Origin of the sequence: Pseudomonas sp. OVF7, from assembly GCF_030644265.1 — a bacterium.
Classification (GTDB): Bacteria; Pseudomonadota; Gammaproteobacteria; order Pseudomonadales; family Pseudomonadaceae; genus Aquipseudomonas; species Aquipseudomonas gorinensis.
The window spans coordinates 5,153,575-5,384,260 of sequence record NZ_CP128996.1 but is presented as its reverse complement, the minus strand read 5'-3'; the positions used below and the strand labels follow the sequence as shown (position 1 = coordinate 5,384,260).

The 230,686-nt window shown below is 61.9% G+C and carries 197 protein-coding genes, 4 tRNA genes and 2 pseudogenes (2 of these 203 running past the window's edge); 107 read left to right on the top strand and 96 right to left on the bottom strand.

From position 1 onward, the window contains the following. Window positions 1-618, bottom strand: the 5' portion of a protein-coding gene (locus tag QU606_RS24260; RefSeq protein ID WP_024076450.1) for a response regulator. Its footprint begins 66 nt before the window's first position; only the first 618 of its 684 coding nucleotides appear in the window; its start codon is at window positions 616-618; the stop codon falls past the left edge of the window. Window positions 619-621: 3 nt separating this feature from the next. After that, window positions 622-2,007, bottom strand: coding sequence for a sensor histidine kinase efflux regulator BaeS (gene baeS, locus QU606_RS24255; protein WP_069076683.1), 1,386 nt, complete (start codon window positions 2,005-2,007; stop codon window positions 622-624). Window positions 2,008-2,150: 143 nt separating this feature from the next. Here baeS and QU606_RS24250 point away from each other — a divergent pair, with 143 nt between their 5' ends. The 4 genes from QU606_RS24250 to QU606_RS24235 all read left to right on the top strand — a co-directional run bounded on the left by QU606_RS24250 (window position 2,151) and on the right by QU606_RS24235 (window position 8,665). Continuing rightward, entirely contained in the window at window positions 2,151-3,335 is a 1,185-nt protein-coding gene (locus tag QU606_RS24250) for an efflux RND transporter periplasmic adaptor subunit (RefSeq protein WP_304997612.1), read from the top strand. 2 nt (window positions 3,336-3,337) lie between these two features. Continuing rightward, a complete protein-coding gene (locus tag QU606_RS24245; protein ID WP_024076447.1) occupies window positions 3,338-6,472 on the top strand; it encodes an efflux RND transporter permease subunit in 3,135 nt (1,044 codons plus the stop codon). Continuing rightward, complete coding sequence (locus QU606_RS24240; protein ID WP_024076446.1) at window positions 6,469-7,863, top strand: efflux transporter outer membrane subunit; 1,395 nt, start codon at window positions 6,469-6,471, stop codon at window positions 7,861-7,863. Before QU606_RS24245 ends, QU606_RS24240 begins: the two co-directional genes overlap by 4 nt. Before the next feature lie 100 nt (window positions 7,864-7,963). Further along, entirely contained in the window at window positions 7,964-8,665 is a 702-nt protein-coding gene (locus QU606_RS24235; protein ID WP_304997611.1) for a VacJ family lipoprotein, read from the top strand. Window positions 8,666-8,751: 86 nt separating this feature from the next. Here the strand turns inward: QU606_RS24235 and QU606_RS24230 are convergent, their stop codons facing one another. From QU606_RS24230 to QU606_RS24155, 16 genes are all read right to left on the bottom strand, one after another. Continuing rightward, on the bottom strand, window positions 8,752-9,750 hold the full coding sequence (locus QU606_RS24230; protein WP_024076444.1) for a helix-turn-helix domain-containing protein: 999 nt from the start codon (window positions 9,748-9,750) through the stop codon (window positions 8,752-8,754). Between the two features lie 71 nt (window positions 9,751-9,821). Next, on the bottom strand, window positions 9,822-11,300 hold the full coding sequence (locus QU606_RS24225) for an aldehyde dehydrogenase family protein (RefSeq protein ID WP_150055389.1): 1,479 nt from the start codon (window positions 11,298-11,300) through the stop codon (window positions 9,822-9,824). Between the two features lie 72 nt (window positions 11,301-11,372). Beyond that, entirely contained in the window at window positions 11,373-12,221 is an 849-nt protein-coding gene (locus tag QU606_RS24220) for a VOC family protein (protein ID WP_304997610.1), read from the bottom strand. 22 nt (window positions 12,222-12,243) lie between these two features. After that, complete coding sequence (locus tag QU606_RS24215) at window positions 12,244-13,890, bottom strand: bifunctional 3-(3-hydroxy-phenyl)propionate/3-hydroxycinnamic acid hydroxylase (protein WP_150055387.1); 1,647 nt, start codon at window positions 13,888-13,890, stop codon at window positions 12,244-12,246. Window positions 13,891-13,911: 21 nt separating this feature from the next. After that, window positions 13,912-14,733 carry an IclR family transcriptional regulator gene (locus QU606_RS24210; protein ID WP_102624002.1) on the bottom strand — a complete coding sequence of 274 codons (822 nt, stop codon included), beginning with the start codon at window positions 14,731-14,733 and terminating at the stop codon, window positions 13,912-13,914. Window positions 14,734-14,736: 3 nt separating this feature from the next. Then, window positions 14,737-15,588: a fumarylacetoacetate hydrolase family protein gene (locus QU606_RS24205; protein ID WP_304997609.1), complete on the bottom strand. Its 852-nt coding sequence runs from the start codon at window positions 15,586-15,588 to the stop codon at window positions 14,737-14,739. A 229-nt stretch (window positions 15,589-15,817) separates the two neighbouring features. After that, entirely contained in the window at window positions 15,818-17,263 is a 1,446-nt protein-coding gene (locus QU606_RS24200; protein ID WP_304997608.1) for a carotenoid oxygenase family protein, read from the bottom strand. A 35-nt stretch (window positions 17,264-17,298) separates the two neighbouring features. Beyond that, window positions 17,299-18,480 (bottom strand): MFS transporter, encoded by a 1,182-nt coding sequence (locus tag QU606_RS24195; protein ID WP_193689576.1) that lies wholly within the window; start codon window positions 18,478-18,480, stop codon window positions 17,299-17,301. 15 nt (window positions 18,481-18,495) lie between these two features. Further along, a complete protein-coding gene (locus tag QU606_RS24190) occupies window positions 18,496-19,488 on the bottom strand; it encodes a transporter (protein ID WP_041160977.1) in 993 nt (330 codons plus the stop codon). A gap of 177 nt (window positions 19,489-19,665) precedes the next feature. Then, complete coding sequence (locus tag QU606_RS24185) at window positions 19,666-21,222, bottom strand: methyl-accepting chemotaxis protein (RefSeq protein WP_102624003.1); 1,557 nt, start codon at window positions 21,220-21,222, stop codon at window positions 19,666-19,668. 343 nt (window positions 21,223-21,565) lie between these two features. Next, window positions 21,566-21,799, bottom strand: coding sequence for a hypothetical protein (locus QU606_RS24180; protein ID WP_024076434.1), 234 nt, complete (start codon window positions 21,797-21,799; stop codon window positions 21,566-21,568). Window positions 21,800-22,080: 281 nt separating this feature from the next. Continuing rightward, window positions 22,081-22,500: a DUF6691 family protein gene (locus tag QU606_RS24175; protein WP_304997607.1), complete on the bottom strand. Its 420-nt coding sequence runs from the start codon at window positions 22,498-22,500 to the stop codon at window positions 22,081-22,083. A gap of 2 nt (window positions 22,501-22,502) precedes the next feature. Beyond that, entirely contained in the window at window positions 22,503-22,937 is a 435-nt protein-coding gene (locus QU606_RS24170; protein WP_024076432.1) for a YeeE/YedE family protein, read from the bottom strand. Window positions 22,938-23,007: 70 nt separating this feature from the next. Then, window positions 23,008-23,814: a sulfite exporter TauE/SafE family protein gene (locus QU606_RS24165; RefSeq protein ID WP_150296281.1), complete on the bottom strand. Its 807-nt coding sequence runs from the start codon at window positions 23,812-23,814 to the stop codon at window positions 23,008-23,010. Between the two features lie 28 nt (window positions 23,815-23,842). Continuing rightward, on the bottom strand, window positions 23,843-25,513 hold the full coding sequence (locus QU606_RS24160; protein WP_193689575.1) for a bifunctional protein tyrosine phosphatase family protein/NAD(P)/FAD-dependent oxidoreductase: 1,671 nt from the start codon (window positions 25,511-25,513) through the stop codon (window positions 23,843-23,845). A 52-nt stretch (window positions 25,514-25,565) separates the two neighbouring features. Next, complete coding sequence (locus QU606_RS24155; RefSeq protein ID WP_102624006.1) at window positions 25,566-26,444, bottom strand: MBL fold metallo-hydrolase; 879 nt, start codon at window positions 26,442-26,444, stop codon at window positions 25,566-25,568. A gap of 243 nt (window positions 26,445-26,687) precedes the next feature. Here QU606_RS24155 and QU606_RS24150 point away from each other — a divergent pair, with 243 nt between their 5' ends. The 6 genes from QU606_RS24150 to QU606_RS24125 all read left to right on the top strand — a co-directional run bounded on the left by QU606_RS24150 (window position 26,688) and on the right by QU606_RS24125 (window position 31,475). Continuing rightward, entirely contained in the window at window positions 26,688-28,013 is a 1,326-nt protein-coding gene (locus tag QU606_RS24150) for a sigma-54-dependent Fis family transcriptional regulator (RefSeq protein ID WP_150296282.1), read from the top strand. A gap of 159 nt (window positions 28,014-28,172) precedes the next feature. Further along, on the top strand, window positions 28,173-28,349 hold the full coding sequence (cydP, locus tag QU606_RS24145; protein ID WP_024076427.1) for a cytochrome oxidase putative small subunit CydP: 177 nt from the start codon (window positions 28,173-28,175) through the stop codon (window positions 28,347-28,349). Next, on the top strand, window positions 28,346-29,917 hold the full coding sequence (locus QU606_RS24140) for a cytochrome ubiquinol oxidase subunit I (protein ID WP_069076695.1): 1,572 nt from the start codon (window positions 28,346-28,348) through the stop codon (window positions 29,915-29,917). The genes cydP and QU606_RS24140 overlap by 4 nt, the downstream gene beginning before the upstream one ends. Beyond that, window positions 29,910-31,046: a cytochrome d ubiquinol oxidase subunit II gene (gene cydB / locus QU606_RS24135; RefSeq protein ID WP_304997606.1), complete on the top strand. Its 1,137-nt coding sequence runs from the start codon at window positions 29,910-29,912 to the stop codon at window positions 31,044-31,046. Before QU606_RS24140 ends, cydB begins: the two co-directional genes overlap by 8 nt. A 22-nt stretch (window positions 31,047-31,068) precedes the next feature. Continuing rightward, entirely contained in the window at window positions 31,069-31,191 is a 123-nt protein-coding gene (gene cydX / locus QU606_RS24130; RefSeq protein ID WP_024076424.1) for a cytochrome bd-I oxidase subunit CydX, read from the top strand. Beyond that, window positions 31,188-31,475, top strand: a complete 288-nt coding sequence (locus QU606_RS24125) for a cyd operon YbgE family protein (RefSeq protein ID WP_024076423.1) — start codon at window positions 31,188-31,190, stop codon at window positions 31,473-31,475. The genes cydX and QU606_RS24125 overlap by 4 nt, the downstream gene beginning before the upstream one ends. 93 nt (window positions 31,476-31,568) lie before the next feature. On the opposite strand, the gene bamA is transcribed toward QU606_RS24125, so the two are convergent. Further along, window positions 31,569-33,935 carry an outer membrane protein assembly factor BamA gene (bamA, locus tag QU606_RS24120; RefSeq protein ID WP_193689573.1) on the bottom strand — a complete coding sequence of 789 codons (2,367 nt, stop codon included), beginning with the start codon at window positions 33,933-33,935 and terminating at the stop codon, window positions 31,569-31,571. Window positions 33,936-34,123: 188 nt separating this feature from the next. On the opposite strand from bamA, the gene QU606_RS24115 reads away from it, so the two are divergent. From QU606_RS24115 to QU606_RS24100, 4 genes are all read left to right on the top strand, one after another. Continuing rightward, window positions 34,124-34,807, top strand: coding sequence for a response regulator transcription factor (locus QU606_RS24115; protein WP_150056207.1), 684 nt, complete (start codon window positions 34,124-34,126; stop codon window positions 34,805-34,807). Further along, entirely contained in the window at window positions 34,804-36,087 is a 1,284-nt protein-coding gene (locus QU606_RS24110; RefSeq protein WP_069076699.1) for an ATP-binding protein, read from the top strand. The genes QU606_RS24115 and QU606_RS24110 overlap by 4 nt, the downstream gene beginning before the upstream one ends. A 57-nt stretch (window positions 36,088-36,144) precedes the next feature. Beyond that, window positions 36,145-36,597, top strand: a complete 453-nt coding sequence (locus QU606_RS24105) for a hypothetical protein (RefSeq protein WP_069076700.1) — start codon at window positions 36,145-36,147, stop codon at window positions 36,595-36,597. A 128-nt stretch (window positions 36,598-36,725) separates the two neighbouring features. Next, on the top strand, window positions 36,726-39,131 hold the full coding sequence (locus QU606_RS24100) for a TonB-dependent receptor (RefSeq protein WP_304997605.1): 2,406 nt from the start codon (window positions 36,726-36,728) through the stop codon (window positions 39,129-39,131). A 52-nt stretch (window positions 39,132-39,183) separates the two neighbouring features. Here QU606_RS24100 and QU606_RS24095 read toward each other — a convergent pair whose 3' ends face one another. Genes QU606_RS24095 through QU606_RS24085 form a run of 3 tightly spaced genes read right to left on the bottom strand, consistent with a single transcriptional unit; the run spans window position 39,184 to window position 43,758 of the window. Next, entirely contained in the window at window positions 39,184-40,116 is a 933-nt protein-coding gene (locus QU606_RS24095; protein ID WP_304997604.1) for a sulfonate ABC transporter substrate-binding protein, read from the bottom strand. Continuing rightward, window positions 40,113-41,444, bottom strand: a complete 1,332-nt coding sequence (locus tag QU606_RS24090) for an LLM class flavin-dependent oxidoreductase (RefSeq protein WP_193689571.1) — start codon at window positions 41,442-41,444, stop codon at window positions 40,113-40,115. Before QU606_RS24090 ends, QU606_RS24095 begins: the two co-directional genes overlap by 4 nt. A gap of 1 nt (window position 41,445) precedes the next feature. Further along, window positions 41,446-43,758, bottom strand: coding sequence for a TonB-dependent receptor (locus tag QU606_RS24085; protein ID WP_370531080.1), 2,313 nt, complete (start codon window positions 43,756-43,758; stop codon window positions 41,446-41,448). A gap of 79 nt (window positions 43,759-43,837) precedes the next feature. Between QU606_RS24085 and QU606_RS24080 the strand changes: the two genes are divergently transcribed. Next, complete coding sequence (locus tag QU606_RS24080) at window positions 43,838-44,878, top strand: LacI family DNA-binding transcriptional regulator (RefSeq protein ID WP_304997603.1); 1,041 nt, start codon at window positions 43,838-43,840, stop codon at window positions 44,876-44,878. A gap of 62 nt (window positions 44,879-44,940) precedes the next feature. Further along, window positions 44,941-45,555, top strand: a complete 615-nt coding sequence (locus QU606_RS24075) for a TetR/AcrR family transcriptional regulator (protein WP_024076417.1) — start codon at window positions 44,941-44,943, stop codon at window positions 45,553-45,555. Between the two features lie 496 nt (window positions 45,556-46,051). Here the strand turns inward: QU606_RS24075 and QU606_RS24070 are convergent, their stop codons facing one another. Next, a complete protein-coding gene (locus tag QU606_RS24070; protein WP_304997602.1) occupies window positions 46,052-48,802 on the bottom strand; it encodes a glycoside hydrolase family 3 protein in 2,751 nt (916 codons plus the stop codon). A 507-nt stretch (window positions 48,803-49,309) separates the two neighbouring features. Here QU606_RS24070 and QU606_RS24065 point away from each other — a divergent pair. The 20 genes and pseudogenes from QU606_RS24065 to QU606_RS23970 all read left to right on the top strand — a co-directional run. Next, a complete protein-coding gene (locus tag QU606_RS24065) occupies window positions 49,310-49,534 on the top strand; it encodes a hypothetical protein (protein WP_041160973.1) in 225 nt (74 codons plus the stop codon). Between the two features lie 156 nt (window positions 49,535-49,690). After that, window positions 49,691-51,421: a type II secretion system ATPase GspE gene (gspE, locus tag QU606_RS24060; protein WP_024076414.1), complete on the top strand. Its 1,731-nt coding sequence runs from the start codon at window positions 49,691-49,693 to the stop codon at window positions 51,419-51,421. Further along, window positions 51,418-52,620: a type II secretion system inner membrane protein GspF gene (gspF, locus tag QU606_RS24055; RefSeq protein WP_069076599.1), complete on the top strand. Its 1,203-nt coding sequence runs from the start codon at window positions 51,418-51,420 to the stop codon at window positions 52,618-52,620. Before gspE ends, gspF begins: the two co-directional genes overlap by 4 nt. Before the next feature lie 20 nt (window positions 52,621-52,640). Further along, on the top strand, window positions 52,641-53,066 hold the full coding sequence (gspG, locus tag QU606_RS24050) for a type II secretion system major pseudopilin GspG (RefSeq protein ID WP_069076600.1): 426 nt from the start codon (window positions 52,641-52,643) through the stop codon (window positions 53,064-53,066). Window positions 53,067-53,075: 9 nt separating this feature from the next. Continuing rightward, window positions 53,076-53,507 (top strand): type II secretion system protein, encoded by a 432-nt coding sequence (locus QU606_RS24045; protein WP_069076601.1) that lies wholly within the window; start codon window positions 53,076-53,078, stop codon window positions 53,505-53,507. Then, complete coding sequence (locus QU606_RS24040; protein ID WP_069076602.1) at window positions 53,504-53,872, top strand: type II secretion system protein; 369 nt, start codon at window positions 53,504-53,506, stop codon at window positions 53,870-53,872. Before QU606_RS24045 ends, QU606_RS24040 begins: the two co-directional genes overlap by 4 nt. After that, on the top strand, window positions 53,869-54,498 hold the full coding sequence (locus QU606_RS24035; RefSeq protein WP_069076603.1) for a prepilin-type N-terminal cleavage/methylation domain-containing protein: 630 nt from the start codon (window positions 53,869-53,871) through the stop codon (window positions 54,496-54,498). The genes QU606_RS24040 and QU606_RS24035 overlap by 4 nt, the downstream gene beginning before the upstream one ends. After that, the gene (locus QU606_RS24030; RefSeq protein WP_024076408.1) at window positions 54,495-55,220 is read left to right on the top strand and encodes a hypothetical protein; all 726 of its coding nucleotides are present in this window, start codon (window positions 54,495-54,497) and stop codon (window positions 55,218-55,220) included. The genes QU606_RS24035 and QU606_RS24030 overlap by 4 nt, the downstream gene beginning before the upstream one ends. Further along, a complete protein-coding gene (locus tag QU606_RS24025; protein ID WP_102625080.1) occupies window positions 55,217-56,260 on the top strand; it encodes a PilN domain-containing protein in 1,044 nt (347 codons plus the stop codon). Before QU606_RS24030 ends, QU606_RS24025 begins: the two co-directional genes overlap by 4 nt. Continuing rightward, window positions 56,235-56,846 (top strand): type II secretion system protein GspM, encoded by a 612-nt coding sequence (gene gspM / locus QU606_RS24020; protein WP_024076406.1) that lies wholly within the window; start codon window positions 56,235-56,237, stop codon window positions 56,844-56,846. Before QU606_RS24025 ends, gspM begins: the two co-directional genes overlap by 26 nt. After that, entirely contained in the window at window positions 56,843-57,367 is a 525-nt protein-coding gene (locus QU606_RS24015; RefSeq protein ID WP_024076405.1) for a general secretion pathway protein GspN, read from the top strand. The genes gspM and QU606_RS24015 overlap by 4 nt, the downstream gene beginning before the upstream one ends. Next, entirely contained in the window at window positions 57,364-59,586 is a 2,223-nt protein-coding gene (gene gspD / locus QU606_RS24010) for a type II secretion system secretin GspD (protein ID WP_150296294.1), read from the top strand. The genes QU606_RS24015 and gspD overlap by 4 nt, the downstream gene beginning before the upstream one ends. Before the next feature lie 590 nt (window positions 59,587-60,176). Next, window positions 60,177-62,570, top strand: a complete 2,394-nt coding sequence (locus QU606_RS24005) for a TonB-dependent siderophore receptor (protein WP_304997601.1) — start codon at window positions 60,177-60,179, stop codon at window positions 62,568-62,570. Between the two features lie 16 nt (window positions 62,571-62,586). Beyond that, window positions 62,587-63,552, top strand: coding sequence for an amino acid ABC transporter permease (locus tag QU606_RS24000; RefSeq protein ID WP_304997600.1), 966 nt, complete (start codon window positions 62,587-62,589; stop codon window positions 63,550-63,552). After that, a complete protein-coding gene (locus QU606_RS23995; RefSeq protein ID WP_024076401.1) occupies window positions 63,545-64,318 on the top strand; it encodes an amino acid ABC transporter ATP-binding protein in 774 nt (257 codons plus the stop codon). The genes QU606_RS24000 and QU606_RS23995 overlap by 8 nt, the downstream gene beginning before the upstream one ends. 18 nt (window positions 64,319-64,336) lie before the next feature. Beyond that, window positions 64,337-65,260, top strand: a complete 924-nt coding sequence (locus QU606_RS23990; protein WP_024076400.1) for an ABC transporter substrate-binding protein — start codon at window positions 64,337-64,339, stop codon at window positions 65,258-65,260. A gap of 12 nt (window positions 65,261-65,272) precedes the next feature. Then, entirely contained in the window at window positions 65,273-66,856 is a 1,584-nt protein-coding gene (locus QU606_RS23985; RefSeq protein ID WP_277379452.1) for an FAD-dependent oxidoreductase, read from the top strand. Window positions 66,857-66,867: 11 nt separating this feature from the next. Continuing rightward, window positions 66,868-67,302: a RidA family protein gene (locus tag QU606_RS23980; RefSeq protein WP_193689560.1), complete on the top strand. Its 435-nt coding sequence runs from the start codon at window positions 66,868-66,870 to the stop codon at window positions 67,300-67,302. A 90-nt stretch (window positions 67,303-67,392) separates the two neighbouring features. Then, window positions 67,393-68,718, top strand: coding sequence for an LLM class flavin-dependent oxidoreductase (locus QU606_RS23975; protein WP_024076397.1), 1,326 nt, complete (start codon window positions 67,393-67,395; stop codon window positions 68,716-68,718). A 175-nt stretch (window positions 68,719-68,893) separates the two neighbouring features. Then, a pseudogene (locus QU606_RS23970) lies at window positions 68,894-69,295 on the top strand (Hcp family type VI secretion system effector); the annotation flags it as partial. 195 nt (window positions 69,296-69,490) lie between these two features. Here the strand turns inward: QU606_RS23970 and QU606_RS23965 are convergent. Beyond that, complete coding sequence (locus tag QU606_RS23965) at window positions 69,491-70,696, bottom strand: DUF1835 domain-containing protein (protein ID WP_168232088.1); 1,206 nt, start codon at window positions 70,694-70,696, stop codon at window positions 69,491-69,493. Between the two features lie 255 nt (window positions 70,697-70,951). On the opposite strand from QU606_RS23965, the gene QU606_RS23960 reads away from it, so the two are divergent. The 6 genes from QU606_RS23960 to QU606_RS23935 all read left to right on the top strand — a co-directional run bounded on the left by QU606_RS23960 (window position 70,952) and on the right by QU606_RS23935 (window position 76,048). Then, window positions 70,952-71,629 (top strand): ATP-binding cassette domain-containing protein, encoded by a 678-nt coding sequence (locus tag QU606_RS23960; protein ID WP_304997598.1) that lies wholly within the window; start codon window positions 70,952-70,954, stop codon window positions 71,627-71,629. Further along, a complete protein-coding gene (fetB, locus tag QU606_RS23955; RefSeq protein WP_304997597.1) occupies window positions 71,626-72,417 on the top strand; it encodes an iron export ABC transporter permease subunit FetB in 792 nt (263 codons plus the stop codon). The genes QU606_RS23960 and fetB overlap by 4 nt, the downstream gene beginning before the upstream one ends. A 165-nt stretch (window positions 72,418-72,582) precedes the next feature. Continuing rightward, window positions 72,583-73,215, top strand: a complete 633-nt coding sequence (locus QU606_RS23950) for a glutathione S-transferase family protein (protein ID WP_024076392.1) — start codon at window positions 72,583-72,585, stop codon at window positions 73,213-73,215. 18 nt (window positions 73,216-73,233) lie between these two features. After that, window positions 73,234-74,151: a LysR family transcriptional regulator gene (locus tag QU606_RS23945; protein WP_304997596.1), complete on the top strand. Its 918-nt coding sequence runs from the start codon at window positions 73,234-73,236 to the stop codon at window positions 74,149-74,151. Continuing rightward, window positions 74,151-75,035: a LysR family transcriptional regulator gene (locus tag QU606_RS23940; RefSeq protein WP_168232090.1), complete on the top strand. Its 885-nt coding sequence runs from the start codon at window positions 74,151-74,153 to the stop codon at window positions 75,033-75,035. The genes QU606_RS23945 and QU606_RS23940 overlap by 1 nt, the downstream gene beginning before the upstream one ends. Before the next feature lie 80 nt (window positions 75,036-75,115). Next, window positions 75,116-76,048 (top strand): pyridoxamine 5'-phosphate oxidase family protein, encoded by a 933-nt coding sequence (locus QU606_RS23935; protein WP_102625505.1) that lies wholly within the window; start codon window positions 75,116-75,118, stop codon window positions 76,046-76,048. 96 nt (window positions 76,049-76,144) lie between these two features. Here QU606_RS23935 and QU606_RS23930 read toward each other — a convergent pair whose 3' ends face one another. Beyond that, a complete protein-coding gene (locus QU606_RS23930) occupies window positions 76,145-76,921 on the bottom strand; it encodes a helix-turn-helix transcriptional regulator (RefSeq protein WP_024076388.1) in 777 nt (258 codons plus the stop codon). 597 nt (window positions 76,922-77,518) lie between these two features. Between QU606_RS23930 and QU606_RS23925 the strand changes: the two genes are divergently transcribed. From QU606_RS23925 to QU606_RS23910, 4 genes are all read left to right on the top strand, one after another. Beyond that, window positions 77,519-80,068, top strand: a complete 2,550-nt coding sequence (locus QU606_RS23925) for a putative mucin/carbohydrate-binding domain-containing protein (protein ID WP_304997595.1) — start codon at window positions 77,519-77,521, stop codon at window positions 80,066-80,068. Between the two features lie 433 nt (window positions 80,069-80,501). After that, on the top strand, window positions 80,502-80,795 hold the full coding sequence (locus QU606_RS23920; protein ID WP_277379455.1) for a hypothetical protein: 294 nt from the start codon (window positions 80,502-80,504) through the stop codon (window positions 80,793-80,795). After that, window positions 80,773-81,516 carry a hypothetical protein gene (locus QU606_RS23915; RefSeq protein ID WP_024076385.1) on the top strand — a complete coding sequence of 248 codons (744 nt, stop codon included), beginning with the start codon at window positions 80,773-80,775 and terminating at the stop codon, window positions 81,514-81,516. Before QU606_RS23920 ends, QU606_RS23915 begins: the two co-directional genes overlap by 23 nt. After that, window positions 81,516-82,229 carry an AAA family ATPase gene (locus tag QU606_RS23910; RefSeq protein WP_277379456.1) on the top strand — a complete coding sequence of 238 codons (714 nt, stop codon included), beginning with the start codon at window positions 81,516-81,518 and terminating at the stop codon, window positions 82,227-82,229. The genes QU606_RS23915 and QU606_RS23910 overlap by 1 nt, the downstream gene beginning before the upstream one ends. Before the next feature lie 23 nt (window positions 82,230-82,252). On the opposite strand, the gene QU606_RS23905 is transcribed toward QU606_RS23910, so the two are convergent. From QU606_RS23905 to QU606_RS23895, 3 genes are all read right to left on the bottom strand, one after another. After that, a complete protein-coding gene (locus tag QU606_RS23905) occupies window positions 82,253-83,770 on the bottom strand; it encodes a glycosyltransferase family 39 protein (RefSeq protein ID WP_277379457.1) in 1,518 nt (505 codons plus the stop codon). Between the two features lie 9 nt (window positions 83,771-83,779). Then, window positions 83,780-85,435, bottom strand: a complete 1,656-nt coding sequence (arnT, locus tag QU606_RS23900; protein ID WP_069076620.1) for a lipid IV(A) 4-amino-4-deoxy-L-arabinosyltransferase — start codon at window positions 85,433-85,435, stop codon at window positions 83,780-83,782. Between the two features lie 188 nt (window positions 85,436-85,623). After that, a complete protein-coding gene (locus QU606_RS23895; protein WP_024076381.1) occupies window positions 85,624-86,307 on the bottom strand; it encodes a histidine phosphatase family protein in 684 nt (227 codons plus the stop codon). A gap of 278 nt (window positions 86,308-86,585) precedes the next feature. Here QU606_RS23895 and QU606_RS23890 point away from each other — a divergent pair, with 278 nt between their 5' ends. The 7 genes and pseudogenes from QU606_RS23890 (at window position 86,586) to QU606_RS23860 (ending at window position 93,361) form a co-directional block, all read left to right on the top strand. Next, window positions 86,586-87,254: an ABC transporter ATP-binding protein gene (locus QU606_RS23890; protein ID WP_168232092.1), complete on the top strand. Its 669-nt coding sequence runs from the start codon at window positions 86,586-86,588 to the stop codon at window positions 87,252-87,254. Then, the gene (locus QU606_RS23885) at window positions 87,254-89,716 is read left to right on the top strand and encodes an ABC transporter permease (RefSeq protein WP_304997594.1); all 2,463 of its coding nucleotides are present in this window, start codon (window positions 87,254-87,256) and stop codon (window positions 89,714-89,716) included. The genes QU606_RS23890 and QU606_RS23885 overlap by 1 nt, the downstream gene beginning before the upstream one ends. Window positions 89,717-89,792: 76 nt before the next feature. Continuing rightward, window positions 89,793-90,884, top strand: coding sequence for a lipocalin-like domain-containing protein (locus QU606_RS23880; protein ID WP_304997593.1), 1,092 nt, complete (start codon window positions 89,793-89,795; stop codon window positions 90,882-90,884). A 137-nt stretch (window positions 90,885-91,021) separates the two neighbouring features. Next, window positions 91,022-91,159: a hypothetical protein gene (locus QU606_RS23875; RefSeq protein WP_190362405.1), complete on the top strand. Its 138-nt coding sequence runs from the start codon at window positions 91,022-91,024 to the stop codon at window positions 91,157-91,159. A 2-nt stretch (window positions 91,160-91,161) separates the two neighbouring features. Next, complete coding sequence (locus QU606_RS23870; protein ID WP_024076376.1) at window positions 91,162-91,536, top strand: hypothetical protein; 375 nt, start codon at window positions 91,162-91,164, stop codon at window positions 91,534-91,536. Next, window positions 91,521-91,661: pseudogene (locus tag QU606_RS23865) on the top strand (iron ABC transporter permease); the annotation flags it as partial. The gene QU606_RS23870 and the pseudogene QU606_RS23865, both read left to right, overlap by 16 nt. Window positions 91,662-91,849: 188 nt before the next feature. Then, window positions 91,850-93,361: a hypothetical protein gene (locus QU606_RS23860; protein ID WP_304997592.1), complete on the top strand. Its 1,512-nt coding sequence runs from the start codon at window positions 91,850-91,852 to the stop codon at window positions 93,359-93,361. Window positions 93,362-93,421: 60 nt separating this feature from the next. Here QU606_RS23860 and QU606_RS23855 read toward each other — a convergent pair whose 3' ends face one another. Beyond that, on the bottom strand, window positions 93,422-94,519 hold the full coding sequence (locus QU606_RS23855; protein ID WP_304997591.1) for an SMP-30/gluconolactonase/LRE family protein: 1,098 nt from the start codon (window positions 94,517-94,519) through the stop codon (window positions 93,422-93,424). Beyond that, window positions 94,516-95,193 (bottom strand): sterol desaturase family protein, encoded by a 678-nt coding sequence (locus QU606_RS23850; protein WP_024076373.1) that lies wholly within the window; start codon window positions 95,191-95,193, stop codon window positions 94,516-94,518. Before QU606_RS23850 ends, QU606_RS23855 begins: the two co-directional genes overlap by 4 nt. Window positions 95,194-95,409: 216 nt before the next feature. On the opposite strand from QU606_RS23850, the gene QU606_RS23845 reads away from it, so the two are divergent. The 6 genes from QU606_RS23845 (at window position 95,410) to QU606_RS23820 (ending at window position 102,736) form a co-directional block, all read left to right on the top strand. After that, entirely contained in the window at window positions 95,410-96,333 is a 924-nt protein-coding gene (locus QU606_RS23845) for a substrate-binding domain-containing protein (RefSeq protein ID WP_024076372.1), read from the top strand. A 64-nt stretch (window positions 96,334-96,397) separates the two neighbouring features. Continuing rightward, the gene (locus QU606_RS23840; RefSeq protein WP_024076371.1) at window positions 96,398-97,906 is read left to right on the top strand and encodes a sugar ABC transporter ATP-binding protein; all 1,509 of its coding nucleotides are present in this window, start codon (window positions 96,398-96,400) and stop codon (window positions 97,904-97,906) included. After that, window positions 97,872-98,864, top strand: a complete 993-nt coding sequence (locus tag QU606_RS23835) for an ABC transporter permease (protein ID WP_024076370.1) — start codon at window positions 97,872-97,874, stop codon at window positions 98,862-98,864. Before QU606_RS23840 ends, QU606_RS23835 begins: the two co-directional genes overlap by 35 nt. 27 nt (window positions 98,865-98,891) lie before the next feature. Further along, window positions 98,892-99,971, top strand: a complete 1,080-nt coding sequence (locus QU606_RS23830) for an alcohol dehydrogenase catalytic domain-containing protein (RefSeq protein ID WP_024076369.1) — start codon at window positions 98,892-98,894, stop codon at window positions 99,969-99,971. Between the two features lies 1 nt (window position 99,972). Continuing rightward, entirely contained in the window at window positions 99,973-101,505 is a 1,533-nt protein-coding gene (locus QU606_RS23825; RefSeq protein WP_168232096.1) for an FGGY-family carbohydrate kinase, read from the top strand. 505 nt (window positions 101,506-102,010) lie between these two features. Next, window positions 102,011-102,736, top strand: coding sequence for an SDR family oxidoreductase (locus tag QU606_RS23820; RefSeq protein WP_304997590.1), 726 nt, complete (start codon window positions 102,011-102,013; stop codon window positions 102,734-102,736). Here the strand turns inward: QU606_RS23820 and QU606_RS23815 are convergent. From QU606_RS23815 to QU606_RS23750, 14 genes are all read right to left on the bottom strand, one after another. Further along, window positions 102,733-103,737 carry a LacI family DNA-binding transcriptional regulator gene (locus QU606_RS23815; RefSeq protein ID WP_024076366.1) on the bottom strand — a complete coding sequence of 335 codons (1,005 nt, stop codon included), beginning with the start codon at window positions 103,735-103,737 and terminating at the stop codon, window positions 102,733-102,735. The genes QU606_RS23820 and QU606_RS23815 overlap by 4 nt on opposite strands. A gap of 58 nt (window positions 103,738-103,795) precedes the next feature. Next, the gene (locus tag QU606_RS23810) at window positions 103,796-104,659 is read right to left on the bottom strand and encodes a LysR family transcriptional regulator (RefSeq protein WP_024076365.1); all 864 of its coding nucleotides are present in this window, start codon (window positions 104,657-104,659) and stop codon (window positions 103,796-103,798) included. A gap of 148 nt (window positions 104,660-104,807) precedes the next feature. Further along, a complete protein-coding gene (locus QU606_RS23805) occupies window positions 104,808-106,214 on the bottom strand; it encodes an amidase (RefSeq protein WP_304997589.1) in 1,407 nt (468 codons plus the stop codon). Next, window positions 106,211-107,479, bottom strand: coding sequence for a Zn-dependent hydrolase (locus tag QU606_RS23800; protein WP_024076363.1), 1,269 nt, complete (start codon window positions 107,477-107,479; stop codon window positions 106,211-106,213). The genes QU606_RS23805 and QU606_RS23800 overlap by 4 nt, the downstream gene beginning before the upstream one ends. A gap of 13 nt (window positions 107,480-107,492) precedes the next feature. Continuing rightward, the gene (locus tag QU606_RS23795; RefSeq protein ID WP_024076362.1) at window positions 107,493-108,188 is read right to left on the bottom strand and encodes an ABC transporter ATP-binding protein; all 696 of its coding nucleotides are present in this window, start codon (window positions 108,186-108,188) and stop codon (window positions 107,493-107,495) included. Then, the gene (locus QU606_RS23790; RefSeq protein ID WP_024076361.1) at window positions 108,188-108,937 is read right to left on the bottom strand and encodes an ABC transporter ATP-binding protein; all 750 of its coding nucleotides are present in this window, start codon (window positions 108,935-108,937) and stop codon (window positions 108,188-108,190) included. The genes QU606_RS23795 and QU606_RS23790 overlap by 1 nt, the downstream gene beginning before the upstream one ends. Next, window positions 108,934-109,944: a branched-chain amino acid ABC transporter permease gene (locus QU606_RS23785; protein ID WP_024076360.1), complete on the bottom strand. Its 1,011-nt coding sequence runs from the start codon at window positions 109,942-109,944 to the stop codon at window positions 108,934-108,936. Before QU606_RS23785 ends, QU606_RS23790 begins: the two co-directional genes overlap by 4 nt. Before the next feature lies 1 nt (window position 109,945). Next, complete coding sequence (locus QU606_RS23780) at window positions 109,946-110,806, bottom strand: branched-chain amino acid ABC transporter permease (RefSeq protein ID WP_024076359.1); 861 nt, start codon at window positions 110,804-110,806, stop codon at window positions 109,946-109,948. A 68-nt stretch (window positions 110,807-110,874) separates the two neighbouring features. Further along, window positions 110,875-112,077, bottom strand: coding sequence for an ABC transporter substrate-binding protein (locus QU606_RS23775; protein ID WP_304997588.1), 1,203 nt, complete (start codon window positions 112,075-112,077; stop codon window positions 110,875-110,877). Window positions 112,078-112,210: 133 nt separating this feature from the next. After that, window positions 112,211-112,978: a FadR/GntR family transcriptional regulator gene (locus QU606_RS23770; RefSeq protein ID WP_150296323.1), complete on the bottom strand. Its 768-nt coding sequence runs from the start codon at window positions 112,976-112,978 to the stop codon at window positions 112,211-112,213. Window positions 112,979-113,093: 115 nt separating this feature from the next. Continuing rightward, a complete protein-coding gene (locus QU606_RS23765; RefSeq protein WP_304997587.1) occupies window positions 113,094-114,713 on the bottom strand; it encodes an alpha/beta fold hydrolase in 1,620 nt (539 codons plus the stop codon). A 101-nt stretch (window positions 114,714-114,814) separates the two neighbouring features. Beyond that, complete coding sequence (locus QU606_RS23760; protein ID WP_024076355.1) at window positions 114,815-116,230, bottom strand: efflux transporter outer membrane subunit; 1,416 nt, start codon at window positions 116,228-116,230, stop codon at window positions 114,815-114,817. Then, window positions 116,223-118,196, bottom strand: coding sequence for a MacB family efflux pump subunit (locus QU606_RS23755; protein ID WP_304997586.1), 1,974 nt, complete (start codon window positions 118,194-118,196; stop codon window positions 116,223-116,225). Before QU606_RS23755 ends, QU606_RS23760 begins: the two co-directional genes overlap by 8 nt. A 1-nt stretch (window position 118,197) precedes the next feature. Then, a complete protein-coding gene (locus QU606_RS23750; RefSeq protein ID WP_024076353.1) occupies window positions 118,198-119,367 on the bottom strand; it encodes an efflux RND transporter periplasmic adaptor subunit in 1,170 nt (389 codons plus the stop codon). Window positions 119,368-119,712: 345 nt separating this feature from the next. Here QU606_RS23750 and QU606_RS23745 point away from each other — a divergent pair, with 345 nt between their 5' ends. From QU606_RS23745 to QU606_RS23730, 4 genes are all read left to right on the top strand, one after another. Continuing rightward, entirely contained in the window at window positions 119,713-120,195 is a 483-nt protein-coding gene (locus QU606_RS23745; RefSeq protein ID WP_024076351.1) for a sigma-70 family RNA polymerase sigma factor, read from the top strand. A 119-nt stretch (window positions 120,196-120,314) separates the two neighbouring features. After that, window positions 120,315-121,652: a lysine N(6)-hydroxylase/L-ornithine N(5)-oxygenase family protein gene (locus tag QU606_RS23740; RefSeq protein WP_069076592.1), complete on the top strand. Its 1,338-nt coding sequence runs from the start codon at window positions 120,315-120,317 to the stop codon at window positions 121,650-121,652. Between the two features lie 169 nt (window positions 121,653-121,821). Beyond that, the gene (locus QU606_RS23735) at window positions 121,822-123,042 is read left to right on the top strand and encodes a putative DNA modification/repair radical SAM protein (protein ID WP_024076349.1); all 1,221 of its coding nucleotides are present in this window, start codon (window positions 121,822-121,824) and stop codon (window positions 123,040-123,042) included. Beyond that, entirely contained in the window at window positions 123,039-123,872 is an 834-nt protein-coding gene (locus QU606_RS23730) for a TIGR03915 family putative DNA repair protein (protein ID WP_304997585.1), read from the top strand. The genes QU606_RS23735 and QU606_RS23730 overlap by 4 nt, the downstream gene beginning before the upstream one ends. A 137-nt stretch (window positions 123,873-124,009) precedes the next feature. Here QU606_RS23730 and QU606_RS23725 read toward each other — a convergent pair whose 3' ends face one another. The 7 genes from QU606_RS23725 to ctlX all read right to left on the bottom strand — a co-directional run bounded on the left by QU606_RS23725 (window position 124,010) and on the right by ctlX (window position 130,091). Beyond that, window positions 124,010-124,507, bottom strand: a complete 498-nt coding sequence (locus tag QU606_RS23725; RefSeq protein WP_150296326.1) for an Lrp/AsnC family transcriptional regulator — start codon at window positions 124,505-124,507, stop codon at window positions 124,010-124,012. Between the two features lie 5 nt (window positions 124,508-124,512). Next, the gene (locus QU606_RS23720) at window positions 124,513-125,343 is read right to left on the bottom strand and encodes an ABC transporter ATP-binding protein (protein WP_024076346.1); all 831 of its coding nucleotides are present in this window, start codon (window positions 125,341-125,343) and stop codon (window positions 124,513-124,515) included. A gap of 3 nt (window positions 125,344-125,346) precedes the next feature. Continuing rightward, window positions 125,347-126,060 carry an ABC transporter permease gene (locus QU606_RS23715; RefSeq protein WP_024076345.1) on the bottom strand — a complete coding sequence of 238 codons (714 nt, stop codon included), beginning with the start codon at window positions 126,058-126,060 and terminating at the stop codon, window positions 125,347-125,349. Beyond that, on the bottom strand, window positions 126,057-126,758 hold the full coding sequence (locus tag QU606_RS23710; protein ID WP_024076344.1) for an ABC transporter permease: 702 nt from the start codon (window positions 126,756-126,758) through the stop codon (window positions 126,057-126,059). Before QU606_RS23710 ends, QU606_RS23715 begins: the two co-directional genes overlap by 4 nt. 150 nt (window positions 126,759-126,908) lie before the next feature. Continuing rightward, window positions 126,909-127,688, bottom strand: coding sequence for an ABC transporter substrate-binding protein (locus QU606_RS23705; RefSeq protein ID WP_024076343.1), 780 nt, complete (start codon window positions 127,686-127,688; stop codon window positions 126,909-126,911). A 418-nt stretch (window positions 127,689-128,106) separates the two neighbouring features. Next, on the bottom strand, window positions 128,107-129,153 hold the full coding sequence (locus QU606_RS23700) for an ornithine cyclodeaminase (protein ID WP_069076569.1): 1,047 nt from the start codon (window positions 129,151-129,153) through the stop codon (window positions 128,107-128,109). A gap of 11 nt (window positions 129,154-129,164) precedes the next feature. Next, window positions 129,165-130,091 (bottom strand): citrulline utilization hydrolase CtlX, encoded by a 927-nt coding sequence (ctlX, locus tag QU606_RS23695; protein ID WP_024076341.1) that lies wholly within the window; start codon window positions 130,089-130,091, stop codon window positions 129,165-129,167. Between the two features lie 301 nt (window positions 130,092-130,392). Here ctlX and QU606_RS23690 point away from each other — a divergent pair, with 301 nt between their 5' ends. Further along, window positions 130,393-131,286 carry a GNAT family acetyltransferase gene (locus QU606_RS23690; RefSeq protein WP_304997584.1) on the top strand — a complete coding sequence of 298 codons (894 nt, stop codon included), beginning with the start codon at window positions 130,393-130,395 and terminating at the stop codon, window positions 131,284-131,286. A 143-nt stretch (window positions 131,287-131,429) separates the two neighbouring features. On the opposite strand, the gene QU606_RS23685 is transcribed toward QU606_RS23690, so the two are convergent. The 5 genes from QU606_RS23685 to QU606_RS23665 form a co-directional block, all read right to left on the bottom strand. Beyond that, entirely contained in the window at window positions 131,430-132,449 is a 1,020-nt protein-coding gene (locus tag QU606_RS23685) for a branched-chain amino acid aminotransferase (protein WP_024076339.1), read from the bottom strand. 223 nt (window positions 132,450-132,672) lie between these two features. Further along, window positions 132,673-134,052 (bottom strand): dihydrolipoyl dehydrogenase, encoded by a 1,380-nt coding sequence (gene lpdA / locus QU606_RS23680; protein ID WP_024076338.1) that lies wholly within the window; start codon window positions 134,050-134,052, stop codon window positions 132,673-132,675. Between the two features lie 4 nt (window positions 134,053-134,056). Next, entirely contained in the window at window positions 134,057-135,307 is a 1,251-nt protein-coding gene (locus QU606_RS23675) for a dihydrolipoamide acetyltransferase family protein (protein WP_277379473.1), read from the bottom strand. After that, window positions 135,308-136,366, bottom strand: coding sequence for an alpha-ketoacid dehydrogenase subunit beta (locus QU606_RS23670; RefSeq protein ID WP_024076336.1), 1,059 nt, complete (start codon window positions 136,364-136,366; stop codon window positions 135,308-135,310). A gap of 1 nt (window position 136,367) precedes the next feature. Continuing rightward, complete coding sequence (locus tag QU606_RS23665) at window positions 136,368-137,603, bottom strand: 3-methyl-2-oxobutanoate dehydrogenase (2-methylpropanoyl-transferring) subunit alpha (protein ID WP_069076571.1); 1,236 nt, start codon at window positions 137,601-137,603, stop codon at window positions 136,368-136,370. Between the two features lie 195 nt (window positions 137,604-137,798). Here QU606_RS23665 and QU606_RS23660 point away from each other — a divergent pair, with 195 nt between their 5' ends. Further along, window positions 137,799-138,281 carry an Lrp/AsnC family transcriptional regulator gene (locus QU606_RS23660; RefSeq protein WP_017847498.1) on the top strand — a complete coding sequence of 161 codons (483 nt, stop codon included), beginning with the start codon at window positions 137,799-137,801 and terminating at the stop codon, window positions 138,279-138,281. Window positions 138,282-138,462: 181 nt separating this feature from the next. Next, entirely contained in the window at window positions 138,463-140,088 is a 1,626-nt protein-coding gene (locus tag QU606_RS23655) for a methyl-accepting chemotaxis protein (protein ID WP_304997583.1), read from the top strand. Window positions 140,089-140,146: 58 nt separating this feature from the next. Here QU606_RS23655 and QU606_RS23650 read toward each other — a convergent pair whose 3' ends face one another. Next, window positions 140,147-141,010, bottom strand: coding sequence for an MBL fold metallo-hydrolase (locus QU606_RS23650; protein ID WP_102625601.1), 864 nt, complete (start codon window positions 141,008-141,010; stop codon window positions 140,147-140,149). 94 nt (window positions 141,011-141,104) lie between these two features. Here QU606_RS23650 and QU606_RS23645 point away from each other — a divergent pair, with 94 nt between their 5' ends. The 5 genes from QU606_RS23645 to QU606_RS23625 all read left to right on the top strand — a co-directional run bounded on the left by QU606_RS23645 (window position 141,105) and on the right by QU606_RS23625 (window position 146,950). Beyond that, complete coding sequence (locus QU606_RS23645; RefSeq protein ID WP_024076332.1) at window positions 141,105-141,440, top strand: metalloregulator ArsR/SmtB family transcription factor; 336 nt, start codon at window positions 141,105-141,107, stop codon at window positions 141,438-141,440. A gap of 172 nt (window positions 141,441-141,612) precedes the next feature. After that, complete coding sequence (locus QU606_RS23640) at window positions 141,613-142,425, top strand: sulfite exporter TauE/SafE family protein (RefSeq protein WP_024076330.1); 813 nt, start codon at window positions 141,613-141,615, stop codon at window positions 142,423-142,425. A 157-nt stretch (window positions 142,426-142,582) separates the two neighbouring features. Further along, the gene (locus QU606_RS23635; RefSeq protein ID WP_168232103.1) at window positions 142,583-143,758 is read left to right on the top strand and encodes a porin; all 1,176 of its coding nucleotides are present in this window, start codon (window positions 142,583-142,585) and stop codon (window positions 143,756-143,758) included. A 140-nt stretch (window positions 143,759-143,898) separates the two neighbouring features. Continuing rightward, window positions 143,899-145,056, top strand: a complete 1,158-nt coding sequence (gene nosP, locus QU606_RS23630) for a nitric oxide-sensing protein NosP (protein WP_304997582.1) — start codon at window positions 143,899-143,901, stop codon at window positions 145,054-145,056. Continuing rightward, window positions 144,986-146,950, top strand: coding sequence for a PAS domain-containing hybrid sensor histidine kinase/response regulator (locus QU606_RS23625; RefSeq protein ID WP_024076327.1), 1,965 nt, complete (start codon window positions 144,986-144,988; stop codon window positions 146,948-146,950). Before nosP ends, QU606_RS23625 begins: the two co-directional genes overlap by 71 nt. A 586-nt stretch (window positions 146,951-147,536) precedes the next feature. Here the strand turns inward: QU606_RS23625 and QU606_RS23620 are convergent. From QU606_RS23620 to QU606_RS23595, 6 genes are all read right to left on the bottom strand, one after another. Beyond that, entirely contained in the window at window positions 147,537-148,202 is a 666-nt protein-coding gene (locus QU606_RS23620) for a response regulator transcription factor (RefSeq protein ID WP_024076326.1), read from the bottom strand. A 24-nt stretch (window positions 148,203-148,226) separates the two neighbouring features. Beyond that, window positions 148,227-148,766 carry a PQQ-dependent catabolism-associated CXXCW motif protein gene (locus QU606_RS23615; protein WP_024076325.1) on the bottom strand — a complete coding sequence of 180 codons (540 nt, stop codon included), beginning with the start codon at window positions 148,764-148,766 and terminating at the stop codon, window positions 148,227-148,229. Window positions 148,767-148,874: 108 nt separating this feature from the next. Then, window positions 148,875-149,666 (bottom strand): ABC transporter permease, encoded by a 792-nt coding sequence (locus tag QU606_RS23610; RefSeq protein WP_021492851.1) that lies wholly within the window; start codon window positions 149,664-149,666, stop codon window positions 148,875-148,877. Beyond that, window positions 149,663-150,403: an ABC transporter ATP-binding protein gene (locus QU606_RS23605; protein WP_024076324.1), complete on the bottom strand. Its 741-nt coding sequence runs from the start codon at window positions 150,401-150,403 to the stop codon at window positions 149,663-149,665. The genes QU606_RS23610 and QU606_RS23605 overlap by 4 nt, the downstream gene beginning before the upstream one ends. After that, window positions 150,400-151,359: a YVTN family beta-propeller repeat protein gene (locus tag QU606_RS23600; RefSeq protein WP_024076323.1), complete on the bottom strand. Its 960-nt coding sequence runs from the start codon at window positions 151,357-151,359 to the stop codon at window positions 150,400-150,402. Before QU606_RS23600 ends, QU606_RS23605 begins: the two co-directional genes overlap by 4 nt. A gap of 34 nt (window positions 151,360-151,393) precedes the next feature. Beyond that, complete coding sequence (locus QU606_RS23595; protein WP_304997581.1) at window positions 151,394-152,578, bottom strand: ABC transporter substrate-binding protein; 1,185 nt, start codon at window positions 152,576-152,578, stop codon at window positions 151,394-151,396. A gap of 279 nt (window positions 152,579-152,857) precedes the next feature. On the opposite strand from QU606_RS23595, the gene QU606_RS23590 reads away from it, so the two are divergent. Then, on the top strand, window positions 152,858-154,120 hold the full coding sequence (locus QU606_RS23590) for a sensor histidine kinase (RefSeq protein WP_024076320.1): 1,263 nt from the start codon (window positions 152,858-152,860) through the stop codon (window positions 154,118-154,120). Next, window positions 154,117-154,743: a response regulator transcription factor gene (locus QU606_RS23585; RefSeq protein WP_024076319.1), complete on the top strand. Its 627-nt coding sequence runs from the start codon at window positions 154,117-154,119 to the stop codon at window positions 154,741-154,743. Before QU606_RS23590 ends, QU606_RS23585 begins: the two co-directional genes overlap by 4 nt. Window positions 154,744-154,879: 136 nt before the next feature. Here QU606_RS23585 and QU606_RS23580 read toward each other — a convergent pair whose 3' ends face one another. After that, entirely contained in the window at window positions 154,880-155,527 is a 648-nt protein-coding gene (locus tag QU606_RS23580; RefSeq protein ID WP_024076318.1) for a pentapeptide repeat-containing protein, read from the bottom strand. A 122-nt stretch (window positions 155,528-155,649) separates the two neighbouring features. Next, window positions 155,650-157,545: a quinoprotein ethanol dehydrogenase gene (exaA, locus tag QU606_RS23575; RefSeq protein WP_024076317.1), complete on the bottom strand. Its 1,896-nt coding sequence runs from the start codon at window positions 157,543-157,545 to the stop codon at window positions 155,650-155,652. A 255-nt stretch (window positions 157,546-157,800) separates the two neighbouring features. Between exaA and pedF the strand changes: the two genes are divergently transcribed. The 12 genes from pedF (at window position 157,801) to QU606_RS23515 (ending at window position 172,083) form a co-directional block, all read left to right on the top strand. Beyond that, window positions 157,801-158,262 (top strand): cytochrome c-550 PedF, encoded by a 462-nt coding sequence (pedF, locus tag QU606_RS23570; RefSeq protein ID WP_304997580.1) that lies wholly within the window; start codon window positions 157,801-157,803, stop codon window positions 158,260-158,262. Between the two features lie 3 nt (window positions 158,263-158,265). Continuing rightward, entirely contained in the window at window positions 158,266-159,141 is an 876-nt protein-coding gene (locus tag QU606_RS23565) for an ABC transporter substrate-binding protein (protein ID WP_168232105.1), read from the top strand. Window positions 159,142-159,162: 21 nt separating this feature from the next. After that, window positions 159,163-159,924, top strand: a complete 762-nt coding sequence (locus QU606_RS23560; RefSeq protein ID WP_069077433.1) for a quinoprotein dehydrogenase-associated SoxYZ-like carrier — start codon at window positions 159,163-159,165, stop codon at window positions 159,922-159,924. Between the two features lie 16 nt (window positions 159,925-159,940). After that, window positions 159,941-160,873, top strand: coding sequence for a quinoprotein relay system zinc metallohydrolase 1 (locus QU606_RS23555; protein ID WP_304997579.1), 933 nt, complete (start codon window positions 159,941-159,943; stop codon window positions 160,871-160,873). 135 nt (window positions 160,874-161,008) lie between these two features. Then, on the top strand, window positions 161,009-162,784 hold the full coding sequence (locus tag QU606_RS23550) for a PQQ-dependent methanol/ethanol family dehydrogenase (RefSeq protein ID WP_024076312.1): 1,776 nt from the start codon (window positions 161,009-161,011) through the stop codon (window positions 162,782-162,784). A gap of 121 nt (window positions 162,785-162,905) precedes the next feature. Continuing rightward, the gene (locus tag QU606_RS23545; protein WP_024076311.1) at window positions 162,906-164,426 is read left to right on the top strand and encodes an aldehyde dehydrogenase family protein; all 1,521 of its coding nucleotides are present in this window, start codon (window positions 162,906-162,908) and stop codon (window positions 164,424-164,426) included. Between the two features lie 318 nt (window positions 164,427-164,744). Beyond that, window positions 164,745-164,816: a pyrroloquinoline quinone precursor peptide PqqA gene (gene pqqA, locus QU606_RS23540; protein WP_010209364.1), complete on the top strand. Its 72-nt coding sequence runs from the start codon at window positions 164,745-164,747 to the stop codon at window positions 164,814-164,816. A gap of 127 nt (window positions 164,817-164,943) precedes the next feature. Beyond that, window positions 164,944-166,107: an alcohol dehydrogenase-like regulatory protein ErcA gene (ercA, locus tag QU606_RS23535; RefSeq protein WP_024076310.1), complete on the top strand. Its 1,164-nt coding sequence runs from the start codon at window positions 164,944-164,946 to the stop codon at window positions 166,105-166,107. Further along, the gene (locus tag QU606_RS23530; RefSeq protein ID WP_304997578.1) at window positions 166,091-167,461 is read left to right on the top strand and encodes a hybrid sensor histidine kinase/response regulator; all 1,371 of its coding nucleotides are present in this window, start codon (window positions 166,091-166,093) and stop codon (window positions 167,459-167,461) included. Before ercA ends, QU606_RS23530 begins: the two co-directional genes overlap by 17 nt. Before the next feature lie 79 nt (window positions 167,462-167,540). Then, window positions 167,541-169,019, top strand: a complete 1,479-nt coding sequence (locus tag QU606_RS23525; RefSeq protein WP_168232108.1) for a DASS family sodium-coupled anion symporter — start codon at window positions 167,541-167,543, stop codon at window positions 169,017-169,019. 278 nt (window positions 169,020-169,297) lie between these two features. After that, window positions 169,298-170,941, top strand: coding sequence for an MFS transporter (locus QU606_RS23520; protein ID WP_024076307.1), 1,644 nt, complete (start codon window positions 169,298-169,300; stop codon window positions 170,939-170,941). Next, window positions 170,938-172,083: an HlyD family secretion protein gene (locus QU606_RS23515; RefSeq protein WP_024076306.1), complete on the top strand. Its 1,146-nt coding sequence runs from the start codon at window positions 170,938-170,940 to the stop codon at window positions 172,081-172,083. Before QU606_RS23520 ends, QU606_RS23515 begins: the two co-directional genes overlap by 4 nt. 111 nt (window positions 172,084-172,194) lie before the next feature. Here the strand turns inward: QU606_RS23515 and QU606_RS23505 are convergent, their stop codons facing one another. The 10 genes from QU606_RS23505 to QU606_RS23460 all read right to left on the bottom strand — a co-directional run bounded on the left by QU606_RS23505 (window position 172,195) and on the right by QU606_RS23460 (window position 181,141). Beyond that, window positions 172,195-173,052: an aldose 1-epimerase gene (locus QU606_RS23505; protein ID WP_193690718.1), complete on the bottom strand. Its 858-nt coding sequence runs from the start codon at window positions 173,050-173,052 to the stop codon at window positions 172,195-172,197. A gap of 2 nt (window positions 173,053-173,054) precedes the next feature. Continuing rightward, window positions 173,055-174,335, bottom strand: a complete 1,281-nt coding sequence (locus QU606_RS23500) for a TRAP transporter large permease (RefSeq protein WP_069076580.1) — start codon at window positions 174,333-174,335, stop codon at window positions 173,055-173,057. A 1-nt stretch (window position 174,336) separates the two neighbouring features. Then, a complete protein-coding gene (locus QU606_RS23495; protein ID WP_304997577.1) occupies window positions 174,337-174,864 on the bottom strand; it encodes a TRAP transporter small permease in 528 nt (175 codons plus the stop codon). A gap of 66 nt (window positions 174,865-174,930) precedes the next feature. Next, a complete protein-coding gene (locus tag QU606_RS23490) occupies window positions 174,931-175,902 on the bottom strand; it encodes a TRAP transporter substrate-binding protein (protein WP_069076582.1) in 972 nt (323 codons plus the stop codon). Window positions 175,903-175,953: 51 nt separating this feature from the next. Continuing rightward, a complete protein-coding gene (locus tag QU606_RS23485; protein WP_277379477.1) occupies window positions 175,954-176,829 on the bottom strand; it encodes an SMP-30/gluconolactonase/LRE family protein in 876 nt (291 codons plus the stop codon). Window positions 176,830-176,859: 30 nt separating this feature from the next. Then, the gene (locus tag QU606_RS23480; RefSeq protein WP_024076300.1) at window positions 176,860-177,678 is read right to left on the bottom strand and encodes an NAD(P)-dependent oxidoreductase; all 819 of its coding nucleotides are present in this window, start codon (window positions 177,676-177,678) and stop codon (window positions 176,860-176,862) included. Between the two features lie 320 nt (window positions 177,679-177,998). Then, window positions 177,999-179,261 carry an OprD family porin gene (locus QU606_RS23475; protein ID WP_304997576.1) on the bottom strand — a complete coding sequence of 421 codons (1,263 nt, stop codon included), beginning with the start codon at window positions 179,259-179,261 and terminating at the stop codon, window positions 177,999-178,001. Window positions 179,262-179,453: 192 nt separating this feature from the next. Then, on the bottom strand, window positions 179,454-180,311 hold the full coding sequence (copD, locus tag QU606_RS23470) for a copper homeostasis membrane protein CopD (protein ID WP_304997575.1): 858 nt from the start codon (window positions 180,309-180,311) through the stop codon (window positions 179,454-179,456). A 3-nt stretch (window positions 180,312-180,314) separates the two neighbouring features. Next, the gene (gene copC, locus QU606_RS23465; RefSeq protein WP_102624296.1) at window positions 180,315-180,680 is read right to left on the bottom strand and encodes a copper homeostasis periplasmic binding protein CopC; all 366 of its coding nucleotides are present in this window, start codon (window positions 180,678-180,680) and stop codon (window positions 180,315-180,317) included. Beyond that, window positions 180,674-181,141 carry a GNAT family N-acetyltransferase gene (locus QU606_RS23460; RefSeq protein ID WP_069076566.1) on the bottom strand — a complete coding sequence of 156 codons (468 nt, stop codon included), beginning with the start codon at window positions 181,139-181,141 and terminating at the stop codon, window positions 180,674-180,676. Before QU606_RS23460 ends, copC begins: the two co-directional genes overlap by 7 nt. A gap of 143 nt (window positions 181,142-181,284) precedes the next feature. Between QU606_RS23460 and QU606_RS23455 the strand changes: the two genes are divergently transcribed. Next, a complete protein-coding gene (locus QU606_RS23455) occupies window positions 181,285-181,905 on the top strand; it encodes a TetR/AcrR family transcriptional regulator (RefSeq protein ID WP_041160967.1) in 621 nt (206 codons plus the stop codon). Window positions 181,906-182,026: 121 nt separating this feature from the next. On the opposite strand, the gene preA is transcribed toward QU606_RS23455, so the two are convergent. The 3 genes from preA to hydA all read right to left on the bottom strand — a co-directional run bounded on the left by preA (window position 182,027) and on the right by hydA (window position 186,268). Then, complete coding sequence (gene preA / locus QU606_RS23450) at window positions 182,027-183,301, bottom strand: NAD-dependent dihydropyrimidine dehydrogenase subunit PreA (protein WP_024076294.1); 1,275 nt, start codon at window positions 183,299-183,301, stop codon at window positions 182,027-182,029. Beyond that, on the bottom strand, window positions 183,301-184,668 hold the full coding sequence (locus QU606_RS23445; protein ID WP_024076293.1) for an NAD(P)-dependent oxidoreductase: 1,368 nt from the start codon (window positions 184,666-184,668) through the stop codon (window positions 183,301-183,303). The genes preA and QU606_RS23445 overlap by 1 nt, the downstream gene beginning before the upstream one ends. 160 nt (window positions 184,669-184,828) lie before the next feature. Then, window positions 184,829-186,268 (bottom strand): dihydropyrimidinase, encoded by a 1,440-nt coding sequence (hydA, locus tag QU606_RS23435; protein WP_102624294.1) that lies wholly within the window; start codon window positions 186,266-186,268, stop codon window positions 184,829-184,831. A gap of 592 nt (window positions 186,269-186,860) precedes the next feature. Here hydA and QU606_RS23430 point away from each other — a divergent pair. Beyond that, complete coding sequence (locus tag QU606_RS23430) at window positions 186,861-188,348, top strand: NCS1 family nucleobase:cation symporter-1 (RefSeq protein WP_150055858.1); 1,488 nt, start codon at window positions 186,861-186,863, stop codon at window positions 188,346-188,348. Window positions 188,349-188,372: 24 nt separating this feature from the next. Next, window positions 188,373-189,656 (top strand): Zn-dependent hydrolase, encoded by a 1,284-nt coding sequence (locus tag QU606_RS23425; RefSeq protein ID WP_024076290.1) that lies wholly within the window; start codon window positions 188,373-188,375, stop codon window positions 189,654-189,656. A 62-nt stretch (window positions 189,657-189,718) separates the two neighbouring features. Here QU606_RS23425 and QU606_RS23420 read toward each other — a convergent pair whose 3' ends face one another. The 4 genes from QU606_RS23420 to QU606_RS23405 form a co-directional block, all read right to left on the bottom strand. Then, complete coding sequence (locus tag QU606_RS23420; RefSeq protein ID WP_069076561.1) at window positions 189,719-190,177, bottom strand: transposase; 459 nt, start codon at window positions 190,175-190,177, stop codon at window positions 189,719-189,721. 257 nt (window positions 190,178-190,434) lie between these two features. Continuing rightward, window positions 190,435-191,853 (bottom strand): efflux transporter outer membrane subunit, encoded by a 1,419-nt coding sequence (locus QU606_RS23415; protein WP_069076560.1) that lies wholly within the window; start codon window positions 191,851-191,853, stop codon window positions 190,435-190,437. Further along, window positions 191,837-193,006 carry an efflux RND transporter periplasmic adaptor subunit gene (locus QU606_RS23410; RefSeq protein WP_024076288.1) on the bottom strand — a complete coding sequence of 390 codons (1,170 nt, stop codon included), beginning with the start codon at window positions 193,004-193,006 and terminating at the stop codon, window positions 191,837-191,839. Before QU606_RS23410 ends, QU606_RS23415 begins: the two co-directional genes overlap by 17 nt. Further along, the gene (locus QU606_RS23405; protein ID WP_024076287.1) at window positions 192,996-196,217 is read right to left on the bottom strand and encodes an efflux RND transporter permease subunit; all 3,222 of its coding nucleotides are present in this window, start codon (window positions 196,215-196,217) and stop codon (window positions 192,996-192,998) included. The genes QU606_RS23410 and QU606_RS23405 overlap by 11 nt, the downstream gene beginning before the upstream one ends. Window positions 196,218-196,457: 240 nt before the next feature. On the opposite strand from QU606_RS23405, the gene QU606_RS23400 reads away from it, so the two are divergent. Beyond that, the gene (locus QU606_RS23400) at window positions 196,458-196,868 is read left to right on the top strand and encodes a hypothetical protein (RefSeq protein WP_041161254.1); all 411 of its coding nucleotides are present in this window, start codon (window positions 196,458-196,460) and stop codon (window positions 196,866-196,868) included. Here the strand turns inward: QU606_RS23400 and QU606_RS23395 are convergent. Then, window positions 196,865-197,026, bottom strand: coding sequence for a hypothetical protein (locus tag QU606_RS23395; RefSeq protein ID WP_168232119.1), 162 nt, complete (start codon window positions 197,024-197,026; stop codon window positions 196,865-196,867). The two genes, QU606_RS23400 and QU606_RS23395, sit on opposite strands and share 4 nt — an antisense overlap. A 233-nt stretch (window positions 197,027-197,259) precedes the next feature. Here QU606_RS23395 and QU606_RS23390 point away from each other — a divergent pair, with 233 nt between their 5' ends. Further along, window positions 197,260-197,922 (top strand): C39 family peptidase, encoded by a 663-nt coding sequence (locus tag QU606_RS23390; protein WP_102624292.1) that lies wholly within the window; start codon window positions 197,260-197,262, stop codon window positions 197,920-197,922. 7 nt (window positions 197,923-197,929) lie between these two features. Here the strand turns inward: QU606_RS23390 and QU606_RS23385 are convergent, their stop codons facing one another. The 5 genes from QU606_RS23385 to QU606_RS23365 all read right to left on the bottom strand — a co-directional run bounded on the left by QU606_RS23385 (window position 197,930) and on the right by QU606_RS23365 (window position 202,707). Beyond that, window positions 197,930-198,631 carry a VIT family protein gene (locus tag QU606_RS23385; RefSeq protein ID WP_024076284.1) on the bottom strand — a complete coding sequence of 234 codons (702 nt, stop codon included), beginning with the start codon at window positions 198,629-198,631 and terminating at the stop codon, window positions 197,930-197,932. Further along, on the bottom strand, window positions 198,628-199,635 hold the full coding sequence (locus tag QU606_RS23380) for an FAD:protein FMN transferase (RefSeq protein ID WP_304998648.1): 1,008 nt from the start codon (window positions 199,633-199,635) through the stop codon (window positions 198,628-198,630). Before QU606_RS23380 ends, QU606_RS23385 begins: the two co-directional genes overlap by 4 nt. Further along, a complete protein-coding gene (locus QU606_RS23375) occupies window positions 199,625-201,805 on the bottom strand; it encodes a PepSY domain-containing protein (protein ID WP_304997574.1) in 2,181 nt (726 codons plus the stop codon). Before QU606_RS23375 ends, QU606_RS23380 begins: the two co-directional genes overlap by 11 nt. A 25-nt stretch (window positions 201,806-201,830) precedes the next feature. Beyond that, the gene (locus QU606_RS23370) at window positions 201,831-202,301 is read right to left on the bottom strand and encodes a DUF2271 domain-containing protein (RefSeq protein ID WP_024076281.1); all 471 of its coding nucleotides are present in this window, start codon (window positions 202,299-202,301) and stop codon (window positions 201,831-201,833) included. An 82-nt stretch (window positions 202,302-202,383) separates the two neighbouring features. Next, a complete protein-coding gene (locus QU606_RS23365) occupies window positions 202,384-202,707 on the bottom strand; it encodes a PepSY domain-containing protein (RefSeq protein ID WP_069076556.1) in 324 nt (107 codons plus the stop codon). A gap of 131 nt (window positions 202,708-202,838) precedes the next feature. Between QU606_RS23365 and QU606_RS23360 the strand changes: the two genes are divergently transcribed. Together QU606_RS23360 and QU606_RS23355 are read left to right on the top strand one after the other, a co-directional pair. Beyond that, window positions 202,839-203,498, top strand: coding sequence for a response regulator transcription factor (locus QU606_RS23360; protein ID WP_168232122.1), 660 nt, complete (start codon window positions 202,839-202,841; stop codon window positions 203,496-203,498). Then, complete coding sequence (locus QU606_RS23355; RefSeq protein ID WP_193689526.1) at window positions 203,495-204,829, top strand: HAMP domain-containing sensor histidine kinase; 1,335 nt, start codon at window positions 203,495-203,497, stop codon at window positions 204,827-204,829. The genes QU606_RS23360 and QU606_RS23355 overlap by 4 nt, the downstream gene beginning before the upstream one ends. A gap of 30 nt (window positions 204,830-204,859) precedes the next feature. On the opposite strand, the gene QU606_RS23350 is transcribed toward QU606_RS23355, so the two are convergent. The 4 genes from QU606_RS23350 to folD form a co-directional block, all read right to left on the bottom strand. Beyond that, on the bottom strand, window positions 204,860-206,947 hold the full coding sequence (locus QU606_RS23350; protein WP_304997573.1) for a TonB-dependent receptor: 2,088 nt from the start codon (window positions 206,945-206,947) through the stop codon (window positions 204,860-204,862). Window positions 206,948-207,050: 103 nt separating this feature from the next. Continuing rightward, entirely contained in the window at window positions 207,051-207,440 is a 390-nt protein-coding gene (locus QU606_RS23345; protein WP_304997572.1) for a DUF2946 domain-containing protein, read from the bottom strand. 210 nt (window positions 207,441-207,650) lie between these two features. Further along, a complete protein-coding gene (gene pbpG, locus QU606_RS23340) occupies window positions 207,651-208,574 on the bottom strand; it encodes a D-alanyl-D-alanine endopeptidase (protein ID WP_069076554.1) in 924 nt (307 codons plus the stop codon). 439 nt (window positions 208,575-209,013) lie between these two features. After that, on the bottom strand, window positions 209,014-209,868 hold the full coding sequence (folD, locus tag QU606_RS23335; protein WP_024076274.1) for a bifunctional methylenetetrahydrofolate dehydrogenase/methenyltetrahydrofolate cyclohydrolase FolD: 855 nt from the start codon (window positions 209,866-209,868) through the stop codon (window positions 209,014-209,016). 275 nt (window positions 209,869-210,143) lie between these two features. Between folD and QU606_RS23330 the strand changes: the two genes are divergently transcribed. From QU606_RS23330 to QU606_RS23280, 11 genes are all read left to right on the top strand, one after another. Beyond that, window positions 210,144-210,220: transfer RNA gene (locus QU606_RS23330), tRNA-Arg, on the top strand. A gap of 32 nt (window positions 210,221-210,252) precedes the next feature. Next, window positions 210,253-210,328, top strand: a tRNA-His gene (locus QU606_RS23325). 56 nt (window positions 210,329-210,384) lie between these two features. After that, a tRNA-Leu gene (locus QU606_RS23320) sits at window positions 210,385-210,469 on the top strand. A 77-nt stretch (window positions 210,470-210,546) separates the two neighbouring features. After that, window positions 210,547-210,622: transfer RNA gene (locus QU606_RS23315), tRNA-His, on the top strand. Between the two features lie 1,425 nt (window positions 210,623-212,047). Continuing rightward, complete coding sequence (gene ltrA / locus QU606_RS23310; protein WP_031694129.1) at window positions 212,048-213,751, top strand: group II intron reverse transcriptase/maturase; 1,704 nt, start codon at window positions 212,048-212,050, stop codon at window positions 213,749-213,751. 129 nt (window positions 213,752-213,880) lie between these two features. Continuing rightward, complete coding sequence (tig, locus tag QU606_RS23305) at window positions 213,881-215,191, top strand: trigger factor (protein ID WP_024076273.1); 1,311 nt, start codon at window positions 213,881-213,883, stop codon at window positions 215,189-215,191. A 91-nt stretch (window positions 215,192-215,282) separates the two neighbouring features. Next, on the top strand, window positions 215,283-215,918 hold the full coding sequence (clpP, locus tag QU606_RS23300; RefSeq protein WP_024076272.1) for an ATP-dependent Clp endopeptidase proteolytic subunit ClpP: 636 nt from the start codon (window positions 215,283-215,285) through the stop codon (window positions 215,916-215,918). Window positions 215,919-216,030: 112 nt separating this feature from the next. Further along, window positions 216,031-217,314, top strand: coding sequence for an ATP-dependent Clp protease ATP-binding subunit ClpX (clpX, locus tag QU606_RS23295; RefSeq protein ID WP_010564906.1), 1,284 nt, complete (start codon window positions 216,031-216,033; stop codon window positions 217,312-217,314). A 175-nt stretch (window positions 217,315-217,489) separates the two neighbouring features. After that, the gene (gene lon / locus QU606_RS23290; protein WP_069076552.1) at window positions 217,490-219,886 is read left to right on the top strand and encodes an endopeptidase La; all 2,397 of its coding nucleotides are present in this window, start codon (window positions 217,490-217,492) and stop codon (window positions 219,884-219,886) included. Window positions 219,887-220,034: 148 nt separating this feature from the next. Continuing rightward, a complete protein-coding gene (locus QU606_RS23285; protein WP_003174819.1) occupies window positions 220,035-220,307 on the top strand; it encodes an HU family DNA-binding protein in 273 nt (90 codons plus the stop codon). Between the two features lie 231 nt (window positions 220,308-220,538). Next, window positions 220,539-222,413, top strand: a complete 1,875-nt coding sequence (locus tag QU606_RS23280) for a SurA N-terminal domain-containing protein (RefSeq protein WP_024076270.1) — start codon at window positions 220,539-220,541, stop codon at window positions 222,411-222,413. Between the two features lie 105 nt (window positions 222,414-222,518). Here the strand turns inward: QU606_RS23280 and QU606_RS23275 are convergent, their stop codons facing one another. Next, complete coding sequence (locus tag QU606_RS23275; RefSeq protein WP_304997571.1) at window positions 222,519-223,712, bottom strand: MFS transporter; 1,194 nt, start codon at window positions 223,710-223,712, stop codon at window positions 222,519-222,521. Window positions 223,713-223,832: 120 nt separating this feature from the next. Here QU606_RS23275 and QU606_RS23270 point away from each other — a divergent pair, with 120 nt between their 5' ends. Both QU606_RS23270 and QU606_RS23265 read left to right on the top strand, forming a co-directional pair. Next, the gene (locus QU606_RS23270) at window positions 223,833-224,732 is read left to right on the top strand and encodes a LysR family transcriptional regulator (protein WP_304998647.1); all 900 of its coding nucleotides are present in this window, start codon (window positions 223,833-223,835) and stop codon (window positions 224,730-224,732) included. A gap of 89 nt (window positions 224,733-224,821) precedes the next feature. Further along, window positions 224,822-225,616, top strand: coding sequence for a DUF2242 domain-containing protein (locus tag QU606_RS23265; RefSeq protein ID WP_024076267.1), 795 nt, complete (start codon window positions 224,822-224,824; stop codon window positions 225,614-225,616). 1 nt (window position 225,617) lies between these two features. Here QU606_RS23265 and aceE read toward each other — a convergent pair whose 3' ends face one another. After that, window positions 225,618-228,278, bottom strand: coding sequence for a pyruvate dehydrogenase (acetyl-transferring), homodimeric type (gene aceE / locus QU606_RS23260; RefSeq protein ID WP_069076549.1), 2,661 nt, complete (start codon window positions 228,276-228,278; stop codon window positions 225,618-225,620). Between the two features lie 144 nt (window positions 228,279-228,422). Between aceE and QU606_RS23255 the strand changes: the two genes are divergently transcribed. Next, window positions 228,423-228,899, top strand: a complete 477-nt coding sequence (locus QU606_RS23255) for a MarR family winged helix-turn-helix transcriptional regulator (RefSeq protein ID WP_024076265.1) — start codon at window positions 228,423-228,425, stop codon at window positions 228,897-228,899. Between the two features lie 56 nt (window positions 228,900-228,955). Here the strand turns inward: QU606_RS23255 and QU606_RS23250 are convergent, their stop codons facing one another. Further along, entirely contained in the window at window positions 228,956-229,960 is a 1,005-nt protein-coding gene (locus QU606_RS23250; RefSeq protein WP_304997570.1) for a pyruvate dehydrogenase, read from the bottom strand. Window positions 229,961-230,163: 203 nt separating this feature from the next. On the opposite strand from QU606_RS23250, the gene QU606_RS23245 reads away from it, so the two are divergent. Then, window positions 230,164-230,286 carry a hypothetical protein gene (locus tag QU606_RS23245; protein WP_277379484.1) on the top strand — a complete coding sequence of 41 codons (123 nt, stop codon included), beginning with the start codon at window positions 230,164-230,166 and terminating at the stop codon, window positions 230,284-230,286. Window positions 230,287-230,294: 8 nt separating this feature from the next. Here the strand turns inward: QU606_RS23245 and QU606_RS23240 are convergent, their stop codons facing one another. After that, window positions 230,295-230,686: the final stretch of an AraC family transcriptional regulator gene (locus tag QU606_RS23240; protein WP_024076263.1), read on the bottom strand. 643 nt of this gene lie beyond the right edge of the window; 392 of the gene's 1,035 nt are visible here — the last part of the coding sequence; the start codon falls outside the window, past its right edge; the stop codon is at window positions 230,295-230,297.

Below are 230,686 nucleotides of genomic sequence, written 5' to 3'. Positions count from 1 at the left end.
GCATGCCTGCTCCAGCTTACGCCGCAGGTTACGGATATGGCTGTCCACCGTGCGGTCGGTGACCACACGGTGGTCGGAGTAGATGTTGTCGAGCAGTTGGTCACGGGAAAACACCCGCCCGGCGGAACGTGCAAAGGTGCTGAGCAAGCGCAGTTCCAGCGGCGTGAGGTCCAGTTCGATACCGTCGAGTGACGCACGGTATTGCGCTTCGTCGATCAGCAGGCGCGGCGGTGTGCTGGTCAGCAGTTGGGGGCCGCGACGCAGGATGGCCTTGACTCGTGCTACTACCTCGCGCGGGCTGAACGGCTTGCAGATGTAGTCGTCGGCGCCCAGGTCCAGGCCCTGCAGGCGGTCCACCTCTTCGACTCGGGCGGTGATCATGATGATCGGTACGGCGCTGAACCCGCGCAGGTCCTGGCACACTTGCATACCGTCGCGCCCGGGTAGCATCAGGTCGAGCAAGATCAGGCGCGGTGCCTGGGCGCGCACGCTCGGCACCACCTGCAAGCCGTTGTCCAGGCACCGCGTCGGGTAGCCCGCGGCGACCAGGTAATCGCGCATCAGTGCGGCCAGCTTCGGTTCGTCTTCGACGATCAGGATCGGGCTTTCGTCGCTCATGAGTCAGGTATTCCGTGGCAGGCGCAGGGTCAGCCAAAGACCGCCGAGGGGGGAGTGAGCGGCGCTGAGGCTGCCGCCGTGGGCGAGGGCGATGCTGTGACAAATCGCCAGCCCCAGGCCGGCCCCGCCACTGGCGCGGTTGCGCGACGATTCACCGCGATAGAAACGCTCGAACAGGCGCGGCAGTTGTTCGGCTGAAACGCCTGGGCCGGAGTCTAGAACATCAATGCACACGTCGGTGCGATCCAGGCCGGCGCGGATGCGTATGAGCCCCTGCGGGTCGGTGTAGCGCACGGCGTTTTCCAACAGGTTGGAAAACAATTGCTGTAAGCGATTGGCGTCGGCCAGCAGTTCTAGGGGTTGGGATGGCAAGTCCAGTTCGATGCGCAGGTGCTGGGCGTGCAAGCGCTCCTGGAACATCGCCACACTGTTGCGCAGCAGCGGCTCCAGTGCGCAAGCGCTCTTGCGATAGGTCAGTGCGCCCACATCCGCCAGGGACAGTTCATACAGATCATCCACCAGCTTGCTGAGCATGCCGACCTCACCTTGCAAGGATTTCATCGAGCCTTGGTCCAGGGTGCGCACGCCATCCTCGATGGCCTCCAGCTCGCCGCGCAACACCGACAGCGGGGTGCGCAATTCGTGGGACACATCGGCCATGAACTCACGACGCATCTGTTCATTGCGCTCCAGGGTATAGGCGAGCTGATTGAAGTCCCGGGCCAATTGGCCCACTTCGTCATTGGAGGCCACCGCCACGCGGCCGCTGTAGTCGCCGCTGGCCAGGCGATGGGTCGCTGCGGCCACCCGTTTGACCGGCTCTAACAACGTGCGGGCGATCCACCAGGCAATCAGCATCGCCAGCAGCAGCGAAAAGGCGCCCATCACCAGGCTGGTGCGTAACTGGTATTGCTGGAACCGTTCACCGCCGGCCTCGGTCACGCTCTGGAACGGGGTCACGGCCAGCCAGCCGACGGTTTCATCGGCCACCACGATCGGGCGCAACAAGGCGTCGTTGCCGATATCCGGGTAGCCGTTCACGCGTTTTTTGTGTTTATCCAGCAATGCAATGCGAAACAGCGCGCCCGTCAGGTCCGAGGCCATGGGGGTACGCAAGTCGTTCTTCGCCGGATCTTCGCCGAGTTCGGGCCGCATAATGTCAAACCAGCGGTCCGGCTGGTTGCGCAGGAACTCCCAATTCCCCTCACGCGCATAGGCACTGGCCAGGCGTGGCAGCACGGGTGCCATGCGGTCCAGCGCCTGCTCATTGAGATACCCGAGAAAGCCGCGCCCAAAACTCCAGCTCGTCGCCAAGCCCATGCTCAGGATGACCAGCAGCACACCGGCCAGTACCGCGATAAACAGCTTGGTGGAGATACTCAACTTCATGCAGGTGGGCCGTTAAGAATGGATGGACCATTTAGGCCCTGGCGACGGAAAGATTCAACCCGGTCGGGCAATCTTCAATTTTCCTGCACATTTGCCTCGCAGGATGGCGCTGACTCAAGCCATTCCGTCTTGCAGAGGCAGCTATGTCCACGAAAATAATCGCCAAATTCCTGGTAACCGCCGCGGTTTTCCTGTCGTTGATCATTCTGGTCATGTTGGGTGGCTGCTCCGGTGGCGAGCCGGCGCCTGAAGCGGTCACCCCCAAAGTCTCGGTGATCAGCATAAAGCCCCAGAGCCAGGTGCTGACCACTGAGTTGGCCGGGCGCACCCAGGCGTTCATGGTGGCGCAGATCCGTCCGCAGGTGGGCGGCATCGTCCAGCGGCGACTGTTTGTCGAGGGCGCGGATGTCAAGCTCGGGCAGGCCCTGTACCAATTGGATGCGGCGTCCTATACCGCCGCGCTGGCGCAGTCCCAGGCGAGCCTGGCCAAGGCTCGCGCCACGCTCAAATCGGCGCAGAGCACCGCCAGGCGCGACGCGGAACTGGTGAAGATCAATGCCATCAGCCAGCAGGATAACGAGGACGCCCAGGCGACCTTGCTGACGGCTGCCGCCGATGTGCAAGTCGCCGAGGCGGAAGTCGAAACTGCCCGGATCAACCTGGCGTACACACGTATCACCTCGCCGGTCAGCGGGCGCATCGAAACGTCCACCGTGACCCCTGGCGCGCTGGTGGTGGCCAATCAGGACAGTGCATTGACCACGGTGCAGCAACTCGATCCGATCTATGTGGACGTTACCCAATCGACCACGCAATTGCTGCGGCTCAAGCGGGACCTGGCCAGCGGCGTGTTGCAGTCCAACGGTGACGGCCAGGCGCGGGTCAGCCTGAAGCTGGACGATGGCAGCACTTACAACCAGCAAGGGCGGCTCAAGGTCAGCGGCGTCAGTGTCAACGAGGGGACGGGCACCGTCACCCTGCGCGCGGAGTTCGCCAATCCAGACCACCTGCTGCTACCGGGCATGTATGTCCGCGCGGTGCTGGAGCAGGCCCGCAATGACCAGGCCATTCTGGTTCCGCAAAAAGCAGTGACCCGCAGCGCCAGCGGTGTGACCACGGCGCTACTGGTGGTCGACGGCAAGGTGGAACAACGTCAGCTGAGCATTGATCGCGCGGTGGGCAATCAATGGTGGGTCACGGCAGGCCTCAAGGCGGGTGACCAGTTGATTGTCGAAGGCGGACAAAAAGTCCGTGCCGGTGCCGCAGTCCAGGCGCAGGACGCCAGCGCGCAAGCGACCACGCCACCCACCCCTGTGAAGGAGGGTTAAGCGTGGCGCACTTTTTTATTGATCGACCGATTTTCGCCTGGGTCATCGCCATCGTGATCATGCTCGGTGGCAGCCTCTCCATCAGCCAGTTGCCGTTGGAGCAATACCCGGACATCGCGCCACCCACGGTGAAGATTTCCGCGACCTACACCGGGGCCTCGGCCAAGACCGTGGAAGACTCGGTGACCCAGGTCATCGAACAGCAGATGAAAGGCCTGGATAACCTGACCTACATGTCGGCCACCAGCAGTTCGGCGGGCAGTGCCAGCATCAGTTTGACGTTCACCGCCGGCACCGACCCGGATGTCGCCCAAATGCAGGTACAGAACAAGCTGCAACAAGCCGAGTCGAGACTGCCGCAATCGGTACAAAGCGAAGGCCTGACCGTGACCAAGGGCGGCTCGGACTTTCTGATGATTGTCGCCCTGGCATCGGATGACCCCAGCGTGACCGGCACCCAGATCGGCGACTACATTTCCACCACCTTGCTGGACTCCATCAGCCGCATAGACGGGGTCGGCGATGTGCAGACATTGGGGGCAGGCTATGCCATGCGTATCTGGCTGGACCCGGCCCTGTTGGAAAAGTACGCGCTGATGCCTTCGGACGTCAGCAGTGCCCTGGAGGCGCAGAACACCGAAGTCTCCGCCGGGCAACTGGGGGCATTGCCGGCGATCAAGGGGCAGCAGTTGAACGCCACGATCAGTGCCCGCAGTAAACTGCAGACCGTCGAAGCGTTTCGTGATGTGGTGGTCAAGTCCAGCAGCGACGGTGCCGTGGTGTTGCTGGGCGATATCGCGACCCTGGAACTGGGCAGCGAAAGCTACGACATCAGCACCGCCCTCAACGGCAAGCCCGCGGCGGCCATGGGGGTGCAACTGGCGGCAGGCGCGAATGCGCTGAACGTCGGCAAGGCGGTCAAGGCCAAGCTCAAGGAGATGGAGCCGTTCTACCCGACTGAAATGCAGCTTAAAAACGTGATTGCCTACGACACCACGCCGTTTGTCAGCCTGTCCATCGAGGAAGTGGTCAAGGCCTTGGGCGAGGCCATCGTGCTGGTGGTGTTGATCATGTTCCTGTTCCTGCAAAACCTGCGCGCGACGCTGATCCCGGCGATTACCGTGCCGGTGGTGTTGCTGGGCACGTTCGGCGTGTTGGCGATGTTTGGCTATTCGATCAACACCTTGACGATGTTTGCCATGGTCCTGGCGATTGGCTTGCTGGTGGACGACGCCATTGTGGTGGTCGAAAACGTAGAGCGGCTGATGGGGGAGGGGCTATCGCCTGTGGCGGCCACGCGTCAATCGATGCGCGAAATCAGCGGCGCACTGGTCGGCATCACGCTGGTGCTGAGCGCGGTGTTTATCCCCATGGCGTTTTTCGGCGGTTCCACCGGGATTATCTATCGGCAGTTTTCGGTGACCATTGTCTCGGCCATGGTCCTCTCGGTGTTGGTGGCGATGACGCTGACCCCCGCGCTGTGCGCTTCGTTGCTCAAAACCCACGATGGCCAGGGGCATGCGGCCCAGCGCGGGTTCTTCGGCGGGTTCAACCGCACCTTTGAACGTGCCAGCGCCGCTTACGAGCGTTGGGTGGGTGTGGTGTTGCGGCGTTGGGTGCGCAGCCTGCTGCTCTATGGCGGGGTGCTGGTGGTCATGGCGGTGGGCTACATGAGCCTGGCCACGTCGTTTCTGCCGGACGAAGACCAAGGGATCCTCCTGGCACAGATCCAGTTGCCGGTCGGCGCGACGGACAGCCGCACCCAGGCGGTGATCAAGCAGTTCGAGGACTACATCCTCAAACAGCCCGAAGTCGAAGCGATGATCAGCATCAGCGGGCTGGGCATGGGGGGGAACAGCCAGAACACCGCGCGCGCGTTTATCCGCCTCAAGGACTGGGACGAACGCGGTGGGCCCGGCCAGGGTGCGGCGGCCATTGCCCAACGGGCGACCCTGGCACTGGCCAGCATCGGGGATGCCGACGCGTTCGTCATGCAACCGCCGACCGTACGCGGCCTGGGCCAAAGCTCGGGGTTCGACCTGCAACTCAAGGACCTCGCTGGCCTGGGCCACGATGCACTGGTGGCGGCCCGCGAACAGTTTCTTGAGCTGGCCAGAAAGGATCCACGTTTGCTCGGGGTTCGCAGCAACGGCCTGGACGATGCGCCGCAGCTCAAGGTCAGCATCGACGACCGCAAGGCCGGGGCCCTGAGCCTGAGTACCAGCGACATCAACACCACCTTGTCGACGGCGTTGGGCGGTACTTATGTGAATGACTTTCTCAACCAGGGCCGGGTGAAAAAAGTCTACGTGCAGGGCCAGGCATCCGCGCGCATGCAGGCCGCGGACCTTGATCATTGGTTCGTGCGCAACAGCAACAATGAAATGGTGCCGTTCTCATCGTTTGCCAGCAGCACCTGGAGTTACGGCTCACCCTTGCTGGAACGCTACAACGGTAACGCCTCCCTGGAAATCGTCGGTGACCCCGCGCCAGGGGTGAGCTCCGGCGACGCGATGGACGCGGTGGAAGCCATTGTCCGGCAATTGCCCCAGGGCATCGGCTACGAATGGACCGGGCAGTCCTATCAGTTGCGGCTATCCGGCTCCCAGGCCCCGCTGCTCTATGCCCTCTCCGTATTGTTTGTGTTCCTGTGCCTGGCCGCACTCTACGAGAGTTGGTCGGTGCCGTTCTCGGTGATTCTGGTGGTGCCCCTGGGGGTGATTGGCGCCGTATTGGCGACCCGCGTCGCGGGGTTGAGCAACGACGTGTATTTCCAGGTGGGGCTGTTGACCACCGTGGGCCTGGCGGCGAAAAACGCGATCCTGATCGTTGAGTTCGCCAAGCACCTGCAAGAGCAGGGCAACAGCCTGATCGACGCGACGCTGATCGCGGTGCGCCAGCGCCTGCGGCCGATCCTGATGACGTCCCTGGCCTTCATGTTCGGCGTGTTGCCGCTGGCCTTGAGTACCGGCGCAGGCTCCGCCGGACGTCAGGCCATCGGTACCGGCGTACTGGGCGGGATGTTCAGCGCCACGGTGCTGGGGATCTTCTTTGTACCGCTGTTTTTTGTGCTGATCCGCCGCCGTTTCGGCCGCGAGCGCAGTGCTCGTCAATCTGCCCCGACAGGTGATGCATGATCAAGTCACATTGGCCTTTACTGGCCGCCATGGTCCTGGGCGGCTGCGTCAACCTGGCGCCCCAGTATGAGCGGCCTGAAGCGCCCGTCTCCGGGCAATGGCTGCCGGCGGCCAGCCTGCCGAAAGGGCAGGTGGGCGCCGACGTCAAATGGCAGCAGTTCTTCACCGACAGCCGCCTGGCGCAGTTGCAGGCGTTGGCGCTGGCCAATAACCGCGACTTGCGCCTGGCCAACCTGAACGTGGAGAAGGCCCAGGCGCAGTACCGCATCAAGCGCGCGGACCTGTTTCCCACCCTTGATGCGAGTGTCAGCGGCACCCATAGCCGTACGCCGGGGTCGTTGTCCAATACCGGCACGGCGGCCACCACCCACGATTACAGCGCGCAATTGGGGCTGAGCAGCTATGAACTGGACGTGTTTGGCCGGGTACGCAACCTTCGGGACGAGGCCCTGGAAGACTACCTGGCGCTGACGGAAACCCGGCGCAGCACGCAAATCAGCCTGGTGGCCGAAGTGGCCACCGCCTGGCTGACCCTGGCGGCCGACAACGAACGGCTGCTACTGGCCCAGGAAACCCTGACCAGCCAGTTGGCCACCTACGACCTGACCCAGCGCAGCTATGCCCTGGGCGGCTCCTCCGCGCTGTCCGTGGCCCAAGCCCAGACCACGGTCGAGTCGGCGCGGGGCGATGTGGCGTCCTACGAGAGCCAGATTCTGCAGGACCGCAATGCCTTGCGCCTGTTGGTCGGCAGTGACGTGCCCGAGGCCCTGTTGCCGGGCACGCACCTGGAGTCAGCGGCCGTGCTGGTGCAGATACCCGCGGGCCTGCCTTCCAGCCTGCTGCAACAACGCCCGGATGTGCTGTCGGCCGAACACACCCTCAAGTCCGCCAATATCGATATCGGCGCGGCGCGCGCGGCGTTTTACCCCAGCATCAGCCTGACCGCCAATGCCGGCTCCTCCAGCGCGGCGTTGGCCGGCCTGTTCAAATCCGGCAGCGGTGCCTGGACCTTTGCCCCGAGCATCAGCGTGCCGATTTTTGACGCGGGCAGTAACCGCGCGACCCTGGACTCGGCCAAGGTCGAACGTGATATCCAGGTGCAGACCTACCAGCAAACCCTGCAGACCGCGTTCCGTGAAGTGGCCGACGCGCTGGCGGTGCGCAGCACCCTGGATCGCCGGATCGCCGCGCAACAGGCGCTGACCGACGCCAGCCGCAAAAGCTTCGAACTCTCCGATGCCCTCTATCGTGGCGGGTCGAAAAGCTACCTCGAAGCCCTGGATGCGCAACGCTCCCTCTACAGCGCACAGCAAGACCTGATCACCCTGCGCCTGACCGAGCAGAGCAACCGCATCACGCTCTACAAAGTGTTAGGCGGCGGCTGGAACTGAAGGCCCAGGCGAAAAGACTCTGCCGCATACACACATAACCGCAGCGATGGAACGGCTTGCGTGGATCAAATCGGGTGACTTCATTCATTGGGGAACAAACATGCGTGCCTTTCGTTTCACCTTAAGCCGTCGGGCCCAGGCACTGGCCTGCGCCTGTTTCATCACGCTGTCACCGCTGTGCCGTGCGGATTCCGACGAGGACCCATGGGAGGGGGTCAACCGATCGATCTTTGCATTCAATGACACGTTGGATACGTATGCACTCAAACCGCTCGCCCAAGGCTATCAATTCATCACCCCCCGTAGGGTCCAGGACGGTATTCATAACGTCTTCAACAATCTGGGGGAGGTGAAAAACCTGGCTAACAATGTACTTCAAGCCAAATTTCACAGTGCCGGCGTGGATACCAGTCGCTTTTTGCTCAACAGCACGCTGGGCCTGGTGGGGATGATCGACGTCGCGACGCCGATGGGGCTGCAACGCAGTGACCAAGACTTTGGCCAAACCCTGGGGCACTGGGGCATCAACAGCGGCCCTTACCTGGTACTGCCATTCCTGGGGCCAAGCACGCTTCGCGATGCACCCGCGATCCTGCCCGATGCCTACGCCAACCCGGTCCGTTACATCGGCGACGTTCCGACGCGCAATAGCCTGTACGGCGTGAGCATGATCGACGGGCGTGCCCAATACCTGAAATCTGAAAAACTCATCACTGGCGATAAATACAACTTTATCCGCAGTGTTTATCTGCAAAACCGAGCGTTCAAGATCCAGGGCGCAAACGTCAAGGATGACTTTTGAGCCGTGTGACGACGTGCGCGACGTGACCTGCATGCGTTGCCAGGCCCGTCCACCCTGACCTCGGTGTGGATGGGCGGTGCCTGGGGTTACGCCGCGGTGGAGTTGGCGCGGGCGTCGCTGGCGGTCTCACGAAACAGCCGGGGCGACATGCCGAATGTCGACTTGAAGTGCCGGCTGAAGTGCGAGCTGCTGCCATAACCCCAGGCGTAGGCTATTTCGGTGAGGGAGCGATGGGCCTGCTCGTGGTTGCGCAGGTCTTCGGCGCAGCGGGACAACCGACGCTGCCAGATGTACTCGCTGACGCTGCACCCCAGTTCGTCCTGGAATGCCCGATGCAAACTGCGCACCGAACACTGCTCGGCGTTGGCGATGCGTTCGATGCTCAGGTCGCGGTCGGCCAGGTGGCGCTCAATGTAGGCCTTGAGGCGGTTCTGCTTGAAGAAGCGGAAGTCATGGTCGAGCTGCTTTTCATCTTGCTTGTTCTTCAGCGCATTGTTCAGCAGCCCGGCGATACTGTCGCCGATCAGCCCCGCCGACTGGCTGTTGAGCAAGGGGTATTGGTGGTAGGCGTCGCTGATCAAGTGCATCAGCATGCGCCCCAGCCCGTTGCGGCCGCTCAAGTGCATGTCGCCGGTCTGGGTCAGTTGCCCGGCAGCCCCCTGGAACAGCAGGATAAAGTGCTCGCAGCCCTGGGTACTGGTGACGCTGAAGGGTTTGCCGCAGTCGACCAGGAGCATCTCGTCCGGCGCGACGGCGCTGCTTTTCTGGCCTTGCTCGAAGTGACTGACACCGGCGATTTGCAATATCAGCATACGCGGGGTGTCGAGCACATCGAGCGCCTGGCTCAGGTGACGTGAATAGCGATGGGCACTGGCGGTCATGCGGCAGAAACGCAACTGGCCCAGGTCGCCGTATTCCAGTCGCCCCTGGAAATTACCGTTGTGCAGCGGGTCGATGTGGGTGGATTCCAGGCGCTTTATATACTCCGGCGTGCGGCCCAGATGATCGCTCATGAATTCTTTCCACTTCATCAGCCGATCGGAGCGCATGACCTGTTCGGTGGACACACAGGCTAGATTATTCATTGGTTTCGCCTTTTGTTTTTTGTTTTGGGCAGACGGGGCAGGGCTGGACCCTGCCCGATCCTCGCAGACGATCAGAACGGGTAGTGATGGCCCCCGGCTTGCCAGGTCACCCAATGGGCCCGGGTGAATTCATCCAAGGCATAGTGACCATTGAAGCGGCCAAGGCCGGAGTTCTTTTCCCCGCCGAACGGCGCATTGGGCTGATCATCGACCGTGATGTCGTTGATATGGGTCATGCCCGCCACGATGCCACGGGCAAAGCTCAGGCCGCGCGCCATGTCGCGGGTAAACACCGCGCTGGACAGACCGTACTCGCTGGCGTTGGCCAACTCCAGGGCATGGGCCTGGTTTTGCGCGATCATCAACGGCAGCAACGGCCCGAAGGTTTCATCGCGAGCCAGGGCCTGGTCGGGGCCCACTTCGCCAAAGACATGGGCCGGCAGCACCAGCCCGCGCGCCTGGCCGCCACACAACTGCTTGAGACCGGCGCGCTCGGCGGCGGCGATCTTCCCCAGCAGACCGTCGAGCTGACTTTGGTTGACCACCGGCCCGATCACCGTATCGGCCTGGGCCGGGTCACCGGTCTTGAGATTGCGCACGCGCTCGACCACCAGCGCTGCGAAATCGGCATACAGCGAGCGATCCACAATGACCCGGTTGACGCTCATGCAAATCTGGCCCTGATGCAGGAAGCGCCCGACCACGGCGGCATGCGCCGCTATCTCGATGTCCGCATCCTCCAGCACCACCAGCGGCGCGTTGCCGCCCAGCTCCAGCGCCACCCGCTTGATGTGCTTGCCACCGGTAGCGATGCGTCCGACATTGCGTCCCACATCGGTGGAACCGGTGAAAGAGATCAGGCTCGGTATCGGGTGTTCGACGAAGGCATCGCCAATCTCCGAACCCGCGCCGACCACCACGTTCAGCGAACCGGCCGGGAACCCGGCTTCTTCGAACAGGTGGGCAATCAGCAGGCCGCCGGTCACTGCCGTGTCGCTGGCCGGCTTGAGTACCACGGTATTGCCCAGCGCAAGTGCCGGCACCACGGAACGCATGCTCAGGTACAGCGGGAAGTTCCACGGGCTGATCACACCGACCACCCCCAGTGGTTCGCGAAACACGAAGCTCTGCTCACCAGGCTTGTAGCTGGTCAGGATCCGTCCCTCAACCTGCATCGGCAGGGTGGTGCACTCGCGAACCAGGTTGAGGGTGAACTGCCACTCCATGCCCGCCTTGATGCGGGTACTGCCGGACTCACGGATCAGCCAGTCGATGATTTCTTCGCGGCGGTTCTGGATGACCTGGGCGAGCTTTTCCAGCTGTGCGCCGCGCTCGGTCGGGTGCAGCGCGGCCCAGTCGGTCTGTGCGCGCTGGGCGGCCTGGTAGGCGTCATCCAGGTCGGCCACCGAGGCCAGGGGCATTTCCAGCAAGGGTTCGCCGTTGAAGGGGTTGCGGTCGTCCAGGCGTCGTGTCGAACCACCGGCGCGCCAGGTGCCGTTGATGTATTGGTCGCCGTTGATGGCGTAGGCCGCGAGTATTGGAGTTGTCATTGTCTTACCTTTGAGGCAGGTAGCCGCGTCGATTGAGGGTGGGTGAGGGCAGACCCTTTAGGTTGTGCGTATTCAGCTTCGGATCCAGGCGCGTCCCCAGGAGTTGAGGGTGTATTCCTCCTGCGGCCAGACGCCAGGCGGGCGCGTGGCCTCGGTGATCTCCAGCTCGGCCGAGAACTCCAGGCGGTTGCGATCGGCATCGACCACCATGAAGAACAGGTTGTTGCCTGGGCCATGTCGTCCCGGGCCGAAGAACAAGGTGATGCGTTCCTTGGCGAAGCGGTCGCCCCAGTCGCGAATGTCGTTCCATTCGTTGGTTTCGTAACAGTGGTGATCCCACTCGTTTTTCGATCCGCGGAAGAACGCCAGCGAATGGTGCTCATCGTCCGAACGCAGGAAGCAGGTGGTGAGCTGGCCGCTCTGCTCGTCGACGACATTGTCCGAGACGGTGAAGCCCACCGTGTTGACGTAGAAGTCGATCATCGCTTCCAGCTCCGTGGTCTGGAACACCACGTGCTGCAGGCGGCCCGGCATGCCCTTGCGGTCGAGCGTGGACGCGCCGCGAGACACCCCAAATATGGTTTGTCGACCCTGGGGGTCACGGATTTGAAAGGCGCCCGCTTCCAGCAGCGGCGAGTCGAGCGCCTCGACGTTACAACCGTTGCCGAGCAGGCGCGTGCGCAGTGCGCTCAAGTGCGCTTGGCTGCCCAGGTCGTACGCCGCCGCGAGCAGGCCGCTATGGTCGGCGGGCGAGATCAGCATGGCCCGTTGAGGCCCCTGGAGCAGCCAGCTGCCGTCGGCTTGCGCCAGGCTGTCCATGTCCAGCAGGCGCCGATAGAAATCGACTTGCTGCTGGGGCGCTTTGCTCGCCAGGTGCAGGTAACACAGGCGTGCGGGAGTGGAAGTCTGCAAGGTTTGCATAAACACCTCTGGGGCTGAAGGTTCAGGGGTAGACGGGCGCCATCGCCGGCTGATCCACGCGATGGTTCGTCAGGGTGATGCCGAACAACGACTGCAATGCGCCAGCGGCCTGGTCTTGTGTGGCCAGGTCGAAGATGGCGGCCACATAGCGATCCGGGCGCAGCAGCACAAACGTGTGGCTGTCGCCGAGCAGGTCCTTGAGCGCATCCTCGCGGTCGTGCAGCACGGTGCAGCCGGGCAGTGATGGCAGGGCCTGCACGTGCGCCGGCAGGATCAAGATGCGCTTGGCTTCCAGGTGGTCCCAAAGGCCGTGGCGCAGTTCATCCAGGCGCTGGCGAGCGGGGTCGCCATATTGGATCAGGGCAAAACCGGCACCGATGGTCGTGTCCAGCAGTTGTGTGTGGCCTTGGGCATCGGTCAGCAATGGTTGAGGAAACATTTGCCCGCAGGCCAGCTTCCCGGCCTTGCCTTCGGGCAATACCAGGCCTTTGGTAAAACGTGGTTTGGGCTTGAAGCGCATTTGCAGGAAATAATCGCGCAGCGGCGGCACCAGGCCGATTAACGCGAAGGCCGCGCTGATCAGGCGAGCCCGCAGCACGGTGGCCGGCGCCATGACCACGCCAAGGTTCAGGGCCAGCTTGATCAAGGCCCAGGCATGGTCGCGCCGCTCGCTTTCGTAGGACAGCAGGGCGGTTGCGGCCATTTGGCCCTTGAGCACAGCGATCAGCTTCCAGCCCAGATTGTGCGCGTCGCGAACGCCGCTGTTCATCCCTTGCCCGGCGTAGGGCGGGGTCAAGTGCGCGGCATCGCCGGCAAGAAATACGCGGCCGACCTGCCAACGCTCGGCGACGCGGGCATGAAAGGTGTAGACCGTCTTGCGCACGATAGACACCGGGGCATCGCCCTTGAACGGACGAAGCAGCGTGTGCAGGCATTCGGGGCTGAGCACCTGCGCATCGGTTTCGCCCGACTTGAGCTGGAACTCAAAGCGCCGAGTATGGTGCGGGCCGGGCACTTCCACCACCGGGCGCCGGGCATCGCAATACACGCGGGTTTGCCAGAAGGGGTCGTCGTCCTGGTCGGTGTCGACCACCAGCCAGCGTGAGGAAAAACTCGACCCTACCATCTCGATCCCCAGTTGCTTGCGCACCGGGCTGCGACCGCCGTCGCAGGCGATCAGGTAGCTGGCCTTGACGTCGAGCAGTTGGCCATCGGCATCCTTGATCAACGCGCGCACGCCGTGCTGGTCTTGAGTGAACTCGAGCAGTTCGTGATTGAAGCGCGCTGTCAGGTTGGCAAAACGTTCAAGGCCGACCTTCAGCGTGCTTTCGAACAGCGGCTGGCGAAACGCATTACGCTTGGGGAACCCATATAACCTGCCGGTGGGCTCGACCTTGCCAAAGCAACGGCCGCCTGCGCGGGTGAAGTAATGCACACCGTAGCCGGGCACGACGTCGCGTAACACGGCGTCATCCAGCCCGATCGCCTGCATGGTGCGCAAGGATTCATCATCGATCGAAACGGCGCGGGGTTCGGTCACGGTGCCGGGTTTGCGGTCGATGATCAGGGTGTCCACATTGGCCTGGCCGAGCAGGTTGGCCAGGGTCAGCCCGGTGGGGCCGGCGCCGACGATCAGGACTTGAGTGCTGAAGCTGTTGAGGGTTGTCATTGTTATTCCCTTCCAAAGGTTTCAGTCCGGCTGCGGCGGGCGATGGGTCAGCGCCGCCATGCGTTGCGACAGTGTCTGCGCGAGGGCCAGCATCTGTGCCCCTTGTTGCGCTTCCTGGGCGTTGTCGCGCTGCTGGATCGGGCGCACGCAACTGATGCTGCCGACCACCTTGCCGTCGCTGTCGAAGATCGGCGCCGCCAGGCCGTAGACGCCGGGATCGATTTCCGCCGCGCTGGCGACATAGCCCTGGCGGCGCAGTTGCTGCAGCGAGCGGCGGAACTGTTCCCAGGTCTGGCCCAGGTGGCTGGCGCGCACTTCATCAGGGTTTTCCAGGAACAGTTGGTTGTGCTGGCGCGAGGTCATGTTGGCGAGGATCGCCTTCGACGTTGCGCCGAGGAACAGCGGCCTGGGTGAGCCCCGGGAGTAGCTGACCTCACTGAACAACTCGCCATGCTGGTGGATACACACCACCTGGTCCTTGAACAGCCGGCAGATCAGCCAGACCTGTTGCTCGCTCCAGCGTGGCAGGTCGTGTTCCAGCGACTGTGCGGCGCGCACCAGGGGGTCGCTCAGGCGCAGTTGGCGGTCCCAGGTGATAATCCGCGCGCCGAGTGCGTAGCGTCCGGCTTCGACCTGAAACAACAGGCTCGCCTCGGCCAGTTCGCGCACATAGCGATAGATGGTCGAGCGCGTATAGCCCAGTGCGGCGCCCATTTCGTCGACCGCCCAGATCGGGCTGGCTTCGGTGAATAAATCCAGCACCCGCAGCATGCGTTCAAGGCTCGAACCTTTGCTATCGGCGTCCTGTTCGGACAGCTGTTCTGCTTCAGACAATGGCTGCATGGCTTACTGCTCGTCGGCGATGTTGTTGCGCAGAATGCCGATGCCGGCTATCTCGACTTCGACGGTATCGCCGGGCTTCATCCAGACCGCTGGTTCGCGGAAGGCGCCGACGCCGCCGGTGGTGCCGCTGACAATCACATCGCCGGGCGCCAGTTCGGTGAAGGTGGAGCAGTACTCGATCAACTGGCGCACACTGAAAATCATGTCGCTGGTGCAGGTGTGTTGCATCACTTCGCCGTTCAGGCGCGTGGTCAATTCCAGGTCCTGCGGGTCGCCGATCTCATCGCGCGTTACCAGCCAGGGACCGAAGCCGCCGGTGTTGGGGAAATTCTTACCCGGCACGAACTGAATGGTGTGCTTCTGCCAGTCGCGGACGCTGCCATCGTTGTAGCAGGCATAACCGGCCACATAGTCCAATGCATCCGCTGCCTTGACGTGCCGCGCGGTTTTGCCGATGACCACCGCGAGCTCGCCTTCGAAGTCCAGTTTGTGCGAAGCCTTCGGACGAATGATCGGTTGCAGGTGCGCCACCTGGCTGTCGGCGAAGCGCGTGAAAATCATCGGATAGGTTGGCATGTCACGCCCGGTTTCACGCACGTGGGTGGCGTAGTTGATGCCGATGCACAGCACTTTGCCGGGGTTTGCGATCACTGGCAGGAACGTCACGTCCGCGATTGCGACGCGGGGCAATGACGCCAGCACGGTTGGGGTCAGTTCCCCGAGGTGATGGGCGGTGATGGCTTGCTTGAGGTCCGTGCCAACGGTGGGCTTGACCGATTCCAGGTCAATCAACTGGTCACCGTCGACCACACCGTAGGTCGTACGGCCGTGAACAATGAAGCTTGCGAGTTTCATGAAGTGTCCTCTCGTAAAGGGCAGCGGGAGATGGCGGCAATGGGGGTTAATCTAGTCATGCACATTTATCCTGTAAAGTGGGATTTATGCATAAATCCTGCAATATGAAATAAATGCGATTTTTCTGTTCGATCATCGGATCGAGGCCGGCAATGCCAGGCAGCCCGTGCCATTCCAGCAAGTGGATGGCCACGGGCGTGACGCGCGGAAGGGGGAACGCTGGGACGATTTAGCGCGGTGCCCAGCAGCCATGCAGTGACATGCGCAGGCGGAACGGGATTTTGATGCGTGCGATGGGGCCGGCGGCCATGGCGGAGGCGTCCAGCACCACCAGTTCGCTGCGGCCTTCGGCGATCAGGTTGAGCAGGCAGACCACGTAGCCATCGCCTTCCGCGGCGTCAGCGGAGCGTGGAATGAAAATGGGTTCCTGGAAGCAGCCGCTGTCACCGGGAAACCAGGCATCGGTGACACCGGTGGTGAGGTTGAGGTGAGCCAGCAGGTTAAAGAACTGGAACGGCATCGGCCCGTTCGACGGGTTGTAGGGGCGCTCTGGATCGAAGGCGAGCAGGAATCCATGTTCATATTTGCGCCCGATGTAGCGGTCATCACAGCGGGGAAACTCGCAGGGGTAGTCGGTCAGCGCCTGGGGTTGCAGTTCATCTTGCGCACTGTTGAGGTCGAACACCCAGCGCATCAGGCTGGCGGCCAGGGTTTCCGGTGGCGGTACAAAACCGTCCGCCTGGGGGAAGAAGTAAAAGATGTTGCCGCCGGTGACCGGCATGTCCAGATAGACTTTGCCGCCTTCGTCGAACGCATTCAGGGTGTGGCCCTGGAAGCCGTCCTTGGGCCCTTTGAACCAGCGCACGTCCCGCGCGTGCCCATGGCGGGGCAGCACGGCAAACAGCTGGTGCAGCTCGGGCTGCCACTGGAAATGCTGGCCGCCGTTTTTCATGCGCTCGACGTCTACCGTCAGCGGGATCAGCGGGAACACCACATAATGTTCGGTGACCGCGAAGTCGTGGACCATCGCTGCATAGGGAGCCTGGAACCAGATTTCATGCAGCAGTTTTCCCTGCGGCGAAATCTCGAAATAGGCCATGTCGGGTGTGCCGTCGCCTTTGGCTTCGTAGCTGAAGGCCAGGAGGTTGCCGGTGACGGGGTCGAGCTTGGGGTGGGCAGTGAACGTTGCAGAGTTGATCTGCCCGTCGAAATTCCACTCGCCGAGGGTTTCCAGCGTCTGTGGGTCCAGGGCCCAGGGCATGGCATCTTCCTTGAGCGCCAGCAGGACGTTGTTGTGCGGGATCACCGAGGTGTTGGCGGTGGTGTTGTTTTTGGCCGCGAGCGGGTCGTTGGTGTAGACGTTGCGGTACACGCCGTTGAGCGAACGCCCTTCACGGCGTTGAGCGACCAGGCGATCGGTCAGCACATAGCGTCGACGCAGCGAGACCTTGCCGCCTTCAAAGTAAAAACCGCTGACCAGGGCGTCGCCGTTGAAGAAAATATCGCTGCCGAGCATCGGCGGGTACTGCGGGTCCGGCGACACCTGATAAAAAGTGCCACGGATCGACTCGGGAAGGGTGCCTTCGACTTCAAGGTCGTACACCTCGCCCTCGACGCGGCTGGGTGCATACAGCGCCCCGGAAAATTCGGGGGTATTGGGGAATGGCGTATTCATTGCGTGATCTCATTGAGCGGTTTGGTTGACGTCGTTCAGGCGGATTGGGTTGCCAGGGCTTGCCCACAAGGCTTCACGCCTCGACGGAAACGGGCCACCACCAGGCACGAGATGATCAAGGCCAGCATATAAGCGCAGGCGGCGAGCCAACCCACCGCGCGAAAGTGCCCTTCGCCGACTACCAGCGCGGCGCCAAAGGGGCCAAGGCCCTGACCGACGAAAATCGCTGCGTTGCCAAGGCCGGCCAATCGACCGGAGGGGTCGAGTTCGGCGGCCATGGACAGCAGGTACGGCAAGCTGAAAAACCACACCATATGAATCAGGCAAGCCGTGGTGGCGAATGCCACGGTGCTGTCGCCGTAGACCATGATCAGGGTGGCCAGTAACGCAGTGCCGAAGCTCAACAGTTGCGGGAACAACAGCCCCAGACGCCGCCCGATCAGCCCGGAAAGGCCGGCACCCAGGGCGCCCGCCAGGATGCTGCCGCCGAGGATGGCGCCGATCTGCTGGGGCTCCAGGCCCAGGCTTTTGCCGATGCGTTCCTGATACACCCACAGGGCGGAGTGCCCGAAGAACAGTAGCGCAAACAGCGCGATCAGCAGCATCGACGTCAGCCCGAACGGCCGGGCTGCGCCATGGGCGATGCGTTGGGCGTCCGGGTAGTGCCTGGGTATTCTCCAGCAACCCAGTGCGGCGAGCAGGCTGGTGATGGCCAGCAGGCAAAAGGCACCCTGTACGCCAAACCCCCGCAACAGCAGGGGCATGGAGGTGACCAGCAGCATGCCCCATAACAGGTTGCCGATATTGATCACCGCAAAGGTCGCATCTTTGGACCTGCGCAGTGCCGCGGTCGCATACACCACCGCCATGACCGCGCCACCGCTGGCGCCGCAGATGATTCTGAAGACCACCAGCCATGCCTGGCTGTGAAGCTGGGTGCTGACCAGGTTGCCAGCGGCCAGGATCAACAACGCTACCAGGGCAAAGCGGCGGCGGTCGACACGCGCCATCAACAGCGCACAGGCGCCGCAGGCGATGGCCATCGCGATCAGCTCGGCGGCGAAAATCGTGCCGATGGCATTGAGCGGCACACCCAGTTGATCAATCAACGCGCCGCCCAGAATCGGCTGGATCTGCAGCGTTCCCAGGGAAATGACCATCATCAGGCAGATAGCGCCCAGTGATTGCTTGCTATCGATGGAGTCGAGCGCATTCATCACACATCACCTCAGTCAGAACTTATGGACGTAGCGAACTTGCACGGCGTAATCGGTTTTGCTGCGGTTCTCTACGCCGGTTTCTTTATAGGTATTGAGCCAGAACGCCTTGTCCTCAGTGATCTTCCAGAACAGGCCAGGGCCAATGCCGAGGACTTTCTCGCGGGAATTACTCAAGCGATCGCCGTTGACCTGGTCATCCGAAATCTGCCGGAAGTAATAGCCGTTGATCCCGACCGAGACCTTCGGGAACACCTCGTACGAGGCCGTAAAGTTGGCCCAGGCCGATTGCCCTGCTTGGGTGTCACGCACCGGTCGCCCTTCAAAGAACTGCGCCGAGCTGCTGGCTGGATCGTCGTTCTTGAAGTTGTACAGGTAATTCAGGCGCCAGCTCACTTCCCAGCGCGGTGCCGGCATCAAGGTCGCGGCCCAGTAGGGGTTGAAGGAGAAGTAGTTGGAGCCGGTATTCAAGTCCTTGTGTTTGTCGTACTTGCCGGTGGGCAGGATCGTATCGAAGGCCACGCGCTGCACAAACACCGGCCGGCCTTCGGCATTGACGATCGGATCGAACTGGATCTGCGGGCCGACCGTGACGTCGCCCAGGCCAACGCCGTTGTCCTTGAGTTTGGCGCCGTTGTCGCCAAAGTCGCCGTCCAGTGAGATCACGGGTACCAACAGGCTCCAACCCAGGTGCGCGCCGCCGCCGATGGTGTCGGGTGAGTAATAGCTGAATTGGTTGATCAAGCTGATGACATTGATCTTCGGGTTATCGAAGTTGCGGTTGTCCTTGCCGCCATTGTCACGAATGCTGCTGGCCGTACTGAATTTCAGATAGGTCTGATGCGTCAGCCCGGGTGGCCCGGCGAACCCGTCGTAGAAGCTGGTGCCGCCCAGGTTGATACCGCTGGGTTGGCTGACGGAGGGCGGAGGAGGGCCCTCGGCAGCATAGGTGGCAAGTGATACGAAGCTCAGAGCCAGGCACGCTGGCAAGGATGGTGTCAGTCTCATTGACGTCGCTCTATTATTGGAGTTGTGAGCTGGGGTAGCTTCCCCTGGCGCTTCAACTCTAATTCCTGAGCTTTTGCGTTACTTGTACACAGCGGTCAGAGTTGACTGAGAGCGTCATGTTGCCGGCGTTAGGCGCTTGAGCGGCAAGTTTGTGCAATCAGCCCACCCCTCGCGCCCCTAGACCTTGAAGCGCTCCACCAACCTTTCCAGTTCATGCCCCAGCCGCGCCAGCTCGTTACTCGACGCTGCGGTTTCTTCGCAGGTGTTGGCCGTCTGCTCGGAAATGTCGCGGACGTTGATCACGCTGCGATTGATCTCCTCGGTGACAGCGCTCTGCTGTTCGGCTGCCGTGGCAATCTGCTGGTTCATTGACTGAATGATCGAGACCTTGCCCGTGATGTTCTCCAGCGCATTGACCGCTCGATGGGTGCATTCCACGCTGCTTTCACTCAGCAGCAGGCTGCTTTCCATGCCGGAGGCCACGGCGTGGGTGCCGCTTTGGACGCCGGCGACCAGGGTTTCAATTTCTTCGGTGGAGCGCTGGGTGCGCAGGGCGAGGTTGCGGACCTCGTCCGCGACCACCGCAAACCCGCGACCAGCCTCTCCGGCGCGGGCCGCTTCGATGGCCGCGTTCAGCGCCAGCAGGTTGGTTTGCTGGGCCACGGCCTTGATCACATCCAGTACGCCGCCGATTTTGTCGCTTTGTTCCTGGAGATGGCGCACCGCGTCCGCCGACTGGTTGAGTTCTGCCGCCAATCGCTGGATTTGCGCGATGGCTTCGCCCACGATCCGTTCCCCTTCGCTGGCCTGCTGATCGGCGATGGATGCCGCCGCAGAAGCTTCTTCGGCATTGCGTGCGACGTTGTGCACGGTGGCGGTCATCTCGTTCATTGCCGTGGCCACATGATCCGTTTCGGCTTTCTGGTTGCTGATGCCGGAATTGGTGTGCTCGGTGACCGCCGACAGCTGCTCGGCCGCGCTGGCCACCTGGATAACACCGGAGCGAATGCCGTCGATCAGTTCGTGGAGGTTGAGCATCATCTGCTGAAGGCCTGATTGCAGCTGGCCCAGTTCGTCACGCCGGTTGACCTGCAGATGCTCGGTCAAATCACCCTGGGCAATGCGGTTCACCGCCCGGAGCGTGTGTTGCAGTGGGTTCACGATTTGACGGGTGATGACCCACGCAGCGAGGGCGCCCAGCAACAGCGCCAAGGCCGCGACGAGCCCCAGCAGGGTCTTGGTGGAAGCGGCGTCGGCATCGCGTTTGGCATTTTGCGATTGAATGAGTTTTTGCGTGGTATCGAGCAGCAGGTCACCCAACTGGCCCATCCGTTTAAACAACGACGCCTGGTCAATGCCGGGGGTGGACAGGTCGTGCAGCAGCCCTCCGTACGCGGTGACCGCATTTTCCTGCTGTTGGATCAGGTCGGCATCCAGTGGGTCAATGAACAGTGCCCGAATACTGTGCAGGTGGGCTGCGAGCTGATCCAGGGTTTGCTGCAACGGTTGATAGGCATTCGGTTGGGAGTTCGTACCGATGCGTAGACGAATGATTCGCAAGTCTTTGGTGTAATCGCTGACCTGCGCAATTTTTTCAACTTTCAGCCCACGATCGGTCAACGTCACCACGGCGTACCAGCCGGTCGCGGCCAGTAACAACGCAAGCCCCAGTACCAGACCGAACCCCCAACTTAATTTAGCACTGACTCGGATATTGCTGATCCAGCCGAACATATGGACTCCCGGTAGTAACGCAGGTTGATAAGTGAGTTCTGAGTGTCGACCTTGAATCGCAATGCTTTAGCGTGAGTGTGACGGCCACACTATTACTCCGGCTGGTTTTGAGCACTGCATGAAAAAATATCGAGAGGTGGAATGAAGGGCGGTAGTGCCACTGAAAGGTTAAAGCACCTTGTTTTTCGGGGGGGTGGAAAGATTGGCCAATTAACCAAGTGCGTTTTCAGAAGGCTCATAGTGTGATCTTGTGCTTTAGTCGAATATTCAGGAAGGCCAGGTTCTGGTGAGCCCGAATAGAGAGCGACAACTTCCTGAAAGGGCCACGATCGTCATCATGAATTTAATGGTTGATGGCTTTTTTCAGGTAGGAAAACAGCTGGTCCTGGCAAGCCCTGTAGTGATTTTCAAGGTTCTCGACCTCCCACATGCGGGCGAGCCAGACCTCATCGCAGGCCTCTTCTAAATGGTTTACGGTTGTCATCCAACTGGTTTGGGCGTTCAGCGTCGCCTGCATTAATTGCAAGAACTCCTCATTAATGGGAAGGGTATTGGGTGTGGATTGTTTGAGGGGCATTAAAAGTACCAGGCAACAATTTTAATCAGGGTGGGGGTTTGTGCTGCCCACTATAAAACGCTGCTCGCAAAGGGCCATATTCGACGAATGGCTAACAAGTCGGGCACTCATAGTTGAATTTTTTAGGTGCGGGTATTCATCCGCTGGATAATATCGTTGTGGTGATAATCATTATTTGTTGCATTAAACCGATGATTCGATTCAGCCGATAAGTTGAGCCTTAAATAAACGCTCTTGAATGATCGGCTGCAACGCTATTGTTGTTGAGAGTGCAAACGCAATCAACGACCGCGGCGGTTTTCCAGGGCCGTAAATAACAACATGCCACCCAGCATGGCCACCATGAACACCAACGCTTGCCAATATCCGGTCAGCAGGATGGCCACGGCCGGCCCAGGACAAATTCCGGCGATCCCCCAACCGATGCCAAATAACAGGCTGCCGCCGATCAGGCGCCGGTCCAACTCACGCTTGGCAGGGAACTGCATGGGCGCGCCCAGGAGCGAACGGGCGTGTCGGCGTGCCCAGGTCAGCGGGCCAATCGCGACGGCAATGGCGCCGCCCATGACCAGCGCCAGGGACGGGTCCCAGGCCCCAGCCAAATCCAGGAACGCGAGCACTTTGCTCGGGTTGGCCATGCCGGCCAGCAGCAGGCCCAGGCCGAACAGCAGGCCGGCGATGAATGCCGTGACTTTGAGCATGTTCAAACCCCCAGTAGATGACGCAGCACAAACACCGTCAGGAATCCGCTGGCCATGAAACAAACCGTGGCGACCATTGAGCGCGGCGAAAGGCGTGATAAGCCACACACCCCATGGCCACTGGTGCAACCTGAGCCATACCGCGTACCAACCCCCACCAGCACACCGGCGACGATCAGCCCGAGCCCGCCGCTCTGGAACTCAATCGCCGGCAGCGCGGCAAACAAGCCCCATAGCAGCGGCGCGACCAGCAGGCCCAGCAGAAACAGCGCTTTTTCACTTACGCCTTCGCCACCGCGCTGCAGCAGGCTGCCGATCAGGCCGCTGATGCCGGCGATGCGGCCGTTGCCGACGGCGAACAGGCTGGCCGCCAGGCCAATCAATGCGCCGCCTGCCAGGGACGACCAGGGGGTGAAGTTGAGCCAGTCGACAGTCATGGGGTTTCTCCTGTGCACATCTTGGGGGACTGGCGCGGTTCAGGCGCGCCTGAAAGTCGCTCGTTCAGGTTCATGTATTAATCGCCTTGACCAGCAGGGCCACCGCCACCAGCATCGACACGGCGGCAAACCCTCGTTGCAGGTGGGGCCCCGCCAGCCGAGCCGCGATCAGGCGTCCGCCGGCCATGCCAGACAATGCGCCCAGAGAGAACGGCAGCGCAATTGCCCACTGCAAATGCCCGGCCGCCGAACTGGCCGCAACGCCGGAAATGGACACCAGCGCTATCACCGCCAGGGACGTTGCCAGCACCGACTGCGTGGTCAAATTCGTGTATCGCTGCAGCGCCGGTACCATCACAAAGCCGCCCCCCACGCCGAGCAGGCCCGACAGCCCGCCCGCGACTATGCCAGACACGGTGAGCGCCCAGGCGCACGGCGCCGTCCAGTTCAGCTTTCCGCGCTGGGGGTTCAATACGCAAGGCGGCGGCTTGGGCGCGATGGCGGTCTTCGAGGCCGGGGAGGGCGGCAACGAGCGTTTGAATACCCGGAACGCCACGTACATCAGCACGCAGGCAAACAGGACCGTTAACGGACGATTCGGTGTGCGTTGTGCCAACCAAAGGCCCAGGGGCGAACAGACGATCCCCGCGGCCGCGATCAACAACGCGGCCTTGTAGCGGACGGTGCCGTTCTTGAGGCCCATCACCGCGCCCAGGGTCGCGGCCAGCCCGACCGCCAGCAGGCCAATAGGCCCGGCCTCGGCCATGCTCAAGCCCGCCCCGAATACCAGTAACGGCACCGCGAGTATGCCGCCGCCAGCACCGGTCAGGGCCAGAATCACGCCCACCGTGAGCCCCAGCAGTAAGACGATGATCATCTGAGTGTCCTTGCCTTCTGCGCGGCATTCATTGGTCGGTCAACTCGGGTTTCGCCAGCCACTCCCGCCCCTTGAGCATGCCCTTCCAGTACAGCGGTGGAAGAATCCGCTCTTTGAGCAGCCAGGCCAGCCTGGAAGGTCGAGTGCCGTCGATCAGCCATGACGGGAAGCTGGGGGCGACCTTGCCGCCGTAGGTGAACTCCGCCAATACAATCTTGCCGCGCTCCACTGTCAGCGGGCAGGAGCCGTAACCATCGTACTGGGCGACGCCGGTTGCCTTACCGAGTGCCGCCAACACGTTATGGGCCACCACCGGTGCCTGCTTGCGCGCGGCGGCGGCTGTCTTGGCGTTACTGGTGTTGGCTGCGTCGCCCAGGGCATGAATGTTGGCCCAGGTTTTATGGCGCAGCGTGGCGGGCTCGACATCTACCCAACCCGCCGCGTCTGCCAGGGGGCTGACCCGAATGAAATCCGGCGCGATCTGCGGCGGCACCACATGCAGCAAATCAAACTCGCGCGTCACCCGGCGAGCGCTGCCATCGGCGTGTACGCTGCTGAACGTGGCGGTGCGTGCCGGGCCATCGACGTGGGTGAGGGTATTGCCGAAATTCAGGTCGATCCCATACGCCGTGACATATTCCATCAACGCCGGCACATAGTCGGCCACCCCGAACAGCACCGCGCCGGCGCTGTGGAACTCGATGTCGACGGCATCCAGCACACCGCTGCGTTTCCAATGATCGGCCGACAAGTACATGGCTTTTTGCGGTGCCCCGGCACATTTGATCGGCATGGGCGGCTGCGTGAAAATCGCCCGGCCACCGCGCAAGTGTTGCACCTGTTCCCAGGTATAAGGCGCCAGGTGATACAGGTAATTGGAGGTCACGCCGTTGCGCCCCAGGGTCTCTGACAAGCCCTCGATGGCATGCCAATCGAGCTTCAGGCCGGGGCAGACGATCAGTTGCTCGTATTTGACCACCCGGCAGCCATCCAGAATGACCGCGTTTCTCTCGGGTTCGAAGGCCGCCACCGCGGCCTTGATCCAATGCACGCCGCGGGGCAGGGTGGCGCCCATGGTGTGGGCCGTTTGACGCGCATCGAACACACCGCCGCCGACCAGCGTCCAGCCAGGTTGGTAGTAATGCACATCGGCCGGGTCGACGATCGCGATGTCGAGCCCCGGCGCGCGGGCCAGCAGGCTGGAGGCGGTGGCGATACCCGCCGCGCCAGCGCCGATGATCACCACGGTGTGCTGCGCCTCAGCCACTTCGACCGGCGTGCGACCCTGGTTCGCAATCCGCCGAATCACGCCTTTCATGTCGAAGCCGGCTTTTTTGGCGCTTTCGACAATGTGCGGCAGGTCGTGCTGACCTGCTTGTGACAGCGCCCACATCGTGGTCGAGCGCATACCGGAGCGGCAATAGGCCAACACCGGCTTGGGCAGTGTTTCCAACAGTTGGCCGAAGGCAACCCCTTGCTCGTCGGTGACTTTGCCCGATTCGGCGGGGAGGTAGTGCGCCTCGATGCCGACCGCGTCGGCGGCGCGTTTGATTTCGGCAAACAACGGTTGGTCAGCGCCCTCACCATCGGGGCGGTTGCACACGATGGCTCGAAAGCCGGCGGCTTTCAGTTCGGCCAGTTGGCTGGGGAAAATCTGTTCTGATACTGATAGAGCAGGTGCAAGGCTGCGGATATCCATACGTGTCTCCGTGATGGGGATTTTTCTTATGTGTTTTTTTGGGTAGGAAATGTCAGACGACGTTGAGGGGGATTTTCAGGTAGCGGGTACCGTTGGCTTCAGGCGCAGGCAAATGCCCGGCGCGTATGTTGACCTGGACCGAGGGCAGAATCAGGGTCGGCATGTCCAGCGCTGCATCGCGCTTGGTGCGCATCGCTACGAACGCCTCCTCGCTGATGCCATTACGCACATGCACGTTGAGTTCGCGCTGTTCGGCAACGGTGCTGACGAATTGCACCTCGCGCCCGCCGGGCTGGTAGTCGTGGCACATGTACAGCAACGTCTGCGCGGGCAGGCTCAGGACTTTGTTGATGGACTGGAACAGCGTGCGCGCGTTACCGCCGGGGAAGTCACAGCGGGCGGTGCCGTAGTCGGGCATGAACAGGGTATCGCCGACAAACGCCGCCGTTTCGCTGCCATTACTGATCAGGTAGGTCATGCAGGCCGGCGTATGGCCGGGGGTATGCAACGTAGAGCAGTGCAGCGTGCCGATGCGGAACGTTTCCTCGTTGGCGAACAGGTGATCGAACTGGCTGCCGTCGCGGGGCATATCGCTGCCGGCATTGAACAGCGTGCCGAACACCTTTTGCACCGTCGAAATCTGGCTGCCGATGCCTATTTTTCCACCGAGCTTTTCCTTCAGGTAGGGCGCGGCGGTCAGGTGGTCGGCGTGGACGTGGGTCTCCAGAATCCACTCGACCTGCGCATTCAGCGCGTTCACCCGGGCTATCAGGCGGTCGGCAGAGGTGGTGGCGGTGTGGCCTGATTTGGGCTCGTAATCCAAAACGCTGTCGATGATCGCGCAGTGGTGGGTGGCTTCATCCAGCACCAGATAGCTGACGGTATGGGTAGCAGGATCGAAGAAGCCTTCGACGTGAAGTTTGGCGCGCATGAACGGTCTCCTTGAGGGGGCTTTTTTACCGAGCCACTTAGACTAAGGACTGACAGTGCAATAAGTTTGCCAGGCGATGGCGCCCACTAAATCGTCTGATATCTAATTGATTTTATTGGGCTTTATATTTGTGTGTGGGCGTGTTCGGGCGTCTGTCGGATGGGGTTTTCTGCCATTGGCAGTGCCTGTTGACAGAGGTGGCAGTGCCACAACAGGATAGAAGAATGGATTCCAGGAGCCATGATGAAGACTTTCCAGCCGACCCCCACCAACGCCGTGCCCCCTCCGGATCAAGTGCAGTCGCTTGTTTCGTTTTTGGAGCACGAACCCAACCCCATGATCGTGCTTGATCCGGACTACAACATCCTGGCGGCCAACACGGCCTATCAGCGTCAGTTCGGCAGCGCCGACAAGCCCTTCATCGGGCATAAGTGCTATCAGATCTCCCATCATTACGACGTCCCGTGTGATCAGGCGGGTGAGAATTGCCCGATGAAAAAAGCCCAGGAAATGCGTGGGCCGGATCGTGTCTTGCACATCCACCACACGCCTCGGGGGCCTGAGCATGTCGACGTGGAATTGCGCCCGATCCTCGACGAGCATGGGGTGATTACCGCCTATGTGGAGCGCCTGACACTGGTACGCAGCGCCTCGGCGCGCCCCAGCGACGAAGGGTTGGTCGGTTGTTCACCGGCTTTCAACCTCGCCCTGTCGGAGTTGCAACGGGTGGCGCCCTCCATGCTGCCGGTGCTGCTGCTGGGGGAATCGGGCACCGGTAAAGAGCTGTTCGCGCGCGCCGTCCATGAAACCAGCGAGCGGGCCGCCGGGCCGTTTGTGGTGGTGGATTGCTCGGGCTTGACCGAAACGCTGTTCGAGAGTGAGCTGTTCGGCCATGAAAAAGGCGCCTTTACCGGCGCCATCACGCGCAAGCCCGGCTTGGTCGAAACCGCCCAGGGCGGCACATTATTCCTGGATGAAATTGGCGATGTGCCGCTGGCCATGCAGGTGAAACTGTTGCGCCTGATCGAATCGTCGACTTATCGCCGGGTCGGCAGTGTCGAGACCTGTCACGCCAATTTCAGATTGATTGCCGCCACCCACAAACCGCTGGAAAAGATGATGGAAAAAGGCGAGTTCAGGCAGGACCTGTACTATCGCATCAGCGCCTTCCCGATTCACTTGCCACCCTTGCGTAACCGGGTCGAAGACATCGGCTTGCTGGCCAATTCCTTTCTACAGCGTGGCGGTGCCGGCAAGCGCCGCCTGACCCTCGACCCTGAAGCCTTGGCAAGGCTCCAGCAGTACCCCTGGCCTGGCAATATCCGTGAGTTACGCAATGCGCTGGAAAGAGCCAGCCTGTTCGCTGACGACGGTGTCATCCGTGCCGTCCATTTACCCCAGGCATGCGTGGCGCTGCCGCCTCAGGCTGTGGCTTCGACCCCGTTGGACAGCAACACGCTGGCGCAGGCCCTGGCGACATTCAAAGGCACCCGCAGCGAGTTGGCCAGGCACCTGGGCATCAGTGACAGGACCTTGTACCGACGCCTGAAAGAACAGGGCCTGGCCTAGGCAGTCTCCGACTGCCAGCGCGCTGCCAACCTGGCAGATTGGCAGCGCGCTGGTCTGCCAATTTCCGCTGAATTCAACCCGATCACATCGTAACTGTCTGTTTTATAAGCATATAAATACAGAATCAGGCCTTGGCATGCCCTGTGCTAATTGCCTGGCATGACCATTTCCGACAAACGCCTGCTACGCCATCTGCTCACCGCGGTGCTGATCAAGCTCGTGCTGCTGAGCGTGCTGTGGTGGCTGTTCGTCCGGGATTCGCACGTCACTGTCGACCCGAACACGGTCGGCAACCGATTCGGTGTACCCACCTCGACTCAAGGGGCAAGCAAGTGATCTCAGAACAACTGGTGGATTTGTCACGGCTGCAGTTCGCGGCGACTGCGCTATACCACTTTCTTTTCGTGCCGCTGACGGTGGGCATGGTGTGGCTGCTGGTCATCATGGAGAGCGTCTATGTGATGACCGGGAATGTCATCTGGAAAGATATGACGCGCTTTTGGGGCAAGTTATTCGGCATCAACTTCGCCTTGGGAGTGACCACCGGCATCACCTTGGAATTTCAGTTCGGCACCAACTGGGCGTACTACTCCCACTACGTGGGCGACATCTTCGGCGCCCCGCTGGCCATTGAGGGGTTGATGGCGTTTTTCCTCGAATCGACCATGATCGGGCTGTTCTTTTTTGGCTGGGATCGCCTGAAGAAAGAGCATCACTTGCTGGTCACGCTGCTGATGGCCGTCGGTACCAACCTGTCGGCGTTGTGGATATTGATCGCCAATGGCTGGATGCAGAACCCGGTGGGCTCGGAGTTCAGCTACATCACCATGCGCATGGAGATGGTGGATTTCTGGGCGGTGGTGTTCAACCCGGTGGCCCAGGCCAAGTTTGTCCACACGGTATCTGCCGGTTATGTCACCGGCTCGATGTTTGTGTTGTCGATTTCCAGTTGGTACTTGCTCAAGGGGCGTGACATCGAGTTCGCCAAGCGCAGCTTTCGGGTGGCGGCTGCCTTCGGCCTGGCCTCGGTGCTGAGCGTCATCGTGCTGGGGGATGAGTCGGGTTACACGGTGGGCGAGGCGCAGCAAACCAAGCTCGCGGCCATGGAGGCCATGTGGGAAACCAAGCCGGCGCCGGCGGGGCTAACCTTGCTGGCCAGCATCAATGAAGCCGAATCCCGGAACAACTGGGAAGTCGACGTGCCGTGGGTGATGGGCTTGATCGGCACGCGCTCGGTGAGCAAACAGATTCCCGGCATTCATGACATCAAAGAGAAAAACCGCGCGCGCATCCTGCGTGGCATTACCGCGGTCAATGCGCTGGAAGCCCTGCGCGCCGATCGCACCGATAAGGCGGCGTTCGAGACCTTCGAAGCGTACAAGGCCGACCTCGGCTTTGGCCTGCTGCTTAAAAAGTACGTCGCGGATGTCAACCAGGCCACCCCGGCCATTATCGACAAGGCGGTGAACGATACCGTACCGCGCGTAACCCCGATGTTCTGGGCGTTCCGGGCCATGGTCGCGCTGGGTTTCGCCATGCTCCTGCTGTTCGGGCTAGCCTTCTGGAGCACCTTGAAGTCGGCCTGCACACGCCGCCGCTGGCTGCTGCGTTGGGCGCTCTGCATGCTCCCCGCGCCCTGGCTGGCCTGCGAGCTGGGCTGGTTCGTCGCTGAATACGGTCGTCAACCCTGGACCATCTACGGCGTGCTGCCCACCCACATGAGCGTCTCCACGCTGAGCATCAACAACCTCTATGGCTCGCTGGCAGGATTCGTCGCTTTCTACACCGTGCTGCTGGTGGTTGAAATGTTCCTGATGGTCAAGTTCGCCCGCCAAGGGCCCGGCAGCCTCGGAACCGGCCGTTATGCCCACGATGCCAACCTGAAGGAACTCCACCATGCTTGATTACGTCACCCTGAAAATTATCTGGTGGGCACTGGTCGGCGTACTGCTGATCGGCTTCGCCATCATGGACGGCCACGACATGGGGGTCGGCACCCTGCTGCCCTTTGTGGGCCGCACGGACCTGGAGCGCCGCGTCGCGATCAACACGGTGGGGCCGCACTGGGACGGCAACCAAGTGTGGTTCATCACGGCGGGCGGCGCGTTGTTCGCGGCCTGGCCGGTGGTGTATGCCACTGCGTTCAGCGGGTTTTACTGGGCGATGATCCTGGTCCTGTGGGCGTTGTTTTTCCGCCCCGTGGGGTTCGACTATCGCAGCAAGATCCACAACGCCAGATGGCGCAGCACCTGGGACTGGGGGCTGTTTGTCGGCGGGGCCGTGCCGCCGCTGGTGTTCGGCATCGCGTTCGGCAACCTGTTGCAAGGTGTACCGTTCCACTTCAGCGACCTGCTCGTATCGACGTACACCGGGAGTTTCTGGCAACTGCTGAACCCCTTCGCGCTGCTGACCGGGGTGGTGAGCAGTGCAATGATCACGCTGCAAGGCGGTACGTACCTGGCGCACCGCACTGAAGGGGCGATCCAGGCCCGGGCGATCAAAGGCGGGGTGGGCGCGGCGTTGGTGCTGCTCTGCACATTTGTGATCGCTGGCATCTGGTTGCAATGGATCGACGGCTATCGCATTACCTCGGTGGTGGATACCGCCGGGCTGCCGGACATTCTCAACAAGACGGTAGTGCGCGAAGCCGGTGCCTGGATGGCCAATTACGGCCATTACCCTTGGCTGTGGCTGCTGCCCGTGCTGGGCTTGGTCGGCGCAGCCGCTGCCGCGTTGTTGCTGATGATGCGGCGGACCCTGGCCGCGTTCGTCGCGTCGTCGCTCGCGGTGATCGGCGTGATCAGCACGGCCGGTGTCTCGATGTTTCCCTTCGTCATGCCGTCGTCATCGGTACCGGCGGCCAGCCTGACCGTGTGGGACAGCGTTGCCAGTCATCTGAGCCTGGCGATTATGTTCTGGGCCACGCTGATTTTCATGCCGCTGATCGTGATCTACACCTCATGGGCCTATCGCGTCATGCGCGGCAAGGTCACCGTGGCGCAGATCAAAGCCAACGAACATTCAGCCTACTAGCGTCATCGGAGGAGCAACGACTATGTGGTATTTCGCCTGGATGCTGGGAGTCGGCTTTGCACTGCTGCTGGCCATATTAAATGCGATGTGGGGCGAGAACGAAGCCGGCCGCGCCCTGAACGATCGTGACGAGACGCGGCCATGACGCCGCGTGCCGCCGACGCACCGGCGCCCTCACAGCTACACCTGCTGAGCTTGCTGCTTGCCATCGCAATGATGCTGGCGTGTACGCTCTATCCGCCGATGATGACCGCGCCAGATGGCCGCGCTGATCATGGGCTGGCAACGGCGTTGTTCACCGCGATGAGCGTGGCCTTTGTCAGGGGCGTGGGGTTTGTGCCACGCAGGCGTGTGTGGCGCGGGTTGTTCTCGGGCTGGACCTGCCTGGCCGCTCTGGCCCTGGCGGGCGCGCTGAAGTTCCTGCGCTGAAGGCGCGACGATCCCGAAGCTACGGTGGCATCTCTTTGCCGTAGCGGGATCGTCGAGCCTTGCGCACGCGGCGGCGCCGGAATGCTGGAAGCCTCAGAACGTCTGGCCCATGGAAAACTGGAAGATCTGCTTGTCCGCGTTCTCCGGCGTGCGGATCGGATACGCCAGGTTGACACTCAAGGGCCCCAGCGGGCTGTACCACGTCACGCCCACCCCCACTGAGCTGGCCATCTGGCTCAGGTCCACACTGCCGCAGCCTTGGGTGGTGCTCAGGTAGCATTTGTCCGAATACACCGAGCCCATGTCCCAGAACAGCGAGGTGCGCACGGATTTGTTGTCCTTGATAAAAGGCACCGGGAACAAGTACTCCGCGCCCCCGGTAATCAGGATATTGCCGCCCAACGCATCGGTATCGCGGTCTGAATAGTACGCCTGACCGGCGCTGGCATAGGTGCCGGTCGCCGGGGTGCTGCGCGGGCCGAGGGTGCCACTTTTAAAACCGCGCACCGTGCCTTCGCCGCCCGCGGTATAGCTTTCATAGAAGGGCAGCCCGTCCGTGGCGCCATAACCGTTGCCGTAACCGAGCTTGGTATGCAAGCGCAGGGCCGTGGTGTTGCTGACGGGCAGGAAGGTTTGCCCCGTGTAGTCGACTTTGTAGAAGCTCAGGTCACTGCCGGGCACCGTCACGGTCAGGTTGAGGTTTTGCGAGTGCCCGCGCGTGGCCAATACGCCCTTGTTCAAGGTCGACTCCGACCAGCCCAGGTTGGCCTTGAAGTTGGTGAACTGCTTGCCTTCGCGTTCGATGAAATCGTAGATCTCGTCGGCGCTGTAAGTGCCTGGCTCGATGCTGTCGTGTTGGGCTGTCAGGCCGAAACTCAGGCGTGAAGTCTCATTGATCGGGTAACCGAGGGTGGCGCCCAGGCCAAAACTGTTGATGGCGTAATAAGACACCCCATCATCGTAGTATTTGTTGTAGTCGGTCTTGTTGTAGAACGCGTTGTAACCCAGGCTCACCCCGTCGGCCGTGAAGTAAGGGTCGGTGAAACCGATGTTGTACTTGCTCTGGTAGGACGAACGCGTCAGCCCCAGGCTGGCGTAATTACCCGTGCCGAGAAAGTTGTTCTGGGTAATCGAGCCGCCGAGGATCAGCCCCGAACTCTGGGCGAAGCCGATGCTGGCGGTGATCGAGCCGGAGGCTTGTTCTTCCACGGCGTAGTTCACATCCAGCTGGTCATCCACCCCGGCGACTGCCGGCGTCTCGACATTCACCTCCTTGAAGAACCCCAGGCGCTCCAGGCGGACCTTGGATTGGTCGATCAGGTAGGTCGACGCCCAGCCACCCTCCATCTGGCGCATTTCGCGGCGCAACACCTGGTCGTCGGTCTTGGTATTGCCCCGGAAGTTGATGCGATTGACGTAAGCCCGCTTGCCGGGGTCGACGCTGAAGAGGATGTCGACCGTATGGTCGGCGTCATGGACCTGGGGCGTACCGTTGACGTTGGCGAACGTATAGCCTTCGTTGCCCAGGCGGCGGGTAATCAACTCCGAGGTGGTGGTCATCAATTTGCGCGAGAACACCTGGCCCTTTTGCACCAGCAGCAATGATTGGAGCTGGTCTTGCGGGACTTTCAGCTCGCCGCTCAACTTGACGTCGCGCACCGTGTATTTCTGGCCTTCCTGGATGTTCACGGTGATGTAGACGTGCTTTTTGTCCGGGGTCATGGAAACCTGGGTCGAGCTGATGTCCATGTTGATGTAGCCACGGTCCAGGTAATAGGAGCGCAGCCGTTCGAGGTCGCCGGAGAGTTTCTCCCGCGCGTATTTATCGTCGTTCTTGAAAAATGACAGCCAGTTGCTGGTCTTGAGCGTGAAGGTGTCGGTCAAGGCGTCGTCGGGGAATACCGTATTGCCCACCACGTTGATGTGCTGGATCGACGCCACTTCACCTTCATCGATCTTGATCTTCACGCCGACCCGGTTGCGCGGCTGGGCGATGACCTCGGTGTCGACCGACGCCGAATAGCGGCCCTGGGCAACGTACTGACGCTGCAACTCATTGCGCACACCCTCCAGGGTGGCACGCTGGAATATCTCACCTTCGGCAAGCCCGCTCTGCTTCATGCCCTTCATCAAGTCGTCGGTGGAGATCGCCTTGTTGCCTTCGAATTCGATACTGGCAACCGAAGGACGCTCGACTACATTGATAATCAGCACGTCGCCTTCGCGGCTCAACTGGATGTCCTGGAAGAACCCGGTCTTGAACAACGCACGCGTGGAGTCCACCAGGCGCCGGTCATCCGCTTCGTCGCCGACATTCAGCGGCAGTGCGCCGAACACGCTGCCCGCCGAGACCCGTTGCAGGCCATTGATTCGAATATCCGAGATTTTGAAGCCTTGGGCGAGTGCCAGTGAGGCATTGAGCAGCAGCGCAACCGAGCAGAGCAGGCGCGAAAAATTCATCAAGATCTTTTCCAGAACACATCGACAAGCAGCGCCGGCGCGCTTGGATCACTCGCCGACCGGTGAAGGGCGAGCATACGAGCGCGGGGCGTTTGGTGCGGTTAACCGAATGTCAAGTTAGGTAAAGGTTGGCCCGAATCGCTGCTGCAAGGCTGATAATGCGCACCCACCCCACAGACGAGCCGGCAATGATCTCCGTACTGTTAGTCGACGACGACCAGGAATTGACTGGAATGCTGAGCCAGTACCTGGCGTGTGAAGGCTTCGAAGCCACGGCCGTGCACACGGGCGAGGAGGGCGAGGCCGAAGCGCTGTCGGGCCGCTACAGCATTGTGGTGCTGGATGTCATGCTGCCCCAGCGCTCGGGCATCGAGGTGCTGCGGCGTATCCGCACGGTCAGCCAGGTGCCCGTGGTGCTGCTGACCGCCCGTGGCGACAACATCGATCGCATCACCGGCCTGGAGCTGGGCGCCGACGATTATGTGCCCAAGCCCAGTTCCCCAGGCGAGCTGGTGGCACGCCTGCGCGCCATCATGCGCAGGGTGCAGGCGGCAGGCCAGCCGACCACCGAGGTGATCAAGACCGGCTCGCTGGTGTTGTGGCCAGGCAAGCGTGAGGCCCTGTGGAAAGGCGCCGAGCTGGGTGTGACCAGCACCGAGTTCAGCCTGCTCGAAGAGCTGGCCCGCAGCGCCGGCCAGGTGGTAAGCAAAAAAGACCTGTCGCTCAATGCCCTGGGCTGCCCGCTGACCCGCTACGATCGGCGCATTGACGTGCACATCAGCAGCATCCGGCAAAAGCTGGGGCCGCGCCCGGATGCCAAGGCCTGGATCCAGAGCGTGCGCGGGCTTGGCTACCTGTTGATTGCCGAATGAGCAAGCCCGGCCTGCTGTTCTGGAAGCTGTTCCTGGCTTTCTGGCTGGCGACCACCTTGACGTTCCTGGTGGGCGTCGGTGTGCTTGAGGTGGGCCGCTTCCGCCCGGGCGACCCGCATGTGGAGGCGATCCTCGCCAGCGAAAAGAGGCTGCTGCAACAGTTTGGTGTCCAAGCCGCCGGCCAGCTTCTGACGGTATGGGAGCGGCCGCCGGATGAGGCCATCGGGGTCTATGACAGCACCGGCCAGTTGCTGGTTGGCGCTCCCGTTGCACAGCCGGCCTATGAGCAAGCGGTCACCAGCCGGGAGGGCCTGGCGCTGTCTTTGCGGTCGACCCATGCGCCGGGTAATGACGCAGGCAGGCCGTGGCCCCAGATCCCGCTGATCATCGGTACGCTGATGAGTGCGCTGTTCAGCGGTTACATGGCGTACTACCTGGCCTGGCCCTTGGCGCACTTGCGTCGGGCAATGAGCGATGTGGCCCAGGGGCGTTTCGAAACCCGGGTCAAGCCGTCCATGGGCAAGCGCCGCGATGAAATCGTCGACCTGGCCGAAGACTGCGACCGCATGGCCAACCAGTTGAAGGTATTGGTGCAAGCCCAGCAGCACCTGCTGCACGACATCTCCCATGAGCTGCGCTCGCCGCTGACGCGCATGCAAGCGGCCATCGGCCTGTTGCGCCAGGACGCCGCGCGCCTGGAAATGCTCGAACGCATCGAGCGCGAATCCGAACGCATGGACACCCTGATCGAAGCGTTGCTGACCCTGGCTCGCCTGCAGGGCCGGCCAGAAAGCATCGAGCGCGAGCCGGTGGATATCGTCGAATTGCTGGCGATGATTGTCGAAGATGCGCAGTTCGAAGCCGGTATCAAGGGCTGCCGCGTTCATCTGCAGGCTTGCCCGCCGTTTATCGCCTGTGTCAGCGGCGAGTTGCTGTACCGCTGCTTTGAGAATGTGATCCGCAACGCTGTGCGCTATACCCGGCCGGGTACTACCGTGCGGGTCTCGGCGCACGTCAATGCCGAGGCGAATCGCTTGAGCGTGCGCATCAGCGACCAAGGCCCGGGGGTGCAGCATGACCGGCTGCACAGCATCTTCCAGCCGTTCGAGCGCGGCGTGGGCGATGCCACTGTCGGCTTTGGCCTGGGCCTGGCCATCGCCGCGCGGGCAGTGCAGATGCACGGCGGCACTATCGAGGCGCGCAATGAGATGGGGGGAGGGCTGACCGTGGAGGTCAACCTGCACAGCGCGCGATCTTTACACGACATTACATTGGCTTGACCGCCCTGTACGTCGCCGCTCATTAGACTGGTCGCCAGTGATCGAGCGGAGATGGCAATGTTTCAGGTGCATAAAAAGGGCTTTGTGCCCGGCAGGAAAATGGTCGACGGCCTGGTCCCGTATGATTTCTTTTGCGAAGACAGCCCGGCGATCAATCTCTTCGTGTTTACCGGCGCGGCCACCCCAGGCGCAAGCGTCGAAGAGCAGACGCTGTGGGGCTTCACCCGGCTGGAGCGGTTCGAGGCGATGACCAGCGTGCTGGTGGGCAACAAGCAACAGGCCGGCTGGTTTCAAAGCGTCAACGTGCTGACCGGGCCTGACCTGAACGGTACGCAAAGCGTGAAATTCCAGCGCGTGCTGAAAATCATCAAGCACGCGAGCGCCACGCGCAAAGTCGACTACGAGATCCTGACCGACGAAGGCGACACCTACTTCACCCGGCCGACCGTCGCGCCGAACTGTGCGCAAACCGTCATCTATTCGGCCGACACCTCCGCTCAGCGTGGGTAAACACGCCATCAAGGCTGCGTAAGGAGTACTCGAACTTTTTTTTGTGAATGATTTTCGTCGAAGCCTGTCCCTTTTTTTCACCTCACCGGTCATTCCAGGTAAGTGAACAAAATCGAGAGCTTCTTCCAATGCCCGCAGTCCTCCCCTTGCGCTTGCGCCCGTTGCTCAAGCTGAGCCTGGTGCTGAGCCTCAGCGCCAGCCCGCTGTTTGTCCCGCTCAGCTATGCCGAAGACACCGCCGCCCGCCGCAGCTACCAGGTGCCCGCCGGGAGCCTGAGTGCCGCGCTGACCCGTTTTGCCGGGTTGTCAGGCGTCAACCTGTCGGTGGACCCGGCGCTGGTCAGCGGGCGCAGCAGCGCTGGGTTGTCCGGTGAGTACGGCGTGGAGGAGGGCTTTGCGCGTTTGCTGCAAGGCTCGGGCCTGCAACTGCAATCGATGGGCGAGCAGGCCTACATGCTGGTGCCGGTACCGGATGGCAGCAGCCTGGAGCTGGCGCCGACGTCCATCCTGGGCACCACGGGCCTGTATGACGGCGATACCTACGCCGGCGGCCAGGTGGCGCGCCGTGGCTCGCAAGGCTTGCTGGGCACGCGGGACTTCATGGAAACGCCGTTCAGCATGACCACCTACACCCAGGACACGGTCAAGAACCAGCAGGCGCGCACCCTCGGCGACCTGATTGCCAGCGACCCCTCGGTACGCGCCACTAACCCGGCCGGTGGGCGGTATGAACAGTTCACCATTCGCGGCTTCAGCCTGTTCAACAGTGATGTGGCCTACAACGGCCTGTACGGCGTGCTGCCCACTTACACCATCGACATGGAAATGGCCGACCGCGTCGATATCTTCAAAGGCCCCACCCAGTTGATCAACGGCATCTCGCCGCGCGGCAGCGTCGGCGGCGGCATCAACGTGGTGCCCAAGCGCGCCACCGACAAGGACATCACCTCGTTTACCGGTACCTGGGCCTCCGACAGCCAGGCGGGCGGGGCGGTGGATGTGGGGCGGCGCTTTGGCGAGGACAACAAGTTCGGCCTGCGTTTCAATGGCGTGAAGCAATCTGGCGATACCACCTGGGACCACCAGAGCGTCGACCGCGAAATGGCGGTGCTGGGCCTGGATTTCCGTGGCGAACGCCTGCGCCTTTCCACCGATATCGGCCACACCGAACGCGATACCGATGCGCCACAGGAACGCGTGCAAGTGGCCGCCGCCGCGCCAGTGCCGAGCGCCAACGATGTGCGCCACAACTACGCGCAATCCTGGAGCAAGGCCAGCACCAACGACACCTTCGGTACCGTGAATGCCGAATATGACCTCAGCGATTCGGTGATGCTCTACGGCGGTGTGGGCGCGCGTAAAAGCAACCACGACTTCCTGCGCCATGCAGTGTCCGTGACCAATGCGGCCGGCGATTTCACGGTGCAGCCCCGTGATTTCACCCGTGATGAAAATGTGCGCACCTACAACGCGGGTGTGCGCAACTGGTTTCACACCGGGCCGGTGAGCCATGAGGTCAACCTGGCCGCCAGCTACTTCTATATGGACTTCACCAACGGCGGCGCGCGTTATGCGAACGCGTCGAGCAATCTCTACAACCCCGTGCAAACTGCGACGCCGTCCGTGGCCACGCGCCAGGATGCGAAGGTCTACACCGAGAACAGGTTCAGTGGCGTGGCCTTGTCCGACACCCTCGGCTTCTTCGATGATCGCCTGCTGTTGACCCTTGGCGCGCGCTGGCAGCGGGTCAAGGTGGATGACTGGAACAATGGGGTCAAAGGCCGCACCGGCTACGACGAAGAAAAGATCTCGCCATCCGGCGGCTTGCTGTTCAAAGCCACCGACAAACTGTCGCTGTACGCCAACTACATGGAGGGCTTGAGCCAGGGCAAGATCGCGCCGTCCACGTCGAGGAATGAAGACGAGATCTTCCCGCCGTTTATCAGCCGCCAGGTCGAAGTCGGCGCCAAATACGACGCCGGAGCCTTCGCCGTGACCGCCGCCGTGTTCCGCATCAAGCAACCGGCCTATGAAACCAACGCCACCTCGCGGTTATTCGGCCCCAACGGCAAGCGCCAGAACCAAGGGGCGGAAGTCAGCGTGTTCGGTGAACCGCTCAAGGGCGTCCGCCTGCTCGGTGGGGTGATGTACATCGACAGCGAACTGACGCACACCACCAACGGTACCTACGACGGCAACCGCGCGCCGGCCACGCCCAAGTACAACGTCAACCTCGGCGCCGAGTGGGACGTACCGACCCTCGAAGGCTTGACCCTGACCAGCCGCGGCATCTACTCCAGCTCGCAGTACCTGGACCCGTCCAACGTCAAGGAAATCGACGCCTGGAACCGCATCGACGTCGGCGCACGCTATGCCTTCAAGGTGGATGACAAGCACATCACCCTGCGGGCCAATGTCGAGAACGTCGCCGATAAGCGCTATTGGAGCTCGGCGGGTGCGTCGGATGACAGCGAGCCGGGGCTGACCCTGTCGACCCCACGCACCTACCTGCTGTCTGCCACCGTCGATTTCTAGACGCTGATTAAAAATGTGGGAGAGGCGGTACGACCACTCCCACATTTGGATCTCAATGGGCTCCGGATTTCCACACGGCCTTCTTGACCTCGATGGCTTTGGGCAACAACCGGTTCTGGAAAAACAGATCCGCCGTCGCCTGCTGCGCCTGAATGATCCCCTCATCAATCGGCAAAATCGGCGAAGGCGGGCGGTTATCCATGTAGCGCGCAACCACGTCGGCGGGCAGGCCCATGAAGTCGGTCAGTACTTTCAGGCTGTCTTCGCGCTGGCTGCGGGTAAGGGCTTCGGCGGCGGTGAGTTCGTCGAGCAGATCATGGATAAACGCACCGTTGTCCCGCGCATACTCGCGCCGGGCGGTGTACACCGGTCCCGACAGGCCCAAGCCTTCGCCATTGGTCAGCACCTGGCTGGGGCTCTGGCTCAAGGCGAGTGACGAGTAGGGTTCCCAAATCGCCCAGGCGTCGACGCTGCCTTGTTCGAACGCCGCTCGCGCATCGGCCGGGGGCAGGTATACCGGTTGGATGTCCTTGTAGCTCAGGCCGGCGTTGTTCAGCGCGCGCAGGATCAGGTTGTGGGAGCTGGAACCTTTCTGGAATGCGACTTTCTTGCCCTTGAGGTCCGCGACCGAATGCAGCGGGCTATCGTTGCGCACCAGGATCGTCTCGGCGTTCGGCTTGGGCGGTTCGGCGCCGATGTAGACCAGGTCGGCCCCGGCGGCCTGGGCGAACAGCGGCGGGATGTCGCCGGTGGAACCCACATCCAGTGCCCCCACGTTCAGCGCTTCAAGCATCTGCGGGCCGGCGGGGAATTCGATCCACTTCACATCGGTCTTCGGGAAACGCTTTTCCAGCAGGTCATGTTGCTTGGCAAGGACCAGCGCGATGGAGCCCTTTTGGTAGCCGATCCGCAGGGTGGCGGGGGCGGCGGCCAGTGCGGTTTGCGTCACGGCCAGCAGGGCCAGGATCAGTGCGGGAATTTTCATGCTCCAGCCTCTGTAAAACGATGGGCCGGGCGCGCCAGGCCGAGGTTTTCGCGCAAGGTGGAACCGCTGTATTCAGTGCGAAACAGGCCGCGTCGCTGCAGCTCGGGCACCACTGATTGCGCGAAGTCTTCCAACCCACCCGGCAAGTGCGGCACCAGGATATTGAAACCATCGGCCGCGCCGTTTTCGAACCAGTTCTGCAGCTCATCGGCAATCTGCGCGGGCGTGCCGATCAGGCTGTAATGCCCACGGCCACCGGCAATTCGCCGACCCAATTGCGCGAGAGTCAGTTGCTCACGGTTGGCCAAATCACTCAGCAGTTGCTGACGACTGCGTTGCCCACTGTCGGTCAACGGCAGCTGCGGCAACGGCCCGTCCAGCGGATAGCCGGACAGGTCGAAATTGCCCAGCATGCGCCCCAGCAACGCGACACCCACCTCCGGTTCAACCAGCGCCTGGAACGCCTCGAATTCGCCCTGGGCCTGGGCCTCGGTCGCCCCGACCACCACAAACACGCCGGGCATGATTTTCAGCGAATCCGGCTCGCGCCCGTACTGGCTCAAGCGTCCCTTGAGGTCGGCATAAAACGCCTGGGCATTGGCCAACGAGGTCTGTGCGGTGAACACCACCTCGGCGGTCTGCGCCGCCAGCTCACGGCCGGCTTCGGACGAACCAGCCTGCACGATCACCGGTTGGCCCTGGGGCGAGCGCGCCACATTCAGCGGGCCCTTGACCCGGAAGTGTTCGCCCACATGGTCCAGCACATGCAGCTTCGCCGGGGCGTAATAGTTGCCGCTGGCCTTGTCGCGCACAAATGCATCGTCTTCCCAACTGTCCCACAGCCCGGTCACCACCTGATGAAACTCCTTGGCGCGGCTGTAGCGTTCGCGATGGCCGAGGTGTTCGTCGCGGCCAAAATTCTGCGCTTCGGCGGCGTTGTCCGAGGTCACCAGGTTCCAGCCCGCGCGCCCGCCGGACAGGTGATCCAGCGAAGCGAACTTGCGCGCCACATGGTAAGGCTCGTTGTAGCTGGTGGTCGCCGTGGCGATCAGGCCGATATGCTCGGTCACCGCACTCAGCGCCGAGAGCAGGGTGAGCGGCTCGAAATGATCCGAGCGTGCCATATGGCTGGCGATCTCGCCGGTGGCGGCGGCGACGCTGTCGGCCACGAACAGCGCATCGAACTTCGCCGCTTCGGCCACCCGCGCCAGGTGTTTGTACTGGGCAAAGTCCAACCCCGCATTCGCCGGTACGTCCGGGTGGCGCCAGGCGGCGACATGGTGCCCGGTGGCCATGAGAAAGGCGCCGAGTTTCAGTTGACGGCTCATGCTAGAAATCCTTGCGCAGTTGCACGCCGAAGTAACGCTCATCGTCACGGGGTACGGCGCGGTAGATGTAGTTGCCGCCGCTGGCCAGCAGCGGTGAGTAGGACTTGTCGGCGAGGTTCTTGGCCAGCAATGCCACGCGCCAGCCGTTGTTGTAGTCAGCCAGGGCCACGCTGGCGTTCCAGATGCCGTAGGCGCCTTGCTTGGTGTCGACGTTCTGGCTGATGTCGTACTGCACTTCGCTTTGCCAGCTGTAGTCGGTGCCCAGTTCGATGTCCAGGCCGTTATCCAGAGGGATCGTGTAGTCGGCGCGCACGTAACTTTTCCAGTCCGGGCTGAAGGGCAGTGGTTTGCCGTTGACGTTGCACGTCGCCGCGGCACCGGCGGGGCAGGCGAACTCATCAATGCGCGCACGGGTGTAAGCGAGGGCGCCGGAGAGCTTGAGTTGCTGGGTGGCTTGCAGGGCGTAATCCAGCTCGACGCCTTCGGTGCTGACGCTACCGGCATTGATCAGGCGGGTCACGACCTGGCCGGCGACGGTGTCGAAAAAGTTGGCCTGGTAGTTGTCGTAGTCGCTGTGGAATACCGCGACGTTAGTGGTCAGGCGGTTGTTCCAGGCCGTGGCCTTGATCCCGGCTTCCCACGTGTTGGAGGTTTCCGGCTTGAGCGCATCGGTGTCGCGCGGTTGCATATTGAAGAACACGTTGTAGGCCGGGCCCTTGTAGCCGCGCGAGTAGGTGAGGTAGCTGGTGACGCTATCGCTGATGTCGTACTGCACCCCGAGGCGACCGGACCAGCCGTCTTCGTCCACCGAGCCGGAACTGGAGGTAGCCGGTTGAATCCCGCTGACCGTGGTGGCCGAGGTGGAGACGCGGCGGTGATCGTATTTCAGGTCATCGTGGGTGTAGCGCAGACCGGCGATACCACGAAAGCGCGAGGTGAAATTCAGCGTGGTCTCGCCGAACACCGCGTAGCTGTCGCTGGTGGTGCTGTAGTCGGCGATGCCACGGTCGGTGCGCGTGGTGGTGGTCAACGTACGTTGATAGGTTTCCTCGTCCTTGCCGTGCATGTAGAACAGGCCGCCGACGTATTCCAGGAACTCACCCTTGGGCGAGGCCAGGCGCAGCTCCTGGGAGTATTGGTCGAAGGCCAGCGCGCCCTTGTCGGCAGTGCCGGGGAAGGCGGCGGTCACCGTGCCGAGGCGGTCGCCATCCTGGTACTGGGTGTTGTCCCAGCCGCGCCAGGCGGTGATCGAGGTCAGGGTGTAGTCGCCGAGGTTCCAGTCCAACTGAGCGGACAAACCTTTGTTGGTGTCTTCGACGTGGCTGCGCGTATCGGTGTTGATGTCGCGGTTGTCGCCGGAGGCGCGCACCGGGCTCAGGGCATTGGTGAAGGCCGGGCTCAGGGACTTGCTGACCACGCCATTCGGCGCGTCGTCGTGGGACTGCATGTAGTCGGCGATCAGGGTCAGTTTCACGTCCTCGTTGGGGGTGAATTCCAGCTTGCCGCGAATGCCCTTGTGGTTGTAGCCGTTGACCTCCTGGCCGTTGTGCTGGTTATCGACGTTACCGTCGTAGCTGCCGAACAGCGTGCTGATTGAGCCCTTGAGCACATCCGGCACCAGGCTGCCGCCGATGCCGAAACGGGTGCGGCTTTCATTGCCGCTGTAGTACGACTGGTCGATATAGCCGTGGGTCTCGGCGGTGGGCGCCTTGCTGGTAATGTTGAGCACGCCGGCCGAGGCGTTCTTGCCGAACAAGGTGCCTTGCGGGCCGCGCAGTACCTCGATGCGTTCGAGGTCCAGCAGGTCGAGGGTGGCCTGGCCGGGGCGCGCATAGACCACACCGTCGATCACTGTGGCCACCGTCGGCTCCACGCCAGGGGAGGTGGAAATGGTGCCCACGCCGCGCACGAACAGCGAGGTGTCCTTGTTCGAGGCGCCGGTGCGGAAGTTCAGCGACGGCACTTGCTGGGCGATGCTTGCCACGCCGTTGCGGTTGTCGCGCTCCAGTTGTTCGCCGTCCAGCACCGAGACCGCCACCGGGACTTTTTGCAGTGACTCTTCACGCCGGGTGGCGGTGACCGTCACCGATTTGAGCGTGGGCTCCTGTTCGTCAGCGGCAAAGGCGCCGGGTACGGGGAGGGCGGTCAGACCGGCGAGAAGGAATAAGTGCGTGTGCCTGTGCATTGTGTGTTCGCTCGAAAAATGCCCTGAACCGCTGCGGTTCTTACGACCGTCAGCGCCTGTGAAAACTGTCGTGGGCATTCGCTTGAGCGAGTAGCAGACAGCGCGCTTTGTTAGCGCTAACATCGGCATTATTGGTAGCTCGGGTTTAGAGCGTCAAAGACTTAAAAATTATTCCTATATTCTTTTTTGTTTTTAGCAGGATGATCCCGTGAGCGAAGACAAACCGCGCAAACGCCGTGGCGCCGGGCGCGTCACCTTGAACACCGTGGCCCGCCAGGCCGGGGTGTCGGCAATCACCGTGTCGCGCCATTTCAACCAACCGGAGCAGGTCTCGCCCGAGCTTCGTGAACGCATCGCCGACGTGGTGGCCGAGCTGGGTTATGTGCCCAACCTGGTGGCTGGCGGGCTGGCGTCGGCGCGGGGGCGGATCGTGGCGATGGTAATCCCGAACATCTCGGGGCCGATATTCGCCAACACGATCCAGGGCTTCAGCGACACCCTCAGTCGCCATGGGTATCAGCTGTTGCTGGCGTCCAGTTACTTCAGCGCCGAGCAGGAAGAAAGCGCGGTGCGCGCGTTCCTCGGTTGGTCGCCGGCGGCGCTGGTGCTGACCAGCCGCTTCCACAGCGCGGGCACCGACAAGATGATCGCCGACGCCGATATTCCGGTGGTGGAAACCTGGGACTACGTGCCCGACCGCGCGCCGTTGCAGATCGGTTTTTCCCACTACGCAGTCGGCGTCACGGCCGCGCGCTACCTGCATGGCAAGGGCTATCGGCGCATCGCCTTCGTGCAGAACAGCGCTACGGGGGACTTCAGCGCGCAGGAGCGGGGCGATGGGTTTTCCGCGACCCTGATCGAGCTGGGTGTACAACCCTGGGTCTTCGCCCCGGACGCCGACCGCGCGCCTTTCGAGGCCGGCAAGCAGGCGATGGAAGCCCTGATGAGCCATGCCACCCCGCCTGACGCGATCTTCTTCGCCAATGACAACCTCGCCGCCGGTGGTTTGCTGGCGGGACAGCGTGCCGGGCTGAAGATCCCGCAGGACTGCGCCGTGCTCGGGTTTGGCGATTACCCGTTTGCCGAGATGCTGTTACCGAGCCTCAGCACCATCAAGCCGCCTGCCTTGGAAATCGGTGTGCTGGCGGCCACGCGGGTGCTGGAAAGCCTTGGGGTCGTGCCGGTGGAGGATGAAGTACAGCGTTTGAACCTGTTGGACTGCCGCCTGATCGAACGGGAAAGCGCCTGAGCTTTATTTGCGGCCCAGGGGCAATTTGGATACGGTGCAAGCCTGCCCACAAGGACCTCCCCATGACCGAGCCTGCCCCCAAGACCCGCCGCGCGCCCAAAGGTGAAAAACGCCGCGAAGAGCTGTTGGACGCGGCCTTGCAGGTGTTTTCCCTGGAGGGTTACAGCGGCGCTTCGGTGGCCAAGGTGGCGGCCATCGTCGGTATTTCCGTGGCCGGTGTGCTGCATCACTTCCCCAGCAAAATTTCATTATTGATGGGCGTGTTGCAACGTCGCGACGAGGTCAATCAACGGATTGCCGATGAAGTGCGCGCGGAGAAGTCGCTGACCGGGTTGCTCGGAAGCCTGCGCGCGATCAACCGTTCGAACGCCACCGCGCCGGGCGTGGTGCGCGCGTTTACCATCTTGAATGCCGAAAGCCTGCTCGACACCCAACCGGCCTGGGCCTGGTTCCAGGCGCGCTATGCGGCGATTCAGCAACGTATGCAGGGGCAGTTTGCCGACCTGGTCGCAGCGGGGGAGGTGCGCAGCGATGTGGACATCGCCGGGCTGGTGGAAGAAATCCTGGCCATGATGGACGGCTTGCAGATCCAGTGGCTGCGCTTTCCGGAGCAGGTGGACCTGGTGGCGCGGTTTGACAGCTACATCGCGCGGGTCGAGGCAGCCATCAGAACTTGAGTCGAACACAGTCAAATGTGGGAGGGGCGGTGCGACGATTCGACTTGCCCCCGATGGCGGCCTCTGGGCCGACTATTTTTTTGGATTGGACCGGGTACATATCCGTTGCTGCGGTAACGGCGACTTAGGGTTCCGCCCTTACGGCGGCTCACTTTGGAAAAGCCCCAAAGTAAGCAAAGGGCTCTTGCCCCACCACTCGGCACCTCGCCCAGGCTCGGTGTGCCCGCAATCCGACAGTGATTTGGGGGGCCGCCGCCACGCGCCATCCATGGCGCGGGGCGGCTAAACCGGCATCCCTGCCGGTTTACCCCCCAAATCACTATCGAATTGCGGCCAGCGTGGTTTAACGGGGCGCCTGAGATCAAGATCAAGATCTAAAGCAAGATCAAGGGCGGCTCGCTTCGCATCGTGGTTACCGTTGGCTAATACAACGTTGTGTAGATACCCATGCTCATCGGGGGCAAGTCGAATCGTCGCACCGCCCCTCCCACAGAGGTCAGTTACCGGTGGCACTGCCCTGGCTGCTGTCATCGCTCATGTCATAGCCATCACCGTCGCTGGTGCCGCTATCCCCTTCATTTTGATGCAGCACACCGCCGGTCTTCACCTCCGATTCACGTAGCGTCGAGTTGAGCGCCGAGCGCGGCAGTGGGTTGCTGGTGGTGGTCGACAGTTCCTGGCGGAACGGGTTGACCAGCTTGGCGTTCAGGCGAATGTCCTGGGACGACGCGCCCACCGACAGGTTGAAGCTGTCGGCATCCACGACCCATTGCTTGCTCGCCACGTCGTAGTAGGCCAGCGAGCGATCGTTGAGCTCGATAGTCACGCGCTTGCTCTCGCCCGGCTTCAAGAACACTTTCTTGTAGCCCTTGAGTTCCTTGATCGCGCGTTCGACTTTCGGGTTGTTCTGGCCCACGTACAACTCGGCCACTTCGGCGCCCGCGACCTTGCCGGTGTTGGCCAGGTCGAACGACACCTTGATCGGCGCACCGGCCACCGCCACCCCAGGGGTCACGCTGATGTTGCTGTAGCCGAAGGTGGTGTACGACAAGCCGTAGCCGAACGGGTAGAGCGGCTTGATGCCCTTTTTCTCGTAGCCGCGATAGCCCAGGAACAGGTCGTCCTTGTAGCTCATCTCGGCCAGGGTTTCCTGGTTGTCGAACTTGGGGAAGGTCGCGTAGATCGGGTTGTCTTCGATGTTGCGCTCGATGCTGATCGGCAGCTTGGCCGACGGGTTGACCTTGCCCAGCAGGATCTCCGCCAACGCCTGGCCGCCGTTCTGCCCAGGGTAGAACGCATGCAGCGCGGCCGGTACCTGGTCGATCCAGTCGCTCATCTTCAAGCCGGTGCCGCCGTGCAGGGTGACCACGGTATTCGGGTTGACCTTGGCGATGCTCTGGATCAGCAGGTTCTGGTACTCGGGCAGGTCGAAACTGTGGTCGAAGCCTTCGCCTTCGTATTCATTGCTGTTACCGGCCGCGACCAATACCGCGTCGTACTGGGCCAGGTCCTGCGGTGCCACCAGCGAGGCCCAGCTCATCTGCACGCCCACCAGGCCGCCCATGGTCGACAGGTAGCCGTTGCGGCGTGAGTATTCCAGCTTGATGTCGACCGGTTTGCCGGCTTCCAGGTTGACCTTGGCAAACACCGGAATGGTCGGCGGAATACTGTTGTTCGGCAGCGGTTTGCCGTCGCCGTTGTCGAGGACTTTCTGGCCGTTGACGTAGAGGCGCACGGCGCCGTCGGCACGCACCTTGAACACCTGCTCGCCGCTGACCGTCGGGGTGATCTGGCCGCTGTAGCGAATCGAGGTGGCGGCGGTATCGCCGTTCACTGGGAGGCTGTCGGTGGACCAGTCCAGGTCGACATGGGTGTCGGTGCGGCTGGCGGCCGGGTCGCTGGACCAGTTGGTGTTGCTGAAGAACTCGGTCTTCAAGCCTTTGACGCGGTTGCCATGGCTGTCGGCATGGGTCCAGGTCGAGGTGGCGGGGTCCAGGGACAGCCCGTCGATGAACTCGACCTTGGCGCCCGGCGCCAGTTGCTGCAAGCCGCTCAGCTCACTGATGTAGTTGGCGGCCATGACGTTGGCGCTGCCAAAACCGGTAGGTGGCGCGTACTTGGCCAGGGTGCCGACCACGGCGATGCGCTTGACCTTTTTGGCGTCCAGCGGCAGCAGGCTGTGCTGGTTTTTCAGCAGCACGATGCCTTCGCGGGCAGCGTTCAGGGCCACGCGGTTGCTGGTGGCGCTGTTCATGTTGTGGCTGGTCAGCGGCGCCTTGCTGTCGAACTTGTACAGGTAGATCTGCTTGAGGATGCGGCGCACCTTGTCATCGATGGTCGCGCTGCTCAGCTCGCCGCTGTCCAGGTACGGCTTGAGGATGGTGCTGTTCATCTGGTAGCCCATCATGTCCAGGTCGGTACCCGCCTGTGCCGCCGGCAAGCCGTTGACCACTGCGTTGTAGTCGCTCTGCACGAACCCCGGGTAGCCCCATTCGGTCTTGAGGATGTCACGCATCAGGTGCTTGTTCTGGCAGGCGAACTCGCCGTTCACCTGCTGGAAGGCGCACATCATCATCGCGACCTTGCTGTTCTTCGAGGCGGACTCGAACGGCGGCAGGGTCATCTCGCGCAGCACGCGTTCGCTGATGATTTCATTGAGGTGGAAGCGGTTGCTTTCCTGGTCGTTGGCGGCGAAATGCTTGGCGTTGGCCCACACACCACGCGACTGAATGCCGTTGATCACCGCCGGCCCGAGGCTGGCGCCCAGGAACGGATCTTCACCGGACAAGTACTCGAACGCCCGGCCGCTGTACGGCATGCGGTAGAGGTTCACGCCTGGGCCGGTGACGAACTGATAGCCGCCACTGGCGGTGTCATAGCCCAGGGCACGGCCCAGGTCGATGGCGCGACGTGGGTTCCAGCTGGCGGCCAGGTTCGGCCCCGACGGGTAGACCACGCCCTGCGCGTTGCCTTCGCTGGTGTAGCGCACGCCCACGCCGCCATCGGCGCCGTGAATCTGCGGGATGCCGTACTGGGTCAGTGGCTTGACGTCCCAGCCTCCGGTGCCGCCGATGTAGGCGAGTTTTTCTTCCATCGTCATCTTCGCCAGGGTCTTGTCCGCGGCTTTTTCCGCGCGGCTTACCCGGCCTTCATCCAGGGCGGGGCTGGTGGCTGCATGCACCTGGGACACGGCCAGTGCCAGCAGGGCGAATGCCGACTGTGCACCGATCATTTTGCGTTTATTCATGGGACTCTCCGACAACAGTTCAGTAAACATGGCGCGCCGAGAAGTGCGTATTGCACTGCACCTCGTCACTTTTTTCTGGGCAAAAGTTGCCCGTGATCGCAATTTTTAACCGATGGCTAATTGCAACTATTTGGCGAAATTCGCAGTTTTATAAGTTTAATAATTGTATTGGTTATTGTTGTGGGTAGTGTCTAAGCGATATCACGGGATGGCATTTTGAACCGCTAAAACGGCATAATTAAGGCAATTCTTGCGATTGTAAGTCAAACGAAAGCTAATTTTTGCGTGAAATAAGAAATAATTTCTTACGTTCTGGAACTAAGACTAAACCTACCAGTCGATTGGTTTAACAAAAAACATCCTGGCATGGCTAACTAGTGGCATTGCTCGATGGTTCTAAAGTGCCATGTTTACACAAGCTGTCATACACAACGCTTTGGTGTAGGGTCTTGATCGAGTTCAAGGCGCCACTTGGGCTATTTGCTGTTTTTGATCTGGAGAAAGTTGATGAAGATTTCCCTGTTGGGTGCCGGTGTTGTATTGGGCGTTGCGCTAAGTGGTGCGGTGATGGCGGCTGATGCCACCGACGCGGATGCCAAGTCAGGCGCCGCCGATTCCACCGTGCTGACCCAGAGCCACGATGCCAAGGCGGCCAAGAAGCAGAAGACCGAAACCACCAAAGGCGGGCGGCCGCTGAACAGCAGCCAGGCCGCGCCGAAGACCTCGAACTAATCGGGGAAACGCGGTCCCCTGTGGGAGGGGGCTTGCCCCCGATAACGGTGTATCAGCCGGCGCATACGGCAGCTGGCCCACCGCTATCGGGGGCAAGCCCCCTCCCACAAGGGTTTCCCAACGCCCTTTAGAACATCGCCCTTCAGATAGTCACCCATGCCCAGTTCCTCAACGCCCATCGATGCCTGCCAACTGCACATCCCGCACACCGAACAGGTCTGCGCGTGGCTGATGCAACACGCTGGGTTGAAAACCGTTGACCTGGAGCGCGCCCGGCGCCTGTCCCAGGAGGGCGGCGATGCCGAGTTGCTCGGCCTGCTCACACGTTTAGGGCTGGTCTCGGAAGTGGAACTGGCCCGTGCCTGGGCGGACCTGCTCGGCGCACCGCTGCTGCTGGCCGATGCGGCGCCGCCGCTGCTTGATCCGTTGCCGGTATTGACCGAACGCTTCATGCACCACTACCAGGTGGTGCCCGTGGGCTGGAGCCAGGGCGGCCTGCGGGTACTGGCGGCCAACCCGTCGCTGGTCTACCCGTTCCAGGCCATCGCCTATGCCTGCGGCGTACCCGTGTGGCTGGCCGTGGGCCCGCGCAACGAAGTCGAAACCCTGATCGAGCGCTACTACGGCCAGGGCCGTTCGGCCATGGGCACCCTGATCGAAAACCTCGACGAGCAGGGCAGTGCCCTGGAAGACATCGAACACCTCAAGGACATGGCCTCCGAAGCGCCGGTGATTCGCCTGGTCAACCTGATCCTGCAGCGCGCGGTGGAACATCGTGCCTCGGATATTCATATCGAACCCTTCGAAAACCAGCTCAAGGTGCGCTACCGCATCGACGGCGTGCTGCACGAAGCCGAAGCCCCGCCGTCCAGTTCTTCGGCGGCGGTGATTTCGCGGGTGAAGATCATGGCGCGCCTGGACATCGCCGAGCGGCGCCTGCCCCAGGACGGGCGCATCATGCTGCGCATCCAGGGCAAGGAGCTGGACTTGCGGGTGTCCACGGTGCCCACCAGTTTTGGCGAATCGGTGGTCATGCGTTTGCTCGACCGCCAGACCGTGCAATTCGATTTCCAGAGCCTGGGCTTTGATGGCCAGCGCCTGGAAACCTTCCTCGAAGTGCTCGAGCGGCCCCACGGCATCCTGCTGGTCACCGGGCCCACCGGCTCGGGCAAGACCACCACCCTGTACACCGCGCTGTCGCGGCTCAATACCGCCGAGCGCAAGATCATCACCGTCGAAGACCCGGTGGAATACCAGCTTGAAGGCATCAACCAGATCCAGGTCAAGCCGGCCATCGGCCTGGACTTCGCCGGTGCGCTGCGCTCCATCGTGCGCCAGGACCCGGACGTGATCATGATCGGTGAAATCCGCGACCTGGAAACCTGCCGCATCGCCATCCAGTCGTCCCTCACCGGCCACCTGGTGCTATCGACCCTGCACACCAACAGCGCGGCCGCGAGTATCACGCGCTTGCTCGACATGGGCGTCGAAAGCTACCTGATTGCCTCGACCGTCAACGGCATCCTCGCCCAGCGCCTGGTGCGACGCCTGGACCCGGCCACCCGCGAAGCCTTCGAAGCCCCTGCGGAATTGATCGCCGAGCACGGCCTGGATCGGTTTACCGAGCAGCGCCCGATCCTGCTCTATCGCCCCCGCGCCGATGCGCCGGGCGGTGGCTACCACGGCCGCAGTGCGATCACCGAACTGCTGGTGATGAACGACGAACTGCGCAGCCTGCTGATGCGCCAGGCCGACGCCGCCACCCTCGAACAGGCCGCCCGCCGTGGCGGCCTGCGCACCTTGCATGAAGAAGGCCTGCGCCAGGCCGTGGCGGGTGTCACCTCCCTTGAAGAAGTGCTGCGCGTCACCCGTGGAGAGGGCGCATGAGCCTGTTCAAATACCGTGCCCTCGACGGCCAGGGCCAGGCGCAAAACGGCACCCTCGAAGCCAAGGACCAGGACGCCGCCGTCGCCGCGCTGCACAAGCGTGGCTTGTTGCTGTTGCAGATCGAGGTGGCGGGCGCCCAGGGCCTGCGCAAGGCCTTCGGCCGGGGTCAGTTGAACGGCGCGGCGCTGGTCAGTTTCACGCAACAGTTGGCCACCCTATTGGGCGCCGGTCAGCCGCTGGAGCGTTCCCTGGGCATCCTGCTCAAGCAGCCCGGCCAGCCGCAGACCCGCGCGTTGATCGAGCGCATCCGCGAACAGGTCAAGGCCGGCCAGCCGTTATCCAAGGCGCTGGAGGCGGAGGGCAGTCAATTCTCGCCGCTGTACTTGAGTATGGTCCGTGCCGGTGAGGCGGGCGGCGCCCTCGAAGACACCCTGCGCCAGCTCAGCGATTACCTGGAACGCAGCCAGTTACTCAGGGGCGAAGTGATCAACGCGTTGATCTACCCGGCCTTTCTGGTGGTCGGCGTGCTCGGTTCGCTGGCCTTGCTGCTGGCCTACGTGGTGCCACAGTTCGTGCCGATCTTCAAGGACCTGGGCGTGCCGATTCCGCTGATCACCGAGGTGATCCTGGGCCTTGGCCAATTCCTCGGGGCCTACGGCCTGGTGGTGCTGGCCGGGTTGATTGTCGGCGCATGGGCGCTGGCCGCACGTCTACGCGACCCCCAGCGCCGCGAACGCTATGACCGCCGCGTGCTGGGCATCCGCATCATCGGCCCGCTGCTGCAACGGGTCGAAGCCGCCCGCTTGGCCCGCACCCTCGGCACGCTGCTCAGCAACGGTGTGGCGCTGCTGCAAGCGCTGGTGATTGCCCGCCAGGTCTGCACCAACCGCGCCCTGCAAGCCCAGGTCGCCCAGGCCGCCGAGTCGGTCAAAGGCGGCGGCACCCTGGCCAGCGCTTTCGGCAGCGAGCCGCTGTTGCCCGATCTGGCGTTGCAAATGATTGAAGTCGGCGAACAGGCCGGCGAACTCGACAGCATGCTGCTCAAGGTCGCCGAGGTGTTCGACGTCGAAGCCAAACGCGGCATCGACCGCCTGCTCGCCGCGCTGGTGCCGTCCCTGACCGTGGTCATGGCGGTGCTGGTGGCGGTGATCATGCTGGCGATCATGCTGCCGCTGATGAGCCTGACCAGCAATATATGAACCCTTAAGGAAACACGCTGATGCGCCATACCCGATTCAAGTCCGCCCGCCGCCAGGGCGGTTTTACCTTGCTGGAAATGCTCGCGGTGATCGTGCTGCTGGGCATCGTCGCGACCATCGTGGTCCGCCAGGTCGGCGGCAACGTGGACAAGGGCAAGTACGGCGCGGGCAAGGCCCAACTGGCCAGCTTGAGCATGAAGATCGAAAGCTACGGCCTGGACGTTGGCTCGCCACCCAAGACCCTGCAGCAACTGGTCGACAAGCCGGGCAACAGCGCCGGTTGGGCCGGGCCGTACGCCAAGCCGTCAGACCTCAAGGACCCGTTCGGTCATGCCTTCGGCTACCGCTTCCCGGGTGAGCACGGTGCGTTCGACCTGATTTTCTACGGCCAGGACGGCCAGCCCGGCGGCGAAGGCTACAGCGCCGACCTGGGCAACTGGGAATAACCCACGACCATGGCCAACGCCCAACGCGGCTTTACCCTGCTGGAAATGCTGGTGGTGATCGTCTTGATCAGCATCGCGGCCGGTTTGGTCGGGTTTGGCCTGCAACAAGGCCTGCGCGCCGCCAAAGAACGCCAGGCCGTCGGGCAGGTGGTCGAGGCATTGCGCAGCACGCGGGCGCGGGCGATTGTCAGCGGCACCACCGAAAGCACCGTGTTCGATTTGCGCAACCTCAGCGTGCAGGCGCCGGGCCGTCCGAAAAAGTATTGGCCGGCCGGGCTGCAAGTGACCCTGCACACCGCCGAGCAAGCCGGCGCGGCAGTGGATTTCTATCCCGATGGCAGTTCCACGGGGGGCCATGTGTTGCTGGCCAACGGCAGTCGGCGTTGGCGCATCGACATCGGCTGGCTGACCGGCAGCGTGCAGTCCAAGGCGCTGCCATGAAGCGCCAGGCGGGTTTTACCTTGCTGGAAATGCTCGCCGCGCTGACGCTGATGGCGATCTGTAGCACGGTGCTGCTGGTCGCCTTCGGCCAGAGCGCGCGCTCGTTGTTGCAGGTGTCCCACAGCGACCGCCTGACTCATGCGGCCTTGAGTGTGATGGATCAGGAAGGCACCGGGCCTTTGGCCAGCGGCATACGCCAGGGCGAGTTGGACGGTATCGCCTGGCAACTGCGCATCGCCCAACAGCCCAGCCGCGTTGGCCAGGCGCATCTGTTTCGCCTGGATCTCACCGTCAGCGAAGGCCCGCGCCGTGCCAGTTTCAGCACCTTGAAACTGCGCGCTGCCGGCCTCGGGGCTGGCTTGTGAAGGCGCGTCAGCAGGGCTTCACCTTGCTTGAGATCATGATCGTTCTCAGCCTGCTCGGGGTGTTGCTGACCCTGGTCGGCGGCGCCTTGCTGGGCGCCAATCGCGCCGTGCTCAAGGCCCAGCGCTACACGGTCAGCCTGGATGAAATGCGCGCCGCGCAACAGTTTTTACGCACCGCCATCAGCGAGGCGTTGCCGTTGGATGTGACCGAGGACGACAGCCAGACCGATGGCTTTTTTGCCGGTGGCCCCCAGCGCATGCAATTTGTCGCGACCTTGCCGGGTGTGCTCGGTGGCGGGATTCAGCGCTTCACCTTGCAGTTGGTGGGGCCTGAATCGCAGCGCGACTTGCAGGTGGCGTTCGCACGGTTTGAGTCCGCGGCGCAAGTCAGCGTCCCGGCCTCGCGCAGTGAGCCGCAAGTGTTGTTGAAGGATGTCGAGGATCTGCAATTCAGCTATCGCGGCGTGTCGCCCAAGGGCCAGGCCACCGGCTGGATCAGTACGTGGCCGTGGACCAAGCGCCTGCCTTACGCGGTGCGGATTGACGCGCGGGTGAATGGGCCGGTGCCATGGGTGACCCAGGTGGTTGCCTTGCGCCTGAACCTGTCCGGCGGGGCGCCCGAATGATCAAGCATCAACGCGGTGTGGCCCTGCTGCTGGTGCTGTGGGTGCTGGCCTTGCTCAGCCTGTTGTTGGGCGGCCTGGCCGGCTGGGTGCAATTGGAAACGCGCCAGGCCGCCTGGCACCGTCAACACACCCAGGCGGTGCTGGCCGCCGAGGCCGGGGTGGCGCTGGCGATGCAGGCCGTCGCGGACCCGTTGCAGCGCAAGCAGTGGATTGCCGACGGGCGTGAAATCGCGCTGGTGTTCGACGATGCGCAGCTGCGCGTCAGCCTGCACAGCGAGCGCGGCAAGTTGTATTTGAACAGCGCCGAAGTGGGCGATTTCGCCCGCCTGGCCCTGGCCTGCGGTGCGACCCAGGCCCAGGCCAAGCAGCTTGCCAGGGCCTTGGAAGTACGCCGCAACCAGGGCCTGGCGCCGTTTCGGGTGGTGGAAGAAGTGCGCCAGCTGCCGGGCATGACCCAGGCGCTGTACAGCGAACTGGTGCCCGAGATCAGCCTGTGGAGTGGCCTGGACCGGCCTGATCCGGCATTCGCCAGTGCCGTGATGCGCCGCGCGCTGAACCTGCCGCACCCGAGTGCGGTGGGTGCCGATCCCGGCGACGTGCTGGTGGTCAGCAGTCGCGCACAACGCCCCGGCGGTTACCACGCCCAGGTGCAAGCCACCGTGTTATTGAGCCCCGCGCAAGGCAGCGCACAACCTTATCGAGTCCTACGTTGGCAAGAATGAACGAACAGCTAACCGCGCGGCTTCAGGCGCTGGCACAGCCCATCACCCAGCGCTGGCGCGGCAGCCTGCTGCAACTGGGCTGGCGCCTGTGGCTCAAGGAGCTGCGTGGCTGCCTGCCGGCGTGGTTGTCGTTCGCCGATATCCCCGAGCGTGTCTACGCCTGGCCGTTGACCGCGGCGGTCGAAAAGCGCCCTGGCGAAGCGCGTCAGGTGCTGGTGCTGCCGCCGGAAACAGTGCTGGTGCAAACCCTGCAATTGCCTCCGGCGGCGGCGCGCAACCTGTCGACGGTGGTCGGCTATGAACTGGACCGCTTCACGCCGTTCGACGCCGCCCAGTTGTACTTTGTCGCGCGCCAGGAACGCCGCACCCCCAGCCACCTGCATGTCACGCTGGTAGCGATCCTGCGTGAGCGCCTCGACCAGATCCTTATCGACTGCAGCGCCCTCGGCTTGCAGCCCCATGCCGTGGATGTCGCCGATAGCGCAGGCAACCCCATGGGCATCGACTTGCTGCCGGCGCCATTGCGCCCGCGCCAGCGCCCCCAGGGCAAGGGCCTGCAACGCAGCCTGCCGTGGTTGTGCGGCGCCTTGGTGATTGCGGCGATGCTGTTGTGGCTCAACGACCGCCAGCGCGTGCTCGATGCCATGCAGCACAGTGTGCGCGAGCAGAGAGCCCAGGTCGCCGAGATCCAGGCCCTGCGCCAGCAACTGCTCAATACCCGTGGCGCCGCCCAGTACCTGATTCGCCGCAAGGCCGCTCAACCGCCGCTGGCGGCGCTGCTCAACGAGCTGACCGCGTGCCTGCCGTCGGACACCTGGCTCGACCAGTTGGAAGTCAACGACGGCGCCGATGTGTCCTTCTCCGGGCAAAGCGCCAAGGCCAGTGCGCTGATCACCCGGATCAAGGCCTGCCACAGCCTGGAAAACGCCCAGTTCGAAGGGGTGATCCAACCCGATGCGCAAACCGGCAAGGATCAGTTTTCCTTGCGCGCCCACCTGCACCAGGAGGCCGCCGATGCGCCGACCACTGACACCCCGTGAACGCCGTGGCGCGGCCCTGATCGCCCTGGCCCTGGTGCTCGGCGCCGGTTACTGGCTGTTGATCGACAGCTGGTTCGCCGGCCCCCTGCGCAGCATGGGCGAGCAGGCCGAGCAGTTGCGTGAACAGCAGCAACGCTACGCCGGTGTGTTGCGCCAGGGCGACAGCCTGCGCCAACAGCTGGAGCAAGCGCGGCAGGACCCGGCCAGCAGCACCAGCCTGTTGCCCGGCGACGACCCCAGTGCGGTGGCGGCGGACCTGATGCAGCGCATCGCCGACCTGATCAACAGCCGCGCCGGCCTCGGTGGCGGTTGCAGCCTGACCCAGCGCATGCCCATCACCCCGGAGCAGGACGACGCCGAGCCCTATCGCCAGGTCAAGGTCAGCCTGACCCTCAACTGCGCCATCGAGCCGTTGACCGCGATCCTGCATGAACTGGAGTACCAGCGGCCATTTCTGTTTGTCGACGAGATGAGCATCCGCCGCCCGCCGAACGCGCCGGCCAGCGGCGGCGCCGGGCAATTGGTGGTGCACCTGTTGGTGCGCGGTTACCTGCAACCGGCCGCCGCCCGGCAGGTGCAGCGATGATCAATGCATTGCGTCCCCTGGAATGGCTGTTGCTCGGTGTGGCCGGGCTGCTGGGCCTGCTGATGGTCGGCATCCTCAGCAGCATCGGCGATGCGCCGCAGTGGTTGCCGGCGCCGGCCCCCGATGCGCGCGCCAATACCGCCGCCAAGGTACTGGTGGCACCGAGCGCGACCCTCGAAAGCCTGGCCGGCACCTGGCAAGCACCGCTGTTCAGCCCCGACCGCAGCCCTGACCGTGCGGTGGGCCAGGCGGCCGTCTCCAGCCTGTCGAGCCTGGTGCTGACCGGTATCGTCCTCGACGGCGACCTGCGCGTGGCGCTGCTCAAACGTGCCGACGGCCCACCGCTCAAGGTCCACCAGGGCCAGACCCTGCCCAATGGCTGGCGCCTGGAACACCTCACGCCCCGCGATGCGCGCTTTGTACTCGACGGTCGCACGCAAACCCTGAGCCTGCGTGCCCTGCGTTTGCCGCCGCCGTCCACCACCGCCCCGATTACCCTTCCTCACGAGTCCACCCCTTGATCGATACCTTCCCTGGCGCCTTGCGCACCACCGTGTTCTGCCTGGCCACCGCCGTTTCCCTCGGTGGCTGCGGCACATTCCCTGAGCATCTCGACCCGGACGAGGCCCTGTTGCATGAGGCGATGCAGGGCACCGGTTCGCAGCGCCCGCCCGTGGACCCGGCCAGCGAACAGGCCCCGGTCGACAGCGGCCAACCCCAGGCGAAAACCCCGCCCCAGCGCCAGTTGATACGTGGCAACCAGCAGTTCGTGCGCCAACCGGCCGCGGTCTCGGCCGCCAAGGAGGAGGGCAGCGGCGACATCGTCTTCAACTTCGCTGACCAGCCGATCGAAGCCGTGATCAACAGCGTGATGGGCGACCTGCTGCACGAGAACTACAGCATCGCCCAGGGTGTGAAGGGCAATGTCAGCTTTTCCACCTCCAAGCCGGTGAACAAGCAGCAGGCCTTGTCGATTCTGGAGACCCTGCTGTCGTGGACCGACAACGCCATGATCAAGCAGGGCAACCGCTATGTGATCCTGCCGGCCAACCAGGCGGTGGCGGGCAAGCTGGTGCCGGAGATGCGCGTGTCGCAACCCTCCAGCGGCCTGTCGGCACGCCTGTTTCCGCTGCGCTATATCTCGGCCACCGAGATGCAGAAACTGCTCAAGCCGTTCGCTCGCGAGAACGCCTTCCTGCTGGTGGACCCGGCGCGCAATGTGCTGAGCCTGGCCGGCACTCCCGAGGAACTGGCCAACTACCAGGACACCATCGACACCTTCGACGTAGATTGGCTCAAGGGCATGTCGGTGGGCGTGTTCGGCCTGCAACGCGCGTCGGTGGCCGAGCTGATGCCCGAGCTGCAAAAAATGTTCGGCCCCGACAGCGGCATGCCCCTGGCGGGCATGGTGCGCTTTTTGCCCATCGAGCGGACCAACTCGGTGGTGGCGATCTCATCGCAGCCGCAGTACCTCAGCGAAGTCGGCGACTGGATTCACACCATCGACGAGGGCGGCGGCAACGAGCCGCAGATGTATGTCTACGACGTGCGCAACATGAAGGCCACCGACCTGGCCAAGTACCTGCGGCAGATCTACGGCACGGGCGCGATCAAGGACGACACGCCGGCCAAGGTCGCCCCTGGTTTGCGCACCGCGACCTTGTCCTCGGCGGGCACCAACAGCACCTCCGGCAGCACGCCGGGTGGCCTGAGCAACAACCTCAATAGCAACCAGCCGCCTGCGGAGGATGACGAGCAGGCACCCGAAGCCGAGCAGGACAGCGCCGAGCAGGGCGCGAGCGAAGACGCCCCGGCCAAAAGCCTCGACGCCGGCACCCGCATCACCGCGCAAAAAAGCAGTAACCAACTGCTGGTGCGCACGCGCCCGGTGCAGTGGAAAGAGATCGAATCGGCGATCAAGCGCCTCGACAACCCTCCGCTGCAAGTGCAGATCGAAACGCGCATCCTCGAGGTCAAGCTCACGGGTGAGCTGGACCTTGGTGTGCAGTGGTACCTCGGTCGCCTGGCGGGCAATTCCACCAGCACCACCGTGGGCAACGCCGCCGGCAGCCAAGGCGCCTTGGGCGGCGGCGGGGCAGGGTTGGGGGCGACGGATTCGTTGTTCTATTCCTTCGTCAGCTCCAACCTGCAAGTGGCCCTGCACGCCCTCGAAACCAACGGCCGCACCCAGGTGCTGTCGGCGCCGTCGCTGGTGGTGATGAACAACCAGCCGGCGCAGATCCAGGTGGGCGACAACATCCCGATCAGCCAGACCACGGTCAACACCGGCACCTCCGACACCACGTTGAGCAGTGTTGAATATGTGCAGACCGGGGTGATCCTCGACGTCGTGCCACGGATTAATCCGGGTGGTTTGGTGTACATGGATATTCAGCAACAGGTCAGCGATGCCCAGGACCAGCAGGCGTCCAGCAACGACACCCAGGCCAACCCGCGTATCTCCACACGCTCGGTATCGACCCAGGTCGCGGTCCAGAGTGGGCAAACGGTGTTGCTGGGCGGTTTGATCAAGCAGGACAACGCGGAGAGCGTCAGTGCGGTGCCTTACCTTGGGAAGATTCCGGGGTTGCGCTGGTTGTTTGGCAATACCAGCAAGTCCAAGGACCGCACGGAGTTGATTGTGCTGATTACGCCCAGGGTGATTACCAGCAGCAGCCAGGCGCGGCAGGTGACGGATGATTATCGCCAGCAGATGCAGTTGTTAAAGCCGGCTAACTGAAATGTGGGAGGGGGCTTGCCGTAATGCCAGTCAGTTAAGGCTTTTTGTAGGAGCGAGCTTGCTCGCGAAAAACTCACAGGCGCCACGTTCATTCAGGAGGCACGCGTTATCGTTGACGTTTTTCGCGAGCAAGAACTAGGCGTCCCCCTCGCTCCTACAGGAGGCGATGTACGCGAGCCCCCTCCCACAGTTTGATATCCCGATATCAGATAGATCTGGGCCTGAGATAAAGACCAACCTCAAAAAGACATTATTTATATGAATAAAAAAACTAAAAAATAATAAAATTAGAGAATATTAGCTTATACCAAAACAGCATTATATTTTCAAAACCCATTCCGTTATGTTTGATCGCAACAGCCTACCCCTGACCTCGGATGGTACCCAGCGTGATTCAGATTCTGCGCGCCATAACCGGGTGATAGCCCCGCGGCAGAATCGTTGGAAGGGAGCTCAACGTATGTTGCCGATTCAACCCCCTCGACTGCCCCACACCTAGTCACCAATCGCCGCAATACCCCTGAAAAAACGAGCACCGCGCCCGCCCGCGTGACTGCCCGACTTCGCGATTTGGAATGTCTGGAGTGGCTATGAAGCAAGTCTTACAACCGACCGTCTTACTGGCGCTGGCCGTGCTGGCCGCAGCGGTACAGGCCCAGGACGACAGTACCCTGTCCACCGTGGTGGTCACCGGTAACCGTGGCGCCGAGCAGCGCACGGTCACCAGCAGCCCGGTGCCGATCGATGTGGTCAGCGCCAAGCAATTGCAGAACACCGGCAAGCCCGGTTTGATGGAAGCGCTGAGCGCGGTGATCCCGTCGCTGACCCTGCCGGAAAAAACCGGCTGGGACGCCAGCGGCATGGCCCGTGCCCCGAACCTGCGTGGCCTGAGCGCCGCCGAGGTGCTGGTGCTGGTCAACGGCAAGCGCCGCCACACCAGCGCGACCCTGAACATCAACGGGATCAACACTGGCGCCGCGCCGGCAGACCTGGACCTGATCCCCATCAGCGCCATCGACCATGTGGAAGTGCTGCGCGATGGCGCCGCCGCCCAGTACGGCTCCGATGCAATCGCCGGGGTGATCAACGTGATCCTCAAGGCTGATACCAGTGGCACCTCGGTGACCCATGTCGGCCAGGGTTACGACGGCAAGAAACAGACCGTGCAGCAAAGCCTCAACAAGGGGTTTGAAATCGGCAACGGCGGCATCGTGCAACTGGCCCTGGACGCGCGCAGCCAGAATGATGACAACAAGGCCAGCGCCAACGGCTACACCTATGAGCAAGCCTATGGCCTGGCCGGCAAGTCGACCTACGGCGGCTACGGCACGCCCAAGACCAACCTGCTGACCCTGGGCTACAACGCCGAGCTGCCGATCGATGACCGCTTGAGCCTGTACTCCTTCACGACCTATTCGCGGCGCAAGGCCGAGCAGGGTCAGAACTTCCGTCTGCCGACCATCACCAACACCATCACCACCGGACCCAATGGCTACCCGTCCGGCTACACGCCGACCTGGTACATCGACGAGGACGACTTCCAGGCCGCATTCGGTGGCAAAGGTAGCGTGGGCGCGTGGGACTGGGATTTGTCCACCACCTATGGGCGCAACGAGGCGGAGCAGGGCACCACCCATAACCAGAACCCCTCCTTAGGCGAGGCCACGCCGAACAGCTTCACCTCCGGCACGTGGATTTCCACCGAGCTGACCACCAACCTCGACTTCAAGCGCGGCTTCGATATCGGCCTGCAAAAGCCGCTGGACCTGTCCTATGGCTTTGAGCATCGACGTGACACCTATGAGGTGCAGGCCGGAGACTACGCGTCCTACGCCAATGGCGGCTACTGCGTGGCGCCGGGCAACTGCGCCTCGTCCGGGGCCCAGGTCACCAACGGCATTTCACCGGACGAAGAAAGCAGCGCCTCGCGCAACAGCCTGGCCAGTTACGTTGACGTGGGCTTCAACCCGCTGCCCGACTGGTATATCGGCACCGCCTTTCGCTACGAGCATTACAACGAAGGCGTGGGCGCCACCCGCAGCGGCAAGTTGACCACGCGTTATGACTTCACCCCACAATTTGCCGTGCGCGCCACGGTCAGCAATGGCTTTCGCGCACCGTCCCTGGCCAACAGCTTGTTCAGTGCGCGCTCGACCACCTATGGCGTGGTCGACGGCGTGTACCAGTCGATCAACTACGGTGTCCTGCCAGTCGGTTCGGCCGCCGCCAAGGCCCTGGGCGCAGAGGACTTGAAGCCCGAGCGCTCCACCAACTTCAGCCTCGGCTTTACCCTGACCCCCACCGATCGCTTGAGCTTCACCGCCGACGCCTACGTGATCAACCTGCGCGATCGCATCACCCTCACCGGCACCTTGCTCGGCCCGGAAGTCACCCAGGTATTGCAGAACAACGGCATCAACTCCACCTCCGGCGGCCAGTACTTCATCAACGGCGCCGATACCCGCACCAAGGGCCTGGACCTGGTCAGCAGCTACAACCAGGACCTTGGCCCATACGGCTCGCTGAAGTGGACGGCGGCGTTCAACTGGAACCAGACCAAGATCCTCAACTACAAGGAGTCCACCAACATCCTGGGCACCTCCTATGAGCTGATGGATCGCCAGGCGCGCAACCTGATCACTGGGGTACAGCCCAACACCAAGTTGATCCTCGGCGGCGACTGGAGCATCGATCGCTTCAACCTCAACCTGGCCCTGACCCGCTACGGCACCTACAAGGAAGTCAACTCATCGGCCAACCGCGACCTGGACCGCGTCTACAGCGCCAAGTGGATCACTGACCTGGACCTTGGTTACCACCTCACCAAGGACCTGAACATCGCCGTCGGCGCCAAGAACCTGTTCGACCTCTATCCGAAGAAACAAGGCGTGCCCAGCAGCACCATGCTTGCCAGCTACGGCACCTATTCGCCCTACGGTTTTACCGGCGGGTATTACTACACCCGCTTGACCTATGCCTTCTAAGGCCGAGGAGTCACACATGCCCATCGTCGCCAAATCCTATGACCTGATTGATTCGCCCAGCACGGTGCGCCAGGCCCGTGTGTCCACACCGATCAAAGCCCTGCAGGTGGTGCCCGCGCGCCATCCCTGGCGCTGGGCCGGGTCGATCTTTGCCGCGCTGGTGCTGCTCGCCATCGTGCATTCCCTGGCCACCAACCCGCGCTGGGAGTGGGGCGTGTTCGGCCAGTGGTTCTTCTCGCCGTCGGTGCTGCGCGGCCTTGGCCAGACGCTGTTGTTGACGCTGCTGAGCACGCTGTTCAGCGTCATCCTCGGCACCGCGCTGGCGTTGGCGCGGCTGTCGGGCTCGCCACTGCTGGCGGCCCTGGCCTGGGGCTATATCTGGTTTTTTCGCTCGATGCCGGCGCTGCTGGTGTTGATCATCCTCTACAACTTCGCCTACCTGTACGACCACATCGTGCTCGGCGTACCGTTCACCGGCGTGGTGTTCGCCGAGTGGTCGACAGTCGACGTGCTCAGCCAATTCACCGTGGCCGTGCTGGGCTTGAGCCTGATGCAGGCGGCGTACGCGGCGGAGATCATCCGCGGTGGCCTGATCGGTGTAGATGCCGGCCAGCATGAAGCGGCAGCGGCCCTCGGTTTGCCTACGTCGCGGCGTATCTTCCGGATCATCCTGCCCCAGGCGCTGCGTTCGATCCTGCCGTCGGGGTTCAACGAAATCATCGGCCTGGTCAAAGGCACCTCCATCGTCTACGTGCTGGCTTTGCCGGAGCTGTTCTACACCGTGCAGGTCATCTACAACCGCACCCAGGCGGTGATCCCGCTGCTGATCGTCGCCACCGTCTGGTACCTGATCATCACCACCGTGCTCACCAGCGCGCAGTACTACGTCGAGCGGTATTTCGCCCGTGGCACTGCGCGTGTACTGCCGCCGACCCCGCTGCAGCGCATCCGTCGCTGGCTCAAGGAGAAATCCCATGAGTGACGCCCGCGCCGGCCGTATCCAGATCCAGGGCGTGGGCAAGCGCTTTGGCAATCAACAGGTGTTGAAAGACATCGACCTGACCATCGATCCAGGCAAGGTCACGGTGATCCTCGGGCCGTCAGGCTCGGGTAAATCGACCTTGCTGCGCACCATCAACCACCTGGAAAAGATCGACAGCGGGCACATCACCATCGACGGTGAATACGTCGGCTATCGACGCAAGGGCGACCTGCTTTACGAACTCAAGGAACGCGAGATTCTCAAGCGCCGTATCGACGTGGGTTTCGTGTTCCAGAACTTCAACCTGTTCCCGCACTTGACCGCCTGGGAGAACGTCGCCGAGGCGCCGCTGGCGCACAAGCGCTGGAGCAAGGCCGACGCCCAGGCCAAGGCCACGGCGCTGCTGGCCAAGGTCGGCCTGGCGGACAAGGTCGATGCCTACCCCCGCCAGCTTTCCGGCGGCCAGCAACAGCGCGTGGCGATTGCCCGTGCGCTGGCGCTGGACCCCAAGGTGCTGCTGTTCGATGAGCCCACCTCGGCCCTCGACCCGGAACTGGTGGGCGAAGTACTCGACGTGATCAAGGGCCTCACCCGATTGGGCGTGACCCTGGTGATCGTCACCCACGAAATCGGCTTTGCCCGCGAAGTGGCCGACCACGTGGTGTTCCTCTGCGACGGCGAGTTGATCGAAGAGGGCCCGCCCGAACAGATTTTCCGCCAACCCCGACATCCCCGCACCGCGGCCTTTCTCGGCAAGGTGCTTTAGTTCACGGAGTGACTGCCCATGTTTATCAATACTGCCCGCGTGGCCCTGCTGGCGCTGGCCGTCAGCACCGCGCAACACGCATTTGCCGTGCAACAGGTCGACCTCAGCCCCGACCGCCCGCGCATCCATGCGCCGCGCAATGAAGCGGCCATCGCGCAGATCCCGCCGGGCTTCAAGTTCGCCCAGCCGGGCAAGTTCACCGTGGCCGTGTCCGGCGTGGCCGGGCCGCCCCTGGCGCTGTTGGCCAGCGATGACAAGACCACCATCGGCAGCGAAGCCGACACCGCGCAACTGGTGGCCGACAGCCTCGGCCTGCAACTCAATGTGGTGCAGACCAGTTGGGAAGACTGGCCCCTGGGCGTCAGCTCGGGCAAGTACGACGCGGTGATCAGCAACGTCACCGTGACCGAGGCGCGCAAGAAGCGCTTTGACTTCGCCACGTATCGCCAGGATGTGCTCGGGTTTTATGTGAAGAGCACCAGCAAGATCAGCGAGATCAAACAGGCGGCCGATATCGCCGGGCTGAAGATCATCGTGGGTTCCGGCACCAACCAGGAAAAGGTCCTGCTGGCCTGGAACGAGGCCAATGAAAAGGCTGGCCTCAAGCCCGCGCTGTTGCAGTACTTCGACGACCAGGCCGCCGCGCAACTGGCGGTGCAATCCGGGCGCAGCGATGCGTTGTTCGGGCCTAACTCGGTGTACGCCTATTCGGCTGCGATCACCGGCGGCATCAAGCGCGTCGGCACGGTGAACGGTGGCTGGCCGTTGCAGGCGGACATTGCCGTGACCACCCGCAAGGACAACGGCCTGGTCAAGCCAATCCACACGGCCCTGGAAGGCGCGATTGCCGGCGGCCAATACGAACAGGTGCTGCAACGCTGGGGCTTGGACGTGGAGCGGGTCGACAAGTCGCTGATCAACCCACCGGGCCTGCCGGATTAAGGAGTATCGACCATGGGACTGACACGACGTGAAGCCTTATCCAGCATCGCTGCGGTAGGCGGCGAAAAGGCCGTGAAGGACGCACTGGCGGTATTGGGCCTGGGGCCGTCGTCGCATCGACGGCCGCAGCCGCTGAAACTCAAGGACGGCCTGGGGCAGGGCACCCGCGTGCTGGTGCTCGGTGCGGGGATTGCCGGGCTGGTCACCGCCTTGGAACTGACCCGCGCCGGCTTCGCCGTGCAGGTGCTGGAAGCCCGCGACCGCGTAGGCGGGCGCACTTGGACCCTGCGCCATGGCGACCGTGTGGATTACAAGGATGGCCGTACACAGACCGCAGCGTTTGACCCGGGGCATTACTTCAATGCCGGGCCTGCGCGTATTCCCAGCCAGCACCGCACGATCCTCGACTATTGCAGTGAACTGGGCGTGCAGCTGGAAGTGCTGGTCAACAGCAGCCATGGCGCCCAGGTACGGCCGGATGTGAACCAGCCGGCGTTTACGGTTGGCCAGGCGATCAACGATGCGCGCGGGCACTTGTCCGGGTTGCTGGCCAAAGCGGTGCAGCGCGATGCGCTTGACGATGTGCTGAGCGCCGAGGAACGCACGCGCTTGCTGGCATTCCTGCAGGTGTATGGCGACCTGTCCCAGGAGCTGGCCTTTGAGGGCACGATCCGTTCGGGGCACCTGGAATCCCCCGCCCACCCTGGCGCCTTGCCTGCCAGCCGCCGCCCGTTGGCGCTGGACCAATTGCTGCACCCCGAACTCTGGGGCGCGTTGTTGCACACTGAATTCCCGGAGTTCTCGGCCACCATGTTCCAGCCGGTCGGGGGCATGGACCGCATCACCGATGCCTTCTACCAGCGCGTCAGCGATCACGTGCAGTTGGGCGCCCAGGTCCGCCAGATCCGCCAGTTGGACGACGGTGTCGCGGTCACCTATCACGACCAGCGCAGCGGCCGCGAACAGGTGGTGCGCGCCGATTACCTGGTCTCGACGCTACCGCTGCCGCTGGTGGCCAGGCTCGACACCGACTTCAGCGACCCGATCAAAGCCGCGCTGCTCAGCACCCGCAGCGACCAGGCGACGAAAGTGGCGTGGCAATCGCCGCGCTTCTGGGAAACCGACTACCGCACCTACGGCGGCCTGTCCTGGATCGAACACCCGGCGCGCCTGCTCTGGTACCCCAGCAACGACCTCAACACCCGTGAGGGCTTGTTGGTGGCGGGCTATGTGACCGGGGAGGGCGCCGATGTGTTTGGCGCGCAACCGTTCGACCAGCAGTACGCCACCTCCAAGGAGGCTGTGGAGTTGTTGCATCCTGGGTATTCCAGGTACCTGCGCCACCCACTGGCGGTGTCCTGGGAACAGATCCCTTTCAGCGAAGGCCCGTGGCTGCAGCGTGAGCACTTCCCGGCCGCTGCCAGCGCCTTGCTCGAAGCAGGCCACGGCCGCGTGTACTTCGCCGGCGACGGCCTGGTGCAAAGCGGCGTGGGCATCTGGCAGGAATCGGCGGCCAACTCGGCGCGGCATGTGGTGGCGCAACTGGCTGAGCGCGTTACCCGACAAACCCACCTTGCGGCAGTGGCCGCCTCCTGAGGAACCCCACCATGAGCGACAGCATTCAACGCACCAGCGTCGGCGATTTCCCGATCTCGCAGACCGTCACCGTACCCGCGTCCGCCAGCCTGGTTTTCGTCAGCGGCACCTTGCCGGACCTGGCTGATCCGAACGCCCCGGCCGGCACGCCAGCGGCCTATGGCAGTACCGAAGTACAGACCGTGTCGGTGTTCAACAAGATACGCAAGATCCTGCGCCAGCAAGACCTGGACCTGGGCGATATCGTGCAACTGCGCGTGTTCCTGGTGGGCGCCGCAGAAACCGGCGGCAAGCTGGATTTCGCCGGGTTGCAGCGTGGGTACACGCAGTTCTTCGGTACCCCTGAACAGCCGAATAAACCTGCACGCACCGCGTTGCAAGTCGTCGCGCTGCCCTTGCCCGGAGCGCTGGTCGAAGTCGAAGCCATCGCTGCCAGAACAGCCTGATTCGAGCGGGAAAGACGGTGGGAGGGGGCTTGCTCCCACCTTTTATCCGGTTCAGCCAGATGATCCTTATGTCCACCTTGGAGAATCCCGATGTCTACAGCACCCCGGCAACTCAAATTCGGCGCCATCCTCACTGGGGTCGGCACCGCGCAAAACGAATGGCTGCACCCGCAAATCCCGGGCAATGCCAGTGTCGATATCGACTGGTACCGTGCCCAGGCACAGCAGGCGGAAGCGGCCAAGTTCGACCTGGTGTTCATCGTCGACAGCCCCTACATCACCCCCGATTCGGCACCGCACTTCCTCAACCGCCTGGAGCCGCTGACCCTGCTCTCGGCCATTGCCGGCGCGACGTCGAAGATCGGCCTGGTCGCCACCTTGACCACGTCCTATACCGAACCTTTCAACGTCGCCCGCCAGTTCGCCTCCCTGGACCTGATCAGTGGCGGCCGCGCCGGCTGGAATGTGGTCACCACCGGCCTGGAAGGCGCGGCCGGTAACTTCGGCCGTGAGCAGCATATCGACCATACCGAGCGCTATCGTCGGGCAGCCGAGCACCTGGAGGTAGTGCAAGGCCTTTGGGATTCCTACGAGGACGACGCCTTTGTGCGCGACAAGGCGAGCAAGGTGTTCCTCGACCCGCAGCGCCAGCACCGCCTCGACCATCACGGCGAGTTCTTCTCGGTGACCGGGCCGCTGAATATCGCGCGCTCAGTCCAAGGCCAACCGGTGATTTTCCAGGCGGGCATTTCCGAATCCGGACGCAGCTTGGCGGCCAACTATGCCGAGGGCATTTTTGCTGGGGTGGGTAATTTCGAGGACGCCCAGGCCTATTACAGCGATATCAAACAACGTACCGCCGCTGCCGGGCGCAACCCCGATCACGTGACCATCCTGCCGGGTATTTCGCCGATCATTGCCGACACCGATGAGCAGGCCCAGGCCATCGACCGCGAACGCAATGGCGAGCTGGATTTGAACAAGGCACTGGTGCAGTTGGGGCGGCCGTTCAACTACCACGACTTCAGCCAGTACCCGTTGGACGAACCCTTCCCCGACCTGGGCGACCTGGGCAGCAATGGCTATCGCGGGCATGCCGAAAACATCAAGCAAGTCGCCCGCGAACAGGGCCTGACTCTGCGTGAGGCGGCGTTGCGCTTTGCCAAGCCGTTCTCCAGCTTCGTCGGCTCGCCCAAGACCGTGGCAGATGAGATCGAGCGTTGGTTTGTGGACGGGGCGGTGGATGGCTTCAACATCCATGTAGGGGCGCCGGATGACTTTGCGCGGTTTACCGACCAGGTGCTGCCGCTGCTGCGTGAGCGTGGGTTGTTTCGTCGTGAGTACAGCCACAGCACGCTGCGTGGGCACCTGGGGTTGCCGGTGCCGGTGAATCGGCATACGGCGGCAAGGAGCTAGGCGGCCTGAGGGTCATCACCACTTCCAGCCGCCCTGTTGTTTCAGGGGCGCGATAACGCCGTTGCGTTTATGCCTGATTTCCAACATCTCTCGGCGCATTTGTCGTTGGCGTTTGATGTTCAGGCATAGAAGCCCGATCAGCGGGCTTAGTAAGGCAAGGGTAAATAGGAGGTAATGGGCCTGGGGGGGGTCGCAGACAGGGTCGATGCACTCGGGCACTGGAGGTGGTGCGGGCAAGGTCAATATCGCCAACCTGAACCTGAAAAAACCGCTGGATAAATCCAGCCCCAACCTGATGATGGCCTGCGCCAGTGGCAAGCATTACCCCGAAGCCAAATTGGTGGTGCGCAAGGCGGGCGGAGCCAGCCCGGTGGAGTACCTGGTGATCACCTTGAAGGAAGTGATGGTGGTGTCCTACGGCACCGGTGCGCAAAGTCAGGATGATGTGCTCTACGACAACATCGCCTTGAACTTCGCCACCGTCGAGGTCAGTTACCAGCCGCAGAAAGCCGACGGTACCAAGGACGGTGGGGCGGTGAAGTTTGGCTGGAATATCCGGCAGAACGTGAAAGCCTGAGCCACGGCCAATCAATCACTATTACCGCAACAACAAGGCTCGTTGCTTGACTTGCCGCTTTTGTTCAAACGGCAACTCCCCATCATCCCCATACGGCGCGCTGTACCGGTTGCAGGCGCCGGCGCTGGGGGCTACTGGTATCCCATCAAGGCGGTCGACAGCAGGCAGGTGACAATCAGGTCACTCTCAGGTGAGTCAAGGCCGCCATACGGGCGACAGATGTTTATCAAGGGTCCAATGGCATTGGCCGGGCTTCAGGCTCACACCGCCGACCCACCGTTCATGGCTGGCGTGGTCCAGCCAGTAAGCGTCGCCGTTCAGTACTTGATGCCCCAGTGTCGTCAGCGCCAGCACCCGCCGAGGCCATTCGAGGTGGGGCTCGGTTTCTGTCAGCAACGGCTGCTCGCCATCGATCAACGGCCGCAACAGCGCGTGAAACATCATGTCTCCCAGGAACGGCAGCGGTTCGCGCTTGGCCGTCAATTCGGCAAACACGCGCCCGAACGTCACCGGGCCGGCTTCGGCGAGGTACGCCAGGGACAGGCGTTCGGTCAGCGATAACCCATCCCTCGCGCCTGGCAATTCCTGCAGTTGTCGAAGCAAGGCGGGTGCCAGCAAGGGCAGGGCGGGATGCGGGTGCTGGGCCAGGGCGGCCAACTTGAGTGGAGCGCTGTCGCAGTAGGCTGCCCAAGCCTCACGGGCCAGTTGCAGCGCTGCCTCATCGATCAACCGTCGTTGCGGCCAGAGCCAGGCGAGGACATCGGGGGCCAGTTGGCCTATGCCGATAAAGCGTTCGACGCCGGGGATGCGGTCGACCTCGATCAGCTCCAGCTTACGGGGTACACGTTCAAGGCTGGCCAAGGCGCGGATCAGGAACAACTGGTCATAGGCATCCGCCTCGCACCAGAGCACGCTGTGCTCGGCGTCGGCCAGGGTTTCAAGCTGGTTGTACTCATCATTGACGCGACGCGTGACATCGGCCAGGTCCAAGGTGAATGCCTGGCTGATGAACGCACTGCGCATCGCGCGGAATGCGTCGCGGGGCAGGTCGCGAACCGGGCCCATGCACAACGGGTCGGTGAGCATCTGGAACTGGCCCTTGAACCCGGCCAGATGCAGGCTGTGGGCAATGTCACTACCGCAGCGCCAATGGGTGGTGCGGGCTTCATCGCTGGCGTCGAAATCGGGATGGCGGGCGGCGAAATCGAGGGCGTCGACGTGGGCCTTGAGCTTGGGCCAACTGCTGAAACCCAGTTGTCTGGCGACCTGCCATTGGGCCTGGGACAACGTGGCGCCGGGGTTTTCGGCTTTCAGGCGCGGTAGCAGTTCCTTGGCGCGCTTGCGCTGCTGCTCAAGGTTGATACGGCCATCGGTGGTGGAGGTCAGGGGGCGTTGTGACATACGAGCTCCTTGCACAAACCTTTTCCGCTTTAAGGTTGGGAGTCGTAGAAATGAGGGGGTGCTTCACTGTCTTGGGCGCAGCCCTTTCCGCGGAAGGTGGCGTAGAGAGCGCCAGGCGGCAAATATAGGCAGGGCAGGTGTCGATTGCAAGGCACCGCTATGGGACGGGGCGCCATCGTTTGATTTTTTGCTATGAAAAGCCTGCTCGTCTGCTTCACCATTGCGTCCGACCGACAGCCGAGGAACACCGCGTTCATGAGCGCACTGATCGAAACCCGCGCCCTGACGCGCATGGACGAGCGCCGCCAGGTGCCCTTGCTCCAACCGACGGATTTCTCCTTGAAACGCGCCGACCGCGTGTCGATCACCGGCACGTCCGGTTCCGGTAAAAGCGTGTTCCTGCGGGCCTTGGCGTTGCTCGATGCCCCCTCTTCGGGGCAGGTCCTGTGGAACGGCCAGCCGATCAGCAACGCCCAGATTCCCCACTACCGCAGCCATATCAGCTACCTGTCCCAACGCCCGGCGCTGATCGACGGTACGGTGGAAGACAACCTGCGGTTTCCCTTCAGCCTCAAGACCCTGCGTCAACGCCATTTCGAGCCGGCGGCTGTCATCACGCTGCTGGGCCACGCCGGCAAGTCGCCCGACTTCCTGGCGAAGAATGCCGGTGACCTATCGGGCGGGGAGGCCCAGGTGATGTCGTTGATCCGCACGTTGCAGCTCAACCCCGAGGTGCTGTTGCTGGACGAACCCACCGCTGCCCTCGACCCCGCGTCATCCCGTGAGGTGGAAGCGTTGATCGATGCCTGGTTCGCCGCTGACAACGCGCGTGCCTATATCTGGGTGTCCCATGACCTCGACCAGGCCCGGCGCATGAGCGATATCCACCTGCACATGAGTGCCGGGGTATTGAACGGAGCCGCCCAGCCATGAATTATCAGAACCTCACGGCACTGGACATGGCCATTGCCGCTTCGCTGATCCTGATCAACGGCGCGTTGTCGCTGGTGTTACGCCTGGGCCTGGAGCGCCAGTTGCTGTGGGCCGCCGTGCGCACCGTGGTGCAACTGCTGGCGATCGGTTACCTGCTGGGCTGGGTGTTCGAATTCGCCTACTGGTACGTGGTGCTGCCACTGATGTGCGCGATGACGCTGATCGCCGGGCTGTCGGCTGCCGGGCGCGGGCGGCGCACTTACCGTGGGCAACGGGTCGACAGCATCGTGTCGGTATGGGGCAGTTCGTGGCTGGTGACGGCGGTGGGTTTGTTTGCGGTGATTCGCATCCACCCCTGGTACGAGCCGCAGTACGCGATCCCGATCCTCGGCATGATCCTCGGCAATACCCTGACGGGTGTGTCCCTGGGCATCGAGCGCATGACCCAGGAACTCACATCGGGCCGCAACACCATCGAGATGATCCTGGCCCTCGGCGGTTCGCGCTGGGAAGCGGCGCAGGAAGCGATTCGCCAGGCAGTGCGCGCCGGGATGATTCCGACGCTGAACCAGATGACCGTGGTCGGTATCGTCAGCCTGCCCGGCATGATGACCGGCCAGGTGCTGGCGGGGGAGAGCCCGGTGGATGCGGTGCGCTACCAGATCGTGATCATGTTCTTGATCGCGGCGTCGTCGGCGTTGGGCACGGTCGGCGCGGTGCTGTTGACCTACCGGCGGTTGTTTTCCAAGAGCCATCGATTCTTGCGCGATCGCTTGGAAGAACGCTGAAGGACTCTCCCGCGCCGAGTTGGCGTACGTTGCAGCGACGGGAAAAAACTTCGGCGGGTGATTGTTTCACTGGATGAAATGCTGGATTGTCAATCCTGGTCATTCCATTGATCGAGGCCGCGGAGGACCCTGCGAGGCGTCGAACCCCTACCTTTGGAGCCTTTCATGTCCCAGCCTGCGATCAAACTTTATGGTTTCCCATTGTCCGGCCACTCCCATCGGGTCGAGTTGATGCTGTCCCTGTTGGGGCTGCCCAGTGAATTCATCCTGGTCGACCTCAAGCAAGGCGCGCATAAAACCCCCGAATTCCTGGCCACTCTCAACAGCTTCGGCCAGGTACCGGCGATTGACGATAACGGCACGATACTGGCCGATTCCAACGCCATCCTGGTCTACCTGGCCAACCGATATGGCGACGGTCAATGGCTGCCCAGCGACCCAGTCGGCCAGGCGCGTGTACAGCGCTGGCTTTCGGCCGCTGCCGGTCAATTGCATGCAGGGCCTGCGAGCGCGCGGTTGGCGGTGGTGTTTGGCGCCGATGTCGATACCGTCACCGCCATCAGCCGCTCCCATGCCTTGCTGGCGTTGGTGGAGCAGCAACTGAGCCAAAGCCGCTTCCTGGCTGGCGAGCAGCCGAGCATCGCGGATATCGCTTTCTACACCTATGTGGCTCATGCACCGGAAGGCAATGTATCGTTGGCCGACTACCCTCAGGTACGTGCCTGGCTCGCCAGCATCGAGGCTTTGCCAGGCTTTGTGGGCATGCCGCGTACGGCGGTGGGTTTGCAATCACAGTAACCCTCACGAGGCGCGCGGATGGATCGATTTCATGAAATGCAGGTGTTCCTCGCGGTGGCCGAGGAGGCGGGCTTTGCCGCCGCCGCGCGCCGCCTGAAGACCTCGCCGCCCAGTGTGACGCGGGCCATCGCCGCCATGGAACAGCGCATCGGCACGCAACTGCTGGCGCGCACCACCCGCAGCCTGCACTTGACCGAAGCCGGCCAGCGTTACCTGGAAGATTGCCGGCGCATTCTCGCCGAACTCAATGAAGCCGAGGAGGCGGCGGCGGGCAGTTATTCCGTCCCCTGCGGCCATCTGGCGGTGACCGCGCCGGTGCTGTTTGGCGAGCTGTATGTGGCGCCGGTGCTGGGGGATTACCTGGATCGCTTCCCCCTGGTGAACATCAATGCCTTGCTGGTCGACCGCGTGGTGAACATGACCGACGAAGGCGTCGACGTGGCCGTGCGGATCGGCCATCTGCACGAGCCTGGCCAACAGGCGATCCAGGTCGGTGAAGTGCGCCGTGTGGTGTGCGCCGCGCCTGGTTATCTGGATCAGTGGGGGCGGCCGCAACGCCCCGAACACTTGCGTGAGGCCAAGGTGGTGACCTCGTCCGCCAGCCAGCGGGTGGGTGAATGGCAGTTTGTCGACGCTGGCCAGCCGTTGACGGTGCCTATTGAGCGGCGCCTGGTGGTCACGGCGAATAACGCGGCGATCAACCTGGCGCGGCTGGGCTGGGGCTTGACCCGGGTGCTGTCTTACCAGGTCGCGGCGGCGGTGGCGGCGGGTGAATTGGAGATTGTCCTGGAAGCGTTCGAGCCGGCACCACTGCCGATCCAGGTGGTGTTCCAGCAGAGCAACCGGGTGCCGGCCAAGGTGCAGACTTTCGTGGACTTCCTCGCCCATCGCCTCGGCCAGGATGCAGCCCTGAACCCGCCGATGCGGCGCGGCTGATGGAGCGCTATCACGACATGCAACTGTTCGTGGCGTTGGCCGGGCAGCCGAGCCTGGCCGCGGCTGCGCGCAGCGCCCAGGTGTCCGGGCCGACGCTGATGCGTGCGATTGCCCGTTTGGAGGCGCGCCTGCGCGTGCCGTTGCTGCAACGCAGTACGCAGGGTGCCAGCCTCACCGACGTGGGCGGCGCCTACATGGCCGACTGCGTGCGCCTGCTGGCCGCCGTGGAGGCCGCGCAAGCCTCGGCCAAAGGCTTGCATGTGCAGGCCCAGGGCAATTTGCGGGTGTTCTTGCCGTTCCTGTTCAGTTGCCACGTGATGGCGCCGGTGTTGGCCAGCTACATGGACCGCTATCCCGATGTACACCTGTCGGCGCATTACCACGACTACTACCCGAACCTGCATGAAGAGGGGCTGGATGTGGCGATCCTGGTGGGTGAACTGCCCAGTTCGGCGCTGATCGCACGGCCAGTCGGGCACGTGCGGCATATCCTCTGCGCCAGCCCCGCTTACCTCCAAGCCCACGGTGCGCCAGCGCATCCCGCCGACCTCAAGCGCCATCATCTGATCGCCAGCGTCGATCAAGTGTCCTGGGCGTTTCGGGGCTATCAGCTCAAGGCCCGTGCGCGCCTGGGGTGTGCCACGGTACAAGGGGCGATCAGTGCCGCGGTGCAGGGCGCGGGCCTGGTGCGTTGCTTGAGCTATCCCGTGCATGAGCATCTGCTCAGTGGGCAGTTGCTTCGCGTCTTGCCAGGCTATGAGCCGCCAGCCATGCCCGTGCACGTGGTGTATCGCGAAGGCCGCAATGCGCCGATGCGCGTGCGCAGCTTTGTCGACCACTGCGTGGCAGCCCTGCGCGAACACCCGGCATTTCAGTTGGCGTAACAGTGGATTGCCGGCGGTGGGCATTCTCTCGGTGCTCGCCGGGGTGCAGCATGGGGCTGTCCAAACTTGAAGTGATTGCCATGAACCCGAACGAACAGTCCCCCTGGCATGCCGGTGAACGGCAGATACAGGCAAGTGCCGGCGCCGCCGAACGCATGGCCGTGATCGGGCCGAAGGTGATTCGCGATCATTTGCCGGAGCAGCATCGGGATTTCTATCCCTTGCTGCCGTACCTGATACTCGGTGTGGTGGATGAGCACGGCATTCCCTGGGCGACGATGCTCGAAGGCGCTCCGGGGTTTGCCCATTCACCCGACCCCCACACCTTGCAGATCGATAGCCTGCCCAGTGCAAGTGACCCCGCCAGGGCCGCTTTGCACAGCGATGCTGCTGTGGGCTTGCTGGGCATCGACCTCAATACCCGTCGACGCAATCGCATGAACGGGCGAATCGGTGCTCTGGATCACGACGGTTTCTCCGTCAACGTGGTGCACACCTTCGGCAACTGCCCCAAGTACATCCAGCTGCGGCCCGTCGATTCAATCGCGCGTAAGCCCGGTTGCATGGCCGAGCACGCCAACCACCTGGATGATGCCGCCCGCATGATGATCCGCAACGCCGACACCTTCTTCGTTGCCAGCTACGTGGATGCGGACGGCGAACGCTCGGTGGACGTTTCCCATCGTGGCGGCAACACCGGGTTCGTGCGGGTCGAAGGCAATGTGCTGACCATCCCCGACTTTGCCGGCAATCTGTTCTTCAATACCTTGGGCAACCTTGCGGCCAACCCCGTGGCGGGCCTGTTGTTCATCGATTTTGCATCAGGTGATGTGATGCAACTGGCCGGTCGCACTTCGCTGATACTCGGCGGCCCGGAAGTCGACGAGTTCGACGGTGCACAGCGGTTGTGGACGGTGACCGTGGAGCATGTCATTCGCCGCCCGGCGGCGTTGGCATTGAGGTGGCGGTTTGCGGAGTTTTCACCGTTCAGCCTGGCGATGGGCCGTCGGTAGATGGGGGAGAGGGGGCGGGGGCGGCTGCGACCGCCACCCGAGGCCAGCGCGCAATGCTTCAGGCCATGCCGCTTGTGGTAAGCATCGGCCTGCGCATCAGGCGCCGATCATCCATTTCGCCAACCCGTGCCGGCCACTGACGCCCAGCTTGGCGGCGGCGCGCTTGAGGTAGGTTTCGACCGAGCTGTTTTTCACGCTGAGCTGTTCTGCCATTTGCGGCACGGTGCCGCCGGTCAACAGGCCGAGACACACCTGCTGCTCACGGGCCGATAGGGTGATATCGCTGAGGGAAAGGCGCTTGTCGAACTCGCGCTGCAACTGCGAGTGTTCCAGCAGGGTGTGCGCCGGTTCGCGCTCGGGGGGCGCAGCCTGGCGCAGCAATTGTGCGTGCCGCTCCATCAGCGGTAACAGGGTGTCTGACAGGCACTTGAGAAACGACAGCTCGGCCAGGGAAAAACCGCGCTGGGCCGGTGGACGGTACAACGAAATCACATAGCGTCGATCACCCTGGCGTGACACCAGGCTGCACTGGTGCGAGCGGTCGGCGCGGGCCCTTATCTGGATCAGCAATGGGTCCTGCATGTCGAGCATGTCCCGCAGCAGCGGATGCTCGTTCAGTGGGGGCAGGGTGTGGGCGGGCGAAAGCTCATTTCTCTGCCCGGCGCGGCCCAATCGCTGGATGTTGAGCACGCGGCCGTGCTGTTCGTCGAGGGTCCATTCATTGAGCTCGGCACCGTGGATCGGTACCCACTGGTCCACCAGCTGCCACAGATGGGCGGCGAATGCGGCGTGGCCGCTGGTTGCGATCAACTCGCCCAATTCGGCGTAAAAAACCGGGTTCTCCATGGTGTTGATACTGCGCGGCAGACTCATAGCCATCTTTCATCCTTGATGTCGAAAACCTCAACGGGCGCCCTGGCGTGGGCGCCGGGGCCCAGGTGTGCGGCGGAAACAAGGGACACAATCTGCCATAAAAATAGCGTCATTAATCCGACGTATCTCACGGCCCTTTGCGCTGTAGCAGAAACCGCGGTGGCTCAACATTACGAATAACTATTTGATATTAAACATAATTTTCGTTTTTTAGCGGCGTGTTCGTCACTCGGCAGCGGACAGATATAGCTGATGTCCTACATCGATTTCATCGTTTCAACCCTCGGTCTCAGGGGGCACGAGCAAGCTCGCTCCCGGACGTGACAGGCGATACCGCCTCTAATCGCGCGTATCAACGGCAACACCTCTGCCGCCCAGGGCGAAGGCAGGGTGTTTTCTAACAGGGAAAAAGGCAGGGTGTTGGTTTTTGAGCAGGCGCCTGGTTGATGCAGGCACGACAACCCCGGGTATAGAAAGATTATGTCTACGCGGGCAAAGAAATAGATATAAAAAACTGTGAATTATCACAGTCGTGAAAACAGGTGGGGGGCTTCATGATTTTTCCAGGTAATGAGTTCAATCACCCTGGAAAGCGATATGGACGATTCAAAGGCAATTACAAAGTTTTTTAAACCTTATACCTTGGAACATCCAGGCTGGTTTTGGGGAACCGGTTTTTCCAAGGGCATTTACCATGATCGACAACCCCTTGGAGTGATACTTCCCGCCGGTGCACGTATATCCATTCGTCGGTCCAGTGCCATTGACCGTGTACTGCAGCTGGATCTGCTAAATGATAGCGGCGTGACGGAAACCTATATTCGGATCACCGGTGAGTGGGCAGGCTTGACTGTCACCCATCCCTCCGTTCCGTTCGTGCTTACACCCTATGAGCCGATAGATGTCGAGATCGAATATTCGACAAGCGGCGACGAAGTCCTGCCCATCTATGTTTCGAATGGCAATGCGGATTTGTTTTTTCAGCAGTGGGATGAGACTGATTCTGCGTTTGCGCTCATCCAGACAACTTATGCCAGCTTGCTCGTTCCGGCGGTCGATAAAGCCGTCGTCAAAGCACTGCATCAGGCGCAGGGGCTTGACAGCCTGGAGAAATATTATACGGGCGTGTTTGAGTACTTTAATTCCTTGGCGGGTATCTCATTCGATACACCGGTCCCGACCGATAAGAATATTCACAATCGGTATTTCATCAAGGCAGATAAAACGGGTGGAGGCTCTGCCTACTATGGGAATGGGTGGACAGCTCAGGTTGGCGATTCGATCGCGAGTTGCTGGTTGGACACGCGCGCAGATAACTGGTGCTCACTGCATGAGATAGCCCACGGCTACCAGACATACGCGATGTATAACAGTGTCGTACCGACCGGCGAGGTCTGGAATAATATTTATGCGACTTATTATCAACATAAAATGATGGGGCAAAGTGTATATGAGCGCGGCTGGATGTATGCCGGCAATGCTCAGGCGACATTCGATGCGATGCGCAGCCGAATGGACAGTAGTGTGCCGCCGGGGAGATGGCATTTACATGAAGTGCTTTTTTTATTCATGATCATCATTGATAAAGCCGGCGAGTCGGCTTTCACCGAGTTTAACCAGTACTACCGAGCACTTGCCACGACCAACGGATTTGATCTTTGGGAACATCCCTTGATGGATCTGTTCAGTGCACGCTGGGCTGATAGGCTCAATATTGATATCGGACCCTTGATGGCATTGTTGGAGGTGGAAGTCTCCGCTGACCGCGCTCTGAAAAATGTCTATGGGAACTTTCGCCCGTGCTGTCCGCTTTACCGGGTCGTGCCTCCCGAACAACTGGCCTACCTCCAGCAGCAGTTGAATTTGAAGACGCCGTTTTCACTGGTCGACTGTCTATCGCTCAACGTGACTGATCTTAAAGGTGACTTGACACTGGAGATGACGAATAAAGCCTATCTCGAAAACAAAAATAAATCTTTCATCCTGCGCACGGGTAGTAATCAATCGCATATTGTTAAAGTCACTTCGCCTGTGCTTGAACTGAAGGGGCTGCCGATAGGTGTATATAATTTGCAGCATCCAGCGGTGCCCAGTGGCGTTCGAACGATCAATCACAATTATCTAGAAGTGAGTGCGAACATGAATAATAACGTGTCATTGGATTATGCTTATGCTCAAGGCACCTCGTTGGCATCGCAAAAGATCGAGTTTTTCGGGTTGTATGGTTTATTTGCTGTACTGAATGTCGATATGGAATTTCATAGGGCAACGTTCAATGTTTTAAGGGCTGAGCCCCATTCCTACTATGGAACGTCTGTCTATGCAGGTATTTCCGTCGAGGACATTAATGGCTTTGTGCTGTTTGATTTATCCATTCCCGGCAAAGGTGCAGTGGTGTTCGTACACGAGTTTTTGATAGGACCTGGCTGTACCGTTACGATTCATCATAAAGAGCCTTCTCGTCTCTCAGAGACTCCGAACTTACAACCCTTTATCGATAAGGCCTCTGTCGATAATACGTTGACGGTCACGGTGCAGGGTTTAAGGAATTTGAAACTGGATAATAGGCCGGCAAATAATTTGAAAACGAGAATTGCACTGGCGGCTGATGAAATCAGAAAAACCCCGCATTTATTGTTGCATGCGGGCTCTTCGCCCGTCATGGATGTGTTGGCGGCGATCAATACATTTGAAAGCCCCGAGCGGGATCAGCTTCTTGAAAGCATCAGGGACTTGATTGTCTTCTATGGTGATACCGGAGACGCAGGCGTGGCGGGAAGTTATTTTACCTGGCGCCAATCTGGGGTTGGGCAGGGAACGGTGGCAGATATAAAAATTGATACGGTCACTCAGCAGGTGGCTATCGAAGTGATTGCCGCTAGACCTCATGGCTATTTCCCTTCTATTTACATTGCCATGTGGGTCAGGACGGCAACAGGTGAGGTGCTTTACTCTCAAGAACTAAGAGGTGATGTTCAGGCCGAGCCCAGTTACGTGACGCTTCCTTTTGTCGAGGGTTCTACGGTTAGCGTTTTGCACTTGGAGCCCGTTCGTTCGGTCATCGTAAATACTGATACTCAAGCGCAATATCCAGTCAAGCAGATACATGTTGTTCGATCACTTGGAGGCGGCAAGTTGCAAATTTAATCGGGCTGGGTGATTCCTTGTCCCCGGTTTGTACCGTCCTGTGTGCAGCGGCAAAGAGCGGCCGACCTATTCTTGCCGGATACTTGAAGTAAGACCGTATGTCGGATTTTCTTGTGAGGTTCGTTGGAACTGTTCGGTGTTCTACACATTTTCTTGGTTTGAACATTTTTATAGGTGCCGATTGAGATTTTGGTAAGTGATTAATTTTATGAGGGTTAAATATTTATATCGAGTATGGGTAGTACAGCTTTATTTCGTATGGGCTTGTTGGTGTTCTGATTGTCGTGAAAGAAAACTCCTAAAGTGTCCGGTTCATTTTCCTACAAGGCGAAATTGGAAAAATTGCGCTTTCTTTTAGCTGGATCTAGATTGCTATCGTCACTCGTTAATCAGTCATTGAAGATAATGATTGTGTGGTCTCAGGAGAATTGAGATGAGCGATGAAGAGTTTGACGTGATGTTTTTCTATTTTGATAATGAATGTGGGTTCAATCTGTATGTGGGTAGCGCCGGAGCATCAGGAAACCAAGGCGGATGCTGGAAAACCGCTATAGGGTATTCCGCGATGAATATAACCCTACCTAACTATGAAATCATGAATTTCGCAACGGAAAGTTTGCTCGTAGCTGACAGGGGCGTTTCAAAGGTACATTCGCAGCCACTGCGCGCGTGGAAAGAGTGGTGCCGTTTCCATGAGGTGAGTGATGAGATATTACCCCTTGCTTAAGCCATTATTGTTGGCGGGGCTATTTATTAAAGAACAGTTAAAAGAGCCCGTGGCTTTATTTTGGATCGTTATATCCCCGGTGGTTACGTTCTATTTGATCGCCTATGCCAGGGTGGGGGAGGGTACGCTGTCTCAGCGTTATCTGGATAATACCTCGTGGTTTTATGCGTTCGTATCGTCGAGTGTTGCCCTGTTTGGTTTGGCATTTTATATAGTGGGGAGAAGGGAGAGTGGGTTTCTACGATCCTTCGTCTATACGCGGCGCACAAAAACAATTTTTCTTTTGGGGCAGTTTTTTGCCTATTCTGTAATGTCGGTTATCTATTGTTCTGCTTTTTATGTGTTCACGAGAAACTATTTTGGCGTAATGGACGTTACAGAGTTTTTTGTTGTGCTTGGGCGGTTTTACATCTGCTTTCTCTTGTTTTCCGTGCCTTCGCTTCTGCTGACGTTGATTCCAATGGGGTTTCAAAATACAAATACGGTTTTTTCTATATTTTCATTCCTGATGCTGGTGCTGGGAGTTGTCAGCGCGAACGCCTCTCATCGCGTGTTTGAAGTGATCCGCTATTTTAATCCGATGTGGTGGGCAAACCAGATAATGTCACTGGGGGTCGCTGAATGCGCATTCCTCGTTAGGGTGGTTGTTTGCCTTTTTGTTATTTCGTTTTTGATGTTGATCCGTTTTTTACTTATTAACCCAGTGTGGAGTCGCTATTGATGAGACGGCTTATCGTAAAATCACTGGGTATCGGATATGCGCAGCATGTGGTGCTTGAAGACGCCTCGTTGACGGTCGGTCCCGGTTCAATTTCAGGCTTGTTGGGACCTAATGGTTCTGGAAAAACGACTTTTTTTGACGCGGTGTGTTGTCTGAAAAAAGCCAATTCCGGTGAGATATCCAATTCGTTCTCGAAGTTGCTTTATCTATCACAAATCATTACGACGCCGCCGGTGCTGCGAATGTTTGATGTTTTTAAAATGATGATGCTTTTTTGTTCTGACACACAGGTCACACAAAAGCACGCGCTGGAAAAAATTGAAAAATGGAGCCCGGGGATAGCTGAACGCTATTGTGAAATATGGGAAAAGAAATCGTCTCTTTGCAGTTACGGAGAAAAGCGATGGTTTTTTACCTTGTCCCTGCTCTCCGTTAACGCTGATCTGGTGATACTGGATGAGCCCACGGCAGGTGTGGATCCCGAGTTTCGTTATCACATCTGGAAATGCCTGGAAGGGGCTGCCGCGGAAGGTGTCGCGATTGTGGTTTCATCGCATAACGTCGATGAGATCGTTGCCCACTGCGATGACTTCTACATGCTGAGTCAGCGGCGTTTCAACCGCTTCACTGATGCTGAGGGCTTCATGAACGCCTATGACGCTGCAAGCCTGGATGAGGCGTTTATTCATGCCGCGAGCCTGCCAAAGGGTTAAAGGCAGGCGCGCACCAGGCTCGGTTATTGCCCCTGTGGGATAAACGCTACGCTGCCACCCGAACGCGTGTGAAACAAGCGCTCGCCATTGTCCGGCTGGGTGGTGATCACCTGGTGATCCGCGCCCAGGTAGGCCAGCGGTGTGGGATCTTCCTTGGAGAACTGCGCGATGATGATCGTATGCTGCGCGTCGAAGCCCTGGCCGCTGGTTTTTTCCAGCCAGGCCATGAACTCGGCGCTGGTGCCCCGGCGCGGGAAGTCCTGGGTCTCGGCGACGTAGTAGAACGGTTTGCCGTGGTTTTGCAGGTACATCGGCAGTTTGTTGTCGACCTCCACCAATACCATTTGCCATTGGTTCCAGGGGGCGCTCTTGATGGCCTGGGCCTGAACGTCCTTGACGAAACGGGTCACGCCGCCGTTGCCATTGGTCCAGGGATACGCCACGCCCAATACCAGCAGCATCAACAGGGCCGCAGCGGCAAACCCTTTTTGCCAACGCGGCCAGCTCGCCGGTTTTTTCGCCAGCCGCTCACTCACCCACCAGGCCGCCAGTAACTGCGCGAAGGGCACCAGGGGCAACACGTAGTAGCTGCGTCGGCTACCGCTGGCGGTGAAGAACACAAACAACAGGCCCAGGCCCCAGACCAGCCAACGCACATTGGGGGGAGTCTGGCGCCAGTGCCGCACGGCCAGCCACAGGCCGAGCAGCCAGCATGGGGCCCAAGGCAGGGTGTAGGCGGGCAGGTAGATCAGGTAGGTGTAGATCGGCCCCATATGGTCGAACGGGTCGAAGAAGCGCACCACGTTTTCGCGGAACACCAACGCCAGGCCGCTTTCACCGTAAGTCGGCGCACCGTAGAGGTGGGACAGCACGAACGGGATGGCGTAGAACGCCGCAGCGATCAGCAGCGCCAGCACCAGGCGCAGGTTGAGGTGGCGTTTGTAGCGCTGTTCGCTGAGCAAGTGCGGCAGCAGTACCAGGCCCGGCAGTACAAAACCGATCAAGCCTTTGAACAGCGACGTCGCCGCCAGCAACAGGAAAAATACCGTGTAGCGCCCCAGGCGTGTGTCGTCCGGCCCGCGCCAGTACCACCACACCGCCGCCAGCACGCCACACACGGTGAGCACATCCGCCGTGGCCACGCGTGCCCAGAACAGAAAGTAGAAGGTGGTGGCGAGCATCCAGCCGGCAATCAGCCCGGTGCCCTTGCGGAACAGGCGCTCGCCGATCAGGTAGACCAGCCAGATGCTCAGCCATGCCGCGATCACCGAGGACAGGCGCAGCGACCACGGGCCCAGGCCACCCATCAGGTTGGCAAACGCGGTGATCAGCCAGTAGGAGGGCAGGGGCTTGTCGTAGTACGGCGCTCCCTTGAGGTAGGGGTCGAAGTAGTCGCCGCTTTGCAGCATCTGCAATGCGATATTGGCCCAACGGGTTTCCGGTCCCCACAGATCGCGACTGCCCAGGCCCAGCAGCAGGAGCAAGGCCGACACGCCCAGCAATAGCAACAGGGCGCCGCGCTCGGTTTTCCAGAAAGTCATGGTGGGTTCCTAGGGGGATTGCGGATAGAGGGTGAGTACCAGGTCGCCCTTGCGATAGCGTTTGCCACCGGGCGGCAGTTGCCCCTCTTCAATGTGTTCGCTGGTGCTCCGGACACGCATCAGGACCCCCACCGAACCCTGTTTACGGGCATCGGCCAGCCAGGCCTGGACATCGTCCAGCCCGACCTTGCGGTGCACCGAGTCGGGGTATTGCAGGCCATAGCGCAGCTCGCCTTCGGTGTTATAGAGCGTCACCTGTGTGCGGTTCAGGCGCCAGGCCAGGGCCGAGGCCGATTCCAGTTCATTGCTCAGCAATGCCTGGGTTTGCTGCAAGTCGTCCAGGTGTTCCAACACGAACTGGTCGGGCATTTCGTTATCCGCCACGAACTCGGGCATGCCCACCGGCAGCAGTACCACCAGCAAGCCGATACCCAGGGCCGGCATTGCCCATAACGTCAGCGGGCGCACGGCTTGCAGCAGGTTGGAGAGAATCCAGCCCAGCAGCACGATAAAGGTCAGCGACAGGCTGAACATCTCAGCGTGGCTATTGCCGTACAGCGGCCTGGTGAGTTGCAGATAAATCAGTGCCACCATCGCGACCATGCCGATCACGAAGTTGAGCACGCCGTTGAGGCAGAGGGCGCGTGCTTTGCGTTGTTGAATCAGGTCGATCAGGGCATGCCCCATCAACAAGGCCAGCGGCAGCAGGCACGGCATGATGTAGGTCGGCAACTTGCCGTTGCTCAGGCTGAAAAAGCCCAGCGGCAGCAGCATCCACAGGGCGAGGAAGACCATCGCCGGTTGACGTTTTTCTTTCCAGGCCTTGAGCAGGGTATTGGGTAACAACGCCGACCACGGCAGGCAGGCCACCACCATGATCGGCAGGAAGAACCACCACGGCCGCGCATGCTGGGCATTGTCGGAGGCAAAGCGGCGGATGTGTTCATGCCAGAAGAAGAAGCGCCAGTAGTCCGGTTCCTGCACGTGGATCGCCCACACCCAGGGCAGGCAGATCAGCAGCGCGACGCCAATCGCCAGCGGGCCATAACGCAGCAATTCACCCAGGCGGCGCTGCCAGAGCATGTAAGGCACGGCAATCAGCACCGGCAGCAGCCACGCCAGGAAGCCCTTGGTCATGAAGCCCATGGCACAGGCCACGCCCAGCACCGCCCAGGCTCCCAGCCGGGCCCGCACGGTGCGGCTGTCGAGGGCAAACCACAGCGCTACCAGGCTGAGGTTGACCCAGAACGTGAACTGCGGATCGAGGTTGGAGTAGCTGGCTTGCCCGGCTACGAGGCCAAAGCTCAGGTAGAGCAGGGCGCAGGCGAAGCTTTTGCGTGGGTCGTTCCACAGGCGGCGGGCGATCAGGTAGGCCAGCAGCACGCTCAACCCGCTGGTCAGCGCTGAGGCGATCCGCACCCCGAACAGGTTCTGCCCAAACACCGCTTGGCCGAGCGCGATCAGCCAATAGCCGGCGGCGGGTTTTTCAAAGTAGCGCAGGCCCATGAAATGCGGGGCCACCCAGTTGCCGCTGGTGAGCATTTCCTGGCTGATCTGGGCGTAGCGGGTTTCGTCGGGTACCCATAAACCGTGCAGGCCAAGAGGCAGGAGATAAAACGCGGCAATCGCCAGCAGCAGTAAGGGCAGAGGTTTTATTCGGGTCATGCGAACGTCGCTCCTTGACGTCTAAGGGAGGGAAATGGATGTAGGAAAGTTGTAGTACAAAGACTCACAATGTTCACTAAGTCGCTGAAAATAGTCATGACGTCCTTAACTAACAGGCGCGACTAAACATGCCAGAAGTTGGCTGTCGTTTGGCTGAACACCTGCGCCTTGTATATGTAAAAAATTGTCTAGAGTTGCTTGATTGCCGCTGGCCAGTCCACGCTGTTCATGATGCCCAGGGTCTTGAAGTGACCGTTGCCCAGCACCTCCACGAACAGCGCGCTACCGTACTCGGCGGTCACCGCATGGGGGTACCCGAGTGCTTGTTCGAAGTCATTGATGCAGGCACTGTGGGTGATCAGCACCAGGTTGCGCCCGGGTTGTTTGTGGCTGAGGATTTCTTCCCCCATGGCGTCGCCGCAGATCGCCAGCGGGCCTGGGGAGAGCAGGGTCTTGCCGAACATGAACTGCGAGGTCTGGGCGGTGCGGGTGGTGGGGCTGCTGAGGATGTCAGCGCTCTCCATACCCAGGGTTTTAAACGCTTTGCCGATTTCCTTGGCCTGCTGGGTGCCGTGGATGGTCAGGCCATCAGCGGGGCCGAAGCAGGGGTTTGACGAGCGGTCGCAGCGCTCTTCATGGCGCACAAGCACAACCACATTGCCGTCGCGCCAGCCAGCGAGCAAGCCTGAGGTGAGCAGGCGATTACCAACGCCCAGGTCCGGCGGGGACAGTGGCCAGGCCAGGTAGCCGGCCAGTAAGGTCCCGAAGAAGGCAGCCACTGCCATGCCCAGCCAGAGCTTCTTCAAGCGTTTGGCCCGGGCTTGGTATGAGCGCGATTTGGTCAGGGTCAGGTTAACCACGTTGTTCACCATCGACACGTTAGGCAGCGTTTTTTATCAAACAGGTGCAACTCTCTGAGTGCGCCCGTAGTGGTGCAGGAGCCTGTCATACAGTTGCTGTCTTTTTGCTGAAAATCGGTGTGTTAAAAGTTGCCAGTGCCGGCAACTAAAAAGTTGGTCGTTATTGGCAGTTGGTCGGCACTTTATGCGCTGATCGGTAGGTAACCGGTGAAATGCATGTGAAAAATTTGCGTGGCGAGGGCGGTCAGCCGTTATCCTCGATTGCAGTCCATTGGCGAGCGAGCATTCCCATGTTGCAGGTGCAAGGTGTCCATAAAAGCTACGTCACTGCGCAGGGCCCGCTGACCGTCTTGGCCGGCGTTGATCTGCACCTGGCTGAGTGTAGCAGCCTGGCGTTGATGGGCGAGTCGGGTAGCGGGAAAAGTACGCTTTTGCACCTGGTGGCCGGTCTCGATCGTGTCGACAGCGGCAGCATCCGCATCAGGCAGCAGCGTCTCGACCAAATGAGCGAAACGCAACTGGCCCACTGGCGCCGCACGGAAATCGGCCTGGTATTCCAGCAGTTCAACCTCATCGGCAGTTTGCGCGTGGACGACAACCTGGCCTTCCAGGCGCGGCTGGCAGGACGCTTCGATCCGCAGTGGCAGGCGCAGTTGGTGGAGCGCCTGGGCCTTGGCGACTTGCTCAAGCGCTATCCCGAACAACTGTCGGGTGGCCAGCAGCAACGGGTGGCGGTGGGGCGGGCGTTGGCGTCGCGACCGGGCCTGCTGCTGGCCGATGAGCCCACCGGCAATCTGGATGAAGCCACCAGTGATGACGTGCTGCAATTGCTGCTGGACCTGTTGCGTGACACCCCCACCAGCCTGTTGATGGTCACCCACAGCGCGCGGATTGCCGCACGGCTTGATCGCCAGGTGGTACTGCAGCGCGGGCATGTGCAAGCCCCGGATGCGGGTTGATGGCGGTATTCCAGTGGACCTTGCGCGCGTTGCTCAGCCATTGGCGGCGCCATCCCGTACAGTTTTTCAGCGTGCTGACCGGACTATGGCTGGCGACCGCCCTGCTGACCGGCGTACAGGCCCTGAACAGCCAGGCGCGTGACAGCTACGCCAGGGCCAGCCAATTGATCGGCGGCGAACCCCAGGCCAGCCTGAGTACGCCGGACGGCGCCAGTTTCCCCCAGGCGCTGTTTGCCCAATTGCGCCGCGCCGGGTGGCCGGTGTCGCCGGTGGTGCAGGGGCGGGTGGTGCTCAAGGGGCATGAAGACCAGCGCCTGCAATTGATGGGCATCGACCCGCTGTCGTTGCCCGGCAGTGGCGTGGTGGCGGGGCAGCGCTTGAGCCAGGCACAGATGCTCGTCTTCTTCGAGCCGCCCGGGCGCACCTGGATCGCTCCGCAGACCTTGCAGGCGCTGGGGCTGCACGCCGGTGAGCAGCCGCTGACGACGAGCGGGCGCACCTTGCCGCCGTTGCAGGTACAGCCGGACATGGCGCCCGGCATGCTGTTGACCGATATCGGCTTCGCCCAACCATTGCTGGACATGCCCGCGCGCCTGTCGCGCTTGCTGGTGGACAAGGCTTACGCCGCCAGCCAGCCCACGCCGCCGGCCGAGCTGCAACTCAAGCAGGGCGAAGACAACAACCTGTCGCGGCTCACCGAAAGCTTTCACCTGAACCTTGATGCGCTGGGCTTCCTGTCCTTTGTGGTGGGGCTGTTTATTGTGCACGCGGCCATCGGCCTGGCCCTGGAGCAGCGACGCGGGCTGTTGCGTACATTGCGCGCCTGCGGCGTGAGTGCGCGGATGTTGATCCTCGGCCTGGGGGTGGAGCTGGGTGCCTTGTCGATAGTGGGGGGCGTGCTCGGCGTCGCCAGCGGCTACCTGTTGGCCAGCCTGCTGCTGCCGGATGTGGCTGCCAGCCTGCGTGGCTTGTATGGCGCCGAGGTGCCGGGCCAATTGAGCTTGAGCCCAGGGTGGTGGGTGGCAGGGGTGGGCTTGAGCTTGCTCGGCGCCTTGCTTGCCGGCGCCAGCAGCCTATGGCGCGCGGCCCGCCTGCCATTGCTGGCGATGGCCAATGCCCAGGCCTGGCACGAGGCCCATGGGCGCTGGTTGCGCCGCCAGGGCTGGGTGGCGGCGACGGCCTTACTGATCGCGCTGCTGGCGTTATGGCTGGGCGACAGCCTGGCTGCCGGTTTTGTGTTGATGGCGGCCTTGCTGCTCGGCGCCGCCCTGGGTTTGCCGGTGTTGCTCAACGGCGTGCTGGAGGCGCTGCTGGGGCGCAGCCGTTCGGTACTCGGCCAGTGGTTTCTGGCTGACTGCCGCCAACAATTGCCGGCCTTGAGCCTGGCATTGATGGCGCTGCTGTTGGCCCTGGCCGCGAATATCGGCGCGGGCTCCATGACCTCGGGCTTTCGCCACACCTTCAATAACTGGCTGGAGCAACGCCTCACCGCCGAGCTGTACCTCAACCCGCAAAACCCGGCCCAGGCCGAGCAACTCAGCACCTGGCTGGCGCAGCAACCGCTGGTGCAAACCGTGCTGCCTACCTGGCAGGTTGCGGTGCAATTACAGGGCTGGCCGGCGGATCTGTTTGGCGTGGTCGACGACCCTACCTATCGCCAGCACTGGCCGTTGCTGGAAGCGGCGAGCGCGCCGTGGGACCAGTTGCAGCAAGGCGAGACCCTGATGCTCAGCGAACAACTGGCGCGGCGGCTTGGCGTGAGGCTGGGTGACACGGTCAGTATTCCCACGCCGCACGGTGTGTGGTCGCCCACCGTGGTGGGGGTGTACGCCGATTACGGCAACCCCAAGGGCCACGTGCTGGTCAACGCCCGGCACCTGCTGGCCCACTGGTCGAGACTGACGCCGGCGCGTTTCAACCTGCGGGTGTTGCCGGAAAACGTGGCGCCGCTGGTGGACGAAGTGCAGCGCGCCTTTGCCTTGGAAGACAGCCGTATCGTCGATCAACAGCAACTCAAGGGGTGGTCGAGCCAGGTGTTCGAACGCACCTTCGCCGCCACCGCCGCGCTCAACAGCCTGACCTTGGGCGTGGCCGGCGTGGCGCTGTTCATCAGCCTGCTGACCCAGAGCCAAAGCCGCCTCGGCCAACTCGCCCCGCTGTGGGCGCTGGGGGTGACGCGGCGGCAATTGATGCTGCTGAACCTGGGGCAAACCTGGCTGCTGGCGGTGCTCACGCTGCTGCTGGCGTTGCCGCTGGGCCTGTTGCTGGCGTGGTGCCTGGATGCGGTGATCAACGTGCAGGCTTTTGGCTGGCGCCTGCCGTTGCAAGTGTTCCCGTGGCAGCTCGCACAATTGCTCGGGCTGGCGCTGCTGGCCACGCTGTTGGCGTCGGCCTGGCCGCTGTGGCAGCTGTATCGCAGCCGTCCGGCGGACTTGTTGAGGACGTTTGCCCATGAAGATTAAGCCCCTGTTCCTGGCTGTCCTCTCTGTAGGAGCGAGCTTGCTCGCGAAAAACCCGAGAGCGCCGCGTGCATCCGGAATGTCCGCGTTATCGTTGACGTTTTTCGCGAGCAAGCTCGCTCCTACAGGGCTTCTTCTGTTGCTGCTAGGCGCGTGCGACCAACAACCTGCGCCGCCGGAAAGCTTTGCCGGCCTGGGCAGTGACGCGGCCGACTTTGCCCAGGTGCTGCCCGGCAAGGTCTTCAGCTTTCCCGAGGATCACGGCCCCCACGATGGCTTTCGTATCGAGTGGTGGTACGTCACCGCCAACCTCAAGGACGCCCAGGGCAATGTGTTCGGCGTGCAATGGACGCTGTTTCGCAACGCCCTCAAGGCCGGGCCGACGCAAGCCGGCTGGCACGATTCAAACGTATGGCTCGGCCACGCGGCGGTCACCTCCGCCACTCGCCATTACGCCGCCGAACGCTTCGCCCGCGGCGGCGTCGGCCAGGCCGGGGCGCAGGCAGTGCCGTTCAACGCCTGGATCGACGACTGGAATTTCGCCAGCGAGCCCGGCGCCGCGAGCGCATTGGCGGCGATGCAACTCAAGGCCAGCGGAGCGCAATTTGCCTACGACCTGCGCCTGACCTCCAGCCGGCCATTGGTGTTGCAAGGCGACAACGGCTACAGCCGCAAATCCGACCAGGGCCAGGCGTCGTACTACTACAGCCAGCCGTTCTTTACTGCCGAAGGCAGCGTCAGCATCGACGGCAAGACGTATCAGGTCAGCGGCCCGGCCTGGCTCGACCGCGAATGGAGCAGCCAACCGTTGACCGCCAGCCAGAGCGGTTGGGACTGGTTCTCCCTGCACCTGGACCGTGGCGAGCAGTTGATGCTGTTTCGCGTGCGGCAAACCGACGGCGCGGCCTACCTGACCGGCACCTGGATCGACCGCGAAGGCCACACCCAGACCCTGCACAACGCCGACATCCAACTGGCACCGCTGGACACCACGGTGATCGACGGACGCCACATTCCCACACGCTGGTCGCTGAAGATTCCCAGTAAACAGCTGGATATCACCACCCAGGCCGTCAATCCGAACGCCTGGATGAACCTGAGTATTCCGTACTGGGAAGGGCCGGTGCAGTTTGACGGCGGGGTGGGTTACCTGGAGATGACCGGATATTAGGGTTGTTTCTGTAGGTACTGTTTCTTCGTGAAGTAGGCAACTTCCCAAATGCATTTCAGCCCACCAGCGCTTGTGTCCGGGGCGTAGGTGCTTGCTTATATTTCGACGCCATCTTCTTTGCATCTCGGATGTAGGGCATGGCGCAGAGCTATATCAACGACCGCACAACGGACTACACCAGTTTGAAATCCCGCCTCATGGGCAGCGCCCCGAGCCAGCAGCGCTCCGATCATTTTGATGTGCTCAACCGGCACCTGCGCCCAGAGGGGGCTTAATCGTGTCGTTTTTTCTTGCCTTCACCATTGTGCATTTTGGTGGGGCGTTTGTCGTTTTGGGGCTGGCGTTGTTTGCCGAATATACAAAACTCGACGAGGTGGAAGGTTATTTCAGTCATAACGAAAGGGTCCGCGCCAATAAGCGATTCTGGAGACGAAACCGGTGGATCGACAGGCAATACCGCATGCTGTTGATGTTTGATTTCCTGTCTGACTCAGCACGCTATGTGAAAGCAGGTGTTGTGACCGAGGCCGAGCTGGCGTCGGTTCCCTTAGGACTGAAGCGTTGGGTGTTGTGGCCTTATTACGTAGGTTTCATTTGGGTTATTGCAACAGTCGTTTGGACCGTTTGGCGTAGATGGGCCGATATCACCTGACCGGCACCTGGATCGACCGCGAAGGCTGCCCCCAGACCCTGTACAACGCCGACATCCAACTGGCACCGCTGGACACAGCGGTGATCGACGGACGTCACATTCCTACACGCTGGTCGCTGAAGATTTGGGCTGTCAGCTGGGGCTATTGGGGCACTTGGCTCCAGAGGGGGTCCGTTTTTTCCTACGCGAATTTCTCCTTAAAACCACATTTCTCTGAAAAAATACTGTACATCCATCCAGTCTTATCCTACATTCCATCCCAGGTGACCGGATGTCACCTGACCTTCAGTTTTTAACTATGGATGGATAAAAAATGAAATCGAAAAAAGCCTTTATGCTGGGCGCGGCCATGGCGGCCACCTGCTTTGTCTCGGCCTTTGCCCTCGCTGAACAATACCCTCACCTGGCTGCGCAAGCGGCGCCTCCCGCGGTCAAGCAGGGGTTGAAAAACGCTGCGAAGATCAAGGCCAACAAGGCGCCGGCTGCCCTCAAGCAGCAACTGCAGGCGGGTGCCCAGTTGAAGAAACCGCTGTTTGCCGCCAAGGCGCAAGCCGACTCGGTGGTGGAAGACAACACCGCGCCGGCCCGGGTGACCCAGTTACAAAAAGCCACGGCCCAGTCGGCGCCCGCCGTGCAGGCCGCGCTGGTCCAGGGCTGTGAGCAGACGCTGGATGTCAACGCGCTCTACACGATTAATGGTGTGCAAACCGGCGACCTGCTGTGCTACCACTTCAACCTGCCGCAGAAAGCGCGAATCAACGTCCTGCTGGTCAACCAGACCGCGGGCACCGACATGTCGTTGTCGCTGTTCCAGGATGACGGCCAGGGCAATCCGCTGCCTTTGGGCACCTCGAACAACCCTGGTACTGGCGATGAAAGCCTCGGCGGCGTGGTGCCGGCCGGCGATTACTACTGGTTCATGGAAGCCAACGCGGCGGTCCAAGGGTCGAGCTTTCAGTTCGGTGTTGCGGTCGATACCAACCTCGACGCCTTTGAACCCAATGACACCCCGGACACGGCCTTCCAACTGCCGGACACCCTCAACTACATCAGCGGCAATGCCGACAGCCTGGATGATGTCGATTACTTCGACTTCACCGCGGTCCGTGGCCAGAGTGTCGGTATTGCGCTGACGGCCGATGCGGCCAGTGGCAGCACGCGTAACAAGTGGATCCTTGAGCGTTTCGATGGTGCCCAGTGGGTCACCGTGGGGGCCAACGTCCTGTCGACATCGATCCCGAGCCCGGGCGTCGGCGGCGTGGTCAAGGTGCGTGTGCGGCCGAACCAGCACCCGAATGAGCCGTGGAGCGCGACGGGTAAATACAACCTGTCGTTTGGCTCCAATCCACGGGTGAACAACCCGGATGTGAAGGGCGAGGCGAACGTGTTGCGCATCCCGTACTCCGCTTCCGATGTGGGCTACGGCTACATGACCACCCAAGCCTATCGGGACCTGACCTGGACCATGGGCCTGTCGGACAGTACCGGTGCGCCACTGGTAGGGCTGCACCCGGTCGTCTACCTCGACCAGCACATCAATCCGGACACCGGCAATATCGTCTACAAGGCGTATTCCGCGGCGACCGGCAGTTCGGGGCTAGCGTCGGGCACGATCAACGTGGGCACCTGCTTCGGTGATTTCCAGACCACCTTTGTCGATTACGCCCAGGGCTACAAGAACACCTGGCGTACCGACTTCAACTACGGCGTGTGGCGCATGGAAGTGCTGGAATACCCAGGCATTGGTGTCGGTGGCGATAACACCGAGTTCGTCAGCTTCGGCCACCTGTGCAAACAGACCTTGCTGAGCAGCACCAAGAGCTGAACATGATTGACCCGTAGTCCCCAGGGCATACAGGCCAGGCGCCTGTATGCCCTGTTTGCGTTATGGCGCCAACGCCAGTTTCAACGGCAAGCGCGCCATGCTCGTATTCTTCAACGAGCCCAGGTACAACCAGTCGCCATACTCCCGCGCGGTGGTGATCGGTGAGTAGTTGCCCGCGCTGCCATCCTGCAAATTAGCGATGACGTTACCCTCGGTATCCAGCCCCAGCACAAAGGCTTTGCGCTCGATGGGCTTGGGCACCACCATCAGCGCGCGCACCATCACCTTGCGCAGCAGCGGGTAGCCGGCAAAGCTGTCCAGCAACGGATTGCGCGGCGAATACAGCGCGACCCAGAAGCGGTCCTGACCATTGAAACTGAGGTTGTCCGGCAGGCCGGGCAGGTTGTCGATAAACAGGTCATGGCTGCCGGCGCGGTCGCCCTTGAGCCAGTAACGGCTGATGCGGTAGGCACCGGTCTCATTCACCAGCACGTAGCGTTCATCCGGTCCCAGGGCCACGCCGTTGGCGAATTGCAGTTGGTCGAGCAACACCTCGGTGCGGGCGTTGCTGAAGTCGTAACGCAGCAACCGCCCGTCGCCGCCATGCTCGATCACGGCTTCACCGTCCTGCCCGTAGCCCCAGCGGCTCGAAGCATCGCTGAAGTACGCGTAGCGCCCGCTGGCGTCCACGCTCACGTCATCGGTAAACCCGAACGGCACGCCATTGGCCGCAGTGCTCAGGGTGGTGAGCTGGCGATTGCGGTCCAATGCCAGCAGGCCCTTGACCCCATCGGCGATGATCAAGCGCCCATCCGGGTGCAGCGCCATGCCCAGTGGGCGCCCGCCGGTATTGGCCAGCACTTCCAGGCTGCGGCTGTCGGGCGAGGTGCGGATGATGCGCCCGTCATGCAACCCGCTGATCAGATAGCCCTGGGCATCCAGCAGCAGGGCCTCGGGCCCGTCGATGTCCTGGGCACCGATTTTTTGTACGCCCTTGAGGCGCTGGTTTTCGGCGTAGGGGCCGTCTTTCAGCGAGGGCGCCTTGGGGGGGACCCAGTTCACCGGTTGTACTGGGGTGGGCATCAACAGCAGAAAGGCGATCACTGCCAGGAGCAGCACAAACAACAGGTGGCGCAGTTTTTTGGGGCGGGTACTCATGACGGTTCCTGGTTGTCGTGGGGGTTCGGTTCCCAATGCAGGGTGCCGAACAGGTAATCCATCAGCGGCAAGACAATATTGAAGTTGCGCCCCTGCATCAGCTCGCGACGGTGGTGCAGGGCGTGCAACCGGTGCATCTGGCGAATCCACGGCAGGCGTGCCAATGGATGTGCGACGGGCAAGTGCTCACAGGCGTGAAACACTTCGTAAAGCAAATAACCGAGGATCATGCAGCCAGCAAACAATCCGGCGACATTGGGGCTCAACTGCTTGAGCAGCCACCAGGCGGGCAGGGTGATCGCCAGGCTGTGCAGCACGATCAGCCAGGCGGGGAACAGGATCACCCGCCAGTCGCGAGGGCTGTCGTAGGTCATGTGGCCGGGGGTGAAGAAACTGTGGTGATCGCCGGTGTGGCGCGCGTAGAACAGGCGTGACAAGGCATGTTTGTGATGGCCGAGGTGACGGTGCACCAGGTAGATACACAGGTTGAAGAACACCAGGGTCGCGGGCACGGTCAGCCATTGCAGCGGGGTGATTCGATGCGTCGATGACCAGGCCAGGAGGATGCTGGCGATGCCGTAGCCGAACACGAAACCGGCATGCAGCCAGGGGTTGTAATGGGGCGCGACATTGGCGCGGTAGCGGGCGCGAAAGGTCTCGGTAGGGTGGGCCATGGCGGGGTGCTCGGATTTTTTTTGTTGGAGGCTGAGCTTAGTTGGTGCTCAAGATTGTGCGAGCTTTTGCGGCGTACCTCCAACAAGCCGCCTCCCATATTTCGACCGCGCCCGACCAGTGGCCCCTTGCGCCTGCCGGATTTCCTTGCTAGCTTCTCGCAAAATGTTAACGATAACATTTGCTCTAACAATAAAAACAAAACAGAGACCCACGCCATGAAAATGCTTCCGAAAACCCTGTGTTTATTGGCTGTAAGCATCACCCTCGGTACCGTTTCCCCGGCCTTTGCCGACGCCGCCAAACCGCTGCGCATCGGCGCGTCCTTCCAGGAAATCAACAACCCCTATTTCGTCACCATGAAAAACGCCCTGGAAGAGGCGGGTGCCACCATCGGCGCGAAACTGATCATCACCGACGCCCGCCACGACGTGTCCAAGCAGGTCAGTGACGTGGAAGACATGCTGCAAAAGGGCATCGATATCCTGCTGATCAACCCTACGGATTCGGTCGGCGTGCAATCGGCGGTCAAGTCCGCCCACGCTGCCGGCGTGGTGGTCGTGGCGGTCGACGCACAGGCCGAAGGCCCACTGGATTCCTTCGTCGGTTCGAAGAACTTCGACGCCGGCTTCCAGGCCTGTGAATACCTGGCTAAGAACATCGGCGACAAAGGCAATATCGCGATCCTCGACGGCATCGCCGTGGTGCCGATCCTCGAGCGTGTGCGCGGCTGCAAAGAGGCCGTGGCCAAGCACCCGGACATCAAGATTGTCAGCATCCAGAACGGCAAGCAGGAACGTGACCAGGCGCTGACCGTCACCGAGAACATGCTCCAGGCGCAACCGACGCTCAAAGGCATTTTCAGCGTGAATGACAACGGCTCCCTCGGCGCACTCTCGGCCATCGAAGCCAGTGGCCTGGACGTGAAACTGGTCAGCGTCGACGGTGCGCCGGAAGCGATCAAGGCGATCCAGAAACCCGGCAGCAAGTTCATCGCCACCTCCGCCCAATACCCCCGCGATCAGATCCGCCTGGCCCTGGGCATCGCCCTGGCGAAGAAGTGGGGCGCTCAGGTACCCGCCACCATTCCAGTGGACATCACCCTGATCGACCAGGCCAAGGCCAAGGACTTCAGCTGGTAAATCACCCAGGCCCCACGTGCGTCGTGGGGCTTGAGGCCATCCTTCTGAATACGAGGTCGGCGGTATGAGCAGTCTTCTGAAGCTGGAAAATATCTGTAAGCGTTACCCCGGTGTGCAGGCCCTCAAGTCCATCGACCTGCAGGTGGAGCGTGGCGAGATTCACGCGTTGCTGGGGGAAAATGGCGCCGGCAAATCGACCCTGATGAAAATCCTCGGCGGCGTCGAACATCAGGACGAAGGGCACATCCTGATCGATGGCCAACCCCGGCACTTCGCGACCTACCGCGATGCGATTGCCGCGGGCATCGGCATCGTGTTCCAGGAATTCAGCCTGATCCCCTACCTCACGGCGGTGGAAAATATCTTCCTCGGCCATGAGCTGAGCAACCGCTTCGGGCTGCTGCGCAAGCGCGAAATGGTCGAGGCGTGCGAAGCGTTGTTCAAGCGCCTCGGTGTGACGATTGACCTGAAGTGCGCGGTCAAGCACCTGAGCGTGGCCGAGCAGCAGTTTGTCGAAATCGCCAAGGCCCTGGCCCTGGATGCGCGCCTGCTGGTGCTGGATGAACCGACCGCGACGTTGACCCCCAGCGAAGCCGAGCTGCTGTTCGACATCATGCGCGAGCTCAAGCGCCAGGGCGTCGCGGTGATCTTTATCTCTCACCACCTGGAGGAAATCTTTCAGGTGTGCGACCGCATCAGCGTGCTGCGTGACGGCGCCAATGTGGGCGTCACCGAAGTGGCCGACAGCGATATCGACCGCCTGGTGGAAATGATGGTGGGCCGCCGCCTGGAATGCAGTTTCCCTTCCAAGCCGAGCAGCGAGCGTGGCCCGGTGTTGCTGGAGGTCAAGGACATCCAGCTGGTGCGCAACGGCCCGCGTAATCGCTTCAACCTGCACAAGGGCGAGATCCTCGGCTTTGCCGGCCTGGTGGGCTCGGGCCGCACTGAACTGGCCCTGGGCATGATGGGCGCGCTGCCATCGGTGAGCAAAGACGTGTGGCTGCGAGGCGAGAAAATCACCCTCGACGACCCGGCCCAGGCGTTGGCCCACGGTATCGGCCTGCTCCCTGAGAGCCGCAAGAGCGAAGGGCTGATCACCGATTTCAGCATTCGCGAAAATATCTCCTTGAACAACCTGCCCAAGTACCAGGGCGCCTCGGGCCTGATCGACAAGGCCAAGGAGTGCGCCAGTGTCGAAGACCTGATGCGCCAGCTGTCGATCAAGGCGCCCAGCGGCGAAAGCCGGGTGTTCAACCTCAGCGGCGGCAACCAGCAAAAGGTGGTGATCGCGCGTTGGATCAACCACCACTGCGACGTGCTGGTATTCGATGAGCCCACCCGTGGCATCGATGTCGGCGCCAAGGCTCAGATCTACGCGCTGATGCGCAGCCTGACCGAGCAGGGCTACGCGATCATCATGATTTCCTCCGAACTGCCCGAAATCATTGGCATGTGCGACCGCGTCGCCGTGTTCCACAAAGGCGCCATCGTCAAGCTGCTCGAAGGCTGCGCCGTCAATCCTCAAGAGGTCATGCGCCATGCAACAGGGGGCTCAAGTGAATACGTCCATTAACAGCGTCGACACCCGCCGACTGCGCCTGAACCTGGCGCAGCTGGTGCGCTCGCCGGCGTTCTATCCCTTCGTGGGGCTGGTGGTGGTGACCCTGGTGATGATCCTGGCCAGCGACACCTTCCTCACGGCCAGCAACCTGTCGAATATCGCTCGCCAGGTGTCGATCAACGCGATTATCGCGGTGGGCATGACCTGCGTGATCCTCACTGGCGGTATCGATTTGTCGGTGGGGCCGGTGATGGCCTTGTCCGGCACCCTGACCGCCGGCCTGATGGTCGCGGGGCTGCCGCCGGGCCTGGCGATTGGCGCCGGCATGCTGGTCGGCGTGGCCTTCGGTATCGGCAACGGACTGTTCGTGGCCTACCTGCACATGCCGCCGATCATCGTGACCCTGGCGACCATGGGCATCGCCCGTGGCCTGGGCCTGATGTACACCGATGGCTACCCGATTTCCGGGCTGCCGGAGTGGTTCGGCTTCTTCGGTCGCCAGAGCCTGTTCGGCATCGAAGTGCCGATCCTGATCATGCTGATCACCTACTTTGCCGCCTATGTGCTGCTGCAACACACGCGCATCGGCCGCTACATCTACGCCATCGGTGGCAATGAAGAAGCCGTGCGCTTGTCCGGGGTGCGCGCGGCGCGCTTCAAGTTGCTGGTTTACGCCATCAGCGGGCTGACGGCCGCGATTGCCGGGCTGGTGCTTACCTCGCGCCTGATGAGCGGCCAGCCGAATGCGGGGGTCTCTTTCGAGCTGGATGCGATCGCCGCCGTGGTGCTGGGCGGTGCGTCGATTGCCGGTGGGCGCGGGGTGATCGTCGGCACGTTGCTCGGCGCGATGCTGCTCGGCGTACTGAATAACGGACTGAACATGCTTGGCGTCTCGCCTTACGTCCAGAGCGTGATCAAGGGCGGGATCATTTTGCTGGCGATCTTTATCAGCCGTCAGCGCCATCGATAAACCTCTATCCACACAGGACCCAATACCATGGAAAAGCACACTCATATGCAAGCCGTCGTCTGCCACGGCCCGAAAGACTATCGCCTGGAACGCATCGGCAAACCCCAGGCGCGCCCCAATGAACTGGTGATTCGCATCGCCGCCTGCGGCATCTGCGCCAGTGACTGCAAGTGCCACTCCGGCGCGGCCATGTTCTGGGGCGGCGACAACCCCTGGGTCAAGGCGCCGGTGGTGCCGGGCCATGAATTTTTTGGCTATGTGGTCGAGGTGGGCGAGGGTGCCGAGGAGCACTTCGAGGTCTCCGTCGGCGACAAGGTGATCGCCGAGCAGATCGTGCCCTGTGGCAAGTGCCGCTTCTGCAAGTCGGGCAAGTACTGGATGTGCGAAGTGCATAACATCTTCGGCTTCCAGCGCGAAGTGGCCGAAGGCGGCATGGCCCAGTACATGCGCATCCCCAAGACCGCCATCGTGCACAAGATTCCCGAGTCGGTGTCCCTGGAGGATTCCGCGCTGGTGGAACCGATGGCCTGCTCGATCCACACCGTGAACCGTGGGGACCTCCAGCTTGATGACGTGGTGGTGATCGCCGGCGCCGGTACCCTGGGCCTGTGCATGGTCCAGGTCGCCGCGTTGAAAACCCCGAAGAAACTGGTGGTGATCGACATGGTCGACGAGCGCCTGGAACTGGCGAAAACATTCGGTGCCGATGTGGTGATCAACCCGTCCCGTGACAACGCCCGCGAGATCATCAACAGCCTGACCGACAACTACGGCTGCGACGTGTACATCGAGACCACCGGCGTCCCGGCCGGCGTGACCCAGGGCCTGGACCTGATCCGCAAGCTCGGGCGGTTTGTCGAGTTCAGCGTGTTTGGTGCCGAGACCAGCGTCGATTGGTCGATCATCGGTGACCGCAAGGAACTGGACGTACGCGGCGCCCACCTGGGGCCGTATTGCTACCCGATCGCCATCGACTTGTTCGAGCGTGGCCTGGTCACCTCCAAAGGCATCGTCACCCACGACTTCCCGCTGGACGATTTTGCCGAAGCCTTCGAATTGGCCAACTCGACCAAGTCGATCAAGGTGCTGTTGAAGCCGGTGGTTTGACATGAACTACGTGATGGGCGTCGACATTGGAACCCAGAGTACCAAGGCGCTGCTGGTGGATGCTCAAGGCACGATCATCGCCCAGCACAGCCAGGGGTATCGCGTGGATACCCCGAAAGTGCGCTGGGCCGAGCAGTGGCCACAGGTGTGGTTGGACGCGGTCGAGGCCTGCGTTGCGCAGTGCATGGCCAAGGCCGGGGTTGCGAAAGAACAGGTCAAGGCCCTGTGTATCAGCAGCCTGTACGGTGGTTCGGGGATTGCGGTGGATGCGCAGATCACGCCGCTGCACCCCTGCCTGATCTGGATGGACCGGCGTGCCGGCGAGCAGGTGGCGTGGGTGCGTGAGCACGTTGATTTGGAGCGTCTGTACGCGGTCACCGGCAATTCGGTAGACAGCTACTACGGCTTCACCAAGATGCTCTGGCTCAAGCAGCACCAGCCCGAAGTGTGGGCTGACACCCGTTACTTGCTGCCGCCCAACAGCTATATCAACTGGTGCCTGACCGGTGAACTGGCGGTGGACCATAGCAGCGCCGGCAACATGGGCGGGGTGTACGACGTGGCGCAGCGGGGCTGGTCGCAGGAGATGCTTGCCGCGCTGGGTATCCCCCTGGCGATGATGCCCGAACGGTTGGTGTATTCCGGCGAAGTGGTCGGCGAACTGCGGGACGCCTGGGCCACGCGATTGGGCTTGGCGGCCGGCATGCCGGTCCTCGCCGGCGGGGTGGATGCGGCCATGGCAACCCTGGCCGCTGGGGTGACACAGCCGGGCAACCACGTGGCGATGATCGGCACCAGCATGTGCTGGGGCTATCTGAACCAGCAGGTGGATGCGCACCACGGCCTGGTGAGTTTTCCCCATGTCTACAACGGCCAACGCGACCTGTACATCTTCGGCGGCGCAATCACCGCCGGGGCGTCGGTCAGCTGGTTTCGCGAGCAGTTCTGCCAGGCCGAGGAGCAACAGGCCCGGGCCACCGGCCAGGACAGCCTGGTATTGCTGGAAGAACGCGCGATGAAGATCCCGGCGGGCAGTGAAGGCTTGCTGTTTTTGCCCTACCTGATGGGCGAGCGCAGCCCGGTCTGGGACGACCGCGCCAGTGGCAGTTTTGTCGGGCTCAACCTGTACCACAGCCGCATTCACCTGTACCGCGCGGTCCTGGAAGGGGTGAGTTTCGCCCTGCGCCACAACATCGAGGCCGGCACCCGTGGCGCGCACTCCCTGGACCCGCGCTTGATTGTGGTGGGTGGGGCGAGCCATTCGGATTTGTGGATGCAGATCATCGCGGACGTTACGCGCTACCCGGTGTACACCATCGTCCAGGAAGTGGAAGCGGCCCTCGGCGCGGCGTTGCTGGCGGCGCATACGGTGGGGTTGGTGAGTGATGGGGAGATGGCGAAGGGGTGGGTGCAACTGCAATTGCGGGCGGAGCCGAAGGTGGAAAACGTCGAGGCCTATGACCGCGCGTTCGCCGAGTACCTGAAGCTGTATCCGGCCTTGAAGCCCGTCATGCACGGCCTGCAAGCCCACTGAACATCCGACCACCCCTGTGGCGAGCGGGCTTGCTGTGGTGAGGGGGCTTACTGTGGCGAGCGGGCTTGCCCTAATGCCGTTCAGTTAAGCGGACATCGCCTTCTGTAGGAGCGAGCTTGCTCGCGAAAAACGTCAACGATAACGCGTGTTTCCTGAATGAACGCGGCGTCTGTGAGTTCTTCGCGAGCAAGAACTAGGCGTCCCCCTCGCTCCTACAAAAAAACCTTAACTGAACGGCATTAGGGCTTGCGCCGCGTTGGGCTGCGAAGCAGCCCCAGTAAGATCACCGCGTTTTTTCAGACCAAACGCGGTGCGGGATTTGGGGCTGCTGCGCAGCCCAACGCGGGGCAAGCCCGCTCGCCACAAAAATAGCCCGCCTGCCACAAAAAAGCGGTCATCCAGCTGGAGTTTTAATCCTTAACAATCAATAAGTTATTTTGTTTTTTATATGAGGGGGCTTGCCCCCTCCCACAGCGGATCTTCATTGTTTTTGGGAATTTCATTCATGCAAGCCACCTTCGACTTCACCCACCAGCGCATCCTCGTCACCGGCGCCAGCAGCGGTATCGGCCGCGAAATCGCCCTGCAACTCATCAACAGCGGCGCCGAAGTGATTGCCCTTGGCCGCGACGCCCAAGCCCTGTCTCAACTCGGCTGCCAAACCCTGTGCCTGGACATCGCCGACAGCGCCGCCCTGGATACCGCGCTGCAAGACCTGCCGCCCATGCACGGCCTGGTCAACTGTGCCGGTATTTCACGCCTGGAACCCGCCGCGGCTATCAGCGCCGACGCCTTCGACCAGGTGATGCAGGTCAACGCCCGTGCCGCGGCCCAGGTCGCCAGCCGCGTGGCGGCGAAGATGATCGCGGCGAAGATCGCCGGCAGTATCGTCAATGTGTCCAGCCAGGCGTCGCTGGTGGCGCTGGACGAGCACCTCGGCTACTGCGCCTCCAAGGCCGCACTGGATGCGATCACCCGCGTGCAGTGCGCCGAATGGGGCCGCTTCGGTATTCGCGTCAACAGCGTCAACCCCACGGTGACGCTCACGCCAATGGCGACCATGGCCTGGTCCGAGCCGGCCAAGCGCGACCCGGCGCTGGCGGCGATCCCCTTGGGGCGGTTTGCGCAAACCGTGGAAGTGGCGTTGCCGGTGCTGTTCCTGTTGAGCCGCGCGGCCAGCATGATCAGCGGTGTCAGCCTGCCGATCGACGGTGGCTACACCAGCCGCTAGCCGTTCTCCAGCCGGCCGGCGATAACCACCTTGTCCCGTGGCTTGTATGGGTCTTCCAGGCGGTCGAGCAGCAGGCGTACCGCGCTGCTGCCGGCCAGGGAGGCGTCGTGGGCGACGCAGGCGATCGGCACGCCGAAGATATCGGCGAAGGGCAGCCGGTCGATGCCGCAGATGGTCAGGCTGTCATGGGGGATGTTGTGCATGCGCAGCGCGCGCAGGGCACCGAGGGTGATCAATTGGTTGAAGCCCATGATCGCGTCCGGCGCCGAATGTTCGGCGAGGTAGTCGAGGGTGTGCAGGTAGGATGGCATCAGCGTGTAGTCGCCGGCCTGCACCTCGACCTGCACCTGCGGGTGTTCGGCCAGCACTTCGCGCAGGCCCTTGAGGCGCTCGACGGTGATGCGTGAATGCTCGGGGCCGGTCAGCACCAGCAGGCGCTTGAGGTCAGGGGTCTGGCGCAACAGGTAATGCGCGGCCTGGATGCCGCTGTGGTAGTTGTCGAGCACCACACGGCTGAACGGGCTGTCGTGGATCGTGCGATCGAGCAGCACCACCGGGGTCTTGCCGTTGCCCAGGCGCTCCAGGTAGTCGGGTTGGTAGCTCGGCTCATCGGACACCGGCGACAGGATAATCCCCGCCACGCGGTAGCCGAGCAGGGTGTCCACCGCCTTGCTTTCCAGCTCTGCCAGCTCATCGGTGTCCACCAGCATGATCGTATAGCCGTGCTGTTTGGCCTCGCGGGAAATCGCCTTGATCATCTCGCTGTAGAACGGGTTGTCGACCGACGCCGTGATCACGCCGATGATCAGGCTTTCACTGCGCTTGAGCCCGCGGGCGAAGGCGTTGGGCACGTAGTCCAGCTCCCGCGCCACTTCGAGAATGCGCGCCAGGGTCGCGGGCTTGACCTGGTCGGGTTTGTTCAGCGCCCGAGACACCGTGATGGTCGTCATGTTGACCCGTTTGGCGATGTCGCTGATGGTGACGGACTTTTTCTTGTTCATCGGTAAGGCTGCAAAAGGAAACACCCGCAGGCTAGCATGCACGGCGGTGGTTGGTGACTCAAATCAACGGGTCCCAGCGTTGCGACCAGTCGCTTTCGGCCTTGACCACCTCACGCAGCAACCCCAGCGCCTGCTGCAATACGGCCGAATCCCGCGCTCGCGAGTACACCAGGAATGTCGGGAAGCTGAACTCCGGCGCCTTCGGCACGCGTTGCATCACGCCGCTGTCGAGGTAGCTCTGCACCACCCGCGTGCGGAAGTACCCCGCGCCGCCGTGCTCCAGGATGTACTGCAACGCCAGCGGCCCCAAGTTGAAACTCAAGGCGGCGCGGGCCTTGTCGGGCAGGGCGGCGTCATGCTGCTGGCGAAAACCCGGGCCCCAGTCGATATACACATACGGGTCCGGCTGACTCACCCGTTGCACCAGGATCAGTTTTTCCTCCAGCACCTGCTCCACCTGCAACCCCGGCCAGTATTGCGGCTGGAACACCAGCGCGGCGTCGAGTACGCCCAGCTCCAGCTGGCGCAACAGGTACTCGCCTTCGCGGATTTCGGTGCGCAGGGCATACCCGGGGATGTGCTCGCGCAGGGCCTGGGCCCAGCCGAGCATCAATGGGTTGCACAGGCTGACTTCGCCACCGATATGCAACACGTTGCGGTAGCCATCTGGCAACGGCAGATCGCGCCGCGCGGCTTCCCAGGTTTGCAGCAACTGGTTGGCATACACCACAAATGCCTCGCCATCGGCGGTCAGGCGCGCGCCGGCGCGGTTGCGTACAAACAGCGTACTGCCCAGCTGGCTTTCCAGGTTTTTCACGCGGGCGGTGATGGCGGTCTGGGTGACGTGCAGTTTCTCGGCGGCGGCGGCGAGGCTGCCGCAGCGGGAGATTTCGAGGAAGGTGCGTGCCAGTTCGATGTCCATGAAGCCCCCAGGGATGAATGGGGGCCTATTGTAGTGGAATGCGATCAAGAACTGTGGGAGGGGGCTTGCTCCCGATTGCAGTGTGTCAGTTGACCGATCGGCTTCTGGCACACCCTCATCGGGAGCAAGCCTCCTCCCACAGTTGGATCTACGCTGCTCCGGTGATCGGGGCTGGCAGATGATCGGTAGGGAATGCCTTGGCATATGCCTGGCAAACCCGCAACACCGTCTCATCGGCAAACCGCGCCGCCACCACGTGCAACCCCACCGGCAGGCCATTCGCCGCCAGCCCGCACGGCACCGACGCGGCTGGTTGCTGCGTCAGGTTGAAGGGGTAGGTGAAGGGCGTCCACTGCGTCCATGCCTGCATCCCGGAGCCTGGCGGTACGTCGTGCCCGGCCTCGAACGCGGTGATCGGCATCATCGGCGACACCAGCACATCGTAGTGCTCGTGGAACGCTGCCATCCTTGCCACCAGCGCCGCCCGGGCTTCGAGCGCGGCGTTGAAGTCCTCCAGGCTCAACTGCACGCCGCGTTGCGCGATACGCAGCAGGCCGGGGTCCAGCAGCTGTTTTTGCGCATCGCTCATCGAGCCGGTCAGGCGGGCGGCGCCAGCCGCCCATAAAGTGCTGAACACCTCCAGCGGGTCACTGAAGCCTGGATCGATCTGCTCGACATGGGCGCCCAATTGCTCCAGGCCTCGAACCGCCTGGGCGACCACGCTGGCCACCTGGGGATCGACGTTCACATAGCCGAACGTGGGGCTGTAGGCCACGCGCAGGCCCTTCAAGTCCATCGCCCCCGCCAACCATGGCGTGGTCCTCGGCGCGCCGATCAGGCCATCCCGCGCATCCGGCTGCGCCACGGTTTGCAGCATCAGTACGCTGTCTTCCACGGTGCGGGTCATCGGCCCCAGGTGGGACAATATCGTCATGGAACTGGCCGGCCACTGCGGCACGTAGCCGAAGGTCGGCTTGATCCCGAACGTCCCGGTAAATGCACAGGGAATGCGGATCGAACCGCCCGCATCGCTGCCCTGGTGCAGCACGCCCAGGTTCAACGCCGCCGCCGCGCCCGCGCCGCCGGAAGACCCGCCCGCCGTGGTGCGCGTGTCCCACGGGTTGCGTGTGATGCCGTACAGCGAGTTGTCGGTGACGCCTTTCCAGCCGAATTCCGGGGTGGTGGTCTTGCCCAGCAGCACCGCGCCGGCCTTGCGCATAAAGGCCGGGAAGGGCGCGTCGACGTCCCACGGTCCCTCGGCGCTAGACGTACGCGAGCCCTTGCGGGTGGGCATGCCGATCGTCAGCGTGAGGTCCTTGATCGACGCCGGTACGCCGTCCAGCGCGCCGCAGGGTTCGCCCTTGAACCAACGTTCTTCCGAAGCCCGCGCCGCATGCAGCGCGCCCTCGGGGTCGACATGGCAGTAGGCGTTCACCACCGGGTTGTAGCGCTCGATGCGCAGCAGCGCGTCTTCGGTCACTTCAACCGGTGACAGGCTCTTATCGCGAAAATGCGCCAGCAGTTGCACCGCCGTCAGTTGGCCCATCTCACTCATGGCTGATCCCCCTGTGCCGCATTGACCATGGCGCGTAGCAACACCGCGCAGCCCGCTGCCAGGTCATCCGGCGCGGCGTTTTCGATTTCGTTGTGGCTGATGCCGCCTTCGCACGGCACGAAAATCATCCCGGCCGGGCCGAGTTCGGCGACAAAGATCGCGTCATGCCCGGCACCGCTGACGATGTCCATATGGCTCAGGCCCAAGGCGCTGGCGGCGTCGCGCACGGCGTTGACGCAGGCCGGGTGGAAGTCCAGGGGTGGGAAGTCGGCGGTGGGGGTCAACTCGTAGCTCAGGCCGTGTGTGGCGGCGGTGGTTTCGATCACGCCACGCACTTCATCGACCATGGCTTGCAGCTTGTCGGCATGCAGGTGGCGCAGGTCGATGGTCATCTGCACCTGGCCGGGAATCACATTGCGCGAACCGGGGTGCAGGCTCAGGCAACCGACCGTGCCGCAGGCGTGGGGTTGTTGTTGATGGGCGATGCGGTTGACTGCGCTGACGACCTCGGCGGCGCCCACCAGGGCGTCCTTGCGCAGGTGCATGGGCGTCGGGCCCGCGTGGGCTTCGACGCCGGTGAGGGTCAGGTCGAACCACTTCTGGCCCAGGCAACCCATCACCACGCCAAGGGTAATGGCCTGGTCTTCCAGCACCGGGCCCTGTTCGATATGCGCTTCGAAATACGCACCGACCGGGTGACCCGACACCGCGCGGGCACCGGCATAGCCGATGCGCTGCAACTCGGCGCCCACCGACAGGCCTTGCTCGTCCTGCTTGTCGAGGGTGTCCTGCAAGTCGAACTTACCGGCAAATACCCCGGAGCCCATCATGCACGGCGGAAAGCGCGAGCCTTCTTCGTTGGTCCACACCACCACTTCAATCGGCGCTTGGGTCTCGATCTTCAGGTCATTCAGGGTGCGGATCACTTCAAGGCCCGCCATCACCCCGTAGCAACCGTCGAACTTGCCACCGGTGGGCTGGGTGTCGATATGGCTGCCGGTCATCACCGGCGGCAGGGCGGGATTGCGGCCAGGGCGACGCGCGAAAATATTGCCGATGGCGTCGACACTGACGCTGCACCCGGCCGCCTCGCACCATTGCACGAACAGGTCACGGGCCTGGCGATCCAGGTCGGTGAGGGCCAGGCGGCAGACGCCGCCCTTGACGGTGGCGCCGAGCTGGGCCAGGTCCATCAGCGATTGCCACAGGCGGTCGCGGTTGATCAGCGGGGCATTGCTCTGGAGCGGTTGGGCAAAGCTATTCATCTTCGTACTCCGGTCAGGCGCTCAGGGCCAGGTAGCGATTCTTGATTGTCGGGTCGGCGCGGAAGTCTGCAGCGCTGCCTTCGTACACCACGCGGCCTTGTTCGAGCACGTAATGGCGGTCGGCGAGCTTGTCGCAGACCATCAGGTTCTGTTCCACCAGCAGCACCGGCAGGCCGTCGTCCTTGACCTTGCGCAGGATCTTCACCAGCTCGTCGACGATCACCGGGGCCAGGCCTTCGGTGGGCTCGTCGAGGATCAGCAGCTTGGGGTCGTTAAGCAGGGCGCGGGCGATGGCGAGCATTTGTTGCTCACCGCCGGACAAGGCGTGGCCGGCGTTTTTGCGCCGTTCCTTGAGGCGCGGGAACATGCCGTACACATCTTCCAGCTGCCAGCGACTGGTCTTGCGCGCGGCGATGCGCAGGTTTTCCTCAACGCTGAGCAGGCGAAAGATCCCGCGGTTTTCCGGCACCAGCGCCAAGCCCTGGCGCGCGATTTCAAAGATCTTCTGCCCCACCAGCGCCTGGCCATTGAAGTGGATCTGGCCCTGGCGCGGGCAAATGATGCCGAGGATGCTGCGCAAGGTGGTGGTCTTGCCGGCGCCGTTGCGGCCCAGCAGGGTCACCAGTTCGCCGGGGTTGACCCTCAGCGACACGCCTTCGAGCACGTGGCTTTTGTCGTAGTAGGAATGGATATTCTCGACGATCAGCATCAGGCAGCCTCCCCAAGGTAAGCGGTGCGTACACGTTCATCGGCGCGCACGAACTCCGGCGTGCCTTCCACCAGGATCTGGCCGTGGCTCATCACGGTGATGCGTTGGCTGATGGACATGACGATGCTCATGTTGTGTTCGATCAACAGCACCGTATGGTCGCGGCCCAGGTCGCTGATCAGTTGGGTCATGATCGGGATATCGTCGATGCCCATGCCCGAAGTGGGTTCGTCGAGCATCAACAGTTTGGGTTTGGAGCAGATCGACATGCCCACTTCCAGCACCCGTTGCTGGCCGTGGGACAACTCGCCGGCCAAGGTCTCGGCGCGCGCGGTGAGTTGCAGGCGTTCGAGCACCTGGTCGGCCATCTCCCGGTGTTCGCGCTGGTTGTCGACGTGGCGCCAGAAGTTCAAGGCGCGCGCACCGTCGCGGCCTTGGGCGGCCAGGCGCAGGTTTTCGCGCACGCTGAGGTTCTGGAACAGGCTGGTGAGCTGGAACGAGCGCGCCATGCCCAGGCCGACACGGGCGTGGGCCGGTTTGCGCATCAGGGGGTGGCCGTCGAAGTGGATGGCCCCGGCGGTGGCCTGGCGTTCGCCGGTCAGGCAGTGGAACAGGCTGGTCTTGCCCGCGCCATTGGGGCCGATGATGGTATGGATGGTGCCGGCTTCGACCTTGAGGTTGACGCCGTTGACCGCATGGAACGCGCCGTAGGCCAGCTCCAGGTCCTTGGTTTCCAACAGGATGCTCATAGCCCTTGCTCCTTGGCGACGATGGCCGCTTTGCGACGGCCGCGCACTTTCTCGAACAGCGACGCCAGGCCGCCCCACAACCCCCCGCGCATGAAGATCACCACCAGGATCAGGATCACCCCCAGCAGCATCAGCCAGCGCGGCCACAGGTCGGAAAGGAAGTCCCCCAGCAGCACGATGGAGCCGGCACCCAGCAATGAACCGAACAGCGAGCCGGTACCGCCGACGATGGTCATGATCAGGATGTTCTCGGACATCGCCAGGTCGATGTTCGACAGCGGCACAAAGTGCAGCAACATGGCGTACAGCGCCCCGGCAATCCCGGTGACCGCGCCGGACAGCACGAACACCAGGATCTTGAAGTGGCGGGTGTCGTAGCCGATGGCCGAGGCACGGGTTTCGTTTTCGCGGATCGCCATCAGCGTGCTGCCGAACGGTGAGGCGATCACTCGGCGCGCGCCGATAAAGATCAGCAGGAACAGCACCGCGACGAAGGCGTAGAACGCTCGCGCGTCAGCCAATGACAGCAGCACGGTGTCACCGATACGGATCTCCGGGCGCGGCACGCTGAGCAGGCCGTTGTCGCCGCCGGTCCAGTCGCTCAAGGTGTAGGCAACGAAGTAGGCCATCTGGCTGAAGGCCAACGTCAGCATCACGAAGTAGATCCCGGTGCGCCGGATCGCCAGGGCGCCCACCAGCAACGCGAGGAAACCACCGGCGATGGCAGCCCCCAGCAGGGCGACGAACAGGCCCAGGTGCAAGTGGATCATCAGCAGCGCCGCGCAATAGGCGCCGGCCCCGAAGAAGATGCCTTGGCCAAACGACAACAGGCCGGTGTAGCCGAGCAACAGGTTGCAGGCCAGGGCTGCCATGGCAAAGATCAGGATCTCGGTGGCCAGGGTCGCCGAAGGTAGGATCAGCGGCAGGCCGATCAACACCGCCAGCACCCACAGCAGCATGGCGCGTGACTGGGTCTTGGCAAACGGCAGGGGGTTTTTCTCGCTCATGTCAGGCTCTCCCGAACAGGCCGTAGGGGCGCACCAGAATCACCGCGGCCATGGCGCCGTAGATCATCAGGCTCGCACCCTGGGGCCAGAGTGTGGTCATCAGGCTTTGCACCACGCCCACCAGCAAACCGCCCACCAGCGCACCGCTGAAGGAACCCATGCCGCCGATGACCACCACCACAAAGGCGATCCCGAGAATTTCCGGCCCGACAAAGGGTTGGGCACCGCGCAACGGTGCGAACAGGACGCCCGCCATGCCCGCCAGGCCTACGCCGAGGGCAAAGGTCATGGAGAACAGCCGGAAGATATTGGTGCCCAGCAGCGACACGGTTTCGGTGCTCTCGCTGCCGGCGCGCACCAGGGCGCCAAAGCGCGTGCGTTCCAGCAGCAGCCACAGGCCCAGGCCGACCAGCCCGGAAAACAGAATGAGGAACAGGCGGTAGTAGGGGTAGACGAAATCACCCACCACCAGCACCCCGCGCAGCAGTTCCGGCACGGCCACACTCTTGCCCACCGGGCCCCAGATCATCACGCTGGCCTCCTGGATGATCAGCGCAATCCCTAGGGTCACCAGGATCTGGAACATGTGCGGCAGGTGATAAATCCGCTGGATCAATAATCGCTCGATCACCCACGCCAGCGCGGCCACCACCAGCGGCGCGAGCAGCAGCGCCAGCCAGAAGTTGCCGGTGAGGCTCACGGCGGTGTAGCAGATGTACGCGCCCAGCAGGAAGAACGCGCCGTGGGCGAAGTTGACGAAGTTGAGCAAGCCGAAAATGATCGTCAGCCCGACCGCGATCAGGAAGTAGATCATCCCCAGGCCAAGGCCATTGAGTATCTGGAACAGGTAAAGATTAAGCATGCACAAACCCTCGAACAGGTGGCCGCGCGAGCGGCCCTGCCGTGTACAACCGGTGATGTTTTAGCGGATCAGGCGAGCGTGCAGCCCGTGGCGTCCACCGGCGGGAACGACTGGCCGGCGCTGAGTACCTTGGCCAGGTCATCCTTGTCGGCCATCTCGCCAGCGGCCTTGCCAACCAGCAGGTAGTAATCCTTGATCACCTGGTGGTCGCCGGCGCGGATCGATTCCTTGCCGGTCGGGCCTTCGAAACTCAGGCCCTGCATGGCCTTGGCCACGGTCGGCCCGTCGAAGCTGCCGGTGGAAACAATGGTGTCGAGCATGACCTTGGTGCTGATGTAGTCGGCGGCCAGCGGGTAGGTGGGGTTGATGCCGTACTTGGCCTGGGTCAGCTTGACCAGTTCGCGGTTGAGCGGGGTATCGACCTGGTGCCAGTACTGCGCGCCGAGGTACACGCCTTCCAGCACGTCGCTGCCCAGCTCCTGGAACTGGTCGAGGCCGGCGGACCACACCAGCAGGATTTTCATGCGTTCCTTGATGCCGAAGTTCACCGCCTGGCGCAGGGTGTTGGACGACTGGCTGCCGAAGTTGAGCAGCACCAGCACGTCGGGCTTGGTCGAGATGGCGTTGGTCAGGTAGCCGGAGAATTCCTGCTCCTGCAACGAGTGATAGCTGTTGCCGACATGTTCCAGGCCGTGCTCCTTGAGCACGTTTTTGGCGCCTTCGAGCAACGCTTCACCGAACACGTACTGTGGGGTGATGGTGTACCAGCGCTTGGCGTCCGGCAGCAACTTGATCAGCGGCACCAGGGTTTCGCGGATCGCGCCGTAGGTGGGCACCGACCAGCGGAACGTGGCGGCGTTGCAGTCCTTGCCGGTGACCTCATCGGCGCCCACCGGTGTCATGAACACGCCGCCGGCCTTGTCGACTTCCTTGGCCACCGCCAGGGCCGACGATGACAGCGTACAGCCCTGGAAGAACCGCGCGCCGTCCTGCTGGATGGCTTCCTGGACCTTGCGCACGGCCTTGCCGGCGTTGCCTTCGGTATCGATGACTTTGTAGTTCAGCGGGCGGCCGAGGATTTCGCGATGTTGTTCCACCGCCAGGCGCGAACCCATGTCGGCAAATTTGCCATAGCTGGCAAAGGCGCCAGACATGGACTTGAGGCCGTAAAAGGTAAAGGGCCCGGCGGCAAATGCCGAACGCACACTCAGCGGGAGGCTGAGGGCGGCGGCTGCGGTGAGGCTGGCTTTCAATAACGTACGACGCTGCATGGGGTGACTCCCTGGTTTAGTTATTGGCAGGAGTAGCAATGGCGATACGGTGGAGCAGGGCCTGTGGGCAGGCCTGTTATTGGGGCGACGCGGTAGCTGGGTTGGAACAGGGTCAAACGCTGGGAGGAGGGTCTTAAGAGTGATCGAACTCCAGTAGAAAATGCGGGCTGACCTGGCCTTCGAGGGCGGTCATATGGTGTTCGGCGTCGCACATGTGTTCATGCATCAGGTTGCGCACCGCGCCTTCGTCGCCTGCACGAAAGGCGCTCAGCAGCTGCTTGTGATAGTCGAGGTTGGCCGCGTCGAACTGTTTGCGCTTGGGCTTGTAGGCTTTTTTCAGCACCACCAGGTCGCGCAGCAGGTCGTTGAGAAACTGCGCCATGAAGCTCAGCAACGGGTTAGGGCAGGCCTTGGCCAGCAGGTTATGGAACTCCAGTTCCGCCAGGCGCTGTTCGCGCTGGCCGGCTTCGCTGTCTTCCGGGGCGCTGCAAAAATCCACATTGTCCTGCAGGGCCTGGTAATCGGCTTCACTCAGGCGCCCGAGTACCGACACTGCCAGTTCCACCTCGATCACCTTGCGCAGTTGATACACCTGCTCGCCATCCAGGTGCTGGAAGTGCAGGTAATTGCGCAAGGCGCGGCTGGCCGGTTCAGTGCCGGCCTGGTTCAGATACGCCCCGCCACTGGGGCCGGTGCGCGTACTCACCAGGCCCTCGACCTCCAGCGCCTTGAGCGCTTCACGGGCCGAGCCCTTGGAGCATTGGAAGCTTTCCATCAGCTCGCGCTCGGTGGGCAGGCGGTCGCCGGGCTTCAGCGCATCGGTGACGATGGAGCGCTTGACCGACTCGACAATCACATCGGACAGCTTCTGGCGTTTGCGGCGTAGCGGGCGAGTCAGCATGGGGTCGATTTATCGTATTAATGCGGATAAATAGCACTTAATAACGATTGGGCCGGGGCGTCAACGCGAGGTGTCGTTTCTGGTGCGAAGGGGTCGCAAATGGGTGCGGGGAAGCTCACTGCAAGGTGGCATCGGTGCACACCGTCGAACGGGGTGGCTTGGTGCCGTGCATCAGGTAGTCCCCGACCCAGCGGTTCACGCAGGCACTGACTCCGCTGAACGAAACCCCGTGGACATAGGCGTCCTTGAGCTGCACGCGACTGGCCGGGAAGGTGCGTTCAAAGGCCCAGGCGGCACCGGTGGACGGGGCATGGTCGTCGAATTCGGCTTGCACCATCAGCAGGCTGTCGAGCTGTGCCAGTGCCTTGTGCGGCAGCGGGGCGGCGGTTTTGCGTGGCCAGGTCGTGCATTGGCGAGCTTCGAGGGCACTGCCGGCGACGGGGTGTTTGGCGAGGGATTCGGACTCTTTCTGCTGCCACTGTTCTTCGCTGGAGTAGACCGAGTCATTGCACAGGATGGCGGTTTTTACCGAGTCGGCAGCCGACATGCGCAGCGGCCCCGGCTTCGGCACGTTGGCCTGCAACGGTTCACGCACGCGCTGCAGCAGCAGGCTGAACATTGCCTTGGCCCGCTGTTCGATCTCGGCGTCAGGGCTGAATAGATACGCGCGTGCCCGAGCCTCCAGCGTCAGGTCATCGCTGTCGGGGGCTTCCCGCAGCCAGCGGCTGAGCACGTGGGCCCCCATCAAACCGGCGGGGTCGCTGTAGTAGCGGTTGTTGGAGCGCAGGGCCGTGCGCACACTGGGCAGCAGTTCCATGAAGACCCTGCGCACCGCCACCGGTGAATCGCCCAATTGGTAGAGCCCTGGGTAAAGGGCGGCGGGGGTGGCGACGAAGCGATCGAAGATCTTTTCCTTTTCGCTGGCCACGATAAAACTGGCGTGCTCGAAGGTGGACGTCCAGTTCAGGTTCGAGTCGAGCACCATGCGCCCGACATGGGCCGGGAACAGGCCGCCGTACCAGGCGCCGAGCCAGGTGCCGTAGGCGTTACCCAGGTAGTTGAAGCGCAGTTCGCCCAGTTGCTTGCGTACAAACTCCAAGTCGCGGGCCGTTTGCTCGGTGGTGATGTAGGGCGTCAGCGGATGGCTGGCGCAGGCTTGGGCGATCAACCGTGCGTTGTGGCGCACAGCGGCCAGGTTGGCCTCGCTGCGGTCTTCGCTGACGTCCCCTTGCGGCACGATCTTGCGCTCGGACTGACACTCCAGGCGCGACCCTGGCAGGCTGCCCAGGCCCCGAGGGGTGACTTCGACCACATCATAGGTGTCGGCCAGCTCGCGGTAGGTATCGCCCCAGTCGGGTTGCCGGGCGTAATGCTTCCACACCGTCGCCAGGTGCACGGCGAAGGCGCCGCCCGCATCGAGCCCCGGCCCGCCAGGGTTGGCAAACAGGGCGCCCTGGCGAGACAGCGGTTGCTTGGCGCCGACGCGCGTGATGTCAAAACTGATGCTGCCGCGCTCAGGGGCGGCGTGGTCGAGGGGCGCGGTGACGATGCCGCATTGGGTGCGTTCGATGACCTCCGGGTCCAGGCGCTCAAGCGCGGGCTGCGGGCAGTCGAGAAACCATTCGATACCGAAGGCGGAGGGCTGCGCCTGGGGGTGGCCGACGGAGGGTATGAGGGTGGCCATCAGGACCAGGCAACGGAAGGTGATGGCGCTGGCAGTGGTCAGGGATTTCATCTGCGGTCCTGGTCAGTCGGGAGAGTGACTTTTTTACCAAGGACCGCACGCTTAAAAATGTAGGAGGAAAAAACAGCGCGTGTATGAAATGCGAATTTTGTTTATCGGATGTCGGAGTGCCAGCCGCCCCCCAACGCTTTGTACAGCGCAATACTGGCCTGCAGGCGTGACAGCCGCAGCTGTACGTCCAGGTCCTGGGCCGTGTACAGGGTGCGCTGGGTTTCCAGCACCGTGAGCAGGTCTTCGGCGCCCGCCTGGTAACGGCTTTCGGCGATTTGGAAGGCGGTCTGCGCCTGTTGCAGCTCTTCGCGTTGCCATTGGCGTTGCTGGTCCAGGCGCGTGATGCTGCTGAGGGTTTTTTCCACATCGGCAAAGCCGTTGATGATTGCGCCGCGATAGGTTTGCAGCAGTTCATCCTGGCGCGCGCGGGCCTTGTCGCGTTCAGCCCTTAAACGGCCGTGGTTGAAAATCGGCCCGACCAGCCCGGCGGTCAGCGTGTAGTACGGGCTGCGCAGCATATCCGCGGCCTTGTAGGCGTCTGAGCCGAGCGTAGCGCCAAGGGTCACCTTGGGCAGCAAGGCCGCGCGGGCGATGGCCACATTGGCTTGCGCGGCGGCCAATTCGGCCTCGGCCTTGGCCAGGTCGGGGCGACGGCTCAGCAATTGGCTGGGCACACCCGCACCGATACTCGGCCAGGTCAGCGTCGCGAAAGACTCTGTGCCCAGGTCCAGGGCTTGCACGGGTTGGCCAAGCAGGGTCGCGAGGGTGATGCGCGACTCTTCGGCGACTTGCTGGATCAGCGGCAGTTGCCGTTGCTGGCTGGCGACCAGGCTTTTCTGTTGCGCCAGCTCCAGGGCGGTGGCAGAGCCGGCGTCGTAGCGAGTCTGCACCAGGGCCAGCACGTTGCGCGCATTGGCCAGGTTCAGCTCGGCGATCTGCTCGCGTTGGCGGGCGGCGAGGGTCTGGGCATAACGGTCGGCGACGTTGCCGAGCAGGGTCAATTCCACTGTGGCCTGGTCCGACTCGCTCGCGCGCAGGCTGTACAGCGCGCTGTCCCGGGCGGCGGCGCGGCCTCCCCAGAAGTCCACTTCATAACTGGCGGTGAAATTGGCGCCGAAGTTCTCCACGGTATCGTCGCTTTGCGAGGCATCCAGGTCCGGCCCACCCTGGCCGCGCAACAATTTCTGGCGGCTGGTGGTGAGGTTCAGATTCACCTCGGGCAGCAGCGGCGCACCGGCAATCACCGCCGTCGCCTGGGCCTGGCGCACCCGTGCCATGGCGGCGGCGACGTCGAAACTGTCACGCCGGGCCTGGTCGATCAGGCGGTTGAGTTGCGGGCTGCCAAACTGGGTCCACCAGCGTTGGTCGATGGCCTGGGCTGCGTTTCGCTCGGCGTATTGCCAGGCAGCCGGTGCTGCGATACCGCTGTCCACGGCGGGGGCAGGGCCGGTGCAGGCGTTGAGCAACAGGCACAGGCTGATGACTGACACGTGCGGCAGGGGGGAGGGTTTATTCACTGGTCAATGCCTTAACCGGATCGAGCCGGGCAGCTTTACGGGCCGGCATAAAGCCGAAGACGACGCCGGTGACCAGCGCACAGCCAAACGCGCCGAGCACCGCCACCAGGGAAAACTGCACCGCGACCTGGGCCAGCAGCAACAGGCCGCCCACCAGCAGCGCCAGGGCGATACCGCACAAGCCGCCGACCACCGAGAGCATCACCGCTTCGGTGAGGAACTGACGCAGGATGTCGCGCTGGCGTGCGCCGGTGGCCATGCGGATGCCGATTTCGCGGGTGCGCTCGCGCACCGTCATCAACATGATGTTCATCACGCCGATGCCGCCCACCAACAGGGAAATCGCCGCAATCGAACCGAGCATCAGCGACAGGGTGTTCTGGGTGTGGGCTTCGGCCTGGATCATCGCGGCGTTGTTGGTCAGTTCATAATCGCGCTTGCCGTTGTGCAGTTTCTGCATCAATTGGTCGATGGCCACTTCGGCGTCATGCACCTTGCGCGCATCGGCGGCGGCAATCACCACGTATTCGGGGTTGTAGCTGCCGAACAGGCGCACGCTGGCGGCGCTATAGGGAATCGCGATGCGGTCGTCACTGTCCTTGTTTCCGGAGGTGGCGCCTTTTTCCGCCAGCACGCCGACCACCTGGAATGGCACGTTTTCGATCAGGATGTACTGCCCGATCGGATTGACCTGGGCCTTGAACAGCTTCTCGCGGATGCGATGGCCGATCACCGCTACGGTGGCGGCGGCCTGTTCGTCGGCGGCGGTGAAGTAGCTGCCCTCGACCACGGGCCAGTTGAAGATCTCCGGGAAATTGGTGTCGTTGCCGCCCACATAAGCCATGTAGTCGACGTTGCCGTAACGCACCCCGGCCTCGGTGCCGTTGACCGGCATGATGCGCTTGACCTGGGGCAGGCTGGCCAGGGCCGCGACGTCGTTGAGGGTCACGATCCCCAGCGGTGTGCGTGGGTTGGGTGACGAGCCGCTCAGATACAGAATGTTGGAACCGAACGCGCCCATCTGCGCCATGACCTGGCGCTTGCTGCCTTCGCCGACCGCCAGCATCACCACCACCGAGGCCACGCCGATGATGATCCCGAGCAGCGTCAGCGCGGTGCGGAAGCGGTTGATCCACATCACCCGCCATGCGGCTTGCACCGCGTCCAACAGTTCAGCCTTCCACGCGCCGTTGTGTTCGGCACCGTCGATCAAGCGTTGGCGCAGGTCCACGGCTTGCAATGCGTTGCGGCTGGCGGTGGCCGCGACGTAATGTTCATCGGCGGCAGAGTCGCTGATGATCAGGCCGTCGCGAATCTCGATGATGCGGTTGGCGCGCGCGGCCACTTCGCGATCGTGGGTGATCAGGATCACCACGTGGCCCTGGCTCGCCAGTTCGTCGAGCAAGGCCATGACCTCGGCGCCGCTGTGGCTGTCGAGGGCGCCGGTGGGTTCGTCGGCGAGGATGATATGCCCGCCGTTCATCAGTGCGCGGGCAATCGAGACGCGCTGTTGCTGGCCGCCGGACAGCTGGTGCGGACGGTTGCCGGTGCGCTCGGCCAGGCCCAGGCGCGTGAGCAGGGCGTTGGCGCGGGCGTGGCGTTCGGCGGCGCTGAGGCCGGCATAGATCGCCGGCATCTCGACGTTTTCCTGGGCCGTGCCCGACGGGATCAGGTGGTAGCCCTGGAACACAAAGCCGAACGCCTCGCGACGCAGCCAGGCCAGTTCGTCGCTGCCCAGGTGCGCGACGTTTTCCCCGGCGAACAGGTAGTCGCCTGTGCTGGGGCGGTCGAGGCAGCCGAGGATATTCATCAGCGTGGACTTGCCGGAACCGGAGGCGCCGACGATGGCGACGAACTCCCCGGCATGGATCGACAGGTCGATCCCGCGCAGCACGTCGACCTGCGGGCTATCGCCGCCGCCGTAGGATTTGCGGATGTGCTTGAGTTCGATCAGGGGCGTGGTCACGTCAACCCCCACTGCCGTCGAGCGGGCCGATCAGCAGGTGATCGCCTTCGTTGAGGCCGTCGAGCACCTCGACCCGCAAGCGATCGCTGAGGCCCAGGCGCACTTCGCGCTCCTCGATACGCCCTTTTTTCGTGACCACGCGCGCGATCTGCCTGTCGGCGCGCGACGTTCCCTGCAATGCCGCGACGGGCACGGTCAGCGCATCCCGTGCCTGGCCGGCGACAAAGAACACCTGGGTGGTCATTTCAGCCATCAGCGCGTTGTCGGGGTTATCCACATCCAGCAGCACCGTGTACAGCACAACGCGGCCGGTCCCGTTTTTGCTGGAGCTGGTCGGGCTGCCACTGCCCTGGGTCTCATTCAGCGGTTTGGGGGGAATCGGCAGGATTTGCCGCACGGTGCTGGTCCAGCGGCGGTTGCCGCCGCTCAGGGTGGTGAAATAGGCCGTCATGCCGGGTTTGACATGGCCGATATCGGCTTCCGAGACTTCAGCCCACACCGTCATCGGCGACAACTTGGCGATGCGCAGGATCAACGGCGTCTGCTGCTGCGCGTTGAGGGTCTGGCCGACGCGCGCATCCACGGCGACCACGGTGCCGGTCATCGGCGCATAGATGCGCGTATAACCCAACTCGGCTTCGTCACTGCGCAGGCTGGCCTGGGCCTGGAGAATCTGCGCCTGGAACATGGCGACCCGGGCCTGGGTGGCGCTCAGTTCGGCCTTGGCGGTTTGCACGTCTTCTTCGCGGGTGGCATTGCCGGCGGCCAGGCGCTGCTGGCGCTGGTACTTCTGCTGCGCCAGTGCGTGCTGGGCCTTCTGCTCCTGCAATTGGGCCTTGAGGTTTTCGATGGCGTAGCGGCTGGCGTCGAGCTTGGCCTTTTGCGTCGAAGGGTCGATCTCCACCAGCAACTGGCCTTCCTGGACCTGGTCGCCGGCCTCGACATGGATCTTGCGGATCTGCCCGGACGCCTGGGCGCCCACATCCACGTAGCGCCGCGGTTGCAGGGTGCCCAGGGCGGTGACGCTGTTTTCGATATTGCCGCGCGTGACGGTGACGGTCGTCAGATTGTCGGCGCCCTGGGGCAGCACCTGCCAGGCGGCCACGGCGATGATGGGAAGCAGGCACGCGGCAGCGAGCAGGGCGCGTCGGGCGGGGCGAGGGCGTTTCATGCTTTGGTTCCAGCCAGGGAAGTTCGGGCCGCGATTGCGGGGGGCTGACAGTTAAACGAGGGAATTGCCCGAAGATTTAGGCGGTTACACACGCAGATAGCGCTATGGCGAGTAAAAAAATCGCCGATGGGTGCAAGACTTCTTTAAAAGTAGATGAGAATTACTATAAATTGCACGCAGCCAAACTGCCATTACTGAATGGCCCGTATTTGTGTAGGAGCGAGCGTGCTCGCGAAGAGCTCAAGGACGCCGCGTTCACTCTGGTTTCCCGCGTTATCGTTGACGTACTTCGCGAGCACGCTCGCTCCTACAGCACCTAATGCCGCCGCCCGTAGGCCGGGAGTCATGTTGGAAAACTACTATCGTGAGCTGGTGTGTTTCCTCAACGCCAAGCTAGGCAACCGCCAGGTGGCCGAAGATGTGGTGCATGACGCTTATGTGCGGGTGTTGGAGCGCACCAGCGAGACGCCCATCGACCAGCCTCGAGCCTTCCTGTACCGCACGGCGTTGAACCTGGTGATCGACGGGCACCGGCGCAATGCCTTGCGCCAGGTTGAGCCGCTGGACGTGCTGGACCATGAAGAACGGTTTTCCAGCTACGCGCCCCACACCAGCCATGATCAGGCCCAGCGCCTGGAGTTGCTCGAACGGGCGCTGGCCGAATTACCCGCGCCGTGCCGCCACAGCTTCCTGCTGCGCAAACTCGAGGGTTTGTCCCATTCGCAAATCGCCGAACGCCTGGGTATTTCACGCAGCCTGGTGGAAAAACACATCGTCAATGCCATGAAGCACTGCCGGGTCCGGATGCGTGAGTGGGACGCGCACTGATCGGCGATCGGTTAAATTTTATTTCATTGTCCTCGTTTCCTATCAACACATGACCTGTTGTGCAGGTCTTGAAGGTATTCCCGCCCCACCGCCACGGGGCTTATCCAGAGGACACTGGAATGACACAGGCAATTGCTTCGCCCGCGGTTCACGACCTGATCGGTATCGGTTTCGGCCCTTCGAACCTGGCGCTGGCCATCGCCCTGCAGGAGCGTGAAAAGACGCAGGGCAAACTGGACGTGCTGTTTCTCGACAAACAGGCTGATTACCGCTGGCACGGCAATACCCTGGTGACCCAGAGCGAACTGCAGATTTCGTTCCTCAAGGACCTGGTGACCCTGCGCAACCCCACCAGCCCGTACTCCTTCGTCAACTACCTCAAGGCCCATGACCGCCTGGTGGACTTCATCAACCTGGGCACCTTCTACCCGTGCCGCATGGAGTTCAACGACTACCTGCGCTGGGTCGCCGGGCAGTTCCAGGCCGTGGGCCGCTACGGAGAGGAAGTGCTGGCCATCGAGCCGATCCTGCATCAACAGCAGGTCGAGGCGTTGCGGGTGATTTCCCGTGATGCCCAGGGTGAGCAGCATGTGCGTACCACCCGTGCGGTCGTGGTCAGCGCCGGTGGCACGCCGCGGGTGCCGGAGGTGTTCAAGGCCCTGAAGGATGATGGCCGGGTGTTCCACCATTCCCAGTATTTGTCGCGCTTGGCCCAGCAGCCCTGTGTCGACGGCAAGGCGATGCGGATCGCGGTGATCGGCGGCGGCCAGAGTGCGGCCGAAGCCTTCATCGACTTGAATGACAGCTTCCCGTCGGTGCAGGTCGACATGATCCTGCGCGGCTCGGCACTCAAGCCGGCCGATGACAGCCCGTTCGTCAACGAAGTGTTCTCGCCGGCCTTCACCGACCTGGTGTTCCAGCAGGCCGGCACCGAGCGTGAACGCCTGCTCGCCGAGTACCAGAACACCAACTATTCGGTGGTGGACCTGGACCTGATCGAACGCATCTACGGCATCTTCTACCGCCAGAAAGTCTCCGGCATTGCGCGCCATGCGTTCCGCACCATGACCGTGGTCGAGAAGGCCACCCCCGGTCCGTTGGGCATCGAACTGGCCCTGCGCAACAACGCCACCGGCGAAACCAGCGTCAGCCACTACGACGCGGTGATCCTGGCCACCGGCTACGAGCGCCAGATGCATCGCGAATTGCTGGCGCCGCTGGAGGAGTATCTGGGTGACTTTGAAGTGGCGCGCGACTACCGCCTCGTCACCGATGAGCGCTGCAAGGCCGGCATCTACATCCAGGGCTTCAGCCAGGCCAGCCATGGCTTGAGCGATACGTTGCTGTCGGTGCTGCCGATTCGTGCGGATGAGATTGCAGCGTCGCTGTTCGAGCATGATCGTCATCGTGGCCAGGGCCGCTCGGTGCAGGACCGGCTGCTCGCCGCCGCCAGCTGACCCCCTTGCAGGAGCGAGCTTGCCGCGAAAACCGTCGACGATAACGCGGGCATTCTGGGTTGACGCGGTGGTCTTGCGTTCTTCGCGAGCGAGTTCGCTCCTACAGGTGGTGCTGGCAACACGGTTGGGTGACTGATACTGTATAAAAAACCAGTATCGGTAGCCCTCCATGCAATTGATCGAAAAACTCAGCATCCTCGCCGACGCCGCCAAGTACGATGCCTCGTGCGCCAGCAGTGGCGCGCCCAAGCGTAGCTCGGAGGGCAAGGCGGGGCTGGGTTCCACCGATGGCATGGGCATCTGCCACAGCTACACGCCGGATGGGCGCTGTGTGTCGCTGCTCAAGGTGTTGCTCACCAACTTCTGCCTCTACGACTGCCAATACTGCGTCAATCGCCGCTCCAGCGACGTGCCGCGGGCACGCTTCAGCCCGGAGGAGGTGGTCACGCTCACGTTGGATTTCTATCGGCGCAATTGCGTCAGCGGGCTGTTCCTCAGCTCGGGCATCATCCGCTCGGCGGACTACACCATGGAGCAGCTCGTGCGGGTGGCCAAGCTGCTGCGCGAAGAACATGACTTTCGCGGCTATATCCACCTCAAGACCATTCCCGAAGCCGACCCGGCGTTGATCGCCGAGGCCGGGCGGTATGCTGATCGCCTCAGTGTGAATATCGAATTGCCCACCGATGCCAGCCTGCAAACCCTGGCGCCGGAGAAGCAGATTGTCTCGATCAAGCAGGCCATGCAGACCATCTACACCGGCGAACAGACCGTGCTCAACGAACCCCGTGCCCCGCGTTTCGCGCCGGCCGGGCAGAGCACGCAGATGATCGTCGGCGCCGACGACACCGACGACAGCACCATCCTCCACGGGGCCGAGGCGTTGTATGGCAATTTCAAGCTGCGCCGCGTGTATTACTCGGCGTTCAGCCCCATCCCCAACAGCCCGAAAAGCGTGCCTCTGGCCGCGCCGCCATTGATGCGCGAGCACCGTTTGTACCAGGCGGATTTCCTGCTGCGCAGCTACGGCTTCAGCGCCAATGAACTGTTCGAAGGCCCTGGCCACCTGGCCCTGGATATCGACCCCAAGCTGGCCTGGGCCCTGGAACACCGCGACGTCTTCCCCCTGGACCTGAACCGTGCCGAAGCGACCCTGATCGCCCGTATCCCCGGTATCGGCCTGCGCACCACCCAGCGCCTGGTGGACCTGCGCCGTGAACGCAAGATCCGTTTCGAAGACCTGGCCCGCATGCGCTGCGTGCTGGCCAAGGCCAAGCCATTTTTCATCACCAGCGACTACCACCCGCAACAGGCTGAAAGCACCAGCGTGCTGCTGCGTGAACAACTGCGTGACCGTCCGCAGCCGCAACAAATGGGGTTGTGGGGATGATCAGCCTCGAATGCGACAACCTGTTCAGTACCTGGCGCGAACAGGCGCGTTGGCTGCTCAGCCATCAGGTCGATCCCAGCCAGGTGAGTTGGGGCGAGGCTGAAGTGGCGGACCTGTTCGCCACCGACGAACCGATCCCCGAGGGGCTGGGGCCGTTCCAGGCGCGGATTCCCAAGGCGTTGCTCGAACTGCTGGAAGCCGCCGCCTGTTACCACGGCGAGCAGCGCTGGAGCCTGTTGTATGAGGTGCTGTGGCGGGTCAGCCATGGCGACCGCACGGCAATGCTCGCGGGGGACAAACTGGGCAGCGAACTGCAACGGCGAATCAAGCAGGTCAGCCGCGAGGCTCATCACCTGCATGCGTTCGTGCGGTTTATCGCGGTACCCCAGGAGGCCGGGGCCGAGCTGCCGGAGTACGTGGCCTGGCATGAGCCGGCCCATGACATTCTCCGCAGCGCCAGCCAGCACTTTATCGGGCGCATGGGCCGCCATCGCTGGATGATCGCGACACCGTTGGATGGGGTTTACTACGATGGCGAGCAACTGATCCATCAACGCCAGTGCCCAGAGGCGTGGCAGCAGTTGGCGCAGAATGTCGAGGACCCCCACAGTGCCATGTGGTTGACCTATTACAGCCACATCTTCAACCCGGCGCGGTTGAACCCCAAGGTGATGGAAGGGCATTTGCCAAGCCGGTTCTGGAAGAACTTGCCGGAGGGCAAGTTGATCCCGGGGTTGATCAGCGAGGCGCGGACGGGGAAGCAGAAGGATGGGCAGGCGAAGCTGGTTGCGGGGCGGCGAGGTAAGAAAATCTTAAGTGGGCACGGTTAAAAATGTGGGAGGGGGCTTGCCCCCGATAGCAGTGGATCAGTGAAAGATGAGCTGACTGACACACTGCTATCGGGGGCAGGCCGAATCGTCGCACCGCCCCTCCCACATTGGATCTCCAGTGTTTGGGGGCGTGCGCTTCAGGCCAGTTCGATGGCGGTATTTTTCACCACCGCCAACTCCGGATGCGCCACCAACTTATCAATGTGCAACTCATCATTGTTCAACCAGGTCTCGGTCAGCACCCGGTAATGCTCCATATCCCGGCAGCGCATGCGCAGGCTGTAGTCGAACGGCCCGCTGATCAGCTGGCATTCGAACACCTGCGGGCAGGCCTTGACGCAGGCTTCGAAAGCCTTTTGCGCCGAGCGCCCGCTCTGGTTGGACAAGGCCACGAGCACCAGCAGAGACAGCCCTGGCGAGACCATCTGCACATCGATGATCGCCCCATACCCGCGGATCACCCCACGTCGCTCCAGCTTGCGCACCCGCTCCAGGCAGGGCCGGGGAGTGAGGTGGACCAGTGACGAGAGCTTTTCGTAGGTGATACGCCCCTGATGCCGCAGCACATCGATGATTGCCTCATCGATGCGATCCAGCGCAGGGGAAGAATGGGGTCCGTTGGCCTTGGTATCCATGGGTTTCACTTCAAACGATTGGAAAGAAATTGCTGCAAGCGTTCGCTGTTGGGGTGGTCGAGGATCTCGGCGCCGCCTTGTTCTTCGACCCGGCCCTGATGCAAGAACAGCACTTGGCTGGACACCTGGCGGGCAAAGCCCATTTCGTGGGTGACCATCAACATGGTACGACCTTCCTCAGCCAACGTCTGTATGACTTTGAGGACCTCTCCTACAAGTTCAGGGTCGAGGGCCGAGGTCGGTTCATCGAACAGGATGATTTCCGGCTCCATCGCCAGGGCCCGGGCGATGGCCACGCGCTGCTGTTGACCGCCAGACAGGAACGCCGGGTATTGATCCGCCACCCGGCCAGGCAGGCCGACCTTGTCCAGGTACAGGCGCGCGCGTTTTTCCGCCTCGGCGGCGCTCACGCCCAGCACCCGGCGCGGGGCCATGGTGATGTTTTCCAGCACGGTCATGTGGCTCCACAGGTTGAAATGCTGGAACACCATGGCCAGGCGCGTGCGCAGGTTCTGCAATTGCTCCTGGTGCGGTGCGCGGGTACCGGCGCGGCCCTGGCGCATTTCGATGCTGATGCCGTCCAGGGTGATGACCCCGGCATCTGGTTGTTCGAGGAAGTTGATGCAACGCAGCATGGTGCTTTTGCCCGAGCCGCTGGCGCCGATCAGGCTGATCACATCGCCGTTGCGTGCGTTGAGGGACACGCCCTTGAGCACTTCGTGTTCGCCGTAGCGTTTATGGATGCCTTCGACCTGCAGCTTGACGGCAGCCGTGGCCGTTCGTGTAGCGGGGACATCGACAGGATAAGTGGCCAGGGCCTGCGCGGACTGATTCATGGGTTAGCCTCGGGTAGGAACAAGAAAACGCATCCAGCGACGTTCGGCCAGTCGAAACAGGCCCACCAGTGCAAAGGACAGCAGCATGTAGAGCAGGGCAGCGATACCGAAGGCCTGGAACGTCAGGAACGTTTCGGCATTCGCATCGCGGGCCACCTTGAGGATATCGGCGACGGTGGCGGTAAACGCCAGCGATGTGGCGTGCAGCATCAGGATCATTTCATTGCTGTAGGCCGGCAACGCCCGGCGCAACGCGGCCGGTACCACCACAAACAGGTTCAGGCGCCAGCCATGCAGGCCATAGGCGCGTGCCGCTTCGAGTTCGCCGTGGGGAATATTACGGATCGCCCCGGCGAAGATTTCCACGGTGTAGGCGCAGGTGTTGAGCACGAAGGCCAGCAGGGTGCAGTTCAAGGCATTGCGGAAAAACTGGTTGAGCAGGGCGTTGTCCTGCACCACCTCCAGGCTGTACAGCCCGGTGTAGCAAATCAACAGTTGGATATACAGCGGCGTGCCCCGGAACAGGTAGGTGTACACCTCCACTGGCCAGCGCAGCCAGACGTGTTCCGAGACGCGGGCCAGTGCCAGGGGGATCGACAGGACAAAGCCGAACACCACCGAGATAATGAACAGCCACAGGGTCATGGCGACGCCGGACAAACCCGCGCCATCGCTGAACAGGTAGGCCAGGCCGTATTGCTGGAACAGTTCGATCATCGCGCCATCCCCTTGATGCCGAGGTTGTAGCGCCGCTCGAGGCGCTTGAAGATGCGGTTGGAGAGGGTGGTGATCACCAGGTAGACCAGGCCGGCGAGGATCAGGAAGTACAACGGCTCATTGGTGGTCTTGCCAGCGTTTTGCGCGGCCTTGACCAGGTCCGACAGGCCGATGATCGACACCAGCGCCGTGGACTTGAGCAGCACCAGCCAGTTATTGCCCAGGCCCGGCAGGGCGAAGCGCATCAACTGCGGGAACAGCACCAGGCGAAACCGCTGCCAGCGGCTCAGGCCATAGGCGGTCGCGGCTTCCAGTTGGCCGACCGGCACGCTGAGGATCGCGCCACGGAAGTTTTCGGTGAAATACGCGCCATAAATAAACCCCAGGGTGATCACCCCAGCGGTGAACGGGTCGATTTCGAAGTAGTTCCAGCCGAATACTTCGCTCAGGTCGTTGAGCCACAGTTGCAAGCTGTAGAAGATCAGCAGGATCAGCACCAGGTCCGGCACGCTGCGGATCAGCGTGGTGTAGAGCGTCGCCGGCACGCGCAGCCAGTTGGCGCTGGAGAGCTTGGCACCGGCGGCGACCAGGCCCAGGGTGAGGCTCAGGGCCAGCGCCAGGAGCGCCAGCTTGAGCGTCATCCAGGCACCCTGGGCCAGCATCGGGCCGTAGCCTTGCAAGTTGAGGAGTTCGTTCATGGGGGGATCTCTAAAGGAACGACGCCCTTTTGTAGGAGCGAGCTTGCTCGCGAAGAACTCAAGGGCACCGCGTTAAACCGGATTCGCTGCGTTACCGTTTACGACCTTTGCGAGCAAGCTAGCTCCTACAAGGGCTTTGGCCGGTGGGGCTTACTCGTTGTAGATGTCTTGATCACCGAAGTATTTCTTCTGGATCTGCGCGTAGGTGCCGTCTGCCTGTACAGCGGCGATGCCCTTGTTGATCAGCGCACGCAAGTCCTGGTCGTTCTTGCGCAGGCCCATGGCGATGTCCAGGGGCAGGGTCGGGTCCTTGAAGGCCGGGCCGGTCTTGAAGTCGGCGCCTTCAGGCTTGGACAGGAAGTTGAGCTGGGCTTCGAGCTTGTCGGTCAGGGTGGCGTCGAGGCGGCCGTTCTGCAGGTCGGCGTAGTTCTGTTCCTGGGACTGGTATGCCTTGATCTGCGCGCCGAGCTTGGCCAGTTGGGCACGGGCATAGGCTTCTTGCAGCGAGCCTTGCAGCACACCGACTTGCTTGCCTTTCAACGATTCCGGCGTGTCGCCGAACTCGGCGCTTTTACGGGTGATGACCGAGGTCGGGCTGAGGAACAGGCGGTCGGTGAAGTCGATGACTTTCTCGCGCGCCGGGGTCACCGCCATGGACGACATGATCGCGTCGAACTTGCGCGCACGCAGGGCCGGGATCATGCCGTCGAATTCGTTGTGCACCCAGGTGCATTTGACTTCGAGCTTGGCGCAGATGGCGTTGCCCAACTCGATATCGAAACCTTGCAGGCTGCCATCGGCGGCCACGGATTCAAACGGGGGGTACTCGGGGAATACGCCAAAGCGGATTTCTTTCCAATCCTGGGCGTGGGCGGTGGTGGCGCACAGTGGCAACAGCAACGCAGCGAAGAGTGATCGCAGTGGAGTCATGTGTAAGTCCCTATATTTTGTAATTGATGTCAGGGCAGTCAAAAGGTGAATCGAGTCTTTATTGTTTAGTGCAGCTTTGTGGTCGTTCGGCTTCTTGTGGGGAGCCCACTTGTTGTGGCGAGCGGGCTTGTCCCGCGTTGGGCTGCGTAGCAGCCCCAAGCCATTCACCGCGTTTTTACAGACACGACGCGGCGTTTTTATTGGGGCTGCTGCGCAGCCCAACGCGGGGCAAGCCCGCTCGCCACAGAGAATGCTTCATGGTGGTGCGTTTTTTGTGTCGTTTACCCCCGGCTCAAAGCGCAAATTGCGCTGTTAAAACAAGCAATGCAGCGGAATCGGCTGTAGCACCCTATGAATCGGCTTTTCAGTCCGGGAAATCCGGCCTGCCCTGGGCGGAAAGCGGCAGGCCAGAGCGGTCTCAGGCGCGCTTTTTGTGCTGTGCACGAGGTTGTTGGGCCAGGCGCGCGAACAGGTCTTTCGGGTCGGCCAGGTCGGGTACCAGTTCCAGCTCGCTGCCGACATCCAGCGCCTTGGCGACGTCGAGCACGTAGCGCAGGGCGGAGTAGTCTTCGATGGCAAACCCCACCGAGTCGAACAGGGTGACCTGGCGCGCATTTTCACGGCCGGGCTGCTGGCCGTTGATCACCTGCCACAACTCGGTCACCGGCGAGTCTTCCGGCATGTGCTGGATTTCACCTTCGATGCGGCTTTGCGGTTCGTATTCGACGATCACCCGGGCGCGCTCGACGATGCGTCGGTCCAGCTCAGTCTTGCCTGGGCAGTCGCCGCCCACGGCATTAAGGTGCATGCCGGGTTCGATCATCTCGTCGGTGAGGATGGTGGCGTAGGCTTTGTCGGCGGTGACGGTGGTGACGATATCCGCACCTTTGACGGCCTCGGCCACGCTGCCGGCCAGGATCACCTTGATTGCCGGGAATGCCTTGAGGTTGGTGGCCAGCTTGGCGGTGGCCCTGGCGTCGATGTCGAACAGGCGGATCTCGTTGATGCCGAGCATCGCGTGGAAGGCCAGTGCCTGGAATTCGCTCTGGGAGCCGTTGCCGATCAACGCCATGCTGCGGCTGTTGTCGCGGGCCAGGTAGCGGGCCACCAGGGCTGAGGTGGCGGCGGTACGAATCGCGGTGGTCAGGGTCATCTCCGCCAGCAGCACCGGTTTACCGGTGTCCACGTCGCCCAGGGCTCCAAAGGCCATCACGGTAAGCATGCCGGCCAGGGTGTTTTTCGGGTGGCCGTTGACGTATTTGAAGGCGTACAGCGAGGCGTCGGACACCGGCATCAGCTCGATCACGCCATCCGGCGAATGGTTGGCCAGGCGTGCGCATTTCTCGAAGTCCTGCCAGCGCAGGTAGTCGGCGCGGATGTACTCGGCCATCTCGGTGATGCAGGTTTGCAGGCCTTTTTGCGAAACCAGGTAGCTGAGGTCGTTGACGTCGATATAACGGGTCATGGCAAGACTCCTTATTGAAATGAGGGACGGGCGGGCAGATGCACTTCTGCCAGCATGCAGCGGGCACTGCCGCCGCCGATGCGTTCGATGTTGTCGATGTTCACCACCACCGGCCGTGTGTGGCGCTCCACATGCTGGCGCTGGGCCGGTTGCAGCGCGCTCCAGGCACTGGCAGACATCACCAGCAGCGGCTGGCCGTCGCGGTCGTGGACTTCGAGCATGTTGCCGGCGAAGGCTTCGAGCTGGTCGAAGTCGAGGCCGAGGATGTCTTTGCCGGTGTCGCGCAGCGAGCGCTCCAGGGCCTGGCGTTCGTTGGCATCGGGCAGCGCTTGCAGGCACACCACCGCGAGGTCGCGGCCGACACTCATCATCACGTTGCTGTGGTAGATCGGCGCATGGTGCCGGTCGACGGCGTGGAACACGCAGAGTTGGTAGTCGAGACGTTCGGCGAACTGGCGCAGGGCGGCGTGGTGGGTGCGCCCGGAATGGCAGGCGTAGCTGATACGGTGCTGACGGTCGAGCACCATGCTGCCGGTGCCTTCGAGGAAGATGTTTTGTTGTTCGAGGTGGCTGAGGTCGATGGTGTCCTTGATCGCAAAGCGCTGCTCCAGCACTTGCAGCACCCCCTTGTTGCGCTCCAGTCGGCGGTTCTGGCCTTCCATCGGGTACAGCACCAGGCTGCCATCGGCGTGGCTGCTCCACCAGTTATTGGGAAAGATCGAGTCCGGGGTGTGAGGCGCCGGGGTGTCCTGCACCACCAGTACTTCCACGCCGTGCTGGCGCAGGGTGTCGACGTAGCCGTCGAACTCTTCCAGCGCTTTCTGCTGTGCACCGAGCGGGTCGAGGGGCGCACGTTGGAAGCGGTTGTTGATCGCGGTGTCCGGGTTGAAGGCAAAGCGCGCCGGGCGAATCATCAGGACGGTGTTGGTGGTTTGCATGGGTGCACGAATCCATGGGGTGAGCTGTGGGGCTATTTTGTGGCTTGTGCGGTATGAATCCCGGCTGAAACAACGGGGCGGCTCAGCCGGGAAAGCTGAAAAGGGGGGTAGGGCAGCCGAATCGGCTGCCGGGGGTGGAATGCGGTCAAAATGTGGGAGTGGGCGGTGCGACGATTCGACTGGCCCCCGATAGCAATCTTTCGGTTACAGGTTATCTGACTGGCACACCGCTATCAGGGGCAAGGCCCCTCCCACATTGGTACAGTGGCGACTGTTATAGCGCCGTCAGCCAGGAGGAACCATGTCTACCGTCGTTCGTCTCGCCCAATCCGCCGATGCCGAAGGGATCAGCCAGGTCATCCTCGCGGCTTTGCACAGCAGCAATGCGCGGGATTATCCGGCGGAGGTGATTGCGCGGGTGGCCAGCAACTTCACGCCGGACGCGGTGCTGGACCTGCTCAAGCGCCGTGTGGTGCTGGTGGCGGTGCAGGACTCGGTGATCGTCGCCACGGCGGCCTTGGATGGAAATGTGGTGCGCTCGGTGTTCGTCAACCCGGCGCTGCACGGGCAGGGCATTGGTCGGCTGCTGATGATTGAAATCGAACTGCGCGCGCGGGACGCGGGGGTGACGACCCTGAGTGTGCCGTCCTCGCTGACCGCCGAGCCGTTCTACACCAAGCTGGGCTTTCACACGGTACGCGATGTCTACCACGGCAATGAGCGCACGTTGGTGATGGAAAAGGCGCTGCTGTCGCGCCATCCCATCGGGCCGTATCGCGACCGCCAGCATCGGGCGCAGGTGGTGGCGTTATGGCAGGAGGCGTTTGGTTATGACACGGCGCATAACCTGCCGACCTTGGCGATCGATAAGAAACAGGCGGTCAATGACGGGCTGTTTTTCGTGGCGACGGACAAAAAAACCGTGATCGGGACGATTCTTGCCGGCTACGACGGCCATCGCGGCTGGCTGTACTCGGTGGCCGTGCACGCCGACTATCGGCGTCATGGCCTGGGCTCCTCGCTGGTGCGGCATGCGGAACAGGCACTGACGGCCCTGGGCTGCATGAAGATCAACCTGCAGATCACCAGTGGCAATGATGCGGTGGCGGGGTTTTACGAGGCGCTGGGGTACGGGGTGGAGCCGAGGATCAGCATGGGCAAGAAGATTGTCGAGAATATCCCGAAGGATTCTTGAATACACTGGAGAGCAAATGTGGGAGGGGGCTTGCCCCCGATGGCGGAGTATCAGTCAACAGATTCATTCACTGACCCACTGCCATCGGGGGCAAGTCGAATCGTCGCACCGCCCCTCCCACAAGGTTTTGCAGTGTTGCTGGCTTAGACTTTTACGATCCAACCCTCTGGCGCTTCGACGTCACCGGTCTGCACCCCGGTCAGCTCTTTGTAGAGCTTCTGGGTGATCGGGCCGACTTCGGTCTCGCTGTAGAACACGTGCAGCTTGCCGTTGTACTGGATACCGCCGATCGGCGAGATCACGGCGGCAGTCCCGCAGGCGCCGGCTTCCTTGAAGTCCGACAGTTTGTCGATGAACACTTCGCCCTCGATCACTTCCAGGCCCAGGCGGGTCTTGGCCAGTTCGATCAGCGACAGGCGGGTGATGCCTGGCAGCACCGAAGGCGACTTCGGTGTGATGAACTTGTTGTCGTGGGTGATCCCGAAGAAGTTGGCCGAGCCGACTTCCTCGATTTTCGAGTGGGTCATCGGGTCCAGGTAGATCGCGTCGGCAAAACCGGATTTCTTCGCTTCCGAGCCCGGCATCAGGCTGGCGGCGTAGTTGCCACCGACCTTGGCGGCACCGGTGCCCTGTGGCGCGGCGCGGTCGAAGGTGGAGATCTGGAAGTTGTGCGGCACCAGGCCGCCCTTGAAGTAGGCACCGACCGGGATGCAGAACACCGAGAAGATGAACTCCGGCGCGGTACGCACGCCGATGTTGTCACCGGTACCGATCACGAACGGGCGCAGGTACAGCGCGCCGCCGCTGCCGTACGGCGGGATGAACCGCTCGTTGGCCTTGACCACTTGTTTGCACGCGTCGATGAACGCGTCGGTCGGGACGTGCGGCATCAGCAGGCGCGCGCAACTGCGCTGCATGCGTGCGGCGTTCTGGTCCGGACGGAACAGGTTGATCGAGCCGTCCTTGCAGCGGTAGGCCTTGAGGCCTTCGAAGCACTGCTGACCGTAGTGCAGGGCAGTGGAGCCCTCGCTGATGTGCAGCACGTTGTCGTCGGTCAGGGTGCCGGCTTGCCATTCGCCGTTTTTCCAGACCTGGAGAAACCGCTTGTCGGTCTTGATGTAGTCAAAACCCAGCTTGTCCCAATTGATGCTTTCGTTACCCATGACACCCTCTATCTTTGGTCAAGTCGGTTTTTTTCTGAATGGGCGCAACAATACTGCATTCGCAGGTCCGTTCGCATCCCCCGCGTCCCTTGTAGGAGCGAGCTTGCTCGCGAAAAACTCAAGGGCGCCGCGTTCATTCTGGTTTCACGCGTTATCGTTGACGATTTTCGCGAGCAAGAACTAGGCGTCCCCCTCGCTCCTACAGACGGCGTTGTGAGCCCGGTTAAAGGTGCAAGGCATGCCCGAGCGCACGCAGTGCCGCTTCCTGCACCGCCTCACCGAGCGTCGGATGGGCATGGATAGTGCCCGCCACGTCTTCCAGGCGCGCGCCCATTTCCAGGCTCAGGCCGAACGCGGTAGACAGCTCGGACACGCCGGCACCGACCGCTTGCCAGCCGACAATCAGATGATTGTCCCGCCGCGCTACCACCCGTACGAAACCGGTTTTCGACTCCAGGGTCATCGCGCGGCCGTTGGCGGCAAACGGGAAACTCGACACGATGCAGTCCAGGCCGGCGGCCTTGGCTTCATCGGGCGTCTTGCCGACCACCACCAGTTCCGGGTCGGTAAAGCACACTGCCGGGATCGCCGCCGGGTTGAATTCGCGGTGTTGACCGCTGATCAGTTCCGCGACCATCTCGCCCTGGGCCATGGCCCGGTGCGCCAGCATCGGCTCGCCGCTCAGGTCGCCGATCGCCCACACATTGTGCATGCTGGTCTGGCAACGGTTGTTGATCCTGATCGCCGCGCCATTCATCTCCAGGTCCAGCGCCTCGAGGTTCCAACCCTGGGTATTGGGTTTGCGACCGACGGCCACCAATACCTGGTCGGTCACCAGTGACAAGGTGTCGCCATTCGGGTCGCGCACTTGCAGGTGGTTGTGTTCGAAGCCGGTGACGCTGTGCTTGAGGTAGAGCTTCACTCCCAGTTGCTTGAGGGACTCAGCCACCGGTTGGGTCAGTTCGGCGTCATAGGCGGGCAGGATGCGCTCCTGCGCCTCCACCACGCTGACTTCGGCGCCGAGCTTGCGGTAGGCAATGCCCAGCTCCAGGCCGATATAGCCACCGCCCACCACAATCAGGCGCTTGGGCACGCGGGTCGGCGCCAGGGCTTCGGTGGAGGAGATGATCGGCCCGCCAATCGGCAGCATCGGCAGGTTGACGCTTTTCGAGCCGGTGGCCAGCAACAGGTGTTCGCACTGGATGCGCTGGTCGCCGACGTCGACGGTCTTGCCGTCCACCACGTTGGCCCAGCCGTGGATCACCTGCACCTTGTGTTTCTTCAGCAGCGCGGCAACGCCAGTGGTCAGGCGATCGACAATGCCGTCTTTCCATTCCACGCTTTTGCGGATGTCCAGGGTCGGCACATCCACTTCGATGCCCAGCTGGGAACCCTGGCTGTGGTGGATGGTTTGCTGGAACTGTTCGGCCACATGGATCAGGGCCTTGGACGGAATGCAGCCGATATTCAGGCAGGTACCGCCCAATGCCTGGCCTTCGACCAGAATGGTCGGGATGCCCAACTGGCCGGCGCGAATGGCGGCCACATAACCGCCGGGGCCGCCGCCGATAATCAGCAGGGTGGTATGCAGTGTTTGAGTCATGCCCTTACTCCAGGAACAGGCTGGCGGGTTGTTCGAGCAAGCCGCGAATGGCCTGGATGAATTGTGCCGCGTCCATGCCATCGACCACTCGGTGATCGAAGGAACTGGAGAGGTTCATCATCTTGCGGATCACGATCTGGCCCTTGATCACCATCGGCCGTTCGACGATGCGGTTGACGCCGACGATGGCCACTTCCGGCAGGTTCAGCACCGGGGTGCTGACGATACCGCCCAAGGCACCCAGGCTGGTCAGGGTAATGGTCGACCCCGACAGTTCGTCGCGGCTGGCCTTGCCATTGCGCGCGGCGGTGGCCAGGCGCGCGATTTCCTCGGCATTGCCCCACAGGCTGCGCGCCTCGGCGTGACGCACCACCGGCACCATCAGCCCCACATCGCTCTGCGTCGCGACGCCCACGTGGACGGCGCCAAGGCGGGTGATGACCTGGGCTTCGTCGTCGTACCGCGCATTGATCTGCGGGAACTCCCGCAACGCCACGACCATGGCGCGCACGATGAATGGCAGCAGGGTCAGCTTGCCGCGTGTGGCACCGTGCTTTTCATTGAGGTGCACACGCAATTCGTCCAGGGCGGTGACGTCGATCTCCTCCACATAGCTGAAATGCGCGGCGCGGCGGGTGGCGTCCTGCATGCGCTGGGCGATCTTGCGGCGCATGCCGATCACCGGGATCTGTTCTTCGTCGTTGCGTTCGGCGTAGGGGTTGGCGGCAGCGGACGTTTTCAGCGAACCCTGCAGCAAGTAGGCGTCCAGGTCTTCGTGCAGGATCCGGCCGGCAGGGCCCGTGCCCTGGACCAGGCGCAGTTGGATACCCGCATCCAACGCATGCTTGCGCACGGCGGGGGAGGCCAGTGGGCGTTCATTGGCATCGCGAGCCACGGGGGCGTGTGGCGCCACGGCCGGCTTGCTTTCCACCACCGGGGCCGCCTTGGCTTCAACCACCGGCGCGGCTTTCACCGGTGCCGCGGTGACCGGCGCATCCTTGGTATTGCCTGCGCCTTCCACTTCAATGCTGATCAGGACGCTGCCCACGGCCATGACTTCACCCGGCTCGCCGCCGAGGGCAATCACCCTGCCATGGACCGGCGAGGGAATATCCACCATCGCCTTGTCGGTCATCACATCCGCCAGCACCTGGTCTTCGACGACCATATCGCCGACCTTCACATGCCAGGCCGACAGTTCAACTTCCGCAATGCCTTCGCCAATGTCCGGCATCTTGATAACGTGCGTGCCCATTCAGACCTCCATGACCCGTTTCAACGCCGCGCCCACTCGGGACGGACCTGGGAAATACGCCCATTCCTGCGCGTGTGGGTAGGGGGTGTCCCAACCGGTGACGCGTTCGATCGGCGCTTCCAGGTGGTGGAAGCAATGTTCCTGCACCAGCGCCACCAGTTCGGCGCCGAAGCCGCAGGTACGGGTGGCTTCATGCACCACCACGCAACGGCCGGTCTTTTTCACCGACTTGACGATGGTTTCCAGGTCCAGCGGCCACAGGCTGCGCAGGTCGATGACCTCGGCGTCGATGCCGGTCTCTTCGGCGGCGACTTGCGACACATACACGGTGGTGCCGTAGGTCAGCACGGTCACGGCCGAGCCTGGGCGCACGATGGCGGCCACATCCAGCGGCACGGTGTAGTAACCGTCCGGCACTTGTGCCTGCGGGTGTTTCGACCACGGCGTGACCGGGCGGTCGTGGTGGCCATCGAACGGGCCGTTGTACAGGCGCTTGGGCTCCAGGAAGATCACCGGGTCATCGTTTTCGATCGAGGCAATCAGCAGGCCCTTGGCGTCATACGGGTTGGACGGCATCACCGTGCGCAGGCCGCAGACCTGGGTGAACACCGCTTCGATGCTCTGGCTGTGGGTCTGGCCGCCGTAGATGCCGCCGCCGCAGGGCATGCGCATGGTCAGCGGCGCGGTGAACTGGCCGGCGGAGCGATAACGCAGGCGCGCGGCTTCCGAGATGATCTGGTCGGTGGCGGGGTAGACGTAGTCGGCGAACTGGATTTCTGCCACCGGGCGCAGGCCGTAGGCACCCATGCCCACCGCCACGCCGATAATGCCGCTTTCCGAGATCGGTGCGTCGAACACCCGCGAACTGCCGTATTTGCTCTGCAAGCCTTCGGTGCAACGGAACACGCCGCCGAAATAACCGACGTCCTGGCCGAATACCACCACGTTATCGTCACGCTCAAGCATCACATCCATGGCCGAGCGCAGGGCCTGGATCATGGTCATGGTGGTGGTGGTCATGGCGGTTTCCAATTCGATGCTGTTGTTGTGATCGTTCATGTCAGACCCCCAACTCTTGACGCTGGCGCTTCAAGTGCTCCGGCATCTCTTTATAGACGTCTTCGAACATGGTCGCGGCGCTTGGAATCTGGCCACCGGCCAGGGTGCCGTACTGTTCGGCTTCTTTCTGCGCGGCGATCACCTCGGCTTCAAGTTCGGCACTGACCGCCGCGTGTTCCTCTTCGGACCACTGGCCAATCTTGATCAGGTGCTGCTTGAGGCGGGCAATCGGGTCACCCAGGGGGAAGTGGCTCCAGTCGTCGGCAGGGCGGTACTTGGACGGATCATCCGACGTGGAATGCGGGCCGGCGCGATAGGTAACCCATTCGATCAGGGTTGGCCCGAGGTTGCGGCGCGCACGCTCGGCAGCCCAGGCGGAGGCGGCATACACCGCGATAAAGTCGTTGCCATCCACGCGCAGGGAGGCGATGCCGCAACCGACGCCGCGTCCGGCGAAGGTGGTGGCTTCACCGCCGGCAATCGCCTGGAAGGTGGAGATGGCCCACTGGTTGTTGACCACGTTGAGAATCACCGGCGCGCGGTACACGTGGGCGAAGGTGAGCGCGGTGTGGAAGTCCGATTCGGCGGTGGCGCCGTCGCCGATCCAGGCGGAGGCGATCTTGGTATCGCCCTTGATTGCCGAGGCCATGCCCCAGCCCACGCCTTGTACGAATTGGGTGGCGAGGTTACCGGAAATAGTGAAGAAACCTGCATCCTTGACCGAGTACATGATCGGCAGTTGGCGACCCTTGAGCGGATCGCGCTCGTTGGACAGCAGTTGGCAGATCAGGTCCACCAGCGGTACGTCGCGGGCCATCAGGATGCTTTGCTGGCGGTAGGTGGGGAAGCACATGTCGTCGATGTTCAAGGCCAGGGCCTGGGCGCTGCCGATGGCTTCTTCGCCGAGGCTCTGCATGTAGAACGACATTTTCTTCTGACGCTGGGCGACCACCATGCGGTTGTCGAAGATCCGCGTCTTGAGCATGGCGCGCATGCCGCGCCGAAGGACCTCGACAGGCACCCCTTCGGCCCATGGGCCCAGAGCCTGGCCCTGGTCGTCGAGCACGCGGATCAGGCCCTTGGCCAGGTCGGCGGTGTCGGCGGGTTCTACGTCGATGGCGGGTTTGCGCACCAGGCCGGCGTCGGTCAGGCGCAGGTAGGTAAAGTCGGTCTTGCAGCCTGGGCGGCCCGAGGGTTCGGGAACGTGCAGGCGCAGTGGTGCATACGGCTGGTTCATGGCTTTCTACGCTCGATCTTGTAAATTTCTTGTAGTGGGCGCGCTAGCTGACAGTCAGTCTTCGGGTAGAAGAAATCTTGTCCTACAACAATCATAGGCTCGGTGTAGAAGAATATTTATCTCTGTTTCGTTGCGCTCCGGCTCATTTGCGGATAAAAAAACTGCATAAACATAATAAACAGGTGATTTTGTCTCATGCGCAAACTGGACCGTACCGATATCGGCATTCTCAACGCCCTGCAGGAGAATGCGCGCATCACCAACGCCGACCTCGCCCGTTCGGTCAACCTCTCCCCCACGCCGTGCTTCAACCGGGTCAAGGCGATGGAGGAACTGGGCCTGATCCGTGACCAGGTCACCCTGCTGGATGCCGATTTGCTGGGGCTGCACGTGAACGTGTTTATCCACGTCAGCCTGGAAAAACAGAACGAACTGGCCTTGCAGCAATTTGAAGGCGCGATTTCCGACCGGCCCGAGGTGATGGAGTGCTATTTGATGGCCGGCGACCCCGACTATTTGATCCGCGTACTGGTGCCAACGATCCAGTCACTGGAGCGCTTCATGATGGACTTCCTGACCAAAGTGCCGGGGGTGGCGAATATTCGCTCAAGCTTTGCGCTCAAACAGGTGCGTTACAAGACCGCGTTGCCACTGCCACCGGATGGGTTGATGGTCTGATACCAACAGGTGATAAGACTCACCACTTTGATAGTTAGCTAGATAACTAAAGTAGTTGTTTTATTATTTCCAGCTATAAATAAAAAATTGCTTAATCAGTCACGTATTTTTCACATCCGTTTCAACACATTAACACCCATAAGGCCGTGAAGTTCGCGGCCCAGGAAAGGGGTGAGCCGCGATGTCCATGAGAGCCTTGAAGTTGAACTTTCGTACCACGCTATGTTTTGGTGTGGTGTGCCTTCTACTGTTGATACAAGGGGCCATGACGCTGATAAAAGTCGACAAAGTTTATTCGTCGACTGTCGATATAGAAACTAACTGGCTGCCCAGTATTCGTCTGGGCGGTGAGATAGATGCGGCGTTTTACAAGCTGCGTCTTGATCTGCGTCGTTTTGCCATGGAAAGCGACCACCAGGACCCCGCGTCCCTTGAGAAACTCAAAAGCATTCGTGCCGCCGCGCTTGAAGTTGCCGAACGCTATGCACCGTTAGTGTCGGGCCCCGAGGAAGAAGCCAAGTACAAGCAGGCAATGAGCGGGATCAAGAACTACGTCCAGAAAACCGATGAGTTTCTTGCGCAAGTCTCCACCCTGTCCCCTGAGCAGATGTCGACTTACTTGCGTGACGTCAACGGGCCTATTGCGCTTGAAGTGCAACGCTCCATCAGCGAACTGATCGAGTTGAATGCCCGCGGCTCCAGCCAGGCGGTGCAAGTTGCCTCCGGTGAGTATCAAGCCGCGCGTCTGTTTACCTGGCTACTGATGATCGGCTCAGTGCTGGTCACCCTCGTGGTTGCGCGTTTGTTTACCCGCAGCATTATCAAGCCGGTACGTGAATTGTTGGTGTCGACCGGCAAAATTGCCGACGGCGATTTGCGTGTCGCCATCGCCGTCAACGGCAATGACGAGTTGACCGAGTTACAACGGTCGACCGCGTCCATGCAAATGAACCTGAAAAGTACCTTGCAGCATATTTCTGAGGCGTCCGGGCAGTTGGCCTCGGCTGCGGAAGAGATGAGCGCCATTACCCGCGAGTCCAGTGCAGGGATTGAACGCCAAAGCATGGAAACGGATCAGGCGGCCACGGCGGTTAACGAGATGACCGCGGCGGTGGAAGAAGTGGCGCGCAATGCGGTTTCGGCTTCCCAGTCGACGCAAGACTCCCAGCGCTCGGCCAAAGTTGGCCATGAGCGTGTGACGCAAACCATCGCCTCGATCGAGAAACTCAGCGCCACGGTGCAGCAGACCGGTATCGAAGTCGAAGGGTTGGCCAAGCAGGCGCAGGACATCGCCCGGGTGGTTGAAGTCATTCGCTCGATTGCCGAGCAAACCAACCTGCTGGCCTTGAACGCGGCCATTGAAGCCGCCAGGGCAGGGGAGCAGGGGCGGGGCTTTGCGGTGGTGGCCGACGAAGTGCGGGCACTGGCCCATAGGACGCAAACCTCGACCCAGGAAATCGAGCAGATGATTGCGAAAATCCAGACGTGCTCCAGTGACGCGGTGTCTTCCATGGCCCTCAACCGCAACGAAGCGCTGGACTCGTTGAAGATCGCCCATGAAGCGGGCCTGGCCATTACTCAGATCACCGAGGCCATCACGGATATCAATGACCGTAACCTATTGATTGCGACCGCCTCCGAGGAGCAGGCCCACGTGGCCCGGTCCGTGGACCAGAACCTGATCAGTATTCGCGATCTTTCCATCCAGAGTTCGTCGGCGGCTGGTCAGACCTCGATCGCCAGCCAAGAGCTGTCGAGGCTGGCGGTGGACCTCAAGCAGATCGTGTCGAAATTTGCCGTAGCCTGATCACACCTGCGAAATACCCCCGGAGCATGCAACGGCATGGACGCCACGCAGGATGGCTTTAGAGCTGATTCAACGGAATCTTCAGGTACACCACCCCATTCCCCTCCGCTGGCGGCATATTGCCCGCTCGCACATTCACCTGGATCGCCGGCAATAACAGCGTGGGCATCCCAAGGCCCGCATCGCGCTGGGTGCGCATTGCCACAAACGCCGCTTCGTCCACCCCGTCATGCACATGAATATTCCCCGCGCGCTGCTCGGCCACGGTGGTCAGGCATTGGGCCGCGCGGCCCTCGGGTGGGTAGTCATGGCACACGTACAGCCGGGTCTGGGGGGGGAAGGCCAGGAGTTTGCGCATCGACGCATACAACTGGCGCGCATCGCCGCCGGGGAAGTCACAGCGGGCGGTGCCGACATCCGGCATGAACAGGGTGTCGCCCACCAGGATCAACTGGTCGTCGATCAGGTAGGCCATGTCCGCTGGCGTATGCCCGGGGACGTGCAGGGCCTTGGCCTTCAGAGAGCCGATATGGAACACCTCATCCGGCGCAAACAGGTGATCGAACTGCGAACCGTCGACGCGAAATTCCGGCTCCAGATTGAACAGGTTCTTGAACACGTCCTGCACCTTGCTGATGCACTGGCCAATGGCGATCTTGCCGCCCAGTATCCGCCGCAAGTACGGCGCGGCAGACAGATGGTCCGCATGGGCGTGGGTCTCCAGCAGCCACTGCACCTGCAGGTGATGCTCGCGCACAAAAGCAATCACCTTATCGGCCTGGGCGGTGTCGGTGCGTCCGGACGCCGGGTCGTAGTTGAGCACCGAGTCGACGATGGCGCAGGCGCTGCCATCGGTTTCATAGACGACGTAGGTGTAGGTCGACGATGCCTCGTCCAGAAAGGCTTGAATCAACGCTGGCATGGCGGCTGTCCCCGGTGAGGAAAAAAGTGATTACAATCAGTTTACATTTACACATAATGTTTTGAGCTTAAGTGAGAGAAAGGACCCGCGGCAAATGGAATCTACTCTGAGTGAAGGCGAAGTCGCCCAGTTGCGCGCGTCGGCGTCCAAGGCGTGTTCCTTGCTCAAGGCCCTGGCCAACGAGGATCGCTTGTTGATCCTGTGCCAGTTGACCCAGGGGGAGCGCAATGTCGGCGAGCTGGAAACCATGACCGGTGTGCGCCAGCCCACGCTGTCACAACAGTTGGGCATCCTGCGCGACGAAGGGCTGGTGTCGACCCGCCGCGAAGGTAAATACATCTTCTACGGCCTGGCCAGCCACGAAGTGATCCAAGTGATGAAGACCTTGTCCGGTCTTTACTGCGGCGCGGTCATGAAAAGCTGGGCGTGAGGCCATACGGCAGCGACCCTTGTGTGCATGACGATAAGAAAGGCGATCGACCATGAATGACCAACACTGGGGACCGACCATCAGTGGCGATATCGTTGTCACCGGCGGTTCGGCAGGCATTGGCCTGCTCAAGGGCCGTGAGTGGCAGACCCGTCTGACCAAGGTGGATTGAATGCTGCTGGCCAGTCTTTTGGGGATGTTGATGGGCCTGGTCATGGGCTTGACCGGTGCCGGTGGTGGCATCCTCGGGGTGCCGGCGTTGGTACTGGGCCTGGGGTTGAGCATGACCCAGGCCGCGCCGGTGTCGTTGCTTGCCGTGGGCGCGGCGGCGGCGGTCGGGGCGATCGATGGGTTGCGCCACGGCCTGGTCCGTTATCGCGCCGCGTTGTTGATCGCCTTGCTCGGTGCGCTGTTTTCACCCTTGGGCGTATTTCTCGCCCACCAAATGCCCGAGCCGCTGCTGATGGGCCTGTTCAGTGCGCTGATGGTGCTGGTGGCCTGGCGCATGCTGCAGCGCGAAAAGGTCGAGACCGGGCCGAGTGACCATGGCGCCGCGTCCTGGGGCCAGAAAAACTGCATGCTCGACCAGCAGACCGGGCGCCTGGCCTGGACCGCCAAATGCAGCGCGACCTTGGCCGCGTTGGGCGCGGTGACCGGTGCCGTGTCGGGCCTGCTTGGGGTCGGCGGTGGCTTTCTGATCGTGCCGGCGTTCAAGCAACTGACCGATGTGCAGATGCGTGGCATCGTCGCCACCTCGTTGATGGTGATCAGCCTGATCTCGTTGATCGGTGTGGCGGGCGCCATGCAGGCCGGGGTGAGCATCGAAGCGGTGGGCTGGGTGTTTATCGGCGCGAGCATCGTCGGCATGCTCATCGGCCGGCGCCTGTGTGCGCATATCCCTGCGCGTACCTTGCAAGTGGGGTTCGCCAGCCTGTGTGTCCTGGTGGCCCTCGGCATGTTGGTTAAGGCCGGTCTTACGTCCTAAGTGCCGGGCCTGTCTCCGGGCCCGTCTTACGCCCCATTTGCCGGGCTCCCCCGGCCCGCCCAAAGCACCCTCAAATCACGGCCAAGGCAGCGTAGGCCGGGGCCTGGCGTCTTTCGATAATCGCCTCCGACATCACGTCCCTGTTGCGGAGCGCACCATGCATAACAATAAGAACCTCCCCCTGCGTCTGTTACCTGCTTTTATTCTCAGCCTCGGGCTCAGCCCGTTCGCCGATGCGGAAATCATGCTGTATGACAAAGACGACACGACCTTTTCCACCGATGGCTACATCAACGCCTTCTACGTCAACAGCAAGGTGGACCGCGCCGGAGACCAATACGATCGGCGCCAGGCGCGGGTGAAGATGGGCTTCTTGCCCAACTATCTGGGCTTCAACATGAGCAAGCAGGCTGACGACCTCAAGCTCGGCGCCCGCGCATCGTTCTGGGTGACCATCAACGACAGCGAAACCAATGGCACCGACACCGCCATCGACGTGCGCCAGTTCTACGGCACCGTGGCCAACCCGGAGTGGGGCGAGGTGCTGATCGGCAAGGATTTCGGCCTGTTCGCGCGCTCCAATATCCTGCTCGATGAGCTGCTCGCGGGCTACGGCCAGGTCAGCGACAGCCTCGGCCTGGTGGATGGCGGCGGGGTGTCGTTCGGCAATATCGGCAGCGGTTACCCGTACCCGTTCCCCACCTCGCAGATCACCTACCGCACCCCGGTGATGGATGGCCTGCGCGTTGCCGTGGGCATCCTCGACCCGGTGGATACCAACGACAGCAGCCCCCAAGGCAAGGCCTACCAGAAGAACCCGCGCACCGAGAGCGAGGTCACCTACCAGTTCGACCTCGGCGGGGCGAAAATCTACAGCTGGCTCAACGGCAGCTACCAGACCTCCGACAACACCGACTCGACCGTGGCGTCCGTCACCTCCAAGGGCCTGGGTTATGGCGTGCAGGCGAAAATGGGCGGCCTGTCCTTGACCGGCTCGGGCTTCCAGGCCAAGGGCATCAACCCGTTCTTCACCAACAATGCCGGCGAGGCGACCCTGCGTAATGTCGACAGCAACGGCTACCTGCTCCAGGGCTCGTACAAGCTGGGCAAGAACCGCCTGGCGTTGTCCTATGGCAAGACCCAGGACGACGGCAACGGCGTGGTGGGCAGCGGCGCGGATTATGAGACCCGGGGCATTGCACTGTTCCACGACGTGAATGCCAACCTGAAGCTGGTGGCCGAGTACAACCAGTTCCAGATCAAGGGGCATGACACCCGCGCGCAGAATGAAGACACCGATACCTTCGCCGTCGGAGCCGTGCTCACCTGGTAACCCCTGCACTGCAATCCAACTGGAGGGGCGGTGCGATACCGTGAAACTTCATCCCATCGCATCCCCCCACCCAGTACCCAAGTAGCATAGGTCCCGCCCCCCGCCCTTCGTACACTCATGCCTCAGAGGGGGAACCAACGATGCACAACAGTGAAGGCGTAGTCAGTGCCATGTCCCAGGCGATCGATGCCAGGCAGGCCGCCGAGGAATTGGCCGAGCAACTGCTGCATCCATACCTGGGCTTCGTGCTGTTTTTCTGCTCAGCCTCCTACGATCTACGGGCCCTGGGCCAGGCCCTGCAACAGTGCTTCGGCAGCGTACGGGTGGTGGGCTGCACCAGTGCCGGCGAGATCACGCCTGAAGGCTATGGCCGTAATTGCGTCACGGCAATGGGCTTTAACCACGCGCACTTTTCCATCGCCACCGAATTGATCGACCAGGTGGAACACTTCAGCCTGATCGACGCCCAGCAGATGGTCGAACGTCTCGTGGGCGGCTGTCGCAGCAACACCCTGGCGCCGATCAAGGGCAATACCTTCGCCCTGACCTTGCTCGATGGTTTGTCCAGTCGTGAAGAAATGGTGCTCGCCGCCCTCAGTGCCGCGCTTGGCGACATTCCGCACTTCGGCGGTTCGGCCGGTGACGACAACTTCCTCACCCACACTCACGTGTACTTCAACGGCGCCTTTCACAGCGGTGCGGCGGTGGTGGTGCTGGTCAATACCTGGCTGGATTTCGAGGTCTTCACCACTCACCACATTCTGCCGCGCAGCGAAAAACTGGTGGTGACCGGCGCCGACAGCCCGTCGCGCCGCGTCTTCGAACTCAACGCCGAACCCGCCGCCGAAGAATACGCGCGACATATCGGCGTGGCCGTGGCCGACCTTGACCACCGTATCTTCGCTGCCCACCCGCTGGCGGTGCGTATCCATGACCAGTACTACGTGCGGGCGATCCAGCAGGTGCATGACGACCTGAGCCTGAGTTTCTACTGTGCGGTGGAAAACGGCATCGTGCTCACCGTGATGAAGCCGGGGCCGATCCTGCCGAACCTGGAAAACCTGTTCGACGGCCTGCAATCGCGTCTTGGCGACTTGCTGCTGACCATTGGTTGCGACTGCTTCCTGCGGCGCCTGGAGCTGGAAGACAGCGACAACCTCGAACAAATCGGCTGCTTTCTGCGTGACCATCGGGTGATGGGGTTCAACACCTACGGAGAACAGTTCAATGGCATGCATATCAACCAAACCTTCACCGGCGTCGCCATTGCCCGAGGTCGAGCTCCTGGATCGCACTGAACTGTTGGCCGAGGTGGCGCGACTGCGCCAGGACAACCACAAGCTGGCGCGGATCAATGCGGCGTTGATCGAGCGTATCGAGTCCGGCGTGACCCAGGGCAATGACCCGTACACCACCTTCCAGCATTCGGTGGTACTGGCCGAACAAGTGCGCGAGCGCACCGACGCACTCAACCAGGCGATGGCCGAACTGCGCGCCAGCAACCATTTGTTGATCAACGCCCGGCTGCGCGCCGAAACGCTGCGGCGGGAACAGGCCGCCGCGCAAAAAGCCCAGGAAAGCGAGCGCTGGATTCGCCTGATCACCGACCATGTGCCGGCCCTGATCGGCTACCTGAATGCCGACCTGGTGTATGAGTTCACCAACAAAGTCTACGAAGAATGGTACTGCTGGCCACGGGGCATGATGCTCGGGCAGAGCCTGCGCGAAGTGCACAGCGAACAGCACTGCCAGCGCCTGGATGCGTATGTCGCCCGCGCGCTGGCGGGGGAGAGCGTGACCTTCGAATTCGCCGAAACCAATATCAAGAACCAGGAGCGCTACATGCTGCGCTCCTACGTGCCCAACCGCCTGGCCAATGGCGAAGTGGTGGGGATTTTCGTGCTGATCCGCGACATCACCGAACGCCGCCGCACCGCCGAAGCCTTGCATCAGGCTTACCTGCATCTGGAGCAGCGCGTCGCCCAGCGTACCTCGGAGCTGACCTCGCTCAACGACCAACTGCTGCGCGAGATCGACGAGCGTCGCCGGGTGGAGTCACGCCTGCGTGAAGCCAAGCTGGAGGCGGAACAGGCCAACCTGTCGAAAACCAAATTCCTCGCCGCCGTCAGCCACGACCTGCTGCAACCGCTGAACGCCGCGCGGCTGTTCACCGGTGCCTTGCTCGAACGCCGCGAGCCCCAGGCCAATGAAACCCTGGTGCGCAACGTGAGCAATTCCCTGGAAGACGTGGAAAACCTGCTGGGTACCCTGGTGGATATCTCCAAGCTGGACGCCGGGGTGATCAAGGCCGATATCGCCCCGTTTGCCTTGAGCGAGTTGCTCGACAACCTGGCTGTGGAATACACCGAACTGGCCCGCAGCGAAGGTTTGGCGTTGCACTTTATCGGCTGTTCGGCGCTGGTGCGCAGCGATATCCAGCTGCTTGCGCGTATCCTGCGCAACCTGTTGAGCAATGCGATTCGCTACACCTATCAGGGGCGCATCGTGCTCGGTTGCCGGCGTCAGCACCAGCGTTTGTCGATCCAGGTGTGGGACAGCGGCATGGGCATTGCCGAGGAGCGCCTGGAGGAGATTTTCCAGGAGTTCAAGCGCGGTGATGTGCAGCGGCGCGATCAGGACCGCGGGTTGGGCCTGGGGCTGGCGATCGTGGAGAAGATCGCCGGGATACTCGGCCATCGCATCACCGTCAAATCCTGGCCGGGCAAGGGCTCGATGTTCTCGGTGGAGGTGCCGTTAAGCGCCACTGCTCCGCGTTCATTGCCCATGCCGGCGATGACCGAGCCGATGCTCGAACGCCTGCAAGGCGCGCGGGTGTGGGTGCTGGATAACGACGCAGCCATTTGCGCGGGCATGCGCACCTTGCTCGAAGGCTGGGGGTGCAGCGTGATCACCGCACTGTCGGAGCAGGACCTGGCGCGGCAGGTGGACAACTACCATGCCGAGGCGGACCTGTTGATCGCCGACTACCACCTGGACGATGAGCAGAACGGTGTCGACGCCGTGGCACGCATCAACGCCCGGCGCGCCAGCCCGATCCCGGCGATGATGATCACCGCCAACTACAACAACGAGCTGAAGCTACAGATCCGCGAACTGGGGCACACCTTGATGCATAAGCCAGTGCGGCCGATGAAGCTCAAGACTGCCATGAGCCACCTGCTCGGCAAGTGAATCCTGAAACCCCATCAAATGCAGATCAAAGTGTGGGAGGGGGCAAGCCCCCTGGTGTTGTGTCAGGAAGCTCAGGGGTACGAGGCCGGTGCTGGCCACCTGCCCGGCAAGCGAACCCCGAAACCCCATCAAATGCAGATCAACCTGTGGGAGGGGGCTTGCCCCCGATAGCGGTGTGTCAGTCAACTTTATTGTGACTGACACACTGCCATCGGGGGCAGGCCCCCTCCCACCTTTGATTGGTGTTGCGTCAGGAAGCTCAGCGGCGCAGGTACGAGGCCGGTGCGAGCCACCTGCCCGGCAAGCAAACCCCGAAATCCCATCAAATGCAGATCAACCTGTGGGAGGGGGCTTGCCCCCTCCCACCTTTGATTGGTGTTGTGTCAGGAAGATCAGTGGTGTGGGTACGAGGCCGGTGCGGGCTACCTGCCCGGCAAGTGAACCCCGAAACCCCATCAAATGCAGATCAAAATGTGGGAGGGGGCTTGCCCCCGATAGCGGTGTGTCAGTCAACTTTTATGTCACTGACCCACTGCCATCGGGGGCAAGCCCCCTCCCACCTTTGATTGGTGTTGTGTCAGGACGATCAGCGGCGCAGGTACGAGCCGAAATCTATATCTCCGGCACTGAGTATCGCTTGCACCCGGTTGTGCACATTCAACTTGCGCAGGATCGCCGACACGTGGGCCTTCACGGTGGTCTCGGCAATTTCCAGGGTGTAGGCAATCTGTTTGTTCGACTCACCCTTGGTCATGCGTTCCAGGACCAGCAACTGCTTGCGGGTCAATGCCTGCAGCAGTTCGGGGGCGAAGCCGGGGTTTTCGTTGAGGCGGCGGTGGGTACCGGTTTTCTGGGTGCGGATGATGTCCGGCGGCAGGTACACGTTGCCGTTGAGAATCTGCTGGATCGCCTCGGTCATCTGCTGGCGCGGCGAGGACTTGGTGATAAAACCAACGGCACCGTAGGTGATGGCTTGCAGCACGATCTGCTTGTCCTGCTCGGCCGACACGATCACCACCGGAATGGTCGGCGACTCGTTGCGAAGGTTGATCAGGCCATTGAGGCCGTGCATGCCGGGCATGTTCAGGTCGAGCAGGATCAGGTCCAGGTCGTCGTGTTCCTGGGTCAGCGCCAGGGCACTGTCCAAGTCGGCGGTCTCCATCACTTCGCTGCCGGGGAAACCGTCGCTGATGACGTTATGGATCGCTTCGCGAAACAGCGGGTGATCATCGGCAATCAGGATTTTGTACATGGCCGTTCACCTTTCTTATTGTGGTTATTCAAATGGCTCGGGTTGCGCAACCGACACCGGCAGCTTCGCCGCTTCCCAGGCATCCAGGCCATCGCGATACCAGTACACAGAGGTATAGCCCAGGTTGGCGGCACGTTTTACCGCGTTCCAACTCAACCAGCAATCGGAGCGGCAATAGAAGACCAGCGGTCGTGTCGGGTCGCCGCCGCTGTAGGTGTACAGGTGGCGCACGAAGTAGCTTTGCCATTCCGGCGTGAGGTCGCCATCGCCGGTATTGGCCAGCCAGTGGCTGCCGGGCAGGTTGGCGTGAGGCTGGTCTTCGATGAAGCGACCTTGCAGCCATTGGCGCCGATACACGTCGATCAGCACCGGTGCCGGGGTCTGCGCCAGCAGGGCTTGCAGGGCCGGGGTGTCGATGATCGTGGCGCCCGGCAAGTGATCGGGCGTGGGGCTGCGGTACAGGCTGATGCGGTAGCCGTCGGCGGAAAACAGTGGGGTGTCGGCATGCGCGTAAGCGATGAACAGACACAGCAGTGCCAACAGAGGCAGTCGGGCAGGCAGCATGGCGGGGCAATCCTTATCGTTATGCGGCCATTACACGTGAGTCCCGAGCCCTTGGGAATGCGACGATAGACAGGAAAACCAGTACTAAAGTAGTAGTTTTTGCCAGCCTCAGCCCTTTTTGCGCAACGCCGCATGCTGAGGGTTGAAGGTCAGTACCGCCAACACCGCGAACAGCACGGTCAAGCCCAGGCACACCGCCAGGGCCAGGCCGGCGAAGCGTTCATACAGGGCAAAGCGCACCAGCTCCACGGCGTGGGTAAACGGGTTGATCGCGCACAACCAGTACAGCCATTCACTGGAGTCGCGCATCTTCCACAGCGGGTACAGCGCCGATGACAGGAAAAACAGCGGGAAGATCACGAAATTCATCACCCCGGCAAAGTTTTCCAACTGACGAATGGCATTCGACAGCAGCAGGCCCAGGGCACTCAGCATCAAGGCCACCAGCAGCAAGGCGGGCAGGGCGATCAGCAGCCCCATGGCCGGCGGTTGCACGCCATACACCCAGGCAATCGCCAGGAACCCGTACACCTGCAACAGCGAAATCAACGCGGTGGCGAGCAGCTTGCTGCACAGCAAAAATGTGCGCGGCAGCGGGCTGGTCAGCAGCACGCGCATGCTGCCCATCTCGCGGTCGTAAACCATCGACAACGAACCCTGCATGCCGTTGAACAGCAGGATCATGCAGGCCAGCCCCGGGATGATGTAGACCTCGTAGGGGATGTAAGTGTCGTAGGGTTCGATCACCGAAATGCCCAGCGCAGCGCGGAACCCGGCGGCAAACACCAGCAACCACAACAGCGGGCGCACCAGGGCGCTGAGAAACCGGGTGCGCTGCAACACAAAGCGCAGCCACTCGCGCAGCACGATGCCGCGCAAGCATTGCCAGTAAGCGTTCATGCCACGGCTCCTGTGGGGGCGGGGCGGGTCAGGCGCGCGAACACGCTGCCCAGGTCGCCGCCCTGGGCCTGGATCAACGCGTCGACTTGCCCGCTGGCCACCAAGCGGCCCTGGTGCAGAATCATCAGCGCATCGTCGGGCTGCACTTCATCGAGCAGGTGGGTGGTCCACAGCACGCTGATGCCTTGCTCCAGGCACAGCCTGCGCACGTGCTGGTTCAGGGCCAGGCGGCTGGCGGGGTCGAGGCCGACACTGGCTTCATCCAACAGCAGCAAGCGGGGTTCGTGCAGCAACGCCCGGGCGATTTCGACGCGGCGCCGGTGACCGCCGTTGAGTTCGCGGACTTTTTCGCGGCGCCGTTCCGTCAGGGCCTGGCGCGCCAGCTCGGCGGCAACGCGCAGGTCGGTCTGGCGCCGCGATAAGCCGTGCAGCGCGGCGTGGTAGCGCAGGTTCTGCTCCACGCTCAAATCCAGGTCCAAGGTGCTTTGCTGGAACACCACCCCCAGTTGCGTGAGTGCTGCGCGTGGCGCATCGCGCAGGGAGTGGCCGCCCACGCGGATATCGCCGCTTTGCAAGTCGTACAACCGCGTGAGCAGCGCGATCAAGGTGGATTTGCCCGCGCCGTTGGGCCCCAGCAACGCGGCAAACCCTCCGGGCGCCAGGCTGAAACTCACCTCGTGCAGGGCCTGGCGTGCGCCATAGGCGAAGCTCAGGTCGCGCACCTCCAGGGCGTTCATGGCGTCACCACCACGCCCCACGGATAACGTCCGACCTTGACCGACTTGATCACCTTGAGGCTGTCCACATCGATCACCGATACATCGCCGCTCACGCCATTGGTGGCCAGCAACTGTTTTTCGTCCGGGGTGAATGCCATCTGCCAGACGCGGCGGCCCACCAGCAGGTAGTCGAGGATTTCGAAGGTCTTGGCATCGATCACCGCCACATGGTTGGCCGGGCCGAGGGCGACAAAGCCGTACTTGCCGTCGGCGCTGAGCTTGATCCCGACCGGCTGCACCTTGTCCGGGTGCACGCCCTTGATCTTGAAGGTCAGGGTCTTGAGGATCGTGCGGCTGGCCACGTCGAGGATGGTCACGGTGCCGCCGATTTCCGCCGAAGCCCACAGCTGCGAGCCATCGTGGTTGAACTCGACGAAGCGCGGGCGCTGGTCCACCAGGGTGCTGTCGGCCAGGGTCTGGGTGCTGGTGTCGATCCAATGCAGCATGTTCGTGGTTTCGCTGGTGTTCACCGCCCACTTGCCGTCCGGGCTCACGGCCATGCCTTCAGGCTCCACGCCGACGTTGATCTGGCCGAGCACCTTGGAGGTCTCGGTGTCGATCACTGTCACCAGCGCATCGTCTTCGTTGGACACGTACAACCAGCGGTTATTGGGGTGCAAGGCGAACTGCTCGGGGTCCTTGCCGGAGGGCAGTTCCTTGATGATCTTGCGCGTCGCCACGTCCATCACCTGTACCCGGTCCGAGTCGCTGGCGCAGATGTACAGCAACGTGTTGTCGTGGGACAGCAACAAGCCCCTTGGGCGCTGGCCGACCTTGAGGGTGTCGGTGACTTGCAGGGTCTGCATGTCGATCAGGCTCAGGCTGTTGTCTTTCTCGTTGGAGACCCAGGCGGTGCTGGCCATGGCGTGCCCGGCGGCAAGCAGCAGGGCGCATGAGAGCAGGGTGCGGCGCATGGCGGATTCCTTATTATTGTGAGTAGGGGAGCGATCAGGGGAAGCGGCAGGTCACCTCGGGCTTGTCGTAGCCCAGGCTGTCCATTTCGTTGAAGGGGTGCAGGAAACCGTCCTGGGGCGAGGTGCTGACCAGGGCGCGGGGCTGCACGATCGGGATCGGTTGGCGCAACTCGCCGTTCCACGGGCGGTAGCTGAGCTTGCGGCCCTTGAAACCGTCCAGTGGCAATTGTTCGCTGATCTCCAGTTGGCGGATGGCCATGGGCTCGACCTGGCGCAACTTGTTGACCGCACTGGCGACGCTGCGCACGGCCATCCAGGCGGCGAAGTCGCGGTCGTTCATCCAGCGCCCGGCCAGGGCCTCGAAGCGTTTTTGCAATTGCGCGGCGCCGTAGGTCTCGACGGTTTTGTGCCAGCCGGTGGGCGTCAGGCCCTGAGTGCCGGCGACGGGGCGCGGGTACCAGGTCTGGTAGGGCACGTACTCGCCGAAGTCGCCGCGCTCATCGGCCACCAGTACCACGTCGTATTCGGCGGTCTGGGTGAACAGCGGCATATCCGCCTGGGCACTGCGGCGTTGGTCGTTATCGAAACGCCAGGCTTTTTCCGCCACCAGTTGCACGCCGAAACGCTTGGCGGCGCGGCGCAGGGCGGCGGCGTAGGCTTGGTCATCCTCGGTGGGGCCGACGATCAGCAGCGCCTTTTGCCATTTGCGCACCACCATGAACTGCGCCAGGGCATCGGCGAGCATGGCCCGGCTCGGCAGGCTGTGCAGCACGTTACCCAGGCAGTCGGTGCTGCGCAGGCTGTCATCCGGGCTGCCTGCGTTGAATAGCAGGCTGTCGGGCAGTGCCGCGCTGAGTTGGCGCAGGCTGGCGGCGGGGGCGTTGACCACGAACAGGCGCAGGCCCTGGGCGTGCTGGGCCTGGGCGGCGGCGAGCAGGGCCTCGGGGGTGTCCACCGTAGCGCTGGTCAGGCTGTAGCGCTGGTTGAGAAAGGCGCCGGTGCTGTTGCTGTCGATGATCGCCAGCTCGGCGCCGCGTTGCCCGGCATCGCTCGGCTCGGGGATCACATTCGACAGCAGCGGCCCCGGATCCGGCCGGTAGCCCAGGTAGCCAATCTGTACCGCCAGCGGCGCCTCGGCGGCCTGGCTGGCGCTGGCCACCCCGGCGGCGCAAGCGATCGCCAGCAGGTACAGCACGGCGTAGGGGGCGAGCAGGCGCATAAGGCACTCCATGACAGGTAGCGCCAGCATAGGAACCCTTGGGGGCGCTGCAAATATGCAGAAAGTACCGCTGGGGCAGTACCAAGGTAGTAGCCCCGCGCGCGTGGCGCGGTCTTAGCATGGGGCATCCGCGTCGCGCTCACTCGGGAGATGAACGCTCATGCACATCCTCAAGGTCCTGCTCCTACCGTTCCTGCTGATCGTCAGCCTGATCGGCGTCGACAAGCTGCACGCACCACGCCCGGCGTCGAGCGTGCCCGCCAGCGTGGCGCGCTAGGCATGTCGGCGCTGTGGCGCATCAACCTGTGGGTGTGCGGCTTTTTCGCCCTGGTCACCTGCGCCTGCACTGGCCTGTTGATGCACCAGGCCTTGGCGGATGTGGAGCGCGAGCTGCAATCGGCCGAAGCGGTGGTGCACTACCTCAGCGAAACCGCCGAGCGCGACCCCGCCAGCCTGCAGCCACACCTCACCGCCAGCCTGCGTCATGTGCGCGTGCATTGGCTGGGGCCTGGCGAAACCTTGCAGGCACCGGCGGCAGATGGCCTGGATGCCTGGCTCGGCCGCCTGCTGTTTGCCCAGGCGCGGCGCAGTCCCCAGGTACTGGACTTGCCGGACGGCCGGCGCGTGTCGATCGCGGTCGACCCACGGGATGAAATCGACGAAGTCTGGGACTCCCTGCAACAACTGTTGGGCCTGTGCGCGTTGGCGCTGGCCTTGAGCCTGTTGACCATCCGTTGGGCGGTGCGCCGTGGCATGGGCGTGCTCGATGAGTTGCTGCGGGCGCTGCAGCAGGTGTGCGCCGGTCAGCTCAATGTCCGTCTGCACAGCGCGGGGTCGCCGGAAGCGCGGCAACTGGCGCTGCATTTCAACCGCATGACCCACGCCCTGGAGCAGGCGCGCACCGACAACACCCAACTGACCCAGACCCTGATGGCGGTGCAGGAGCAGGAGCGCAATCACCTGGCCCAGACCCTGCACGATGACCTGGGCCAATACCTGGCCGGCATTCGCGCCCAGGCCTGCCTGTTACGCCTGGTCACCGACCAGCCGCCATTGCTGGCGCGCACGGTGGCGCAACTGGAAGATCACTGCGACCACTTGCAGCAAGGTTTCCGCGCGCTGGTCCACGACCTGTACCCGGTGGCCCTGCAACACCTGCCGATGGCCGAGGCTTTTTCGATGCTGGTCACGCAGTGGCAGGCCAGCCATGGCATCGATTGCCGGCTACGGGTCAGCACCGATTTGCCGGCATTGTCCGGAGCGAGCAAGACCCACCTCTACCGCCTGCTCCAGGAGGCCCTGACCAATGTCGTGCGGCATGCCGACGCCAGCCATGTCTGCGTGCGCCTGCACCATCGCGGTTCGCGCCTGCGCCTGTGGGTGCGCGACAACGGGCGCGGTGCACACACGCCGCAGCGCCCGGGTGTCGGCCTGTATTCGATGGCCGAACGCGCGCGCTGCCTGGGCGGTGAACTGAAAATCCTCAGCCATCCCGGCGCCGGTTGGGCGCTGGCGTTGAACATGCCATTGGAGGCTTCATGAATATTCTGTTGGTGGATGACCACGCGGTGGTGCGCCAGGGCTATGCCAGCCTGTTGCGGGCGCTGCTGCCGGCCATTGAAGTGCGCGAGGCGGCCAGTGGTGAAGAAGCCCTCAGCCGCGTGCAGGAAGCGGTGCCGAACCTGGTGATCATGGACTTCGGCCTGCCGGGTATCAGCGGCCTGGAAACCACGCGCCGCCTGCGCCAGCGCCTGCCGCAGTTGCGCGTGCTGTTCTTCAGCATGCACGACGAATTACCGCTGGTGCGCCAGGCCCTGGAGGCGGGGGCCTCAGGCTATCTGACCAAAAGCTCGGCGCCCGAGGTGTTGATCGAAGCGGTGCGGCGCATCCTCGACGGCCACGCCTATATCGAACAGGCCCTGGCCACCGAGCTGGCCTACACCCCCAGCGATCAACGCCTGCAGGGCATGACCCCGCGCGAGCTGGAGATTTTCCTGATGCTGGCCAAGGGCACGCCTACCCGGGCGATTGCCGACCAGCTGAATATCAGCAGCAAGACCGTGTCCAACCACTTGACCTTGCTCAAGAGCAAGTTGCAGGTCAGTTCCCATGCCGAACTGGTGCATCTGGGGATCGACATGGGCGTGGTGCGCGTAGCGGGCTGACAGTTTTCTCTCTGTTTTACACCCTTCAAATGTGGGAGGGGGCTTGCCCCCGATAGCGGTGCTTCAGTCACTCAGGCATTGACTGATCCACCGCCATCGGGGGCAAGCCCCCTCCCACATTTTGAATCGTGGTGGTCTAGCGATTCCAGGTGGTAGGACAGTCTTTGCAGCCTTCCATATTGGCATCCTGAAAGTTCGCATAGTGCTGGCGACTGCCGGTGAGCGTGGCCTGTTCCAGGTTGCTTTCGCCGAACTTGGCTTCCTGTAGATTCGCATCGCTCAGGTCCGCTCCTTGCAGGTCGGCCTTGCTCAGCCAGGTCATTTCCAGGTCGGCGGCGCGCAGGTTGGCCTTGTGCATTTTTGCCCCCGACAGCCGTGCGAATTGCAGGTAGGCCGCGCTGAGGTTGGCGTTTTCGAACTGTGCGCCCTGGGCAAACAGACCCCAACCCTGGATCGCCATCAGCGTCGCGCCGGTGAAGTCGGCCAGGCGCAGGTTGCTTTGCTGCAAGCTGGCGCGGGTCAGGTTGGCGCCCTGCAACCGGGCTTTTTCCAGGTTGGCCAGGTCGAGGTTGGCATGGCGCAAATCGGCGTCGCGCAGGTCGGCACCGGCCAGGTTCATTCTGCTCAGGTCCTGGTTGCTGAGGTTGGCGCCCTTGAGGTTGGCGCCGGGGCATTGGCTGTGTTCGGCGATCGTACAGCCGTTGACGACCAGTGGGGCGTCGTCGCCGTCGTCGGCGTGCGCCAGGGGCAGGGAGAGCAGGAGTAACAAGGGCAGGTAGTTCATCGTGCAACCTCTAGGGATCCTGTGGGGAGCGGGTTTACTGTGGCAAGCGGGCTTACTGTGGCAAGCCCGCTTGCCACAGGAGCCCGCTTACTGCAAAAGGCGGCCCGGCATTCTCGCAGGGGTTATTTTTGCGCGGTTTTCTGATCCCAGCTCGGGATCTTGAACACCCAGAACGACCCGCCTTGCGCCACCGGCTTGGTCAGCTCGGCCATGTCGCCGCCCCACAACGGCACCGCGCCGCCATAACCGACGGTGACGCCAATGTACTGCTCGCCATCCTGTTCCCAGGTGATCGGCGGCGAGACGATGCCGCTGCCGGTCTGGAACTTCCACAGCTCCTTGCCGGTTTTCGCGTCGAAGGCCTTGAAGAAACCATCGCCGGTCCCGGTGAACACCAGGTTGCCCTTGGTCGCCAGCACGCCGGCCCACAACGGCAGGTGTTCCTTGTGTTCCCACACCACCTTACCGGTAGTGGGGTTCATCGCGCGCAGGGTGCCGACGTGGTCCTCATACATGCGCTTGATACGAAAGCCCATGCCCAGGTAGGCCGAGCCCTTCTTGTAGTTGACCTCTTCGGTCCAGTATTCCTCTTTCCACTGGTTGCCCGGGATGTAGAACAGGCCGGTGTCCTGGCTGTAGGCCATGGGGTTCCAGTTCTTGCCGCCCAGGAACGGCGGAGAGACCTCCACGGGTTTGCCCTTGGTTTCACCCGGCAATGGCTTGGCCGGGCGCTGGCCTGGGTTTTCCACGGGGCGGCCGGTCTTCAGGTCGATATGGCTGGCCCAGGTAATGTTGTCGACAAACGGGAAGGCGTTCTGCAGCTTGCCGTTGTTGCGGTCGACCACGTAGAAGAAGCCGTTGCGGTCGGCATGGCCGGTAGCCTTGACCACTTTGCCGTCCTTGTCCTTGTAGTCGAACAGCACCAGTTCGTTGTTGCCGGAGAAGTCCCAGGCATCGTTCGGCGTGTGCTGGTAGAACCATTTCACTTCACCGGTGCTCGGGTCGACGCCGACCTGGCCGGAGGTGTAGAGGCTGTCGAAATCGTGGGGGTTGCCGTCCTTGGAGGTGCGCGCCCAGGTGTTCCACGGGCCGGGGTTGCCGGCGCCGACGATGATGGTGTTGGTCTCGGCATCGAAGCTCGCGCTCTGCCAAGGTGCGCCGCCGCCGTGGCTCCAAGCCTCGACCTTGCCGGTTTCGGTGGTCGGGTCATCCGGCCACGACGGGGCTTTCACGTCGCCGGTCGGCGTGCTGTCCTTGCCGTTGAGGCGGCCCATATGGCCCTCCACGAACGGACGCATCCAGACCTCTTCGCCGGTGTCCGGGTCGCGCGCAAACAGCTGGCCGACCACGCCGAACTCATCGCCGGAGCTGCCGTGGATCAGCAGCACCTTGCCGCTGACCTTATCCTTGATCAGCACCGGGGCGCCGGTCATGGTGTAGCCAGCGGCGTGGTCGCCGAACTTCTTGTTCCACACCACTTTGCCGGTGTTCTTGTCGAGGGCGATCAGGCGCGCGTCGAGGGTACCGAAGTAGATCTTGTCGCCGAAGATCGCCGCTCCCCGGTTGACCACGTCACAGCAGGGGCGAATGTTGTCGGGCAGGCGGTGATTGTAGGTCCACAGGCGCTTGCCGGTCTTGGCGTCGAGGGCGAACACGCGGGAGTAGGAGCCGGTCACGTAGACCACGCCGTCGCTGACGATGGCCTGGGATTCCTGGCCGCGTTGTTTCTCATCGCCGAACGAGTAGGACCAGGCTGGGGTGAGCTTGAACACGTTCTTGTCGTTGACCTGGGCCAGCGGGCTCCAGCGCTGGGCGTTGGTGCCCATGCCGTATTGCAGCACGTCCTGGGTGGTCAGGTGGTCGTTGGCGATGTCTTCCCAGGTGACGTTGCGGGTTTGCTTGGCCGCAGGCTCGGCGGCGGCATAGCCCGCGGCACTGAGGGACAGGCTGCCCACCAGCACGAAGGCTTGCACGGCAAGGCTTAAAGGTGAGAGGGCGGGTAGCGATCTTATTGTCATGGTTGCAGTTCCCAGTGGAGGTTTTGGCCTGCACAGGGTGGAGCGTCAGGGGGCCGGACGGATACGGAAAAACGCCCGCTGTGGCCGGGAAGACTTCCCGTGGCGCCGCTGTTTTAGGCGTGCCCCACAAGCCCTACTACCAAGGGAGGATAAGCCGGCCACCAAAGCAGCATACGGCCCATGCCCCGGGGTTTCTAAGATGGTTGCCATAGCCTCTGCAATGAGGTTTTGCGTGCAATCCTGAGGGCAAAAATAATGACAACAAAACACAACGCCTTGCTTGTCGCCGGGCTGTTGGCCGGTGTGATCGCTTCGGGCTCCGCCTGGGCCCATGGCAACGTGGTCCCGCAAGCCGTGGAAACCAAGGGCCTGACCTCGATCAAGGACGCCGGCGTGCCGGTCAACGAAGACGGCTGGGCGGCGGTCAATCCGTACCGCACCTCCCCTGAACACGACCGGGCCGTGGAAATCGGCTCGTCCGCCTATAACCAGAACTGCGCCGCCTGCCACGGCCTGGAAGCCAAGTCCGGCGGCATCGCCCCCGACCTGCGCATGCTCGACGTGGGCGAAGCCGGTGATGAGTGGTTCGTCGAGCGCGTGCGTCATGGCGCGGTACGCGACGGCCGGGTGTATATGCCGAAGATGGCCGACTACCTGAGCCAGGAAGCCTTGTGGGCCGTGCGCACCTACCTGGACACCGTGCACGTCGAGGAGTAAGCCATGCGCCTGTTCGCTTATGTGCTTGGCCTGGCCCTGCTGTGTTGCCAGACGGCACAGGCACAGGTGCGCAGCTATGACCAGATGATCGCCGACGGCGAACTGAAAGTGGCGGTGTACAAGGACTTTGCCCCCTACAGCTTTGAAGACGGCACCACCCCGCGTGGGGTCGACGTGGAGCTGGCCCAGGCCCTGGCCAAGGCGCTGGGGGTGCAACTCACGTTGATCTGGGCGCCGGCCGGCGAGAAGCTTGACGACGACCTGCGCGACTACATCTGGCGCGGCAGCCCGTTGCACAACCAGCAATTGGCCGATCTGATGATGCGCGCGCCCTACGACCGCGATTACGCGCAAAAGCGCAATGACCAGGGCGAGCTGGAAAACGGCCATGTGGTGATGTTCGGGCCTTACCAGAACGAACAATGGCAGGTGGCCTACGATCGCCGGCGCCTGGACAAGGTCGCCAGCGTGGCGGTGTTCGAGCAGCACCCGGTCGGTGTCGAAGTCGACAGCGTGCCGTCGTTCTACCTGACCTCGGTGTTCAACGGCATGCTTGCCGGCAAGACCCATCACTACCCCGGCGTGCCCCAGGCCTTTGCGGCGATGAAGGCCGGCGAGGTCGATGCGGTGATGGCCATGCGTGGCGAAATCGACTGGCAGGTGCATGAGGCCCACGACCCGCAACTGGCCCTGGCCGAGAACGCCTACCCGAACATGGGCAGGCAACGCTGGGAAATCGGCATGGCGGTGCATGAAAGCAATCGCCAGTTGGCCTACGCGGTGGAAGAGGCCCTTGAAGGCTTGATCCGCGACGGTTCGCTGCAAGCCATCTACAGCCATTACGGCCTGCAATACGAAGTGCCCGAGATGTACCAATAGGAGCAGGCGATGATCTGGCGACTGAACGTGCGACTGAGCTGCCTGCTGGCCTGCTGGTTACCGCTGGCGGCCCACGCCGTGGACGTCGAGCCAGGCAAGGACCCGGTGCCGTCGGTGATGTGGGCGTTCTACCACAAGCAGTTTCTGGCCGAAGCGCCGTTTGTGTTCGACGAACGGGTCAAGCTGCTGGCGCCGCCGTTTGCCGAAGATGCGCGCCAGGTGCCGCTGGAGATCGACGCCCGGGCGTTCAAGGGCCATGTGCTGAAAATCCTCGCCTGGGCCGAGCTCAACCCATTGCCGAAGATCGTCGACTTCCAGCCCAAGGCCGGGGTGCTGCCGTGGCTATCGCTGCGGATTCGTATCGAACAGGCCACGCCGTTGCGCGCGGCAGTGCTCACCGACGACGGGCTGTGGCACGTCGGCTCGACCCTGATCGATGCGGCCGGCGGCGGCTGCACCGCGCCCAGCGTGGTACGCACCCAGCCCGGCTGGGAAGAACACATCGGTGAAGTGCTCGGCGGGCGTTACCCGCGTGGCGAGTTCAGCCGGGTGCGCGTGCAGGTGGCGCATCCGATGGACAACGGCATGGTCAGCGGCATCCCCGAGTTCTACCTCAACCATGCGCAACTGCGGGGCCAGGACGGCCAGGTGCTGGCCGAGCTGGAGCTGTTCCCGGCGGTCAGCGAAAACCCCAACCTGGCCTTTGATATCGACGCGCCAGGGCCGACCCGCCTGGTGTTGCGCGACAACAGTGGCAATGAATTCGACGCCGCCATTCCCTGACCAGAAGGAGCGCGGCATGCGCTGGATTCTATTGCTGTGCCTGAGTTTGAGCCTGCCCGCGCTGGCGGACCTGGACTACGCCCTCAAGCCACGGTTGATCGCCGATGACACCTGGCTGCTCGAAGGCAGTACCGACAACTTCGCCAAGGCCAATGGCGGCAATATCGTCAACACCGCTTTTATCGTCACCGAGGCGGGCGTGGTGGTGATCGACACCGGCCCGTCGCGGCGCTACGGCGAAGCCATGCGCGAGGCCATCGCCCGCGTCACCCCCAAGCCGGTGATCCAGGTGCTGATTACCCACCATCACCCCGACCATGCACTGGGCAACCAGGCGTTCAAGGACGTGCCTATCGGCGCCCTGGCCGACACCACGCGCCTGCTGCATGAGCAAGGCGACGGCATGGCGGAAAACCTCTACCGCATGGTCGGCGACTGGATGCGCGGCACCGAGGTGGTGTTGCCCACCCAGGTGTTGGAACCCGGTGTGCTGAGCGTTGGCCGCCACGACTTGCGCCTGCTCGCATTGACCGGCCACACCGGCGCCGACCTGGCCATTCTCGACCAGAGCACCGGCGTGCTGTTTGCCGGCGACCTGGTGTTCTACCAACGCGCGCTTACCACGCCCAACAGCCCTGGGTTGACGGCGTGGCTGGCCGACCTCGACACCCTGCAAGCCTTGCCCTGGACGTTGATCGTGCCCGGCCACGGCCCGGTCGCCAGTGACGCGCAGCCCTTCGCCCAGATGCGCGACTACCTCACCTGGCTCGACCAATTGCTGCGCGACGGTGCCGCCCAGGGCAGCGACATGGCCGAGATGATCCGCAGCCCCATTCCCGAGCGTTTCGCCGCCATCAGCCTGAGCCGCTACGAACTGATCCGCAGCGTCAGCCACTTGTATCCGCGTTATGAGCGCGAGCAGATGCAACGCGTCGACTCGGCGCGCTGAGCGGCCAGACCCGCTACTAAGGAACTAGCAATCTCGATACTGCGGTCAATTGTGACAACTGCCCCTGCGCCCAAGAATCGCTACCAGACCGGGAAAATTTCCCGGGTATAACAAAAAACCGCAGAGGTAGCCGTCATGACCCAACCCGCACGCCGCCAACCCTTCGCCTTGAGTGTGTTGCTCGGTGCCATTCTGTTATCCGGCCAAGCCATGGCCGCCGTGACCGACCAGGACATCCTCCAGGACCCGAAAAACCCTGGGCAGATCGTCACCAACGGCCTGGGCGTGCAGGGCCAGCGCTACAGCCCGCTCGACACCCTCAATGTGGACAACGTCAAGGACCTGCGCCCGGTCTGGGCCTTCTCCTTTGGCGGCGAGAAACAGCGCGGCCAGCAGGCGCAGCCGATGATCAAGGACGGGGTGATGTACCTCACCGGTTCCTACTCGCGGGTGTTCGCGGTGGATGCGCGCACCGGCAAGAAACTCTGGCAGTACGATGCGCGCCTGCCCGATGACATCCGCCCCTGCTGCGACGTGATCAACCGTGGTGTGGCGCTGTACGGCGACCTGGTGTTCTTCGGCACCCTCGATGCCAAGCTGGTAGCGCTGAATAAAGACACCGGCAAAGTGGTGTGGAGCAAGCAGGTTGCCGACCACAAGGAAGGTTATTCGATCAGCGCCGCGCCCCTGGTGGTCAACGGCAAGCTGATTACCGGCGTGGCCGGTGGCGAATTCGGCGTGGTGGGCAAGATCCAGGCCTACGACCCGAAAAACGGCGACCTGCTGTGGATGCGTCCAACCGTCGAAGGCCATATGGGCTATGTCTACAAGGACGGCAAGGCCGTGGAGAACGGCATTTCCGGCGGCGAGGCGGGCAAGACCTGGCCTGGCGACCTGTGGAAGACCGGCGGCGCGGCGCCATGGCTGGGCGGCTATTACGACCCGGAAACCAACCTGCTGCTGTTCGGCACCGGCAACCCGGCGCCGTGGAACTCGCACCTGCGCCCCGGCGACAACCTCTATTCATCCTCGCGCCTGGCGCTGAACCCGGATGACGGCACCATCAAGTGGCACTTCCAGAGCACGCCCCACGACGGCTGGGACTATGACGGCGTGAACGAGCTGGTCTCCTTCAACTACACCGAAGGCGGCAAGGAAATCAAAGCGGCGGCCACCGCCGACCGTAACGGCTTCTTCTACGTGCTCGATCGCACCAACGGCAAGTTCATCCGTGGTTTCCCGTTTGTCGACAAGATCACCTGGGCCAGCGGCCTGGATAAGGACGGCCGGCCGATCTACAACGAAGCCAGTCGCCCAGGCGCACCGGGCGGTGAAACCAAAGGCACCTCGGTGTTCGTCGCGCCGGCGTTCCTCGGCGCGAAAAACTGGATGCCGATGGCCTACAACCGTGACACCGGGCTGTTCTATGTGCCGTCCAACGAATGGGGCATGGACATCTGGAACGAAGACATCGCCTACAAAAAAGGCGCGGCGTTCCTCGGGGCGGGCTTCACCATCAAGCCGTTGAACGAAGACTACATCGGCGTACTGCGTGCCATCGACCCGAAGACCGGCAAGGAAGTCTGGCGCCACAAGAACTTCGCGCCGCTGTGGGGCGGGGTGCTGACCACCAAGGGCAACCTGGTGTTCACCGGCACGCCGGAAGGTTTCCTGCAGGCGTTCAACGCCAAGACCGGCGAGAAGGTCTGGGAGTTCCAGACCGGTTCCGGCGTACTCGGCTCGCCTGTGACCTGGGAAATGGACGGCGAACAGTACGTCTCGGTGCTCTCCGGCTGGGGCGGCGCGGTGCCGTTGTGGGGCGGTGAAGTGGCCAAGCGCATCAAGGACTTCAACCAGGGCGGCATGCTCTGGACCTTCAAGCTGCCCAAAGAACTGGTCGCCAAACACTGAATCTACGACCAAATGACAAGAGCCCCCCTGCCAACGGCGCATTCGCCCGGCAACGGGGGCTCTTTACTATCGGGTCATCGCCTGTTGACCGACAGGCCCGGACCCAGACAGAGGCCTTAACATGATCTACGCACAACCTGGCACCCCTGGCGCCATCGTCAGCTTCAAGTCGCGCTACGGTAACTACATCGGCGGCGAATTCGTCGCGCCGCAGAGCGGCCAGTACTTCACCAACACCTCGCCGGTGACCGGTGAGCAGATCGCCGAATTCCCGCGCTCCAACGCCGCCGACATCGACAAGGCCCTCGACGCCGCCCATGCTGCCGCTGACGCCTGGGGCAAGACCTCGGCCCAGGATCGCGCCCTGGTGCTGCTGAAAATCGCCGACCGCATCGAACAGAACCTCGAAGTGCTGGCCGTGACCGAAAGCTGGGACAACGGCAAGGCCGTGCGCGAGACGCTCAACGCCGACGTGCCCCTGGCCGCTGACCACTTCCGCTATTTCGCCGGGTGCATCCGTGCCCAGGAAGGCGGCGCCGCCGAGATCAACGAACACACCGCTGCCTATCACTTCCATGAGCCATTGGGTGTGGTCGGGCAGATCATTCCGTGGAACTTCCCGCTGCTGATGGCGGCCTGGAAACTCGCCCCGGCCCTGGCCGCCGGTAACTGCATCGTGCTCAAGCCGGCCGAGCAGACGCCGCTGTCGATCATGGTGTTTGCCGAGTTGATCAATGACCTGCTGCCACCGGGCGTGCTGAATATCGTCCAGGGCTTTGGCCGCGAAGCCGGCGAAGCGCTGGCCACCAGCAAGCGCATCGCCAAGATCGCCTTTACCGGCTCGACGCCTATCGGCGCGCACATCATGCATGCGGCCGCCGAGAACATCATCCCGTCGACCGTGGAACTGGGCGGCAAGTCGCCGAACATCTTCTTCGAAGACATCATGAACGCCGAGCCACAGTTCATCGAAAAGGCCGCCGAAGGCCTGGTGCTGGCGTTCTTCAACCAAGGTGAAGTGTGCACCTGCCCGTCGCGGGCGCTGGTGCAGGAGTCGATCTACGACGACTTCATGAAAGTGGTGATGAAGAAGATCGTCAAGATCAAGCGCGGCAACCCGCTGGACACCGAAACCATGGTCGGCGCCCAGGCGTCCGAGCAGCAATACGACAAGATCCTGTCCTACCTGAAAATCGCCCAGGAAGAGGGCGCCGAGTTGCTCACCGGCGGCGCGGCCGAGCGCCTGGAGGGCGACCTGTCCAGCGGTTACTACATCCAGCCGACCCTGCTCAAGGGCCACAACAAGATGCGCGTGTTCCAGGAAGAAATCTTCGGCCCGGTGGTGGGTATCACCACCTTCAAGGACGAAGCCGAAGCCCTGGCGATCGCCAACGACAGCGAATTCGGCCTGGGTGCCGGGCTGTGGACCCGTGATATCAACCGTGCCTACCGCATGGGCCGGGCGATCAAGGCCGGTCGCGTGTGGACCAACTGCTACCACCTGTACCCGGCGCATGCCGCGTTTGGCGGCTACAAGAAGTCCGGCGTGGGGCGTGAGAACCACAAGATGATGTTGGATCACTACCAGCAGACCAAGAACCTGCTGGTGAGCTACGACATCAATCCGTTGGGGTTCTTCTAACCCTCCGATGCAACGCGGTCCCCTGTGGGAGGGGGCTTGCCCCCGATAGCGGTGTGTCAGTCACAGCTGTTTCAGCTGACACGCCCTCATCGGGGGCAAGCCCCCTCCCACATGTTGCTCCCCGTACGTTCGCGACCAATGCAGTGCCCGCACTCGTTCGAAAGCAGCATTCGTACCCCGCCCCTCCCACATGTTGCTCCCTGTACGTTCGCGACTAATGCAGTGCCCTCACTCGTTCGAAAGTAGCATTCGCACCCCCATCCCTCCATGCATTAATGCCTTCACCGGAATCTTCCGGCACAACAAGAGGATCGCCCCATGTGGACTAAACCCGCGTTTACCGACCTGCGTATCGGCTTTGAAGTGACCATGTACTTCGCCAGCCGCTGATCCACCCCCGGCCAGCCACGCGCTGGCCGGGCTCGTTTTGGGAATGACCCTTTGGTCTGATTGCATTCGTCCGCGAATGGGTTAGTGTGAAGTGCATCTCCCAAAAATAATAACAACAGGCTTTCCAATGAGCCCAAATCTGAGCCTCCTGCGTAAATTCGTCTCGCCTGAAATCATCTTTGGTGCCGGCTGCCGGCACAACGTCGGTAATTACGCCAAGACCTTTGGTGCGCGCAAGGTCCTGGTGGTCAGCGACCCTGGTGTGATCGCCGCGGGTTGGGTGGCCGATGTGGAAGCCAGCCTGCAAGCCATCGGCATCGACTATTGCCTGTACAGCGACGTGTCACCCAACCCGCGCGTCGAAGAAGTGATGCTGGGCGCCGAGGTGTACCGCGACAACCATTGCGACGTGATCGTCGCCATCGGTGGCGGCAGCCCCATGGACTGCGGCAAGGCCATCGGCATTGTGGTCGCCCATGGGCGTAACATCCTCGAATTCGAAGGGGTGGACACCCTTCGCGTGCCCAGCCCGCCGTTGATCCTGATCCCCACCACCGCCGGCACGTCGGCGGATGTCTCGCAGTTCGTGATCATTTCCAACCAACAGGAACGCATGAAGTTCTCCATCGTCAGCAAGGCGGTGGTGCCGGATGTGTCGCTGATCGACCCGGAAACCACGGCCAGCATGGACCCGTTCCTGTCCGCCTGTACCGGTATCGACGCGCTGGTGCATGCCATCGAAGCGTTCGTGTCCACCGGTCACGGCCCGCTCACCGATCCCCATGCGCTGGAAGCCATGCGCTTGATCAACGGCAACCTGGTGCAGATGATCGCCAACCCCGGTGACATTGCCCTGCGCGAGAAGATCATGCTCGGCAGCATGCAGGCCGGCTTGGCGTTCTCCAATGCGATCCTCGGCGCGGTGCATGCCATGTCCCACAGCCTCGGCGGGTTTCTCGACCTGCCCCATGGCTTGTGCAACGCGGTGCTGGTGGAACACGTGGTGGCGTTCAACTACAACTCGGCGCCGGAGCGTTTCAAGGTGATTGCCGAGACGTTCGGCATCGACTGCCGGGGCCTCAACCATCGGCAGATTCGGGGGCGGCTGGTGGAGCATCTGATTGCCCTGAAACACGCGATCGGCTTTCACGAAACCCTCGGTTTGCACGGGGTGCGCGTGGCGGATATTCCGTTCCTGTCCCAGCATGCCATGCACGACCCGTGCATCCTCACCAACCCCCGTGAGTCGAGCCAGCGTGACGTCGAGGTCGTCTATGGCGAAGCTCTCTGACGACCAGCAGCGCGCCCTGGCCGGGTTGCTGGGGCTGGGCGACCAGTCGGCGCGCAAGAGCCATTACCCGGAACTGACCGCGCGGCTCGATGAGCTGGAGGCCGAGCGCAAGCGCTACATCCGCCTTAACGATGAGCTGGAGCAACGGGTGGCGGCGCGCACCGATGAGTTGCTGGAAGCCAACCGCAACCTGCAACAGCAGATCGCCCAGCGCGAACAGGTCGAACAGGAACTGCGCGATGCCCGCGATGCCGCCGAGGCCGCCAACCGCAGCAAGGACAAATACCTCGCCGCCGCCAGCCATGACCTGTTGCAACCGCTCAACGCCGCGCGCCTGTTGATCGCCACCCTGCGCGAACGCAACTTGCCCAGCGTCGAGCAGGTGCTGGTCGAGCGCACCCACCAGGCCCTGGAAGGCGCCGAGGATTTGCTCACCGACCTGCTGGATATCTCGCGGCTCGACCAGGCCGCGGTCAAGCCGGATGTGGCGGTGTATCGCCTGGATGAACTGTTTGCGCCGCTGGTCTCGGAATTCCAGTCAGTGGCCTTGGCCGCCGGGCTCAATCTGCGCGCGCATACCGGCCACTACGCGATTTGCACCGACTTGCGCCTGGTCACGCGCATCCTGCGCAATTTCCTCAGCAACGCCTGCCGTTACACCGACGACGGCTGCATCCTGCTCGGCGCGCGCCGCCGTGGCGACCGCCTGCGCCTGGAAGTGTGGGACACCGGGCGCGGCATCCCGGCCGATCGGCTCGACGCGATCTTCCTCGAATTCAACCAGCTGGACGTCGGCCGCGCCTCGGACCGCAAGGGCGTGGGCCTGGGCTTGGCGATTGTCGAGCGCATCGCCGAGATCCTCGGCTACCCGGTGGCGGTGCGCTCGTGGCCGGGGCGCGGGTCGATGTTCAGCATCGAAGTGCCCATCAGCGAGGACATGCCGTTGGCTATCAGCCAGTTGCCGGTGCAAGCGACGACGGGCAACCCCTTGCCGGGGCGGCGTTTGCTGGTGCTGGATAACGAACTCAGCATCCTGGAAAGCATGAGCGCGCTGCTCGGCCAGTGGGGCTGCGAGGTGGTTACCGCCACCGACCAGGCCGGTGCCTTGCTGGCATTGCAGGGCAGGGCGCCGGAGTTGATCCTGGCGGACTACCACCTCGACCACGGCGTGGTGGGTTGCGAGGTGATCAAGCACCTGCGCGAGCACTTCGACCAGCCGATTCCCGCGGTGATCATCACGGCTGACCGCACCGACCAATGCCGGCGCATGCTGCGGCGGCTGGACGCGCCATTGTTGAACAAACCGGTCAAGCCCGGGAAGTTGCGGGCGGTATTGAGCCAGTTATTGGCCTAGGGTCTTGATACCTGTCAACACCGCCTGCGGCATTTTGCGCCATGCTCCCTGCCTGATTTGACGGCCGACGGAGAACCCCATGAGCGCCCCCGCAACAACCGCTGCATCCTTCAAGTTGCCCCTGGGCCTGGTCGTCGCCGTGCTGGTGATGGTCGGGGTGCTGCTGTTGCCGATGCCCGCCGACTTGCCGGTGGCGGGGCATCGCATGCTGGCGATCCTCGCGTTTGCCGTGGTGGTGTGGATCACCGAGGCGGTGTCGTATGAAGCCAGCGCGATCATGATCACTTCGCTGATGGCGTTCCTGCTCGGCACCGCGCCGTCGCTGCAAGACCCCACGCACCTGATCGGTTCCAGCCCGGCCATCAGCATGGCGCTTACCGGCTTTTCCAACCCCGCGCTCGCGCTGGTGGCGGGCGCGTTGTTCATCGCCGCCGCCATGACTCACACCGGCCTCGACCGGCGTATCGCCCTGGTCACCCTGACGCGGGTGGGCACCAGCACGCGCGGCATTCTGCTGGGGGCGATCGCGGTGACTATCCTGCTCAGCCTTGTCGTCCCCAGCGCCACCGCGCGCAGTGCCTGTGTGGTGCCGATCATGATGGGCGTGGTCGCTGCGTTTGGCGTCGACAAACGCTCCAACATCGCTGCGGGCTTGATGATCGTGGTGGCCCAGGGCACCAGCATCTGGAACGTCGGCATCCAGACCGCCGCCGCACAAAACCTGCTGACCGTGGGCTTTATGGACAAGATGCTCGGCCAGCGCGTGTCGTGGATCGACTGGCTTATCGCAGGTGCGCCATGGGCGCTGATCATGTCGGCGGTGCTGTTGTTCCTGGTGATCAAGCTGCTGCCGCCGGAAAGCGACAGCATCCCTGGCGGCAAAGAGGCGGTGGCGCAGTCGCTGGTGGATATCGGCCCGATGACCGGGCCGCAGAAGCGCCTGCTGGCTGTGTCGGTGCTGCTTCTGCTGGCCTGGGCCACGGAAGGGCGCCTGCACAACTTCGACACCACCTCGACGACCTATGCCGGCCTGGTGTTCCTGTTGTTGCCGGGCATTGGCGTGATGACCTGGAAGGACGTGCAATCGCGTATCCCGTGGGGCACGGTGATCGTGTTTGGCGTGGGCATCAGCCTGGGCACGGCGCTGCTGACCACCCAGGCCGGGCAGTGGCTGGGTTCCCAGGTGGTGGCGCACACCGGCTTGGACCACGTGGGGCCGCTGGGGGTGTTTGCGATTCTTGGGGCATTCTTGATCGTGATCCACTTGGGGTTTGCCAGCGCCACGGCATTGACCTCGGCGTTGCTGCCGATCCTGATTGCGGTGTTGCAGACCCTGCCGGGGGAATTCAACCGGTTGGGGGTGACGATGCTGTTGGGGTTTGTCGTCAGCTACGGGTTTATCCTGCCGATCAACGCGCCGCAGAACATGGTGTGTTTGGGGACTGGGACGTTTACGGCACGGCAGTTTGCCAAGGTGGGGATTTTGGTCACGTTGATCGGCTACCTGCTGATGCTGGTGTTTGCGGCGACTTACTGGAGCTGGCTCGGCTGGATCTGATAGGGCGTGTGGTCTCCAATACAAAGGAGATCCAATGTGGGAGGGGGCAAGCCCCTCCCACATTTTGATCTCCATGGACCAGATAGACCTTGCTCTGTACCCAACCCAGAAAGCTGGTCAGCCCAGACGCCGCCATCACCGCCAACCCCCATACTTGACCTTGCCCACGCCAGGCATCAATTGCCCCTTCAACATGGCAAGATGAACTCCTCTCAGGTTTACTACTCCCTGAGTAATGGAGTCACCGACCTTGCGTGTCGGCTCATCAAGGTCACCGAATGGACAAATACACCCCCCGCACCTGGCAGCCTCACGAGCGCCCGAGCCTGCCGGGCTCGCCGTCGACGCCGTTGCACCCCACCCACAAGCGCTGGCTGTATGCCTTGGTCGGCGTACTCGTAGCCATCACCGGCGGCCTGGGCAACTCGCTGGTGATCGCCAACCTGCAATACCTGCAAGGCGCCTTGGGCGCGACCACCGCGGAAATGGCCTGGTTGCCCGCCGCCTATGTGATGACCAACGTGTGCATGAACCTGCTGCTGGTGAAGTTTCGCCAGCAATTCGGCCTGCGTGCGTTTACCGAGGTGTTCCTGGTGCTCTATGCACTGGTGACCTTCGGCCACTTGTTCGTCAACGACCTCAACTCGGCCATCGCCGTGCGGGCAGCCCACGGGATGGTGGGGGCGGCGCTCAGTTCCCTGGGTTTGTACTACATGATCCAGGCGTTCCCCGCCAAATGGCGCTTGAAGGCGCTGGTGCTGGGGTTGGGGACCGCGCAGCTGGCCTTGCCCCTGGCGCGGTTGTTCTCCGAAGACCTGCTGCAAATCGCCGAATGGCGCGGCTTGTACCTGTTCGAACTGGGCATGGCGCTGATCTGCCTGGGCTGCGTGTTCCTGCTCAAGTTGCCGCCCGGCGACCGTTTCAAGACCTTTGAAAAACTCGACTTCCTCACCTTCGCCATTCTCGCCAGCGGTGTGGCGCTGCTCTGCGCGGTGCTGTCGTTGGGGCGTATCGATTGGTGGCTGGAAGCACCGTGGATCGGCGTGGCCTCGGCCTGTTCCCTGGTGTTGATCATGACTGGCCTGGCCATTGAGCATAATCGTGCCAACCCGCTGCTGATGACCCGTTGGCTGGGCAGCGGCACCATGATTCGCCTGGCGCTGGCGGTGATCCTGATTCGCATGGTGTTGTCCGAGCAGTCCACCGGCGCGGTGGGGTTCATGCAGATGTTGAACATGAGCTACGAGCAGATGCACACGCTGTACGTGGTGATGCTGGCCGGGGCGATCAGCGGGCTGGTGGTCAGTGCGCTGACGATCAACCCGGCGCACTTGCTGATGCCGCTGGTGATTGCCCTGGCGCTGATGGCCACCGGCTCGGTGATGGACAGTTTCTCCAGTAACCTGACCCGCCCGCAGAACCTGTATATCAGCCAGTTCCTGCTAGGCTTTGGCGGCACCTTCTTTTTGGGGCCGACCATGGTGCTGGGGACTAAAAACGTGCTGACCAACCCACGCAACCTGGTGAGTTTCTCGGTGATGTTCGGGATCTGCCAAAACCTCGGCGGCCTGATCGGCGCGGCGTTGCTCGGCACGTTCCAGGTGGTGCGCGAGAAGTTTCACTCCAGCATGATCGTCGAACACCTGACCTTGCTCGACCCTCGCGTGGCCGCCCGCGTGCAGGGCGGCGGCTCGGCCTATGGCGGCATCGTCGCTGACCCGGAGTTGCGCAACCTCATGGGGATTCGCAGCCTGGCCACCGCGGCAACCCGTGAGGCCAATGTCATGGCCTACAACGATGTGTTCATGCTGATCGCGATCATCGCGATCCTGACCATGATCTGGATCTTTATCCGCAGTCTGTGGCTGATGAGCACCACTAAAGCAGCCACTCCCGTTCAACCCAGCGGCGCCTCTTCATGACCGAACCGACCACGACCACCACCAATGCCATCGCCGCCACCCCGGAAGGCACCACGCCACCGGGGGCCACCGTCACCGAACCGCGCTCCCTGTGGGTACGCATCCTTTCGTCCCTGGGCTTTGCCGCGATTGCCCTGGTGGGCGTGCTGGTCGTGCTGTACGCCTGGCAGCTGCCGCCGTTCAGCAGCGCGGTGGAAACCACCGAGAACGCCCTGGTGCGCGGCCAGGTGACCATTATCGGCCCGCAGCTCAGCGGCTATGTGTTCGAGGTGCCGGTGCAGGACTTCCAGTACGTCAAGGCCGGCGACTTGCTGGTGCGCCTGGATGACCGCATCTACCAGCAGCGCCTCGACCAGGCCCTGGCCCAACTGGCGGTGCAGAAGGCTTCACTGGCCAATGTGGTGCAGCAACGCAACAGTGCAGAAGCAACGATCAAACTGCGCCAGGCCGCATTGGTGGACAGCCAGGCGCAGGCGCGCAAAAGCACCGCCGACTTGCGGCGCAATGAAGCGTTGATCAGCGACGGTTCGGTGTCCAAGCGCGAGCTGGACGTGACCCGCGCCGCCCATGCACAGACTATTGCGGCGGTCGCGCAAGCCCAGGCCAGCCTGGAAATCGCGCGGCAGGATTTGCAGACGGTCATCGTCAATCGCGGTTCCCTGGAAGCGGCGGTGGCCAGTGCCGAGGCGGCGTTGGAATTGGCGCGTATCGACCTGTCCAACACCCGCATTACTGCACCCCGTGACGGTCAATTGGGGCAGATTGGCGTGAGGCTGGGTGCCTACGTCAACTCTGGCGCGCAGTTGATGGCGCTGGTGCCGAAGCACCTGTGGGTGATCGCGAATATGAAGGAAACCCAGATGAACAACGTGCAGGTGGGCCAACCGGTGACCTTCACCGTGGATGCGCTGAACCACCGCAAGTTTCGCGGCACGGTGCAGCATATATCCCCAGCCACCGGTTCGGAGTTCAGCCTGTTGCAGGCGGATAACGCCACGGGCAACTTTGTGAAGATTGCCCAGCGCGTGCCGGTAAGGATTACCGTGGACCCGGATCAGGCTGAGAGTGAACGGCTGCGGCCGGGGTTGTCGGTGGTGGTGAGTATCGACACGGCTGGGCGCCTGAAAAACTCCCCACCTTGAGCATGGCGCTGATCCCTGTAGGAGCGAGCTTGCTCGCGAAGATCGTCAACGATAACGCGGGGGGCCTGATGCCCCGCGTTGCCCTGAGGTTTTTCGCGAGCAAGCTCGCTCCTACAGGGGGGTGTATTTCAGGTTGAAATTGAGTTGGACCGACTGGTTGTGTTCCAGCAGTATCAGGCCCGGCCGCCCTGGCAGGTGATGAGCATTCACCGGATGGCTCACCGGCTCGATGCAAAAGAACCCCAACCCCGGCGGGCAGTACAGCAGGAAGTAATCGGCCCCGCTGGCCTGGCATTCCAGCGCATAGCCCAGTTCCGGCTGTTCGATCCGGCAGTCCCCGTCCCACTGGCAAAAGCCATTGTCCACCGCGCCTTCGGGCAGGTTTTTCAATGCCTGGAAATCCCACTCTCCCGGCACCGCCGCCAACCCGGTCGGCAGCTTGGACGCATCACTCATCCACACCTGTGCGGCCTTGGCCTGCAACCGGGTGCCCGGTCGGCGTGGAAAGTACGGATGCAGGCCCACGCCATGCCACGCCGCTGTTGCAGCCAGGTGCGTCACCCGCAGTTCGATACCTAGAACCCCGTCGCTCAAGCGAACACGCTGCTCGGCGCGGTAGGCAAACGGCGTGGCGCATTCGAGCGCCAGCACCACCTCATCCGCCGCCTGGCTGACCACTTGCCACCCGTGCTGCCAGGCAGAGCCATGAATCGGCAGCGGATCGGTCAGGCTGTTGGGCGTGAGTGCCAGCCAACCGTCGGGGTTGTCGAAACCGCCATGGGCAATGCGGTTGGACCAGGGCACCAACGGATAGCACCCCAGCTTGCCCGGCAAACCGGTATGGATCGCCTGCTCATCGTTGTGTCGCAGCAACGGCTGCCCGGTGGCACGCACTGTCCAGTTGACGATGCTGCCGCCCACGGCCGGGTTCAAGGTCAGGTGGGTGAGGTTATCTTCAAGTTCAATCATCATCACAGCACCACACTGGGCAGCCACAACGACAGCGCCGGAACGTAGGTCACCGCCATCAACACCAGGAACAGCACCGCATAGAACGGCAGCAACGCCTTCACGGTCCGCTCGATACTGACCTTGCCCACGGCCGCCCCCACAAACAGCACCGCGCCCACCGGCGGCGTAATCAAACCGATGCCCAGGTTCACCAGCATGATCATGCCGAAGTGCACCGGGTCGACGCCGATGCCGAGCACCACGGGCAGCAAAATCGGGGTAAGGATCAGGATCAGCGGCGCCATGTCCATCACGGTGCCGAGCAACAGCAGCATGGCGTTGATGCACATCAGGATCACGTAGCGGTTGTCCGACAGGGTCAGGAACAGCGTGGTGATCTTCGCCGGGATCTGCATCAGGGTCATGATGTAGCCGAAGCTGGCGGCGAAGGCGATGAGGATCATCACGATGGAAATGGTGCGTACCGTGCGGTGCATCAGCTTGGGCAGTTCGCTCCATTTGTAGTCGCGGTAGATGAACATGGTCACGAAGAATGCCCACAGTACCGCGATCGCGGCGGATTCGGTGGCGGTAAAGATGCCGGAGAGGATGCCGCCGAGGATGATCACCATGGCCATCAGGCCCCACAGCGCGTCGGCGCAGATTTTCAGCGCTTGCTTCAAGGGAATGACTTCGCCCTTGGGGTAATTGCGCTTTTTGGCGAAGATCAGGCACAGCACCATCAGGCACGCGCTCATCAACAGGCCGGGGACCACACCGGCCATGAACAACGAGGCGATCGACACCGTGCCGCCCGCTGCCAGGGAGTAGAGCACCGAGTTATGGCTGGGCGGCGTCAACAGTGCCTGCACCGAACCGCTGATGGTCACCGCGGTGGCGAATTCTCGGGGATAGCCACGGCGTTCCATCTCCGGGATCAGCACTGAGCCGACCGAGGCCGTGTCGGCCACCGACGAACCGGAGATCGCGCCGAAAAACGTCGAGGCCATGATGTTGACCAAGGACAGGCCGCCGCGCACAAAGCCCACCAGCACGCCGGCAAACGCCACCAGGCGGCGCGACATGCCGCCCTCGGCCATGATCGCCCCGGCCAGCACGAAGAACGGAATCGCCATCAGCGAAAATTTATTTACCCCGCCGGCCACCTGGATCATCAGGGCCTGGAACGGGATGTCGATCCACCACGCGCCAATCAATGCCGACAAACCCAGGGCGTAGGCCACCGGCATGCCGATCAGGATCAAGGCAATAAAGCTGCCCAACAGAATCAATGCGTCCATATCAGGCGGCCCCTTCGCTTTCTTCCACCAGGTCGAGGCGCACCACGCGCCGGTTGCTCTGGTCACCGAGCAGGAGTTTTTCCACCACAAAGACCAGGGTCAGCAGCCCGCCAATCGGGATCGGCATATAGGTGATGCCCACGCGCAGGGTCGGAATGGCGCTCATGAACTGGTTCCAGGTGGACAGGCACAGCTTGGTGCCCCAAATGGCCATGAACAGGCAGATGGTGCCCATCAGCAGCTGCGAGACGATGCCGATGACCTGGCGTTGGCGGGGGGGCAGGCGGTCGGTGATCATCGCCACCGACATGTGTGCGCCAGCGCGATAGCTGGCGGCGGCGCCGATAAAGGTGAACACCAGCATCAGCAGGATGGCGGTGGGCTCCGGCCAGCTGGAGCCGGTGCCGAGGATGTAGCGGGCGAAGATGCCCCAGGGAATGATCAGTGCCACCCCGAGAACCGAGAGGCCGGCGACCCAGACGCAGGTCATGTAGAGGCGGTCGTTGATGCGCAGCAGTAGATTCTTCATGGCGTTCACCGTAACCGGGCGCGTCGATGCCGACCGCGCCGGGCCTTTTGCGAGAGGCAGGGAAGGTTATTGAACGGCGTCGATGCGCGCGATGATGTCGGCGTAGGGCGCGCCGTACTTGGCGCGAACCGCTGCGGTGGCGTCGTAGAAGGGTTTTTTGTCGACGCTGATGAACTCGACACCGGCGGCCTTGAGCTTGGTTTCGCTGCTGGCGGACTTGGCATCCCACAGCGCGCGCTCATCGGCCTGGGCGGCCTTGGCGGCGTTTTTCACCATGACTTGCTGCGCCGGGGTGAGCTTGTTCCAGGTGATCTTCGACATCACGATGGGCTCGGGCAGGATCAAGTGTTCGGTGAGGGTGTAGTACTTGGCGTTCTGGAAGTGGTTGTGTTCCAGCAGGGTGGGCGGGTTGTTTTCCGCGCCGTCGATCACTCCGGTCTGCAGGGCACTGAAGATCTCGCCGGTGTCCATGGCGATGCCGTTGGCGCCCATGGCATTAAAGGCGTCGATGAACAGCGGGTTGCCTTGCACGCGGATCTTCATGCCCTTGAGGTCTTCGATCTTGCGCACCGGTTTCTTGGTGTAGAGGTTGCGCGTGCCGCCGTCCATCCAGGCCAGGGCCACCAGGCCGAACTCGGAGTCGGTGATCTTGGCGAGGATCTCATCGCCGATCTCGCCGTCGATGACCTTGCGCATATGCGCCTGGTCACGAAACACGAACGGCAGGTTGAATACGTTCACGTCCGGCACCACGGGCCCGACGATGCCAAGGCTGACGCGGGTCATCTGCACCGCGCCGACCTGGGCCTGCTCGACCACTTCTTTCTCGGAGCCCAGGACCCCGCCGGGGAAGTACTTGAAGGTCAGTTCGCCGTTGCTTTGTTTGGTCAGGGCTTTGCCCATGTTCTCTTCGGCTACGACAGTGGGATAGCCGGCGGGGTGAACGTCGGCGAATTTGATTTCCAGCGCGTGGGCGGCGCCGGTGAACAGGACACTCAGGGGAAGTGCAGCGGCCAGCAAGGTGCGTTTGAAGTCCATGGGAGGTCACTCCTGTGTTGTTATTGTTGTATTCAAGGCACAGCGATGCAGCTAGAGGGTAAACGTTGGCTCAGGCAGTCCTTGGACGCCGGGGTTGAGGGCGAACACGCCGCCGGACAGTGACTGCTCGCCCTGGTCGTCTCGTATCGAGGTGACGAACAGCGTGTCCAGGCGACTGCCGCCAAAGGCGCACATCGTGGGTTTTTTCACCGGTACGCTCAGGGAGCGGTCCAGGCGGCCATCGGGGGTAAAACGGTGGATCAGGCCGGCGTCGTTGGCGCAGATCCAGTAGCCACCGTCGGCGTCCACGGCTGCGCCGTCGGGACGACCTGGGTGCTGGTGCATGTCGACGAACACGCGGCGGTTGGACGGCGTGCCGGTCTCGGTGTCGTAGTCGAAGGCCCAGATCTGCTGGACCAGCGGGTGTGAATCCGAGGCGTACATCGTGCGGCCATCGGGGCTGAAGGCGAGGCCGTTGAGGGTGATAAAACCGTCCAGCTGGGCATGGGGCGCTGAACCCGATGCATAGCGATAGAGGATGCCTTCGGCCGCATTCGCGCCCATGTTCAGCACCATGCTGCCGGCCCAGAAACGGCCCTGGCGATCACAGCGGCCGTCGTTCAGACGCATGTCCGGGCGAGGGTGCTCGACGCTGGCCAATGGCGTGGTGTCGAGGCTGCCGTCGTTATGCGGCGTGAGTTGGAAGAAGCCGGTTTGCATCCCCGCAACCCAGTTGCCGGCGTCGGTGCGAGCGATGCAGGCCAGCATCTGCGGGGCTTTCCACGCAGCGAGATGGCCGGTGGCGGCGCTCCAGCGTTGCAGGCCACCGTTGGGGATGTCCACCCAGTACAGGGCGTTTTCCTCGGGCACCCATACCGGGCACTCGCCCACGGCATTGCGGGCGTCGACAATCAATTCTGCAGTCATGGCCACTCATTCCCTTGGGTTGGTCTGGCGTCAGTCACCGAACGGTCCAGCGGCGCAGAATGCCCCGCCTTGATACACCTTGGCCGGGTCATCGGCCGCTACGGGGGGCTGGGTTTCGACCTGGGCACGGAAGACTTCGGAGGTGTCTTTCGGGGCATAGCCCAGGTGCGCGGCGTAGCGGTTGTCCCACCAGGTGTCGAGGTTAGCCGACATGCCGTAGACCACGGTGTGGCCGACGTTCGGCGTATACAGCGCGCGTTCGAGCAGTTGGGTCAGGTCGTCGAAGCTCAGCCAGGTGTGCATCATCCGGCGGTTCTGCGGTTCCGGGAACGAAGAGCCGATACGGATACTGACGGTCTCGATGCCGTAGCGGTCGAAGTAGAAACTGGCCATGTCTTCGCCATAGGACTTGGACAAGCCGTAGTAGCTGTCTGGGCGGCGTGGGGAGTGGGCGTCGAGCTGTTCGCCCTGCTTGTAGAAGCCGATCACATGATTGGAGCTGGCGAAGACCACGCGCTTGACGCCATGGCGGCGCGCGGCTTCGTAGATGTGGAAGATGCCGCTGATATTGGCGCCTAGCACTTCTTCGAAGGAGCGTTCGACCGAGACACCGCCAAAATGCAGGATGGCGTCGACGCCTTCCACCAGGTGATGCACGGCTTGTTTGTCGGCGAGGTCGCAGGGTTGCACTTCTTCGCTGGCGTCGGCCGCCGGGGCCATGTTGGCAATGTCCGACAGGCGCAGTACTTGGGCGTAAGGGCGCAGGCGTTCGCGCAGGACTTTACCGAGGCCGCCGGCGGCACCGGTGAGCAGCAGGCGGTTGAAGGGAGTGGGGGTAGTCGTGGTCATGGAGATTCCAAATTTTTGTTGTAGGTTGTCGTATGACTGTGCCGAAGTATTGTTAGGGATCCCCTGGGTTGTCAACGCGCCATTGGACAAAAGGTGTAACGAGGCTGTGGCGAGCGGGCTTGCCCTAATGTCGTTCAGTTAAGCGTACATCGCCTTCTGTAGGAGCGAGGGGGACGCCTAGTTCTTGCTCGCGAAAAACGTCAACGATAACGCGTGTTTCCTGAATGAACGCGGCGCCTGTAAGTTCTTCGCGAGCAAGCTCGCTCCTACAAAAAAGCCTTAACTGAACGGCATTAGGGCAAGCCCGCTCGCCACAGGAGTTACAGCAACGAGATCGGATAGCTGATAAAGATCCGGTTCTCATCGAACTCGTTATTGCTGAAATCCCGACGCAGGGTCGAGTTACGCCATTTGACGTTCAAATCCTTCAGCGCACCGCTCTGCACGGTGTAGGCCAGTTCCGATTCACGCCCCCATTCCTTGCCGTCGGTGATCGCCCCGGTGTGTACGTTACTGCCGCTGATATAGCGGTTCATCATGGTCAGCCCGGGAATGCCAAGCACCACGAAATTGAAGTCATGGCGCACCTGCCAGGATTTTTCCTTGGCGTTGTCGTAGCTGGAGTTGTAGCTGTCGTTGGCCAGGGTGCCGCCGCTGGTGCCGTTGACCCGCATCCACACGCTGTCGCCGGTGAGCTTTTGCAGGCCGACATAGAAGGTGTTGCCCTGGTACTTGGCCGAAAGCAGGGCGAACACGGTCTTGTTGTCCAGGTCGCCGGCCAGGGCGCTGCCGTCTTCCTTGCCGTTGAAGACGCCGAGGTTGGCGCCCAGGGTCCAGTCGCCCAGCGGTTGGCTGTGGGTCAGGTTGAGGTATTGCTGCTGGTAGATATCGCTCAGTTCGGCGTACCACAGGCCGATCTGGGTGCGCTTGTCATTGAAGCTGTATTCACCGCCACCGAAGTTGAAGCGGTCGGAGGTGAATGCGGCTTTGCCGTTCATGAACATGTCTTCCATGCTCGCGTCGTTGCGCGGGCTATTGCCGCGAAACTGCCCGCCGTAGAGGGTCAGGCCGGCGATTTCGCTGGACGTCACCTGACCGCCGCGGAAGGTCTGTGGCAGCGAGCGGCCGTCGTCGGAACGCAGGATCGGCAGCACCGGCATCCATTCGCCCACCTTCAATTCGGTCTTCGACAGCTTGGTCTTCAACGCCACGCCCAGGCGCCCGAAGTTGTCGGCGGGGCGGCCGTCATCGTGGATCGGCAGCAACTGGGTGCCGCCGGTACCTTTGCCGCCGTCGAGCTTTTGTGAGTACAGGCCCAGCACATCGATCCCGAAGCCGACAGTGCCTTGGGTAAAGCCGGACTTGGCGTCGAGGATAAAGCTCTGCGTCCACTCTTCGGCCTTGCCCTGAGGGTTGCTCGGGTTGGTGAAATTGCGGTTGAAGTAGGCGTTACGCAGGTTGAGCGTGGCCTTGGCGTCGTCGACAAAACCTTCGGCTTGGGCGAGGAGGGGCAGGGTGAAGGCCAGGCTGCCGAGACCGATAACACTGAGACGCGCGGAAGAATAGCGGGCGAATTGACTCACAGTGATGCTCCCTTTCATTTGTTGTTTTTATTATTTGTTATACGTCGTCGTACAACATTGGGGCGGATATTTGCGGGGTTTTTGCGGGGTGTCAAGCAGAAGTTATACGATGACTGCGTGTGGGTTGATCCAGAGCGGGCAGTGTCAATGTGGGAGGGGGCAAGTCGAATCGTCGCACCGCCCCTCCCACATTCAGCCCGCCAGGACCATGGGAGGCAGGGTGCCAAGGAGTGAAACGGCGGCGACGGCGCAAATACCGAGCAGCCATTCCAGCATCACGCTGGCCTTCAAGCTGCCCAGCCGCTGTTCGCAGCGATCAAGGCGCAGCCGGTTCAGCAGTGCCAGCGCCAACATACCCAGCACCAGCATCACCTTGATCAATAGAATCAACGCAAAACCACTGAACAACGGCGTGGGCCACAGCTGCCCGGTGAGGACGCGCACATTGATCAGGCCGGTCACCAGCAAGCCCGCGACCAGGCCATAACCGACGCCGCTGAAACGACGCAGGACCGGCGCCAGCTCAACACCGTGTGGCTGCCTGAGGATCAATACCAGCAGCAATAACCCCCCCAACCATGCGCCGACGCACATCAGGTGCACCACCTGGTTGAGGATCAACAGCTGCCCGCTCAGCCCATCGAGCATGGCGCCATGGCCAACCGGGGCCAGGGTCATCAGCAGCAGCGTGATCAACGGCAGGCGCGGGGCCTTCCACGCGGTCATCAGGGCGATGACCAGCAGCCCATTCAACAGCAGGTGCCAGGTCCACACCTGGCCAAAAAAGGTCTTGCCCAGCACCAACTGCACGGTCGACAGTTCCAGCGCCGCCGGCCATGAACCGGCCATGCTGGCGGTAATCAACAGTAACCAGATCACCCCCGACGCGAGGGCCGTCCAGGCCAGCCCACGGGTGATGCGCAACACTTGTCGGTCCAGCACCGCCTGCGGTTCAGCGCCCAGGAGCCAGGGCCTGAATACACAGGCCCCGAACATCAGCAGCACGACGATGAAATGCACAAAGCGGCACAGCACCAGCAGGGTTGCCATGGGTTATTGGCCGACCTGGAAGCTGTATTCGCCATTGCTCTTGTGGGTATCGACCGAGACTGCGTTCCACACCACTTTGTAGTGACCGTCCGCCAGCGGGGCGGCGGGCGTCACCACCAGGGTTTTCTTGTCGGCGTCTGGCGTTTCCAGGCGCTTGATTGCCACTTCGGTGCCGTCCTTGCTCAGGGACACCTTGGTGAAGGTGGCTTCGACGCCTTCGCTGAAGGTCAGGCGCAAGTCCTTCGGTGCGGCGACGGTGCTGTCGGCGGCCGGCTCCGAGCTTTTGAGGTGGGCGTGGGCAAACGCCGCCGAGGCGCCGAGCAGGGAGGCGAGCAGGGCGACGGCGGTTAGGGTTTTCTTGATCAGCATTGTTCCGTACCTTCAGTGGGAGGAGTCGGTAAAGCCATGTGCAGCAAGGGAAACGGTTTGCCTTCGCCATCCAGCGGCGAGCGCGCGACCTGGACAAAACCGTAGTGCAGGTAGAAACCCACAGCCTGGGGGTTCTGCTCGTTGACGTCGACGGTCAAGGTGTCGTGGCGCGCACGGGCGTGGTCCAGCAACTGGCGGCCGATCCCCTGGCCCCGGCGCGTGGGGTCGATAAACAGCATTTCCACATTGTTCCTGCCGGTGGCGATGTAACCGGCAATACCCTGTTCATCTTCATACACCCAGACGTCAAGGGCAGGCATCGGCAGGTAAGTGTCGCGTACCAGGGGCAGTAAACGCTGGATATCGTCCTCGGGGAGGAAGTCATGGGTGGCGCGTACCGAGCGCTCCCACAGGGCGCCCAGCAACGGGTCGTCGGCGGGTACGCGAGGTCGAATAGGCATGGGAATGATCCTGGATAGGGACCGCGATCCTAACCAATCCAATATCCGTGGGGAAGGTGAAGGTAAGAACTTTCATTGCGGCCTGTCGCCGCGGTCTAGAGCCGATGGTAGTCTTTAGCCCATGTTGTTGTCAGGGAGCCCTTATGGGCAATCACAAGATCGGAATTCGCCGGGTCAACGTCGAAAAAATCCTGCTGGCGGCGGAGAAGGTCTTCGCCGAAAAGGGCTATGGCAGCACCGCCATGGCCGATATCGCTGAAGAAGTGCAGCTGCCACGTTCCAACCTGCATTATTACTTCACCACCAAGAGCGAGCTGTACAGCGCCGTGCTGTTCGATCTGCTGGAGGTGTGGAAGCAGGACGCCTTGAGCTTCGAGACCTTCGATGACCCGAGGGTGGTGCTCAGCAGCTACATCCGCGCCAAGATGCAGCGCTCGCGCACGCGGCCCTATGGCTCGAAAGTCTGGGCCAACGAGATCATCCACGGCGCGCCGACCCTCGGTGAGGCGCTGGATGAAAGCCTGTACGACTGGGCCAAGATGAAGGAGGCGAAGATTCGCCAGTGGGTGGAAGACAAACGCATCCTGCCGGTGGAGCCGTCGAGCCTGCTGTATATGATCTGGGCATCGACCCAGCACTATGCCGACTTTGATCACCAGGTGAAGATTTTGAATGATCACCAGCCGTTGTCGGATATGCAGTTCGAGAAGGCTATCCAGACGGTGACCGGGGTGATTTTGCGCGGGATTGGGTTGGAGCCTTGAGTCTTGTGGTGAGGCTGAGGGCCTCATCGGGGGCAAGCCCCCTCCCACAGTGGATCGCATTCTTTCAGACATAATGCGCTCAATGTGGGAGGGGGCTTGCCCCCGATAGCGGTCTACAGGACTACACCGCCTCCCGGTAGGGATTACGCGGATCCTGCGTCCAATTCAAGAACGGCTTGCCGGTGTCCACCGGTACCATCTCGATGCAATCCGCCACCGGGCAGGTGATCTGGCACAGGTTGCAACCCACGCACTCGTCGTCGATCACCTCGTACTGATGGGTGCCGTCCGCCTGTTTCAAACTGGCGATGGCCTGGTGCGACGTATCTTCACAGGCAATATGGCAACGCCCGCAGCCAATGCACGTCTCCTGATCGATCTTGGCAATGACCTGATAGTTGATGTCCAGGTACTTCCAATCCGTGGTGTTGCCCACCGCCCGCCCGGAAAATTCTTGCAGGCTGGTGTAACCCTGACTGTCCATCCAGCGTGACAATCCATCCTTCATCTCTTCCACAATGCGAAACCCATGCAGCATCGCCGCCGTGCACACCTGCACCGCGCCGCAGCCGAGGGCGACGAATTCCGCCGCGTCGCGCCAGTTGCCGATGCCACCAATGCCGCAGATCGGCAGGCCTTGGGTCTGCGGGTCGCGGGCGATTTCGGCGACCATGTTCAGGGCAATCGGCTTGACCGCCGAGCCGCAGTAACCGCCGTGGGTGCTCTGGGTGCCGACCATCGGCAGGGCGACCATGCGTTCCAGGTCCACGCTGGTGATGGAGTTGATGGTGTTGATCAGCGACACCGCGTCCGCACCGCCGCGATAGGCCGCCCGCGCCGCCACACGAATGTCGGTGATATTCGGCGTGAGCTTGACGATCACCGGCAGTGAGCAATAGGTCTTGCACCAGCGCGTCACCTGTTCCACATACTCTGGCACCTGGCCCACCGCCGCGCCCATGCCGCGCTCGGGCATGCCGTGGGGGCAACCGAAGTTCAGCTCGATGCCGTCGCAGCCGGTGGCTTCTACCAGGGGCAGGATGTTTTTCCAGGATGCTTCAACGCACGGCACCATCAGCGACACGATCAGCGCGCGGTCCGGCCAATCCTTTTTCACCTGGGTGATTTCCCTGAGGTTGATCTCCAGGGAGCGGTCGGTGATCAGCTCGATATTGTTGATGCCCAGCACTTCGCGGTTGGCGCCGTAGTGCGCCGAGTAACGCGACGACACGTTGACCGCCGCCGGGTCTTCACCCAGGGTTTTCCAGACCACGCCGCCCCAGCCTGCTTCAAACGCGCGGACCACGTTATAGGCTTTGTCGGTGGGCGGCGCGGAGGCCAGCCAGAATGGGTTGGGGGCCTTGATTCCGGCGAATACAATCGAGAGATCGGCCATTACGCAGCCTCCACGTTAAGCATGAGTTGGGCGTGCATGGCTTCGGCGGCCAGCTTGCCGTGTTGTACCGCTTGCACGGTGAGGTCCTGGCCGAGGCTGACGCAGTCGCCACCGGCATATACGCCGGGGATGCTGGTGCGCAGCTGTTCATCGACGAAGATACGCGCGCCGACGCGCTGCAGTTGTTGGGCCAGGGGGTCGTGCAGCGCCTCGTTATCGAAGCCCTGGCCAATGGCCTTGAAGATCGCATCGGCGGCCAATTCGAAGGTCTCTCCGGTGGGTTGCAGGCAGCCGTTTTCCAGGCGAGTGCGGGCGAAGCGCATACCGCGGACGTGGCCCTGGTCATCCAGCAGCACTTTTTCGGGTTGGGCCCAGGTCAGCAGGCGCACCTGATTGGCCTTGGCGATGTCCTGCTCATGCTGGGTCGCGCCCATGTCCGCCAGGCCTCGGCGGTAGACCAGGTTGACGTCGCGCGCACCGAGGCGGGCCATTTGCACGGCCATGTCGATGGCGGTATTGCCGGCGCCGAGCACGATGCAACGGTCGGCCAGGGGCAGTTGGGTCAGGTCGTCAGCCTGGCGCAGCTCGCGGATATAGTCGGTGGCAGCGAGCAGGCCGGGGGCGTCTTCGTGGGGCAGGCCGAGGTGTTTGCTGGCGGCCAGGCCCAGGCCAAGGAACACCGCATCGAATTGCTGGTGCAGTTCGCTCAAGGTGAGGTTGTCGCCCAGGCGCTGGCCGTGGCGAATCTCGATGCCGCCGATTTGCAGGAGGAACTCCAGTTCCTTCTGGGCGAAGTCATCCACCAACTTGTACTTGGCGATCCCGTATTCATTCAGGCCGCCGGCCTTTTCCCGCGCTTCGAAAATCACCACGTCATGCCCGTGCAGGGCGGCGCGATGGGCGCAGGCCAGCCCTGCGGGACCTGCGCCGACCACGGCGATGCGCTTGCCGGTGGGCGCGGCACGCTGGAACGGGTGTTCGCTGAAGTGCGCGTTGTCGATGGCGTAGCGCTGCAACAGGCCGATCAGCACCGGCGCGCATTCTTCGGCGTTGTTACGCACGCAGGCTTGCTGGCACAGGATCTCGGTGGGGCAGACGCGTGCGCAACTGCCGCCAAGGATGTTGGCCGAGAGGATTTTCTGCGCTGCGCCTTGGACGTTGTCGGTGTGGATATTGCGGATGAACGAGGGGATATCGATCTCGCTGGGGCACGCATTCACGCACGGCGCGTCGTAGCAATACAGGCAGCGCGAGGCTTCCAGTTGCGCTTGCCGGGCGGTGAGGGGCGGTGCCAGGTCGGTGAAATGGCTGGCGAGGGTGGCCCCGTCTTCAGGGGGATGGGGGAGGTGGCTCAGGGTCTGGATCACGGTGTTGGCCTCACGGTTATTTTGCCTCTGACGGGCATTTGCTGACGCAATGTGTAGGAGCGAGCTTGCTCGCGAAAAACCTGAGAGCGCCGTTGAGTATCAGGCTTCCCGCGTTTTCGTTAACGTTTTTCGCGAGCAAGCTCGCTCCTACATGGGGGGCTCAGCGTTTCACAGCCACCGGCCTGGAATACTCCGCCCGCTTGCTCAACTGCTCAAACACCGACGGATACGCCGGCCGTTCCACATAGCGCCCGGCACCGCGCTCGGCGCGCAGGTCGCCATCGGCCCAGACCAGCTTGCCCTGGCTGATGGTGTGGCTCGGCACGCCGCGCACGGTCTTGCCTTCGAAGATGTTGAAGTCCACTTGCTGGTGGTGGGTCTTGGCTGAAAGGGTGCGGGTGCCCTCGGGGTCCCACAGCACCAGGTCGGCATCGGCGCCGACGCGGATCGCGCCTTTGCGTGGGTAGAGGTTGAAGATCTTCGCGGTGTTGGTGGAGGTCAGCGCGACGTACTCCTGCATCGACAGGCGCCCGGTGTTGACCCCTTCGTGCCACAGCAGCGCCATGCGGTCTTCGATTCCCGCGGTGCCGTTGGGGATCTTGCTGAAGTCGTCGCGGCCGGCGGCTTTCTGTTCGGCGCAGAAGCAGCAATGGTCGGTGGCGGTGGTGTGCAGGTTGCCCGATTGCAGGCCATGCCACAGCGCTTCCTGGTGCCCGCGTGGGCGGAACGGCGGGCTCATCACATAGCCGGCCGCGGTGTGCCAGTCGGGATGCTGGTAGACGCTGTCATCCAGTAACAGGTGGCCGGCGAGCACTTCGCCGTACACCGCCTGGCCCTTGCCCCGGGCGTAAGTGATTTCGTCCAGGGCTTCCCGGGTTGAAACGTGCACCAGGTACAACGGCGTGCCGAGGGTCTCGGCGATACGAATCGCGCGGCTGGCCGCTTCGCCTTCCACCTGGGAGGGACGCGACAGCGGATGGGCCTCCGGCCCGGTGATGCCCTGGGCCATCAGCTTGCGTTGCAGGTGATACACCAGCTCGCCGTTCTCCGCATGCACGGTGGGCACCGCGCCCAGTTCCAGGCAGCGTTCGAAGCTGGCCACCAGGGTGTCATCGGCGGCCATGATCGCGTTCTTGTAGGCCATGAAGTGCTTGAAACTATTGATGCCGTGGTGGCTGACCAGCTCGGCCATTTCTTCGCGCACCTGCTCGCTCCACCAGGTGATCGCCACGTGAAAGCCGTAGTCGGATGCGGACTTTTCCGCCCAGCCGCGCCACTGGTGAAAGGCTTCCAGCAAGGACTGCTGCGGGTTGGGGATCACAAAGTCGATGATCGAGGTGGTGCCCCCCGCCAGGCCTGCTGCGGTGCCACTGAAAAAGTCTTCACTGGCCACGGTGCCCATGAAGGGCAATTGCATGTGGGTATGCGGGTCAATGCCGCCGGGCATCAGGTATTGGCCGCTGCCGTCGAGTATCTCAGTGCCGGCGGGAATATCCAGGTCCGTGCCAATGGCGCGAATTAGACCGCCTGCGCATAAAACATCGGCGCGGTAACTTTCATCATGGGTAATAACGGTGGCGCCACGGATCAACAGCGACATGTCGAGTTCCTCACAAGGCTTGACCGGCTTGTGCCAGTTCTAAGTGTTGTCATGCTGTTCACCGTGGGGTGCATAAAACCTGTCATCGGTGACAGGAATAGAAACTAGCCCGAGTTTTTAGAATGAGCAAGAATATTTTTTATAAGCTTATATAGATATTAACTTGTTGATTTATATGGATAAAAATTGAAAATCACCAAAATGTAGCGAACGCTCACCATTTTGACGCACTTGACAGGTTCTCAATATGAGCAACATTTCTTATTGCAAATCAGACGCTTGAGATATGCCGCTTGACGGGCGCGGTAAATAAAAATAATTGTGATGCACCAGATTGAGCCCTGAGGGTTCGGACAACTTTCGCGTTATTTAGCCTGAGTAGCGCGGCAAGTACCGCAGGCTCAATTGGAAAGCTGATTAACATCAGCACGTTATATAAGCGGTGCGGGTTGAAGGTCAGTGGTCGGCACGATTATTGAGTGCAGTGGCGGCTGGCCGGGCCCGTGATGTCGTGTTGTCAACGAGGTACTCCGGCCATCCTGCGTAAAGCGTGGGATGAGCAACAATAATTCGAAAAAACCGTGGAGCGGCCATGCAACAGAACAGATCGCAAGTCATAGAACGCAACGGCCTGTACGAACTCGACGCCGGCCCCGACGTCCTCGACAGCCCTCGCTACAACCACGACATGGCACCGACCAAGGTGCATGAACGCACTTGGAACAAGTGGCACATCACCGCGCTGTGGGTCGGTATGTCGATCTGTGTGCCCACGTACACCCTGGGCGGGGTACTCACGGCGTACTTCGGTTTGTCGGTGGGCGAGGCGCTGATGGCGATCCTGCTGGCCAATATCGTGGTGCTGATTCCGCTGACCCTCAACGCCTTCCCCGGCACGAAGTACGGGATTCCGTTCCCGGTGTTGCTGCGCTCGTCGTTCGGCATCCTCGGCTCCAACGTGCCGTGTCTGATACGCGCGCTGGTAGCCTGTGGCTGGTTCGGTATCCAGACGATGTTCGGCGGGTTGGCGATTCACCTGTTCCTGGGCTCGATTTTCGACGGTTGGAAGTCCCTCGGCGGCACCGGTGAAGTGATCGGCTTCATGATTTTCTGGACCCTGAATTTGTGGGTGGTGCTGCGCGGCGCCGAGTCGATCAAGCGCCTGGAAACCCTGTCGGCGCCGCTGCTGGTGGCGGTGGGCATTGGTTTGCTGGTGTGGGCGATGCCCAATGTCTCCCTTAGCGAGCTCATGGCCATTCCACCGAAACGCCCCGAAGGTGCCAGCCTCACCGGTTACTTCATGGCCGGCCTTACCGCGATGGTGGGCTTCTGGGCCACTTTGTCGTTGAACATTCCTGACTTCAGTCGTTATGCCAAAAGCCAGAAGGACCAGATCCTCGGGCAGATTTTCGGCCTGCCGCTGACCATGTTCCTGTTCGCGGCCCTGGGCGTGATCATGACCGCCGCCTCGGTGAAATTAGTGGGCGTCAGCGTGTCCGACCCCGTCACCTTGATCGGCCATATCCAGAGCCCGGTGTGGGTCGCCGTGGCCATGGCGTTGATCATCGTCGCCACCTTGTCCACCAACACGGCGGCGAACATCGTCTCGCCCACCAACGACTTCCAGAACATCGCGCCCAAGCTGATCAACCGCACCACGGCGGTGATCCTCACCGGCCTGGTCGGGCTGGCGTTGATGGCCCATGAGCTGCTGAAAAAGCTCGGGCTGATCGTCTCGGACGTGAGCCTGGAGACGGTGTATTCCAACTGGTTGCTGGGCTATTCGAGCTTGCTGGGGCCAATCGCCGGGATCATGGTGGTGGACTACTTCATCACTCGCAAACAGCAACTGGACCTGGCCGGTTTGTACCGCGACGACGTGTACCCGGCGTGGAACTGGAGTGGCTTTGTCGCCTTTGGCGTGCCGGTGGTGTTGACCTTGCTGTCGTTGGGCAGCGATGCGTTCAGCTGGTTCTACAGCTACGGCTGGTTTACCGGTTCGGCGTTGGGCGGGTTGTTGTATTACGGCTTGAATGCCAAGCGCGGAATCAGCCCGGTAGTCGTCAAAGTCAATTCATAAGAAATACAGCCTGAGGAGATCCCCATGAACGCTGCCCTCGACGTTCTGCAATCGACCCATCAGCACATCAACCGCGACCGTTTGTGGCAGTCGCTGATGGACCTGGCCAAACTCGGCGCCACGCCCAAGGGCGGCGTGTGCCGCCTGGCCCTCACCGACCTCGATCGCAAGGCCCGCGATCTGTTCGTGCAATGGTGCGAAGACGCCGGCTGTACCGTGACCATTGATGGCATCGGCAATATTTTCGCGCGCCGCCCTGGGCGCAATCCCAACTTGCCGCCGGTGATGACCGGCAGCCATATCGACACCCAGCCTACAGGCGGCAAGTTCGATGGCTGCTTTGGCGTGCTGGCGGGGGTGGAGGTGCTGCGCACGCTCAATGACCTCAAGCTCGAAACCGAAGCGCCCTTGGAAGTGGTGGTGTGGACCAACGAGGAAGGCTCGCGCTTCCCGCCGTGCATGATGGGGTCTGGGGTGTTTGCCGAAAAATTCACCCTGGCCGATACCTTGGCCAAGGTCGATGTGGACGGCGTCAGCGTGGGCGATGCGCTGAATGCGATTGGCTACGCAGGTACGCGTCCCGTCAGCGGGCACAAGGTCGGTGCGTATTTCGAAGCCCATATCGAACAGGGGCCGATTCTTGAGGATGAGAAGAAAACCATCGGCGTGGTGCTCGGCGCCCTCGGGCAGAAGTGGTTCGACCTGAAACTGCGCGGCGTTGAAGCGCATGCGGGGCCGACGCCGATGCACCTGCGCAAGGACGCCCTGGTAGGCGCGGCGGCGGTGGTGGCGGCGGTCAATGCGGCGGCGCTGGGGCATCAGCCGCATGCTTGCGGGACCGTCGGTTGCCTGCAGGCCTATCCTGGCTCACGCAACGTGATTCCCGGTGAAGTGCGCATGACCCTGGATTTCCGTCATCTGGAACCGGCGCGGTTGGATTCGATGATTGCCCAGGTGCGCAAGGTGATTGAGGACACCAGCGCCAAACACGGCTTGAGCTTTGAGATGGAACCCACCGCCGACTTCCCGCCGCTGTACTTCGATAAAGGTTGCGTGGACGCTGTGCGCGATGCGGCGAATGGCCTGGGCCTGTCGAACATGGACATCGTCAGCGGGGCAGGGCACGACGCGATTTTCGTCGCCGAACTGGGCCCGGCGGGGATGATCTTCGTGCCGTGCGAAGGCGGCATCAGCCATAACGAAATCGAGAATGCGGCACCGGATGACCTGGCGGCAGGCTGTGCAGTGCTGTTGCGCGCGATGGTGGCCGCTTCAGCCGCCATCGCCAGCGGCAAACTCGCCGCCTGAAAGGCACAAAAAAAATGTGGGAGGGGGCAAGCCCCCTCCCACATTTTGAACTGCGTTTGACGTTAGACCCAGATGGCATCCCACAATGGGTAGTCGCCAATCCGCTCCACCAACCCCGCCCGCAATGGATTCGCCACCACATACCTGGCCATTTTTACCAGGTCATCTTCCTTGCGCAGTGCCCGGTCATGGAAGCTCTCTTGCCAGAGCCGCCCCTTGCGACCACTTACGCCATTGACGGATCGCGTGCTCTTGGATTTCACCTGCCGCATCAAATCCGCCAGCGAGCCTTTCTGTAGCTCGATAATCCAATGAAAGTGGTCCGGCATGACCACCCAAGCCAGGGAGTTCGCCAGCCCTTGGTACTGGGCTAACCGAAATTGCCAGACCACCAAGCGACCGAGATGGAAATTGTTGAATATCGGTATGCGTTCGTGGGTGTTGGTGGTGATGAGGTAGATGCGGTTGGGTTCGCTGACGCGGCCGATGCGCAGGCGGTGTGAAGCGGGTAAATCTGCCATTCCCTGGCCCTCTCAAGATGTGCCTGGAGAGGCTAGATCGGAGGGCAAGAGGCTGATGGGCAGGCTTTTGGCAGGATGTGTCTGGAAGGGCGCTATCGGGGGCAAGCCCCCTCCCACAGGGGCTCAGCGGCGTTTATACATTATGTGTCTGACACAGCATCAGTGTGGGAGGGGGCTTGCCCCCGATAGCGGTGGGTCAGCTACGGATGAACTGGCTGTCCTCCTGCATTTAGCCTGAACGGTGCCTGAGGGCGTTGTCAGGCCTCAGGCTGCCAACCGCCGCCCAGGGCTGTGACCAAGCCGATACTCGCCTGCAACTGCCGCGTCTGCACCGCCTGCAATGTCCGCTGGGCTTGCAATGCCGCCGTCTGCGCCGTCACCACATCCAGGTAACTCACCGCGCCCGCCTGATAGCTGTTCATCGCCAGGGACTGGGTGTGCTGCGCCGCATCTGCCGCCGCTTGCTCATCCTGTGCCTCCTGCTGCAAATCCCTGAGCTGCGCCAGGTTATCTTCCACCTCACGCACGGCCTTCAGCACCCGGCTGCGATACTGCGCCGACGCCTCTTCAAACTCGGCCTTGGCCTGGCGTTCATTGGCACTCAAGCGCCCGCCATCAAAGATCGGCAAATTCACCAACGGCCCCAGCGCCCAATATCGATTCCCCGCAGACAGCAGGTTGCCCACCCCTTGCGTCTGCCCCCCGATCAACCCGGTCAAACTGAAATCCGGATACCACGCCGCCTTGGCCACGCCGATATTCGCATTGGCGGCAAACACCCGGCGTTCCGCCGCGGCAATATCCGGGCGGCGTTGCAGCAGGTGGCTTGGCAACTGCGAGGGAATCCCGGGCAGGGTCATCAGGTGTTGGCTCTGCGGCAGCGTAAAGTCACTGGCCGCCACGCCCACCAGTTCACCGATCGCATGTTCGGTGAGGTTGCGCTGGCCGGTGACTTCATCCAGTTGTGCCTTGGCTTCGGCCAGTTGATTTTGCGCGCGAGTCAGGTCCAGTTCGGAGGCGATCTGGCCTTCATAACGGCTGCGCGTCAGTTGCAGGGCCTGGCTGTAATCCTCCAGCGAACGGTTGAGAATCCGACGCTGTGCATCCAGCCCATTGAGCTGCACATACAGCGTCGCCAGCTGACGTTGCAGGCTCAGGCGCGCCACGGCCAAGTCATCGCCGGACGCTTGCGCCTGGGCATCACCGGCCGCGACCTGGTTGCGGATTTTGCCCCACAGGTCCAGGTCGTAGCTCAGGGAAAAACCGGCGGTGTTGCTGTTGTATACCGATGGCTGCGTATCCCCGCGCAGCGGCCGTGAATCCGATTGGCGCTGGCGCAACGGCTGCGCGCTGGCGGTGATTTGCGGGAACAGCCCGGCATGCAATTGGCTGGCATACGCCTGGGACGCATCGAAGTGCGCCAGCGCTGCCGCCAGGTCCGGGTTGGCCTCGATCAGTTGTTGTTGCAGCTGATTCAGGCGCGGCTCGTGGTAGAGCGTCCACCACTGCGGCGCCAGTTGGTCGGACGGCTGCGCGCTGTGCCATGGACCGTCGCTGGTCTGTTCGCGGTAGTTCGCCGGCAGGTCGATCGACGGCACGTGGTAGGTCGGCGCCATCGAGCAGCCTTGCAATGCCAGCAGCATCAACGCCGCGAGGGGCTTAAGCCTTGGGCGCATGCGCACCTCCGGAGGCGTCGGCCAGTTGCACCGGGTCGCCTTCGCGCAGGGCGTCGGGCGGGTTGTCGACGATGCGGTCAGCGGGTTTCAGGCCCTGGTCGATGACCAGGCGTTCGCCGAGGTCGAGGCCGATATGGATGTCTTGCAGGTGCACATGGTTCCGCGCATCGAGCACCGCGACCTGAGTGCCTTGGGCACGGAAGATCAGCGCACTGGCCGGGATGCTGACGCCATGGGTATCCGCCGGAATCGGCAGGGTGGCTTCGGCGTAATCACCGGGCAGCAGTTCGCCGTGGGGGTTGTCGGCGACGAACTGCGCGAGCAGGGTGCCGGAGCGACGGTCGATGGCGGTGGAGTCGCCGATCAGGCGCGCCTTGAAGTGTTTGCCGGGATGCTCAGGCACCGTCAGTTCGGCTTCCAACCCTGGGTGAATCACCGCCGCATAGTTCTGCGGTACCGGCACATAGAGGCGCAATTGGTGGGTGTCGGCGATGTTGAACAGTTCCGGATCGCTGTCGGTATCGGCCTTGATCAACTGGCCGATATCGGTGTTGCGCGCGGTGATGGTGCCGGCGAAGGGGGCCCGGATGGTCTTGTAGCTTTCCAGCGCCGATAGCCGTGCATAGTCGGCCGCGGCCGCCTCGGCGTTGGCCTTTGCGGCTGCGGCGTTGGAGGTTTTTTCATCGGCTTCCTGGCGTGACACCGAGTGGCTGCCCAGCAGGTTTTGCCAGCGTGTGGCGGTGGTTTCGGCCAAGCGTGCATTGGCCTGTTGCTGCACCAGGCGCGCATGGGTTTGCGCCAGTTGCTGGTCGAGGTCGGGGCTGTCGATCTCGGCGAGGATTTGCCCGGCCTTGACCTGGCTGCCGATATCAACTTTCCAGTCCTTCAGGTAACCGCTGACCCGCGCATGGATCGGCGCCTTGCTCCAGGCCTCGAGGTGCGCGGGCAGGCGCAGGGTGTCGCCGGCCACGTTCTGTTGTGGCTGGAACACCATGACTTGGGGGATGGCGGCGGTTTCGGTCCAGGCGGTGACCGATTGTTCGTGCATCGTGCGGGCATGCAGGCCGTTGGCGACCAACAGGGCGGCCAGGGTCAGGCCGCCGACACCCATGAGCATCAGACGCTTGCGCGAGGGGTTGTGATCAGACGACATGTGGGTTTTCTCCAGCAACTGCGCGAGTAGAGTGACGACCGTGGACCAGGCTGAAGACCACGGGAACAAATAACAGGGTGGCGACGGTGGCGCAGATCAAGCCGCCGATCACCGCTCGGCCAAGGGGCGCGTTCTGTTCTTCGGAAAGGGCCAGGGGCAACATGCCGATGATCATCGCCAGGGCCGTCATGCACACCGGGCGAAAGCGCGTATAGCCGGCTTCCAGCGCGGCCTTCAGAGCATCGCCATGCTCGGCCAGGCGTTCGCGGCAGAAGCTCACCACCAGGATCGAGTTGGCGGTGGCCACGCCCATGCACAGGATCGCGCCGGTCAATGCCGGCACCGACAACGACGTCCCGGTGAGGAACAGCATCCACACGATCCCTGCGAGCGCCGCCGGCAATGCGGTGATGATCACGAACGGATCGACCCACGACTGGAAGTTGACCACGATCAGCAGGTAGATCAGCACCACCGCGCCGAGCAGGCCAAAGCTCAAGCCGCTGAAGGCTTCGTGCAGCGCATCGATCTGGCCATGCAGGCTGATCACCGCGCCCTTGGGACGCATCGATGCGGTGTCGTCCAGCACTTTTTGCACGTCGCGGGCCACGCCGCCGAGGTCACGGCCTTGCACGTTGGCGTACAGGTCCAGGGTCGGTTCGATGTTGTAGTGCGTGACCACTGCCGGGCTTTGCACGCGGGAGATGGTCGCCACGCCGCCGAGGATCTGCGACTGGCCGTCGGCACCGGTCACCGGCAGCGCTTCCAGCGATGGCAGGCTGTCGAGACGATATTGCGGGGTGGCGGCGACGATGGAATAGGACACGCCATTGGCCGGGTTAAGCCAGAAGGTCGGTGCGGTTTGCGAGCTGCCGGCGAGGGAGGCGACCATGCTGTTGGTCACGTCCCGTTCGGTAATGCCCAGGCCGTTGGCGCGCATACGGTCGACATTCACTTGCAGCGACGGGTAGCCGGTGGACTGCTGGATACGCAGGTCGGCGATGCCGGGTACGTGTTGCAGTCGACGCTCAAGCTCCACGGCATAGGCGCGGTTTTCTTCATCGCTGCGCCCGGAGATTTTCACGTCCAGCGGGGCCGGCGCGCCGAAGTTGAGGATCTGGCTGCTGATGTCCGCTGGCAGGAAGGCGAAGTGGCTGCCGGGGAAACTCTGGGGCAGCGCCTCACGCAGTTTTTTCACGTAGTCGGCGGTGGGCGCGTGGCCCTTTTTCAGGCTGACCTGGATATCACCGTCCTGCGGACCGATGGTGCCGCTGCTGCTGTAGGCCATGTCGATGCCGCTCAGCGGAATGCCGATATTGTCGACGATGGTGTCCAGCTCTTCGGCGGGGATCACTTCGCGAATCCGCGCTTCAATCCGGTCGAAGGCCGCCGCGCTTTCTTCGATCCGCGTGCCCAGCGGCAGGCGCACATGCAGCGCCAATGCGCCGGCGTCGGTGGCGGGAAAGAAGTCCTGGCCGAGGCTCGGCAGCAGCAGGAACGACGCCAGCACACAGGCCAGGAAGCCGACGATAAAGCCCTTGCGGGTGCCCAGCGCGAGGGTCAGCAGGCCATGGTAGGTGTCGCGGATATTCGAGAAGTGACGCTCGAACCCCTGCTGGAAATTCAACACCGATTGCAGCAGGGCATTGCGCGGTTGGCGGTGCTGCTCGCCTTCGTGGTGGTTGATGAAGTCATCTTCCGGATGATGCCCCGCACCGGGCTCCGGCGTGTGCGGCTTGAGCAGGAACATCGCCAGGGTGGGCACCAGGGTGCGCGAAAGGATGAACGAACTGGCCATGGCGAAGATCACCGCCAGGGCCATCGGCCGGAACAGGTAACCGGCGATGCCTTGCAGCAAAAACATCGGCACAAACACGATGCAGATGCACAGCAGGGAGACGAATGCCGGGCCGACGATCTGCGCGGCGCCGTCGAGGATCGCGGTCTTCACCGCCTTGCCTTGTTCCAGGTGCCAGTTGATGTTTTCGATGGTCACCGTGGCGTCGTCCACCAGGATCCCCACCGCCAGCGCCAGCCCGCCGAGGGTCATCACGTTAAGGGTCTGCCCGCTGACCGCCAGCAGCGCGATGGCCGACAGCACGGCCAGGGGAATCGATGCGGCGATGATCAGCGTGGAGCGCCAGCTGCCGAGGAACAACAGGATCATTGCGCTGGTCAGCAGCGCGGCGATGATGCCTTCCTGGGCCACGCTGCCCACCGATTGCTTGACGAATACCGAGGCGTCGCCCAACAGCGAAGTCTTCAGCGACGGCGGCAGGGTTTCGTTGATGCGCGGCAGCATCTGGCGGATGCCGTCGATGATCGACAGGGTCGAGATGCTGCCGTTTTTCAACGCCGGCATCAGCACCGCGCGATGGCCGTCGACGCGCACGATATTGGTCTGCGGCGGCGAGCCGTCGCGCACGTGGGCCACCTGGCCGATGGTGATCAGTGCGCCATCAACCGTTTTGATCGGCAGGTCGTTGAGCTCATCGATGGCCTTCGGGCTGTTGTTGAGCAGGATCGTGTATTCGTTGGGGCCGAGCTTGGCGGTGCCCACCGGGATGATCTGGTTTTGCAGCGCCAGGGCGTTGCCCACGTCCTGCGCCGACAAGCCCTTGGCGGCCAGCGCCTGCGGGTCGAGGTCGAGGGTGATCTGGCGCTGTTTGCCGCCCATCGGCGTGGGCATGGCCAGGCCGGGCAGGGCGCTCAAGGGCAGGCGGATATTGTTCTGCACCAGGTCGCGGATCCTGGCTTCAGACAGCGTCGGGCTGGAGAACGCCATTTGCAGGATCGGCACCGTCGAGGCGCTGTAGTTGAGGATCAGCGGCGGCGTGATGCCCGGCGGCATTTGCTTGAGTACGGTTTGTGACACCGCCGTGACTTGGGCATTGGCGGTGCGGATATCCACGCCGGGTTGGAAGAAGATCTTGACGATGCCCATGCCGGGCAGCGATTGCGATTCGATATGTTCGATGTCGTTGACGGTGGTGCTCAAAGAGCGTTCATAGGTGTAGATCACCCGACCGGCCATGGCGTCCGGCGACAGGCCGTTGTATTGCCACACCACGGCGACGACGGGGATGCCAATATCGGGAAAAACATCGGTGGGGGTGCGCAGGGCCGCCATGGGCCCGACGATGCAGATAAATATGGCCAGCACGATAAACGTGTATGGCTTTTGCAGTGCGGTCTTTACCAGCCCGAGCATGCGTGAACCTCCGGAGGGAGCAGGATTGCAAACCCCGGCAGTCTTGACCGACCCACCTAACACGCACCTTTCAGCCAGGTGAAGGAAGTTTTAGTTATGCGCTGAAGATCGTTTCATGTGTATTCATTTGTTCTACAAAGGCGAGCTCCTCAAGCTTGTACCCCATCGGACGCGAGTCACTTTTCTGCGTCCAGCGCCTTGATCGATGTCCTTTGGAGCCCTGCCATGAACTTGAAAAACCTGTCACTTAAACCACTCCTGCTGATTCCCGCCCTGGGCGCGGTCTTGTTGTTGTCGGCCTGTGCCGGCCCGATTCCCAAGGCTGACCCGAGCGAAGCCTGGATCGGCTTGAAGGAAGAAGCCCCGAATGACTTGATGGCCGAGCGCGTGGATGGCAAACGCGTGGATGACGGGCGCTTTTTTGAAGTGCCACCGGGGGACCACCGCCTGGATGTGACGCTCTATGAGGAGGAACCGGGCGACGATAACCAGCAGGATTGCCAGGGCCGCGTGGAGTACAAGCACTTCAAGGCGGGTGAACACTACACCCTGGTGGAATCCAGCCTGGGCACCACCGTGCGCGCATCCCTGATGGATGGTCACGGCAAGGAAGTCGCCGCGACGCAGGACTTCAATTGCATGCCTGGCTAGGCGTGGTGCACCGCGCGCTTATGCGGCTTGGCGGGCGCAGTGGGTCTGGCGTGGGGGTGATGGTGCCGGCGGGTAATGCGCAACACCCCCCACAACATGGCGCCGGCTACCGCCAGCCAACCGCAGATCAACAGGACAATCGTTGTTGCAAGGCTCATTCGGGCCTCCTTCGCCCCGTAGGGGGCACACACAGTCTTCTCAATGGACAGTCTAGCTACCCGGCGGTTGCCTGCTATTGACCAATGGTCGTGTCCATCCAACTTGTTTGCTCTATCACCGCGTGTTTACTGGGGTTCTCGGCTATAGAGAACGCCATTGCCCGCGGTTTACTGTCGGCGCGATTGGGCTATGATCAGGCCCCTCACCGACAGTTGATCAAGAGAGTAAAAAATTGCGGTTACGGTCGAACGTTAAAACATCCTGGTTGCTGGCCTGTGCCCTCGGGCTGGCGGCCTGTTCCGGTCATCCGTCGAAGCTTGCGGGCTTGCCGGAGCGCGTTGAACTCAATGGCGTCCCGACGTTTCGCAGCGATGCCTATCAGAGCGGTCCTACGGCATTAGCCAGCATGCTGTCGCAACAAGGCATTGTGATGACACCGGGCTTGCTCGATAAACCGCTGCGCTTGCCCGCTGCGCAGGCTGATCTGGAGCGCAACATGCAGGTGCTGGCGCGTGAGTACGGGCTGATGGTGTACCCGCTGGATGCCAAACTGACCGCGGTGCTGGCGCAGGTGGCGGCGGGCTACCCGGTGATGGCGCGCATCAGTGGCCGGTTCTGGTCTGAACCGCACTACGTGGTGGTCGTCGGCTTTAACCAGCAGAAGAGCACCGTGTTGTTGCGTTCAGGCATGGACCGGCGACTGTTGATGGGCTTCAGTGATTTTGAATCGGCGTGGAAGAGTGCCGGACACTGGGCCATCCTGACCCAGCGCCCGAGCCAGTTGCCGGCCAACGTGGACGCACAACGCTGGCGTGAAGCCGCCAACGCCACTGCCCAGGCCGGGCAGGAGCAGGCAGCGGCGCAGGCGCTCAAGGTGTTGGCTGAGAAAAAGTAAGCGCCACCTACACCACCGCGCCAAACAGCGCTCCTACGGTCGCCGTAACGCCCATGGCGAGTGCCCCCCACAGGGTCACTCGCCAAGCGCCGGTGATGATGCTTGCTCCGCCGGCCTTGGCCGCGACGCCGCCCAGGCTGGCCAGAAACAGCAGGGACATGCCGGATATCCACGGCACCACGCTGTGGGGCGGCGCGATCACCGTTACCGCGAGCGGCAATGCGGCACCGACCACAAAACTGGCGGCCGAGGCGAGTGCCGCTTGCAGCGGTTTGGCCGTGAGTGCCTCGCTGATGCCCAACTCGTCACGGGCATGTGCGCCCAGGGCGTCGTGTGCCATTAACTGATCGGCGACCTGGTGGGCCAGTTCGGGTGACACCCCGCGGTGCATGTAGATGTGGGCAAGCTCGCTATGTTCGGCCTTCGGGTTGCTCGCCAGCTCCGCCCGTTCCCGTGACAGGTCGGCCCGCTCGGTATCGGCTTGGGAATGCACGGAAACGTATTCGCCGGCCGCCATGGACATTGCGCCCGCCACCAACCCGGCCATGCCGGTGACGAGCAGCGAAGCGTGGGTAGCGTTGGCGGCAGCGACGCCGATCAGCAGGCTGGCGGTGGAGACGATACCGTCGTTGGCCCCCAGGACTGCGGCGCGCAGCCAGCCGATACGATCACTGCGATGGGACTCGGTGTGCCGGTGCATGAATTTCATGGTTGAGCGGGACTCGTGTTCGTGGGCGGTGTTTGGATCGGACGGTTCTCAATCTGCGCCTGCAGAATGCCGTCGACAATCGATATTTCCTTGAGTTGGTCACCCTCGCGCAGCACGAACAGCGCGTCCATGCCGCGCGCCTGCGCCAGGCGTGGGCCTTCGATCTCGCCGAGCACCATCAACGCCGTGGCCCAGGCATCGGCAAGCATGCACGAGGCGGCCACCACCGTGACGGCGGCGATCGTATTGCGCAAGGGCGCGCCGGTGGCCGGGTCAAGGGTGTGGGCATACTGTCGCCCCTCGAGGTCAACCCAGTGCCGGTAGTCGCCAGAGGTGGCGATGGCCGCATCGCAGAGCTCCATCACGCCCATGACTTCCCGCCGGCCCCGGCACGGCTTTTCAATGGCCACGACCCAAGGTCGGGCATCCGGCTTGACGCCTCGGGCCCGCATTTCGCCGTCGATACCGACCAGGTAGCGGGTCAGTCCGAAACCGTCCAGGCAGCGTGCCAGTTCATCGACGCCAAAGCCTTTGGCGATCGCGTTGAGGTTCAGGTGCAGCGGCGCGTGTTTGCGCACTTGATGTCGTTGCAGGTCCACCGTCAACCCCGCGTGGGCGCTCAGGCGGGGGCGTGGCGCCAGGGTGTCGACGTTGTGTGCGGTGATCGTGGGGGCGCCGGGGCCAAAGCCCCAGGCCTCGACCCGGTCACCGACCGCGATGTCGAAGGCGCCGGCGGATTGCTGGCTGACCCGCAGTGCTGTCGCCAACACGCTGGCCAGTTCCTTGGGCACCGGCAGCCAGGTCTGCTCGGGGGCGGCGTTGAGGCGATTGAGGTCGGAATCGGCTTTCCAGAGGGACATTTGCTGGTCCACCCGCTCCACGGCCTGGGCCAGGCTGCGGCTGATCGCCTCGATGTCGAGGCCCGCCTCGGCATAGAACACGGCGCTGTAGCGCGTGCCCATGGTCTCGCCGTTGAGGCTGTAGCGTTGGCTATCAGTAGACATCTTCACGGTAGCGTCCTTGTGTCTTGAGGGCTTGCACACTCAAGTTGAGTGGCACCAGTACTTCATCCAGGGCCTGCATCACGCCTTTGGCCATCTCGCGACTGCCACACACCAGCACCTGGGCGCCTTTTTCAATCAGCCGCCGCAACGTCAGGGCATCGTTGATCAACCGGTCTTGCACGTAGCTGCGGTCCTGCACTTGGGAAAACGCGGCGCGTAACGTGGTCAGGCGGTGGTCGGCCAGGTAACGGTTGAGCTCCGGTTCATAGAGGAAATCCGACGCCGGGTTACGCCCACCCCAATACAGGTGCATCGGGTGCCTGGCCTTGTTGTTGCGAATAAAACCGGCCAGGGGGCCAATGCCGGTACCCGCACCAATCAGGATCACCGGGTGTGCACCCGACGCCGGGCGAAATTGCGGGTTGGGTTGGATAAAGGCTTCGATCGACGCGCCGATTGCCAGGCCATGCAGGAAACCCGAACACAGCCCGCCTTCGTGTTTGCGCACGCAAATCTCCAGCACCCCATCGTCGCGGCTGCTGGCCAGCGAATAAAAGCGTGGCAGCGGGCTGCCCGGCGGGTAGATGCCGACCAGATCGCCGGCCTGGAAACGCGGCAGCCCGCCGGGTGCCTTGAACCGCAGGACGTGGGTCGGTGCCTGTACTTGCTCGCCATAGACAGTGCATTCGGCCAGTACCAGTTGATGGGTACGTGGTCGCTCGGGGTTGTGGACCAGTTTCAACGCCTGCCCGAGGACTTCACCCAGGTCCAGGCCCCAGCGCATGAACTCCTGGGAGGACTGGCGGTTGATGGTTTCCAGTGGCAATAACGCCACGCCGCCGGCCTGCTCCATGGCGGCCTGCACGACGTGGGCGTATTGGCAGAACTGCGCAAACTGTCGATCGCCAAAACCCAGTACGGCAAAAGGCAGGCCGGGTTTGATCGCGCATTGCTCCAGCCGTTTGAGGAACTGTGTGGCCGAGGCGGGCGCGTCGCCGTCGCCATGAGTGGCCGTCAGGATCAATACCCGCTGCGCGCTGCGGTAATCCCCTGTCCATTCATTCATCGCTGCGCTATGCACCCGATGGCCGGCCTGGTGCAGCGCGTCATGCAAGGTGCTGGCAAAGCCCCAGGTGGTGTTGTTTTCACTGCCCACCAGAATCACGCTGTCGGCGGCGTGGGCAGGGCTGTTATGACGAATGCGCGGGCCGGCCTTGCGGCGGCGCCACCAGAGCAGCATGCCGGTCACGCTCATCAGGGGCACGCTGAGGGCGCAGAGGCCAAGGAACAAGCCCAGCCACCAGAGGCCTTCACCGGTGTGCAATTGATAGATCAATTGGTAAAGGTCATGCAGCGAATCATGGGCCTGATAAGACACCAACGTGCCGCTGACCGGGTCCACGTAGCCATCGCCCTGAGCGGTACGCAGGGAAAACACGTCTTGCGGGTGACCGGGGCTCGGGTACACCAGTTCGCGCAGGTCATTCAGGTCGGTGGCCTGCAAGGCTTGCAGGTTGGCCACCGGTTGCGCCACGCCGGCGCTGATGGCGGTCGGGAAGGCCGGCTCGCTCTGGCTGCCGTCGGCGATCAGGCCAAAGGTGGTGGCGCACAGGTAGAGCCCCGTCAGGGCCGAGAGCAACAGGCCAAGCACGGCCAGGCGCCCGACTTCGGCATGCCAGCGTTGGCTGAACGTGCCCCGTAGCGGTCGCAGCAGGTTGCGCAGGCCGCCCAGGCGGCGCGCCAGCAACAGCGCGCCGGACACTGAAAGGATCAGCATGAAAAACGCGCCGATACCCGCGACCCCATGCCCTGCGGTGCCCATGAACAGCGAGCGATGCAGGTCTTTGACCCAGCGCGAAACGGCCGACGGTTCGTAGGGGCCAAGGCCCTCGCCCGTCAGTGGATCGGCCGTTTGCGCAGCGGCCTGGCCGTCCTGGGTGTAGTAGATGATCAACGTCCCGGACGCGGTGCGCTGAATCTGCTCCACCCCCGGAAAATGCTGGGCGATGCGCCCGGCCAACTGGCCGACATTGAGCTGCCCGGCCTCGATTGATGTGCTGTGCAGGCGTTCCAGCGCTGGGTTGACGGACAACACTGCGCCGCTGATGGCCATGATCATGACCAGCAGGGCGGCGATCAGTCCGGGCAGTGAGTGGAACTGGCGAAGCATGTTCAGCCTCCAGAAGTGGCGAGTACTACAGGGCGTAGGTAAACGACTCGACGTAAGTGTTGCCGCTCACCGGCTTGCTCGACCCGCTCGATGTCAGGGCAACGCTGACGTCGGCGCGGCTGTCGCGTTTGTCTTCCACGGCGCTGTCGATACGGATCTGATACCCGGCATCGATCAAGGTGTCGGCCAGTTCAACACTGACGGTGAGGGTGTCGCCGCTGCCGACGCTGGCGCCGCTGAGCCCGTCAAACTCGCTTGGGTTCATGCCGCTGCCACGGGCCCAGTCGCTCAGGTGGCGGTAATACTTGGCTTTCTTGCCGGCCACCCAAAGGGTTTTCTGGTACTGGCCGTTGGCGTCAGTGACATAGATCGCCAGGTACGCACCGTTGCCGCTGTAGGGCTTGAGCTGGGTGGTCAGGGTGACTTCTCGGGCCTGGGCCAGGCTCGGGAGAGCAAGGGCGCCGGCGAGGCAGGTTGCAGCGAAGAGTGTTTTCATGGGGATGTCCTGGTTGAGCGTTGTGGCGAAAGCCTGGACCTGCTGGCTGACAGCAACCTGAAAGCCTTGGAAAGCGTCAGGCTCATTGAGCACCAGGGCGGTCGAGGTAATCCCGTGCGTCGCCGTTGTCGCCGAAATGGATTTCCAGTTTGCGCAGGCGAAGCGAGGCGGGTGCGTAGCTGGCTTCGATCGCATTGCCCTTGCGGTCGGTGGCCTTGAGCGTGTAGCAACCGTCGTCGACCTTGATGCGCTGCACACTCCAGCCGTATTGCTGCTCGACCTGCTGGCGCAAGGTTTCGCGCGGTTGCCAGTCGTTGACCGGCTCGCGGCAGTCATCATCGGCCAGGGCGTACCCGCCGAGCAGGACGCTCAGCAGGGCGGTGCTGGCAATAAAAGCGGGTTTCATGATCTATCTCCGATTCGATGGGCCTGTGCGGCATACCCTAGGGGGCATTCCTGACAACCGGCTGAATCTTCAGATTCACGTCAGGTAAGGCCGCTAGGGTGCTGCACGACAACCATCAGAGGAGGTGCCAGATGCGCGTTTTATTGGTCGAGGACGCACCTGGGCTGGGCGAGGCGGTACGCGAACAGATTGCCGATGACGGCCACGCCGTCGATTGGGTGCAGCGACTGGAGCATGCGAGCGCCAGTGTGCGCACCACGCCGTATGACCTGATTCTGTTGGACCTGATGTTGCCTGACGGTCGCGGGCTGGACTTTTTGCGCCAGCAGCGTTCGGCTGGCAACGTGACCCCGGTGATCATCCTCACCGCCCAGGACCAGATTTCCGACCGCATCGCCGGCCTGAATGCCGGCGCCGACGACTACTTGGTCAAACCGTTCGACCTGTTTGAACTCTCGGCCCGTGTGGCCGCGGTGGCCCGCCGCTACAGCGGCAACCCGAACCCCCTGATCAGGCTCGGTGAATTACAGATCGACATGAACGCGCGCACCGTGCAGCGCGCCGGCGTCACCATTGACCTCACGGCACGCGAGTGGGCGCTGTTCGAGGCGTTTGTGCAGCGCCCTACGGCGTTGCTGTCGAAGTCGCAGCTCGAAGAGCGCTTGTATGCCTTTGGCGCCGAAATCGAGAGCAACACCATCGAGGTCTACATCAGCCGCCTGCGTAAAAAACTGGGGCGTGAGCTGGTGGAAACCGTGCGCGGCATGGGCTATCGGTTGATGACCGTATGAAGTCGCCGATCAGCCTGCAAAGGCGCCTTGGCCTGGGACTGACCCTGGGCATGACCTTGCTCTGGCTGGGCGCGACCGTCGGCGCCTGGCTGGTGGTGCAACATGAGTTGAACGAAGCGTTCGACAGTGCCCTGGAAGAGACCGCGCAACGCATCCTGCCCCTGGCCGTGCTGGAAATCAGCAACCGCGAAGAACCGCGCACCGCCCAGCACATCGCAACCTTGAAGATGCACAAGGAGTATCTGACCTACCTGGTGCGTGATGCCCAGGGCCAGATCCTGATGCAGTCCCATGACGCCAACCCGAAGATATTCAACGACTCGCCGCGCGAAGGGTTCTCTACCACGAAAAAGTACCGGCTGTATGGTGCGAGTGCGCTGCGCAATACGTTGTTCATTGAGATCGCCGAGCCGCTGGGGCATCGCCGCGAGGCGGCGCGGGAAGCCTTGTTTGCTTTGTTGCTGCCGCTATTGGCGTTGATCCCCATCAGCTTGTTGGGCACTTGGCTGTTTGTGCGCGTCAGCCTGCGTAGCGTGTTGGCCTATCGCCGTGCCGTGGAAGCCCGAGGGGTGGGGGATTTGTCGCCGATCAGCGTGGCGCGGTTGCCGGCAGAAATCGACCCGTTGGCCGACGCGGTCAACCACCTGTTGGAGCGCCTGCGCAAGGCATTGGAGGCCGAGCGTAGCTTCACCGCCAACAGTGCCCATGAATTGCGCACACCGTTGGCCGCGACGTTGGCGCAGATCCAGCGTCTGCGCCAGGAAGCGCCGGAAGGTCCATTACGCATGCGTGCGACGAAGATCGAAAACTCATTGCGCGAGCTGGCACGGCTGTCGGAAAAGCTCATGCAGTTGGCCAAGGCCGAGGGCGGCGGGCTGTTGTCCGAGGCGCCCCAGGACCTGATCCCTTTGCTGGCCCATGGGGTCGATGAATGGAATCGCAGCAGCGGTCAGCGCATTCGCTTGCAGCTTCCTACCCAGGGCAGTGTGTATGCGGCGATTGACCCGGACGCGTTCGGTATTCTGCTGCGCAACCTGATCGAGAATGCATTGAAGTATGGGGCGCAGGACCAACCGGTTGAAGTCAGCCTGACGGACCAGGCGCTGCTGCGGGTGGTCAATGGTGGGCCGGCTGTGCCTGCACCAGTGTTACAGCGCCTGACCGAGCGCTTTGTGCGCGGCAGCAGCGAAGCCAGCGGCACAGGGCTCGGCCTGGCCATTGCCAAGACCATCGTCCAAGGGGTCAAGGCGCGTATGACCCTGGCTTCGCCCGCGGCCGGCAGGGATGACGGGTTCGAAGTCAACGTTCAGTTTTTGCGCCTGCCGACCTGAACGTTGACTGAGCCCCAGCGACTGCTTGCCTCAGAAATCCACACTGACGCCGGTATACAACGCCCGCCCGTCACCGGGTGAATGCAGCGAAGCCTGGGCACCGTCCGGGTCGTACCAGACGTATTCATAGTAGCGATTGGTAAGGTTCTTCAGCTGCAGATCGACACTGACCGACTCGGTCACCCGGTAACTGGCGCCGAGGTTCATCAGGACGTAGCCACCGTAAGTCACCCGGGTATTTTCGCGTTCCAGGTAGTAATTCGTCTGGCCATTCATCCACGCCGTCAATTGCAGGGCGGGGGTCGCCTTGTAGCTGACCCCGGCGTTGTACAGGTGATGAGGGATGTGGTCGATCTCCTGGCCTTTGCTGTTGGGCAAGGTTGAACTGGGCTGGAGTATTTTCGAGTACTGCCAGGCGTAGGCCATCCAGATATCAGTACGCTCGTTCGGGTGCAGGTTCACCTGCGCGTCGTAACCCCAGCGCCGGGTTTGGCCGACGTTATCCGACTCACCACTCGGGTCGTTGAGTCGACGACTGACTTCGCCACTGGCCTTTTGTTGCCAATAAGCCACGCGGCCGTCGATCCAATCGGCGGGCGTGAACTTGATGCCGGTTTCCCAGCCTTCGTTGATGGACGGCGCGAGATCCGTATCCCTTGGCGGAATCTTGTAGGCCGCGGCACCGGTACCCACCTGAAATGTACGGCCCCAGTTGGCATAGACGCTGGCAACGTCCCACGGTGAATACACCACGCTGAGCTTGGGTTGTTTGATCAGCCCATAGTCATTGATGGCGTAGTCCAGGCCGGTCATTTCGTTGGTGAAGTCGCCTTGGATCTTATCGACGCGATAGGCCGGGATGATCTTCAGCGACTCGAACGGTTTGATCTCGGCCTGCACGTAGGCGCCGTAGGTATCGAAGTCGAATTGCTGGTCACGGGTTTGGGCCTGCCGGACCCGGTCCTTGGTGCGGTAGCGCTCGCTTTTGTTGTGTTGCTGCTGCATGTCCGCGCCGCCTTCCAGGGCGAAGTCATACAGCCAGCTGACTTCAGGGCGCCAGGTCAGGGAGGTGAGGGCGCCGTATTGGGTTTCGTACGCATCGCGCTCTTGCTGGGCGCTGGTGCGCCAATATTGCGTCCAGCGCCGGTCGTCGAAGGTGTTGACGTAGGTTTTCGCCGCCCAGGCCAAGGTGTCGGACAGCTCACTGTCGAAGTGCACGCTGAGCTGGTTCATCCGCCGCGTGCCTTTGTCGGTGGCGTTGTAGCTGTTGGTCATGGTCGGGTGCTGGTGGGCGTCCTCTTCACTCAGGTAGCCGGGTTCCTGCGCCTCGGTTTCGTAGTGACGGGCGATCAGGCCGATACGGTAGCGGTTGTCGTCCGGGGTATAGAACCATTTGCCGGCCATGGAAAACTTGTCTGCCTGGGCGTGATCGCGGTAGCCGTCGGATTTCTGGTAGGCGAAGAAGTAATTCTGCGTCCAGTTGCTGGTTTCGATGCCCTTGGCGAGCTGGGTCTCCTGCGTGTTGTAGCTGCCATAGCGAATACGTGCCTTGGTGTAGTCGCCACCGGTGCGGGTCAGCATGTTCACATTACCGGCGATGTTGTTCAGGCCGTAGCGCGCATCGCTGGTACCGCGTACCACTTCTATGCTGTCCAGCTCCAGGGGGAAGATCATGTCCATGAACGGCATATTGCCGTCGTTGCTGTTGCTCGGAATGCCGTCGATCAGCAACTTCACCGCGTTGACTTCACCTTCGCCGTTAAAACCGCGAAAGGAAATCTTGCCGGAGGTGGTGCCTTGGTTGAATTCGGTGAGCATCACCCCCGGCGCACGGCTGAACAACTCCCAGCTGTAGTTGACCGGCATTTTTTCGAGGATATCGGCGCCGAGCACATCCACTGAGCTGAGCACACTGCTGGTACTCAGCGGGCCATTGCTGCCGGTGGCGCCCTGGACCGTGACGGTGCCGAGGGTGAGGGTTGAGTCTTCGGTTCTACTGGCTTCGGCCAAAGCCAGGGGCAGCGGGTTGATGGCGAACAAACCGACCGACAGGAGCGGCCATAGGGGTCGGGACACGCAAACGCGCTTTGCGCACGGCAAAGTCAATGGAGCAGGCATAACGCACACTTCCTGATAAACAAGACACTTCAAAGGGGTTCAACCACCTCAGTGGGCGGTGAAAAAGAAGAGCGCACCTCACCTAGGTGGGTGCAGGTGTCGATCAGGCGCTGGGGGAGGCGCGTGGGCTCAGGCTGGGCCAGCGAATCCTGGGGTGCAGCGTCGGCAGCTCAGGGTTGACGAGGGCGGTGGCAAGCGCGTAGCGCGGCAGGAAATGTCGATAGTAGTCGGAGGGCAGTGCCGCCAGCCCGGCATGGCCGCAACAGCAATCGCTGTGTTTCATGGGGCTGCTGGACGGGGCTGACTGGAGTGGGTCGATCAGCTTGCTCAAGCTGGGAGGTAATGCCTGCGAGGTGCCCCCCGAGCAGAATCCGCCCCATAGCAACAGCCCCATATCCGGCGGCTGCAGGGCACGGCCGAGCGGCATGGCCAGCATGTTGAGCAGCACGGCAAGGCAGGCGATCCAGGGGCTTATGCGTTTGAAGCTAGCCATGAAAGACGTCGACTGAAAGGGATGAACATTTAGCGGCAGTTCCTGCGCAAAGTAAAAGCGCATTCGTGCGCTATTTTGCCGCAGATCAGGCAGCGGCCTGGGGCGACCGACTCCCCCGCAAAAATCTGTTTTGTGTGTCTATCGGACAAAAAAATGCCCCGAGCGAGTCGGGGCATCCGCCAAGGTGACACCTTGTCCTGGCGGGTTGGTTCAGCGTCGAACCTCTGCCGCGTTGGCGCGGTTCTTCAGGTTCTTATCGGCTTTGTAGCGCAATGCCACATCCGGCACCGAACCGCTCTTGCCGGTTTCGACCCAGTTGCGAATGCGGCTGGCATCGGCGAAGTGGGTGAATTTGCCGAAGGCGTCGAGGATCACCAGCGACACCGGGCGGTTACCCATGCTGGTTACCAGCACCAGGCAGTGACCGGCCTGGTTGGTGAAGCCGGTCTTCGTCAGCTTGATGTCCCAGTTGGCGCGGTTGATCAGGTGGTCGGTGTTGGAGAAGCCCAGGGTGTAGTTGGGCTTGCGGAACGCCACGGTTTTTTCCTTGGTGGTGCTCAGCTGGCTCAGCATCGGGTATTTGCGCGCATAGGCCAGCAGCTTGCTCAGGTCCCTGGCGGTCGACACGTTGTGGATCGACAGGCCGGTGGGCTCGACGTAATGGGTACTGGTCATGCCCAGCGCCTTGGCCTTGGCGTTCATCGCTGCAATAAAGGCCGGGTAGCCGCCTGGGTAGTGGTGGGCCAGGCTGGCGGCGGCGCGGTTCTCCGAGGACATCAGGGCGATCAGCAGCATTTCTTTGCGGGGCATTTCGCTGCCGATTTTCACCCGGGAGAACACACCCTTCATTTCCGGGGTGTCCTTGATGTTGATGTCGATGTACTCGTCCATGTTTTGCTTGGCTTCGAGCACGATCAACCCGGTCATCAGCTTGCTCACGGAAGCGATGGGTACCACCACGTCCGGGTTGCTGGAATAAATCACCTTGTTGGTTTGCAGGTCGACCAGCATGGCGCTGCCGGAGGCAATTTGCAGTTTGGAGGTGTCACGCGGCGCCAGGGTGGTTTCGGCGGCTTGCGCGAAGGTGCCTGTGAAAGCAAACAATAGGCTGACGAGAGAGAGACGAATTTTCACGCGGATGAACTCGCTAAAAAGTAAGGAAATACCGTTCTGCAACGGGTTATATGAAAAATGACGTTACATTTTAAGAGTATGGATCAGAAAACGATAGAGAGCCTTTAAATAAAGGCTGTAAGCCGATGATTGGTTGGGTTTGTATCCACCCGCGGAAAAAAAAGGCCCGCTTGCGGGCGGGCCTAATGGAGTTCTTCAAAGGAGTGGGGGTAAGTTGCGCCCGTTCCCGTCGATGGCGGGTGAAAAGGATGTCGAAGAATCGAGAAACCCGGCATTGCGGCTAGCTATTGAGCAGGATGCTCGGGCGAGTCCTTTATGTGGCTGACTTCAACAACCCGTGGCGTTTTGGGAGGGGGGAGGAGAGCAGCTTTATTGACGGGTGATCAAAAAAACAAAAGCCCTGCGATCAGGCAGGGCTTTTGTTCAGCGCGCCAGAGGGTCAGGCGTGCAGGGTTTCCGCCGCATACAGCGTATTTTCCAGCAGGCAGGCACGGGTCATCGGGCCAACGCCGCCTGGCACCGGGGTAATCCAGCCGGCGCGGGGCAGGGCGGTTTCGTACACCACGTCGCCGACCAACTTGCCGTCTTCCTGGCGGTTGATGCCGACGTCGATAACGATGGCGCCTGGCTTGATCCATTCACCTTTCACCAGCCCTGGCTTGCCGGCGGCGACCACGACCAGATCGGCGCGGCCGACATGGCCGGCCAGGTCTTTGGTGAAGCGGTGGGTCACGGTCACGGTGCAGCCGGCCAGCAGCAGCTCCATGGCCATCGGGCGACCGACGATGTTGGAAGCACCGACGATGACGGCGTCGAGGCCGTAGAGGTCGACACCGGTGCTTTCGAGCAGGGTCATGATGCCTTTGGGCGTGCACGGGCGCAGCAGCGGGATACGCTGGGCGAGGCGGCCGACGTTATACGGGTGGAAGCCATCGACGTCCTTGTCCGGGCGGATGCGCTCCAGCAGCTTGGAGGCGTCCAGGTGCTCAGGCAGTGGCAATTGCAGCAGGACGCCGTCGATGCTCGGGTCGTCGTTGAGGCTGTCAATCAGGTCGGTCAGGGCCTGTTGAGTCGTGTTGGCAGGCAGGTCGTAGGCTTTGGAGATAAAGCCGACCTCTTCACAGTCTTTACGCTTGTGCGAGACATAAACCTGAGAGGCAGGATCGCTGCCGACCAGGATCACCGCGAGACCCGGCGTGCGCAGACCTTGCTGGCGACGCTCGGTGACGCGTTTGGCGATCTGCTGGCGCAGGCTGGCGGCGATTGATTTGCCGTCGATAAGTTGTGCAGTCATTACGCGTGATTAACCATCGAGAGGGGGAAGAAAAGTGCGCGCATTCTCGCACGCCAAGGCGTGAGGGCAAAGGCGCTTGGTCTGCAAATTGGCCTAACCCCTTAAATAAAATGAATTTTTTTTAAAAAAGATTTGACGGGTTTCCGGGGCCTCTATACTATTCGTCGCACTTGTCGGGCACAGCCTAGCACTGGTTAAGAAGGTCGAGCAGAATTGCTGTTCTGCAAGGCTGGAAGCACTTAGTTTGTAATCCTCCAAGAGTACAGATTAATCAGGCGCCCGTAGCTCAGCTGGATAGAGCATCCGCCTTCTAAGCGGATGGTCGCAGGTTCGAGTCCTGCCGGGTGCGCCATTAGGCAGCTTTGGCACAAGTAGCGCTATATGGTGGGCGTAGCTCAGTTGGTAGAGCACGGGATTGTGACTCCCGTTGTCGAGGGTTCGATCCCCTTCGTCCACCCCATATTTAGAAAGGCGCCAGATTAATCATCTGGCGCCTTTGCTTTAAGAGCTTCAAGCGCGGATGTGGTGGAATTGGTAGACACACTGGATTTAGGTTCCAGCGCCGCGAGGCGTAAGAGTTCGAGTCTCTTCATCCGCACCAATTAAAGCCATGCGCAGCCGACAGGCTGGGTAGGGCTCAACAAAGAAGTGGTTTGGTTTCTTTGTTAACGCAATATGGTGGGCGTAGCTCAGTTGGTAGAGCACGGGATTGTGACTCCCGTTGTCGAGGGTTCGATCCCCTTCGTCCACCCCATATTCGAAAGGCGCCAGATTTAACAGTCTGGCGCCTTTTTTGTTTTAGCGGTTCCAGTGCCCGGCGGCTGTAGGTGCTGGGTCGCAAGAGCGGGGCGTTTCGTCGTATTTATGTATCTCGATGATGCCGCACTGCTTGCCTGTCCTGTTCGTGGGGCGGGTTGTCAGGGAGATGATCGGCGACTTCTTCTATATATAGAAGGGTTGGCGCAGAGCCTTGGCGTGATTGGCTGTTATTTGTCACCGGGGCGAGCTGCATTCGTGCATTCGTACCGATAAATTGCCTGCTGTTTTTTTACCCGTTTCCAGTAGGGTGACTTCTTGAGTTTGACCCACTAGAATGCATGCCCTTGGTGCGACACGCGTGGCGTGTCTCCTAAACTTCGAGGTGTAGAGTCATCTTGAAGGGTTTTCGAAAGAGAGCCGAGAGCTTGGGTGCCCAATCCCAAGAAAAAAAACCCCTCCCAGAAGTCCAATGCCTTCAAGGACTTGCCGCAGCGGCGGTGGCAAACTCAAGGTCGATTAGCGCTCGGTGGCTCGACCGCAGTACTGGATTTCCGGTATTGGAGTGCCTACTACACATCAGCCCTATTCAGGGCTAAACCCATGCGGGAGAGAATCCCCGCTGGGGTTCCCTCCTGCTTTTGAAACAGGAGGTAACAATTCTTTGAGCATGCTGCCTCGGCAGTCCCTGTTCACATCAAACCGGAGACATGAGCGAAAGCTCTGTCTGTCATTGTCCAACCATTGCCTGTTCGGAGTGGCAGCGGACTCGTTGTGCGACCAACGATAGCCTAGGAAGACATGCGTCACTGGTAACGGTGGGGTGTGAAGCTCTTCCAACAATGTAGCCCCCGTATGGGTGCGTCTTCGCCGTGAGGCGGAGCGCAGATGCTCGGAGCAGTACCGGGTTGAGGCGCTAGGCTGGCTGGTATGGGTAACACAAGTGAACTGCTAATAAACGTCGTCAGCATTACGGTGCCTAATCTGCTGATAGGCATTAACCAAAAAGGTGATGCGACCGGTTGTTCTGGTCAAGGGTCGGAACACGTCGTCACATAAGGTCGCCGGCGAATAGGCAGACTCTAACCCAGTCGTGTGACAGGCAGGGAACGTGGTAAGCCCGTATGGCTGCCTTCGGGCAGGTGAACCGCAAGGTGATCCGTTGGCTGTGCGGGTATGGGATCGCAGAGAAAGCGAAAGCCGGGCTGTAATGGCCCGGATAGGGGCTGGAACATTGCTCCACGGGAAACCGGGCAGACTTCTGCGTGGTCTTTCGTCGCATGAACTCTGAGTGAACCTGTCTCAATAAACCTAGAGATCCAGCTGTAACGGATCTTCTATTAATCCAACCCTGGCGGGAGCGTCCATTCCCGTCAGGGGATGTGTGCGTCTTTCGCTTGGGGCAACTTGAGAGGAAGGCAGCATGTTAGAACATAGCCAATTGGCCGTGTCTGCGCCTTCCGGCGCTCCGCAACAATGGCATGACATCGATTGGTGGCGTGTTCAGCGGAATGTCCGGGCGATGCAGATACGGATTGCGAAGGCTTGTCGGGAAGGCAACTGGCGCAGGGTGAAAGCCTTGCAGCGGATGCTGACCCGCTCACGCTCGGCCAGATACTTGGCCGTACGGCGAGTCACTGAAAACCAGGGTAAGCGCACGGCGGGAGTCGACCGCGTGCTCTGGGATACACCCGATGCCAAATGGAAGGCGGCAAATGGGTTGAAGCGCCACGGTTATAAACCACGGCCTTTACGGCGTGTGTTTATTCCGAAGTCAAATGGAAAAGAGCGCCCTCTGGGCATTCCGACCATGACGGACAGGGCAATGCAGGCGTTGTATTTGCTTGCTCTGGCACCCATTGCAGAAACCACCGGCGATCCAAACAGCTACGGCTTTAGGATCGAGCGATCTACGGCGGATGCAATGGGGCAGTTGTTCGTATGCCTATCCAAGAAGGTTTCGGCCCAATGGGTTTTGGAGGCGGACATCAAAGGCTGCTTTGACCATATCAATCATGACTGGCTTATCACCAACGTCCCAACGGATAAGGTGGTTCTCCGAAAATGGTTGAAAGCTGGCGTGATTCATAAAGGCCAGCTACAGGCAACGGATGCCGGTACGCCACAGGGCGGGATTGTCTCGCCCAGCTTGGCGAATCTGGTGCTGGATGGGCTGGAGTCACAACTTAAGCAACATCTGGGTGTGACCAAGGCCAAGAAGCTGAAAATCAATGTGGTGCGTTATGCGGATGACTTTGTGATAACCGGAACCTCGCGAGAGGTGCTGGAAACTGAAGTCAGACCTTGGGTAGAGCAGTTCCTAGCAGTGCGGGGGCTGCAGTTGTCACTCGAGAAGACGCGTGTCGTCCATATAAAGGAAGGCTTTGACTTTCTAGGTTGGAATTTCCGCAAGTACGATGGGAAGCTTCTGATCAAGCCAAGCAAGAAAAACGTGAAAGCGTTCTATAGCAAGGTAAGGGAGGTCATCAGTACCAGCAAAACGGTAAGGCAGGAGGATCTGATCCGACAGCTGAATCCGATACTGCGTGGCTGGGCGTTCTATCACCAGCCTGTGGTAGCCAAGAAAGCGTATAGCCGCATGGATTACATGATCTTTCTGGCTCTATGGCGTTGGGCAAAACGGCGACACCCTAAGAAAACACTCCAGTGGATCGGAGCGAAATACTTTAAACCCATGAAGGGGCGGAAAGGGGTGTTTGCTACCGCGACGATGAATGACAAGGGAGAGATGCGAACGATCGAGTTGTACTCGCTAGCGAGCACTCCGATCGAACGACACAAGAAGGTGAGTGGGGAGTACAACCCCTTCGATCCTTCTATGGAGGAAATGGGTGAGAAAAGGCGTATGGAACAGATGCTCAAAAGGCTGGCGTACCGTAAGCAAATCTTGAGCCTTTTCCAGAGTCAGAAAGGATTGTGTCCAATATGTAAGTTACCGATTACGAAGGAGACGGGGTGGCATGATCACCACATTCTGTACCGCACAAAAGGCGGTGGAGACTCCCTAAATAACCGGGTACTATTGCACCCCCTTTGTCACCAGCGGCTACACGCTCGCGGATTGACAGTGAACAAACCGGCTCCCCTTACCGGGGGTTTTGATTAGGCCCGAGCCGTATGCGGGGAAACTCGCACGTACGGTTCTTAGGGGGAGGTGGGCCAGTAATGGCCCATCTCTACCCGACATTCTGGGGTCGGAAACGGCCGGCTAACGTCTGTGCAACGAGGAATATCCATGCAAGTTTCTGTTGAAAATACTACTGCTCTCGAGCGCCGCCTGAGCATCACCGTGCCGGCAGAGCGCATCGAGACTGCGGTCAACAAGCGTCTGCAGCAGACTGCCCAAAAGGCCAAGATCGCTGGCTTCCGTCCAGGCAAAGTGCCAATGAGCGAAATCAAGCGCCGTTTTGGTGCTGATGCGCGCCAGGAAGCGGTAGGTGACGTGATCCAGGCTTCCTTCTACGAAGCCGTTGTTGAGCAAAAGCTGAACCCGGCTGGTTCGCCGTCGATCGAGCCTAAGTCCCTGGAAGCCGGCAAGGACCTGGAATACGTTGCCGTATTCGAAGTGTTCCCAGAGTTCACCGTTGCCGGTTTCGACGGTATCGCTATCGAGCGCCTGAGCGCTGAAGTGGCCGATTCGGACCTGGACAACATGCTGGAAATCCTGCGCAAGCAGAACACTCGTTTCGAAGTGGCCGACCGTGCCGCCCAGAACGAAGACCAGCTGAACATCGATTTCGTGGGCAAGGTTGATGGCGAAGTATTCGCCGGCGGCTCCGCCAAGGGTACTCAGCTGGTGCTGGGCTCCAATCGCATGATCCCGGGCTTCGAAGACGGCCTGGTTGGCGCGAAGGCTGGTGAAGAACGCGTCCTGAACCTGACTTTCCCGGCTGACTACCAGAACCTGGACCTGGCTGGCAAAGCCGCCGAGTTCACCGTGACCGTCAACAGCGTTTCCGAGCCTAAGCTGCCAGAGCTGAACGAAGAGTTCTTCGCTCAATTCGGTATCAAGGAAACCGGTATCGAAGGCTTCCGCACCGAAGTTCGCAAGAACATGGAGCGCGAGCTGCGCCAGGCCATCAAGTCTAAGGTCAAGAATCAGGTGATGGACGGTCTGCTGGCCGCCAACCCGATCGAAGTACCTAAGGCCCTGCTGTCCAACGAAGTGGATCGCCTGCGCGTACAAGCTGTTCAGCAATTTGGTGGCAACATCAAGCCTGATCAACTGCCGGCCGAGCTGTTCGAAGAGCAGGCCAAGCGCCGCGTCGTGCTGGGCCTGATCGTGGCTGAAGTGGTCAAGCAGTTCGACCTCAAGCCTGACGAAGACCGCGTTCGCGAAATGATCCAGGAAATGGCTTCGGCCTACCAGGAGCCTGAGCAGGTCGTGGCTTGGTACTACAAGAATGACCAGCAGCTGAACGAAGTACGTTCGGTTGTGCTGGAAGAACAAGTTGTGGATACTGTTCTGCAGAAGGCTAAGGTGACCGATAAATCGGTCTCTTACGAAGAAGCAGTCAAACCGGTCGAAGCACCACAAGCCGACTGATTGCCCAACTCGTTCGAAATACAACCATAAGCCAGCCTCGCGCTGGCTTATGTGTTTTCAAGACATGACTATTTGGGAGTAACTGCAGAGCATGTTCCGTAATTCCTATATTCAGCAGAACTCTGATATCCAGGCCGCAGGCGGCCTGGTCCCGATGGTTGTCGAGCAGTCCGCTCGTGGCGAACGCGCCTACGACATCTACTCGCGCCTGCTCAAGGAGCGAGTGATCTTTCTGGTGGGTCCTGTAGAGGACTACATGGCCAACCTGATCTGTGCGCAACTGCTGTTCCTTGAAGCGGAAAACCCGGACAAGGACATCCATCTTTACATTAACTCGCCGGGCGGTTCGGTGACTGCGGGCATGTCGATCTACGACACCATGCAGTTTATCAAGCCGAACGTGTCGACCACCTGCATCGGCCAGGCATGCAGCATGGGCGCATTCCTGCTGACCGCTGGTGCCGAAGGCAAGCGTTACTGCCTGCCGAACTCGCGTGTGATGATTCACCAGCCACTGGGCGGCTTCCAGGGCCAGGCATCGGATATCGAAATCCATGCCAGGGAGATCCTCTTTATTCGTGAGCGTCTCAACACGCTGATGGCCAAGCACAGCGGGCATACCTTGGAAGAAATCGAGCGTGATACCAACCGTGACAATTTCATGAGTGCCGAAGCGGCACGTGATTACGGGTTGATCGACGCAGTGATCGAAAAGCGCCCCGCTTAATATAAGCAGCTCAAAATAGGGCTGGTCGGCTTGTCCGATCACCGGCGGGCTTGAAAAAGCCCGCATAAGCCTTCATCTTGTGTTGCAAGCCTATCGGATTTGGATCGAACGAATGACTGACACCCGCAACGGCGAGGACAACGGCAAGCTGCTCTATTGCTCCTTCTGTGGCAAAAGCCAGCATGAAGTACGCAAATTGATTGCCGGCCCCTCGGTCTTTATCTGCGACGAGTGCGTCGACCTGTGCAATGACATCATCCGTGAGGAGGTGCAGGAAGCCCAGGCCGAAAGCAGCGCGCATAAATTGCCTTCGCCTAAAGAAATCAGCGGCATCCTTGACCAGTATGTGATTGGTCAAGAGCGTGCAAAGAAGGTTCTGGCCGTAGCGGTGTACAACCACTACAAGCGCTTGAACCAGCGTGACAAGAAAGGCGACGAAGTCGAACTCGGCAAGAGCAACATCTTGCTGATTGGGCCTACAGGTTCGGGTAAAACCCTGCTTGCAGAAACCCTCGCTCGCCTGCTGAACGTTCCGTTCACCATCGCCGACGCCACCACCCTCACCGAGGCTGGCTACGTGGGTGAAGATGTCGAGAACATCATTCAGAAACTGCTGCAGAAGTGCGACTACGATGTTGAGAAGGCCCAGATGGGTATTGTCTACATCGACGAAATCGACAAGATTTCCCGCAAGTCCGACAATCCGTCGATCACCCGGGATGTTTCCGGTGAAGGCGTTCAGCAGGCACTGTTGAAGCTGATTGAAGGCACGGTTGCTTCCGTACCGCCACAAGGCGGCCGCAAGCATCCGCAGCAGGAATTCCTTCAGGTTGATACGCGTAACATCCTGTTCATCTGTGGCGGTGCGTTCTCCGGTCTGGAAAAGGTTATTCAAAACCGTTCCACCCGTGGCGGCATTGGTTTCAGTGCAGAGGTACGCAGCAAGGAAGAAGGCAAGAAGGTGGGCGAGTCCCTGCGTGAAGTTGAACCTGACGATCTGGTCAAGTTCGGTCTGATCCCGGAATTCGTTGGCCGTCTGCCGGTCCTGGCCACGTTGGACGAGTTGGATGAGGCGGCTCTGATTCAGATCCTCACCGAGCCGAAAAACGCCCTGACCAAGCAATATGCCAAGCTGTTCGAAATGGAAGGTGTAGACCTCGAGTTCCGTACCGATGCACTCAAATCGGTGGCCAAGCGGGCACTGGAGCGCAAGACCGGTGCGCGTGGCCTGCGCTCGATTCTCGAAGGCGTGTTGCTCGACACCATGTACGAAATCCCCTCGCAATCCGAGGTGAGTAAAGTGGTGATCGACGAAAGCGTTATTGAAGGTAAGTCCAAGCCACTGTATATCTACGAAAACAGTGAGCCTGCTGCCAAGGCTGCGCCAGACGCGTAAGCGTTTTGCAGTTGCTTTACAAACAAGGGGCCTTTAGGGGCCCCTTAGTTTTTAGGACGCGTTTTGGCTGTACCGGTTTTCCTGCGTTTAACTGCTGGCAATAAGCTTGTTTTTTTTGCATGCAGCCCCCATCTTGGTTTCAAGCTTACTTTTCAACTGTCATAGAGGCGAAATCATGAAGACAACCATCGAATTGCCTCTCCTGCCGTTGCGTGATGTCGTCGTCTATCCGCACATGGTTATCCCGCTGTTCGTGGGGCGCGAGAAGTCTATCGAAGCCCTCGAGGCTGCGATGACGGGCGACAAGCAGATCCTGCTGTTGGCCCAGAAAAATCCTGCTGATGATGATCCAGGCGAAGATGCCTTGTATCGCGTCGGCACTGTTGCGACTGTGCTGCAACTGCTCAAGCTGCCGGATGGCACCGTCAAGGTGCTGGTGGAAGGTGAGCAGCGCGGCGCGGTGGAGCGTTTCATGGAGGTGGACGGCCACCTGCGCGCGGAAGTGGCGCTGATCGACGAAGCCGAGGCCCCTGAGCGCGAATCTGAAGTGTTTGTACGCAGCTTGCTTTCGCAGTTCGAGCAATATGTGCAGCTGGGCAAGAAAGTCCCGGCGGAGGTCCTGTCGTCCCTCAACAGCATCGATGAGCCAAGCCGCCTGGTCGACACCATGGCCGCGCACATGGCGCTGAAGATCGAACAGAAGCAAGACATTCTCGAAATCATCGACCTGTCCGCCCGTGTCGAGCACGTGCTGGCGCTGCTGGATGCTGAAATCGACCTGCTACAGGTCGAGAAGCGCATCCGTGGTCGTGTGAAGAAACAAATGGAGCGCAGCCAGCGCGAGTACTACTTGAATGAGCAGATGAAGGCCATTCAGAAAGAGCTCGGCGACAGCGAGGAAGGCCACAACGAAATCGAAGAGCTGAAAAAACGCATCGATGCCGCTGGCCTGCCGAAAGACGCCCTGACCAAAGCCAATGCCGAGCTGAACAAGCTCAAGCAAATGTCGCCGATGTCGGCCGAGGCCACGGTGGTTCGGTCCTATATCGACTGGCTGGTACAGGTGCCGTGGAAGGCCCAGACCAAAGTGCGTCTGGACCTGACCCGCGCTGAAGACATTCTTGACGCCGACCACTACGGCCTCGAAGAAGTCAAAGAGCGCATCCTCGAATACCTCGCCGTGCAAAAGCGCGTGAAGAAAATTCGTGGTCCGGTGTTGTGCCTGGTTGGTCCTCCGGGCGTGGGTAAAACCTCCCTGGCCGAGTCCATTGCCAATGCCACTAACCGTAAATTCGTGCGCATGGCACTTGGTGGCGTGCGTGATGAGGCCGAAATCCGTGGTCATCGCCGCACATACATTGGCTCGATGCCAGGAAGATTGATTCAAAAGATGACAAAGGTGGGTGTGCGCAACCCGCTGTTCCTGCTCGATGAAATCGACAAAATGGGCAGCGACATGCGTGGCGATCCGGCGTCGGCCTTGCTCGAAGTGCTCGACCCCGAGCAGAACCACAATTTCAACGACCATTACCTGGAAGTCGACTACGACTTGTCCGACGTAATGTTCCTGTGCACCTCCAACTCCATGAACATTCCGCCAGCTTTGCTGGACCGGATGGAGGTGATTCGTCTGCCGGGTTACACCGAGGACGAGAAGATCAACATCGCGGTCAAATACCTCGCGCCCAAGCAGATTTCGGCCAATGGCCTGAAGAAAGGCGAGATCGAATTCGAAGTCGAGGCCATTCGCGACTTGGTGCGTTACTACACCCGCGAGGCCGGCGTGCGGGGGCTTGAGCGCCAGATTGCGAAGATTTGCCGCAAGGCGGTCAAGGAACATGCGCTGGAAAAACGTTTCTCGGTGAAGGTTGCCGCCGACTCCCTGGAGCACTTCCTGGGCGTACGTAAATTCCGTTACGGCCTGGCGGAGCAGCAGGATCAGGTCGGGCAGGTGACTGGCCTGGCGTGGACCCAGGTGGGCGGCGAGTTGCTGACCATCGAAGCCGCGGTGATCCCGGGTAAGGGCCAACTGATCAAGACCGGTTCCCTCGGTGACGTGATGGTCGAATCCATCACCGCTGCCCAGACTGTGGTGCGCAGCCGTGCCCGAAGCCTGGGGATCCCTCTGGACTTCCACGAGAAGCACGACACTCACATCCACATGCCGGAAGGGGCGACCCCTAAAGACGGCCCTAGCGCAGGCGTAGGCATGTGCACGGCCCTGGTCTCGGCCCTGACCGGCATTCCCGTGCGCGCCGATGTGGCCATGACCGGGGAAATCACCCTGCGTGGCCAGGTATTGGCTATCGGTGGCCTGAAAGAGAAATTGCTTGCTGCACATCGGGGTGGAATCAAGACGGTGATCATTCCTGAAGAGAATGTTCGCGACTTGAAGGAAATTCCTGACAATATCAAGCAAGATCTTCAGATTAAACCGGTTAAATGGATTGACGAAGTCCTGCAAATTGCGCTGCAATACGCGCCGGAGCCCTTGCCGGATGTGGCTCCGGAGATAGTCGCGAAGGACGAAAAACGCGAGTCTGATTCCAAGGAAAGAATTAGCACGCATTAATGCGTTAAAGCCTGGGGGCTTCCTTGACAGCTTTTTAGAGCCCTTGTTATAAAGCGGCTCTTAAGTGTCTGTAGGCCATTCAGCACTGGTTTTTGCTTTCACCAAAAAACTTAGAATCATACTCAATAGATATATAAGGGGACTTAGAGTGAACAAGTCGGAACTGATTGATGCTATCGCCGCATCCGCTGATATCCCGAAAGCTGCTGCTGGCCGTGCGCTGGACGCAGTAATCGAATCCGTCACTGGCGCTCTGAAGGCCGGCGACTCGGTGGTACTGGTAGGCTTCGGTACTTTCTCTGTGACTGACCGCCCAGCTCGCACTGGCCGTAACCCACAGACTGGCAAAGCACTGCAAATCGCTGCTGCCAAAAAACCAGGTTTCAAAGCCGGTAAAGCCCTGAAAGAAGCCGTTAACTAAGTTTCGATCAAGCCTTTACCTACCCGGGTCCGACGCAGGTCTGGCCTGGCAGCGGAGCGGAAGCTGACCCACGTATCCATTGGGTCGCCACGCCGGGGGTGTGGGTTCAAACCCCCGTCCGCTCCGCCAGTTACGAGAAGGCGCATCCTCGGATGCGCCTTTCTTCTATCCGGACTCTACCCACGCTCCACGGTTGCCTAATTTTGAAGTTCAACCGTTTCTGGGGGACGCATGCTGCAGAATATCAGGGACAATTCACAAGGCTGGATTGCCAAGACCATTATCGGGATCATCGTCGCATTGATGGCGTTCACCGGTATCGAGGCCATTTTCCAGGCTTCGACCAACACCAAGCAGGACGTGGCCAAGGTCAACGGTGAAGTCATCACCCAGACCGAACTGAGCCAGGCCGTCGACATGCAACGTCGTCAGCTCATGCAACAGCTGGGCAAGGATTTTGATGCCTCCCTGCTGGACGAAAAATTGCTGCGCGATGCAGCCCTCAAGGGCCTGATCGATCGCAAGCTGCTGCTGCAAGGTGCGGCTGACTCCAAGTTCGGCTTCTCCGAAGCGGCACTGGACCAGGTGATCCTGCAGACGCCGGAATTCCAGGTCGACGGCAAATTCAGTGCCGAACGCTTTGACCAAGTGATTCGTCAACTGGGCTACAGCCGTCTGCAGTTCCGTCAGATGCTGACCCAGGAAATGCTGATCGGCCAGGTTCGCGCAGGCATCGCCGGCAGCGGTTTTGTGACCGACGCCGAGGTACTGGCATTTGCCCGCCTGGAAAAACAGACCCGCGATTTCGCCACCGTCAATATCAAGGCCAACCCTGCGGCGGTGAAGCTCACCGACGACGAGGTCAAGGCTTACTATGACCAGCACGCCAAGGAATTCATGACCCCGGACCAGGTAGTCATCGACTATCTGGAACTGAAGAAGTCGTCCTTCTTCGACCAGGTTACCGTCAAGGACGAAGACCTGCAGGCCGCCTATCAGAAAGAAACCGCCAACCTCGCTGAACAGCGTCGCGCGGCGCACATCCTGATTGAAGTCAACGACAAGGTCAGCGAGGCGCAAGCCAAGGCCAAGATCGAGGAAATCCAGGCGCGCCTGGCCAAGGGCGAGAAGTTCGAAGCCCTGGCCAAGGAGTTTTCCCAGGATCCAGGTTCGGCCAACAATGGTGGCGACCTGGGTTATGCCGGCCCAGGCGTTTACGATCCGGACTTCGAGACTGCCTTGTATGCGTTGAACAAGGATCAGGTCTCGGCGCCGGTACGCAGCAGCTTCGGTTGGCACCTGATCAAGCTGTTGGGTGTCGAGGCACCGCAAGTGCCGACATTTGCCAGCCTGAAAGACAAGCTGACCCGTGAACTCAAGACCCAGCAGGTCGAGCAGCGTTTCGTCGAAGCGACCAAGCAATTGGAAGATGCGGCATTCGAAGCTTCCGACCTGGCCCAGCCAGCCTCTGACCTCAAGCTGACCGTGCACACCTCCGCGCCATTTGGCCGTGAAGGTGGCGAAGGCATTGCGGCCAACCGTGCCGTGGTCACCGCTGCATTCAGCCCGGAAGTGTTGGATGAGGGGGCCAACAGCACCGCCATCGAGCTGGATCCGGAAACCATCATCGTGCTGCGTGCCAAAGAGCACCTCAAGCCTAAGCAACTGCCGCTGGAAAGCGTTGCGGCGGCGATCCGTACGCAGATGGCCAAGGAACGCGCCAGCGCGGCTGCCAAGGCTCACGCTGACGAGTTGATCGCCAGCTTGCGTGATGGCAAGACTCCGCTGAACCAGCCAGTCGATGGCCAGGCCTGGAAAGTCACTGAAGCGGCGACCCGTAGCCAGGAAACGATTGACCCAGCTGTTCTGCAAGCGCTGTTCCGCATGCCCAAGCCCGTGGCCAAGGACAAGCCGACCTTCACCACCGTGACCCTGGCTGACGGTAGCCTGGTGATCGTGCGCTTGAATGGTGTCAACGAAGCTGCCGCCCCATCGGACGAAGAAAAGGCGCAATACCGCCGCTTCCTCGCTTCCCGCGTGGGTCAGCAAGACTTCGCGGCGTACCGCAAGCAGTTGGAAAGCAAGGCTGATATCAAGAAGTATTGATGTCGGTTTGAACAAAAGCCCTCGGCCTGAAAGGACCGGGGGCTTTTTTTATGTGTGTCCCGCCCTGAATGAGGTTTACACCTTCTGGCCTATCTTCAGGAGGACTCAAGGGATTGAGGTAGAAGGCGCAGCCTGTGATGCACCGGCCAACGCCAGTAGCATCAACAGCACCACCGCCCATGGAAACGCCGCAACCCCCCAGCCCTCAAGCAACACCCCGCCGGCCAGCCCGCCGCCCGCTATCCCCAGGTTCCATACGGTCACCAGCATCGATTGCGCGGCATCCGCCGACGCGCCTGCCGATTTGGCCAGTGCGGTCTGCAACAATGCGGGCAGGCCGCCAAATGCCAGGCCCCAGAGGGCGATAGCCACGTAGATGACGGCGGGTATGTTGATCCAGAACGCCAGCGCCACGGCTATCAAGCCAAACAGCGCACAACTGATCAGCAGCAGTGTATGCAACCAACGATCAATCAACAGGCCGGCTAACCAGATGCTCAGCAGCGCCGCCAGGCCAAACACCAGTAGCACCCGGTCGATATCGGCGGTGATCGCGGCAGGCGCCAGCAGCGGGGCGATGTAGGTGTAGAGAATGTTGTGGGCGAGCACGTAGGTAAAGGTCACCCACAACACCGGACGAATACCTGGCAAGGTCAATACTTCACGCATTCCCAAGCGTTTTCCTGGCGGTTCGCCGGCAAAGTCCGGGAGCTGCCAGCGCGCCCAGATCAGCAGCACCAGCGTCAGCCCGGTCATGATCGCAAAGCTCAGGCGCCAGCCTGCAACGGTGCCTAGGAACGTGCCGGCCGGCACACCCAGGGACAAGGCCAATGGTGCGCCCAGCATCGCTACGGCGATCGCCCGGCCTTGCAAGTGCGGTGCAACCATCCGGCTTGCATAGCCTGCCAACAACGCCCAGAGCAGGCCGGCGAAGACCCCGGCAAAAAAGCGTGCACCCAGGATCAGCCCATAGTGACTGGACAGCGCCGTGACACTGTTGACCAGCGCGAAACCACCGATGGCGACCAGTAACAATGGCCGCCGACGCCAGCCTCGGGTCAGCAGGGTCAACGGTATCGCCGCAAGTAGCGACCCAAGCGCGTAGAGAGTGACCAATTGACCGACGAGCGCAGGCGATACGTCGAGGCCTTCGCCCATCTGCGGCAGGAGCCCGGCGGGCATGGCTTCAGTGAGGATGGTGATAAACCCGGCGCACGCCAGGGCCAGCAAGCCGCCCAGCGGTAGTACGTCAGGCTGGGCTGTCGTTGGGCAATCGGTCAGTGAAGGGCTGTTGCTCATAGCGCTCTATCCATGCAAAGGGGCAAGGGGGGCAGAGTAGGGGGCTGTGAGCAACGGAAAAACAGGCTAAGGTTCCGAACTTATCGGACACCTATGTCCGTAATACTCAAGGATTCGTTCATGGACAGCCTGGGCAGTCTCTCGGTATTTGTGCAGGTGGCGGAGACTCGCAGCTTTACGGCTGCCGGTCGCGTGCTGGGGGTGTCATCGTCGGCGGTGGGTAAAAGCATCGCACGCATGGAAGAGCGCCTGGGCGTAAGGCTATTTCACCGCAGCACGCGCAGTATCACCTTGACCAGTGAGGGTGCGCTGTTCCTTGAGCGCTCACGGCGCATCCTGGCCGAGGTCGAGGCGGCCGAGCAGGAGTTGACGCAAGCCGGGGCCACCCCTCGGGGTAAGTTGCGCATCAGTGTGCCGCAGGTGCGCGGCCTGTTGATGCCGGTGCTCAGCGACTTTATGCGCGCCTACCCGGCTATCGAATTGGATGTGGATTTTTCCGACCGTATGGTGGACGTGATCGAGGAGGGTTTCGATGCGGTGATTCGCACCGGTAAACCGGAAGATTCGCGCTTGATGGCGCGGCATCTGGGCTATTACCAGTTGGTGCTGGTCGGCACCCCCGGTTACTTCGACCAACATGGCACCCCGCAGCAGCCGCAGGACCTGAGCCGCCATGCCTGCCTGCGCCATAAGTTCTGCGCCACCGGCAAGCTGGAAAACTGGCCATTGCGCCAGGTGCCAGGCATTGCCGAGCCGACACTGCGCGCACCGCTGGTCAGTACCACCATCGAGTCCCTCAACCATGTGGTGCTTGAGGGGTTGGGTATCGCTTGCCTTCCGGACTATATGGTCAACCAGGCCGTGGAGCAGGGGCGTTTACAGCGTGTACTGGACGACTACCTCGAGCACCGGGGTAGTTTCTGGATGTTGTGGCCATCAAGTCGCCATGCCTCGGCCAAACTCCGCGTGTTTATTGACCATATGTGTGCCGGGCTTTTTCCTGTAGGCACCGATGTGTAGGCCTGTGACGTTTTACCGACAGGAATGCGCGCGCCAAGGCCTCGTTCTGTTGCACAATACCGCCCTGACTGTTTTCCTCAGGATTTTCAATGTCGACATCATTTCACTTGCGTAGCCTCGGGTTGGCGCTGGTGCTGGCGGGCGCCGCGGGCTGCTCGTCACCCAAGACCGCTATTTATGAACATGAAAATTTCGACGACTCTGGTACGTTTTCCCGGGATTACCCGGTCACTGACGTGGCAGCGTGCGAGGCCGCACGGCGTGCCCTGCTGAGCCAGGGCTACATCATCACCAGCAGCGATCCGAAACTGGTAGTGGGTAACAAGAGTTTCCAGCAGACCGGCGAGACTCACCTGCAAATCAGCTTCAACGTGGTGTGTGCCGATGACGGCAAGGGCAAAAACCACTCGACGATGTTCGCCAACGCCCTGCAGGACCGCTATGCGCTGAAGAAGGTCAACAACTCCGCAAGCCTGGGGGTGGGCGTGCTGGGCTCGGTGTCGATGCCGATTGGCTCCACCGATGACTCGATGGTGAAGGTGGCGAGCGAGACCGTCTCGGCGCCGAAGTTCTACGAGCGCTACTTTGCCCTGGTGGACGTGTTCCTGCCTCAGGAAGTCAAGAAGGCGGCGCATATTCCAGAGACGCCCAAGGCGGACCTGGGGGTACCGGAACCCAAGGTCGCCCCAGCGGCCGAGAAAACGCCAACGCCGAAGGAAGCACCCGCGGCGCCGGCCGCCTCGGAGCCGGTTGTACCTGCGCCGGAGGCTGCGCCGATTGCCCCGCAGGCAGAACCGACACCTGCACCGACACCAGCGCCAACCACGTCGGACCTGCCGCCGCCGACAGAGCCGATTCCACCCCTGCCGACGCCTGCACAGTAAATCAGACCGCTACGGGATTGGTCTTGTCGACATTGATTCCGTAGCGCCTGATCGCCTCACTGACTTTGTCGCGTCCGATCAACCCGTCATCGGCCAGCGCCTTCAGTGCCGCCAGCACGATGAAATGCCGGTCCACCTCGAAGAACTCGCGCAAGGTTTCCCGTGTATCCGACTGCCCGAAGCCGTCCGTGCCCAGCGCAACAAAGCGCCGGTTTGCCACGAAGGGGCGGATCTGGTCGGCGAAGAGCTTCATGTAGTCAGTGGCCACCACCACCGGGCCCATCTGTCCGGCCAGGCATTGTTCGACGTAACTCAAGCGCGGTTCACGTTCCGGGTGCAGCAGGTTCCAGCGTTCCGCTTCATGCCCATCACGGCGCAACTCGGTCAGGCTGGGCGCACTCCATACGGTGCTGTGTACGGCGAAATCCTTGTCGAGCAATGCAGCAGCAGCGATCACTTCCCGCAGGATCGAACCACTGCCCATCAATTGCACCTGTGCTTGCTGATGAGTACTCAGGGGATACAAACCCTTGAGAATGCCTTCTTCCACGGCTTCGGGCATTGCCGGGTGTGGGTAGTTCTCGTTGAGCAGGGTGATGTAGTAGTAAATATCCTCCTGCTCGACATACATGCGCCGCATGCCCTCACGAATGATCACCGCCAGCTCGTAGGCAAAGGTCGGGTCATACGACACACAGCAGGGAATCACTGACGCCAGGATATGGCTATGCCCATCGTCATGCTGCAAGCCTTCGCCCATCAGGGTGGTGCGCCCGGCCGTGGCGCCCAGCAGGAAACCGCGCGCCCGTGCGTCGCCAGCCGCCCAGGCCAGGTCGCCGACGCGCTGGAAGCCGAACATCGAGTAGAAAATGTAGAAGGGTACGGTCATCAGGGCGTGGTTGCTGTAGGACGTACTCGCCGCGATCCAGGAGGAAATGGCGCCAGATTCATTCAGGCCTTCCTGCATGATCTGTCCGTCCTTACTCTCCTTGTAGTAGCTCAGTTGCCCAGCGTCCTGCGGGGTGTAGAGCTGGCCGACGGCGGAGTGGATACCTATCTGACGGAAGAGGCTTTCCATACCGAAGGTGCGTGATTCGTCCGGCACGATGGGTACGACCCGCTTGCCTAGGTGCGGATCCTTGAGCAGCGTGCCGAGGATCCGCACAAAGGCCATGGTGGTGGAGATGGCGCGCTCGCCGGTGTCTTTGAGCTGGGTGGCGAAGGCGCTCAGCTCCGGAATCTGCAGTGACTCGACGGCGGTGTGGCGCGCTGGCACATAGCCGCCCAACGCTAGGCGCCGTGCGGCGAAGTAGCGAGCTTCTTCGCTCTCGGCGGCTGGCTTGAGGTAAGGGATTTCGGCCAACTGCTCATCAGGCACTTCCAGGCCGAAGCGGTCGCGGAAGGCTTTGACGGCATCGGCGCCCATTTTTTTCAGTTGGTGGTTAATGTTCTGGCCTTCGCCAGCTTCGCCCATGCCAAAGCCCTTGACGGTTTTCGCCAGGATCACCGTGGGCTGGCCGGTATGACGCACAGCGGCAGCATAGGCGTTATAGACCTTGTCGGGGTCATGACCGCCTCGTGAGAGTTTCCAGATATCCTCGTCGGACAGGTCTGCAACCAGTGCCAGCAACTCTGGGTATTTGCCGAAGAAATGTTCGCGCACATAGGCGCCATCCTGGGATTTGTAGTTCTGATAATCGCCGTCCACGCACTCCATCATGCGTTGGCGCAGCAGCCCGCTCTGGTCTTTTTCCAGCAGCGCGTCCCAGCCACTGCCCCAGATCACCTTGATCACATTCCAGCCCGCCGCGCGGTAGAGGCTTTCGAATTCCTGGATCACCTTGGCATTGCCGCGTACCGGGCCGTCCAGGCGTTGCAGGTTGCAGTTGACCACGAAGATCAGGTTGTCGAGCTTTTCGCGCCCGGCCAGGGAAATGGCGGCCATTGATTCCGGCTGGTCCATTTCGCCATCACCGAGGAACGCCCAGACCTTGCGGCCCTGGTGCTGCTTGAGCGCGCGCAACTCCAGGTAGCGCATAAAGCGCGCCTGGTAGGCGGCGGTGATCGGCCCGAGCCCCATGGACACGGTGGGGAATTGCCAGAAGTCCGGCATCAACCGTGGGTGGGGGTAGGACGATAAGCCCTGGCCACCGGCCTCGCGCCGGAAGTTGTCCAACTGCGCTTCGCTGATGCGGCCTTCGAGGTAGGCACGCGCGTAGATGCCTGGGGAGGAGTGACCCTGGATGTACACCAGGTCGCCATCGAACGTGTCGGTGCGCCCACGGAAAAAGTGGTCGAAGCCGACGTCATACAGCACGGCGGCCGACGCATAGGTGGCGATATGCCCACCGACACCGGAATGTTTGCCGGCGCGCAGCACCATGGCCATGGCATTCCAGCGGATAAACGCATTGGTGCGGCGTTCGATGGCCAGGTTGCCGGGGTAGGGCAGCTGGCGGTCTACCGGGATCGTGTTGATGTAGGGCGTGGTCACCCGCCCGTAGAAGTCACCATGCCGCGCCACGTCGAAATCCAGCAACTGGTCGATCAGGTAATGGGCGCGCGGGCGGCCTTCGGTGGACAGCACCGACTCGATGGACTCCAGCCACTCGCGGGTTTCCTGTGGATCGGCGTCGCGTCTGACTGTGTTATTCGGGGTCATGTGAGGCTCCAGGGTAGGCGGATTTCAAGGGGTGGGCTCCTTGTGGGAGTGTTGCAATATGATTGCAATTGCAACTACATGAGCGAATCTAGCGCGGGATGAGCTACTATTGCAACCTTCTTGAAATCCACCGGATGGTGTTGCATGTCGTCGAAAGAGCCCGATGTATGGTTCCGTTTTGTCAGGGCCCACAGGACGGTTATCCGTGAAATCGAGCGCCGCCTGGCGGCCGCCGACTTGCCGCCTTACGCCTGGTACGACGCACTGTGGGGCCTGGAAAGCGGCCCCGAAGGCACCCGCCGCATGCACGAGTTGGCCGATGTGCTGGCCATCGAGCGCTATAACCTCACCCGCCTGGTAGACCGCCTGGAAAAGGACGGCCTGGTGGTGCGTTCACGCTCCGACGGCGATGGTCGCGCGGCATTTGCGTCGATCACCGATGCCGGCCGGGCATTGCGTAAAAAAATGTGGAAGATCTACGAAAGCACGGTGGACGAGTTGTTCCTGTCGCAGATCGAACCGGAGCAGCGCCAGGCGTTTGCCGAGGCGTTGGAGCGTACTGCCGGGATGGCGATGGCGGCAGGTGTTCAAACCCGTGGCCGACGCAAGTCGGAAGCTTGATGCCGATCCCATGTGGGAGGGGGCAAGTCCCCTCCCTCAATGGCGTGCATGCCTGTTCATTTCAGTGCATACCGGTTTATCGCCAGGTCCACCTGCCGGGCATCAATAAGCCCTTCTTCCGCCAAGGCGTTCAATGCCAATACCGCAATCCAGTAGCGACTGGGCGCGGTCGCCTGCACCGAACCGGCTCCCAGCGCCACGAACCGCGCATCCACATACGCCGCCAACTGATCGACAATTGCCTGCGGATAACCGGTGACGGCAATGACCGGCGCCGCATTTCCGGCCAGGCAATCGCGTAAATGGCAGCTGCGTTTGGGGGCTGTCGGATGCAGGCGATTCCAGCGTTCAGTGGTCGCCGCTTCACGGGCCAACCGCGTATAGCTGGGACAGCTCCACAGTTGGGCCGTGATCTTCCAATCCTCTTCCAACAATCGCGCCGCCTGGACGACTTCTTCCAGCGCCCGGCCTGCGCCGAGCAATCGCACATCCCATGAGGGACCGCCCTGGATCGGGTACATACCCTTGAGCGCATCCTCACGGTCCTGTGCGCTCAAGGGCACTGCGCTTGCGTGGTCATGCAGCGCCAGGTAGTAGAAGCCCGGTTGGCCTTCGACATACAGCGTGCGCAACCCTGCCAGCACAATCGCCTGGGCTTCCTCGCCCGAAGCCGGGTCGTAGGGCGTGCAGCGCGGATGGGTCGCCAGCCATATCGGCAGGGATGGTTGCGCGCCCTTGGGCCAGGGGGAGGCGTGGTTTTCGATGTCGTTGCACAAGATGCCGCGCTGCGTCGTCTCCTCCGTCAAGGCGCATAACTGCGCAGACGACACGGCGCTGTGCAGGTACAGCAGCGGTTTTTCCCCGGTATTGCGTGCGAACCAGCTGGGCCATCCATCTACGCGCCGGGAGTGGGACTGGCCGCGGATCACCCAGGCCTGTCGGCTGGATTCCAGGGTGTTGGCGATGCTCATCACGGTGTATAGCGGTGAGCGGCAGGCCGTTGTCGCACAACTCAAGGCGTCGAGACAGAGCTGCGCGGCGCGGGCGGTAGCGGTGGTCATAGGGAGGGCACCTGGCAACGAATGCCCTTACCTTAGTGGAAATCGGTATGTTATTGCAATTGCAATGATTGCAATTGTACTTAAAGCCTCCTGTGCTAAATCCGTATAACGCTGCTACGTTTAATCTTGGAGTGCAGGAACGTCATGACGTCGACATATTTTCGTCATCACGGCACTTTAGTCTGGCTGTGCAGGTCATTTGTTTGCAGCCGTTTTTAATTCAAAACAAGGAGCCCACCATGGACGATTACCAGGAAGAACTGCTGGAGTACCAGGCCTTTGAACTGGACCCTCTGGATCCGGCCGATGATGCCACCGAGCTGTAAGACCGACTTCAGGCGGAGTGCCGCTGACTGCGGCGAAATTCCCCTGGGGTCTGGTTGTTCCACCGCCTGAACGCCCGTTGAAAGGCTTGGGCCGAGGCAAAACCGAGCAAATAGGCGATCTCGCCGAACGCCAGTTCCGTATCGCGAATGTAAGTCATGGCCAGGTCGCGGCGGGTGTCGTTGAGGATTGCGCGAAACTGAGTGCCTTCTTCGGCCAGTTTGCGGCGTAGCGTCCAGGTGGGCAGCTTCAAGCGTGCCGCCACTTCTTCCAGGTCGGGTTCCCGGCCACCATTGAGCATCGGCCCGAGCAACCGGGTAATGCGCTCGCGCAGGCTGCGGGTGCGAGTCAACTGCTCCAATTCCCTTTCACACAATTGCAGCAAGAGTTGCCACGTGCTTG

Bases quoted from the DNA above. Each gene is read 5' to 3' on its own strand.
- baeS (WP_069076683.1), bottom strand. From the start codon at position 2,007: ATGAAGTTGAGTATCTCCACCAAGCTGTTTATCGCGGTACTGGCCGGT.
- QU606_RS24250 (WP_304997612.1), top strand. From the start codon at position 2,151: ATGTCCACGAAAATAATCGCCAAATTCCTGGTAACCGCCGCGGTTTTC.
- QU606_RS24240 (WP_024076446.1), top strand. From the start codon at position 6,469: ATGATCAAGTCACATTGGCCTTTACTGGCCGCCATGGTCCTGGGCGGC.
- QU606_RS24235 (WP_304997611.1), top strand. From the start codon at position 7,964: ATGCGTGCCTTTCGTTTCACCTTAAGCCGTCGGGCCCAGGCACTGGCC.
- QU606_RS24230 (WP_024076444.1), bottom strand. From the start codon at position 9,750: ATGAATAATCTAGCCTGTGTGTCCACCGAACAGGTCATGCGCTCCGAT.
- QU606_RS24225 (WP_150055389.1), bottom strand. From the start codon at position 11,300: ATGACAACTCCAATACTCGCGGCCTACGCCATCAACGGCGACCAATAC.
- QU606_RS24220 (WP_304997610.1), bottom strand. From the start codon at position 12,221: ATGCAAACCTTGCAGACTTCCACTCCCGCACGCCTGTGTTACCTGCAC.
- QU606_RS24215 (WP_150055387.1), bottom strand. From the start codon at position 13,890: ATGACAACCCTCAACAGCTTCAGCACTCAAGTCCTGATCGTCGGCGCC.
- QU606_RS24210 (WP_102624002.1), bottom strand. From the start codon at position 14,733: ATGCAGCCATTGTCTGAAGCAGAACAGCTGTCCGAACAGGACGCCGAT.
- QU606_RS24205 (WP_304997609.1), bottom strand. From the start codon at position 15,588: ATGAAACTCGCAAGCTTCATTGTTCACGGCCGTACGACCTACGGTGTG.
- QU606_RS24200 (WP_304997608.1), bottom strand. From the start codon at position 17,263: ATGAATACGCCATTCCCCAATACCCCCGAATTTTCCGGGGCGCTGTAT.
- QU606_RS24195 (WP_193689576.1), bottom strand. From the start codon at position 18,480: ATGAATGCGCTCGACTCCATCGATAGCAAGCAATCACTGGGCGCTATC.
- QU606_RS24190 (WP_041160977.1), bottom strand. From the start codon at position 19,488: ATGAGACTGACACCATCCTTGCCAGCGTGCCTGGCTCTGAGCTTCGTA.
- QU606_RS24185 (WP_102624003.1), bottom strand. From the start codon at position 21,222: ATGTTCGGCTGGATCAGCAATATCCGAGTCAGTGCTAAATTAAGTTGG.
- QU606_RS24180 (WP_024076434.1), bottom strand. From the start codon at position 21,799: ATGCCCCTCAAACAATCCACACCCAATACCCTTCCCATTAATGAGGAG.
- QU606_RS24175 (WP_304997607.1), bottom strand. From the start codon at position 22,500: ATGCTCAAAGTCACGGCATTCATCGCCGGCCTGCTGTTCGGCCTGGGC.
- QU606_RS24170 (WP_024076432.1), bottom strand. From the start codon at position 22,937: ATGACTGTCGACTGGCTCAACTTCACCCCCTGGTCGTCCCTGGCAGGC.
- QU606_RS24165 (WP_150296281.1), bottom strand. From the start codon at position 23,814: ATGATCATCGTCTTACTGCTGGGGCTCACGGTGGGCGTGATTCTGGCC.
- QU606_RS24160 (WP_193689575.1), bottom strand. From the start codon at position 25,513: ATGGATATCCGCAGCCTTGCACCTGCTCTATCAGTATCAGAACAGATT.
- QU606_RS24155 (WP_102624006.1), bottom strand. From the start codon at position 26,444: ATGCGCGCCAAACTTCACGTCGAAGGCTTCTTCGATCCTGCTACCCAT.
- QU606_RS24150 (WP_150296282.1), top strand. From the start codon at position 26,688: ATGAAGACTTTCCAGCCGACCCCCACCAACGCCGTGCCCCCTCCGGAT.
- cydP (WP_024076427.1), top strand. From the start codon at position 28,173: ATGACCATTTCCGACAAACGCCTGCTACGCCATCTGCTCACCGCGGTG.
- cydB (WP_304997606.1), top strand. From the start codon at position 29,910: ATGCTTGATTACGTCACCCTGAAAATTATCTGGTGGGCACTGGTCGGC.
- cydX (WP_024076424.1), top strand. From the start codon at position 31,069: ATGTGGTATTTCGCCTGGATGCTGGGAGTCGGCTTTGCACTGCTGCTG.
- QU606_RS24125 (WP_024076423.1), top strand. From the start codon at position 31,188: ATGACGCCGCGTGCCGCCGACGCACCGGCGCCCTCACAGCTACACCTG.
- bamA (WP_193689573.1), bottom strand. From the start codon at position 33,935: ATGAATTTTTCGCGCCTGCTCTGCTCGGTTGCGCTGCTGCTCAATGCC.
- QU606_RS24115 (WP_150056207.1), top strand. From the start codon at position 34,124: ATGATCTCCGTACTGTTAGTCGACGACGACCAGGAATTGACTGGAATG.
- QU606_RS24110 (WP_069076699.1), top strand. From the start codon at position 34,804: ATGAGCAAGCCCGGCCTGCTGTTCTGGAAGCTGTTCCTGGCTTTCTGG.
- QU606_RS24105 (WP_069076700.1), top strand. From the start codon at position 36,145: ATGTTTCAGGTGCATAAAAAGGGCTTTGTGCCCGGCAGGAAAATGGTC.
- QU606_RS24100 (WP_304997605.1), top strand. From the start codon at position 36,726: ATGCCCGCAGTCCTCCCCTTGCGCTTGCGCCCGTTGCTCAAGCTGAGC.
- QU606_RS24095 (WP_304997604.1), bottom strand. From the start codon at position 40,116: ATGAAAATTCCCGCACTGATCCTGGCCCTGCTGGCCGTGACGCAAACC.
- QU606_RS24090 (WP_193689571.1), bottom strand. From the start codon at position 41,444: ATGAGCCGTCAACTGAAACTCGGCGCCTTTCTCATGGCCACCGGGCAC.
- QU606_RS24085 (WP_370531080.1), bottom strand. From the start codon at position 43,758: ATGCCGATGTTAGCGCTAACAAAGCGCGCTGTCTGCTACTCGCTCAAG.
- QU606_RS24075 (WP_024076417.1), top strand. From the start codon at position 44,941: ATGACCGAGCCTGCCCCCAAGACCCGCCGCGCGCCCAAAGGTGAAAAA.
- QU606_RS24070 (WP_304997602.1), bottom strand. From the start codon at position 48,802: ATGAATAAACGCAAAATGATCGGTGCACAGTCGGCATTCGCCCTGCTG.
- QU606_RS24065 (WP_041160973.1), top strand. From the start codon at position 49,310: ATGAAGATTTCCCTGTTGGGTGCCGGTGTTGTATTGGGCGTTGCGCTA.
- gspE (WP_024076414.1), top strand. From the start codon at position 49,691: ATGCCCAGTTCCTCAACGCCCATCGATGCCTGCCAACTGCACATCCCG.
- gspF (WP_069076599.1), top strand. From the start codon at position 51,418: ATGAGCCTGTTCAAATACCGTGCCCTCGACGGCCAGGGCCAGGCGCAA.
- gspG (WP_069076600.1), top strand. From the start codon at position 52,641: ATGCGCCATACCCGATTCAAGTCCGCCCGCCGCCAGGGCGGTTTTACC.
- QU606_RS24045 (WP_069076601.1), top strand. From the start codon at position 53,076: ATGGCCAACGCCCAACGCGGCTTTACCCTGCTGGAAATGCTGGTGGTG.
- QU606_RS24040 (WP_069076602.1), top strand. From the start codon at position 53,504: ATGAAGCGCCAGGCGGGTTTTACCTTGCTGGAAATGCTCGCCGCGCTG.
- QU606_RS24030 (WP_024076408.1), top strand. From the start codon at position 54,495: ATGATCAAGCATCAACGCGGTGTGGCCCTGCTGCTGGTGCTGTGGGTG.
- QU606_RS24025 (WP_102625080.1), top strand. From the start codon at position 55,217: ATGAACGAACAGCTAACCGCGCGGCTTCAGGCGCTGGCACAGCCCATC.
- gspM (WP_024076406.1), top strand. From the start codon at position 56,235: ATGCGCCGACCACTGACACCCCGTGAACGCCGTGGCGCGGCCCTGATC.
- QU606_RS24015 (WP_024076405.1), top strand. From the start codon at position 56,843: ATGATCAATGCATTGCGTCCCCTGGAATGGCTGTTGCTCGGTGTGGCC.
- QU606_RS24005 (WP_304997601.1), top strand. From the start codon at position 60,177: ATGAAGCAAGTCTTACAACCGACCGTCTTACTGGCGCTGGCCGTGCTG.
- QU606_RS24000 (WP_304997600.1), top strand. From the start codon at position 62,587: ATGCCCATCGTCGCCAAATCCTATGACCTGATTGATTCGCCCAGCACG.
- QU606_RS23995 (WP_024076401.1), top strand. From the start codon at position 63,545: ATGAGTGACGCCCGCGCCGGCCGTATCCAGATCCAGGGCGTGGGCAAG.
- QU606_RS23990 (WP_024076400.1), top strand. From the start codon at position 64,337: ATGTTTATCAATACTGCCCGCGTGGCCCTGCTGGCGCTGGCCGTCAGC.
- QU606_RS23985 (WP_277379452.1), top strand. From the start codon at position 65,273: ATGGGACTGACACGACGTGAAGCCTTATCCAGCATCGCTGCGGTAGGC.
- QU606_RS23980 (WP_193689560.1), top strand. From the start codon at position 66,868: ATGAGCGACAGCATTCAACGCACCAGCGTCGGCGATTTCCCGATCTCG.
- QU606_RS23975 (WP_024076397.1), top strand. From the start codon at position 67,393: ATGTCTACAGCACCCCGGCAACTCAAATTCGGCGCCATCCTCACTGGG.
- QU606_RS23965 (WP_168232088.1), bottom strand. From the start codon at position 70,696: ATGTCACAACGCCCCCTGACCTCCACCACCGATGGCCGTATCAACCTT.
- QU606_RS23960 (WP_304997598.1), top strand. From the start codon at position 70,952: ATGAGCGCACTGATCGAAACCCGCGCCCTGACGCGCATGGACGAGCGC.
- fetB (WP_304997597.1), top strand. From the start codon at position 71,626: ATGAATTATCAGAACCTCACGGCACTGGACATGGCCATTGCCGCTTCG.
- QU606_RS23950 (WP_024076392.1), top strand. From the start codon at position 72,583: ATGTCCCAGCCTGCGATCAAACTTTATGGTTTCCCATTGTCCGGCCAC.
- QU606_RS23945 (WP_304997596.1), top strand. From the start codon at position 73,234: ATGGATCGATTTCATGAAATGCAGGTGTTCCTCGCGGTGGCCGAGGAG.
- QU606_RS23940 (WP_168232090.1), top strand. From the start codon at position 74,151: ATGGAGCGCTATCACGACATGCAACTGTTCGTGGCGTTGGCCGGGCAG.
- QU606_RS23935 (WP_102625505.1), top strand. From the start codon at position 75,116: ATGAACCCGAACGAACAGTCCCCCTGGCATGCCGGTGAACGGCAGATA.
- QU606_RS23930 (WP_024076388.1), bottom strand. From the start codon at position 76,921: ATGAGTCTGCCGCGCAGTATCAACACCATGGAGAACCCGGTTTTTTAC.
- QU606_RS23925 (WP_304997595.1), top strand. From the start codon at position 77,519: ATGGACGATTCAAAGGCAATTACAAAGTTTTTTAAACCTTATACCTTG.
- QU606_RS23920 (WP_277379455.1), top strand. From the start codon at position 80,502: ATGAGCGATGAAGAGTTTGACGTGATGTTTTTCTATTTTGATAATGAA.
- QU606_RS23915 (WP_024076385.1), top strand. From the start codon at position 80,773: ATGAGATATTACCCCTTGCTTAAGCCATTATTGTTGGCGGGGCTATTT.
- QU606_RS23910 (WP_277379456.1), top strand. From the start codon at position 81,516: ATGAGACGGCTTATCGTAAAATCACTGGGTATCGGATATGCGCAGCAT.
- QU606_RS23905 (WP_277379457.1), bottom strand. From the start codon at position 83,770: ATGACTTTCTGGAAAACCGAGCGCGGCGCCCTGTTGCTATTGCTGGGC.
- arnT (WP_069076620.1), bottom strand. From the start codon at position 85,435: ATGACCCGAATAAAACCTCTGCCCTTACTGCTGCTGGCGATTGCCGCG.
- QU606_RS23895 (WP_024076381.1), bottom strand. From the start codon at position 86,307: ATGGTGAACAACGTGGTTAACCTGACCCTGACCAAATCGCGCTCATAC.
- QU606_RS23890 (WP_168232092.1), top strand. From the start codon at position 86,586: ATGTTGCAGGTGCAAGGTGTCCATAAAAGCTACGTCACTGCGCAGGGC.
- QU606_RS23885 (WP_304997594.1), top strand. From the start codon at position 87,254: ATGGCGGTATTCCAGTGGACCTTGCGCGCGTTGCTCAGCCATTGGCGG.
- QU606_RS23880 (WP_304997593.1), top strand. From the start codon at position 89,793: ATGTCCGCGTTATCGTTGACGTTTTTCGCGAGCAAGCTCGCTCCTACA.
- QU606_RS23875 (WP_190362405.1), top strand. From the start codon at position 91,022: ATGGCGCAGAGCTATATCAACGACCGCACAACGGACTACACCAGTTTG.
- QU606_RS23860 (WP_304997592.1), top strand. From the start codon at position 91,850: ATGAAATCGAAAAAAGCCTTTATGCTGGGCGCGGCCATGGCGGCCACC.
- QU606_RS23855 (WP_304997591.1), bottom strand. From the start codon at position 94,519: ATGAGTACCCGCCCCAAAAAACTGCGCCACCTGTTGTTTGTGCTGCTC.
- QU606_RS23850 (WP_024076373.1), bottom strand. From the start codon at position 95,193: ATGGCCCACCCTACCGAGACCTTTCGCGCCCGCTACCGCGCCAATGTC.
- QU606_RS23845 (WP_024076372.1), top strand. From the start codon at position 95,410: ATGAAAATGCTTCCGAAAACCCTGTGTTTATTGGCTGTAAGCATCACC.
- QU606_RS23840 (WP_024076371.1), top strand. From the start codon at position 96,398: ATGAGCAGTCTTCTGAAGCTGGAAAATATCTGTAAGCGTTACCCCGGT.
- QU606_RS23835 (WP_024076370.1), top strand. From the start codon at position 97,872: ATGCAACAGGGGGCTCAAGTGAATACGTCCATTAACAGCGTCGACACC.
- QU606_RS23830 (WP_024076369.1), top strand. From the start codon at position 98,892: ATGGAAAAGCACACTCATATGCAAGCCGTCGTCTGCCACGGCCCGAAA.
- QU606_RS23825 (WP_168232096.1), top strand. From the start codon at position 99,973: ATGAACTACGTGATGGGCGTCGACATTGGAACCCAGAGTACCAAGGCG.
- QU606_RS23820 (WP_304997590.1), top strand. From the start codon at position 102,011: ATGCAAGCCACCTTCGACTTCACCCACCAGCGCATCCTCGTCACCGGC.
- QU606_RS23815 (WP_024076366.1), bottom strand. From the start codon at position 103,737: ATGAACAAGAAAAAGTCCGTCACCATCAGCGACATCGCCAAACGGGTC.
- QU606_RS23810 (WP_024076365.1), bottom strand. From the start codon at position 104,659: ATGGACATCGAACTGGCACGCACCTTCCTCGAAATCTCCCGCTGCGGC.
- QU606_RS23805 (WP_304997589.1), bottom strand. From the start codon at position 106,214: ATGAGTGAGATGGGCCAACTGACGGCGGTGCAACTGCTGGCGCATTTT.
- QU606_RS23800 (WP_024076363.1), bottom strand. From the start codon at position 107,479: ATGAATAGCTTTGCCCAACCGCTCCAGAGCAATGCCCCGCTGATCAAC.
- QU606_RS23795 (WP_024076362.1), bottom strand. From the start codon at position 108,188: ATGCTGATCGTCGAGAATATCCATTCCTACTACGACAAAAGCCACGTG.
- QU606_RS23790 (WP_024076361.1), bottom strand. From the start codon at position 108,937: ATGAGCATCCTGTTGGAAACCAAGGACCTGGAGCTGGCCTACGGCGCG.
- QU606_RS23785 (WP_024076360.1), bottom strand. From the start codon at position 109,944: ATGAGCGAGAAAAACCCCCTGCCGTTTGCCAAGACCCAGTCACGCGCC.
- QU606_RS23780 (WP_024076359.1), bottom strand. From the start codon at position 110,806: ATGCTTAATCTTTACCTGTTCCAGATACTCAATGGCCTTGGCCTGGGG.
- QU606_RS23775 (WP_304997588.1), bottom strand. From the start codon at position 112,077: ATGCAGCGTCGTACGTTATTGAAAGCCAGCCTCACCGCAGCCGCCGCC.
- QU606_RS23770 (WP_150296323.1), bottom strand. From the start codon at position 112,978: ATGCTGACTCGCCCGCTACGCCGCAAACGCCAGAAGCTGTCCGATGTG.
- QU606_RS23765 (WP_304997587.1), bottom strand. From the start codon at position 114,713: ATGAAATCCCTGACCACTGCCAGCGCCATCACCTTCCGTTGCCTGGTC.
- QU606_RS23750 (WP_024076353.1), bottom strand. From the start codon at position 119,367: ATGAAACGCCCTCGCCCCGCCCGACGCGCCCTGCTCGCTGCCGCGTGC.
- QU606_RS23745 (WP_024076351.1), top strand. From the start codon at position 119,713: ATGTTGGAAAACTACTATCGTGAGCTGGTGTGTTTCCTCAACGCCAAG.
- QU606_RS23740 (WP_069076592.1), top strand. From the start codon at position 120,315: ATGACACAGGCAATTGCTTCGCCCGCGGTTCACGACCTGATCGGTATC.
- QU606_RS23735 (WP_024076349.1), top strand. From the start codon at position 121,822: ATGCAATTGATCGAAAAACTCAGCATCCTCGCCGACGCCGCCAAGTAC.
- QU606_RS23730 (WP_304997585.1), top strand. From the start codon at position 123,039: ATGATCAGCCTCGAATGCGACAACCTGTTCAGTACCTGGCGCGAACAG.
- QU606_RS23725 (WP_150296326.1), bottom strand. From the start codon at position 124,507: ATGGATACCAAGGCCAACGGACCCCATTCTTCCCCTGCGCTGGATCGC.
- QU606_RS23720 (WP_024076346.1), bottom strand. From the start codon at position 125,343: ATGAATCAGTCCGCGCAGGCCCTGGCCACTTATCCTGTCGATGTCCCC.
- QU606_RS23715 (WP_024076345.1), bottom strand. From the start codon at position 126,060: ATGATCGAACTGTTCCAGCAATACGGCCTGGCCTACCTGTTCAGCGAT.
- QU606_RS23710 (WP_024076344.1), bottom strand. From the start codon at position 126,758: ATGAACGAACTCCTCAACTTGCAAGGCTACGGCCCGATGCTGGCCCAG.
- QU606_RS23705 (WP_024076343.1), bottom strand. From the start codon at position 127,688: ATGACTCCACTGCGATCACTCTTCGCTGCGTTGCTGTTGCCACTGTGC.
- QU606_RS23700 (WP_069076569.1), bottom strand. From the start codon at position 129,153: ATGACCCGTTATATCGACGTCAACGACCTCAGCTACCTGGTTTCGCAA.
- ctlX (WP_024076341.1), bottom strand. From the start codon at position 130,091: ATGCAAACCACCAACACCGTCCTGATGATTCGCCCGGCGCGCTTTGCC.
- QU606_RS23690 (WP_304997584.1), top strand. From the start codon at position 130,393: ATGTCTACCGTCGTTCGTCTCGCCCAATCCGCCGATGCCGAAGGGATC.
- QU606_RS23685 (WP_024076339.1), bottom strand. From the start codon at position 132,449: ATGGGTAACGAAAGCATCAATTGGGACAAGCTGGGTTTTGACTACATC.
- lpdA (WP_024076338.1), bottom strand. From the start codon at position 134,052: ATGACTCAAACACTGCATACCACCCTGCTGATTATCGGCGGCGGCCCC.
- QU606_RS23675 (WP_277379473.1), bottom strand. From the start codon at position 135,307: ATGGGCACGCACGTTATCAAGATGCCGGACATTGGCGAAGGCATTGCG.
- QU606_RS23670 (WP_024076336.1), bottom strand. From the start codon at position 136,366: ATGAACGATCACAACAACAGCATCGAATTGGAAACCGCCATGACCACC.
- QU606_RS23665 (WP_069076571.1), bottom strand. From the start codon at position 137,603: ATGAACCAGCCGTATGCACCACTGCGCCTGCACGTTCCCGAACCCTCG.
- QU606_RS23660 (WP_017847498.1), top strand. From the start codon at position 137,799: ATGCGCAAACTGGACCGTACCGATATCGGCATTCTCAACGCCCTGCAG.
- QU606_RS23655 (WP_304997583.1), top strand. From the start codon at position 138,463: ATGTCCATGAGAGCCTTGAAGTTGAACTTTCGTACCACGCTATGTTTT.
- QU606_RS23650 (WP_102625601.1), bottom strand. From the start codon at position 141,010: ATGCCAGCGTTGATTCAAGCCTTTCTGGACGAGGCATCGTCGACCTAC.
- QU606_RS23645 (WP_024076332.1), top strand. From the start codon at position 141,105: ATGGAATCTACTCTGAGTGAAGGCGAAGTCGCCCAGTTGCGCGCGTCG.
- QU606_RS23640 (WP_024076330.1), top strand. From the start codon at position 141,613: ATGCTGCTGGCCAGTCTTTTGGGGATGTTGATGGGCCTGGTCATGGGC.
- QU606_RS23635 (WP_168232103.1), top strand. From the start codon at position 142,583: ATGCATAACAATAAGAACCTCCCCCTGCGTCTGTTACCTGCTTTTATT.
- nosP (WP_304997582.1), top strand. From the start codon at position 143,899: ATGCACAACAGTGAAGGCGTAGTCAGTGCCATGTCCCAGGCGATCGAT.
- QU606_RS23625 (WP_024076327.1), top strand. From the start codon at position 144,986: ATGGCATGCATATCAACCAAACCTTCACCGGCGTCGCCATTGCCCGAG.
- QU606_RS23620 (WP_024076326.1), bottom strand. From the start codon at position 148,202: ATGTACAAAATCCTGATTGCCGATGATCACCCGCTGTTTCGCGAAGCG.
- QU606_RS23615 (WP_024076325.1), bottom strand. From the start codon at position 148,766: ATGCTGCCTGCCCGACTGCCTCTGTTGGCACTGCTGTGTCTGTTCATC.
- QU606_RS23610 (WP_021492851.1), bottom strand. From the start codon at position 149,666: ATGAACGCTTACTGGCAATGCTTGCGCGGCATCGTGCTGCGCGAGTGG.
- QU606_RS23605 (WP_024076324.1), bottom strand. From the start codon at position 150,403: ATGAACGCCCTGGAGGTGCGCGACCTGAGCTTCGCCTATGGCGCACGC.
- QU606_RS23600 (WP_024076323.1), bottom strand. From the start codon at position 151,359: ATGCGCCGCACCCTGCTCTCATGCGCCCTGCTGCTTGCCGCCGGGCAC.
- QU606_RS23595 (WP_304997581.1), bottom strand. From the start codon at position 152,578: ATGCGCCTGCTCGCCCCCTACGCCGTGCTGTACCTGCTGGCGATCGCT.
- QU606_RS23590 (WP_024076320.1), top strand. From the start codon at position 152,858: ATGTCGGCGCTGTGGCGCATCAACCTGTGGGTGTGCGGCTTTTTCGCC.
- QU606_RS23585 (WP_024076319.1), top strand. From the start codon at position 154,117: ATGAATATTCTGTTGGTGGATGACCACGCGGTGGTGCGCCAGGGCTAT.
- QU606_RS23580 (WP_024076318.1), bottom strand. From the start codon at position 155,527: ATGAACTACCTGCCCTTGTTACTCCTGCTCTCCCTGCCCCTGGCGCAC.
- exaA (WP_024076317.1), bottom strand. From the start codon at position 157,545: ATGACAATAAGATCGCTACCCGCCCTCTCACCTTTAAGCCTTGCCGTG.
- pedF (WP_304997580.1), top strand. From the start codon at position 157,801: ATGACAACAAAACACAACGCCTTGCTTGTCGCCGGGCTGTTGGCCGGT.
- QU606_RS23565 (WP_168232105.1), top strand. From the start codon at position 158,266: ATGCGCCTGTTCGCTTATGTGCTTGGCCTGGCCCTGCTGTGTTGCCAG.
- QU606_RS23555 (WP_304997579.1), top strand. From the start codon at position 159,941: ATGCGCTGGATTCTATTGCTGTGCCTGAGTTTGAGCCTGCCCGCGCTG.
- QU606_RS23550 (WP_024076312.1), top strand. From the start codon at position 161,009: ATGACCCAACCCGCACGCCGCCAACCCTTCGCCTTGAGTGTGTTGCTC.
- QU606_RS23545 (WP_024076311.1), top strand. From the start codon at position 162,906: ATGATCTACGCACAACCTGGCACCCCTGGCGCCATCGTCAGCTTCAAG.
- ercA (WP_024076310.1), top strand. From the start codon at position 164,944: ATGAGCCCAAATCTGAGCCTCCTGCGTAAATTCGTCTCGCCTGAAATC.
- QU606_RS23530 (WP_304997578.1), top strand. From the start codon at position 166,091: ATGGCGAAGCTCTCTGACGACCAGCAGCGCGCCCTGGCCGGGTTGCTG.
- QU606_RS23525 (WP_168232108.1), top strand. From the start codon at position 167,541: ATGAGCGCCCCCGCAACAACCGCTGCATCCTTCAAGTTGCCCCTGGGC.
- QU606_RS23520 (WP_024076307.1), top strand. From the start codon at position 169,298: ATGGACAAATACACCCCCCGCACCTGGCAGCCTCACGAGCGCCCGAGC.
- QU606_RS23515 (WP_024076306.1), top strand. From the start codon at position 170,938: ATGACCGAACCGACCACGACCACCACCAATGCCATCGCCGCCACCCCG.
- QU606_RS23505 (WP_193690718.1), bottom strand. From the start codon at position 173,052: ATGATTGAACTTGAAGATAACCTCACCCACCTGACCTTGAACCCGGCC.
- QU606_RS23500 (WP_069076580.1), bottom strand. From the start codon at position 174,335: ATGGACGCATTGATTCTGTTGGGCAGCTTTATTGCCTTGATCCTGATC.
- QU606_RS23495 (WP_304997577.1), bottom strand. From the start codon at position 174,864: ATGAAGAATCTACTGCTGCGCATCAACGACCGCCTCTACATGACCTGC.
- QU606_RS23490 (WP_069076582.1), bottom strand. From the start codon at position 175,902: ATGGACTTCAAACGCACCTTGCTGGCCGCTGCACTTCCCCTGAGTGTC.
- QU606_RS23485 (WP_277379477.1), bottom strand. From the start codon at position 176,829: ATGACTGCAGAATTGATTGTCGACGCCCGCAATGCCGTGGGCGAGTGC.
- QU606_RS23480 (WP_024076300.1), bottom strand. From the start codon at position 177,678: ATGACCACGACTACCCCCACTCCCTTCAACCGCCTGCTGCTCACCGGT.
- copD (WP_304997575.1), bottom strand. From the start codon at position 180,311: ATGGCAACCCTGCTGGTGCTGTGCCGCTTTGTGCATTTCATCGTCGTG.
- copC (WP_102624296.1), bottom strand. From the start codon at position 180,680: ATGCTGATCAAGAAAACCCTAACCGCCGTCGCCCTGCTCGCCTCCCTG.
- QU606_RS23460 (WP_069076566.1), bottom strand. From the start codon at position 181,141: ATGCCTATTCGACCTCGCGTACCCGCCGACGACCCGTTGCTGGGCGCC.
- QU606_RS23455 (WP_041160967.1), top strand. From the start codon at position 181,285: ATGGGCAATCACAAGATCGGAATTCGCCGGGTCAACGTCGAAAAAATC.
- preA (WP_024076294.1), bottom strand. From the start codon at position 183,301: ATGGCCGATCTCTCGATTGTATTCGCCGGAATCAAGGCCCCCAACCCA.
- hydA (WP_102624294.1), bottom strand. From the start codon at position 186,268: ATGTCGCTGTTGATCCGTGGCGCCACCGTTATTACCCATGATGAAAGT.
- QU606_RS23430 (WP_150055858.1), top strand. From the start codon at position 186,861: ATGCAACAGAACAGATCGCAAGTCATAGAACGCAACGGCCTGTACGAA.
- QU606_RS23425 (WP_024076290.1), top strand. From the start codon at position 188,373: ATGAACGCTGCCCTCGACGTTCTGCAATCGACCCATCAGCACATCAAC.
- QU606_RS23420 (WP_069076561.1), bottom strand. From the start codon at position 190,177: ATGGCAGATTTACCCGCTTCACACCGCCTGCGCATCGGCCGCGTCAGC.
- QU606_RS23415 (WP_069076560.1), bottom strand. From the start codon at position 191,853: ATGCGCCCAAGGCTTAAGCCCCTCGCGGCGTTGATGCTGCTGGCATTG.
- QU606_RS23410 (WP_024076288.1), bottom strand. From the start codon at position 193,006: ATGTCGTCTGATCACAACCCCTCGCGCAAGCGTCTGATGCTCATGGGT.
- QU606_RS23405 (WP_024076287.1), bottom strand. From the start codon at position 196,217: ATGCTCGGGCTGGTAAAGACCGCACTGCAAAAGCCATACACGTTTATC.
- QU606_RS23395 (WP_168232119.1), bottom strand. From the start codon at position 197,026: ATGAGCCTTGCAACAACGATTGTCCTGTTGATCTGCGGTTGGCTGGCG.
- QU606_RS23385 (WP_024076284.1), bottom strand. From the start codon at position 198,631: ATGAAATTCATGCACCGGCACACCGAGTCCCATCGCAGTGATCGTATC.
- QU606_RS23380 (WP_304998648.1), bottom strand. From the start codon at position 199,635: ATGTCTACTGATAGCCAACGCTACAGCCTCAACGGCGAGACCATGGGC.
- QU606_RS23375 (WP_304997574.1), bottom strand. From the start codon at position 201,805: ATGCTTCGCCAGTTCCACTCACTGCCCGGACTGATCGCCGCCCTGCTG.
- QU606_RS23370 (WP_024076281.1), bottom strand. From the start codon at position 202,301: ATGAAAACACTCTTCGCTGCAACCTGCCTCGCCGGCGCCCTTGCTCTC.
- QU606_RS23365 (WP_069076556.1), bottom strand. From the start codon at position 202,707: ATGAAACCCGCTTTTATTGCCAGCACCGCCCTGCTGAGCGTCCTGCTC.
- QU606_RS23360 (WP_168232122.1), top strand. From the start codon at position 202,839: ATGCGCGTTTTATTGGTCGAGGACGCACCTGGGCTGGGCGAGGCGGTA.
- QU606_RS23355 (WP_193689526.1), top strand. From the start codon at position 203,495: ATGAAGTCGCCGATCAGCCTGCAAAGGCGCCTTGGCCTGGGACTGACC.
- QU606_RS23350 (WP_304997573.1), bottom strand. From the start codon at position 206,947: ATGCCTGCTCCATTGACTTTGCCGTGCGCAAAGCGCGTTTGCGTGTCC.
- QU606_RS23345 (WP_304997572.1), bottom strand. From the start codon at position 207,440: ATGGCTAGCTTCAAACGCATAAGCCCCTGGATCGCCTGCCTTGCCGTG.
- folD (WP_024076274.1), bottom strand. From the start codon at position 209,868: ATGACTGCACAACTTATCGACGGCAAATCAATCGCCGCCAGCCTGCGC.
- ltrA (WP_031694129.1), top strand. From the start codon at position 212,048: ATGTTAGAACATAGCCAATTGGCCGTGTCTGCGCCTTCCGGCGCTCCG.
- tig (WP_024076273.1), top strand. From the start codon at position 213,881: ATGCAAGTTTCTGTTGAAAATACTACTGCTCTCGAGCGCCGCCTGAGC.
- clpP (WP_024076272.1), top strand. From the start codon at position 215,283: ATGTTCCGTAATTCCTATATTCAGCAGAACTCTGATATCCAGGCCGCA.
- clpX (WP_010564906.1), top strand. From the start codon at position 216,031: ATGACTGACACCCGCAACGGCGAGGACAACGGCAAGCTGCTCTATTGC.
- lon (WP_069076552.1), top strand. From the start codon at position 217,490: ATGAAGACAACCATCGAATTGCCTCTCCTGCCGTTGCGTGATGTCGTC.
- QU606_RS23280 (WP_024076270.1), top strand. From the start codon at position 220,539: ATGCTGCAGAATATCAGGGACAATTCACAAGGCTGGATTGCCAAGACC.
- QU606_RS23275 (WP_304997571.1), bottom strand. From the start codon at position 223,712: ATGAGCAACAGCCCTTCACTGACCGATTGCCCAACGACAGCCCAGCCT.
- QU606_RS23270 (WP_304998647.1), top strand. From the start codon at position 223,833: ATGGACAGCCTGGGCAGTCTCTCGGTATTTGTGCAGGTGGCGGAGACT.
- QU606_RS23265 (WP_024076267.1), top strand. From the start codon at position 224,822: ATGTCGACATCATTTCACTTGCGTAGCCTCGGGTTGGCGCTGGTGCTG.
- aceE (WP_069076549.1), bottom strand. From the start codon at position 228,278: ATGACCCCGAATAACACAGTCAGACGCGACGCCGATCCACAGGAAACC.
- QU606_RS23255 (WP_024076265.1), top strand. From the start codon at position 228,423: ATGTCGTCGAAAGAGCCCGATGTATGGTTCCGTTTTGTCAGGGCCCAC.
- QU606_RS23250 (WP_304997570.1), bottom strand. From the start codon at position 229,960: ATGACCACCGCTACCGCCCGCGCCGCGCAGCTCTGTCTCGACGCCTTG.